Raw genomic sequence first — 167088 nt, forward strand, 5'->3', positions numbered from 1 at the left:
AACCTCTGCCACTGTGAAGACCTTGTTCTCAACCTCCTGCTTTGGCTCTGGTTTTGGAGCCTCAACAACAGGTTTCTCGATCTTTGGTACAATCTGTTCAGGAGTAGCAACAGTGCTACGAGCAGCAACTTCAGTACGATCTTCCGTACCTTCCTTGTTCTCAACACCGACTGCCTTGGTCTCCTTATTCATCTTGACCATTGGAGGCATCTCTTCCTTAACATCCTTATCATCCTTGATGACAGGGGCTGTAAACTTAACAGTTGCACGCGTTTCAGGAACAACCTTTTCAGGTTCAATCTTCTTAGGTTCTTCCTTCTTCTGCTGTTTCTTACGCTCAGCCTGTTCCTTCTTAGCCTGTTCAAGAGCAGCCAATTCCATCTTAGCTGCATATTCAGCTTGTGCAGCCAAGTCGTCGTTATGCTTCTTGATCTGATAAGCTAAGTAACCACCACCGAGGAATGCAGCACAAAGCAGAATAGCTAAAGCCTTGATGTTACGCTGAGAAACAGTTTTACGAAGCTTGTATGCACCGTACTCCTTGTTCTTGTCGGCGAACACCATGTCGACCCATTTAGGATCGCATAAATCTATTTTTGCCATTGTTTTCTTTCTTTAATTGTTACTATTCAGTGATTAAGCCTTTATACCTTTCTTGGCTAAGAGAGCCTTGTCTTGGTCTGTCAGCTTGTCAATGACGTAAGTTCCAATATATGAAATCTGCATTTCATCGAGGATGTCTACCAAATGACGATAAGAAGCTTGATCAGTTGGCTTGATAATAACAGTCATAGTAGAAACCTTCTTGCCATTAATCATACCAGTTTTGATCGCAGCCAACTCAGCCTGATAAATGCTGTCAGGATAAGAAGCTGGGTTAGCCTGCTTCTTACGATTGAGTTCCTTCACAGCGATGTCCATATCCTGATATGGGATAGAGACTGGATCACCTGCTGAAGGGTCACCCACCTGCTTATGCTGAAGAACGTAGCGAATACCACTTGGAGTGTTGCTCCAATCAGCTGGCTTCAACCAATTAGCGTTATCATACTCTGGTTTACCGTTACCGTAGAAGATTTTATCTCCGTCAGCAATGTAAATCGTAATAGAGTGTGACTCCTTGGCCTCATTCTTCTGAGTGTCCTTCTGAGTTTTATCATTACTTGGCATCGTCAACTCCATAGTTGAAGGCTTGCTAAGTGAAGTACAAAGCATGAAGAAGGTAATCAGCAACATAAGCATATCCACCATCGGCGTAAAGTCTACGCGGACGGTCATCTTCTTCTGCTTGCCGCCTTCTTTTCCTGTATCCATCATTTCCATACTTTGATCTCCTTACTTATTAGCTGCCTGCGCAGCCTTTTTAGCGTCCAACTGTGTGATCATATAGTAATGGCTCTCATCCATATCCTGGAGTTCGCTCATTACCTTCTTAACGGTACCATAAGGAGAGTCAGAATCAGACTTGATAGCAAGTCTAACCTTAGGGTTCACCTGGCGGGCTGCGTTAACCCACTGTTGGAACTCAGTCATCTCCTGTCCTTGGATACTATCGAGAGGAATACCCATTTTAGGGAGTTCTTTACCACGCTCAGCAGCTGGCTTTGATAAATAAGCAGCTAACTTATCGAGCGGAGTACCAAATGTAGACTCAGCAACAAAAGTTTTCTTCTGTGCAGGAGTCAATGTAATGCCCATATTATCTACGATCTGTCCCAACTCATTGGTATTATCGTAGCTCAAGAAAACCTGGCCTTCGCCAGTAGGCTTTCCTGTAGGTCCCTTTTCAGGACTCACAAGAATTGTCAAGACACCATTCTCAGGCACCTTAGTTTCAGACACAGAACCTGGAGTATTTACCTTCACTGGCTCGTTCTTAACGAACGTTGATGTCAGCATGAAGAAGGTAAGCAACAGGGTCATAACGTCTGACATAGGCGTCATGTCGATAAAAGTGTCATTCTTCTTAACTTTTACTTTACCCATAGCGATAAATTATTAAAGGGTTAGCAAAAATTAAGCCTCGTCTGTATGGTTTACTTCGTATGTCTGAGCGATAGAATAACCAACCTCGTCGAGGGCGAAAGTCAACTTGTCAACCTTGTTAGAGTAGTAACCATAAGAAACTACCGCACACCAAGATGTTGCAATACCGAATGCGGTGTTGATCAACGCCTCAGAAATACCAGCAGAAAGTGCAGCAGAGTCAGCACCACCACCTGCAGCAAGAGCAGAGAACGACTTGATCATACCGGTTACAGTACCGAGAAGACCAGTAAGAGTACCAAGTGTTACGAGAGTAGCAATGATAGGGAGGTTCATTGTCAGAGTTGGCATCTCGAGCTGAGTAGCCTCCTCGTGAGCCTGCTGAATCTTAGCTACCTTCTGAGCCTTCTTAAGGTTAGCATTAGCACCAGTCTCCATATCCTTGTAAGCGTTCAAAGAAGCCTTAACAACGTTTGCTACAGAACCCTTCTGCTGATCGCAGAGCTGGTTAGCCTTAGCAAGGTCATTAGCGTTAAGAGCACTCTTGATGTTTGCAACGAACTTTGGAAGGGCACCCTTACCGAAAGCAGTCTTCAAAGCCATCCAACGCTCGATAGACATAGCGAGCACTGTCAACAAGAGAGTGTGGATAACAGGAACGACTACGCCACCCTTAAAGATGGTACCCCAAACGTCTGCTGGGTTCTCACGTGCAGCTCCATCCTGGAAGTGCATCTCATTACCGAACCATGTGTAGAACAATGTGAACGCAACGACAGCGCAAACGACGATAATCCAGAATGCACCTCTAACTCCTGTGAAGCCCTCAGCCTTTTTCTGTGGGGCTGGTTTTTGTTGTGTAGTTGCCATAATTTGATAAAATTTTAATTTTTAGGTTATTAATGAATTAATTTGTTAATATCTTTCTGATTTATAAGCATTTGTATCTTACCGCCATTATAAAAGGGAGTTCAACACTGCTTCTTATCTCCGCAAAGATAGTAATTAAAAGAAAACTACAGCTACGATTAATAACATTTAACAGTTATAAATGTACAGTTTCTATCTCATCTTTATTACTATCTGCATTTCCGATTCCTATTTAAGTTTTGAAAGTACTTCTTTAATACGACGAAGAGCTTCCTTTATATTTTCATCACTTGTCGCATAACTCATTCTAAAACAGTCTGGAGCACCAAAAGCATCACCACCCACTGTTGCTACACATCCTTCTTCAAGAATATACATAGCAAGGTCGGATGAGTTATTAATCACATGTTTGCCATCTGTCTTTCCAAAGAAGCTGGAGCATTTAGGGAAGAGATAGAATGCACCTTGTGGCACATTTACCTCAAGTTCAGGGATTTCTTTTGCCAAACTAACAATCAGATCACGACGACGACGGAATGTCTCTCGATACTCAGCTACACAAGCTTGATCCTCAACATATGCCGCAACAGCAGCCATCTGACTTACGCTACATGTACCTGACGTATATTGTCCTTGCAACTTATTAAGACCTTTTACAATCCACTCTGGTGCTGCGACCCAACCAATTCTCCAGCCAGTCATAGCATAAGCCTTACTAACGCCGTTACAAAGAATCGTACGTTCTTTCATTCCAGGGCAAGATGAGATACTGCAATGACCGCCTATATAATTAATGTGTTCGTAAATCTCATCTGAAAGAACAAACACGTCTTTATGCGCCAAGACAACCTTTGACAAAGCCTCCAACTCCTCTGCAGTATAGACACTACCAGTAGGATTACTTGGAGAGCAAAGAATTATCATCTTTGTCTTTGGTGTAATAGCTTTCTCTAACTGCTCTGCGGTAATCTTAAAGTCTTGCTCGATTCCTGCAGAAACAACAACAGGAACACCACCTGCGAGTTTAACCATCTGCGGATAGCTCACCCAATAAGGTGCAGGAATAATCACCTCATCACCTGGATTCACCAAAGCCAAAACAGCATTGCAAACACCTTGCTTACCACCAGTACCGACAATAATCTCTGATGCAGCATAATCAAGATTGTTTTCATCTTTCAGCTTCTTTGAGATAGCCTCTCTCAAAGCAGGATAACCAGGAACAGGAGAATACTTAGAGAAGTTATCATCAATGGCCTTTTTGCCCGCCTCCTTAACATGATCAGGAGTCATGAAGTCTGGTTCACCCACACTCATGTTGATAACATCAATTCCCTGCGCTTTCATTTCACTACTCTTCTGCGACATTGCTAATGTCTCAGAAGGCGCCAATCGATTTAAACGATCTGATAATTGTGCCATTTCGAACTTTATCTTTCTTTATAAATAATATCAAGTACAAAAGTACGCAAATTCATTTTGATAACGCAAATTTTCTTTCTTTATTTTATCTATATAACATTTTTACTGCCGATTTGACAGTTTAAATTAAACAATTATATAACAAATGAACTCTTTATAAACAAAACTATACAAACTAATATTCTATTCCTTCATCTTTATACCTATCGAAAAACATTCCCGAAAGACTAAAAACAAACCCTTCTCATGCATTCTTTTGTATAATGAATGCCGTCCGCACGATGTGTGCTAAGCCTCCGCACAACTCGTGCTAAGCGTTCGCACCATCCATGTTTTTCTATTTTCAAATTGCAACTAACGTATATATCCAATAATAAAAACGATATCCAATGATATAAAAGGATATAACAATGGCATTCTTTTAAGCCTACAAATTAAGAATCCCACCACAGAGAAACAAGTCATTTCTCTATAGTGGGATTCGTGATAAGACTTATCTTAAAGCCTTCCTATTATTCTTACGCTTATAGATGCAAGTCGTGTCCCATACGATCACGCTTAGTTTTCAGATAGCGATAGTCAAACTTATTTGGAGTAATCTCAATAGGTACATTCTCCTCAATCTCTAAACCGTAAGCCTCAAGACCTACACGCTTCGTTGGATTGTTTGTTATTAAACGCATCTTATGAACACCAAGATGACGCAACATCTGTGCTCCACAACCATAATCGCGTTCGTCTGGCCGGAAACCAAGATGAAGGTTAGCCTCAACCGTATCAAGACCTTGGTCTTGCAACTTATAGGCTGCAATCTTATTCATCAAACCAATGCCACGACCTTCCTGCTGCATATAGATGATAACACCCTTGCCTTCTTTCTCAATCATCTCCATTGCCTTATGAAGTTGTTCACCACAATCACAACGCTGACTACCGAGAATATCACCTGTTGCACATGATGAGTGTACACGCACAAGTACTGGCTCATCCTCTTTCCATGTACCCTTGATAAGAGCCATGTTTTCCAAACCATTTGCTTGACGGAAAGGAATCAAGTGAAACATACCATATTCAGTAGGAAGTTTTACCTTTTCACCAACAACAATACTTGATTCTTTCTTCAGGCGATAGGCGATAATATCCTTGATACTGATAATCTTCATACCCCACTCCTTTGCACGCTTCTGCAAATCAGGCATACGAGCCATCGTACCATCTTCGTTCATAATCTCCATTAACACACCAGCTGGGAAACAACCTGCGAGCTTACAGAGGTCGACAGCGGCTTCAGTATGACCCGAACGACGCAATACACCATTATCCTGAGCATAAAGTGGATTGACATGTCCAGGACGGCCGAAAGTCTGAGGAGTAGAATTAGGATCAGCCAAAGCCTTAATTGTTTCAGCACGGTCGTGTGTAGACACACCTGTTGAACAGCCTTCCAACTTATCAACCGTAACGGTGAAAGGAGTTCCAAGTACTGATGTGTTATCAGAAACCTGATGAGGCAAATCCAATTCCTCCGCACGTGATATTGTTATAGGAACACAAAGCACACCTCGTGCATTCTTCAACATGAAGTTAACCTTCTCTGGCGTAATCATTTCTGCAGCCATAATAAGGTCGCCTTCATTCTCTCGGTCTTCATCATCTACTACGATAACGAACTTTCCTTCCCGAAAGTCTTTCAGCGCATCTTCGATGCTATCGAGTTTAAAATCTTCCATATAGTTACTGATTTATATTGTTTTTATCAATAGCCCCTTGCTTCTTCTTTTTCCTTTATACGTTGTATCTCTGCGATAATCGTATCATTACAGCTAATAATAGTACGAAGGTCGCGATAAAGACGTAAGCGGAAACGCCACATTCGGAAGTAGAAGAAAATACCAGCAGGCACTATAACTGCTGCAAGAATGTTCGACCACTTATGATCGAATGGTCTTGTATGTGCCTTTACTGCTAATATTGGGTATTTATTTAATTCTGCCATGATGACTTTATTACGCGTATTACCTAAGTCTTCTATGACATTTTCAAGTTCATCATTAATCTTCTCAATGACATGATCTGTATGATAGCGGAAGAACACCTTTATAATATTAGGCGCAGACTTCAACCTGCGTGTCTTAGCATACTCCGTAATTCTTACGTTCAGATCATTGAGTTGTTCTACTGCCTTGCTATAATCAGGGTCATTTAAGATAACCTCCTTGCTGGCCACACTACGTTTCACACGCATTCCAAACATCTTCATTAACATGTTCTTATACATATCAGCATTGAACACTGTTGAATCATTGTTTGCCTTATAGGTGAAGAAGACTGCCATTGGGATAAGAACAGCCATAGACAATCCTTTACCAAACCATATCGCCCAGTCTCCCTGACGTGACATTCGATAACCAGTATTATCGAGGATATAAAAAATAATGAACACAATAACGCTGATAATGATAGGAATACCCAATCCTCCCTTACGGATAATCGCACCAAGTGGAGCTCCGATAAAGAAGAAGATAATACATATCAACGACAAGGTGAACTTGTTAATCGTCTCAATATCATGTAGACGAATTAGCCTATCACCATCGCTGGTTATCATACTCTTAAAGTCAAGGTCGCTAACTTCTTGCTGAACGGTAGACAACGCTTGGTCAATAACATAACGACGCTGGTCTGCAGGAAGCTTTTTAAATACCGAGTCTACGTTAAATGCCTTTTCTCCCGACAACTTAATAGCCTGTTTCTTCTCAGAAGCTTTAAGGTTAGGATCTCGATAATAAACAGTCTGCGCATCCTTATAAAAAGCATTACCCACACTATCATAAACATGCACTAAGGAGTCCTTGTCGTGCTGTATCTTCTGAATACTCTTCGTACGGGCATCATTAGAGATACCAGCCATATCCGTAAGATTGAAGTCACCATCGAAATCAAGAACAATATGCTTGTGTGCAAATGTCTCTCGCCGATAAGGAACACTGGCACTATTTCCCATTTCTTGTGAGCGCATATTCTCAAACCACTCGCCACTCCATAGGTTCAATACAAGGTGTTTCTTATCCGCTGTAGACTGCAACATACCTGAGTCTGCAAGGATTATAGCCTGATCTTCGTAGCTATCCGTCATTCGGTACACCATAATATTATATAGGTGACCTGTCTTTAAGTCTTTCTTCTCTACATAGAGGTTGGTTTGTGGAATACCATCATAGAAGATTCCTTCTGGGATTTCCAACTCAGGACTCTTCTGCTTCATAGAGATAAGCAGTTGGGCTATATGTTTATGTGCTATTGGTCCTACGTTATTTTGGAAGTAGAAAGAACCAAAACCAATAAAAATACTAACAACAATCAATCCTCTAAACGACTGAATCAAAGAGATACCAGCTGCTTTTATCGCTGTCAACTCTGAACTTTCGCCAAGGTTACCATAAGAAATAAGCGATGAAAGAAGAATTGCCAAAGGAAGTGCCTGTGGCACCATCATCAAGCTCATATACCAAAAGAATTGTCCAAGAACGTCCATTGACAATCCTTTTCCAATCAAGTCATCAACATATCTCCACAAGAACTGCATCATCAACACAAACAAGCTGATGAAGAATGTTCCCATGAAAAGCATACCAAACTGCTTGGCAATGAATATATCTAACTTCTTGATTTGAAACATGATATAATAACGAGATTCTTATCCTCCCTTATTTTATGTGCGAAGCTATTACGGATAAAAGCAAAGAAATCTTGCTTTTAATCTGTAAAGTGCGACTTACCTTTTGCAAAATTACATAAAAATATCAGAGTAATGGTCTTTTTTAGTATTTTTATTCTTTTACCAGCGTCTTTCCTTTTATAACATCTACCCTCCTCTACCCTTTACTCTTCTGTTTATACATCATCTTCATAAAGTGCAATACCTTCAAAAGAAGTAACACAGAAAAAGCTCTTTCCTTCTCTATCTGTACAATATACAGAGTAAACAAAGAATATCATTCCTCTCTTACAATCCCTCTAAACAACAGAATAGAGTATATGAACGCCTACATCAACGCCGTGTCATATACCCTATTCCGATTACAATATATTTATAAAAGATTACATCCCTGTTATACGATGTAGGCGGTCTATATTCTGATTCCAAAGTTGTTCCAACCCTTCCACATCATCATCATCAGCGAAGTCAGTAACCAACAGATGATAATTGCCAGCAATCTCGCTATGAAACATCTTCATTTCCCAATAAGAATCACTCTCAGACGAGTCCCAATGAAAACGTATATAATTGTTCTTCACCATTTCGACAACTGTTGCTGTATGTGTATCGTGTTCACGTAGCGGGTCACCCCAAATAAAGGTTGCCACATCTTCATCAATCGTTACTTCATCTGCCAACCATTTCATCAAACCAATTGGTGTGCTAATCAGTGCCCACACAGCACTGCCCGACCGTGTTTTCAATTCGTATTCCAGTTCTATTTTCTTACTCATCTTCAATTATTACGTTTAATATTATTCTTTTTACAACTCTCTTTTTTCTACTATCAACGCTTCAAAACATTCTATTAAAAGACATTCTTCATACAAGTCAGTTTTTAGCAGTTGTACAAATAATCATTAGAAACAACATGGTCTACATCATATTAGAACTACAATTCTCTTTTCATGCGCCATACAGAAGGACATATCTTTAACGAATAAAGCCCCCATTTTATTGCCTTACCAACAAACTAACAGATAAATTCGTCAGTAATATCATAAGCAAAAAATGCAGTTATCACACAAAATAACAACATGTTATATAGTCGTTTATTCCTTTTATCAGGTGCAAATATAAAACTTTTTATCGAATATCCGTTAAAAAAACGACTTAATATTTGCGAGTATGATATTTTCTTCATACCTTTGCACCCGCTTTCAAGAACGAAAGTTACATGGACGGCGGGATAGCTCAGTTGGTTAGAGCGTCGGATTCATAATCCGGAGGTCCGGGGATCGTAGCCCCGTCCCGCTACAAAAAGGTTGATAATCATTATGATTACCAACCTTTTTTATTTTCTATACAACCCAGTGCTCGCCTCAATATGAGCTTAAGCAGACAGGAAAGATTTTATTATAAAGCTATTCTTAACTTCATCGTACATACACATATCTTACAAGAATATTTTTGTTTCAATTTCCTGTCACTTTTAACACTTCGTTTATTCTTCTATAAACTAACAAGTTAAGCACATACAACAAATGACAGCAGTGACAGCAAATTGAATTTCAACAATTGCCCAAGTAGCTCCACAAACTAAATGAGTATCCACACTAATTATCTACTGCCCCACGAAAACTTATCAGGAAGTAGCAACAATTCATAGCGTTCATATAGTCCCTACCAATAATTCCCATTACAAACTATCATAAAACTTACAAGGCGAGCCTTTCGACTCGCCTTGTGAATTTAATCAGTAACAGGTTATAAAACCTTATGGAAGGCTGATAGCCTCACTTGGACAAACTGATGCACAAGTACCACACTCAGTACAAGCGTCTGCATCAATTTTGTAGATATCACCCTCAGAGATAGCCTCTACTGGACATTCGTCGATACATGTACCACAAGCGATACAATCATTACCAATTACGTAAGCCATAATATAAATAATTTATAATGTTAATAATGTTCTTGTATTACAAATAGGCTCAATACCTAAATTTGATGATGCAAAGGTAGAAATAATTTCTTGAATACCTAAACATATTGATAAAAATTTCAAATATTTAGACGGCATAAAAATAAAAAAACATGAAATCATTTTCAACCTAACTTATTAACAAACAGGCGATTACATAACTTTTTGAAACAATTATAGACAACAGATTAACCTCTTTTTAACCAACACATCCTTTCCACTCCCTACCTAAAAAGGATGAGAAGGCAGAAAAGTTGGATGAGAACTTTATTAATATAGACAATAAAACCATGAGAAATACGTTTGAAGATTAATTATGAAAAGAATATTAGTAGCCTTCACCCTATTGGCTTCTGTGCTTACAATCCACGCACAGGAACGAAGAGTGCAGAACCGCCCCTATACGGATCTGCGTGATTTTCATTTCGGAGTGCTCGTTGGTACACATCTGCAAGACCTTGAACTTAATAATGTTGGACCACAGATGGTCGACCTTGATGATGGCAACGGAGTAGTTCAGAAGATTGTTTCAGCCGATCAAGACCGTTGGGACGCTGGATTTACAGTGGGTGTATTGGGTGAGTTACGCCTCAACTCTACCTTTCAGTTGCGCATGGCTCCAGCGATGTACTTTGGCACTCGACATCTGACTTTCCGTAATATCACAGACCTTAACGCACAAGGAGAGCCTACAGAGCAGGTGCAAGAGCTCAAAACAGCATACATTTCTTGCGCTTTCGATCTCATTGCGGCTGCTCCACGCTTTAACAATCATCGCCCTTACGTGATGTTAGGACTGAATCCTATGCTCAACCTCTCAGGTAAAGACAATGATTATATCAAGCTCAAACGTAGCGATGTCTTCGTAGAAGTGGGACTCGGTTGTGATTTCTATCTCCCTTATTTCAAGCTACGCCCAGAATTGAAGTTCATGTACAGCCTTACAAACAGTCTTGACAAGAGTCATGCAAAGAACCTCCAAGACAAGAATATGCTCATGTACACCAACTCTGTCAACGAAACACGCACAAAGATGATAGCGCTCACTTTCTATTTCGAATAAGCCAATTGTTCGCCAAATCAGCAGATATTACATCGAAGACCAATATTAGAAGAAGACTTACCAGAACACTTATAGAATCTATGCAATATTGAAGTACAACTCCAAAATTGCATAAATTTTTTATTAAAAACACACTTTTCACTTGTACATATGCCCTTTTTTATGTAATTTTGAAATTGAACTTCAAATTTACATAAACTTATGACCGATTATATACATCGCAAAATAGAGGAAACGATACTTGAGGCATCAAAATACTTCTCCGTGATAGCTGTCTCTGGACCACGTCAATCAGGCAAGAGTACATTGTTAACTCAATTATTCCCACTCTACGAGAAATACAGTCTAAAGGATCTCAACATTCTTGATTACGCAAAGAATGATCCCATAGCCTTCCTTAATCAGACAGATGAAGGAATGTTTATTGACGAGATACAAAGGTGTCCTCAACTATTAGACTACATACAAGGCATTGTAGATAACAATCCCAAGAGACATTTCGCATTGTCAGGAAGTTCGAATTTCGAGGTAATGAAGAACTTATCAGAATCTCTTGCTGGTCGTGCAGGAGTGTTCGAACTGTTGCCAATGTCCATACAGGAGGTTACAGGAAAGGTTGATTTAGACAATCTAAATCAAATCCTTTACAACGGGCTCTACCCTTCTATCTGTGCAAAGAAGAATATTGCTAAGTTCTTTTACCCCTCTTATGTTAGGACATACTTGGAGAAAGACGTAAGAGATCTCCTACAGATAAAAGACCAAATACGCTTCACAAAGTTCTTGAAACTGTGTGCAGCACGAATAGGCTCACTCTTCAACGCTTCTGAATTAGGTGCAGAGGTAGGCGTAAGTTCCAAGACTATCAGCCACTGGCTTTCTGTCTTGCAGGCTTCTTACCTCATAACGCTCCTCCCACCCTACTATGAGAACATTCCAAAAAGGCTGGTGAAGAGCCCTAAACTCTATTTCAACGACCCAGGACTGGCCTGTTATCTACTCGACATCGAGAGTCCTCAACAGTTAGACAGGGATAAGATGCGTGGTGCTATCTTTGAGAATATGATTGTTATGGAGGCCATCAAGTATCGCTATAACATGGGATTAGAGGGTGGACTATTCTTCTATCGCGACTCTAATCAGAATGAAGTTGACCTCTTAATCAAGCAGGAAGGGGAACTAACAGCCATTGAAGTGAAGTCTTCTATGACTTATAGTTCATCTTTTGAGAAGGCACTCACGCAGATTGAAGGCTGGATAAAGACCCCCATAAGTAAGAAGGCTATAGTCTACTCTGGCGACTTTGAGAACACGAGTGGCAACATCAACCTTATCAACTATCGCCATATTTCTTCCATTCTCTGAGTCTTTATTATTCAAGACAAGGTACTATTTCTCTGTTACAGAGGCTCTCCTCTTCTTTTCTCTATGCCAAACAGGTAGATAATAAAAGATGTTAAAAAAACGAGGACTTAGTTTCAAAATATAAAGAAAACAGTATCTTTGGTGCATTACTAATCGTAAACAAAAGTAGTTATGAGAAAGTTTATTATCCTTCTTTGTGCACTCGTTGCAAGTATAAACATCAGCGCACAGACTAAAGAAAAGCAAGATAGTCTGAACATACCAGTGTTTCTTGTAGATGGAGTTGAGGTACAGAACATCGATAACCTTGACCAAAAAGATATCATTAGTATGAATGTTATCAAAAACAGTGACTTCAACAAGTTGTTTTATCCACGTACTGGCGGTGTAATTCTGATTACAACAAAATCAAAGAAGTATCTGAAGCCTATCATCCAAAAGCATCAAGATGAGATGAAGAAGGCAAAAAGTGACAAGAAATCTGGTAAGGTTTACATAAGATAAAGGCGGTTCACAAACACCTTTCATAATACGAGAACGCTATTAGACTATAGCTTTTTACATCATAACCAACGTCCAATAGTAGCTGAATAATCGTAACAGTTACTATTGGGGTTGGATTTTCATAAATAAACGAAATTGATTACATCTAATTAATACCATGCATAAAACAAAATGCAAATAGATACGATAGCTGCTTCAACAAACAACTTATTCCCTTACCAGACGCTATTTGTAAACTATTTTCATACAACTCAAAACCAATATATGCTCTTTTGGCGTCTTAAAGACGCCTAATTGACTTGCAAGAGGTGCCCTTTTGAGGGCTTACTAACGCCCTTTTGAAGTCCTATTAAGCACCTTTTCCTATACTATTTTATAACTAACTGATTTCCTGTTGGTTGCAAACTTGCACTTTGTACGTGTTTTTGCCCTTATTTATAGATGTTTTATTCGAAATTATGTAAGGGTTTTTCAAATCCTTGTTTACGTAATTTTCAATATATTAAAAGAAGGTTTTTTCTGTGTCGAAAGGTGATAATAGAATAGACAGTGGACAGTTTTAGCTACGTATTCGCTTAATAATAAACTTTCAATAACGTTTTAGAAAGTATAAAAGACTGTGGGCTGCATCAATAAGATTGCTATTGACAATCATACTGATACAGCCCACATTATTTATATATAGGTCTTATCGATTGAAAGACTTATTTTTTCTTCTTCATATCAAGCACCAACTTACCTACATAAATAGCATGCTTACCATTCTGATCGTCGCCAACCATCTTGCCGTCAAGGTCTTTCACGTACTCTAACTTTGTAAGATAGGTATGTGAGTGACCACCCAATACAAGGTCAAGACCACGAGTTCCAGCAATAACCTCCTCATCACTGACCCCTTCTATGTTCCAACCAAGGTGAGAGATACAGATAATAAGGTCGCACTTCTTTGCCTTTAATTCGTTGATAACCTTCTGTGCACAAGCGACAGGGTCGTTATAAACAATTGGACCATAGTTAGCTTTCACTACCAAACCATCCAACTTAGGAGCAAGACCGAAGACACCTATCTTTAAACCATTACGTTTCAAGATAACATAAGGCTTCACCAAACCCTGAAGTGGCGTACCAGTGAAATCGTAATTAGCACATACAATAGGGAACTTAGCCATCTTAAAGAGGCGAATCATATTGTCCATACCAAAGTCGAACTCATGGTTACCAATCGTAGCAGCGTCATAGTGCATCTGATTCATCAGTCCCACTTCAACATCACCCTTGAACATTGTGTAATAAGGTGAGCCTTGTGAGAAGTCGCCACTATCAAAGAGTAGCAAGTCAGGTTGCTTCTTTCTCTCTTCTTTAATCATAGCCACACGGCGCACGAAACCGCCTCGCCCAGCCTTCATCGTGTCTGCAAGATTTGTGTTAAGCGGATAGATCTGACTATGCGCATCGTTGGTATGCAGAATTGTTAACTGCTTATCCTGACCGAAAGCGAGAACAGTTAGGAAGCAGAAAGTAATCAATAATATATTTCTTTTCATATTTATGTGTCGTTAAAAGATTATTCCACGCGGATACGTCCTTCTGTGTGAGCATTAACTACCTTACCTTGAGCTGTCTGCTCCTTGAAATAATTCATAATGATGAAACGTGTGTTGTTACTGCTTTCTTGTGGTGAAACAACACTTGTTGCAGACTTAAACGCCTCCATCTTATCATTTCCCTGTGCCAAGTAATCAAGCGTAGCAATACGATAACTTGCCTTTGGATCAATCTCCTTACCATGCAAACGTGCTGACTTTAGCTTATGGTCGCGTGTGAAAACAAGTTCTACACCATGGCTAACAGCCTCACCACCAGTATGAGCCATCTGTGAGAACAGCTCTAAAAGTTTCTCACCAGAAAGTGTTACGAAGCAAATTTTGTTCTCGAAAGGTGCAATATCCAACACGTCACCAAAGGTAATCTTACCCTTAGAAAGGGCTGCACGGATACCACCCATATTATAAACACCAAAGTCAACCTTCTCATTATAATCGCGTGCAGCCCACACCATGATGTCTGCCAACAGATTAGAGAGATCGCTCTCTGGGCGGTGTGCCACCATGTCGTGGTCAACCTCGCCCACAACAGGTCCCATCACCGAATCAACCTTGTGCTTAAATGGTTCCATAAACTTTGCTGCCCCAGCATCAGGAGTAGCATCATATCGATTATCAACCAGCACACGTGTACGCTGAATGCCAGCTAACTCATAATGAGAAGCACAGCCCGTCAACGCCAGTAATGCTGTTAATCCAGACAGATAAACCGTTTTTTTATACATATATAATGACTTTTATAGTTCTCATAAATATTTATCAGAGTAGGAAATAGCCCTACTTTGGTTAACTTCCAACGTCACCCACCCTACTGCTTAGGTAACATCGGAAGTCGATAATATTCAAAAAGATAATGCAAAAGTAAGAAAAAAAAACGAATCAAATGCTTGTCACAAGACTAAAGATATATTGCCACATAGAAAAATACGTTCAAAATAAAGCGCATAGAACTACATATACCTCATTTTAGGTATTGCACGTTCTATAGAATATAAATACTTTTGCAGACGTTTATTAACACTCATAGGATTGTATTTATATGAAGAAAGAAACAATTTATCTATCTCTCGCAATGCTTGCAATGGCAACAACACCTTGTAATGCACAATCAGAAGAGATTAAAGACTCCACACAACATCTCGAAGAAGTAACAATCAGCACCACACGTATGCCTGAAATAAAGCAGAATGCGGCTGCTACAGTTACTATTATTGACCAAAAGCAAATAGCAGAAATGAGCAAATCGGCTCCCGATATCACCCATCTCTTGGGCATGCTCACGCCTGGTATGGCTCTATCAAGTAATACTACAAGCTCGCGTGCACAATCACTTCGTGGAAGAAGTGCACTCATCTTGATTGATGGTATACCTCAATCAACTCCTTTACGTTCAACAGACCGCGATATCCGAACCATAGATATCGCTGCTATTGACCATATAGAAGTGGTAAAAGGATCTACCGCTCTCTATGGTAATGGTGCTATCGGAGGATTGATAAACATCATAACTAAGAAGAATACCACCAGCAAGGCTGTAGCTGGAGAGACGACTCTCTCGGGTTCAACTTACAACTTCTTCCGTCACGGAAAAGGGCAAGGTTATCGCATCAACCAGCAAGTTTATGGTCGTGTGGGTCAGTTTGATTATCTCGTAAATGGGGCTTTTGGACGTACAGGCAGTGCTATTGATGGTGATGGAAAGTTTATCTCTCCACGCTACGGACTCGGTGATACCTATACAACAAACGTACTTGTTAACCTCGGTTATTCCCTATCTCCAAAGAACAGAATCGAATTAATGTATAATTTTTATCGTAGTTTGCAAGACACGAAATTGATTCCTTTCGGTGGAAAATACCTCCAGAGTCCTTCTATTGGTATCATTGGTAATAAGGATCCACAGGCAGTTGATGAGGGAACAAGATACAATCACAATGCTTACCTCAAGTTTACTTCAAAGGATATCTTCAAACATACCGACTTAGAAGCATCTGTTTATGGTTCAGGGATATATACTATCTTCGACTTCCGTAAGGCTAACCCAGCACAGCCAAGATGGGAAGAAACAAGCGGACAGTCGGCTGTTAAGGATCGTAAGTTTGGTTTCCGCACCCAGTTTAATACTCGACTTATATTCTCTGAGAATGCTTTTGCACATTTAGCTTATGGTTATGACTATCTCTACAACAAGACATCACAACCTTTGGTAGATGGTAGATACTGGATGCCATGGCTGACAAGTAACAACCATGCGCCCTTTGTTCAAATGAAGACTACGCTCTGGCAGCACCTTAACGTCAAACTTGGAGGACGTTATGACTTCATTAATGTGAACGTACCAGACTATGATGTATTGCGTAATAAGCTCTCCGACCCACAGGTTCAGGTCAAGGGTGGAAAGCTAAAGTATAATAATATGTCTTTTAATGTGGGTGTTTCTTATAACAAATATCCTGCTTTTCAACCCTTCGTAGCCTACTCTCAGGGCTTCTCAATCTTTGATTTAGGTCGTACCCTACGCGCTGCTAAGGCGGATGTTCTCTCTAAGATATCAACAGAACCTGTAAAAACAAACAACTACGAGGTGGGTGTTTACTCTGATATTAACCATTGGTTGCAGTTGAATGGATCTGTTTTCTACACCTATTCTAAGCTTGGAAGTGACCTCAAGATAGAGAATGGTTTCTGGGTAGTCAACCGTACTCCACAGAAGGTGTATGGTGTTGAGTTGAGTGCAGATGCACAAATTCTCCGTAACTTAAAGGCTGGTGCTAACTTCTCATGGTTCGAAGGTAAGCTCAAATCAGCTACTGGTGATTGGGACACATACATGTCGAACATTTCCATTCCAGCTGCTAAGTTGGCAATGTATGTCAACTATGCTCCAGTCAAGAACACCTATCTCCAACTGCAATACATGCACACCGGTAAACGTGACAGATTTACTCCTAATGCATCAGGAGTATATAAGGAGGGTGAAGGTATCGTAAATCGTATCAACTTACTAAACCTTACTGCAGGCGTAAAGATGAAGGTTTGTGACTTAAGTTTGGCTGTATCCAACTTATTGAACTACACTTATTACACACCAGCATCTATGATGATGGCACGTAATGCAGAGTATGCACATGCTGATGGACGCAAGATAACACTCACAGCAGTGTTCAAGTATTAATGTTCAAACACTCGATATACTTATTCTCAGGTACTAAAAGGACATTATATAACAAAGTAAAGTTAGATAAAGTTTACCTCTTATGATTATATAAGATACCCTTCTAAAAACAGAAGCAGCCCATAGTATATCATAAACTATAAGCAGGGAAGACGGAATAGAACAAGTATTCTACCGCTTCCCTGCTTTCCTTTTAGTCCTTCCGTTAAAAGTGTAGATTGTTAGTAGAATGAGATTAATCCACATACATGGTATGCTTTCATCCAATAAGATTGTTTTATAAAGACTCAACACCCAACAACCATCACCCAACACCGGTATAATTACCTCCAATTAGATGGTTTTAGAACGGGGGATAAACTACATAACAATTGTAATTAGGTACGATGTCTATCTTATCTTCTACAGACAACTTATTCCTATTAGCCTAATTAGGCTATTTGGTCCAATTGGGCTAATTTGGCTAATAACTTATTATTCTGTCATAATTTTTCACATCATAATTTTGAATACATGCTCTTTTGGCTTCTTAAAGACGCCCAATTGCCTTGCAAAAGGTGCCCTTTTGAGGGCAACTAACGCCCTTTTGAAGTCCAATTAAGCACCTTTTACTTTGCAACTTTATAACTAATTGATTTCCTGTTGGTTGCAAACCTGCCTCTTATATGTGTTTTTGCCGTCCTTTATAAATGTTTTACCCGAAATTATGTAATGATTTTTCAAACTCTTATCTACAGATTTTCAAAGTCTTAAATGAAATGGTTTTTAGTGTCAGAGTATGAGAATAGGACAGATTGTTGACTATTTTAGCTATACCTTTGTTTAATGAGTAACTTCGATTCTTCCGTTAACGCAATACGAAAAGTGTCCACACATTTAACGGAAGAACCATTCTCTGACTTCTCAAAAGCCTGGTTTATCGCTTCACACCTTATCTACTACCAACGTATAGATAAGCCTTCATTACTACATGAGAGACACACTATCAGCCCTCTACACCTCAGAAAGACAATAGTTGCAACCCTATTAAAAGACCACAAACGCAGAATGCAACTATTAAAAAGCCATTAAACCTTTGACAGAAACGCATAATTACTTACTTTTGCAACACATATCAATCAATTCAACAAAACATTTATTATTATGAAAAAGAGTTTGTTCGTTAGCATGGTTATGCTGTTCGTCGGCATGACTGTCAATGCGCAGGATTACAAAAAACAATCGTTCATACCAGAAGCAGCTATGCCAGATGCAGGTATCTACCTCCCAGCTCCACCTGACACAGCATCTTATCAATTTGATTATGACTTCCGTCAGTATTGGTGGGGTCGAAAGATGAGAGAAGACAAAGAACGTGCTGCACAAGCAAAGTTCGACGCCAACTTCGATGTTGATTCTGTTCTCGTAGGCTTTGCTCCTTCTTTTGGTTTGCTTATCACACCAGAAAAGACACCAGAGACCTACAAACTCATGTGCATGATAGGTATTGATGGCAACCATGCTGTCGACCGTGCTAAAGCTAAATATATGCGTAAACGTCCGTTTGCACAGTTCCATGAGCATACACTTCAACCTCAGTTTGAGGCAGAGTTGATTAACAACGGCTCTTATCCTTCAGGTCATACCTGTCGTGGTTGGATCTTCGGATTGACACTCACAGAGCTGAATCCATCACGTGGTAACGAGATTATGAAGCACGCTTACGAGTATGGTCAGAGCCGAGTAATCTGTGGCTATCACTATCAGAGCGATGTCGATGCAGGCCGTCTTTGTGCAAGTGTAGGCTTTGCTGCCGTACAATCATCTGATGCTTTCCAAAAGCAAATGGCAAAGGCTAAGAAAGAAATAGCCAAGGTGCTTGCAACAAATAAGCATTAAAAAGCTAACAATTACTTTGTTATTTCATTGAAAAGTAGTAACTTTGCACCGCTTTTCGGCGTAACCGCTGATCGTGGAAGAGTCATGGATTACGTTACGTTGGAACGACAAACAATATTTAATTAATAGAAAAATGGATTTAATTAAAGTTGCTGAAGAAGCATTTGCAACCGGCAAGCAGTTCCCAGAGTTCAAGGCTGGTGACACTATCACTGTCGCTTACAAAATCGTCGAGGGTAACAAGCATCGTATTCAGCTCTACCGTGGCGTAGTTATCAAGATTTCTGGTCATGGTGAGAAGAAGCGTTTCACAGTTCGTAAGATGTCAGGCACCATCGGTGTTGAGCGTATCTTCCCAATCGAGTCACCAAACATCGATTCTATCGAGGTGAACAAGCGCGGTAAGGTTCGTCGTGCGAAACTCTACTACCTCCGTGAACTCACAGGTAAGGCTGCACGCATCAAGGAGAAGAGAACTGTTGTTGCAGAGAAGTAAGCCCTTGGAAATCCAAGAAAATAAAAGTCCGAAACTATTGGTTTCGGACTTTTTTATTTACCTATTAATAAGCATTCTTGGACATTCATTATTGATAAAGCTAACGAAAGAAGGAGAGAAAGAGTTATCATATTATGTAATCTAAAATGCCTTCTTATCAGTTTTTTGAGTGTAAAGATAAAAACTTCTCACCGTAAAAACACATATAAATAATGTAGGGACATACGCTTTGCTTATCTTGTGATAGGTATCACTTACAGATAAACACATCATATGTCCCTACAATCCTTCAGAGATAAACTTTCAGAGAATCCTCCCCTACTCACTCTCTCTACAGAGCAATTAATCTTCGTAATTCAACTTTGCATCATTTTCCCCATGCAAAGCCGCATTTAAGTCTTTCCAATTTTGGAAACCAGCAAAGAGAGCCAGCCTGTCTAAAGTCTTTTTAGAAGGTTTTTCCTTCCCCTTGAAATAACCTATCAACTTATTCAAAGATGACGATTCCAAGTGGATGTGATAAAGTGCTAACCTACTGGACAATCTTTCTAAGTCAGAAGCCAGTTCTCTGCGGATATTTGCCTTTTGACCAAGCTCCTCGATAATGGTTCTAAGCTTCTTTTTCATTTCTCATTCTTCACTATATATACTAACGTGATACAAAAGTAATAAAAGAATAAGTAATTAAGTAATATTCAACGACTTTTCTTAAAGTTAAATATGTTAATTAAACTTGTAAACAAGGAGTGTAAATATAAATTACGTACTACGCTATATAAAATCGCTTTGAAATAGAAAATAATGTATCAGTTATGGATAAGCAAAACCATAATCAAATAAACATTATTCAGGGTAACATAGCATCTCATTTACCACTTTCTATCCTCTTATAACCAGTCTATCACACAACATTTTAGTGCTTCGCACATCATGTGCGAAGCGTTAGCACCCTATGTGCGAAGCATCAACACCACACGTGCGGACCATCCATACAACGACAGAAAAGCAATGAAACTACGCTTGTTTGAATACAAAACGAAAATAACAAGCGTCCTTCTGTAAGGATAGAAATAGAATACTACCCATTACAAAAGGACACTAATATTTCGTCATTTCAACCTAATAGCGGCATCAGAAAGTGTATGCTATTAGGCTAATCAATGCAATTTATTTCACTGCGATGCACTCAATCTCAACAAGCGCACCCTTTGGCAAAGCCTTTACAGCGAATGCAGAACGTGCTGGATAAGGTTCCTTGAAGAACTCGGCATAAACTTCATTCATCGCAGCGAAGTTCTCCATATCAGAAAGGAACACTGTTGTCTTAACAACATGAGACAGGTCTACACCTGCAGAAGCCAACACGTTGCGTACATTAGTGAGCGACTGGCGAGTTTGTTCCTTCACACCACCCTCAACAAAAGCATTGGTAGCTGGGTCAATAGGAAGTGAACCAGATGCGAAAATAAAACCATTGGCTTCGATAGCCTGACTGTAAGGACCTACTGCGGCAGATGCCTTGTCTGTGTGTAATGCTTGCATATCTTTAAGTAATTTAAAGGGATTAGAGGAGCCGGAGGGTATTCAGCCTGCGCAGGATAGTCCTCACGCTCCAAAGATTGTTTTCTTTTCGAGTGTAAAAGTACTGAATTTCTTCAAAAGAAACAAACCAACACGGCTAATTTACTTAAAAACGACAAGCGTAACGGCGTATTCCATTATTTTTCCTTATCTTTGCACTACCAATTTACATATACCACATAAGTTATATGAAAGAATTAGCTCTTAAGTACGGATGCAATCCGAACCAAAAGCCTTCACGTATCTATATGGAGGAAGGCGAACTCCCAATTACAGTTCTCAGTGGTCGTCCCGGCTACATTAACTTTCTTGATGCGCTCAACAGCTGGCAACTCGTTAAAGAGTTGAAGGCCGCTACTGGTCTGCCTGCAGCTGCATCGTTCAAGCATGTCAGCCCAGCTGGTGCTGCAGTAGGTCTCCCTTTGAGTGATACACTCAAGAAGATTTACTTTGTCGATGATGTTGACTTCGAGCTTACACCGCTTGCCAGTGCTTATGCACGTGCTCGTGGAGCCGACCGTATGTGTTCTTATGGCGATTTCTGTGCGCTCAGTGACACCTGCGATAAGGAGACAGCGTTGCTGATAAAGCGTGAGGTTAGCGATGGTGTTATCGCACCTGACTATACTCCAGAGGCTTTAGAAATTCTGAAGGATAAGCGTAAGGGTGCATACAATGTCATTAAGATTGACCCTAACTATATGCCTGCTCCTATAGAGAAGAAGCAAGTTTTCGGCATTACATTTGAACAGGGCCGCAACGAAGTGAAGCTTGATGACCCAGCACTCTTCGAGAACATCCCTACAAAGAACAAGACATTCACTGAGGATGCCAAGCGTGATCTCATCATTTCGCTGATTACATTGAAGTATACACAGAGTAACTCTGTTTGCTATGTGAAGGACGGACAGGCTATCGGTATTGGTGCTGGACAGCAGAGTCGTATCCACTGCACTCGCTTAGCTGGTAGTAAGGCTGACGAATGGTGGTTGCGCCAGTGTCCAAAGGTTATGAATCTTCCATTTAAGAAGGGTATTCGCCGTGCCGATCGAGATAACACAATCAATATCTACATCTCTGATGAGTATGAAGATGTACTACAGGATGGTGTATGGCAGCAATTCTTCACAGAATGCCCAGAGCCTCTAACACGTGAGGAACGCAAAGAGTGGATTGCCAAGAATACGGGTGTTGCACTCGGTTCTGATGCTTTCTTCCCATTTGGCGACAACATTGAGCGTGCACATAAGAGTGGTGTAGAATATATAGCACAGGCTGGTGGAAGTATTCGTGACGACCATGTTATTGACACTTGTGACAAATACAACATCGCAATGGCTTTTACTGGCGTTCGTTTATTTCATCATTAAAAAGATTGTATATGAGTGATATTGACGATATTATTGAAACCGGAATGGTCTTTCGAAGTGCCTCGAAACCCAAAACCGATGATGGCAAGGTGAAAACCAAAGCCAAGAAAAAGAAGTATATTACTGGTGCACACGGCTCTGGCAGTGCAAAGCAGAAGGCTAAATACCGTCAGCAACGTGCTAACCGACACAAGTAAAGAAAACAACGAACGCCCTCATTTCTCCGTCCTTGTCAAAGGGAACTGGAGAAATGAGGGCGTTTGTTATTGATGATACGGCTATTTACTCATAGCCATCACCAAAGTCTTCACCAGGATACTTCCTTAATAAGCTGGCAAAACGAGGATTATAATGAGATAACATAGCCGAATGAAAGTTTGTTGCCATCGTTATATCAGAGCTATATTCACGGTCTTTCTTTTTTGAAGACAAGGCAAGCGTTGCGTCAATAAAGTTGTATGCCCACTGATTATTATAAGCCATTACTGCCTCAAATAAGTATTTGCTACGAGGTAGCATACTACCATCATCTTTCTTTATTTCATAGTCTCGGATGCGCATCAGCAAAGGAATGAAATCTTGACAAGCCCAAACCGTAACAGCCAACAAGGCATTATCGGTTTCATCATCTTCCCAACCAACATCTTCATTCTCATTATCATAATGTGATAAAGCATCCAATAAGATAGATTTATCCTCCTCTCTACAATAGGAAGCTAAAGCCTTCAATGCTTGATAGGTTCGTTCTTTAAGAACAATCTCCTTTATCCTTGAGTAATAGCTTTCCTTTGGTGGAACTCTCAATAAAAGTTTCTTTGTATATTGATATTTGGACAATCCGGGTGTATAGAGTGCTAAAGAGTCATTACGCAAAGAATCTTCTTTACTAATGACTGTCTTATCTCTGCATGACTGAACATTACGTAAGAACACGCTACCAGCATATTCCTCTTCTATAACATCATCTGACTGCACATAAATCTTCGTCGTATCAGTATAATTCGAGAGTAATATTTCCTCTAAGTATGCATACTTTCGACGTATCAAAGCATCTGTAGCTGCAAGTCGAACAACCGCAGAATAGCTCCTATTAGTGAGTTCGCAAAGTTCTTTCGTAGTACATAATGAATCTAATAAAGACTGTACCACAGGAAAGGCTCTTGGTCCTTTGCATGTTTTAATATAAGTCGTATCAATACAATCCAACAGACTATCCACATTCAGATAATACTGTCTACCGTTAGTATTTTGCATTTCATTGTATGTTCCAGTTCTATTCAACAGGACGAGAACCTTCGCTATCTGCTCCTGTCGCTTGTCTGTACAAGCAACCAACAGCATACATATTGAAAGGAAAAACAGGATTTTCTTCATACTATACAATAAATATCTTTACACGAAATAAACGCCTTCGAAGATAGCAAAGATACTAAATTATTGATAAAAACATGCTTTTCAATCTCTTTTCTTCATCTTATTACCTTCCAAATAGAAGGTATAAAATCATTGTAAAAAACGTCTTTTCCGAATTATTTTCATGAAAATAAAGATTTATCTTCATGAAAGGAAATATTTATTTTCACGACAAGAAATATTTATTTACGTGAGAATAATTCCGTAATAACCATGGAATAGGTATCTATTTCAATGCAATACCTGTATAGATAGTACCAAATCCTTCTTTGAGAATACGTGCTGAGAAGAAGTCGGAAGCATTATCATAAGTGCAGATAGCGGACTGAAGGATATTAGCTGTTAGCACACCAAGTTCTTCTAACTGAAGTTGATTGCAAAGCGGAAGGTCGATATGCCATTTCTCATACATACGTGCAATGCGTTCCATAGGGAAGCCTGCAGCCGAAAAAGCATCATAAACCTCCTGACCTACCTCAAAGTTCTTCAGCGAAATACACGGACCAACAACCGCCTTGAGTTCCTTTGGGTCAGTACCATATAGTTCTGTCATCTTGCGAAGTGTGTGCTGAACGATACGCTGCACCGTACCACGCCAACCAGCATGGGCTGCACCAATGGCATGATGAACAGGGTCATAAAAAAGAATAGGAACACAATCAGCAGTATGAACACCGATGCAGACGTTACGACAATCGGTAACGACAGCATCTTTTCCCTCTTCCATCTCGTACTGCTCAGCAGCTGAAAGATGAAAAAACTCATCCGTCACAATCAGACAATGTGTCTCGTGTATCTGATGCAAACGGATAACCTTATCCGCCTGAACACCAATCTCTACTGCTACAGCCTGCAGATTCTCGGCTACAGCAGATGGTTCATCACCCCGATGAGGGTTGATGTTGAGTGTAGCAAGCTTTCCCTTGCTAACTCCGCCATGACGGGTAGTGCTAAAGCTGACTACCTCGTCGGCAAGATTAAAGTAATGTAGAACAGGCTTAATCATTTGTGTATTCAAAATCTTCGAGATCTTCTACCTCATCCAATTCGTCTATACCCACCTCTTCAACATCATCAATATCAGCGTCCTCAGCTGCTAACTCGGCAGCAAAACGTGACATATCCTTGTCACGATGAACAAGTGTATCTTCCGAAAGAATACTTTGCAGCTTATTACTTTCTGCATTAAGTTCTTTCCAAAGAATATCCTTTAAGTCATCAATTCCCTGTCCTGTAACAGCTGATATGAAAACAACAGGAAGGTCTGTTGGCAACGTTTCACGCAGCATCTCAATGAGCTCATCATCAAGAAGGTCGCTCTTCGTTACCGCTAAGACACGATGTTTGTCGAGCATCTCTGGATTAAACTGCTGTAACTCATTTAGTAACACCTCGTATTCACGCTTGATATCGTCGGTGTCTCCTGGTACCATAAAGAGCAGAAGGGAGTTTCGTTCGATATGACGGAGGAAACGCAAGCCGAGTCCCTTACCTTCACTGGCTCCTTCGATGATACCTGGAATATCAGCCATAACGAAACTTTGGTTATCACGATAGCTGACAATACCTAACGATGGTTCCATCGTTGTGAAAGGATAGTTGGCTATCTTTGGCTTTGCACTTGAGAGAGAAGACAGCAAAGTAGACTTACCTGCATTTGGGAAGCCCACCAAACCGACATCAGCCAGCAGCTTCAACTCAAGAATAACAGTCATCTCCTGCATTGGTTCACCTGGTTGTGCATAGCGTGGAGCCTGATTCGTAGCTGTACGGAACTGGAAGTTACCCAATCCACCACGTCCACCTTTCAGCAGTAACACCGTCTGTCCGTCATGCATAACATCGCAGACATACTTACCAGTTTCGGCATCATAGGCAACAGTACCACAAGGAACATCAATATAAATATCCTTACCATCTGTACCATGACACTTATCACGACCGCCATTACCTCCATGTTCAGCATAGATATGACGCTGAAACTTCAAGTGCAACAGCGTCCAATAATTGTGGTTACCACGCAAGTAAACACTTCCACCCTTACCACCATCGCCACCATCTGGTCCGCCATTAGGGTTATACTTCACATGACGAAGGTGCATGGAACCTCTACCACCCTTACCAGAGCGGCAGTATATCTTTACATAATCAACAAAATTACTTTCCATCTTTAAACTTTGAATTTTGAACTTTGACCTTTATGATTTGTACTGTAACTTGAAATATTATTGATTAAGAGAAGAACGAGTTGCCTTAACTATTTTGGTCAAGACTGCTTGAATCTTATGACAATCATCTGATAAAGGTTTATACTCACTCTCGCTAATATATTCTGCTTCCCTTAATAAATCAATCCAATAGTTTGACTCTGTTGCTTCTTTCAAAGCGATATTCATCTTACTACAGAAGTCTGCACGACTTTGTCCGTTCTTTCCTTCATGAACATTAGCCCCAATACTCGTCCCAGAACGAAGAAGTTGCTTTGATAGGACATACTCCTTATGCTCATCTGTCAGGTATTTATATAACCGTACAACCCTTAGTGCAAAACTTTTTGATAAGATATAGATATCATTCTCTACGATTTTTCTCTCCAACATACGGTACAAATCATAAAGTTCAAAGTTCAAACCTCAAAGGTCAAAGGTCTACAGAGCGTCAATAACAGACTCAATACGTGCAAAAATCTCTTCTACAGTACCAAGACCCTCAACATGGTGGTGAATATTCTCACCCTTATACCAATCAATTAATGGAGAAGTCTGATTGCTGTAAACATTGAGACGCTTCTTAATTGTCTCCTCATTGTCATCAGAACGACCGCTCTGCTGTCCACGGAGAAGCAGACGCTTCATCAACTCATCCTCTGGAACAAAGAGTTCAACCATAGCTGCCACATTGTGACCACGATCAGCCAACATCTTCTTCAAAGCCTCTGCTTGTGGGATTGTACGTGGGAAACCATCGAAGATAACACCCTTATGCTCCTTGCCAAAGCTATCGTATACGCTTGCAAGAATATCAATCATCAACTCATCAGGAATGAGCTGACCATTGTCAATGTATCCTTTTGCAGTCTTACCAAGCTCTGTACCATTCTTAATTTCATTACGAAGTACGTCACCTGTTGAGATATGCCCGAAGCCATACTTCTCAATCATCTTGTCGCTCTGAGTACCTTTACCAGCACCTGGCGCACCGAAAATTACAATATTCTTCATTATTCTTGTACTAAAGTATAAATATCTCTCAAGTTACGACCCTGCTGGTCATAGTCAAGTCCATAGCCAACAATGAAGTCATTTGGTATTTCCATTGCTGCATACTCAATGTTCAAAGGAACAGTAAGCTTACCAGGCTTCAACAGTAAGGTTGTTATATGAAGACCAGCAGGCTCACGTGTACCGAGCGTTTCGAGCATACGCTTCATAGTTGCACCTGTATCAACAATATCCTCTACAATGATAACTTCTCTACCACGGATATCTTCGTTCAAACCGATAATCTCCTTAATCGTACCCGTTGAGGTAACACCTTGGTAAGAAGCCAACTTAACAAAGGATATCTCACATGGGATAGTGATATGCTTCATCAAGTCAGAGGCATACATGAACGAACCGTTCAACACCGCAAGAAAGAGCGGAGTCTTACCTTCAAAATCCTTGTTTATACGATCAGCTACCAGCTTTACTCTTTCCAAAATCTCGGCTTCAGGAATAGAAGTCTCAAACGTTTTGTCCTTAATTGTTACTCGACTCATTCTTCATTATTTATAATTTAGCGCAAAATTACGAAAATAATACCAAACTATCCGCATTTATTTTGTAAATTTGCCATCGTTATGAAGATATTTACAAGTGCCCAGATTCACGAACTGGACAGATACACTATAGAACACGAACCAATCAAGTCTATTGATTTGATGGAGCGTGCAGCAAAAGCCATTACTCGTGCTATCACTGAGGAGTGGTCGACACATACGCCAATTGTTGTCTTTGCAGGACCTGGCAACAATGGTGGCGATGCTCTTGCTGTGGCACGTTTGCTGATAAATGAGGGATACAAAGTTAGTACTTACCTCTTCAATATCACCAATCATCTATCAGAAGACTGTGTAACAAACCGCCAACGTTTGCTCGATAGCAAGCATGCAAAGGATTTTACAGAAATCACTGCGAAGTTTGACCCACCTGAATTAACCGCTGACACATTGGTGATTGATGGTTTGTTTGGTTCTGGACTCAACAAACCATTGGCTGGTGGTTTTGCCTCTTTGGTGAAATATATCAATCAAAGTCCTGCAAAGATTGTGAGTATTGACGTTCCATCTGGTTTGATGACGGAGGACAATACGTATAACGTACGTGCGAATATCATTCACGCTACCCTCACATTAACCCTCCACGAACGCAAATTATCCTTCCTTTTCGCTGATGCACAGCAATTTATTGGTAGGCTAAAGGTCCTTGATATCCGTCTGAATCAGGAGTTTATTCAGAAGACAGAAGCACAATATTACCTATTAGAAGAGAACGACATTCGTTCGCGTTTACTCCATCGTGATGACTTCTCACACAAAGGTGATATGGGTAATGCACTTATCATCGCAGGAAGTTACGGCATGTCGGGAGCAGCTATCCTTGCAACTCGTGCCTGTCTACGTAGCGGTGTGGGTAAGGTTACGGTGCATACTCCTAAAAAGAACTACGATATCATGCAGATATCTGTTCCTGAAGCTATCTTACAAATGGACCATGAGGAGACAGCCTTTACCGAAGCAGTTGATACAGATGATTTCGACGCACTTGCAATAGGTCCAGGATTAGGCAGACAGGAGCCTACTGCCATTGCGATGATAGCCCAGATAAGACGCGCACAATGTCCTATTGTTGCCGATGCTGATACCTTGAATATTCTTGCAAGCCATCGTGCATGGATGCAACAACTACCAAAGGGAATCATTATGACGCCTCACGCAAAGGAACTCGACCGTCTTACAGGCTCTCCTGCTAATGCTGACTATGAGCGTCTCCATCGTACACGTGAGTTGGCAAAGTCTTTACAGGCTTATATCATCCTTAAGGGACATAACAGTGCACTCTGCCTACCTAATGGCAACGTTATCTTTAACTCGACTGGTAACAGTGGCATGGCAACAGCTGGTAGTGGTGATGTACTCACTGGCATCATCACAGCCCTCCTTGCTCGTGGTTACCACCAGCAGAATGCTTGTATGGTGGGCATGTATCTCCATGGTCTTGCTGGCGACTTAGCAGCGAAAGAATTAGGTAAGGAAAGTCTTGTTGCAGGAGACATTATCAACTATCTCCCTAAAGCCTTCAAACTTTTGGACGATTGATAAAGTCTTCCCATTCCAGCTATTGTCGATAGGTAATAAAGCCTTCCAAGTATAAGCAACAGCCCCACATGGTTCTTTCCATGCGGGGCTTTTTGTTTCCTCTGTCATAGCCTACGAGGCAATGCCTCGTAGAAAGCGGCACAAAAGAAAAGCGGCAGTTCCCAAAAGGAAGCTGCCGCTAATGTTTTATTTAGTCAAGACGACCTCAACAAATGATTAGTCGAGGTTAGCAAGCTTGTTCTCAGAACCAAGAACGTCTGTGATCTTGTGCTTGTAAAGATCCTCCATGTACTCACGAGCCTTACCACAGTACTGACGTGGGTCGAAGTACTCTGGGTGCTCATCGAATGTCTGACGAACACCTGCGGTGAATGCAAGACGAGAGTCAGAGTCGATGTTAATCTTACAAACAGCACTCTTAGCTGCCTTACGGAGCTGCTCCTCTGGGATACCAACAGCGTTTGGCATCTTACCACCATGCTCGTTGATGATGTCAACATACTCCTGAGGAACTGAAGAAGAACCGTGGAGAACGATTGGGAAACCTGGGAGCTGCTTCTCGATAGCTGCAAGAACATCGAATGCCAATGGAGGAGGAACAAGACGACCAGTCTTTGGGTCACGTGTACACTGCTCTGGAGTGAACTTGTAAGCACCATGAGAAGTACCGATAGAGATAGCCAATGAGTCGCAACCTGTACGAGTAGCGAAATCAACAACCTCCTCTGGCTTTGTATAGTGAGAAACCTCAGCTACAACGTCATCCTCAACACCAGCAAGTACACCGAGCTCAGCCTCAACAGTTACGTCGAACTGGTGAGCATACTCAACAACCTTCTTTGTCAAAGCGATATTCTCCTCATATGGAAGAGAAGAACCGTCGATCATTACAGAAGAGAAACCGAAGTCTACACAGCTCTTGCAAGTCTCGAAGCTATCACCATGATCAAGGTGAAGTGCAATCTCTGGATGGTGGCAACCCAACTCCTTAGCATACTCTACTGCACCTTCTGCGAGGTAACGAAGAAGAGTCTGGTTAGCATACTTACGAGCACCCTTAGAAACCTGAAGGATAACTGGTGACTTCAAATCAGAAGAAGCCTTGATGATAGCCTGAAGCTGCTCGAGGTTATTGAAGTTGAATGCTGGGATAGCGTAACCGCCGTCAATTGCTCTCTTGAACATATCACGTGTGTTCACGAGACCTAATTTCTTGTAATCTACTGCCATAATTTCTTTTATCTTTTAAAATTAATAAGTCTATACCTATTTACACATGCAAAAGTACGGTTTTATTTTCTGATAGCCAAAACATACCACATATTTAATAAACCTAAAGTGTTAAAATCCGTAATAAAGGGCAATAGTTTTTGGAATAAAAGATAATTAGGCTTATTAGACATGACTGCCTAATAAGCCTAATCAAACATTTATCTGATAAATGAATTACTTCTCAGCTGGCTCAATAACGCGCCAGATTACTGACGCGAGTGCACCACCAGCAAATGGACCTACGATAAAGATCCAAAGATTGCTCAATGCTGTTGCAGGAACCGCCTGCAAGCTGTGCGAAGATAGCAGGGCCAAAGGAACGTGCTGGGTTTACAGATGTACCTGTATAACGGATACATACAAGGTGAACAAGGATAAGTGACAAGCCGATTGCCAAACCTGCAAACTTACCAGTTGCGCCGTTAGTCTTTGAAGTTGCACCCAATACAACGAGTACAAACACACAAGTAAAGATAATCTCTGCGAGCAAACCACTTGCTACACTAATACCATCTTGCAAACCATTTGCACCTAAACCAACACCTGCAGCAGCAAAACCGCTACCTGCGTTGGTTACAAGAAGGAACAACAAAGCTGCACCAATCAAGCCACCAATAAACTGGAACAACATGTACATAGCACAATCCTTTGCGCTCATACGACCACTCAAGAATACACCAAGTGTAATTGCTGGGTTGATGTGGCAACCTGAGATACCACCAATAGCGTAAGCCATTGCTACTACTGAAAGACCAAATGCCATTGCTGTACCAACTACTGCAGCCTGATTGTTTACTGGGTCACAACCCAAAGATACTGCTGCACCACATCCTATGAGGACTAATACCATTGTGCCAATCATTTCGGCTAAATACTTCTTCATAACTCTCTACAATTAATTAATATTATTCTTTTAGTTTAAAATGCCTTTGAAACGGTTAATTCTCCACACAAAAACAAACGTTCACGATTTATTGTTTTCACCTTGCACTTTTTAAAACTTATTGTTTTATATCAATTAAAACGCTGTCTTTAATCCACAAAAAGCCTTACCTTTGCAAATAGATTAATATTACTTGATAATAATGAGTCGTCACCCATAAGGGAGATTACAAAGAAAAAAGTATTCAAACTATATGAAGTATAAAATGATTGTGCTCGATTTGGACGGCACACTGACCAATAATAAAAAGGAAATTACACCACGTACAAAACAAGCCCTCATGCAAGCACAAGCTGCAGGAGTACATGTCGTATTGGCATCTGGGCGTCCTACCTACGGAATAGTCCCTTTAGCAGAAGAGTTGAAACTAAAAGATAATGGTGGATATATCCTTGCTTTCAACGGAGGAAAGATTATCGACTGCACCAACAACGAAGTTCTTTTTGAACAGAAGTTGGACGAACAGCTTGTACCTATCCTCTTTCAAGAAGCCAAAAAAGCAGGAATGGAAATCCTAACCTATCAAGGTGAGGGCATTGCCGCTACTAATAAAGATGATGAATACGTACAACACGAGGCTTTCATCAATAAGATGCCTGTCATGCAATATGACGACTTCCTCAATCAGTTGGTCTATCCTATCAACAAATGTCTGATTGTTGGCGACCCTACCCCACTCCACGAGTTGGAGATAAGATTAGCCAAAGAGTTGGAAGGAAAGATGGATGTCTATCGTTCTGCCGACTTCTTCCTTGAATGTGTACCACTTGGTATCGACAAGGCACGCTCGCTCGACCGTCTTATCTCGTCGCTCGATATCAGCCGTGAAGAGGTTATTGCTTGTGGCGATGGTTATAACGACCTTAGCATGATTCGCTTTGCCGGACTTGGCGTTGCTATGGCAAACGCTGCAAAAGACATTCAAAGTGAAGCTGACTTCGTTACCTTATCAAATGAAGAAGATGGTGTTGCACACGTCATTGAACGCTTTATTCTCTCACCAGAGAACATGAATTAAGAGGTTGTCTTCTACGAACAACTTATCTGTTTATTAGTCGCATTGTAAACTATTTTCACACGGTTCAAAACCAATACATGCTCTTTTGGCTTCTAAAAGACGCCTAATTGGCTTGCAAAAGGTGCCCTTTTGGAGTCTAAGTAACGCCCTTTTGAAGTCCAATTAAGCACCTTTCACTTTACGGTTTTGTAACTAATTGAATACATGACACTTACAAGAGCAAAAAAATAGCCGTTTTTACCCTAAGGATAAGGTAAAAACGGCTATTGAATTGTAAATAAATTTCTAAGCAAACAAACAGTTTGGACAACAATATGAAAGAGATATCACTCAAATACGATTGGGATTTAAGATTCCTTTCAACAAGAATGTAGCATTCTGATTTCGTGCTACTCCCTTTGTAATCTTATACGAATAAGTGATATCCTCGCCTAACTCGATCTCAAAACAATAATTATGAAAACGCCCTGCGTATTCCTCTTCCATCTTTGAAAGTTCAAGGTCGTGCGTGGCGATAACGCCTGTTACATTGCGCTCGGCAATATACTGCAAGAAAAGACGAGAGCCATTCAACTTATCGAGAGAGTTTGTTCCCTTCAAAATCTCGTCCAAAATAATCAAACTTGGTACATCATCACGCAACGAGCCTAACAACTTCTTCAAACGAAGCAACTCAGCATTGAAATAAGAGATGCCATGCGTAAGGTCGTCCGTCGTGCGCATACTCGTAAAAAGATGAAACACCGAAACCTTCAAGTGTTCTGCAAAAACAGGCAAACCATTCATCGCCAAGAGGTAATTTATACCCAACGAGCGCAGGAAAGTACTCTTACCTGCCATATTCGCACCCGTAACAATATAATACTCATGATCATGGATTGTGAAGTCGTTTGCAACAGCCTTCTCGCCAAGGAACGGATGATAAAGATTTTTCGCATCATAAACTACCTTATTCTCCTCGCTGATTTCTGCCTGTACTGCCCTATCTTCATTCAATCGGAAGTTACCCATTGACACCAAAGCATCAAAGAGATTTAGACTATCTATCCACTCATTCGTGCGCTGTTCATAAGTATGTTGCCAATGAAGAAAGAGCCTTACGATAGCGATATCGATTAAGGCAAAACTGTTGAAGACAAAGACACCCACCTCGTTACTTCTGTTATCAATCTTTTGTAAGATAAGTTCTAATTGTTCAAAAGACTCCTCCGCACCCGCAAGTTTCTGTTTCAAAGCTTGTAGTTCAGCCGACTTAAACTCAGTCTTATTAACCAATTTCAATACACGTAAGTAGCCATCTACCTGCGTATGTACCTTTGCTATCAGTTCAGAAATGACACGCATGTGCTTATGCCCACAAAGAAAAGAGAACATAAAGTTAAATATTCCCCACCATACAGGTAATAAGAAAGGAACCAATCCCACAATGGAAAGCACAATACTCACATAGAAACCGAGTAAATCAGCATAACAGAAATAACGTAAAAGAGAGCTATGAAAAAACTTTGGAAAGCTCTGGCAATGAACATCCGTCAATGCTTTCAGCACTTCTTCCGTATTGATTCGTTCCTTTACACCTAAAGATTTGAATTCTGACAAGAATGGTTCTGACTTCCCTAATTCGTCAACAGAAGCCATTCGTTGACGTATTTGCCCAACAAGTTCCTCCCTCTTTGCACTGACCCATTCCGTAGACAGACAGGCTGCCAACTGGACACTACCACCAGTTGAGATAGTGCGGTTCATCCTTTGAAACAGCGAACCAGTTCCGAAAACATCCATATCAAAGGTATAAGGATGTTGCGGATTAACATATTGTTCGCCAGCTTCAAAGCCAGAGAAGTTGCCATTTAGATAGTCTATCTCATTCTGATAAACTCGCAGCAGAGCCTCTGCTGTCTTTATCTTTCGGTCGCTCAGTACGTCACGACGACGGATGTAAAGATAAAAACACAAGGCAGCCAAGGCACAGAGAAGTGTCCAAGCTGCATCTGCCAATAAGGTATAGAGAACTACAAAAACAATGGCAACTAAAAAAAAAAACGATTTCTGTCAGGATAAAAAACCGACTACGGCTACGGAGAGAGACGAGCGTTTTGGTCGTCTCTTCTGCTTTATGCTGATACAAATCAGTCAATTTTCTGTTCATAATACAAATAAATATAAGGTCAGGATGACATTATTGTGCCACTACCTCTTTACTAACACGGCCATCACTGTACTTCACAATGTTAACACCCTTTTGTGGAGTCGTGATACGACGACCGTCAAGTGTGTAGCGTGCTGTCTCAACAGCGGTATCTTTTCCTTCTGAAACGGTAGAGATTGCAGTGGTGTTTGGCTCAGAGATCGTACACTTGGCAGCATTCTCAATGCGCCCGGTAGTCTTATTAATCAGCAGAACACAGACTTTCAATTTCGACTTGTCTTGTATTATCTTCTTATTAGAAATATTCTTAAAGATATATGTATGGCTCTGTGGTTCGTCTGCCTTAATCGGAGTCTTGATATAGCCTGTCAAAGGAGCTTTTACTCCTTCTGCTGCAATGGCAACAAAGTTATTTTCAAGATTACGAATATCTCGAGGAGCATCAATAAAATAATCGAATTCTTTTGTGATACCACGATCAGCCGTACTACCTGAAAAATTGTTGTATTGTACCCAGTTAGGATTAGACATACCATCTTCCGTCAGCACATAAGCAAAGCCATAAGGGGCTTCATCTCGATTCACACAGAAGGTTACACTGGGAGTTACCGTAATATTGTTCTTTTCCTTATCCCATACAGCTGATACGGCAATGTCCATATCTGCTCCTTTTGATCGTTCCTCTTCAAACTCAGTTTGTGCCTTGAAATAACCCAGTAAAAGATTTCTATTCATATCAAGTGAAGGGCGACTTCTGTAATCTGTAGCTTTCCATGCATAGTCCGTACAAGTTAATGGATCAGCTCTACCTCCAGTATGGATAGCAATACCAATGAAGTCTTCACCATATTTATGTGCCAAATTCTCCATAAGTGCAATACCACGTGGGCAGTATCCACACCACATTCCAGTATACTCTTCAACTACAACTTTTCTGCGAGGCACCTTTGTAACAGTTACTCTCGGTAGTGTTGCATAGTTGATAGTAGCACTATTCAACTCTCCGTTTACCTTTGTAATTGTAAACAAAAGGTCGGTTTCTGACAACTGAGTATATGGTGGGACATCTATCTCTATCGTTGTTCCCTCCATGCGGTTCAATGGATTTGTAAGGACATAATTCTTCGACATCAGCTCCTTGCCACTGAAAGAAAGTGTATAATCGAAGTCACGAATAGCAGTTCTACCGTAATTGGAAACTGTGATTTTTCCTTTTACACTCTTTGCTGTGATAGGGACATATACCTTCTGTCCTGAAGAAGGAATAAGACTATAAGTTTGAGCATTGACGTTCACGGCATAAAAGAACACTGCAATAAGCGCAATGAACTGTATATAAAACTTATGTAACATATTAAGTTATGGGTTACTAAATTATATGCTTAACGAACAACATACTTCTTTGTAGAAGCAATACCTTTCTGCTTCACAATGTAAACACCCTTAGGGAGATTTGACAAAGATGTAATTTGCTTGTGCAACAATACCCCCTGAGTATTAAATACATCGTAAGTAATACCCTTCTGTGAAGCTACAGCACCAATACCTGTTGCCTTGGTATCGAACTTAACAGTAATTGATGGGCCCTCCTTCTCTTTATCAAAACCGAGTTCTTTTACTTTAAGTTTCAGCGTAATTGTACAATTCTCTCTTTCACCATACGTATGTTCTATCTCAACTGTTTCTTTTTCAAGACCTATAGACAACAGTTTAGTGCCTACTTCATAAGTTCCTGGATCTGGATTAATAGTACAATTTTCATACGCACAAACCTTCACTTCACCTTCATCTATTTCGTTAATAGTATAGGAAAGAGAAACATTCTGGGGTTTATCAGTCTTATTCTGAATAAACACCTTTCCTGCAATTTCAAACCCTTCAAAAGGAAATTCTGTTGTAACTGCCTTATTCAAGACAACAACAGTGCCGTTAGGAATAACTCTACCTTGCTCATCGAGGAAGGCAACATCATTTGTACTTGTCTGTGCCTGTGCACTAACAAAAAGACTGGTCAGCAGACCAATAAACACGAGTAAACGTAATTTCATATTGATTTTTTTATAATTATATTCTTAATTGATGATGATTCATTGATTAGAGAGATACCTTTTGGCGCACAGCCTGCAAGACTCCGCTATCATTATAGAAGAAACCTACTATCCATGCGTTCTTTGGAACGATACCTTCTGAGAGTGTATACGTTGTTTTCTCCTTATGAATACCCTTCGCAGAGAGCATTAACTCCGTTCCCCATTCCCCATTAATAGCAGCACGGAAGACGTGATTATGCACATATTCCTTCTCCACTTTGTTGTTTGGGAAAAGCTGTGGAGCCACCACACTATCCTCAACTAACCATAGCTGTAGCTTCCCTTTCACATCGTCAGCTAAGGTTTTCAAGTCGGTTTCAATCTCCATCTGACGTGTAGCAGTAACATACTGACATTTAAGATCTATATTGACTGTTGTTGTCTGAGCAAACTCTTCATAGATACGTCCAGCCCAAGCATCTTTGGAAAGTACACCTCCACGACGATTGATAATGGCTTTTGGCACATTTGGAACCGCCCAATACTTATAATAGGTATCTCCCACATCAGTGCGCAAACCAACGAATCCACTTCCACTCTTGATTGCGAGCGGACCAGCATGAAAGGCAACAGCAATCAGTTTGTCTGCACCATAAAGTTTTTGTTGCTCTGCTATCGCTTCTGAAGCAGCCGGACAAAAGATGCAACGCTGTCCTGTAAAATCTTCTATCAGTACATTGCGCTGAACAGTCGCAGCTGGAATCTCTATCAGTCTTTCATCAGAGCCAACCGAATCACAGCCTGTCAAAAACGCAACAGCAGCTAAAAGAGATATATAAAAACTTTTCATTTCCTATCAGAAGTTATAATTATAAGAGAGTGTTAAGCCCTTTGTTGCTGGGATATAACGACATACACCACCCGAACAGTTAAAGCCTGCACGTGTACGACCATAGCCTAATTGCAGTCGATGTGCACCCCCGCTATAGGTTACATAACCTTGGTAGTAATGCACCCGAGTATCACCAACATTATAGAGGTCGCTCAATGTAAACATCCAATGTGGTGCAAGCGACAGCTCAGCCAGTCCAAACAACCAATCCTTATCGCCATCTTTCGATACAAGATACTGTCCTTCTACACGCAACGTTGTGTTAGGCGAAAGCTTCTGTTTGACATCTGCCACAAAGATATGCGAATTGAGCATTCCTCCATGCCCCTCGAGTAATGTCTGATTGTAACGTTGATACATATACATCAGATTGAGTTTCGTATCTTTAGCAAGTCGCTTCTCCAACTGTACATCAATATCTTGATAATAAGTAGCGTCTCCCCATGCCCAGAACGGACTGCCATAACCATCTGTTCCGATGTCACCTGCACCATTCTTACGCACGGAATGAACATGTGAGAAGTTCACCTTTGCTGTCGTTCCATACTTACCACCTAACAAAGAACCTTTTTGAAAGGTATAGGCAGCTGCTACCTGATATGCCCACTCACCCTCTGGACGTGTGGCATAAGGATAAAGTGCTGCCAAAGTATAGGTATGTTCCATCGTAAATGGGGGCAGATGATTGACAAAAGAAGAGATTCCTTCCATTCCTCTACGGCTACGGAAACCCATATTCGTACTGCGTTTTGCCTGCAGAAGCAGACTCATTCCGCGCTTTGAATAGGAACCCGAAAGCATTGCAACGTAACCATTACGATAGATATAACCATTATCATGAGAAGGATCTTGCGATTTCATTGCCATCTCTGCCAATACATTAAAAGCGCGATGCTGCACACGCAAACGCATATCAAAGGCATTGACATTAAGCGGAAGGTGCAAACGATGGGTTGGATCAACCATTATCACCTCGTCTCTCTCATGTTTATTAAGATAGGAAGCACCTAAGGTTATATACGTACTATGCTGTTGAAGAGTTTTAAACAACTCGTCAATATTCCATTCAACATCAGCACCAGTCATCCAACTCTTGTTGTGATTCCAATATCGACGTTGACGACCAGTCAATACCTTCACTGCAACACCAGCCCAAGGGCGATAGTTCAATTGCGCACCTTGCAGAGAATTGTCAATTCCCAAGCTACGTTCTTCGTACGAACGGAGGATGAAACCTGAGCCAAACTGCTCATAGAAACTACCCAAGGTAAGCTCCGCATTCTTGTAACGACCTTTCAAGTAAGCATAAGGGACACCCCAACCCTTAAAGTCATTCTCATATCCCGGAAGCGGATGCTTCAAATACTCCAGTCTTGCACCAGCCTCAACATAACGGCTCGATAGCTTTAAGTCGAGATAAGTGTTCGTCAAGAAACGACCATCTGTAGCCTCAGCACCTATCGTACTGTCCTTTTGAGCCAACAGCATATCGCTCTGAAGACTTCCAGAAAGGCGTAATTTATCGGACTCCTCTTGTGCACAAAGAGATATACTACTCATACCAATAAGCAGTCCTATCATCATCAATTTCTTCATAGAATTACTTACCTGCCGCTTCTTTCACCTTTTTATATAGCTCTACTTCAGCACCATCAGTATAGCCGTTGTGCTTATAAACAATCTTACCCTGTCCGTCAAGCAACACGGTATAAGGAACAGACTGAATACCTAACGAGCGACGAAACTCACCATTAGGGTCGAGCAAAACATCATAACGCCAGCCATTCTGGTCGACCATTGGCTTCACCTTATTAACATTCTGTGCCTGATCAATAGACACAGCTACGAGTCGGACACCCGTTTCTTGCTGCCAATCGTCGTAAACTTCATCAATACTTGTGAGTTCACGATTGCAGGGCTTACACCAAGTAGCAAAGAAAGCTATAATAAGGGGCTTGCTATTATTAGAAATAGTGTCGGTTTGTACGGTTTTCCCTTCTATGTCTTTGAGCATTACTTTAGGCAGACGGTCTTGTGCAGCCGCTGCAAAGCTAATCAACAACAAACTAAGGGACAAAAATAGTTTATTCATCTCTTTTAATTATATTGCAGCCACAAAAATACGAAAAAAAAACGATACTACAAAGCACGAACAGCCAAAGAAAAGCAATATTATACACCTTGATCAATTCTATACACAAAACTAATTCAAGAGAGAGCACTTCTCCTTCTTAGTAATAAAAGACTGAGAAAGTTCTTCCTTTTATGTTTTTATAAAGAAAAAAGCCCTTATTACCCAACAAATGGATACTTTTATACCCAGCTGCTGGGTAGCATCGTACCCAGCGGTTGGGTAGCATCATACCCAGCGGTTGGGTAGCATCATACCCAGCGGTTGGGTAGCATCATACCCAGCAGTTGGGTATGGGAGAACTTACTCGCTAGGTACGGTACGACTCAGCAGCTGGGTATAAAAGTATTCATTCCTTGGGTACAAAACAAGCGATTGAAACTAACAAAAAAAGACTACTTGCTTGCAACCTTAAAGTTGCTGACAAGTAATCTTAAATTTATACGTAGCTCTTTCTATTGATAGACTACATTATGGCATTTCTCCTATCAAAGCCATTATATTTACTTAGTACTATGCTTTTTCTTAGAGCCTTTCAGCCACATATAGACCAACAGAAGGATGAAAACACCCAAGATACAAAGTAGCTGTACTGCATACTCTTGTGGGTGTCCCCAGAACTCTTTGAAGAAATTGATACGTCCAAGAATCTCCACTGGAGTCCAGAAAACAATCACCGTTGCGATTGACATACGAATATTAGCACCCCATGAAGCGATATAAAGCTGCTTCTTAAACATATAAAGCGCGCCGATGAAACAGCCAATACCCACTAAGAAAGTTACTGGATGATGGTCGCCAAGGAAGTTCTTATCATAACAGAACATCAGCAAGAGATAAAAAGCCCAAAGAATCATATTTACCTCCATAAAGGTGACAATAGATGTGTGGCGTGTCATTGGTTGGAAAGCAATCTCTTTCTTACGCTTTCCGAAAAGGCGTTTCTGAATCCAATTAATAAAGTTACAACCATTACGTGTGCTGAAGATATACATTGTCATCATCATCATCCAGAAACCGAAAGTAGCTGGGAGAATCAGATATTCAGGCTTGGTCACAATCTCTCCGTTTTCAATCTCTGGTTGTACACCAAAGCGGTGAGCGTAATATAGGAAGAGAAACTCCACCCAGCCGGTCCAGAAAAGCAAACCACCAATAAGTCCCCAAAGTGTCTGACGAGTATCACCTTTGACAAACACACCGACAATTACCATTACTAATCCCAAAAATCCCATAGCAAAGCCAGCATAATTCACAGCTTCTGCAGTCATGGTCTTTTCCATCATAATCATAAGTGCATGACTCAAAGGCATCGTGAACAATACAAAAATAAACGAGGCGAGTGCTCGCCATAAATAAATTTTACTTTTTCCCATAAATTAAAAAGGTATTAAGAGTTTAAAATAGTTTATCAACATCAACAGACATTCCTATCATAAGATTTGTTCCATCAGTCAATGGACAATTCAAATAATAATATTCTGGTTTATAATTAAAGATGTTATCAAGAATTACACTTACCTTCACACTCTTACTGATACGCTGCACCAAAGAGAGTTTGAAGAGAGCATAGGCTGGATAATGAATAGTTTTTATACCCTTAGAGATGTCATAATAATCAACAAACTCCTCATTATCAACAGCGGAAAGGAAACGACCATCAAGTCCGATGTTCGTACCATAATTCTTCGTCCACTGATGGTCCCAATCTATATGACCTGTCATAGAGTGTTTGCGGGCAGGTATATACTGATTGTTTACAGCCTTATCATTCTTATCCTTTGGCAAACGTTCGTGGGTATAAGCATAGCTATAACGAGCCGTGATACCATTTGTCCAACGTGCCTGTGCCGTAGCTTCTCCACCACTAACAATGTAATGATTTAGGTTGATATAAGGAAGATGTGGTACAACATCCGATGGATTCTTGTAATAAGGTGCACCAGTAGCAATCTTATTTTCTATTCGATTGCAATAAGCACTTACCGTAAAGTTATAGTGCCCCTTTGTATAATCAACCGAAGCATTGAAGTTCTGACTTACCTCTGGCTTCAAAGATGCGTTACCTTCAACAATCCATATTCCCGACATATCAAAGTTATAGTACTTCTCTTTCAACGTAGGTGCACGGAAACCCATACCATAACTGAGACGAACGTTTAAGTTATGTATAGGCTGATAACGTGCGCTCACCTTCGGAGTTAGGCGTGAGATATGCCCATCAGAGAAGTAGTCGTAACGCAAAGCACCCACAACTTCCCACTTCGGATTGATATTCCAGTCGTATTGTGCAAAGGCATCAAAAGAATCTTGCTTACGAATTCGACCCTCTAAGTTGGTATTGAAGAGATAATCATGCATATAATCTGCACCCACAGAGAGGACGTTTTCCCCTTCAAAAGTGTGATTATACAGCATACGAAGACTATTCTGAACATTTGAATAATCGCGGATGTCAAGACGAGTAATGCGCTGATAGTCTGACTTATCATACTGATCAAAAGCATAAGAGACGTCCACACTATTGTAGAGGTCTGGTGTCCATGTTCCACGAAGACCACCCGAAAAGTCACGATAGCGTTCTGGCACTTCTGATGTACGTACTAACTGGCGATAGAAATAACCTGCACGTCCTGTCAAACGAAGCTTATCATTCAACAGATAAGTAAGCTGTTCCTTAAAGTTCCAAACAGCATCACCATAGATAGTTGAAACTACACGTGTGATTGGATTAGGTCCATTGTTTACATTGAAGTTGTCAGAACTATTCCTATTGACCGTAAGCAAGTTATTCCACTTCCCCCTTGCGTACTGCCACGCCATCCCATAACGCTGTTCATTGTGGCGACCAAAGCGCATATTCAAGTTAAGTGCGCATGGATTTGGCTTTTTCTTGGTGATGATATTGATAACTCCACCAGCAGCATTAGAGCCATAAAGAGCTGAAGCAGCACCTTTCACAATCTCGATATGGTCAACATTATCCATACCAATACGAGTGAAGTCGACATCGTCCATCGTCTCACCAGCAAGTCGTTCACCATCCACAAGAATCAACATACTCTGTCCACCAAAGCCAGAGAAGTTCATGTGCACTTGCTGATTCATAGCGTAAGAGAACTCAACACCTGGTATTACCTGTTGCAAAACATCACGCAGATTGGTGGCATCTGTCTTCATAATATCATCAGATGTGATGAGTTCCGTCAACACAGGGGTATTGGCAAGTAGCTTCGGTGTACGTGTTCCCGTCACTACTACCTGCTCTAATTCTAAGCATTTATAAATGGAATCAGGCAATTCATCTGCCCACATCGTTGCAGGAAGCAGACAGGCAAGAACTGAAAGTATAATGGTTTTTTGTTTCATAACCAATCAAAAGATCTCATAACCTTATCCCTATTCTCTGAAAGAGCCGTTTGTGGGATGGTTTTCTGTTGTAGTTAATATGGATATTTATAATTGATTCTTAACCAACATTTGATACCATCGGTACCAATATAGTTCTCCAACTGCAGAGCAGCATACTTCCCATTCTTCAGACGAAGGATAAAGACATGACTATTCATGGTAAAAGATGGTGGCATTGGGGGTATTTCGATTTTCAACCAAGACGATAGTACCTTATTGATACGTATTCCTTGACAGCCAATCAGACTCATAAGCATCTGTGACTGGTCCTCCCAAACCTCGTTTTCTGTCCATTCATCTTCTTGGAATGTTGCTCCTAAGAAATAGGAACTATTCTTTGGAAGCTCATTCAAAGAGGTGTATTTCGTTTCAAGTACGGCACCACCGTTCGTCCTTACATTGTTACGATGAAAGGCAATGCTCCACGACTGTGGTTCAGGCTGCGCATCAGTAGCAGTAAAGCCACGCTTTTCATTTACCGAGATACCTTTTCCGAAGACATCAAACCAGTAAGTGTACATACCCGTTTTCCCATCACCACTACCCGATGTCAGACTCGTTGGGATGGCATAATGCGTGAAGTTCGTCTGTGCCTTAAGCAATCCTGCTGTGTCTTTACGCTCGATATACATCTGTAAAGAGTCAAAGTCAACATAATACCAGTCCCTCCAACTGGAGGCATTAACAAGCAGTTGACCCTCCGTTGTCACACTTGGAGTAGCTGGAGCCTCATCATATATATCGTCAAAAATGCCGTTGCAGGCTGTCACCATCATCATAATGGCACAGCCTGCAAGGATAGAAATAGGGCGAAATACTCTGTGCATTAGCGTATAACGTTTTACTTAGCCTTTTTACCAGTATATGTTGCTGAGATTGAGAGTGGCATATGTGTAAGCCTATAGCTATTTGTAATTGTCAAAGTCCCATTCTCATCAAGTTTAACAATAATCTTACTTGGTGACTCGAAAGCATAGTCTTTATTAAGACTCATCAGACCTCCTTCAGACTTAAGATGTACCTTAAGACCATCACTGCTATAATCACGAATAAAGCTGTGAGTTGCTTCATCGTAAGAAAGATTCTTTACGGTATATGAATCTATCGTTAAGTTACCCACCATCATAATTCCTGCATAACTCTCTGTAGGTGTTGTTACATTGATGGTACCATCCTCGTTAGCAGTAATCTTATAAGATACGTTACTTGCATCATAAGGTCCATAGGCTGGTCCTACCAACAAAGAGGTCGTACCAGTATAACTTCCTGCCACCTTAGACGCTGCTGAAGCCTCAACATAATGCCAAGTAATATCAGTACCACCCATGAGTGATGGGATTGTTATCTTAATTTCTCTCATCGAACCACTCATCGTAGCATCATATTCCTTCGCTGCGCCACCACCATTTGGGTTCGCAATCTTCATTTTACCAGTACCATTAATGGCGTGATTAGCCATGGTTATCACGAAAGAACCAGTACCCCACTGAGTATCGGAGAACTCTGCAAGGAACTTACCACCGTCCTGCAACACCTTAATCTTAGCACCTGTGTCAAAACGAACATTGTCGAGTACTCTGTTCTTTACAGTCAAATAGCCTGCATACTCGTGTATCAACTTTGGTTGTGAAGGGGTTTCACTTGGCAAGAACTCAATCTTTGAAATATCTGATGCGTTATAAGTTACAACGCTACCATCAGTTTTTGTTACCTTTAATGACTGCGCCTGTACTGCGAGTGCACTCAAGAAAGATACGATTACTAAAGTAAAGATCTTTTTCATTTACGTATAAATTTAAATGTCTTAGATAATGATTTAACTACAAAAACGCCTGTTTGTCCGTCAAGAGGAATCTCAACAGAACCACTCTGGCTTACGGTTGCACGACCTACCAACTGTCCGTTGATTGTGTAAACAGCTACTTGACTACCTGCTTTCAGCCCTTCTCCCTTCAAGGAGTTACCAAAGGAAAAGACAGCATTGTTGCTTTCTACATCCAGCGTTCCAATACCTGTTGGTTGATTAGCAAAGGCAAAAGCACGGAAATCTGTCAGAGGATACTCTATTGTTTGGCTTCCAGCAGTTAAAACCATGGCAGTGGAAGTGAAGGTAACAGTAGGTTTCTCAGACAGAGCAAAGTAAGTGTCTTTGCCATCTTTGTCACTTACTTTCACATAGTCAGCTGCAGAAGCAGAGAGTGTGCTCATGGAAGCTAACAGTGTAACAGCAAGTGTAAAAAATAATTTTTTAATTCTCATGTTACTGATTCAGTTTATATTAAATTCTAATCGAGTGCAAAGTTATAAGAATCAACATTACAATACAATACCTAATAATAATGATTTTAAACCAAAAGACAGCCAAAAACACTAACTTACACCTATAAGAGGAATTCAAAGCTACAATATATAAATCTACAACTTCCTGCCCTATCAATTAACACAAACAGGCGATTCAGGCTGATTTTATCGTCTTTACACTGAATTAACACCATAGATAAAGTTCTAAAAGTAAACTTTAACGAATTGCAAGTCCCTCTACTACGAGCTCACAATACATTTTACTCACTACCTATTTATAACGAATAGAACTTCTGATAACCATATTAGGTTCTTCCGTTGAATGCTATAGATTGCAAATAACATAATGACTTATTCCCTTACATGGTATGACTATACCAAAGCAGATAGTCTTACAAAGGGGGATAAACTAAAAGATAAAATGCAAATAGAAAACCTGTCTATCCGTCTTCTACAAACAATTCATTCTCATATCACCTGTGTTTGTAAACTATTTTCACGTAGCTCAAAACCAACACATGCTCTTTTAGCTTCTAAAAGACGCCTAATTGGCTTGCAAAAGGTGCCCTTTAAGACCCTTACTAACGCCCTTCTGAAGTCCAATTAAGCACCTTTTCTTTTGCCTCTTTATAACTAATTGATTCCCTGTTAGTTGCAAACTTGCTTTTTATATGTGTTTTTATCCTTATTTATAGATGCCTTATCTAAATTTATGTAATAATTTTTCAAGCCTTTATCTACGCTTTTTGATGTTTTTAAATAAAAAGATTTCCTGTGTTGGAGGAGGATAATAGAATAGACTGTTGAGGCTAATAGCAATAGTTTTGTTTAATAAGTGACTTCGGTTCTACCATTATTATCTATCATAACAAACCTAATGTCAAACGTAAACTCCACCTCATCTATTCATAACAACAATAAAGGCTGAAATCCACAATCGGATCTCAGCCCATTAGTTTTAGGTGTTGGAAGAGCGAAACCTTACGTTCTCCGTTAGAAAATGAGTAAGACTTACTATGTTAAGATCTGTCTTTGCTTCATTTCCAAGTATTTATTGATAACATCAATACTGAGTTTTTCTGGCGTTGTCAAAACACTATAGATACCATGCTGACGCAGTGTTGATACTATCAAACGCTTTTCATTAGCAAACTTCTCAGCAATAACATGCTGGTAATATTCCTCTGTTGAGTGTTTCGGAGAACGAATATAATCATTCATCTCTGCATCTTCAAAGAAGACAACGAGCACACGATGCCACTGACTAAGCAACTTCAAGTAAGCCAACTGACGATTGAGAGCTGTCATACCAGAGAAGTTTGTGTAAATAACGAACAGACTTCGCTTGCTAACTTGTTTATGTACATTGGCACACAAACCACTAAAATCACTTTCGCCAAACTTCGTTTCCTGTGCGTAAAGTGACTCTAAGAGAAGTTGCATCTGACCAGTTTGCTTCGAAGGAGCAACAAACGTGTCCATTCTATCTGCAAAGGTTATCAAGCCAGCCTTATCATCACGGCGCATGGCAACGTATGACAACACCAAAGAAGCATTGATACTATAGTCGAGAAGCGTCATTCCACGGAACGATTGCTGCATAACACGTCCCTTATCAATAACCGAGAATATCTGCTGAGAACGCTCATCACGATAGACATTCACCATCAACTGATTGCGACGTGCACTTGCCTTCCAGTTTATACTTCGGTATTCATCGCCTTTCACATAGTCTTTTATCTGCTCAAACTCAGTGTTGTTACCTGCCCGACGTATACGCTTTATACCCATTTCGGTAAGGTTATTGCTTATCGCAAGAAGCTCATAGCGATTCAGCATCATATAAGAAGGATAGACCTTAACGTCTTCTGCGTTACCCAACGTATAACGACGTTCGACAAGTCCTAAGACTGTACGTGTGAAGCAACGAATCTTACCAAAGGAGTAGACGCCACGCTTCATCGGTCTGAGCGTATAACGAATCGTATTATTACCCATCGCTGTTAGATGACTCTTATAGCTTATGTCTCTCCGTTGGAACACCTCTGGAGCCTCATCTATTACCGTCAGCCACACAGGGAAGGAATACTTACTTTCTAAACTTATCTTGACAACATTCTTATCGCCATTAGAGAAACGTTCTGAACAGGTTCGCTTCGCTGTTATCCCACGACGATGATAGAGCATAACAGCATCGACCACAACCATAGCAGCAAAGATAAAGAGAAGTATCTTTGCACCCATGAAAAGCTGTGGGAACACATAACCAAAGCCTGCGAGCAGGGTAAGGCTTGCTAATATAAAATAAAACCTTTTAGTAAGGAACATTTCGTCTTTATTTATTTGAGTGCTACTCGACTAAGCTCATTACTTAGGTACTTCGACCTTGTCAATCAACTTCTGTGCAACCTTCAATGGGGTATATCCCTCCATTTCAGCCTCAGCAGTGAGGATGAGACGATGTTGAAGAATACTTGGCGTAACAAACTTGATATCTTCGGGTGTTACAAAGTCGCGACCACCCAACAAAGCTGAAGCCTTAGCAGCATTGAGCATAGCCACAGAGGCACGTGGACTGGCACCGAGATAGACAGCCTTTGAAGTACGAGTCTGCTGAACAATATTTGTAATATAGCGTAGGAGGCTCTCCTCAATATATACAGTATCCAGTTTCCTACGCATCTGCAACAGTTCGTCAATAGTAAGTATTGGCTTAACATCCTCCAACTTGATAAGATTCCGCTTCTCCTGATGACACTTAAGGATATTCATTTCCTCATCAATAGAAGGATAGCCCATGCTTATCTTAAAGAGGAAACGGTCGAGTTGCGCCTCTGGTAGACGATAAGTACCTTCCTGCTCTACTGGGTTCTGTGTCGCAATGATTGTATAAACATCGCTCATAGGATGAGTTGTACCATCAATCGTCACCTGACGTTCCTCCATTACCTCGAAAAGGGCAGCCTGCGTCTTTGCAGGAGCACGGTTGATTTCATCGACAAGGACGAGATCAGAGAACACAGGACCTTCATGGAAGTCGAACTCAGAGGTCTTCATATTGAAGACTGTCGTACCGAGTACATCACTTGGCATGAGGTCTGGCGTGAATTGAATACGGCTAAAACGCGCATCTATCAGGCGAGACATCAATCGTGCCAACAAGGTCTTAGCAACACCAGGCACACCTTCTATCAGCACATGACCATCTGCAAGAATCGCTGTTAACAACAAGGCAACTGCTTCCTGCTGTCCAACAACAACCTTACTTATCTCTCCTCGCAACTGCATCACCTTTTCACTGAATGCAGCAAGGTCGGTTCTTTCTTCTTTATACTCTTCCATCTTATTTATTGTTTGCTCTTCAATTACATTTTTCTTTTGCTCATCCATTGCGTTTATAGCTTATTGATTATCATATCCATACCGTCTATTGCCTTTCGCAGAGCAGCATCTTTCAGTTCATCATCACCCTGCAAATAACGGTCAACACGGTCAAATATCATTCGCACTTCAGCCTCTGGCATTCCTGTTCGAATGGCTATCTGTGCTATGTTCTCCTTCCTTGACTCGATATCTTCGACATCTATCATCGTCATACGACGTAAGGTCTCGGCAAAATAACCATACTTCTTCTGCAGCAAGTCACGATTGATATGCTTCTGATGATAAAGGGTACCAATCAACTTCACGAACTCTAACGAACGATTTGCTGGTTCCTCTACCACTGGGATAACGCGTTGTCGTCTACGTGCATAGAACATACAGAAGAGTAATAACCCTCCTAAAGTAAGATAGATAGCCCATCGGAGAGGCTCATTTTGTAGCCAAAAGCGCAGTGGAGTATCTGTTTCATATTCTGTCTCAGGTCCATATGCCTCAGTACGAACAATTGGCAAGCCTCGGAATTGGGACATCATACGGAAGATGAGACCATTAGTCTGCGTATCAAGGATACCATAATTGGTCATTAACAATGGACCACAAGATACAAAGAGTTCACCCTTTCCTCGCTTCACTCTAACCATATGTGCCAACCAATAGCCATCTGTAGAATCAGATTCCTCCGCTGAAAGCCAACTGCTAACCAAAGTATCGCACACTGCCTTCCCTTCTACTGTAACATTATTACCAGCCATCGCGGCATAGACAGCGTATTCTTTCTCCTGATAAGGCAACTGTTGAGACCAAACTAAGGTATCATAAGGAATTGACTGATTCACAATTGAGGACGTAACCTCCATAGGAGAGAACCCATATTGCCCATTAATAGCTACCTGCAAATCAGGGTATAGGGAATCAGGTTCAATAGAAGACGCTGCAATAAACACCTTATTACCAGCTTTCAACAGTCTATCCAGCGCACGAATATCTGTTGCAGAAGGACGAAAACTAACTGTTTGAATTAAGAAGGCGTGCGGTTTCTTACCATATCCGTCACGTTCCAACTGTGCTATTGTTTTCTTTGTCACCTCATACTTAGCAGGAACAGACTTCTCCATCAGCGAGTCGAACACCGCACAACCAAATGGTTGCTTATCGTAATGATTAAAGGTAGGCTCCCAAACAAACTTTGAAGGCGCATTCCACTCTAATAGAAAGACAAAGACAAGGAAGCCAGCTACGAAGAACCAAAAGCGCTTGTTCATTCCTTACCTCCTTTCTTTATCTTACTTTCTAAGTCTATCAGTAGTCCTACAAGTTCTTCAGACGCTTGATAATTACCATATCTTACACGCATAAAAGCTGTAGTCATTCTTTCAAATTCTACAGATAGATACTCACGAGTGTATTGAGTTGGCGTCTTATAGAGCTGCCAACTAATCTTATTACCATCTGATAACCAACGAAGTGTACGCAGATAAACAATTCTTACAGCCTTATAATAATCCTTCTGTGCCATTGCTTTGGCATAAACAGCCTCAAAGTCTACACCGTAGATATTGTCTTCTTCATCGTTTTCATTCGTCACCTTACCTGCTCTACCAAAGAGTTTGAATTGATAACGGTATAAGATGAAGGCGATTAGGGCAATAAAAGCAAGTGCAATAACAATGTATATTACGATACGGAAGTCCCCCTTGCCCTGAATACTAAATAGATCAGAGAGGAACTCACCTATCTTTGACATCAGCCAATCCCACCAATCAAGTTCAGGTGCCTGTAACTCTCGCGCATAGTTGTACGCTTCATCAGCACGATACTGATGAAGTAACGCTGAATCACACGACAAAGTATCACTTAATGGCTGTAACATAGAACCGTTTTATCAGAGTTTATCAAAGTTATCAATGTCGGTATCTTTCTCTGCTAACTCCTCAAAGTGCTGTATGTCGTCCTCTACAGAGAATCCATCTTCCTCCTCTGCGATGCTTCCATAGTGAAAAGCTAAAGCAAAGGTAGAGATTGTCATCGTAAGATACATACCGAAATTCATGAATACGGATGACAAATAAACGAAGAAACTATACACCGGACTTGCTGCAAAAGAGCTCTGAGTGGTATCAGTAGCCAGTAAAACAGACTTCACAACAGTCAATATATACCAAGGAATTGATGTGAATGAAGACAGGATATTAGTCAAGAATCCTATCACAAACATCAAGCCAAACAATGACCAGAATGAATGGAAGCCAAGTTTTAAGCCACGAGTTATTGAGCTAAACAACGTTTCCTCATCTTCAAAAACATAGACAGGTAACGCCATAGAAACAGGCAAACAGCATACTACTAACGCAAGAATTGGTATAACGGCCAGTATCGGTGCACTTGTGATTGCAGCAAAAGAAATGATAAGAACCAAAACTACGATAAACAGAGCGACAAGAACCACGGTCATTAACAACGAGCGTTTAATCACCTGAATGATTATAGGTTTTAAGTCGCTCAGTGTCGTATTACGAAGTCTATTTGGACTCTTATGGTAGTATTTCACCATACTATAGCAGATTCCTGCCAACAAGGTAGAACCTATCAGCAGACAAATACTATATCCCACGTACGAAGCACCTAATCTAAGGAGCATCCCCTGCGCCACGTCTACATCCTCCCCCATATCGAAGGTATTGGTATAATAAGGTGCTAAGACCTTCATCATCATCTCCATTGCGAAACCTTGTACCAAACAAAGTGGCAAGAGTAGATAGGTACATGCACGCAACAAAAACTTAAAATTCTCACGAATAAACTCAAAAATCGCTGAGAACTTCTCGCCGAAACTACGAACTTGATAAAGTTCAATCTTTGGTCTTTCTATTTGCATTTTCTAAATGATAATTACGCTTATAAGGTAAGTAAATAAAATAATACACGACAAACGCTAATGATACAAGTATAATACCAATGCGGATAAAGTCATTCAACTCGGTATGACGAGTTATAAATCCTTCAATAAAACCTGCCAAGATAAAGATAGGTACAGTTCCAACAACTATCTTCATTCCCCTCTTTGCACCTCGCTGAAAGCTAACCAAGCGCGAGTAAGTACCTGGAAATAACCAACCATTACCGATAGCCAAGCCTGCAGCACCAGCCACAATGATAGCTGAAAGTTCCAACGTACCATGCAACATCGTCGCTAAAAGACTTTCACCTAATAATCCATGCTGATAAAAGAAGGTATCAAAACAACCAACCATGATACCATTTCGGAACAAAAGAAAGCCAGACATAAAGCTCGTCAATACGCCCGAAACAAACACATTAAACGACACCATGATATTGTTCAACGTAATCCCAAGAAACATACTTCCCTCTTCTTCAGTGCCATATACGCCCATCGGCTCACCCTTCGCTATATTCTCAAGGGTCATATCCATATAGCCATCGCCAAGTATCAAGCGTGGGAAGGACTCATCTCCTAAGGTTGATACAACACCTATCAGCACACTCACCATAAAAATAATGAATGACAGAAGCAACAACTTACGCTCTTTCCACATCACGTCAGGAACCTCCTGCGTCCAAAAAGTTAACAATCGCGACCACTTCTCCCGTTTATTACGGTAGATTTCATTATGAAGTGCAGAAGCAAGTTTATTGAGATAGATGGTAATACGTGAACGAGGATAATGTGTCTGTGCAAAAGCAAGATCGGCTGTAAGCTCTGTATAAGCATCAGCCAACTGGTCAGGCATTTCAAATTTGACATTATCTATCATGCCTTCCATCGCCCGCCACTTCTCAATATTATTGCGTATGAAAAGAATTTCTTTCATGCAAAGTCCACACGTAATTTACACATTATTATCATTTACGCAACAAATTTAGAGTTTTTTTCTTACATTTGCAACAGAAACAACATTTAATTATCAAGAAAATGCCCGAAGCCAATATCATAACAGGTCAGTACGTCCAAATAAGTCAGTCGCCGGCAAGTTTAGGAGAGCGTATCGTTGCACAAATAATTGATGACTTCCTAATTATCTGCTATCTGGTTGGTGTAACCCTCCTAATAGCAGAGTTAAACCTTTCTTTTACCTCGAATGAATTATTCTTCCTATTAGGTATCTACCTTCCTGCCCTCTTTTACCACTTCCTTATGGAACTTTTCAACCATGGGCAAAGTGTTGGTAAGATGGTGATGCATATCCGTGTTGTGAAAAAAGACGGAACGACACCAGGCATTGGTGACTTTTTTATGCGTTGGCTTCTACAACTTGTCGACCTTGGTTTCTCTGGTGTTGGCGCACTTGTCATTCTCATCTCTAAGAATTCACAACGTCTTGGCGACCTCGCAGCAGGGACAATGGTCATCCAACTTAATGACTATCGCAAGATTCAAGTATCACTTGACGAGTTCTATTATCTTGATAGAAAGTATAAACCTGTCTATCCACAAGCTGAAGACCTCTCTCTTAACCAACTTGATGTCATCCAACGTACGCTCAATTCTGAATACGGATACGAGCGCGAACGTCGTATTGCTTCCCTTGCAACTAAGGTACGAGAACATCTCAAAATATCTGACACGAACACTGCTGATGAGAAGTTTCTTTATACAATCGTACGTGATTACCAGCATTTCACGTTGGAAATAATATAAAGAAATAGGGAAAAGGAAAGTATAAAACAGCATGGATATCTAAGAGAGCTGCTCTGTATAACTTTGGTATTAGTGCCTTACGATGCCATGTTATAACGACAACTATAAAGCGTTCTACCCATTTTCATTCAACGTATTTTTGCTTAGCACATAATGTGCGGATGCCCAACACGCATGGTGTTCATGCCTAACACATGATGTGCGGAGCATTAATCACATCGCTATTGGTTATCAAAACAAGCACTACTGATCGTTAGAAAAGAGTTATTATGACGTCTCTCAGAAAAAAGATAATAGCTATTGGAGGAGCATTGGCTTACCCACCCATAAGTATAACACCTGATATTACAAGAGAACACTTCTCTGGGAAGTGGGTACTTGTGACGGGCGCATCGCATGGGATAGGACGAGCATTAACCGAAAAATTAATCAGTGCAGGTGCAAATGTCTTCCTCATTGCTCGAAGTGAAGAGGAGTTACGTTTCTTATGTTCTAAGGCTAAGCAAATGGGAAATAGTGCAGAGTACTGCGCAATAGACCTAAGAAACAGAGAAGAACTGGAGCAGCTCTGCATGAAACTAAAGGAAACACTACCACAGTTGGATTACTTTTTCTGCAATGCTGGTAAATCTATCCACCGCAAAATCAATGATGCACTGGACCGGCTCCACGACTATGACCGTACGATGGACCTCAACTATCGTTCCTTGGTCGCACTTTCATTAGCTATCTTACCTGCTTTGAAAGCAAGCAAAGGACGAATCATCTACTCTTCATCAGTGAGTATACTCTATCCAATGGCACCGGGCTGGTCGGCTTATCATGCCTCAAAAAGTGCAGCAAACACATGGTGCGAAACGGCAGACAGCGAGTTTGCGCCGTTAGGTGTTCACGTGCAGATAGCTTATTTACCCTTGGTTCACACAGCGATGTCAGATGTTAACGAACAATACAAGCATCTACCTGCTTACGCTCCAGCTGATGCAGCCCATATTCTGTTGAAACTTGCCATTCGGGAGGTTAGGACTTATAAACCTTGGTGGGCAAAGTTATCAGCCCCAATAGCCTATCTCTTTGCTCCGATTATCCACCTATATTATAAGCGATTGCCATGAGAAGAAAGAATGAAGCTATCCTTTCTATCCTCTATCGCTTACACATAATCTCACCAAAGGGCTTATTTGTGTGGGCAAAAAGCCTCATCTTGGAAGGTATTAGCCTAATGGCGCTACTTCGCTTTGTTGCTTATTTCTATCCACAACGCTGTGCAGTCATTGATGATTGCCAATCTTTGACCTATCGAGAGCTCTACACTCGTACTCGTCAATTCGCACAAATTCTCTACACAAAATACCACCTCCAACCCAAAATGAGAGTGGCTTTGATAGGACGTAACAGCCTCACCTTAACCATCCTACTACATGCACTCTCACGATTAGGCATACACACCACCTTACTTAGCACAGACTTAGGTACGGAACAGATAACAGCAGTCTTACAAAAGCATCACTATCAACTCTTTATATATGACGAAGAACTCAAACAGGTTCCCATAGAAACTCCTTGTACGGCTGTTACAACAGAGACGCTAAGCGATATCCTTTTTTCTAAGGAGGCACAAAAAAGAGATATAAAACTCCCTAAAATTTGGCGAGGAGGAGAAATAACCATTCACTCAGGGGGAACAAGTGGTGACTTTAAGAGTATTGCCCGCCGCCCTTCTGTCACCTCTTTTCTCCCTCCATTGCTTGCGCTACTACACAACATCAGAATCTACGAATATAAGAGTGTGCTGATTTCACTGCCATTCTATCATGGCTTCGGACTTTCAACGCTTATCATCTCCTTACTTATGGGTAAGAAGGTATGTCTACAAAAACGCTTCGATGCTATCAAAACCTTAGAGATTATTCAGCGTGAACAGATAGAGGTTATACCAATTGTTCCTGCAATGCTCGCACGTTTTTGGCAGATTGAAAATGCAAAGGAGAAGATGAAGAGTCTACGTTGTCTGATAAGCGGTGGCGACAGACTGCCTAAAAGCCTCATCGAAACGACACATAAAGAAATAGGTAAGGTACTCTTTAACCTTTATGGTACGTCTGAAGCAGGATTTTTTATGTTGGCAACACCCAAAGAATTAGCTTCCTTTGAAGAGACAACCTTAGGTAAGCCTATCCAAGGAGTTGACTGTAAAATAAAAAATCTCAATGAAGAAGGAATAGGAACACTTTGGGTACGTTCTCGTTGGGCGATGCATGGAAAACAGAATCAATGGCAAAATACAGGCGATTTAGTCTCACAGAATAGCGAAGGTTACTTCTTCCATCATGGAAGAGCCGACCGAATGGTAGTCTGTGGAGGTGAGAACGTTCAGCCCGAACACATCGAACATGTACTTCTCTCCCACCCTATGATTATTGCTGCACGTGCCTTTACCGTTCCCGACCCTAACTTTGGCAATGTCATCCACACGGAAATAGAGTGTACAACAAAGGCTACTCTAACAGAGGCAACACTCCTCAACTGGCTCCGTCCACAACTGTCACGGGCAGAAATGCCGCATAGCATCCGCTTCAAAACCATTGAAATGCTCTCAACTGGTAAGCAAAAGGTCCGCTAATGGCTCTTCCTTTTAACTCCTAAAATACAATTATTTGAGAATAGAAAATATATAATCCATATCAAATACCATCGCATAACATACCTCAACTTTATAAACTCATACATGAAAACAAAGCGTAAAGATATATTACAACATTAATAAAAAACTTGCCCCATAACACCAAGAGTGGTGACAGGGGCAAGAAAACGAAAATTAAATTAATAAATTAAAAAGTATTGCTATTGATATCGCACCAAGGGCATATCTCTAAAAACATGAATAAAAATTAATTCAGAATCTTTCAAAACCGAGTTTGTTTTCAAATCTGTTCTGTTAACCCAAAACCTTTCGCATTCAATGAGGATTAAACGGTGTCTGGTACAGGTCCATTTTCCTCTTCTTTCTTTTCCTTTTTCTTCTTGTCTTTCCCTGCCTCTTCTGTCTTTCTCACCGATTCGTAAGAGTTTATGGCAAGCTCACTCTTCAACTCTCTTCCTGGCGTAAAGACTACACGAGGTTTAATCGTTTCAGTCTTAAAAGCCTTTTCCGTTGCAGCCCCTTCGCTTGAAAGTGTCAGGCGCATTGTGCCAAACTCCCCCAACTGCACACTAAAGCCGTCACGGAGGTAATGAGGCAGACAATCCATAAAGTTTGATAGTACGTTTTCAATATCACCACGTGTCAGCGAAGAACGTCCCGCAATGTCATGCGCTATATCCCGTAAGGTTTTCTTCCCCACGTTCACAGGACTTGCATAAAACTTCCCAGGACCTGTCTTGGTGCCTGGCTTTCTTCTTTCAATCAATTTGATCTTCATTGTGTTTAAGATTTTATTAGTTATTACTTACTTATGCTGCACTTTGCAGCAACACTTTTTTCATTAGTTCCGTTTCTTATACCCAGCATAATTAAGCTTAAGTAAAAGCGTTTTTGTTCAGTATTCAGAAGAAATAAAACCTCCGCAAAGCTTGGAAAATTCGCACAATGCGGAGGCTTAAAACATATATTAGGTCAGAGCAAAATTTCTAACGGGTCGGAAGAAAATTTCTAACCCGTTAGAAATTTCTCGCTAACACGTTCCCCGTAAATTTCTAACAGGTTAGAAATTTTATTGCAACCCGTTAGATTTTCCTTTACCTCTCACCCTCCTTTATCCCATTAGGCTCCCTCCCTTTTCGGGGAGGGTCGGGGTGGGGCTTTCTTAAAGGGGCAATCGCGAGAACTACTGAAACGCCTCCGCCCTGAACCCGCTGCGGCGGTTGTAGCTGTCCACGTAGACGGTACCGATGCTGAAGTACAGGCTGTAAGCGGTGTTACTGAACCATGGGTGAGCACTTGACGACCAATAGTAGACGTAGCTGCCAACGGCGTACAGCTGACCAGAGCTGTAGTAACCCAAGGCGGGCAGGTAGAAATATTTGTTTGCATCGGCTGCAGAAGGGAGGCCAGAGTCTCTAATACTACTATTGCTGTTGTAGTAGTTCTTAAATGTTGTACGCAAGTCGGTTGTATTATCGACGGATTTCTCTGTGTCGTAATGATTCTCTGCCTGTAACACGGACTTCTTCTTAAACCACATGCCACCTTTATATAAATGACCCATAGTAGTCCATAATTCATCTGCGTCCCAACGAGGATCGCCGAACATTGCATACCAAGACAGCTCGTTAGCGTTGGGAAGATCCTTACATGGTGCGTGAGTGGCAGGGTTGCTTATGCCCCAACCTGGGAAACTCTTGTTGTACCAACGAGACACATCGCTGTTACTCTGGGCGTAATTTGATGAACTGTTACCGTTTAGTGTTGGCTGACCTGTGTTTCCTGGCAAGTGCCTTGTCCATTCGTAACCATACCAATATTGCTGCTGGGCATCCCACATGTAATAATGGTCGCCGTCGTAGTCACGTACGTTAAGGTTAGCTGTCATATCGTAGTACGTATTAGAAGTGTAAGCTGTAGCAGGAAGCGTCTTCGTGATGGTACCCTCAACGTTGGTAGCTACGTCCTTTACCCAATAACGTACTTTTAAGATATGAGTTCCTGGCTTAATCACCATATAAGCTCCGTTTGTGGTTACGCTGGCTGCGCTGTTAGTCAGTGGGAAGCCGTTTGGATTAGTACTACTGCCGCTTGTAGTCAAGATGATTTGTTTGCTACCTGTACCTGCAGAAGCATCCAAAGCACCTGTAGTTGTATTGACACTGTATGTTTCGGCTATATCGTTGTCAGAAGTTACCTCTACCTTAGTTAAATAACAGTTTTGCAGAATTGTGTTACTTGTGTAAGGCTGGAAAACTAAGTAAGCTGGCTGATGCTCTAACTGAAAACTAAAAATGCTACCGCCTACTGCTCCTGTTGCCGTAGCTGTACCGTAGTCGCCTGCTGTGCCAAAATGCTCGGTGTTGTCTGGTTTAGACTGACTTTGCGTTGCGGAGATTGTTACCTGGCTACCGTTACTATTCTTACCCAAGTAATAGACCTTATAGCTTGCACTTGCGCCAAACTTACCAGGAACTCTATATCGGAAAGAAGCTACCTTCTGAGTTGGAGCATTCGTACTCTTTCTCATTATGCCGTCGTCGTCCTTAACATAGATATAGTCGCCTGCTTCCCAAGAGAAATCGCTACTGTTATAATCCAATGACGTACGCGTTTTTGCCTCGTCGCCTGCTACGAAAGTTGTTAGGTTCTTATCGTTATCGCCCTCTTTGTTGGTTGGATTTTGTACCACATCGTCCTTAGCACAAGATGCGAAAGTCAAGGCAATGCCGAACACGACAGCCAAAGACTTTAGTTGCGATGCGAATGAATATTGTTTCATTGTTTTCTTCATCATTTATTCGTTTTACTTTGTTCTTTTAGTTAATAACTCTCTGTTAGTCTTCCCACGATGTAGGGGCTTCGTTTTCAAAGTCATCCTCATTCCATTGACTTGCCTTAGCAGCAGCTGGACCAGTAGCGTGGTTTGCCTTTTTGTGCTGACCAGGCATGGATGCGTCCATCAAATAAGTGGTTTCATTTACGTGAACTATTTCACACTTTGGTGCAGAATAGTTCTTCTTTTGTTTCTTTTTCTCCATTGTTTTATTGATTAAAAATAGTTATTATTTCGTGCTTAATTTCTTTTTATTTCGTTTACGTAGGGACACAAAAAAGCGAACAAAGGAAACTCCGAAAAGTCCTTTGTTTACAGGGGTTGCACAGCACGCCTCGCGCGCGTATGCGAAAAGAAAAAAGTGGGGAGGTTAGGCCTGGCCTATATGAGAGAGAGAGAGAGAGAGAGAGAGAGAGAGAGAGAGAGAGAGAGAGAGAGAGTACAAAATTATTTGGAACTACCAAATAATTTGCACTATTTTTTCTGTCTTTCTTCGTTAAAGAATCTAATGCAGCACAAACCGTGTTTACGCCTTTATTTCCAAAGGTGCAAACTTTTACTGAATTAATATTCTTTATGACGCTCATTGTTATTACAAGTTAATTTTGATTTAACTGGGCGCAAAGGTAGTGAGAATATATGAAACAAACAAGAAAATAGCAAATAAATATAAAAGCAAATCGAAATACGTAGCTAATCTTTAACGTTTAGGGCGCATGGCATATCAAGTAAGGACATAACCTTTATTAAATAGCGAGGGGAAAAGCAAAACGAAGTTTGCTGTCATTGAAGTCATGCGAAATATAATTCAAACCTATTGATTACAAAACACTTACGAGAAATGTTAAATATGACAGCAACTCAAAATAAAAAAATAGTTGTATATTATCGTCATTTCCTCCAGCTTTTAGTAGAGACTTTTATTACTGCCAAAAATATAAGGTTTACAAAAAAGCCATCATCCACAGTCTATTGCCGCAGATGATGGCTTTACTTTTATAGAATCATACCTTTTCTTAAAGAGGACGTCTATTCCTTTTCCTCTTGAGGAAGTATGATAAGGGCTTCTTGTTTCTTACCATCCATCATAATCTTTAATGGATTTGGGAAACGAACATGGCGCACCCACTGAGTTTCTTCCACAGCTGGAAGGGCATCAAGTACACTACGCTGATAAAATCCATCTTCCTTATAAGGATTAATTGTGAAATAGCCTACACCGAAAGAGGTGAGATTTTGGAAGAAATGTGTTCCCTGACTTGGGTCTACACGATAGTGTTCCAGTCCCTCCTCAACGATGACACGGGCTGCCGAGATATGTGGCCACTTCACAGGAATACCCAACCAAGGGTCGCTTGAACCCCAACGACCAGGACCAATGAGTACATAATTCTTGTCAGTATCAAGGAACTTACGGTTTATCCGTTCTATCTCATCAGCAATAGTTGGGTTGTTAGATGCTGTAAAAGAACTGTCGGTCTTTACATACACAACATCTTGTACATCGTCAGAAACGCCATGCCCCAAAGAATTATGGCTCCTCAAGAGACATTCTTCGTCATGTATTGCAGTAAGGTCTTCTTCTAACATCTGCTTAGAATCAACGATTGGACGAATCTGCAAGAGGTATAATTCACCCGTACGGTCATCATTCAGATTAACAGCAAACTCAATCTCAACTGGGCGACGCATAGCCTCAGCACCGTATGTCATTGCCATTTGTAACAACTCTGGTAGTGGAAAGACGTCCTGTTGGAGGACACCACAGAAAGAAATAATCTTTCTTCCTCCCTCATAGAGTCCATCATAAATAGCATGGTCTTCGGGAGAATAAGTGGAAGTGATATATTGTAGACTACCATCTGTCTCTGCATCTTTCACACGCAGTTTGAGGATATTAAAGCCGTCATCTACCTTAAAGTCCTCACTGATATGCTTCATGTCGAGCGCATAGAACTGAGTTTGGGTTTCGCGCAAGGCTATTTCCATTTCGCTCATCTGTAACACTTGATGCGGATGGAACGGACAAACGCGCAGTGTCTGCCCACCATCGACAATATACTTACCTAAACCCAAAGCCAAAGAGGCAATACCTTCCTCTGCTTTCTCTTCTCCTATCGGGTAATAGTTGAGAGAACGAAGAACACCAGAGATGTTTGGATAGAAATGATCTCCATACTCCTTACCGACAACCTGCTGTAAGATAACTGCCATCTTCTCCTGATCAATGACATTACTTGTGGCAGTCATATAGGCTTTGGAGTCACGATAATAAACCGAAGCATAGACGGCTTTAATCGCACAAGCCAACATTCGCAGCATCTCATACTTATCCTCGAGATAAGGAATCATATAAGTAGAATAGATACCAGCAAAGGGTTGATAGTGACTATCTTCCAACAACGAACTGGAACGGACCGCGATTGGTGAGCGAGTAGCCTCAAAGAAGGTAAAGAAATCGCCTATATACTCATCTGGTAACTGGGCATGAAGGAAGGCTTGGAGTATCTCTTCGTCGCTCGCATCACTCAAGGCTATCTGGTAAAGATTGTTCTGTTCCATAAAGCTATCGAAGACATCCGTACAAAGAACGACTGTCTTCGGTATCTGTACCTTTGCATTGGGGAAGCGATTGAAGTCTGGTCGGAGTTTAATAACATTATCAAGGAAAGCCAAACCACGTCCCTTACCTCCTAACGAGCCGTCTCCAATACGAGCAAAATGGGCATATCGGTCGAATTTTCGCCTATCAAACAAGGCAACAACACCCACATTGCGCATCCTTCGATAGGCAACAATGGCATCAAAGATAATCTGTCGGTGCATATCTACATCCTGTAGTTTATGCCATGTAATACCTTTTAGGAAGGAAGAAACTGGGAAAATGGCACGTGCAGAGAGCCAACGACTCATGTGATTGCGAGAGATATGATAGAGCATAGAGTCACGTGGAATCTTAAAGATGTTATCTTGCAACTCTTTCAAGCTTCGAATGCGCATCACCTCCTCACGTGTTTCTGGATTACGGAAGATGAAATCACCAAAACCCATGTGTTCCTCGAGTAGGTGGCGAAGGTCTACACTCATCTTCTTTGAGTTCTTATCTACAAAGTGGAATCCTTCTGCCTCAGCCTTCTCACGGTTCTCACTCTCCGAACTTTCTATAATCAAAGGGAGGTATTCATCTTCTTTCCTTATGGCACGAAGTAGTTTTAAGCCTGCCTCTGGGTCTTTCGCTACTACGGCTATGTTCCCTTCGGTCGCAGTAGTCCCCTGTTCTTTCACATTATTAATAGGGAACCTCACATCAGAGATAACACCCAAACAGTTGTCCTTATAACGTTGATAGATATCCCATGCTTCCTCGTAAGTGCGTGCTAAGACTACCTTTGGACGTCCACGCTGACGTAAGGAAGCATCGTGACGGGTCAAGGCTTCTGTGGCAAAGTTCTGACTCTGCGTAAGAATATAGCTATATAAGTTAGGTAGAATAGATGAGTAAAAACGGATAGAATCTTCTACCAGCAATATCATCTGTACTCCCACCTCATGGATATCATTCTCTATATTCATCTTATCCTCCATCAACTTAATGATAGAAAGAATAAGATTGGTATTCCCCAACCAACAGAACACATAATCAAAGATACTAAGGTCTTCGTTTTGTATACGTTTTGTAATACCATGAGAGAAGGGAGTCAGTACCACACAGTGGATGTCTGGGAACTCTGCCTTCACTGCTCTTGCAACATCAAAGGCATCGTTATCAGCATTACCTGGCATACAGATAACAAGGTCAATGTCTACAGTATTGAGCACCTTAGAGGCCTCTTCGATAGTAGACACCTGTGTAAAGGTTGGCGGATAACGCAGACCTAATTCCATATACTCATTGTAGATCTTCTCTTCCACGCGTCCATCATCCTCCAACATGAAGGCATCGTATGGATTAGCTACTATCAAAACATTGTAGATTCGTCGCATCATCAGATTGACGAAACTAACGTCTTTTAGGTAAAAATTACCCCATTCTGCAGGAATTTGCTCACTCATAATCCAAAACTTAATATTGGACAAAAATACAAAATAAATACAAGTCAACCTATCTTTTCGCAACTTAAATAATATATTTTTTATTACTTTGCATACTGGTTACCATTTTTTGCGACTTAAGTAGCTTCCAAAAAGAAAGAAAAAAATGAAAAATTTTTGATTTTCATTTGGACTTTTGATAGAATTTGGATATATTTGCCGTACCATTCTGAACTGAATGATACTATCTAACATAAACAAATAAAAGTCAATTTACTATGGAAGTCGAAAAAATCATGCAAGCACTGGAGCAGAAGCATCCAGGTGAGTCAGAGTATTTACAGGCCGTACATGAAGTACTCATGTCTGTAAAGGATGTTTACAATCAGCACCCAGAGTTTGAGCGCGCAAGTATTATTGAGCGTATTGTTGAGCCTGAGCGTGTTATCACATTCCGCGTACCTTGGGTTGATGATCAGGGTAAGGTTCAGGTAAACATTGGTTATCGCGTGCAGTTTAATGGCGCTATCGGTCCTTACAAGGGTGGTCTGCGTTTCCACGCATCAGTAAACCTCAGCATCCTGAAGTTCCTCGGTTTCGAGCAAACCTTCAAGAATGCACTCACCACATTGCCTATGGGTGGTGGTAAGGGTGGTTCAGACTTCTCTCCACGTGGTAAGAGCGATGCTGAAATCATGCGTTTCTGCCAGGCTTTCATGAACGAGTTGTATCGTCACATCGGTCCTGACGAGGATGTTCCTGCAGGCGATATAGGTGTTGGTGGTCGTGAAATTGGTTACCTCTTCGGTCAGTATCGTAAGCTGACTCACCAGTTCCAGGGTATGCTCACAGGTAAGGGCAGAGAATGGGGTGGCTCTATCCTCCGTCCAGAGGCTACAGGTTATGGTGCACTCTACTTCGTTCACCAGATGATGGAGACTCACGGTCTTGACATCAAGGGTAAGACTGTTGCCATCTCAGGTTTCGGTAACGTTGCATGGGGTGCTGCTAAGAAGGCTACCGAACTTGGTGCAAAGGTTATCACATTGAGTGGTCCTGATGGTTATATCTATGACCCAGAAGGCATTAGCGGTGAGAAGATTGAGTACATGCTCGAACTCCGTAACAGTGGTAATGATGTTTGTGAGCCATATGCAGAGAAATATCCTGGCTCACAGTTCTTCAAGGGTCGCAAGCCTTGGGAGCAGAAGGCAGATATCTATTTGCCATGTGCTACTCAGAACGAACTTAATGGTGAGGATGCCGACAAGATTCTTGCTTACAAGCCATTGTGCGTAGCTGAGGTTTCAAATATGGGTTGTACAGCAGAGGCTGCTGATAAGTTCACGGCAGCGAAGCAGCTCTTCGCTCCTGGTAAGGCTGTCAACGCAGGTGGTGTGGCTACATCAGGTCTCGAAATGTCACAGAACTCTCTCCGTCTCTCATGGAGTCCGGAAGAGGTTGATCAGAAGCTCCATTACATCATGAGCTCTATCCATGAGCAGTGCGTGAAGTATGGTAAGCAGGCTGATGGTTACATCGATTATATTAAGGGCGCCAATATTGCGGGCTTCATGAAGGTAGCGAAGGCTATGCTTGCCCAGGGTGTCGTATAAAAAAACCAGTCTATCTATTCCCTCTCCTGCTCTCCAAAGCAGGGAGGGAGTTAACTCTATGAGAGAAGGCTGGCGATACTAATAAATTAATATGTATAGAACCAAACTTCTCCTTATAGCGTTATTTGCGCTATGCAACGTCTTTACACTGACTATAAAAGCACAGTCAGATGGTAAAGCTTCTTATTATAGTAACGGATTACACGGTCGCCGAATGAGTAATGGCGAACGCTATGACCGTAATGCTTTTACTTGTGCACATCGCACACTCCCCTTTGGTACACGTCTAAAGATTACGAATCCTCGTAATGGTAAGTCTGTCATTGTCCGCGTAACGGACCGTGGCCCATTTGTTCGTGGTCGTGTCGTTGACTTATCCTATGCTGCTGCACGCGAATTAGGTACACTTGCCAGTGGTGTGGCTTACGTGAAGGTTGAGCTTGTACGCAAAGAAACAGAGATACCATTCCCTTCTGAGTCAAATGGTACACTTGAAATGCCTGAAATTGAATATGGTACTGCAGGCGTATGCTATGAGTTTATCCCTGAATGGGAAAAGGTTGAAGAGGATAAACCTAAAGAGATTGAGCGCAAAGTTGACACGCGCTTAAATAATAAAAAGAATCTTCAGCAAGGCAAGGTGGAGAAAGAAAACATTAGCGAGACACGCAAGCAGGTACAAACTTCTACTCCAGCTAACCAGCAGGTTACCAAGACTAAGAATCAGGCGACAGCCCGTACCACTCCTGCTGCAACCAACCGACAGCAAACTGCTCAGCAGAACAAGTCAACCACACAATCGACTACTTCAAAGAACAATTCAAGTAGCAGTTGGACCAACTTCTTCAAACGTGTGAAGGATGGTGTAACTGGGCTTTTTGAATAGAAAAGAATAAGACATAAGCAAGCAGCCCTCCCCGTCCCCTCCCCATAGGGAGGAGCGTTAATACCGTTATATCCCCACACTAAAAAGGTTCCTCCGTTAAATGTGTGGACGCTTTTCGTATTGTTTCAACGGAAGAACCATAGTTACACATTAAACAAAAACTTGGCTAAGACTATCAACATTCTATCCTATTATCATCCTCTGACATTGAAAACCTTGTCTCTAAGATTTCGAAAATCTATAGATAAGAACCTGAAAAATCATTACATAAATTCAAAGAAAGCATCTATAACTAACGGTAAAAACACGTATAAAAGGCAGGTTTGTAATCAACAGGAAATCAATTAGTTATAAAGCTGTAAAGTAAAAGGTGCTTAATTGGACTTCAAAAGGGCGTTAGTAAGAGCCTTAAAGGGCACCTATTGCAAGCTGATTAGGCATCTTTTAGAAGCCAAAAGAGCATGTATTCAAAATTATGATGTGAAAAATTATGACAGAATAATAAGTTATTAGCTTAATTAGACCAATTAGACCAAATAGCCTAATTAGGCTAATAGGAATAAGTTGTTTGTAGAAATAAGTTTAGCCTCTAATGACCGATTTGGGTTAAAAAGAAATAGAGGCTGCACCAGTTTAATGATACAGCCCCATTCCGTCATTTAAAGTTTTAGTTATCAGTAGTTAGTACTTACACAATAATATCTTTATAATCTCTATTTAATCTTATCCTTTTAGAATCCATATCGTAAGACGATTTGCTGACGATTTATGTTTTCTGTTTATCAACAATCTTACTTGCTGGTTCTTATATTGAATTCTGTCACTTTGCTTATACTCTTCTGACCCTGCAAAACAGTTAAAGCAAATCGTGCCATACCATCCTTTAATTTCTTATCAGCCTTCACAAGTGCTGTGTAACGAACGCCCTTACCGGGTGCAATACTCTCAATGTGAATAGATGGACTGATGTAAATGTGTGCATTACCGGTTGTTTCCAACACTGAAGGCTGTACATCACTGATCGTCTTATCTCCTCGATTCATCACCTCAAAGATAATCTTACCCACCTCATTGCGCGACAAGATACCATCTTGGTTATCATCAACAAAACGAGCATTGATAATCTCAATATTCGGTGTATACTGATAATTACCTGCCAACTTATCCACACTTGACTCAGCTGGTGCCTTGGTATTTGGCTGTGCCGCACTGTAACTGCCTGTATAATCACTGCCTTGGAAGTCGTAAATACGGTCGTCACCAGAGTTGGTGCTATCAAAACCGCTTCCATCTACCCTATTAGGCCGTGCATAGTCGTCTGTCTGATTATAATTATCGTATCCTGATTGATTCCTTCTTTCACGTGCCTTACGCTGTTGCACCTTCTCGTAATGGTCGTGTACATCCTCTTTCGCACGTCTGTCAGCCTTTGCACCTGTAGAAGCACCTATGATAGCACCACCAGCCATACCAACAATCGTACCTATATCTGAGCCTCTCGCTCCACCAGCAATACCACCAATAGCGCTTCCAAGAATGCTTCCTAACGAGCCACCTGTGATAGCACCTGAGCCTGTATAGGTGTTACAACTACTAAGCACCACGGCTGCCGAGAGGGAAAGAATTAAAAACTTCTTCATAACTTACAAATTCTTAACGTTGGCAAAATTAGCTACATATTTTCACATTTACAAAGATATTTCCCTACTCAGTGAGGGGAAAACCCTAAAGTTACTAAATATATCCTCCATCTTGCTGATTTTCAACAGTTACGAACAGCCACATTTACTATGAGTCTATCGGCAGATATAGCATCAGATGATCAAACGCAATATAACGTTTACCAGCCCAAGTGATAATACCAATAGCATCATTCAATGTACAGTTTCTCAACTCTTCATGCTCAGAAACAGAAACTCTATATGACTTCCCATTCTCATCTTTTACAGAGATAAAATCTGGTGTAATAGCTTCTAAGCCAAGATAGAAAGTATAGGAATAAGCTTCAAAGTCATTTGTCACCTTCATTCCTTTTTCTATTGGGGGATTCCAATCATCTTTTGCACGTGTCAATTGCATCGGACGAAACCAAGATACGTCCATCATAAATGACTCAAATGCTATCTTCGTCGGGCTATCTCCACCGAAGAAAACAAAGTATGGATAGGTGATATCATCCTTTGATAACTTGTCGTTATTCAACCACTGCAAGACAGAACGAGGATGCTGCACACAGGCATAATCCTCCTCATTCCGATAAAAACTTATAGTAAACTCTTGCTGATGCAGCTTACCGACCTCGCCTTCCTTCTGAAAATAATGACAAAATAGATAGCTTGTCGCTAATTCTTCTACTCCCCAGTAATCTAATTTCTGCTCACTATGATGCTCACCAAGCCAATAACCATCAAGGTTGGGGTATAACTGGTCCCACTGACCACGCCGACCATTCTCTGCAACTTGCTCTGCGCTGGCAAGAACTGATAGATTACAAAGTATGTCAGCCGTAAATTTTACCAACCGAATACGCGTCAGTTTCTCTTCCGCTTCCTTTAAAACCTTATGAAAAAGTGTCATCCTTGGGGTTTGTACAAAAAGTATATTCCGATGACATACACGTAGAAAGAAGTTATAGACCGACTCATATTGTCCCTTCATCTGCTTCGCATCGCCCTGTCGTGTCTCGACTGACAAGGGCAGTGCACCGAGTAACATCAATAGAAAAACCGCAAGACAATAAGCATCTTCTTCCTTTAATCGTAGTAGAAGTTCTTGTTTCCTCGTACCCTCACGTTCTGTTATCTCATCATCAAAAACACAGACATTGACAATTTGCTCACAACATTCTGTCCTCACATCCCTATCTTCGACATCCCCCAGCAAGGGCTTGTACCTCTCCATCAGTCTTTCCGCCAACCCATAAGCGTCTATCAATCTGTCAAGAGAAATCCCCATTTCATCCTCCCACTCACGCTCCAACTCGTGATAAACAGCCTTACGCAAAAAGGCATCTTTCCCTCCAACACGACCAAAGGAATTGTTTCCACTGCCCGATTTTCCTATATGTCTCCATAGCTCTTCACCACTATTATATAATAGTCTGAGCCGATAGACAGCATTCAGCTTTACCTTTATAGTCTCGTCTTCAGTATCAGTCCTGACAGACTTTCCGCACGTCTTAGCCTCCTCAGTACTTAAGTTGATAGTTTTATCGTCTAATTTCATATCTTTCATTCTTAGCTTTGTCATCTTCTGCCTGCCTACACACACTATAGAGATACAAGTCCTTCCAAACGTTTTCTGTTATTAACACCACTTTTCACCCTCAATCTGTAAAGAAGATTCCGAAGTTCTTTCCTACAATTTTGACTTCCCCTTTCTTCATATATTACTAATCGCAGCACTTAAGCTACTCTTCCGCAAAAATACAAATTAAATCCTTTGTGCCTCTCACGAAGATACATTTATTTTGCAAACAGAAACAAAAACTTAATAAATTATGAACAAAACAACATTTATCTTTACCCTTGGAGTTGCCTTAATCTGCAGTACTATCCTACTCACAACTACCAGTTAAATTGAGTTTTTTCGGCTCATAGAGGAGTAAATAGTTCATACTTTTCAACCATGTGTTATTCACTTGTGATAGTACAACTCTTTCCCGACAAAGAAGTTGCTTTCTTCACGACAAGACAAAGAAATATAATTTAAAACATCAAACTTATGATCAGAGGTTATATGAATTTCAGATGCGATAACTGCAACAACACTTTCCGTGCATTAGATATTGAGTATGGAGCAACTGCTATGTCAGTTCCAATGCCCTGCCCAAACTGTAACAGCCGCCACACTTACCCTCCTAACTGGCGTATTCTCGGCTTTTATCCTTTTGGCAACAACCGTAAGGTTTATAAAAGAATCTGGGAAAGAATGGATAAAGAGGAAAGCAAGTTTGATAGCCAATAGGCTAAAATGTGATAGCTTCTATTAGCTAAAACAGTAAACAAGCTTTCTACTGAACATATTTTACCAAGCAAATATATCGTAATTATATTCTTTAGAGTAGTATTAATATATACTTTTCATTGTGTTTTCTTTACTTTATTTCATTATTATTTTGCCATTTCCAATAAATTCCCTACATTTGTGCCATGTTTGGTGGGTACTTTACAAACCACTCGCCATTCATTGCACAAAACTTGCAAACGAGGTTATTCGACCCGGTTAAATCTGGAAAATTCAACTAAGGAGTCGTCACTAATCGAGTTTAGGCAGGTTCTGTGCCCCTATCCTATATGGGGGCATGGACTGTCTTTACTTTATTTTGACTCCAAGGTGTTTTCCAGAACCGAACCGGATAAATAAAGATAAAGCGGGCCGTGTCCCCTTTCTTCTTTTATCCTCTCTGCATCATTACTAACATTTTAATAATTAGAAATTATGGAAATTATCTATTACGTCGAGAAGAAAAAAGACAAAAGACTTTTCTACGGCTGCTATGCTGTATGTTGCAAAAAGACTCACACAGGCTCCAAAGGTATTCTGTAACATCTCAAATATGGAGAAAAGAAAAAGCATAAGCCCACTAAAGGTTTATAGTTTTCCCGAACAACTACACATAGAGTCTATTTTAGGGCTCTATGTGATAGTTTCACCTCTTACTGCTAATTGGATTGTACTTGAGAATGAAGAACAAATAGACTTTTTCAAACTCTTACAAACTAACAATCTTGAGACAGCCTTAAAGTCTTTTAAAGGCAACCAAAAGAATGCACATACCGTAGTAATTCAAATAGAAGCTAAGCAGTTTGAGAAGAAAGATGTAAGACCTGCAAACTATAGTGGGGTTATGCAATTTCATTTAACCAATGCATGCAATATGAGCTGTCCCCACTGCTATATGTATGCAGGAAAGAAGAAAGAAAAGGAGTTAACTACAGAAGAAATCTATAAAGTAATAGATCTATTTAAAGAGAGTGGAGGTGAGCAAATAACATTCACAGGGGGAGAGGTTTGTATGAGAACAGATCTTCTTGATATCATCAAACACACGCATAGTTCAGGACTAAATGTAGAAGTTCTGACCAACGGAACTTTATGGAAAGAAGAAGACATTAAAGCTGTTAGTCCATATCTATCACGTGTTCAGATAAGTATTGATGGGATTAACGAAGAAGAAAACTCTAAAATCAGGGGTAAAGACAACTTCGAGAAGGCACTCAATACTGTTGATACATTTCTATCTTACGGTGTGCCAACAGATATTGGTATCACCCCTTGGTTTGACAAAACTCTAAAAAATAAGATACAAGGGTATGCAACCTTTGGAAAGGAACTTATAGAAAAATATAAAGATAAGCCTTTCGGAATCCGTTTCACAACAAGTTTATTAGATGGGCGAGAGATAAAATTTTCTTCACCAGAAAAACAAGAATATGAGACTATTACAGAATCCATATACAAATCTTGTATGGGTGAGGACGTTTTAGACTTAGCTTTCATTGATTTCCATACACACTTTTTGTTAGAAAACAATTGTGAATTTGGCAACCTGACAATAGAGTCAAATGGAAACGTATATTTCTGTCCTTCATTATCTATGCTCCCAACTTCTTTGAACATAAGAAGAAATTCTTTTGAAGAGATACTCTCTTTCTCAAAAGAAGCAAGTAGAATTTCATGTGTAGATAACTTGATATCTTGTAGAAATTGCGATTTGCGATACATCTGCGGTGGAGGATGTAGAATACAATATTTTAAAGACTTTCAGCAAGAGGAAGCTTTCAAGATAGTCAACCATCCACGCAGAAAATGTACAGCAGAATATAAGCAGAGTATATACAAACAAATGATAAGAACAAACGAAGCTCTATTTCAATAATAGAGTTATTATTAATAATAAAAAAATAGACAACTATGGGAAAAATTAAAGGTATGGAATACTCAGATACAAGGTATAATGAGTATGACGAGAAAGAGTATTTTATTGATGATTGGGATAATTGGTTTACCGCAGACGAAGTATACGACAGAAAGAAAGAAATTAATATTGGAATGAGGATTACGCCAATGAAGTGAGTGAAAATAATGGTGATGGTTTGGACTGGAGTGACTAATAAAAAAATATATCATGCCTAATAAAAATACTTTTTTACAAAATGCTATCAAAGATATAGATAATAATAAACCTATTTGGTTTACTGACTCGTATACGAATCCTAATACAATAACTAAACATTTACTCAGTGAAGAAAACAAGTATGACAGTAAAGACAAACTACCGAAAACAGACTACGATGCTGACAAAGATAAGAACTTTACTATCGTCTTCCATTCAATATCATTAAATTGTTTCTGTGCTTGGATATCATGCCCAATAAACGATAAACATCGGACTACACAGAAAATAATTATTAATTTGAAAGAGGAAAAAATCTGCAATAAAAACATTGAAGTATACGTCATACGCTGTTAGTATATTCTCCTTTATATCAAAAATATTTTGTGATATAAGGGAGAATAACTATTGAAATTATAATAAGAATCTTTATTGTATATTTTTTCAAACAGTAAATAATGGAACAAAATAATAATTCTATTACAACAATTGATCAAGCAAAAGACCTAATAGGAAATCTACAGAATTCGACAAATTACATCGGTCAACAAATTCTTTCTGCTCAATTGCAGGTATTGACACAAATATCATCACCAGAACTCGTAGGAAGTTCTTTTGACATAATGCTTACAAATATCAAAGAAGTTCTATCCTCCTCTGAATCAGACTCTTTTAAAGAAGTCTTTCGTAAGAACAGCATTTTACTCATACAGAACTATATTTTCTTTATGAAAGCAAAATTAGTCTTTATTCGTTCAGCGTTAGAGAAAGAAAATGAAATTCTAATGAGAGAAAAGTATGCTTTAATGAGAGATGCAACAAAAGGATTAGTTAAATGTTTCGAAGGGACCTTAGCAATGTCAGGAAATAAATGGATAGGAAATATCAAAATAGATATTACTGAAATATCCAGATACATGGAAGAGAAGGGTCTTATAGACCGTTTCTTTGATTGGCTCAATAGAAAAGAAATACAGAAACAGAATTATCAAAAAAGTAAAGCTTTACAACTTGAATTTGACAAAATCATGGGTGAACTCCCTATCAAATTATACAGTTATCATAAATACATTGGGAATAGTACTTTGATTGCTGGAATAATAACAAGTTATAAAAAAGAAATATTTGATAAACTGGATCCCAGTAAATCTTCAAGAGAAGGAAAAGTAAGAAGAGTACATTCTGGTATAAAAAGCGATTTTATAGATTCGTTATCTATTAATGTAGGGTTAACAATACTAATATACCCATTAACCTTAATTGTGCCAGGGTTACTTTGGTGTATATGGAAAATATTTGGAGGAGAAGTTGAAATTTTTGAAAGTTGCTTAAATTGGGCACTCACCAAAGCATCCATTTATGCAATAGTTTATTTAGTTTGCAGTAGTATTCTGATTACACTTAAAATAATAGGAGACTATTTCTTTAAATATAAACCTCTCGTAGTTGAAAATAGTAACTATTCAGCGGTATCGATCAGTCTGTATTTTCTCCTCTAAAATCTTCGTATAAAGGCTATAAATATGCTTGTTTTTCTTGCGTATTTCAGATTTTCTTTGTACCTTTATACCTATGAAAGAGCAGGTTACGGACATATCAAAAGTATTACAAGGCATGACGGAAGAGATGCGATTATTACGTGCAACTGTTAATCAGCAGTATGCCGAGATTATCAAATTGAACCGTAACATAAATACTCTGAACCTTGAAATTCGCAAGAAAGATACGGAACTTATAAACTTATAGGAACGCTTGGCTAAGTATGAAAATCCTGACAAAAACTCTAATAATAGCAGCACTCCGCCAAGCAAGGAGCGTATGAAGGATGAGGTTATCAGAAGAACAAGAAGCCTCCGTAAGCCAAGTGGTAAGAAGCCGGGAGGACAAAAGGGGCATGATGGGCATAAGTTGTCTTACTCTTCCATACCTGACGAGATAATTGATGAGGTACCCAACTATTGCACTCGTTGCGGAGAATCTTTATCAGATGCAGAACGTGTGCTTGATTATGTGACGCAGGTTATTTCCATTCCAGAGTTGAAGCCCGTAATCAGGGAAATCCGACACTATGTGATGGTATGCAAGAACTGTGGTGAACGTATTCGGACAGCACCGAGACGGCGGTCAAACAACGTGGTATATGATTCAAGCATAAAGTCCTTAGTGGTTTATCTGAGTGTCGTGCAATTTCTTCCTTATGGTCGCATAGCAAGTTTTTTGCGTGAGGTATTTGGTCTCACTCCAAGCGAAGGCTCACTGGTGAACTGGGTAAATGAGGCAAAGAGAAATGCGCAACCTGTGATTGATAAAATTAAAGAATATATCAAGTCATCAGCAGTTGTTGGTTTCGATGAGAGCGGCTTGTACTGTAAGAAAAGACTCGACTGGGCATGGATTGCACAAACCGTTTATTACACATTGCTTTTCCGTGCTAATGGAAGAGGGTCGAAGGTATTAGCAGACAAATTTGGCGATAGCCTGGAACGAATGACTGCCGTTACCGACCGCCATAGCGCATACTTTGCACTCCATTTCCTCAATCATCAGGTATGCCTTGCTCACTTACTGCGCGAACTGCAATATCTCTCAGAGTTGAACACTAAGCAAGAGTGGTCTGGGAAAGTAACCAATCTGTTCCGTGAAGCCATTCACAAGCGGAATACCAATCCGAACGACGTTATAGACAAGGTGTCATGGACCCGACGTTTAGACAATCTGCTCAAACAGAATATAGAGGAGCTTGGTAAAAAGTTTATTACGTTCAGAAAAGGCTTGGTCAAATACAGAGATTACATTTTCAATTTCCTCGAAAATCCGATGATACCATTTGACAATAATGGAAGCGAACGTGGAATACGCAAGCTAAAAATCAAACTGAAGAACTCCTGTGCTTTTCGTTCAGACTTCGGAGCAGACGCTTTCCTTGAACTTCATTCGATTGTAGAAACAGCTAAGAAGCACGACAAAACGCCATATAATGCGATTCAAGCCTTATTTAAGGTTTGAGAAATTGATATGCACTTATATATCTATTATCGCTGAATAGTTACTGAAAATAATAGGATTAATAAAGAAGTACAAGAAAAATTTGAAAGACTCTATAATGCCTTCGGAGCAGAACTTGAGACTTTGTAAGGCTTTTCAAAAATAAGATTAAATGCAAAAAAGTAGTTTTTGCTTCTCATTATTAACAGACTCTAATACAAGATATTCCACAGAAATAATCATAATCTTTCAATATGCATTAACTTTCGCTGAATTATATTTTAAGATGAAAATAAAGGAAACTTTAAAAGAAAGAATCAACAAGACAGAGTCCTCACTTTTGACTTATTACGAGAATCCACAATTAAAAGCACGTGACGAGAAGATGGAAACTCTCATCTTTAATCGCCGAATGCTCCTTAACCAACTATTCAAACCAACAGATGAAAACTATCAGCTGTTAAAGAAATTCAACGAAACACTTAAAGAAGTAGTAATTAGGGAATTTCAGTTAATTCCCTCTTAGAGCTCTCCAAGGCAGCCAAAAACTGCATTCTTTTCCTTGGAGAAGGTCCCAGAAAAAGAATATGCTGTGTTATTTGTTCAAAAATCTCAAATAATGAGTCATATGAGCACACCTGCCCTTTCCATACTATCTATGGACTTGTAAAATTATCCTTAAGTTTTATTAGGCAGCCTTCTTCACCCTCCGAGCCATCTCCCTTGCGGCAAGAATGGCAGCATTTGCTGTATGGATTCCGAAGAAGAGTAGTAGCCTCTCGCTAAACATATTGCGTGCCTTGATGCGTCCAAGGCTATAGTGTTGCTTTTGATTTCCAAAGCTACCCTCCATTACCGTAGCTCTGAGGTTTCCAATAATCTTTCTCGCTGTCTTGAGACATTCAGCTTCTTCTTTGGGTCTTGGACCTTTTCTAGTGAAACAGGTCGTTATGCCTTTTTCTGTACACATAGTGCGGTTGGCATTGTTGGCGTATATGGAATCGGCACCTACACGCTTGACTTTGATTCCCGTCAAAGATTCTTGATATTCTATACATAGCTTAAGACGGACACCCTCGTTGAATGCCTCAAAGCTGTGGTGCTCTATGAATGATATGCCGTCTATCTGTATGTTGTTGACCTTTGCCCCAAACTCTACACGCTTGTTTTCCTTGCCTCTGACAATAGGACGGAGGTAGGGGCGGTCGATGCTGACGATACGGTGCTTGACTTCCTTGCCGGAGAATAGTTCTGACTGTTGGAGGCATACCTCACGCACAGCGGACAGCCGCTTTTCTTGTTCTGCCGACAGACAGATGCAAGGACTGTACTGTTTACGCAGACGATTCCATTGGGACAGGAGTTTGGACAGGAGCCTCAGGAGTCTTCTCCTGAGCTTGCGCGTGGACGAGGCTGTGTGCTTGCGCTGCTTAGCGTATGCAAGCCTGGCCTTGTCAATATTATTATACTTGCTTCTCGGAATACGCTCTGAGAGGTGTTTACACTCGGAGACCAGCAGAGTGTGAAGCCAATAACAACACTCCCAGAGCAGCTTGATATCCGTAGGAAAACGCAGGTAGCTCTCGTAACAGGTTGCATCCGTCAAGCACAGGTCTTTGTCTTTAAGGTTGTCTTTCCATTTGGCATACAATATGCCCTGAAAGCTGTCTATGTCAAGAAACTGACCAAGACGATTGCGTATGGCACTTACAATCTTTCCATCCTTGATGGGACAGGAGGGGTCTATCAGAACACCACAGAACATCTGCATGTGGATGCTTCCGTTAAGCATTTCTATCAGACCATCGTCAGACAGACCTGTGTATGACTTAAGGAACATTAGGGCTATTTCTCCTTCACCCGAGAAAAGAGGCTTTTTGCCTCGCTTGCTCTTATGGCTAAGGATCGTATACTCTGCTGCCAACTCCTTTAGTGGGAGCTGGGAATGAATGCGTCCAAGTTCGCTTTGTGCAAAGCTTTCACGATAGCTCTGTAAAAAATCGAACTCTGTAAAGGGCAAAGTTGGTGTTATATCAGAAATTTTTTGTATCTTCACGACGATTTATTTTAAGTTTTCCCCCGATTCTGCCCGTGATGGGTCGTTCGGGGGATTTTATGTAAAGGTACAAATAATATATTATGCTGACAAACAATTAGTTAGAAAAATTATGAATATCCCTAATTAAAAACTATCAACAAAGCAGAGAGTTGTATTACAATACAAAGAAAATGTTGGCAGATAGTGGAAGTAGTTTGCAGTTTGAGGGTGTAGAGTGTAAAATCTTCTTAGGAAAAGACAGACAATACCCGAAAAGTAATCCTTTTCGAGGGGAAGAATCAGAAATGATATGGGAGATTCTCAATGATGAAAGTTATAACGACATCTATTGCAAATATGGTTGCTGTATGAGTTTTAGCGGATATCATGGAGAGGAAGACAACAAGACAGAAATGGAACTCATGGGAATGCAAGATGCTGATGATTGTTGGAATGAAGGATTAGACAGAGAATGGAGTCACAACTTACACCTTCATCAGCACTTTCATAACCTATACGACCATACAAGCTTCAGCATCTTCGATTTCATTTATGTTAGGGACTTCTACACAAAGTTTGAACTAAAATTTAATCAGAATACTTAAACAAGGAGAAATGGAAAGAAAAGAGTTATGCATAATCTCCGACTCTGATATCCCATCGGGTTCTGGTGGAATCAACAGTGAAGGATATACGTACGGACAATTACGCCATCAACCGATTATTACAGAGATACTACAACGTATCACCCACCCTATTGCACGTCAAATGGCAGAGGATTGTAATGAACGCAACCGTAAAGATGGATTTACAATGTATAAGGTAGACGGAGAATACTGCTTTGAAGGACTACGGGTAGGACCAAAAGTGAAAATCCCTTCTAAAGAAGAATTATTGGCTCTATTAGGAAATCAACCCATCAATGCAGCCTCTATCCGGAACATCACATATACGCTCATACGTGAAGAATTAGCACGCTTATACGAAACATCTGTACAAGAATCTGCAGACATCATTGGCAATCAACTTGACTGCGCCCCACACGAAGATATCTCTGGCTATATCTTTATGGTACCTAACTGGGCACATAAATGGTTCCGACATAATGGGTATGTGTCAAGGATGTTAAAGTAAAAACACTTATGCCAAAAAACAATCCCGAAAGTTTATAATGACCTTCGGGATTGCTAATTCTACTCTTTCCGCTTTCTCATGCGGACAAGTTTAATTTCATTCTATTCAACTGCTATAACTTTTGAATAGTCCTTCGCTTTAACAATATAGATACCTGATGGTAAACTAACTGTCTTACTTACTCTCACCATACCAGAATACATCAATTTGCCATTTAATGTATAGACTTGCAAGTGCGTAGGCGATTCTGTCATAAAGTTTAGATAATTCTTACCCCCAGACACTTTAAGTGCATCATTAGAAAGAGTGTCTATTTGATTCGAAACTGTGAATATTCCTCCAATAGTCACAGAAGAAGTAACCTTAAAATTAGGAGAATCTACTTCTTCATCATTAAGTGTCAAAGTTTCAAGTTTGTATCCAGATGCGGGTATTGCTTTAATGACAAGATCTGTATTCTTAGCCACCTTTGTGCCCGTCAGAACCTCAACACCATCTGTTGTAAATATCTTTAACGTTCCATATTCTGGCTCCTGTATTGTAATATATGCCATGTTACAACCTGTTCCATCGCCCTCGTAATCAATCGTCCAACCCTTCAACTTAGCAATAGAAGACTCAGCATGCTCGGCATCATTATACTCTCCGGCTTTTTCACCATGAACGAAAAGTGTGTTACCACGTGGCGACTTCCCACTCTGAAGTTTTGGATAACGTGAAAGACTATAATAAAGATCATTTAAAGTACATGCATCCCATCTATTACCTCCTACATTCAGATAGGTCAATCGTTCATGTCCCGTAAGGTCCAGTCCATCTAATCGATTACCATCTACAGTAAGTGTCACAAGTTGAAGATTATTTTTTAAGTCTAAGTTTGAAACTGAATTATTAGATAGCTGCAATGTCTTCAATGCAGGATTCTTGCTAACATCAAGAGCTGTAATCTTATTATTTGAAACATAAAGTTCTGGAATATCCCTCACGTCAACAGCCTCTATCTCATTACTACTTATATTCAAACAAACGAGTTTCTTGTTATGGCTTAAATCTAAGCTTTCCAGCCAATTATTTTTTACATCAAGATAAGCTAAATCAACAGCACCTGTAACATCTATATTATCAACTTGATTACCATAAGCACGTAAATTAACAAGTTTACTATTCTTGCTAACATCTAAGGAACTAAGGTCTGAATAAGAACAATCAAGAGATTCAAGATCCAATAGCTTAGAGACATCTATAGACGTAATAGAATTCATATACGTAGAAAGAGAACGTAAATGAATATTATGACTCAAATCAATAGCAGTTATCTTATTATCAACGCCTACACCTGGATAACTTGAGAAATCAGCTCCTGTAACAGCACCATATATCGTTACAGTCGCTCCTAACGTTTGCCCCTCTACGGTTGTTGGAGTTGATTTAACCTTCACTTTTACAAGTTCGCCATCTCCCCAGTCAATTGAAACATCTTTATCCTCACCATTAACAGAAAGGAAATACTGTTGGTCTACACCTGTAGGAACTGTTAGTTTGATATAATCATCATCACCAGAAACACTAAAAACAGGTTTTACAACCGTCGCTTCTGACACAACAAATATACTGTCAGCTATTAATTTTCCATTTACCTCTACACCAACGAACTTTGAGCCAGCAGGTGCTTTAGCATCTATCTTAATTGGGAATCCAGGCAGAACTTTCCCTGTAACAGGTTCATAAGTTGCAAAATACCCATCATCAGGGATTTGACTTAGCGTATAACTACCTCCATTTTCAGATGATTGCATAGTTATAGAGACAGAATCCATAGACGCAGTAGCATCACCATGAACATCTAATTTATAAGAATTGTCGGCATCATCATCTAAAATCCCAGTATTGGCGTGTTCGTAGTTAGCCCCTGATAGGAAAACATTCGTACGATAAGAAGTACCTGTATGAGACGGCATTGCTTTGAAAGTGAAGTTTAGTGACTGAGGCGTAGTGTTCTTACAGTCACGCATATCGAGGTGATTAAGTCGATTAGTACCGATAGCACCATGCATATCAAGGAATTGTATTCCAGTATTTCGTACGCTCACACTACGCAAAAAACGTTGGTGCGATAAATCAATACGTTGTATCTTCGTATTATCAATATTAATTGTAGAAAGATTCGCAAGGTTAGACACATCTAAACGAGACAACTTCGAATCACTAAGTTCAAGCGTTGTTATATTCTTATTACTACTTAAGTCAAGCTTTGCGATATCAGTATTAGACGCATCAAGCATGATAAGTTCTGGATTATTAATAAGGTTTAGCTCTGTTATCTTTGTACCCTTTATAAGGAGTTTCTCAAGTTTAGCTTGTTGCGTAACGTCAATAGATGTTACTCCAATATTCCCGCTGATATCAACATCACGTAACTCTGGATAATTATTACCCAATTCTAATTCTAACAAACTACCGTTCGCAAGATTAAGATAACGCAGATTAGGGAGACTGATAGGATAAAAGTGTGTAATATCTCCATCTGATAAGTCTACATTTCGTAATTCAGTACTGCCATCTGGAAATAAAACAGTTGCCAAAATTGCATTATGATTGGCTGTAAAATTAGATAATTTCTTAAAATTGCGCAGGTCTAAACGCGTAATCTTATTATAGCTGAGGTCAAGTGTAACAAGATTAGGAGCACCAAAGAAATCAATACCGTCGTAGGTTAATTCGTTCTTCTTTGCTTCAACTTGCTTTAAATTAGGCTGATTCTTAAAAGCAAGATATGTTGCTTTTACGTCAGAGACCTCAACGGCTGAGAAATCACCATAGACAATAATTGTGTCTTTAAGTAACTTTCCTGTTACCTTCTTATTATTACTCCAGCCTTCTAACGTAGCTTCTTGCTTATTACCATCTCCCCAATCAACAAAAACTTTACTGGTGTCATTGGTTCGAGTAACACGGAATTCAAAGTCTTGCCCTACGGCTGTAGATGTTGCAATCCTCATTTCACCATTTGTTTGTGCATAAGAAGTTAAAGTCACAAACAAAGAAATAATTAGTAATAGTTTCTTCATAAGCATACAATTATCAGCACTGAGATTAAAAATTAGATGAAGAAAAAGTTATGGTACACTTTTCCTTATAAAACGAGAATATAATTACGAGTGTGCTTTTACATCGTAACATATATCAAGTTTATATCGTAAAAATAAAAAAAATAATTATGAAAAGCAACTCTAAAAAAGAATTTTAAACTTAGATGCACAAAAAACTACAAAAGAAAATTGAAAGTTGATAATCAGAGGGAATAAATCCAATATATATACATAGGCAACGTAGCAACTGCATAAAATAAAAAACCCCCAATACATTAAGTACCGGGAGTTCCTTATTATAGAGATAAAATCTATTCGGATTATTCAGCCTTTGCCTCTTCAGCAACGTTCTCAGCAGCCTCTGCAGGTGCATCAGCCTTCTTTGTAGAACGACGGCTACGACGAGTCTTCTTAGCTTCAGCCTTTGGAGACTTAGCCATATTCTCATTGTAGTCAACCAACTCGATAAATGCTATCTGAGCAGCGTCACCCTGACGAGTACCGAGCTTGATAACACGTGTATAACCGCCTGGACGATCAGCTACCTTAACTGAAATCTCCTTGAAGAGCTCAGTAACAGCCTCTTTGTTCTGAAGATAACGGAATACAACACGACGTGAGTTAGTTGTGCCATTCTTAGAACGTGTGATCAGCGGCTCAACATACTTCTTAAGAGCCTTTGCCTTAGCAAGAGTCGTAGTGATTCTTTTGTGCTGAATCAAAGCAACTGCCAAGTTTGAAAGCAACGCAGCGCGGTGGTCAGCAGTACGACCCAAATGGTTGAATTTCTTATTATGTCTCATTTTGTTTTTAACTTGTTGTGGATAAACCCGTCAACTTGTCGCTTAGACAACTCGTCAACTATTCTTTATCCAATTTATACTTTGTAATGTCGGTTCCAAACGACAGATTCAGACTCTCGAGCAAATCATCAAGCTCAGAAAGCGATTTCTTACCAAAGTTACGGAACTTCAAGAGGTCCGTCTTGTTGTACTGAACGAGGTCGCCTAATGTCTCTACATCAGCTGCCTTCAAGCAGTTAAGTGCACGAACACTCAAGTTGAGACTTGCGTCAGTCAACTTGGTTTTCAAGAGCTGGCGCATGTGCAGAACCTCCTCATCGAACTCCTGGTTGCCCTCCTGATCTGGATTCTCGAGAGTAATCTTCTCATCAGAGAACAACATGAAGTGATAAATAAGTATCTTTGCAGCCTCTTTCAATGCATCCTTTGAGTGGATGGAACCATCAGTCGTAACTTCAACAACCAATTTGTCATAGTCGGTCTTCTGTTCAACACGATATGGCTCAACGGCATATTTTACGTTACGAATTGGGGTGTAGATGGAATCGATTGGGAGTACGTTTACATCAGTGCAGTATTCACGATTTTCCTCAGCAGGAACGTAACCACGTCCCTTGTTGATGGTCAAATCAATCTGCATAGAAGCCTTGGAGTCTAAATGACAAATCACCAAATCAGGGTTTAACACTTCAAATCCAGTCAGATACTTACCGATATCACCTGCTTTGAATTCGGTGGAATTCTCTACGGTGATACTAACTTTCTCATTCTCGAATTCTTCTACTACTTGCTTGAATCGAACTTGTTTGAGATTCAAGATGATGTTGGTAACATCTTCCTTTACACCTGGAACTGAAGAGAATTCGTGCTCAACACCAGCTATACGGACAGTGTTGATTGCGAAACCTTCCAGCGATGAAAGGAGGATGCGGCGAAGAGCGTTACCAATGGTAACACCGAAGCCAGGCTCAAGAGGACGGAATTCGAACTTGCCGAAATGGTCATTGGCCTCCAGCATCACTACTTTATCAGGTTTTTGAAATGCTAATATCGCCATTAATTTAATGAATTTTATTGTTTAGAGTACAACTCAACGATTAACTGCTCCTTAATGTTCTCAGGGATGTCAGCACGGTCTGGACGATGGAGGAACTTACCGCACTTAGCGTTATCATCCCACTCAAGCCAAGGATATTTGCTGTGGTTAAAGCCTGCCAAAGCAGCCTCGATAACCTCAAGTGACTTAGCCTTCTCGCGAACGCCAACAACGTCACCAGCCTTTACCTGATATGAAGCAATATTTACGACATTACCGTTAACAACAATGTGCTTGTGGCTAACGAGCTGACGAGCAGCTGCACGAGTTGGAGCAATACCAAGACGGAACACTACATTATCCAGACGGCCCTCAAGGCTCTGAAGAAGAACCTCACCAGTAATACCCTCTGCCTTTGCAGCCTTATCGAACAGATTACGGAACTGACGCTCCAAAACGCCATAAGTGTATTTAGCCTTCTGCTTCTCTGCAAGCTGAGCACCATACTCAGACACCTTACGACGACGGTTATTACCGTGCTGTCCAGGAGGGAAGTTTCTCTTAGCTAATACCTTATCTGCGCCGAAAATTGGCTCACCGAAACGGCGTGCAATTCGTGATTTTGGACCTATGTATCTTGCCATAATTAATATGAATTCTTTTAATTGTTATAAGATGTGATTATACACGACGACGCTTTGGAGGACGGCAGCCGTTGTGTGGCAATGGAGTAACGTCAACGATTTCAGTTACCTGAATACCTGCTGCGTTCACCGCACGGATTGCGCTCTCACGACCGTTACCTGGACCCTTAACGAATGCCTTAACCTTACGAAGACCGAGATCGAAAGCTACCTTAGAGCAATCCTCTGCTGCCATCTGAGCAGCGTAAGGAGTATTCTTCTTTGATCCACGGAATCCCATCTTACCAGCCGAAGACCAAGAGATAACTTGACCCTCGTTGTTAGCCAAAGATACAATGATGTTATTGAATGAGCTGTGTACGTGGAGCTGTCCCAACGCATCAACTCTTACGTTTCTTTTCTTAGATGTTGCTGATTTCTTTGCCATAATTAATTTCCTCCTTAGAATTACTTAGTAGCCTTCTTCTTATTAGCAACAGTCTTCTTCTTTCCCTTACGGGTACGAGCATTGTTCTTAGTACTCTGACCGCGAACAGGAAGACCATTACGATGTCTAACACCACGATAGCAACCTATATCCATGAGGCGCTTGATGTTCATCTGAATCTCAGAACGGAGATCACCTTCAACTTTGAATTCAGCACCGATAATTTCACGGATCTTGGCTGCCTGGTCATCAGACCACTCGCTGACCTTCAGGTCACGGCTAATACCAGCCTTATCCAATATCTTTGCTGAACTACTTCGACCAATACCATAGATATAGGTCAATGCGATTTCGCCACGCTTATTCTGGGGCAAATCTACTCCAACAATTCTTATTGCCATTGTTTGATAATTAAAAAATTAAATGTCATTTAACGCTAAAAAGCACGCAAAGGTAAGCATAAATTACGAGAAATCTTACTCTTTACGCTTTTTTAACTTAACCCTGACGTGTTTTGAACTTAGGGTTTTTCTTGTTAATAACGAACAGACGACCCTTACGACGAACGATCTTGCAGTCAGCTGTACGCTTCTTTAATGATGCTCTTGTCTTCATATCTCTATGTTGTTTATTTGTATCTGAAAACGATTCGACCTTTAGTTAAATCGTATGGACTCATCTCAACCTTCACCTTGTCACCAGGAAGAATCTTGATGTAGTGCATTCTCATTTTACCGGAAATATGAGCGGTGATGTCAACACCATTCTCTAATTCCACTCGGAACATTGCATTTGAAAGTGCTTCAAGAATTGTTCCATCCTGCTCTATTGCAGTTTGCTTTGCCATATACTAATTAAAAAATTTGTCCTTCTAAATGTTCAACTTCCTCAAAAGAAGATAAAATATCAGCCTTACCAGCCCTAATCGCAATTGTATGCTCAAAATGGGCCGCTGGACGACGATCACGTGTTACGATACTCCAACGATCAGGTAGTAAACCAATTTCTCGTTTACCCATAGTTACCATCGGTTCAATCGCAATACACATTCCAGCCTTAAGCAGTACACCACTTCCGCACTTACCATAATTGGGAACGGATGGCTCCTCATGCATTTCACGTCCGATACCATGTCCTGTTAATTCACGAACAATACCATAACCTTGTGCTTGGCAATAATCCTGAATCACTTGACCAATATCACCTACATGATGACCGGCTTGTGCTACCTCAATACCCTTATAAAGGGATTCCTTCGTTGTACGAAGCAACTTCTTGACATCTTCACTTACTTCCCCAACACAAAAAGTATAACAACTATCTCCGTTGAAGCCATTAAGTAAAGTCCCACAATCAACAGAGATAATATCTCCATCTTTTAAAACAACATCCTCACTTGGAACACCATGCACCACAACATCGTTTACAGACGCACAGATACTACCAGGAAAAGGAGGTCCATAAGAACTTGGATAACCTTTGAATGTAGGTATAGCACCATTGTCACGAATAAACTCTTCAGCTATTTTATCTAACTGGAGAGTTGTGACACCAGGCTTGACATGACGACCAACTTCTGCCAGCGTTTTACCGACCAGCAGGTTGGCCTCACGCATGAGTTCAATTTCATCTTCAGTCTTTAGAAATATACTCATTTCTTAAGATAAAGATTTAATAGGCTGCAACACCACTATTGCCACGTGTATGTCCAGAATTGAGAAGTCCATCATAGTGACGCATCATCAAATGTGACTCAATCTGCTGGAGAGTATCGATAACAACACCAACAAGAATCAACAATGAAGTTCCACCAAAGAACTGACCAAATGCATCAGCAACATTCAAATATCCTGCTAATGCTGGCATAATAGCAATAAAAGCGATAAACAAAGCCCCTGGTCCCGTAAGACGAGACATAACAGTATCAATGTAATCTGCAGTATCCTTTCCAGGTTTAACGCCAGGGATAAAACCGTTATTACGCTTCATATCCTCAGCCATCTGAGTTGGATTAAGTGTAATCGCAGTATAGAAATAAGTAAACACTACGATAAGAAGCACATAAATACAGTTATATGCCAAACTTTTCGTGTTCATCAAAGACTGAAGTACTGAACTTGTACTATCAGATGAATACTGAACGATTGCCAACGGAATAAACATCAATGCTTGCGCAAAGATAATAGGCATTACGTTAGCTGCAAAAAGTTTCAATGGAATATACTGACGTGCACCACCATATTGTTTATTTCCAACAACACGCTTAGCATACTGCACAGGAATCTTGCGCGTTCCCTGTGTAAGAAGTATAGCCGCACATACAACAGCATAAAGGATGATAATCTCAATGATAAGCATCACAATACCACCACCAATAGCTTCTGAAACACGATTACCGAATTCCAAAATAAGCGCCTGTGGCAGACGTGCAATGATACCAATCATAATGATAATAGAGATACCGTTTCCGACACCCTTATCCGTAATACGCTCACCGAGCCAAAGAATGAACATTGAACCAGCTGCAAGAATAATTGTAGCTGGAATCATAAATGTAGTCCAATCAATACCTGATGCCAACGCACCAGCGGCCTGCATTTTTAAGTTCATCAGGTAAGACGGTGCCTGAAACAGTAGGATCACTACTGTCAGGACACGCGTATACCAATTTATCTTCTTATGGCCACTCTCGCCTTCACGCTGCATCTTCTGAAAATAAGGTACAGCGACAGCAAGGAGCTGCATAACGATAGAAGCTGAGATGTATGGCATAATTCCTAATGCGAAGATTGACGCATGAGAAAATGCACCACCGGAGAACATGTCCAAAAGTGACATAAGACCGCCCTTGGTCTGTGCCTGCAATTTTTCCAACAGGGTAGGATTGATGCCAGGAAGCACCACAAACGACCCAAACCGGTAAATAGCTGTGAACAGAATAGTAATGAGAAGTCGCTGACGCAAATCCTCAATTTTCCAACAGTTCTTCAGTGTCTCAATAAACTTTTTCATTAACTTAGATTATAGTTGTGTTACCACCTACTGCCTTGATAGCCTCTTCAGCAGTCTTAGAGAAGGCATTTGCTGAAACTTCCAACTTAGCCTTCAATTCACCATTACCGAGAACCTTAACAAGTTCCTTACCATTGGTAAGTCCAGCAGCCTTAAGCTCCTCAACACCAATCTTAGTAAGATTGTTCTTCTCAGCAAGTGCCTGAAGCGTAGAAAGATTTACAGCGAAATATTCCTTGTGGTTGATGTTCTTGAAACCAGCCTTCGGTACACGACGCTGGAGAGGCATCTGACCACCCTCAAAGCCAATCTTCTTCTTATAACCAGAACGTGACTTTGCACCCTTGTGACCACGAGTAGAAGTACCACCGAGTCCAGAACCTGGACCACGACCAATACGACGACGTGAATGTGTAGAGCCAACAGCTGGTTTCAAATTATTTAATTTCATAATTACTGTTTTCTTTAAAAGATTAATTAATCAATTACTGATACCAGGTGATGCACCTTACGGATCATACCGCGGCAGCTTGGAGTATCCTCTACCTCAACAACCTGAGAAATCTTACGAAGTCCCAATGCCTGCAAAGTTTCCTTCTGGTCCTTAGGAGCACCAATACGGCTCTTAATCTGCTTAATCTTAATTGTTGCCATAATTTAATACCTCCTAAAATTAACCGTTAAATACTTTATCCATGCTGATACCACGCTCACCAGCGATTGTATATGCGTCACGCATATCAGCGAGGGCAGCGATAGTAGCCTTTACAAGGTTATGAGGGTTAGAAGAACCCTTTGACTTTGCAATCACGTCAGTAACACCTGCGCTCTCAAGAACAGCACGCATAGCACCACCGGCCTTCAAACCAGTACCGGCTGCAGCTGGCTTAAGGAGAACATGAGCACCGCTGAAACGAGCTTCTGCCTCATGAGGAACAGTACCCTTCAAAACAGGAACCTTAACAAGGTTCTTCTTTGCTGAATCTGTACCCTTCTGGATAGCAGCAGTAACCTCACCAGCCTTACCAAGACCCCAGCCAATAACGCCCTTACCGTCACCTACAACGACGATAGCTGCGAATGTGAAAGTACGACCACCCTTTGTAACCTTAGTTACACGGTTGATAGCAACCAAGCGATCTTTCAGTTCTACATCACTATTTACTTTTACTCTATTCATTGCCATAATCGTTTAGAATTTAAGTCCTCCCTCACGTGCAGCATCAGCCAAAGCCTGTACACGTCCGTGATAGAGATAACCGTTACGGTCAAAAACAACCTGCTCTACGCCAGCAGCCTTAGCATGCTCAGCAACAAGTGCACCTACCTTCTTAGCCTGATCAATCTTAGCCATCTTCTCAAGGCCAAGTGAAGAAGCAGAAGCGAGGGTTGTTCCTGTCAGATCGTTAATAACCTGTGCATAAATCTGCTTATTACTGCGGAAAACGCTCAAACGTGGGCGCTCAGCAGTACCGTTCACACTCTTACGAATGCGGAACTTTATCTTAATTCTTCTTTGTTCTTTCTTTGTTGTCATAATCGTAATGATGAATTAAAGTTACTTAGCTGCAGCTGTCTTACCAGACTTTCTGCGAATAACCTCACCCTGGAACAGGACACCCTTACCTTTGTAAGGCTCAGGCTTACGGAAAGAACGAATCTTTGCACAGATGAGACCAAGCAGCTGCTTGTCAGCTGATTCAAGAGTGATGATTGGATTCTGGTTACGCTCGCTCTTTGTCTCAACCTTAACTTCTGAAGGAAGCTGAATAAAGATTGGGTGAGTATAACCAAGAGAGAACTCTACCAAGTTGCCCTGGTTAGAAACACGATAACCTACACCAACAAGTTCCAATGTCTTTTTGTAACCCTCACTTACACCAACAACCATGTTGTTAACAAGTGAACGATAAAGACCATGGAAAGCCTGCTTCTGCTTGTAGTTTACTGGGCTATTCTCATCAATTTCGAATGTTACCTGACCGTCCTCGATGATAGTCTTAATAGAAGAATCTACCTTCTGAGAAAGTTCACCCTTAGGACCCTTTACTGTAACAACACCATTGTTAAGAGCAACTGTAACGCCAGCTGGAACACTAATTGGTAATTTTCCTATTCTTGACATATTCAATCCTCCAACTAATAAACATAGCAAAGAACCTCACCACCGATCTTCTCTGCAGCAGCTTCCTTGTCTGTCATTACACCTTTAGACGTGGAAAGGATAGCAATTCCAAGTCCGTTAATTACTCTCGGCATGTCTTTGTAACCAGTATACTGGCGAAGACCTGGGGTAGAAACACGCTTCAACTTCTTGATAGCGCTCTGCTTTGTTACAGGATCGTACTTAAGTGCGACCTTGATTGAACCTTGGGGACCATCCTCAATGAACTTATAGTTCAAGATGTAACCCTTCTCGAAGAGAATCTTAGTAATAGACTTCTTCAAGTTAGACGCAGGAACCTCAACAACACGGTGATGAGCCATGATTGCGTTTCTGAGTCTTGTCAGATAATCTGCTATTGGATCTGTCATAAAATATAAATGTTTAATTAATCGGGACTACCCCGACAATATTAAAAAATCGCTTGAAAGCGGATAATGAACTGCAAAGATACAAAATAAATTTCACAATTCACTATCCGCGTCGATATATTTGCTTACCAGCTTGCCTTCTTAACTCCTGGAATGAGTCCCTGAGATGCCATCTCACGGAACTGAATACGAGAGAGACCGAACTGACGAATGTAACCCTTTGGACGTCCTGTTATCTTGCAACGATTGTGCAAACGGATAGGATTAGCATTCTTAGGAATAGACTGCAACTTGCGAGCAGCCTCATAAGCCTCTTCAGGATCATTTGAAGTAGCGATAATCTTCTTCAGAGCAGCGCGTTTCTCAGCATAGCGAGCAACAAGCTTTGCACGCTTTACCTCGCGAGCTTTCATTGATTCTTTTGCCATATCAATTAATCGTTTTTAGCATTCTTGAATGGAAGTCCGAAGCCCTTCAGCAAAGCATAACCCTCTTCATCAGTCTTAGCTGATGTTACGAAGGTAATGTTCATACCCTGGATGCGGTCAACCTGATCGATATTAATCTCTGGGAAAATAATCTGCTCGGTGATACCGAGAGTATAATTTCCACGACCATCGAACTTGCTCTCGATACCCTTGAAGTCACGGATACGTGGCAAAGATACGCGAACGAGTTTCTCGAGGAACTCATACATACGCTCACGACGCAGAGTTACCATAACGCCAATAGGCATCTTCTTACGCAACTTGAAGTTTGCAATATCCTTTTTAGAATATGTTGCAACAGCCTTCTGACCTGTGATAGAAGAAATCTCGTTCACTGCAACCTCGATAAGTTTCTTATCCTGAGTTGCATCACCAAGACCCTGATTGATAACAATCTTCTTCAAAACAGGAACCTGCATAGCTGAAGAATAGTTAAACTGCTCCTGCAAAGCAGGAGCAATCTGCTCCTTATACTGTTTCTTTAACTGAGCTGTATTCATTACTTAATTTCCTCCCCTGACTTTTTAGCGATACGCTTAACAGTCTTGCCTTCACGCTCAATCTTGATACGTGTAGCCTTACCGCTCTTCGGATCGATGAGACTTAAATTTGAGATATGAATTGCAGCCTCCTGCTTAACGATACCACCCTGAGGGTTAGCAGCAGAAGGTTTTGTGCTCTTAGAGACCATATTCACGCCCTCAACGATAGCACGCTCCTTGTCTGCGATGACCTTAAGCACCTTTCCAGTCTTGCCCTTGTCCGCACCGGCAAGAACAATGACCTGATCGTCTTTCTTTATATGGAATTTTGCCATTTTATTATTCTATTTAATAATTAAAGAACCTCAGGTGCCAAAGAAACGACCTTCATGTTCACTGCACGCAACTCACGAGCAACAGGACCGAAGATACGGCTACCACGAATTTCGCCAGCGTTGTTCAGCAATACACATGCATTATCATCGAAGCGGATGTATGAACCATCAGCACGACGAATTTCCTTCTTTGTGCGAACGATCAAAGCCTTTGAAACTGCACCCTTTTTCAATTCACTTGATGGGATGACGTTCTGTACAGCAACTACGATAACGTCACCAACACTTGCGTAACGACGGCGAGTACCACCGAGTACACGAATGCACTTAGCTTCACGAGCACCGCTGTTATCACATACTGTAAGTTTTGATTCTGTCTGTATCATAATTACTTAGCTTTTTCTACAATTTGAACTAATCTCCATCTCTTTGTCTTAGAAAGAGGACGAGTCTCCATAATGAGTACTGTATCACCTACATTAGCCTCATTCTTCTCGTCATGAGCATGGTACTTCTTTGTCTTCTGGACAAACTTACCATAAATAGGGTGCTTCTCCTTGAACTTAGCTGCAATAACGATGGTTTTATCCATTTTGTTGCTGATAACGACACCCTGTCTTACTTTTCTTAAATTTCTTGTTTCCATCTGGACCATTGTTATTTATTAAGTTCTCTCTGAGAAAGTTCTGTTTTCATACGTGCAATATCACGACGAGCGGCCTTAATCTGAGATGGATTCTCAAGCGGAGTAATCTGATGATTCAGCTTCATCTTTGCGAGAGCTGTCTCAGCGTTCTCAATTTTCTCAACCAAATCCTTGGTCTCGAGTTCTTTTACTTCTTTAATCTTCATCTTTCTTAAGCGTTTTTATCGAAATCACGTCTAACAATAAACTTTGTCTTAACAGGCAGCTTCTGCGCAGCGAGGCGGAGAGCCTCCTTCGCAATATCAAAGCTTACGCCCTCTACTTCAAAGAGAACACGACCTGGAGTAACTGGTGCAACCCATCCTGCTGGATCACCCTTACCCTTACCCATACGAACATCGGCAGGCTTACGAGTGATTGGCTTATCAGGGAAGATGCGAATCCAGACCTGGCCCTGACGGTTCATATAGCGGTTTACTGCTATACGAGCGGCCTCAATCTGACGGCTGTCGATCCACTTAGCCTCAAGTGTCTTGATGCCGAATGAGCCGAAAGCCAGCTGTGTACCTCTGTGGGCGTTGCCTTTATTGCCACGTCCGTCTTGAGGTCTTCTATATTTTACTCTTTTTGGCTGTAACATGATAGCTTCTTCTTTTAACGGTTATTGTTTCTTCTACGATTACCTCTTCCAGAACGGCCACCATTGTTAGAACGGCCATTACTCTTCTCCTGAGTAAAGTTAGGAGTAAGATCTACCTTGTTGTAAACTTCACCACGGCAAATCCATACCTTAATACCCAGCAGACCAACCTTTGTAAGGGCTTCTGTCTGACAATAATCGATGTCTGCACGGAATGTATGCAGAGGAGTACGGCCCTCCTTAAACATTTCCTTACGAGCCATTTCGGCACCGTTCAGACGACCTGTAATTTGAACTTTGATACCCTCAGCACCAGCACGCATAGTGTTAGCGACTGCCATCTTGATAGCACGACGGTAAGCAATCTTACCCTCTACCTGGCGAGCGATATTGTTACCAACGATGTTTGCATCAAGTTCAGGTTTCTTAACCTCGAAGATATTAATCTGAATCTCCTTCTTGAAAAGGTTCTTCAACTCTTCTTTAAGCTTATCAACATCCTGACCACCTTTACCGATAACGATACCCGGACGAGCGGTGCAAATAGTAATGGTGACGAGCTTCAATGTGCGCTCAATGACAATACGGGAAACGCTTGCTTTTTCCAAACGCTTGTTCAGGTAAGTACGAATCTTGCGATCCTCTACGAGATTATCCCCGAAATTCTTGCCACCGAACCAATTTGACTCCCAACCGCGGATGATACCAAGACGGTTGCTAATTGGATTAACTTTCTGTCCCATTCTACTATTTATTTATCATCATTATTAGCGTCATTCTTTGAATCAACGAAAAGAGTGACGTGGTTAGAACGTTTGCGGATTCTGTAGCCACGGCCCTGTGGTGCAGGACGCATGCGCTTCATTGTAACGCCTTCATCAACGAAGATCTTAGAGATATAAAGTTCACCGTCTTCAGCCTTGCGGTCATTCTTTGTCTCCCAGTTGTTGATAGCTGAACGCAGAAGTTTCTCAACGTTCTGAGCAGCTGCCTTCTTGGAGAATCTCAGCACGCCAAGGGCACGATTGACCTCCATACCACGAACCATGTCTACTACATAGCGCATCTTACGTGGAGAAGAAGGACAGTCCTTGAGCTTTGCAAAATACTGGCTTCTCAAAGCTTCTTTACGAGCTTCAGCCTTTATATGTTTTCTTGCTCCCATTATATTTTTCTATTTTCTAAATGGATTATGACCTGCTTACCTCTTATTATTACCAGAGTGACCACCGAAACGGCGTGTAGGGCTGAACTCTCCGAGCTTGTGACCTACCATATTCTCAGTAATGTAAACAGGGATAAATTTATTTCCGTTATGAACTGCAACAGTGTGACCCACAAAATCAGGGGAAATCATTGATGCTCTGGCCCATGTCTTAACTACATTCTGCTTACCACTCTCATTCATAGCAAGAATCTTCTTCTCGAGTGATACGTTGATGTATGGACCTTTTTTTAATGAACGACTCATAATTTACTCTTAATTACTTTGATTACTTCTTGTTAGCTCTCTCAATAATGTACTTGTTTGAAAGCTTCTTAGGTGCACGAGTCTTAAGACCCTTAGCGTACAAGCCCTTACGTGAACGTGGGTGACCACCAGACTGGCGACCTTCACCACCACCCATTGGGTGATCAACAGGGTTCATAACAACACCACGGTTGTGAGGACGACGTCCCAACCAGCGAGAACGACCAGCCTTACCAGACTGCTCAAGAGCATGGTCAGAGTTACCTACACTACCTACAGTTGCCTTACAAGCTGACAAAATCTGGCGTGTTTCACCAGAAGGGAGCTTGATAACACAATAACTGCCTTCACGAGAAGTAAGCTGAGCAAAGTTACCAGCCGAACGAACGAGCAATGCACCCTGACCTGGACGTAACTCAATGTTATGAATTACAGTACCAACAGGAATGTTAGCCAAAGGAAGTGCGTTACCAACCTCAGGTGCTGCCTCAGCACCAGACATCAGTGTTGCACCAACCTGCAGTCCGTTAGGAGCAATAATGTAACGTTTTTCACCATCAGCATAGTATAACAGCGCAATGCGAGCTGATCTGTTAGGATCATACTCGATTGTCTTCACTACAGCTGGAACACCATCTTTCTCTCGCTTGAAGTCGATAAGACGATACTTCTTCTTGTGACCACCGCCCATGTAGCGAACAGTCATCTTACCAGTGTTGTTTCGACCACCGGTAGAACGTTTACCGTAAACGAGAGACTTCTCTGGCACGGATGCAGTAATATCCTCGAACGTGCCAATAACCTTGTGTCTTTGTCCCGGAGTAACCGGGTTTAATTTACGTACTGCCATTTTTTATTTAAATATTGCTGTAAAAATCGATTGAATCGCCATTCTTCAAAGTGACGATAGCCTTCTTGAATGCGTTCTTCTGTCCCTTAACGAGACCAGCCTTGGTATAACGTGCCTGACGCTTACCTGCGTAACGAATCGTATTCACATCTACTACTGTAACGTTGTACAAAGCCTCAACTTCTTTCTTAATCTCAAGCTTGTTGGCCTCAGGCTTAACGATAAAACCATACTTTGGCTGAGCCAAAATAGTTCTCTTCTCACCCTTGTGCTTTACAACCTTATCCTCAGAAGACTTGTCAGTCAACTTGGTCATCTTCTCAGTGACCACTGGTTTAATGATAAATCCCATAATTCTTCTTGTCTCCTAATAATTACTTGGTTAAGATTTCGTCGATAACCTTCAGAGAGTTCTCTGTGATAACAACTACGTCAGCATTCAAAACTTTGTATGAATTTACCTGAGCAGCTGTCATAACCTCAGCTTTCTGTAGATTACGAGCCGACAAATATACGTTTTTCTCTACTTCTGGCAAAACAAGAAGAACTTTCTTGCTATCAACTTTAAGATTTTTTGCAATATTTACAAAATCTTTAGTCTTTGGAGCATCAAGATTGAAATCTTCAACAACAACGATAGCATTATCCTGTGCCTTATAAGCCAAAGCAGACTTACGAGCAAGAACCTTTACCTTCTTATTCAGCTTGAAGCTGTAATCACGTGGCTTAGGACCGAATACACGACCACCACCTACGAGGACTGGAGAATTGATATCACCACGACGAGCACCGCCGCCGCCCTTCTGACGACCCAACTTACGAGTAGAACCAGCGTGCTCACTTCTTTCCTTTGACTTAGCTGTACCCTGACGCTGATCAGCGAGATACTGCTTAACTGCGAGATAGAGGACGTGATCGTTAGGCTCAATTCCGAAGATATTCTCGTTAAGAGTTACCTTACGGCCGGTCTCCTGACCTTTGATATCTAATACGTTAATATCCATTACTTCTTAATTATTACGGTTGAACCATTACATCCAGCAACACTACCCTTAACAAGGATAAGATTGTGCTCTGGAATAACCTTTAACACCTGAAGGTTCTGAGTAGTTACTCTGTCGCCTCCCATCTGGCCGCCCATGCGCATGCCCTTGAAGACCTTAGCTGGGTAAGAACAAGCACCAATAGAACCCGGCTTACGTGCGCGGTCATCCTGACCGTGAGTAGACTGACCTACACCACCGAATCCGTGACGCTTAACAACACCCTGGAAACCTTTACCCTTAGATGTACCTACAACGTCTACGAACTTAGCATTGCTGAACAATTCAACAGTAACAGTGTCACCGAGGTTATACTCCTCGTCAAACTTGAACTCGGCCAAGTGCTTCTTTGGTGTTGTGCCGGCTTTCTTAAAGTGTCCCTGCTGTGGCTTAGAAGTTCTCTTCTCCTTAGCCTCGCCGAAACCTAACTGAACAGCCTTGTAACCATCCTTTTCAACGGTTTTAACCTGGGTTACAACACAAGGACCAGCTTCGATAACAGTGCACGGTACATTCTTACCGTCGGCACTGAAAACGGATGTCATTCCGATTTTCTTTCCTAATAATCCTGGCATTTCAATTAATGATTTTAAAATGAATGTAAATGCTTTTTGTATTAATTTGTTTCTTATTTGTCAACAGATGACTACACCTTGATTTCAACCTCTACACCTGAAGGCAACTCAAGCTTCATCAAAGCGTCAACAGTCTTTGCTGTAGAGCTGTAAATATCGATGAGACGCTTGAAATCTGAGAGCTGGAACTGCTCACGTGACTTCTTGTTAACGAATGTAGAGCGGTTTACAGTGTAAATACGCTTGTGTGTTGGCAATGGAATAGGACCGCTAACGATAGCGCCAGTAGCCTTAACAGCCTTCACAATCTTCTCTGCTGACTTATCAACCAACTGGTGGTCGTAAGACTTCAGCTTAATACGAATCTTCTGACTCATGTTTTACTTTTTATTTATTATTGAATATACATAAAGGTAGCTCTCTCATAAGAGTCATTCGCTATGAGAGAGCAAAACCTTACATTATTTACTTAACGAGGTCTGAATTACCCTTCAACTCATCAAGAATCTCCTTAGCGAGAGTGCTTGATACTGGTGAGTGGTGATCATACTCCATAGAAGAAGTAGCACGACCAGAAGTAATAGTACGAAGAGCTGTTACATAACCGAACATCTCTGACAATGGTACCATAGCCTTAACGATACGAGCACCGCTACGAGCCTCATCCATACCCTGTACAAGACCACGACGCTTGTTCAAGTCACCGATAACATCACCCATGTTCTCCTCTGGAGTAACAACCTCTACCTTCATGATAGGCTCCATAAGAACAGGACCTGCCTTAGGACAGAGAACCTTGAATGCCTGGTGAGCTACGAGCTCGAATGACAACTGGTCAGAGTCAACTGGGTGGAAAGAACCATCAGTCAAAGTAACCTTAAGACCAGTCATTGGGAAACCACCGAGTACACCGTTGCCAAGACAATCCTTGAAGCCCTTCTCTACTGCAGGAATGAACTCCTTAGGTACGTTACCACCCTTAACAACGTTGATAAACTGCAAGTCGCCCTCCTCGTAGTCCTCGTCCTTTGGCTCGATAGTTACGTCGATACAAGCGAACTTACCACGACCACCAGACTGCTTCTTATAAGTCTCACGGCTCTGAGCTGCCTTAGTAATAGCCTCCTTGTAGTTAACCTGTGGCTTACCCTGGTTACACTCTACCTTGAACTCACGCTTCAAACGGTCGATAATAATATCGAGGTGAAGCTCACCCATACCAGAGATAATGGTCTGACCACTCTGCTCATCAGTACGAACGGTGAATGTTGGATCCTCCTCAGCAAGCTTAGAAAGACCGTTATCGAGTTTAGCAACGTCAGCCTGGCTCTTTGGCTCAACTGCGATAGAGATCACAGTGTCAGGGAAGGTAATAGACTCGAGGATAATTGGTGCATTCTCATCACAGAGAGTATCACCAGTACGAATATCCTTGAAACCTACACCAGCACCGATATCACCTGCATCGATTGACTCCATAGGAATTTCCTTATTAGAGTTCATCTGGAACAGACGGCTGATACGCTCCTTCTTGCCAGAACGTGTATTGAATACGTAAGAACCAGCAACAACCTTACCTGAGTAGACACGGAAGAATACCAAACGGCCCATGAATGGGTCAGTAGCAATCTTAAATGCCAAAGCAGATGTAGGCTCGCTCTCACTTGGCTTACGATCCTCTTCCTCCTCTGTATCTGGATTAATACCAACGATAGCTGGTGTATCCAATGGAGAAGGCAAGAAAGCACAAACATAATCGAGAAGAGGCTGTACACCCTTATTCTTATAAGAAGAACCAAGAAGCATTGGGCAGCACTCCATAGCGATACAACCCTTACGGATTGCAGCAATCAGCTTATCCTCTGGAATATCCTGTCCCTCAAGGTACATCTCCATCAACTCATCATCGTAGTTAGCTGCACCCTCGAGCAACTTCTCACGCCACTCAGCAGCCTCATCAGCAAGATCAGCAGGGATATCCTCAATATCATACTGAGCACCCATAGTCTCATCATGCCACAAGATAGCCTTCATCTTGATAAGGTCTACAACACCCTTGAAGTTCTCCTCTGCGCCGATAGGAATCTGAATAGCGATAGGATTAGCACCAAGGATATCCTTCATCTGCTGTACTGTCTCATAGAAGTCAGCACCAGAGCGGTCCATCTTGTTTACATAACCAATACGTGGAACATTGTACTTATCAGCCTGGCGCCAAACAGTCTCAGACTGTGGCTGTACACCATCAGCTGCAGAATAAGTAGCAACTGCACCATCAAGAACACGAAGTGAACGCTCTACCTCAGCAGTAAAGTCAACGTGTCCCGGAGTATCAATCAAGTTAATCTTATAAGACTTGCCGAGATAGTTCCAGTTACATGTTGTAGCAGCAGATGTAATTGTGATACCACGCTCCTGCTCCTGTGCCATCCAGTCCATGGTTGCAGCACCATCATGAACCTCACCAATCTTGTGAGTCTTACCTGTATAAAAAAGAATACGTTCAGATGTTGTCGTCTTACCGGCATCGATGTGTGCCATAATACCGATATTACGAGTCAAATGTAAATCGTGATTTGCCATTTCTTTTACCTTATTATAATAACTTGATTAGAATCTGAAGTGAGCAAACGCACGGTTAGCCTCAGCCATACGGTGCATATCTTCCTTACGCTTATAAGCACCACCCTGGTTATTGAAAGCATCCATGATTTCAGAAGCAAGCTTATCAGCCATGCTCTTACCACCACGCTTACGTGCAAAGGCAATCATATTCTTCATTGAAACACTCTCCTTACGATCTGGGCGAATCTCTGTTGGTACCTGGAAAGTAGCACCACCAATACGGCGGCTCTTTACCTCTACCTGTGGAGTGATGTTATCGAGAGCCTGCTTCCACACCTCAAGTGGAGACTTCTCTTCATCCTTCATCTTACCGCCTACGATATCGAGGGCTGCATAGAAGATTTCGTATGAGGTATTCTTCTTACCATCATACATCAAGTGATTTACGAACTTTGACACCTTCTGATCATTAAACTTTGGATCTGGAAGGACTACACGCTTCTTTGGTTTTGCTTTTCTCATTTTTATTTTAAACTTTAAGTCTGCGGAGGCTGTCGTCTTTCGTTCTTCAACGCCCTCTCTTGGGCATTTACTCAACCTTTGTGATTACAAATCTCCAGCAAAACTGTTTGTTTTTAGTTGCTTCTTTTTAAAGAGCCTCGGGGCATCGACCATCACCGGCCGTTGCACCTCGGCTTTATGGTTTGAAGTTTCTTAGCTGCCTTTAGGCAACTTGAATATTACTTCTTAGCTGCCTTTGGACGCTTAGCACCGTACTTAGAACGACGCTGTGTACGGTTGGCAACACCTGCGGTATCAAGAGTACCACGAACGATGTGATAACGTACACCAGGAAGGTCCTTAACACGACCACCACGAACGAGAACAATACTGTGCTCCTGCAAGTTGTGACCCTCTCCTGGGATATAAGAGTTCACTTCCTTCTGGTTGGTCAAACGAACACGGGCAACCTTACGCATTGCCGAATTAGGCTTCTTAGGAGTTGTTGTGTAAACACGAACACATACGCCACGACGCTGTGGACAGTTGTCCAAAGCCGGAGACTTGCTCTTGTCTACGATGTCCTTTCTGCCTTTTCTTACTAATTGTGAAATAGTAGGCATAATTTTACTTTTTATTGTTATATATTTATTTTGTTTATTTTCAAACCATTACAAACACAAGTGAAACACTCTAAAAACGATATAATTCACTCTGTTGTTTCGGGTTGCAAAGGTACGAATAATCCGTTAAACGACCTAATAATAAGAAAAAGAATAATCTGCCAAACGCTATTCGTTAACAATAAATAACTTTTTACTTATTATTTAACAGTTCAAAAGAACCCATTCATACCATTTTGGGACTGAAAAACACAACTGACAGAGACCTTTTTCTATAATTTTGGAGTGAAAAACACATTCAAAGAAGCTAAATTATGTCATATCTGCTGTAAGAGACATCTGATTCATCTACGGTCATAAAATGACAACAATGAGCACTATCCGACATATAACACAGAGTATTTAATGGGCAACAAACACCCTATAAGTCAAACACTTAACATTACATGACAAAGGTTTGTGATTTTACCAAAGGTGTTCTTTGTTGACTAAAACTAACTCTGCCTCTACAAAACACCAATGTTACCACTTTTTAGTAACCCACTGAATAGTGTTTAGCAGGCTGCGCACATATGGTGCGGAGCATCAGCACCAATGGTGCTTACGAACAACACCATATGTGCTAAGCAGCTATACTTAGAAAGAAGACAACCTACTGAAGTCTTGATAATTAGAAAAAGACCCCTTTTATTAGAAGATTCCCATCTTACTTCATACTGAATCAACATATTTATAAGTGCAACGATACGACTTACCAATGAAAATCACAATTTTTAGGTATTGTAGTATCATTATTTAAGAAGTATCTTTGCGCCACCAAATTCGGCTACACCTTATATAATGTAGTCATTACTTAATATTACTCCTTAGGAGGATAACAACAGAAACATTTCATGTTACAAAACATTAAGAGAGGTATTGCCATGCTATCGGTAGCCTCTGCTATCAATTTAAGTGCGCAAACAACTTACAAGGCGCGAGTTATTAACCAAGATACAGGTGAGCCTATTATTGGTGCTGTGGTCAAAGGAAATAAAGGTGTAGAGGCAGTAACCAACGAAGACGGTTACTTCTCACTGAACACAAATGATGACCAGACACTGCACATCAGCTATATTGGTTTCAAGGAACAGGACATAAAGGCAAAAGCACTAAAAGGACAACCTACTATCAGTCTTATTCCTGGTATCGACCTTCAGGAGGTACAGGTTACAGCCAGTATCTCCAGTGCACGTAGTCAGAAAGCACTTGGAAGCAAGGTTGACCATGTCGACATTGATAATCTGAGTAAGAATGCGCATACAAATTCTCTCAGCGACATGCTTGATGGTAAGATTGGTGGTGTACAGATGTACCAAAGCAATGGTAAAGTTGGTATGCCAATCCGTTTTAACATGCGCAGTGGTGCTACAATGAGTATGGAGCGTGACCCAATCATCTATGTTGATGGTGTGAAATACAATAGCTCGCATATCTCTGACATCAACAGTTCACAAGATGCACTCAGTGCACTCAATGACTTGACCATTGATGATATTGCAACTATCGATGTCATAAAAGGTCCTTCTGCCGCAGCCAGCTATGGAGCAGAAGCTGCCAATGGTGTTATTGTTATCACAACCAAAAGAGGTAAAAATAACAATCCAGAAAACAGAAAGGCTGACATACAAGTGAAGATGTCGTTAGGCGCAGCTACATTGGCAAAAAAGTATGACCAGTTTGTAAATAATGACCCTATCAATAACTTCTTCCAAACTGGCTGGCAGAAAACAATCTACACCTCTGTTTCAAAAGCATTCAAAGAGAATCAGAACCTCTTCTTCTCTTACAATATGAATGACATTGCAGGTATAGTACCTGGCAATAAGGACAAACGACATAGTGCGAAGATGGCTTATGATCTTCGTTCTGGCCGTTTCTCACTCGGTGCTACAGCTTCCTACATACATGGTAACATCAGTCTTCCACAGACTGCAATGGGTAGATATGATGCGATATGGAACTTAATGATTAACCAGACGCCATGGCCATATGTCGACGAGAGTACGTGGCGAGCACAGAGTTGGACCTATGGCAACGACCGTTTCATCGGTAACCTTCGTCTTAGCTATATGCTTCCAGCAGATATAAAAATTGAGACTATCATTGGCGCAGACGTAAACCATACAGAAGGAATCTATCGTCTACCTTTCGGTTATAAGTTAGGAAATAATGCTGAGGGTGCAAAAAATATAAGCAACCGTAGAAACTCTAACTTTAACTGGGACATAAAAGCTACTCGTAAGTTTCATCTTGCAGACAAATGGGACCTTACAGCAACCCTTCTCTCACAGATTGCACGCCAGTACGAAACACTGAATAGTATTTCTGCATCTCGCTTTAGAAGTGATATCGACAATATCTCAGCAGCAACGGAACGTACAGTAACAGAGTCAAGCTTCGAACAACGCACATGGGGTCTCTATGGTGAGGCTTTCCTCAACTATGATAACCGTTTCTTTGTCAATGCAGGACTCAGACGTGATGCCTCTAACCTTATCGGTAGTAATGTGGCAAGTATCTATTATCCCTCTTTGAGTGCATCATACAACCTCAAGAATCAGAAGTTCCGCATTGCCTATGGTGAGAGTGGACGCCTTCCCTACCCTACAGATGCCCGCACATCTTATGTCATGGACGGCATCAGTGCTTATGGCCCAATTGTTAAACCTCAGTTCAAAGGTAACCCTGATATCAAACCTGAGCGTATGCGAGAGATTGAATTAGGAACGGATTGGACTATTCGTAACAGACATACATTGGCACTTACGCTGTATGCACAATACACCTCTGACGCAATCATCTACGATGACCTTCTTTCAAGCAATGGTTGGATAGGTAGCGTTCCACGTAACGTAGGACGCATCAAGGGTCATGGTATAGAGTTCAGCTACAATGGTAACCTCTGGAAACAGGCTAACCGCCATTCTCTTGACGTGTATGCAAACCTTAATTATCAGGCAAACAAAGTGACTGATACTGGTGGAAAGGATATCAACAACTATCCTAACGTTGTAAAAGAGGGACAACCTGTCTATGCTTTCTATTATCACACCGTTGAGAAGCCAGCCTTCAATGCTGACGGTACATACAACCAGAAAATAGGTGCCATAGAGAGTAATGACTACCAGTATCTTGGTAAGCCATTCCCATCTGTCAATGGTTCGTTTGGTTTCGACCTAAAACTCTTCAGCCACTTCACCTTCGGGACAAAGTGGAATTACGCTTTGGGTGCATCTATCTATAATCAAAGTTTCTATAATGTATCTGGTTTGGGTGACAACTTGAAGAAGCGTAACGACCAGCTGCAGGCTCTTGCAAATGCTACCGTAGGTACTGCAGAATATAACCAAATTGCTGAGGAATTGGCACACAGCGCACGCTTCAGAGCTAACTACATCGAGAAAGCTAACTTCTTGCGCTTGTCAACGCTCTACTTAGGTTATGATTTATCATCACTCTCTCGCAGATGGACACGCAACGTGGTGAATGGAATGCGTTTCTCTTTCGCTATACAAAATGTATTTGTCCTTACCAACTACTCTGGTGCTGACCCACAAGTAGAAGGCAACGGTGGTAATCGTAAGCAGAGAGGTATTGGAAGCTTGTCACGTGACATTACCAATACTCCACACCCACGCACTTACACAGCAACTTTAAGTTTCACATTATAAAAAGAAGACGATAAAATGAAAAAATCAATATATGCCATTCTCGCCCTTTCTGTACTATTCGCAAGTTGCGATTCATGGGTAGAAAATGCGGAGACACCAAGTAACACACTTACAAGAGACCAACTGAATAAATCAGCAATGGTTGCTAATATTCAAAGCAATAGTATTACTGATGGTCCGTTGGTAGCCTACGTAAAGACGCTTCAAGGCGATGCCTCTGCTGCAGCCTTCCTCGCTTTGGGTACAACCGTTGACGAATTGACCGAAGGAACGATTCCAAATGCACTCCTTTATCGCCAAATAGCGACTGACAACCTCACTCCATCTTCGGGTACTCAGAATGATCTATGGAATAAAATCCATAACTATTACGCTCGAAGCATTGAACTAACTGAGATTGCTGGACAGATAACAGGAGCAAATGCTGAGCAGACTGAGATTGTAAAAGCATATGGTAACTACGTTGGACATCTCCATGCTGGCTATGCTCTACAGTTGCTTGCAGAGTCTTTCTCTACAACTCCAGCAGCAGAAGGTGGATCTGTCATCTTGAATAAGGCTGTTGTTTCGCACGAGACACTACTAAACCAAGCTAAGGAGCAATACGAAGCTGCTGAGAAAGCTGCAAAGTCTGATGCACTAAAGTCCTTCAAGGGATTTGACCAAGACGCAGCTATCCGACAAGTAAAAACCTACGAACTCAAATTAGCTATGCATCGTGGACAATACGCAGACGCTAAGACATTCGTAGAAGGTGCACTGAAGGATGGTGAGACTGTGGAGGTAATCTATAACAACGATGGTGGTGACAACCCACTTTACAGTGCTATCGGTCCAAACAGCCGTGATGTACAAGTAAGCCCTTCTCTTGAAGCTGCAAGAACAACTGATGCTGAAAAGAAAGCCTTACCACTGGCTCATGCGAGTGTAGATAAGAAAAATCCTAATCGCTATAACATTTATGCGTCAGGGCTAACAAGAAAGGGCTCGATGATTATTTCAAACGATGATGACATCCATCTTATCAAAGCTGAACTCATCGTAAGAGGTATTATGACTGGTGATGCAATGACAGAGGTTAATAAGGTTATTGGCAAATATGACACAGCAAGTCAACTATCAACTCCCCCTACCCTCGCTCAAATAGCCGAGTTACGTCGTATCTTCCTTGCTTTCCGTGGTGAACGCACAGCAGATATCCGCCGTGGTTTAGAACAAGGTTCTTCCGCGACAACATGGGCAAGCCGTAAAATCAAGTGGCTGCCAATGCCTGAGAAAGAGTTACAAAGCCAAGGACTATAAGGATCTGAAAATCCCACTTCATCCATACAGCACCCTTCCATCAAAACCACAATAGGCTTCTAATGGAAGGGTGTAGTGTTTTTCGCTAACAAAAGACCATTCGTCTAATACTAAACAAAAGAAGAATACAAAAAAAGGATGTACCTTCATTGTTGGCACATCCTCGTCTATATTCTTTTCTGTAATCTGACACTTCTTCTTTACAAGAGATGATCGAAGAGAGCTTATTCAGGGACTGGACCGACACTTTCCTCTTTCTTTTTCTTCTCTTTCTTTTCCTCCTTCTCTTTCTCATCCTTCCACTCCTCCCAGTAGATAGTTTCAGACACTAGCGAACGAGTAGCAACCTTATTGCTCTGCGTGCGTGAAGTCTCGGGAATAAAGCGTACACGGATGCCTTTTATCTGCTTTGCCGTCACTTCTTCTGGCTTCGCGATACCCTTATCAGCGTTGATGGTGTAGTAAAACGTACCCACGCCCTCCAGTTTCACCGTGCGCCCTTCGGCCATAAAGGAAGCCATCACACCGCCAAGATCCTTTAACACAGCATACGTGTCACCACGGCTCACCGTTGAAATCAATGCCAAGCGATCTGCCACCTGATCTGTCGTTACAGGTTTTCCAACCGTCACTACCTGTGGATACCACAGGCCTGTAATCTTTTTCTTTACTTTTTTAAAAAATGCCATAATATTAATACTTTAAAGTTGATAAATATAGTTTGTAAATTATTTTCTTAATTAAGATACTCTCACCCCTATTCTCAGGCTACCTCGGTATAGGACTAAGGGTATCTCAGTATAGGACCGAGGTACCCTTAGTCCAATACCGAGATAGCCTATTTTATAACACATTGATAATCAATATATTACTAAAGCGCATAAATACCCTTATATTTGTAAATATTTTTCGTGCTAATTGTCACCGAAATCCGAGAATGGCTGCACTCTGTACCCAAGCTCGCTACCATTGATTGTCACGGAGACGCTGCTACTGCCGAAAGTTATGTAATATGCTTTGTTACTAGCTGATGGATGGGCACTAGACGACCAGTATTGTCCAATTCCTCCAACGCCGATTAGCATACCATAGTTATAGAGCCCCAGGGCTGGTAGATAAAAATAATCACCGATATCACTAGCAGAGGGGAGACCAGGATTAAGAGAACTGATGGTAAAGTATTGATATTGTGTACGTAGATCCACGCTGGCATTGTCAGGAATATGAGTATCTGTGAAGCCACTTATATTTGACTTCTTCTTGAACCACATTCCACCTTTGTACAGATGACCCATAGTCGTCCATAGTTTGTCTCCATCCCATCGTGGATCGCCTTTTTTGATATACCATACCATTTCATTGGCATTAGGAACTGAGATACAGGACTGTGTTGCATCAAACCTACCTGAGCCACCTCCTTCGTGATAGTAACGAAAATCACTATTATTCTGGGCATAGTTTGACGAGCTATTGCCATCGAGTGTTGGCTGACCTACACCTGCGGCTAGATTTCTTGTCCATTCGTAACCAGACCAATATTGCTGCCAAGCATCCCACATGTAGTAATGATCGCCATCATAATCTTTTATGTCAAGGTTGGCAGTCATATCGTAATAGGTGTTCTTGTCGTAATTGAAAGCACTTAGGGTCTTAGTGATAGTTCCCTCAACATTGGTGGCAATATCTTTTAAGGTGTATTTTACCGTGAGCGTATGTGTACCTGGTTTGATAAGCACATAAGCACTGTTATCTGTTACGCTGGCTACTTTCTTTATTGGGAAACCGTTAGGAGAAACGCTACTTCCGGCTGTTGTAACAACAATCTGTTTACCTGTACCTGTACCAGTAAGTTCGCCACTTGATGGGTCAAGCGTGTAAGTTCCTGTGATGTTATTGTCGGAAGTTACTTCAACTTTTGTAAGGTAGCAATCATTTAAGGTTGCGTTTGGATTATAAGGCTGGAGAACAAGGATGGCTGCTTGGTGATCAAGCGCAAAAGAGAATGAACCACCACCTACAGTACCTGTTGCATCTGCTGTTCCGCAGTCGCCTGACACGCCAAAGTGAGCGGTGCTGTTTGGCTCTGATTGGCTTTGAGCTGCTGGAATTGTTACCTGATCATTGCTACCGTTCTTGCCAGGGTAGTAAACCTTATAGCTGGCGCTTGCAGTAAATTTACCTGGCACCTTAAACTTGAAAGAAGTAACCTTACCTGTTGGTGAATTGCTACTCTTACGCCATACGTTGTTGTCATCCTTTACATAAATATAGTCACCTGCTTCCCAATAGAAATTACCACTGGTGTAATCCATTGTGGTACGGGTTTTAGCCTCATCACCTGCAACAAAGGTAGTAAGGTTTTTATCGTTCTCGGTGTCAGTGCCTGTTGTGCCCTGTGCTACATCTTCATTGGCACACGATGCGAATGCCAACGCGAGTCCGCAGAAAGCGGCAAACGATAACAGGCGTGTCTTAAATAAATTCTTTTTCATTGTCTGTCTTTTCTTTTTTTGATTCTGTTTTCTTTTCTGTAAATAACTCTCTTGCTTAATCTTCCCATGGAGAAGAAGTACCCTTGCTACTCTCTTCTAAATCTTCCCATTCTGCTACAGCTTTAGCACTTGATGGACCAGAAGCATGATGTCCAGGATTGTGCTGGCTAGGGAAAGAGGTAGCCATAAGATTAGTTTCTTCACTCACGTGTGCTATCTGGCACTGTGGCACGAGATAGACTTTTCTTTCTTTTGTTTTCATCATCTTTTTGATTTGATTAAAATAGTTGTTATCTACTCTCTATGTGGCTTTATTGCTCACCTTTTATTATATACATCCTAATAACCCTCTTAACCGCCTGCCTTCTCCCCCTCTACAGGCAGACAGCACGTTACCACTGCCTGCCCGAGAAATCAACGAGAGAAAACAAACTATTACTAGAGAATTACAAGTATCTTCTACGGTAAAATCAATGCGTAAAACGTTCTTATTTTGCCTTTTCAACAGCTCACAAATAGACACGAAAAAGCGAACAAAGAAAACTCCTAGAAGTCCTTTGTTTACAAGGGTTACGCTACGCTTCGCGCGCGCGTAGACTGGAAGAAAAAATGGATGATTAAACGCTAGTAGCGCCTGTGTGTGTGTGTGTGTGTGTGTGTGTGTGTGTGTGTGTGTGTGTGTTAGCAAAATATCTGAAACTACCAAATATAAAGCACTAAAAAAGGCAAAGAAACTAAAATTTCTTTGCTGTGCTGAATTGGTCTGATATGTCATTGCTAAGTTATTCACGCTGCAAAGGTAAAAAGAAAATATGGAATAAAAGAATAAACAGAGATAAAATAGCCTTCATAACTTAGGGAATTTCAGTTAATTCCCTACTTACAGCGTACGTTATCAGGCAGAACGCTGTGATGGTTGTCCGTTGAGAGGCTCATGTTTTAAGGCAAGAGGAAACAGAATTATAGAAGTAAACCACCAACTACAGCACTATAAACAAAAGGCACGGGACTAACAATCCTGCACAATAGGCACCTAACAATAAAAGAATAGTAAATACAATAATACTCATTGAGATTTAATCTTGAATGCAAAGGTAAGCAAATACTCCGAAAGTAGATAGCCTCTTTTAAGAAATTAAGTTGACCTTATCTAAAAACAAAGAAACACCATCGACAAATAGAAGCACATTTATCATTCTAAGGATCTAACATTCTCAAACATGCGAGCGCAATTACTGCCCAAAATATGTCTGAACCTCATCTATAATTATTAACTTTGCCAAAAAATAAGCAAACGATGGACAAAAGAACAAATGTAATTACCAAGAATCCTATTAATTTCATTGGAACACGATTTTTAAAACTGTATCTACTTATTGGATTTATCCTAAGAATTATCTTAATGTGGAATGTCCCCGAAGATTCTTCTTTCTCTTTCTGGGAGATAATCAGATTCTTAAGTGTTGGCTTCGTAACAGATATTTGTATGGCAATTTTGCTTGCCTTACCATTACAAATTATAAACCTTGGGCTAAATGAAGCTAAATATCATCGTGTCACAGGATGGATCATTGAACTTCTACTAACTATTGCCTTTGCCTACGTATTATTCTTCCACACCATCTTCCACGAATATGGAGGCGGCGCACCAAAGATTGCACGAATATTCCTCGGATGGAAACTATTCAGTTTCTCCATACGCTTTTTCATTCCAAGAACAAGAGAAGCATGGCGTAAGATCTCCCTCTATATAACTTGGGCTGTATATGTTTTCTTATTACTTTGCGTCACAGCAGGAGAATACATCTTCTGGGGAGAGTTTGGCGTAAGATATAATTTCATTGCAGTAGACTATCTCGTCTACACTCACGAAGTTATTGGGAACATCATGGAGTCTTATTCTATTGTTCCGTTGATTGGCATTACATTACTCTTAACAGCTGCAATTATCTTCCTTCAATCGCGACATTACAAGCTAAAGGTTACTCATCTTTACAATGCGAAGAAGTTTCTTATACACCTTTCTATATATATGGTCTTAGCAATAAGCTCATATTTTATCTTACAAGGCACCCATGCTCTACAAAGTAACAATCAATACGTTACTCAACTTGAACAAAACGGAGCCTGCGACTTTGTCATTGCTTTCCAGAGTAACATGTTAGAGTATGATAAGTTCTATACTATGTTACCCAAACAACAATGTGTGTCTCAGTATCGTCAATTAAGTGGACTTAACAAGGAGGGAAAAAAGGCGATTGGAGAGTTCCTTGCTTCACAACGCCCTAACATCGTCTTAATAACAGTAGAAAGCCTAAGTGCTGATTTCCTTACGCGATATGGAAATAAAGAGAACCTTACCCCACAACTTGACAAGCTCATGCAAGGGAGTATTGTCTTTGACAGTCTATACGCAGCAGGAAACAGAACAGTTAGAGGATTAGAAGCATTATCTCTTTGCATTCCACCGAGTGCAGGAGAAAGCATCATCAAGCGAAAGGCTAACCGAATGGGGAACTTATCAATAGGTCGTATCCTTTCTCACTTGGGGTACAAATCGCAATTCATCTATGGCGGAGATAGTTATTTCGATAACATGGGCGACTTCTTCAGTCATAATGGCTACGAGGTAATAGACCGAAAGGACATACCGAACAATCAAGTAACATTCGCAAACATTTGGGGTGTCTGTGATGAAGATATCTTCAACAAGAGCTTACAAGTATTCGATAAGGACTATCAGTCGAAACTTCCTTTCTTCGCACAGATTATGACCACGAGCAACCATCGCCCTTACACCTATCCCAGTGGCAGAATTAAAGTAGACGGTGACCCTAACACAAGAGAAGCCGCAGTAAAATATACAGACTATGCAATCGGTAAATTCATTAATGACGCCCGAAAGAAAGCATGGTTCCAGAATACCGTATTCGTAGTTATTGCTGATCACTGTGCATCCAGTGCCGGGAAAACATCACTTCCTATAGACCGCTACCATATTCCATGCCTCATCTATGCGCCAGCTATTCTCCAACCAAGAAAGATTGAAACTATATGCTCGCAGATTGATGTCATGCCTACCCTACTTTCTCTCCTCAAGTTACGTTGCACTGTAAGTTTCACAGGACAAGACATCCTCGCACCAACCTATCATCCTCGTGCATTCATGGCAACTTACCAAGACCTTGGGTATCTTGAAGGTAATCGACTAACTGTTTTATCGCCAGTCCGCAATATACGACAATACATCGTTCGTCCATTACACGATGGTACATTTGAAGAGCAACCTACAAAGCAAATGAATCAAGAACTCGTTCGCAAGGCGCAGGCTTACTACCAATACACAAACTTATACGTGAAAGCGCAATAGCTTAACCAAAGTAGTGAACTTGTAACATGCTTACAAGCCCCTCTGAAACAGAAAGTCGCCCCCAATATGGAGGCGACTTTCAAGTATTTTAATCTTAAAGGGATTGCTTATGCTTCAACCTTACCATTGCCAAATGGAGCGATGGTGCGTGGTCCCTGGTCTTTGGGTTCGCGGCGGTCATCTTACCAAACTCTTTCTCGTAGCATACTACATTGTCCTGCAAAGCTGCAAGGAGACGCAATGCGTGCTCAGGAGCAATAAATACTTTCTTCTTTTACGCAAAGATAATACATTAAAGTTATTTGTCCAAATCTAACTACAAAAGTTTTACTCTAAACCTATTAGATTTCCACCTCAAAATAACACTACTAACAGAACTTCCTTTAGGTTCTTCCATTAAAGTCAAATCAACCAATAGAGCCTCATGACATTTTGTTTTATTATTGATATCTTTCCGTCTTCTGCGAGGCCACTTATTCCCATATCAACCAATACTTGTAAACTATTTTCATACAACTCAAAACCAATACATGCTCTTTTGGTTGCTAAAAGACGCCTAATTGACTTACAAAAGATGCCCTTTAGAGGTCTTACTAACGCCCTTTTGAAGTCCAATTAAGCACCTTTTCTTACACAGGATCATAACTAACTGATTTACTATTGGTTACAAACTTATCTTTTACATATATTTTTGCCGTTATTTGTAGATGTTTTATTCGAGATTATGTAATAATTTTTCAAAATAATTATCTGCAACACTTTGTTTTTACAGCATTTTTATTTATGAACTTATCTTGACTTTTGTTTCTTTTTCACTTTCTTCATCAGAATAACAATAAATGCTATATAATTCCATGCTTGCCAACTGGTCAAAGTAACATCAAATCTGTTCAACAGACTTCTGTATGAATCCAACCACGCATTTGTTCTTTCTATGCTGTACCTTTCTTTATACAGTATATCGTCAAACAAATAGCAATCTTGCTCACCCCTTGCTCTATAATTAAATGCTACATTTGCAAACACACCCATTCTTAGGCACATGTGTCTAAACTCTTTTGCATCGAATCCCGCATCAGCATTGAGAAATAATCCATCAGTAGAAATATCAGACTTTGTGAGTTGTGAGAATACTTCTTTAACCACTTCTGAAATATTGTACAAATCATTGTGAGAACCTGCAACTGGAGTGGATATGGCGAGTGGTATTCCCTGACGGTCAGTTACATAAATAGCATTTGTAGTCTTGCTCTTCTTGCGTCCCTGATAGCTCTGACAATCTCCACCACGTAATGCTGTTGTATGGCTGCCATCCAAATCTATACTTGACATATCCAAGAAAGATTTATAACGGCCTAGAAGTATTGTCCACACTTTTTGCCATTCTCCTTTCTTACACCATTTGCGAAAATGTCCGTATACGGTTTTGTAATGAAGAACCTTTGCTGTGAAGAACGATGAAACTGGAAGCATATACCATTGGCAACCAGTCTTAAGCTTATAAAGAATGCATTGAATTACCTCAGACAGGCAGCTTTGGCAAATATATCCACGTTTTGCTACTGATAAATGAGGTAGAATTTCATTTTTTATTGTATCTTTGTCCAGTACTTTGTACATGAGAGGTATTTAAAGCTTGGTTCACTAATACAAAGATAAGAATTCCTCTCTATTTTAACAAAATAAAAAGTCAAGACGACTTCGATATTGAATTACTTCGATACGTTTGCTGAGCATCATAATGTCGACTTCATGTTGGGTGCGGAGTATTATGATTATAACTACTTCTGGATGAATGCTTCTACAAAGAATTCACCTACAGATGATATCCCTACACTCAATGCTGGTGCTGATAAGGATAGCAATCCAAAGTCAGAGAAGTCTGGTAATCGTATCGAGTCTCTCTTCGGACGCTTCAATTATGATTACAAACAGAAGTATTTGCTCAGCTTTACCTTCCGCTATGATGGTAACTCTAAGCTGAAAGATAATCGTTGGGGTTTCTTCCCTGGTATCTCTTTGGGTTGGAACATGATGGAAGAAGACTTCTGGAAGGAGTCTAAGTTGTCGAACTTTGTTAGCAATATCAAGCCTCGTATCAGCTATGGTAGCAATGGTAATGTGAGTGGTATTGGTGATTTCTATATCTATGGAATCTATGACCAACTTACAAACTATCATGGTAACACTGCTTTCTACGACCGTTCGCTTGTGAATACAGCCTTAAAGTGGGAGCAGAGTCACACGTTCGAGGCTGGTCTTGACCTCGGCTTCTTTAAAAATCGTTTGTCATTAATTCTCGATTACTACGTTCGTAATACGAGTAATCTGCTTCAGAGTGTGAACCTTCCTTCTTACTTAGGTTTCTCTTCTATCCAAACAAACTTGGGTAAGTTGCGTAATCAAGGATTTGAAATGGAGGTGCGTGCTACTCCTATTCACCTGAAGAATAGTTTCCGTTGGGACCTCTCTTTCAATCTCTCAACTGTAAAGAATACAATTATTCAGCTTCCTAAGAGCGACCGTCCATTCAATCAACTTCAAGGAGTAGAGGTTGCTGCGGGCAAGGTTGGCGCTGATGGCAAGACTCCTACTAAGTGGATTGGTGGTTATCGTGAGGGTGGAACACTCGGAGAACTCTATGGTTACAGCCAAGATCACATCTTTAGAGATTGGGATGATGTAAAGGCAAATGCTAACAAGCGTATTGATAACATTGCAAAGTTGTACGGTCCTGGTCTTGCTGATGAAGTAAACCCACAGACTGGAGTGCTTTATAAGAACTCAACAGGCTGGAAGGCTATTGAGCCTGGTGATGTTTGTTGGGAGGATATCAATGAAGATGGTATCATCAACTCACTCGATCGTAAGGTGTTGGGTAACTCAAGACCAACGGTAACAGGAGGTTGGACAAGTACGTTAAGCTATAAGAACCTCTCATTATTTGCTCGTTTCGATTACGCTTTGGGTCATACAATCTACAATGACCTCAAGGCTCGTTCCATGGGACAATTTCAAGGACAGTTCAATCTCATTGATAATGTAAAGGATATGTGGACAGAGACCAATCCAGGTGCCAGCTATCCAGCATTCAGTTATGCTGATCAGTTGAATAAGCAGAACATCTGGCGTGAAGGCTCTAAGTTCTTTGAGAAGGCTGGTTACATGGCTTTGCGTGAGATAACATTGAGTTATACCTTACCAAGAACATGGGTTAAGGCAATGAAGATGGCGAATGCCAATGTTTATGTGACAGGACAGAACCTCTTCTATCTTACCCCTTATGACGGAGCTTCTCCAGAAGCAATCTTGGACGGATATGACTACGGTCGTTACCCAACTCCTCGCACACTTATCTTTGGATTAAACGTTACATTTTAATTAAGCAATGTTACTTACAATGAAAAAGTTACTATCCTATATAACAGCTGCAGCTCTCAGCCTTTCGCTGACAGGCTGTATGGACATTGAGCCAGTTAGTACTATTACCGATGCAAACTACTGGAAGAATCCTGATCAAGTACAGGCTTTCAATCAAGGACTGAGTTCTTGGATGCGAAGCTATGCTGATAAGTATATCGTCTGGGGTGAGATGCGAAGTAATATCTATAGTGGAACCGCTTTTAGTGGTGAGGCTCCACAGGGTTATGACCGTCTATGGAATAACACACTTGAGAAGAGTAGTGCGGTGGTAGGCAACTATGGAGGTCTTTATACTGGTATCAACCAAATCAATTTGATGATAGATAAGGTGAATGAAGCCGGCTATCTGACAGATGTGGAGAAGACTAACTACCTTGCCGGTGCTTATGGTATACGTGCTTTCTTGTATTTTCAGTTGCTCCGTACCTATGGTGATGTTATTGTTTATCTACAGCACACGGAGGGCAAGACTATTGACTTAGGTAAGGTTGCCCGTAAGCAGGATGCAGCTGCTGACGTAATGAAGCAGATTAAGGCAGACATCTCGGCTTCAGAAACCGCTTATAACAATAACTATAAGTTCACCAACGGACGTACTTATTGGTCGCTTGCTGCAACCAAGATGCTTAAAGGTGAGGTATATCTGTGGAGTGGAAAGCAGATGGGTGGTGGTACTGCCGACTATCAGACTGCGCTTACAGCTTATCAAGATGTTCAGAATAATGCGGATGTGAGTCTGCTTGATAATTTTGAAGATGTCTTTGCATATGATAACAAGGAGAATAAAGAGATTATCTATGCACTCCATAATCGAGAGAATGAAACTTCTTTGTGGGGTGGACTTTACACTTCACTCGTAATGAACAAGCAGAATGTAGGTGCTTATCGTCTGCATAACGATACTGGTCAGGCAATTCAGTTTAGTGAGTCACCGAATCTAAACTTGCGTTTAGGTAGTGGTGTAATGCGTTTCCCACTGGATAAACGTTTGTGGACGAAGCTCTATACAAATGATAATGACAAGCGTAAGAAGGCTTCTTTGGCAGATGTTTATCAGGCTTCAGACGGTTCATACGTGGGTAATATCTGTAATAAGTTCCACGGAACATTGCTTGCTGGTAGCTCAGCTACATCATGGTATGATGACCAACCTATCTATCGCTATGCAGAGTGTCTGCTTGGTATTGCTGAGGCTAAGGTCTTCTTAGGTCAGGACCCATCAACAGAAATCAATCAAGTTTGTCGTCGTGCTTATGGTGCTACCTACTTTAATGCACATGCTGAGGTACAATATCCAAATGATGTAAGTACTGGAGGAAGTACCGCACTGACCAACTTCTATACCGATAACCCATTTGTTGGTGGTGATGAGGACCCAATAGAAGCTATCCTTAAAGAGCGTATGCGCGAGTTCTTGTTTGAAGGGAAGCGTTGGCATGATATTCGTTTGGTTGATAAGGCTACAAAGTATTCAACAGCAAGTGCCGACCGCTTGTTGTGGCCTATTGATGAAACAACGAAGTCAACCAATGCAGAGCTGAAACAGACTCCAGGCTACGGAGATTAATTCAAAAGACCATTAAGTTTTATTTTATAGGGGAAAGTACGGGAAAGTGTTCTCGTCTTTCCCCCTTTCTTTTGCAGGTAATTAGCAAGACGCTCTGTTTCCTATTAATGTTATTAGGCATACATTATGTGTTTTAATCGTTTGTTCGTGCCTTGCCATAGGTTATGATGTTTTTTATATACCATCTTCAAATCTTGTGTTGATGCTCCGCACATATGGTGCTCATGCTCCGCACCAATGGTGCTAAGCATGAATTAAACTACTCATATGCCCATTTATTCTAAGAATAGACTTGTTTATTGTCAGTTGTTTACTAAGTTTTAGGTATTGTACGCTCTATAGAATATTAATACTTTTGCATCGATAGTTGAATACATATTTTTTACTTAAGACTCTATTCGTTGTAACACGGAGTCTTTAAACTACAAGTTAGATGAAGAATAACAGAAAAATACTTATCTGCACAGGGGTGTATAATACTTGTTCGTTATATAGAAAGTCGATTTGTCTAACACTTTTTTCAAGTTTTTTCATGCTTAGTGGTAATGCGCAAGAGGTGAATAAGCGTGATACAACTGTTGAAATGAAAGAAGTTATGGTGACAGCACGTAGCGAGATTAGGAAGCTGAAGGAGTCGGCAATGCCTATATCCGTTATAGGACAGCGCCAGTTACAAGGTACAGCAACAAATATTAATGACGTACTTGCGCGTACAGTTGGTGTTACCGTACGAAACACAGGAGGCTTAGGTAGTGCCTCTCGTATCTCACTTCGTGGTTTGGAAGGTAAGCGTATGGGAATGTATGTGGATGAAGTTCCGATATCTCAGTTGAGTAACTTTGTTGCCTTAAACGATATTCCTACGAATATGATAGAGCGTATAGAGGTATATAAAGGTATTGTTCCTTATAAGTTTGGTGGTTCAGCCTTGGGAGGAGCAGTCAATGTAGTAACAAAGGAATATCCACCAGTATATTTTGACTTCTCATACGAGTTAGGTTCATTTAACACACATCAAGTATCAACGGTGTTTAAACGTACCAACCATAAAACAGGTCTACAATTTGGTATTGGTGGAGCCTTCTCGTTCTCAAAGAACAATTACAAGATGACATTGGCTAATTTGGACAATAGAGTCGTGGAAAGAGACCATGATAAGTTCAATAAAGTCATGGCTGGAATGTCTGTTAAGGCTACGAAATGGTGGTTTGATGAAATGAAGTGGGAACTTATTTTCCTCAAGACACGCCAAGAGATACAAGGAATCGACCTCGATGTGCGTGAGGCTTATAACCATTCTGTCAGTGGATTGACGGCATTGACACTAAAGCGTAAGAATTTCTTTTTAGATGGTCTCGATTTTGATTTTGATATAGGATATATCATTGGTAGGTATGGTTTGAATGATAAGGCTTCAAATCGTTATGATTGGGATGGAAACAAGTTGCCAGCAGTCTCTCCATATGGAGGAGAGCAGAATAACTTCCCTTCAGATGGAAGAAACCGGTCGAATGAGCTGACATCAAAGCTTAATTTGGGATATACCATAGATAAGCATCATGGTATCAATCTGAATGTTTACTTTGATAGGAATTCACTTCATCCAAATGATTCCTTAATGGATAAAGCCTTAGGATTTCAATCAAATTTCCCAAGTAAGATGAAAACCTTAACAACGGGGTTATCATACGATCTGACCCTCTTTGATGGTCGTTTCCAAAACGCTTTTACTTTAAAGAACTTTATTTTCTCATCTCATTCTCGTAGTATAGATGTTTATTCGGTACGTGCACCAGAGCCTGTAAAAGTGTCTAAATCTTATTTTGGATTTAGCGACGCCTTTCGTTATAAGTTTACAGACGACTTGATGCTAAAGGCTTCTTTTAATTCAGAGGTGCGAATACCTACAAGTGAGGAGTTGATAGGTAATGGATATTCTATCCTTGCATCCCCAGCTTTGAAGCCTGAGCGTACATCTGGTGTCAATCTTGGTATGCTTTATCGTCACTTAAAACAAGATGGTGGACTTGTTGAGATAGAATTGAATGGATTTTATAATCAGTTGAAAGACATGATAAGGTTCACGCCTGATATGATTCCTACGATGGCTCGCTATCGTAACTTTGGTAGTGTTCGTACGAGAGGTGTTGAACTTGATGTTAAAGGAGATGTCTGTCCAGTACTTTATCTTTATGCGAATGGTACTTATCAAGACCTTCGTGACGTGAGAAAGTTAACTCCTGGTACTACTGTCGAGAATCCCACTTATATGAAGCGTATCCCAAACGTACCTTATCTATTAGCAAACTTTGGCGCAGAGTTCCATAAAGAAAACCTCTTTGGAGGAAAGGAACAGAACACACGTTTCCTCTTTGATGCTTCATACGTGCATACGTATTTCTATGATTTTGAAGTAAGTCGGTATCAAGATAAGAAGATTCCTTCAGCTTTGACGATGGATGCAGCAATAGAACATAGTTTCAAGAATGACCAATGGGTTCTGACGTTTAAAGTAAAGAATCTCACTAATCGCCGTGTTGTATCAGAGTTTAATCGTCCTCTGCCAGGAAGATATATAGGAGTAAAAGTTAGATATCTTCTGAAGTAAGAGGCAATAAGACTTTATTTTGCAATATGAAAGAGTAAAGTGTGATTCATAAAGAAAGGGCATATTGTATGTCTATAGAGATAATATTAATATTAAATAAAGAGAAAAATGAAAAAGCTAAAATCAATTCTTTCAGCCATTGTTGTGATGGCTATGTTTACCGCTTGTGGAAACAATGGTGACGACCCAACACCTGGTCCTAAACCAACTCCTGGTAATAAGGACTTCCATGGAGTTGTCTTCGCAACGGGAATTACCAACCCAGAGGGTAGTAGTGGTAATGTATATTTACAGGCATTGCCAAGTCTGTTGCCTGGTACTTATGATAATAGCAATAGTATTCCTTGCGGTTTTGGTTCTACGCCAATTGTAACAGAGTCGGGCAATGTCTATACTTTCCCTGATTATATGGGTAATACGAAGGCAGAGATAAACCGCTATAGAATTATGAACGATGGTACGTGGAAGAAAGAAGGCGCCTTGTCTATTCCTGCTGGTGCTGCAGCATGTAACATCGTAGAAGCAAGTCGTGAGAAAGCATACGTCAGTTTACAAGGTATTGGTGTTGTGATGGTATTCAACCCAACAACTATGACAAAGATTGCAGATATTGACCTTAATAATCTGAAACAGTCAGATACGAGGGTTGCACCAGCTGCAATGATTATTCGTGATGGTAAACTCTTTGTTGGACTGAACCAAATGAATGCTCAGTATGTGGCAACTCGTAATAATATAGAGTTTGCTATGATTGATGTGAAGACAGACAAGGTAGAGAAACATATTGTTAATAAGTCTTTGGGTATGTGCTTTGCTACTCGTCCTATTGATGCAGGTTCTATCTTCATGGATGAGAATAAGGACATCTACTTTAATTGTGTTGGTTCATTCGGTGTTGTTCCTGGACTGAATGGTGGTATTGCTCGTATAAAGAATGGTTCTACAGAGATTGACCCAGACTTCCTGATTCGTCTTGATAAGACAGAGGTTGCTGGTCTTTCAACCAAGCATATAGACTATATCGCAGCTATGTGTTATGCGGGTAAGGGTTTACTATATATTTATGGAAACTCCTTTGCACTTGCTCCTGATGGTCTGACAAATCCATACCTCAGCTTTACATCTGTTCCAATCGTTGTTGATTTGAAGCAAAAGGCGATGACACTTATCAACGGAATGGAGATTTCTAATCCTCAGGGTATTGCTGTTGCTAAGCATAAGAATTTGATAGTCTTTGGTAGTGCTAATAAGAAGGCTACAGGTTTCTACACTTACAATCCAGATACGAAAGAAGTTGCAGGTCCTATCCTTCAGGTAAAGGGTAACCCTTGCTTCTTTCATAGTTTTGAGAAGTAAAAAAGGAGGGCTCCTCACTTAATAATAAGTAAAAGGAGCCTTCCTGTTATCTAATCACTCAAATGATATTCATATAGAATACAAATGGAAAAGGTTAAATCCACTCTGACGGAGATTCCCGAAACGATGCTTACCACGTTGTGGGCAAAAGCTGTTGAGTCCGATCGCCCTAATCCCTTGCTGCGTGATGAGAAAGCAAAGGAAATCATCGGACAGATTGACTATGATTTTTCTAAGTTTAAGAAAGCCAAGCTCTCACAGTTAGGCTGCTGCATTCGTGCTAAACTGATAGATAATGAGGCACGACAGTTCCTTGCCCAGCATCCCGATGCTGTGGTGATACAGCTGGGGGCAGGATTGGATGCACGGTATGAGCGGATGGGGCGACCCGAAGTGACACACTGGTTCGATCTCGATCTCCCAGAGGCTGTCGATCTGCGCCGCCGTTTCCTTACGGAGACGGAACGCAACACTTATCTGGCAGAATCCCTATTCGATGAGGATTGGTTGCACAGAGTGAGAGCATATAGTAAGTCGCCTGTACTAATTATCCTTGAGGGAGTGCTGATGTATTTCCCTGAGGAAAGAGTGCGAGAACTATTCCGCAATATCTGTGACAAACTCCCATCAGCTACCATTTTGTTTGATATGCTCGCTTTTGTGTTTGTTGGACGAGAGAAGAAACATGATATGCTGCAGAAGATGGACAAAGGTGTTGAGTTCAAGTGGTCACTACTCAATACAAAGGAGATGGAGAAATGGAACAGTCGATTGCACGTGAGGAAGGAATATTTTATGAGTGAGTACGATGAAGGGCGATTCCCGTCCATTTTCCATCTGTTCCTTCGCATTCCTTATTTCCATCGCCGCTTCAATCAGCGTATTGTCAGGATTGAGATAGAATAGTTCCGTCTCCTGTTTCTGCCCGTTAGTTGCAGAAGACAGGTAGAACTGTTCGAAAGTATTTTGAAGATGACCTACAAACGTTTAAAAAGTCTCTAAGCTTCTTTGAAAAGCTCTTAAGCTTTCTTTAAAAAGCTCCTAAGCTTTTTGTGAAAAGCTCTTAAGCTTTTTGGGGGAGACCATTGAGTTCCTTACACGTTTTATCTGTCCAATAAGAAAGGCAACCGACTATAAATGTCAGTTGCCTTTCTTTAATAATATCTGCTGTCAACTTGTCAACTTGAAAGTTTCACTTGTCAACTCGTCAACTATCTTACAAATTTGTGTTGTCCTTCTTCCAATCAGCAACAGCTGGGATGATGTTGAGGCTGATAATTTCGTCACGCATCTTGCAGAGGTGTTCGTAAGAAGCCTGAAGAGAAGCCATCTCCTCTGGAGTACCTGTTGGCTCAGTGTAGTGAACACCAGTAGCGTCAATTGTTGTAGGCATAGCCATCATAACGTTCTTGAAGCCGAGCTTCTCATCGTTAACGTAGCAACCTGCTGGCAAGGTAAACTTCTCACCACCCATTGCAGCCTCAATCATCTTAACAGCATTGTAAGCTGGGCTCTGGAATGAGCTGCGACCACGAAGCTTGATGATGTTAGAACCACCCTGTACGGTGTGGTGCTTAATCTCTTCCCAACGCTCTGCAGAGAGACCCATCTCTGACAATGGTTTGCCATCAATCTTAACCTTAGAAGCGAATACTGCCATCTGCTCACCGTGACCACCGTATGTGTGTGCACCAGTAACCTTATCCTGCTGTACGCCAAACTCGTGCGCCAAAGCCTGCTGCAGACGAGTAGAGTCGAGAGCAGCGAGTGATGTGAGCTGATTTGGTTTCAAACCAGAGTGAATAAGAGCTGTCAATGCAGTAACGTCAGCTGGGTTGAAGATAACAACAACGTGCTTAACATCTGGGCAATACTTCTTGATATTCTCACCGAAGTCAGCAGCAATCTTGCAGTTACCCTTCAACAAGTCCTCACGTGTCATACCCTCCTTACGTGGAGCACCACCAGAAGAGATGATGTACTTAGCACCTGTGAAAGCCTCTGCTGGGTCAACGGTGTAAGAGAGGTTAGCACCAGGGAAAGCGCACTGCTCCATCTCGTCGAATACACCATGAACGCCTGGCTCATAGATGTCGTAAAGACAGATGTTAGGAGTAAGACCGAGTGTGAGAACGGTCTGAACCATGTTTGAACCAATCATACCGCCTGCACCGACGATAACGAGTTTCTCGTTTGTTAAATAATTCATAATAGATATTTCATTAAAAGTTAAATTCCCTTTTCTTATAGATATGGCAAAGATACGAAAAAAATGACTATGTAAGAAAGATATTTTTGATTAAATGTGTTATTAATTATAAAAAGTAGAGGCTTTGCAAAGTCGGTCTATCAAATCAATTAATTCTTGTCAACTTGACTTGGAAGTTCTAATTTAATTGTTTAACTTAGCAGCGAAATCGAGAAAACTTTTACAAAAGGATAGGAGGATGTAGGAGTTGCTTGGAATGAGCATATGAATTTTCTAATTATTGAACCTTAAAAACAACGATATGATACATACTATAAATGAGCGCGTTGAAAGTCTACGTTTATGGATGAAAGAGAATGGAATTTCAGCTTTTGTTTTTCCAAGTAGTGACCCGCATAACAGTGAATATGTTGCTGATCATTGGAAGAGTCGTGAATGGATTTCGGGCTTTAGTGGTTCAGCAGGGACGGCTGTTGTTACGTTAGAGCATGCTGCGTTATGGACCGATTCGCGTTATTTCATAGCAGCTGAAAAGGAACTGAAAGGTACTGATTTCCAGTTGATGAAACTTCGTGTGGAGGGTACTCCTTCTATTTCAGAATGGCTTGTACGTGAACTATCGAACTATCAGAAAGCAGTGGTAGGTGTGGATGGGAATGTAAATTCTTTTACAGAAGTGTCTTCGATGGAACGTGAGTTGGCATCAAAAGGAAATATTACTGTGCGAACAGATGCTGACCCCATGGCTGAACTCTGGACGGATAGACCTGTGATACCTGATAATAAGGTTTCTCTTCATCCGTTGGAATATTCTGGTGAGTCAACTTCGAGTAAGATAAGTAGGATACGCAAACAGCTTGCTGATAGTGGTGCTGATGGCTTGTTGGTAACGGCACTTGATGAAATTGCATGGGTATTGAACCTGCGTGGTAGTGATGTACATTGTAATCCTGTTTTTGTATCTTATCTGTTGATTTCTCCCGAAAAAGTTGTCTTATATATAAATAATGTAAAGCTATTAGCTGAGGTTAAAGACTATCTTACTTCAGAACAGATAGCGGTTGATGCTTACGAAGCGGTTGTTGATGGACTTCGTTCTTATGAAGGTAAATCCCTGTTGGTTGATATGTCTTCTACAAACTATTCGTTGGCGACAGCGGTACCAACAGAGAAATTGTGTGAAGGCGTTTCACCGATTGCCAGTATGAAGGCTATAAAGAACGAGGCAGAGCAAGAAGGCTTTCGTGCAGCAATGTTGCGCGATGGTGTTGCGGTGGTAAAGTTTCTTGCATGGTTGAAGCCTGCTGTGGAAGCAGGAGGACAAACTGAAATCTCACTCGATGAGCGTTTGACAGCGTTACGTGCTGAACAACCAAAGTTTAAAGGTATTTCTTTTGACACGATAGTAGGCTATGAGGCGCATGGAGCTATTGTACATTATGAAGCAACGCCAGAGACGGATATTCCTGTTCAGCCACATGGTTTGGTGCTCATTGATAGTGGAGCACAATATTTAGACGGTACGACAGATATTACAAGAACTATTGCTTTGGGTGAACTATCTGAAGAACAGTGTCGAGTTTATACTTTGGTACTGAAGGGACATATTCAACTTGATAGGTGTCGTTTTCCTGCAGGTGCGTGTGGATCGCAGATTGATGCGCTTGCACGTGCACCGATGTGGCGCGAAGGGTATAATTATATGCATGGAACAGGGCATGGAGTAGGGAGTTATTTGAATGTGCATGAAGGTCCTCACCAGATACGAATGGAATGGCGTCCTGCTCCACTTCAAGCAGGAATGACAGTTACTAATGAGCCTGGTATTTATCTGGAAGGAAAGTTTGGTGTGCGTATAGAAAACACATTGTTGATTGTTCCTGCTGAATCTACAGCCTTTGGTGATTTTCTTAAGTTTGAAACACTTACGCTTGCACCGATTGACACGACTCCGATTGTGCTTGAAATGCTGAGTACAGAGGAACGTGAGTGGCTTAATAACTACCATCATCGTGTTTATGAAAGTTTGTCTCCATGTTTAGAAGGTAACGAGAAAGAATGGTTGAGAAAGGCAACTCTGCCAATCTAATGTTGGTGTAGTATTGTAAAGAGCAGCTTGTTCTGTTGAAATAAAAATGGTTTTTCCATTAAATGAATAGATTGTAAATAGAATAAAGACTTATACACTTGAGGGTATGACTATATCCAATTAGATGGTCTTACAATGGGAAATAAACTACAAGATAAAATGCAGAAAATGAAAATAGATGCTATTTTCTATTCGTTTTTATAAACAGGTTATTCCCTTGTTAATCAGTGTTTGTAAACTATTTTCACTCCGCTCTAAAACAATACATGCTCTTTTGGCTTCTAAAAGATGCCTAATTGGCTTGTAAAAGGTGCTCTTTACGACTCTTAGTAACGCCCTTTTGAAGTCCAATTAGGCACCTTTTCTTGATTCACTTTGTAACTAATTGATTTCCTTTGAGTTGTAATCTTGCTTCTTATATGTGTTTTTACCATTATTTATAGAGGTTTTACCCGAAAGTGTGTAATGATTTTTCAAAGCCGTATGCGGTGGGTCTTCGAAGTATTAACCTCAATAGGTCATTAACCCACAAAATGTATGGTTCTTCTTATTATGGTATTGTTCCCAAAGGTATTTTATTTTAATGGAGTAACTTCGGCTCTTCCATAAAAGCTATACGGAAAGCATCTACACATTTAACAGAAAAACCAAAAATATGCTCAAAGCCCCTAAACAGCGTACTCTTTAGCTCCTAATAACCTTGTTTTTGTGTCCTCTTTAATCTATAAGAAAGTAGGAAAAATCCGCAAATGTTTGGAAGTTAGGAGAATAAAGTGTACCTTTGCAGGTGCAAAAGTGGTGTCATGCCCTTTTGCATATGTTTAATTAATAAATAATTTAAAACAAAAAGCATGATTATTGTACCAGTAAAGGACGGTGAGAACATCGAGCGCGCGCTCAAGAAGTTCAAGAGAAAGTTTGAGAAGACAGGTGTTGTTAAGGAGCTTCGTGCTCGTCAGCAGTTTGACAAACCATCTGTTAAAAAGCGCTTGAAGATGGAACGTGCCGTTTACGTACAGCAGCTTCGCGACGCAGAAGAGTAAAATCTTCTTTAAAAATTTGGCGGTTTGGATTAATTTCCGTAAATTCGTTGCCATATAAATGATTTGACAATGTGCCGATGGTAGAAAAGTTCTTAGATTACATTAAGTTTGAAAGGAATTATTCCCCGATGACAGTAATCAACTATCGTAAGGACTTAACTGAGTTCGAACGATTCTATAAGGAACTTGAACCTCAGCTCTCTTGGGAGTCTATAGACTCTGATATTGTCAGAAATTGGATGGAGTACATGATGGATAGAGGTAATTCTGCTTCGTCTGTCAATAGAAGACTCAGTGCACTGAGGTCTTTCTATAGATTTGCACTTCGTCGTAAACTTATTGAAAAAGACCCTGTTCATGGTCTTCAAGGTCCTAAAAGGCAAAAGCCTCTCCCTCAATTCCTAAAGGAGTCGGAAATGGAAAGGCTGCTGGATTCTAAGATGTGGACAGATAGTTATAAGGACGTACTCGAACGTACTATAATTATAACATTCTATGTAACGGGTATTCGTTTGTCAGAATTGATTGGTCTTGATGATAAAGATATTGACAATGTCACTTGTGAAATTAAAGTAACAGGTAAGAGGAATAAGCAACGAATTGTTCCCTTTGGTAAGGAACTTGCTGATGTGTTCGCTCAGTACCAAGAAGTACGCAACACGACAGTAAAAGGTGATTCCATAGCCTTCTTTCAAACAGAGAAGGGCAAAAGGATGACGACTGCACAGGTAAGAACTTTGGTTAAGAAGAATCTTTCAAAGGTGTCAACGTTAAAAAAACGTTCACCACACGTTCTTCGCCATACGTTTGCCACGGCAATGCTCAATCATGAAGCAGGACTGGAAAGTGTAAAGAAACTGCTTGGTCATGAGAGTCTGTCAACGACAGAGATTTATACTCATACAACTTTCGAGCAGTTGAAGAAAGTCTATAAAAATGCCCATCCAAGGGCTTAACCTTTTAAAAACGGAGGTACCTATGGAAATTAAGATCCAGTCGATTCATTTCGACACAACCGAGAAGTTACAAGCCTTTATTACCAAGAAGGCTGAAAAATTAGAAAAGTCTTACGAAGACATTCAGAAAGTAGAGGTGCAATTGAAGGTTGAGAAGCCTGCTACAGCATTAAATAAAACCACAAGTTTATCAGTAGTAGTTCCTGGTAATACTTTGTTCGTGGAGAAAACCTGTGATACTTTTGAAGAAGGTATTGATCAGTGTTTAGATGCGATGAAGGTTCAGCTCACCAAGTTTAAGGAAAAACAAAGAAAGCATTAAAAAATCTCTGAAATATTTTGGAGATTAAAATAAAAAGTCTTACCTTTGCAGCCGTTTTACGACAAGTAGCCTTCGGCTGCAAAGTAATGCCTCTTTAGCTCAGTTGGCCAGAGCACGTGATTTGTAATCTCGGGGTCGTTGGTTCGAATCCGACAAGAGGCTCTCCTTGAAAGGGGGATACATTTGCTGACGGGTAGTTTCCAGAGTGGCCAAATGGGGCAGACTGTAAATCTGCTGCTTCTTGCTTCGGTGGTTCGAATCCATCACTACCCACTTCAGAAAATGTAATTTGCGGAAATAGCTCAGTTGATAGAGCACTAGCCTTCCAAGCTGGGGGTCGCGGGTTTGAGCCCCGTTTTCCGCTCTATGGTTTTGCTGTAATAGCTCAGTGGTAGAGCACTTCCTTGGTAAGGAAGAGGTCCTGAGTTCAACTCTCAGTTACAGCTCTGCTATTATTGTTGTTAATTTAGTGTAACTAAAAGCACAGATTATTCATTTAATATTAAATAAGAAAAAGCTATGGCTAAAGAAGAATTCGTGCGCACCAAACCGCATGTAAACATTGGTACTATCGGTCACGTTGACCACGGTAAGACCACTCTTACTGCAGCAATCTCAAAGGTTCTTCACGAGAAGGGCTTCGGTTCTGAAGATGTTAAGTCTTTCGATCAGATTGACAATGCTCCTGAGGAGAAAGAGCGTGGTATTACCATTAACTCTGCACATATTGAGTACGAAACAGCTAACCGTCACTACGCACACGTAGACTGTCCAGGTCACGCCGACTATGTAAAGAACATGGTAACTGGTGCTGCTCAGATGGATGGTGCTATCTTGGTTGTAGCTGCTACTGATGGTCCTATGCCTCAGACTCGTGAGCACGTTTTGCTCGCTCGTCAGGTAAACGTACCACGCTTGGTTGTATTCTTGAACAAGTGTGATATGGTTGACGATGCTGAGATGCTTGACCTCGTTGAGATGGAGGTTCATGAGATCCTCGAGCAGTACGGTTATGAGGAGGATACTCCAATCATCCGTGGTTCTGCACTCGGTGCTTTGAACGGTGTTGAGAAGTGGGTAGACTCTGTAATGGAGCTCATGGATACTGTTGATACTTGGATTGAAGAGCCAGAGCGTGAGATTGACAAGCCATTCTTGATGCCTGTTGAGGACGTATTCTCTATCACAGGTCGTGGTACTGTAGCTACTGGTCGTATCGAGACTGGTATCTGTAAGGTAGGTGATGAAGTTCAGTTGCTCGGTCTCGGTGAGGACAAGAAGTCTGTTATCACTGGTGTTGAGATGTTCCGTAAGAACCTTCCAACAGGTCAGGCTGGTGACAACGTAGGTCTCCTCCTCCGTGGTATTGATAAGGCTGAGGTTAAGCGTGGTATGGTTGTTGTGCACCCAGGTGCTATCACTCCTCACGATCACTTCAAGGCATCTATCTATGTATTGAAGAAGGAAGAGGGTGGTCGTCATACTCCATTCGGTAACAAGTATCGTCCACAGTTCTACCTCCGTACAATGGACTGTACAGGTGAGATTCACCTCCCAGAAGGCGTTGAGATGGTTATGCCAGGTGATAACGTTGAGATTGAGGTAGTATTGATCTACAAGGTTGCTCTGAACGAGGGTCTTCGTTTCGCTATCCGCGAGGGTGGTCGTACAGTAGGTTCTGGTCAGATCACAGAGATTCTTGAGGACGTTAAGTAATCGATAAATTAAGATTACAATATATTAGTTCCCGACTCTTTAGGGAATCGGGAACTAACCTACGGGTTTAGCTCAGTTGGTAGAGCACTGGTCTCCAAAACCAGGTGTCGAGGGTTCGAGCCCTTCAACCCGTGCAAAAAGAAAATATTTTATGTTTAATAAGATAGTTAATTATTGCAAGGCTTGCTACGACGAACTTGCGCATAAAACTACATGGCCATCACGCGCTCAACTTACACATAGTGCAATGGTAGTTATTTCTGCTTCCGTTATCATTGCATTGGTTGTGTTTGCAATGGACTCTGTGTTCCAACGCGTAATGGAATTTGTATATCCAAGATAATTCATTAGGAAATGGCAGATACAGAAAAGAAATGGTATGTTCTTCGTGCTGTCAGCGGTAAGGAGGCAAAGGTAAAAGAATATATCGATGCTCAATTACGTCTGAACGAAAAACTTGCTGAGCGTGTTTTTGAGGTTTTACTACCTATGGAAAAACACGCAACTGTGCGTAAAGATGGAAAGCGTGTTGTCAAGGAGAAATTAAGTCTCCCTGGTTATGTGCTTGTTCAGGCCAATATGACTCCTGACGTAGCTTCTACGTTGCGTTTCATGCCTAATGTCTTAGGATTCCTCGGAGGTATGTCTGAACCATCACCTGTACGCCAAGCAGATATTAATCGTCTGTTGGGTAATGTGGAAGATACTGAACTTGAAGAGGTTCAGAATGTACCATATATGGTTGGTGAAACTGTTCAGGTTACTGATGGTCCTTTCAGTGGTTTCCATGGTATCATCGAAGAGGTGAATGCCGAGAAGCATAAGTTGAAAGTGATGGTGATGATTTTTGGTCGTCAGAATCCATTGGAGCTAAGTTTTATGCAAGTCGCAAAAGAAGAATAGTGTTGTTACGGATACTATTCTACTATAGTTTAATTTTTAATATTAACAAAAGAAATGGCTAAAGAAGTAGCTGGATTAATCAAATTACAGATTAAAGGTGGCGCTGCAAATCCTTCCCCTCCAGTAGGCCCAGCATTGGGTTCTAAGGGTATTAATATCATGGGATTTTGTAAGGAGTTCAACGCCCGTACCCAGGACAAGGCTGGTAAAGTTCTTCCAGTCGTAATTACCTACTACAACGATAAGTCTTTCAGCTTTATCATTAAGACTCCTCCTGCAGCTGTACAGCTTATGGAAGCTGCTAAGGTGAAAGGTGGATCTGGAGAGCCAAACCGCAAGAAGGTTGCATCCGTAACTTGGGAGCAGGTAAGAGCTATCGCAGAAGACAAAATGCCAGACCTCAACTGTTTCACAGTAGAGAGTGCAATGAAGCTTATTGCTGGTACTGCTCGTAGTATGGGTATCACTGTAAAAGGGGACTTCCCTGGTAAATAATTTTAAACTTCAAAAGTAAAAATGAGTAAACTGACAAAAAATCAGAAATCAGTAGCTGAGAAGGTTGAAGCAGGGAAGGCATATTCATTGGCAGAAGCATCACAGTTGGTAAAAGAAATTACCACTACTAAGTTTGACGCTTCTGTAGATGTTGATGTACGTCTCGGTGTTGACCCACGTAAAGCTAACCAGATGGTTCGTGGCGTTGTGTCACTTCCACATGGTACTGGTAAGGTTACACGTGTGCTTTGTCTCTGTACACCTGATCAGGAGGCTGCCGCTAAGGAAGCTGGTGCTGATTATGTTGGTCTTGACGAATACGTTGAAAAGATCAAGGGCGGATGGACTGATATTGATGTTATTATCACTATGCCATCATGCATGGGTAAGTTAGGTCCTTTGGGTCGTGTACTCGGTCCTCGTGGCTTGATGCCAAACCCAAAGAGCGGTACTGTGACTATGGATGTTGCTAAGGCAGTAAAGGACGTTAAGCAGGGTAAGATTGACTTTAAGGTTGATAAGGCTGGTATTATCCATACTTCAATTGGTAAGGTTAGTATGACTGCTGAGCAGATTTATGGTAACGCAAAGGAGTTTATCTCTACTGTTATCAAGTTGAAGCCTGCTGCTGCTAAAGGTACATATATCAAGAGTATCTTTATTTCTAGCACAATGAGTAAGGGTGTCAAGATTGATCCTAAATCAGCTGAATAACTCTAAAAGTTTTGTACAATGAAGAAAGAAGTAAAAGATACAATTATCGCTGAACTCGGTGAGAAGTTAAAGAACTATCCTCATTTCTATTTAGTTGATGTAACTGGATTGAATGCTGAGGCTACAAGTTCTCTTCGCCGTAAGTGTTTCAAGAGCGAAATCAATATGGTTGTTGTGAAGAATAACCTTCTTCACAAAGCTTTTGAAGCTTCAGATGTAGATTTTGAACCACTGTATGGTTCTTTGAAGGGTAATACAGCAGTTATGTTTTCTCAGACTGCTAATGTACCAGCAAAGTTGTTGAAGGAGTATAAGAAGGAAGGTATTCCAGCTCTCAAGGCAGCTTATGCAGAGGAATCTCTGTTTATTGGTGCTGACAAACTCGAAGAACTTGCAGCTCTCAAGAGCAAGAACGAACTTATTGCAGACGTTGTGGCATTGCTCCAGTCTCCAGCAAAGAACGTTGTTTCTGCTCTCCAGTCAGGTGCTGGCACCATCCATGGTGTGCTTAAGACTTTAGGCGAGCGTCCTGAGTAAAAAATCTAATAAAGTCAATAAGGTATATTATTTTTAGAACAAAAAATTAAAAATTTAGAATAAAATGGCAGACGTAAAAGCTATTGCAGAAGAGTTAGTAAATCTTACTGTTAAGGAAGTAAATGAGTTGGCAACTGTCCTCAAGGACGAGTATGGTATTGAGCCTGCAGCTGCAGCTGTTGCTGTAGCTGGTCCTGCTGCAGCTGCTGCAGGAGGCGCAGCTGAGGAGAAGTCAGATTTTGATGTAGTTCTCGTTGACGCTGGTGCTAACAAGCTCAAGGTTGTTAAGGCTGTTAAGGAGGCTTGTGGTCTCGGTTTGAAGGAAGCTAAGGACCTCGTAGACGGTGCACCTTCTACTTTGAAGGAGGGTATGGCTAAGGCTGAGGCTGAGAACCTGAAGGCTGCTATTGAGGCTGAGGGTGCTAAGGTTGAGTTGAAGTAATTCTACTTCTTCCTTACATTAATAAAAAATACGGTTAGGATTTACCAAGTAGGTGAGTCCTAACCTTTTTGTGTCTTTTGACATATATAGGGATTTCCCCTTTTTAGTCCGCCGCTGGACTTTAAACATTTGAATATTTAATTTCAGTTATGGCATTAGAAAATAAACCCAGAGTAAATTTCGCCAGCGTTAAGAATCCGTATCCATATCCGGATTTCCTCGATGTGCAGTTGAAGTCTTTCCGTGACTTCCTACAGCTGGATACTCCGCCTGAGGAACGCAAGAATGACGGTTTGTATAAGGTGTTCGCAGAGAACTTCCCTATCACCGATACGCGTAATAATTTCGTCCTTGAGTTCCTGGATTACTATGTTGACCCACCAAGATATTCTATTGATGAATGTTTGGAGCGTGGTTTGACATACAGTGTACCTTTGAAGGCTAAGATGAAGCTGTATTGTACTGACCCAGATCATGAGGATTTCGGTACATTTATTCAAGATGTATTCTTGGGAACAATTCCTTACATGACCAGCAATGGTACTTTTGTTATCAATGGTGCTGAACGTGTTGTTGTTTCTCAGTTACATCGTTCTCCGGGTGTATTCTTTGGTCAGGGTGTTCATGCTAATGGTACTGTACTTTATAGTGCACGTATCATCCCATTCAAGGGTTCATGGATAGAGTTTGCTACTGACATTAACAATGTCATGTATGCTTATATTGACCGTAAGAAGAAGTTGCCTGTAACCACAATGCTTCGTGCTATTGGTTATGAGACGGACCGTGATATTCTTCAGATTTTTGATCTTTGCGAAGAGGTAAAGGTGAATAAGAAGAATATGAAGGCAGCTATCGGTCGTAAGATTGCTGGTAATGTCATGAAGTCTTGGACTGAAGACTTCGTTGATGAGGATACAGGTGAGGTTGTATCTATAGAACGTAATGAGGTTGTTGTTGAGCGTGAGACTATCATCACTGAAGAAAATGTTGATCAGATTCTCGATAGCTCAGTTTCTTCAATCTTGCTACATAAGGATGAGGATGCTGCAAGTAAGTACTCTATCATCTTCAACACACTTGCCAAAGATCCAAGCCACTCAGAGATCGAGGCAGTAAATTATATTTATCGTCAGTTGCGTAATGCAGATGCTGCTGATGATGCAAGTGCACGTGAGGTATTCCAAAACCTTTTCTTCTCAGACAAGCGTTATGACTTGGGTGAGGTTGGTCGTTACCGAATCAATAAAAAGTTGAATTTGGAAACGGATATGGATGTACGTGTACTGACAAAGGACGATATCATTGAGATTATTAAGTATCTTATCAGCCTTATCAATTCAAATGCTACGGTTGATGATATTGACCATTTGTCAAATCGTCGTGTTCGTACTGTAGGAGAGCAGTTGGCTAACCAGTTCTCTATCGGTCTTGCACGTATGAATCGTACTATCCGTGAGCGTATGAACGTTCGTGACAGCGAAGTGTTCCAGCCAACGGATTTGATTAATGCAAAGACTATATCAAGCGTCATTAACTCATTCTTTGGAACTAACCCATTGAGTCAGTTTATGGACCAGACTAACCCATTGGCAGAGGTAACTCATAAGCGTCGTCTTTCGGCTCTTGGTCCTGGTGGTCTGTCTCGTGAGCGTGCAGGTTTCGAGGTACGTGACGTTCACTATACCCATTATGGTCGTCTTTGTCCTATTGAGTCTCCTGAAGGTCCTAACATCGGATTGATTTCATCACTCTGTATGTATGCTAAGATTAATGATCTTGGCTTTATCGTTACACCATATCGTCGTGTGAAGGATGCTAAGGTGGACATGGATAATAAGGATGTAGTCTTCTTGACAGCAGAGGAGGAAGAAGAGCAGATTATCGGACAGGGTAATGCACCATTGAATGCAGATGGTACATTTATCCGTGATGTTGTTAAGTGTCGTCAGGATGCTGATTATCCAGTAGTTACTCCAGACTCTGTTGCTCTTATCGATGTATCTCCACAGCAGATTGCATCTGTGTCAGCAGGTTTGATTCCATTCTTGGAGCATGATGACGGTCACCGTGCATTGATGGGATGTAACATGATGCGCCAGGCTGTTCCTTTGCTTCACAATGATGCACCTATTGTTGGTACAGGCCTTGAGAAGCAGGTATGTGAGGACTCACGTACTATGGTTACTGCAGAGGGTGATGGTGTTATCGAGTATGTTGATGCTACAACAATCCGTATTCTCTACGATCGTACAGATGATGAGGAGTTTGTAAGTTTCGAGCCTGCTCTTAAAGAGTATCGCATTCCTAAGTTCCGTCGTACTAACCAGAACATGGTTGTAGACCTTCGTCCAATTTGTGATAAGGGTCAGCGTGTGAAGAAGGGTGATATCCTTACAGAGGGTTATGCAACAGAGAACGGTGAGTTGGCATTGGGTCGTAACCTTGTTGTGGCATACATGCCTTGGAAGGGTTACAACTATGAGGATGCTATCGTTATTTCTGAGCGCATGGTTCGCGAGGATGTATTGACCTCTGTTCATGTTGATGAGTATTCTCTCGAAGTTCGCGAAACTAAGCGTGGTGTTGAGGAGTTTACTGCTGATATTCCTAACGTAAGCGAGGAAGCTACTAAGGATCTTGACGATAATGGTATTATCCGTATTGGTGCTCGTGTTGAGCCAGGTGATATCATGATTGGTAAGATTTCTCCTAAGGGTGAAAGTGATCCTTCTCCAGAAGAGAAACTTCTCCGTGCTATCTTTGGTGACAAGGCTGGTGATGTTAAGGATTCTTCTTTGAAGGCTAATCCATCATTGAGCGGTGTTGTTATTGATAAGAAACTCTTTAGCCGTGCTATTAAGACACGTGAGAGCAAGCGTCAAGATAAGAATATTCTTGCTAAGATTGATGAGGAGCAAGAGGCAAAGATTAATGATTTGAAGGACCTCTTGGTTGATAAGTTGCTCGAACTGACTGAGGATAAGGTTTCAGAGGGTGTTAAGGACTACTCTGATGCTGAGATTATCACTAAGGGAAGCAAGTTTACTGTTGCTGCATTGAAGAACCTCGATTATGAGGGAATCCAATCAAATGGCTGGACTGATGATGAGCATACCAACCTTCTGATTCAGAAGTTGATTATGAACTTCATCCGCAAGTACAAGCAGATGGATGCTGAGATGAAGCGTAAGAAGTTTGCTATCACTATTGGTGATGAACTTCCATCAGGCGTATTGCAGATGGCTAAGGTTTACATTGCTAAGAAGCGTAAGATTCAGGTGGGTGATAAACTTGCAGGTCGTCACGGTAACAAGGGTATCGTATCAAAGGTTGTACGTACAGAAGATATGCCATTCCTTGAGGATGGTAGTCCTGTAGACTTGGTACTGAACCCAATGGGTGTGCCTTCACGTATGAATCTTGGTCAGATTTTCGAGGCTATCCTTGGTGCTGCAGGTCGTAAGTTGGGTGTTAAGTTTGCTACTCCTATCTTCGATGGTGCTAAGCTCTCTGATTTGAAGGAGTGGACAGATAAGGCAGGTCTGCCAAATCTCTGTTCAACCTATATCTATGATGGTGAAACCGGTGAGAAGTTCGACCAGCCAGCTACAGTGGGTATCACTTACTTCTTGAAGTTGGGTCACATGGTTGAGGATAAGATGCATGCTCGTAGTATCGGTCCATACTCATTGATTACACAGCAGCCACTTGGTGGTAAGGCACAGTTTGGTGGTCAGCGTTTCGGAGAGATGGAGGTTTGGGCTATTGAGGCCTTCGGTGCATCTCATGTTCTCCAGGAAATCTTGACAATCAAGTCTGATGATGTAGTTGGTCGTTCAAAGGCTTACGAGGCTATCGTTAAGGGTGAACCAATGCCAACTCCAGGTATTCCAGAGTCACTGAACGTGTTGTTACACGAGCTTCGTGGTCTCGGTCTCAGTGTCAAACTTGATTAATACGTACACCCCATAATAGAAGTAAAACATGGCTTTTAAGAAAGATAATAAAGTAAAGAGTAATTTCAGCAAGATTACTATCGGACTGGCTTCACCTGAGGAGATTCTTGAGAACTCTTTTGGTGAGGTAACCAAGCCAGAGACTATCAACTATCGTACCTATAAACCAGAACGTGATGGTTTGTTCTGCGAGCGTATCTTCGGTCCAACAAAGGATTACGAGTGTGCCTGTGGTAAGTACAAGCGTATCCGTTATAAGGGTATTGTCTGCGACCGTTGTGGTGTTGAGGTAACAGAAAAGAAAGTGCGTCGTGAACGTGCTGGACACATTGAGTTGGTTGTCCCTGTGGCTCATATCTGGTATTTCCGTAGTCTTCCTAACAAGATTGGTTACCTTCTCGGTATGCCAACAAAGAAGCTTGATGCTGTTATTTATTATGAGAAATATGTTGTCATCCAGCCGGGTGTCGTAGAGGGTATGAAGAATGCCGATACAGATGAGGATTTGAATGGTTCTCATAAGTTCGACCTTCTTTCTGAAGATGAATATCTCGATATCCTTGATAATAAACTCCCAGAGGGTAATGAGCGTTTGGATGATTCTGATCCAAGCAAGTTCATTGCTAAGATGGGTGCAGAGGCTATTTATGACCTCCTCACAGGCATTGACCTTGATCGTTTGGCAGGTGAATTGCGTGACCGTGCAACAACTGACTCAAGTCAGCAGCGTAAGACAGAAGCTTTGAAGCGTCTGCAGGTTGTAGAGGGTTTCCGTCAGTCTATCGGTGTGAATAATCCAGAATGGATGATCATGAAGATTATCCCTGTTACTCCACCGGAGCTTCGTCCATTGGTTCCATTGGATGGAGGACGTTTCGCAACATCTGACCTTAATGACCTCTATCGTCGCGTTATCATCCGTAACAATCGTTTGAAGCGTTTGATGGAGATTAAGGCTCCTGAGGTTATTCTGCGTAATGAGAAGCGTATGCTTCAGGAAGCTGTTGATTCACTTTTCGATAACAGCCGTAAGTCTTCTGCTGTAAAGAGTGAGAGCAATCGTCCATTGAAGTCACTCTCTGACTCTCTGAAGGGTAAGCAGGGACGTTTCCGTCAGAACCTCCTCGGTAAGCGTGTTGACTATTCTGCGCGTTCAGTAATCGTCGTTGGTCCAGAGTTGAAGATGGGTGAGTGTGGTCTGCCTAAGTTGATGGCAGCAGAGCTTTACAAGCCATTCATTATTCGTAAGCTCATAGAGCGCGGTATTGTGAAGACTGTAAAGAGTGCTAAGAAGATTGTAGACCGTCGTGAGCCAGTAATTTGGGATATCCTTGAGAATGTAATGAAGGGTCACCCAGTTATGTTGAACCGTGCCCCGACACTTCACCGTCTTGGTATTCAGGCATTCCAGCCTAAGTTGATAGAGGGTAAGGCTATCCAGTTGCACCCATTGGCATGTACTGCGTTCAATGCTGACTTCGATGGCGACCAGATGGCTGTTCACCTCCCATTGAGCAATGAGGCTATATTGGAGACACAGATTTTGATGCTTCAGAGTCATAACATTCTTAATCCTGCTAATGGTGCACCAATCACCGTTCCTTCACAGGATATGGTGCTCGGTCTCTACTATATCACTAAGATCCGCCCAGGTGCTAAGGGTGAAGGTCTTACTTTCTATGGTCCAGAGGAAGCAATCATTGCTTACAATGAGAAGAAATGTGACCTCCATTCACAGATTAAGGTAATCGTTGACGACCTCGTTGATGGAAAACTCCAGAAGCGTATGGTTGAGACATCAGTTGGTCGTGTAATTGTTAATCAGATTATCCCAACTGAGATTGGATTCTTCAATGGTATTATCTCTAAGAAATCACTTCGTGGTCTTATCGCTGACGTTATTAAGGCAGTTGGTATGGCTCGTGCTTGTGAGTTCCTTGATGGTATCAAGAACCTTGGTTACCGTATGGCATATGTTGCAGGTCTTTCCTTTAACCTCGACGATATCATCGTTCCTGTTGAGAAAACTGATATCGTAGGTAAGGGTCAGAGTGAGGTTGATCAGGTGAAGGCTAACTATGAAATGGGTTTCATCACTGATAAGGAGCGTTACAATCAGGTAATTGATGCGTGGACACACGTAAACAATAACCTTAAGCAGGCCGTTATGAAGCACATGACAGAGGCTGATCAGGGTTTCAATGCTGTATATATGATGCTTGACTCTGGTGCCCGTGGTTCTGCTGACCAGATTGCACAGCTTGCTGGTATGCGTGGTCTTATGGCTAAGCCACAGAAGGCAGGTGCTGAAGGTGCTCAGATTATTGAGAACCCAATTATCTCTAACTTTAAGGAGGGTATGTCTGTGTTGGAGTACTTTATTGCTTCTCACGGTGCTCGTAAGGGTCTTGCCGATACGGCTATGAAGACTGCCGATGCAGGATACTTGACACGTCGTCTTGTTGACGTTTCTCATGATGTTATCATCAATGAGGAGGATTGTGGTTCACTCCGTGGTCTTGAGTGTCGTGCCTTGAAGAATGGTGATGAAACAATTGCAAGCCTCTATGAGCGTATCTTGGGTCGTGTGTCAGTTCATGATGTTATCAATCCTACAACTGGTGATATTATCGTTGCTGCAGGTGAGGAGATTACAGAGGCAAAGGCACAGGCTATTGAAGATTCACCAATTGAGATGGTAGAAATCCGTTCTGTACTTACTTGTGAGAGCAAGAAGGGTGTATGTAAGAAGTGTTACGGACGTAACCTTGCTTCTGCACGTATGGTACAGATGGGAGAGGCTGTTGGTGTCATTGCTGCACAAGCTATTGGTGAGCCTGGTACACAGCTTACTCTTCGTACGTTCCACGCTGGTGGTGTGGCTGGTAATGCTGCGGCTAATGCAACTATTACAGCTAAGAGTGATGCTAAGATAGAGTTTGAGGAACTCCGTACCGTACCATTCGTTGATGAGAATGACAAGGAGTGTGAGATGGTTGTTAGCCGTTTGGCTGAAATTCGCTTTGTAGATCCTAACACTGGTATTGTACTCCTTACAGATAATGTTCCTTATGGTAGTTCTCTTTACTTTAAGTCTGGAGATACTGTCAAGAAGGGTGATATGATTTGTAAGTGGGACCCATTCAATGCTGTTATTGTTAGTGAATATGCAGGTGTTCTCCGCCTACATGACGTTATAGAGGGCGTTACTTATAAGGCAGAAACCGATGATGCTACAGGTCTTACAGAGCGTATCATTGTTGACTCACGCGATAAGACAAAACTCCCTACTGTTGATATTGTCAAGGTTGGTGCTAAGAAGAGTGCTGATGGTCTTTATGCGGCATCTGATATCCTTGGTACATATAACCTCCCTGTAGGTGGTCACTTGGAGCAGGTACTTCTTGATGGTGCTGAGATTAAGACGGGTATGACACTCGTTAAGATTCCACGTTCTGTCGGTGGTGCTGGTGATATTACTGGTGGTCTTCCACGTGTTACTGAGCTCTTTGAGGCTCGTAACCCATCTAACCCTGCTGTCGTATCTGAAATTGATGGTGAGATTACTATGGGTAAGGTCAAGCGTGGTAACCGTGAGATTATCGTGACTTCTAAGACTGGTGAGCAGCGTAAGTATCTTGTTAGTCTGTCTAAGCAGATTCTTGTGCAAGAGCATGATGCTGTTCGTGCTGGTACTCCATTGTCTGATGGTATCATCACACCTGCTGATATCTTGTCTATCATGGGTCCAACAGCTGTTCAAGAGTATATTGTTAATGAGGTTCAGGACGTATATCGTTTGCAGGGTGTGAAGATTAATGACAAGCACTTTGAGATTATCGTTCGTCAGATGATGCGCAAGGTACGTATCGACGATCCAGGAGATACTACATTCCTCGAGCAGGAACTTGTTGACAAACTCGACTTTGCTGAGGAGAATGATCGTATCTGGGGTAAGAAGGTTGTTACCGATCCAGGTGATTCTGAGAACTGCTATAAGGGTCAGATTCTCTCTGTACGTAAGTTACGTGATGAGAACTCAAGCCTTAAGCGTCGTGACCTCAAACTCGTTCAGGTGCGTGATGCCGTTCAGGCAACTGCTACCCAGATTCTTCAGGGTATCACACGTGCTGCCCTCGGTACGAAGAGCTTCATGAGTGCTGCTTCCTTCCAGGAGACAACTAAGGTGCTCAACGAGGCTGCTCTCCGTGGTAAGAGTGATAACCTTGAGGGTATGAAGGAGAATGTTATCTGTGGTCACCTCATTCCTGCCGGTACTGGTCTTCGTCAGTGGCAGAAACTCGTTGTTGGTTCGCAAGAAGAGCACGAGCGTATGGAGGCTAACAAGAAGAATGTTCTTGACTTCGCTAAGCAAAAGGCAGAGGCTACACAGGAGTAATCCTAACCTCTCATACATAAGATTAAAAGGGATTTGCAATAACTTTGCAAGTCCCTTTTTTGTATATTGCTTTAGCTGTCTAAATTCATTATTAGAACGAAAGGTGGAAGTTCTATAGCTCTTATGTGGCACACTTATTGTATTAATGTTTATACCTATAGATGTAGTTTTCTATAGATATGAGTTCTCTTGATAAGATATTTAATGTGATATAAAGTTCAGATGGTATCTATTGGTTACATTTGTTACCAAATGTGAATTGTGCAAAGGTAACAAGTGTTACCTAATGAAGAGTTTTCTATTTCTTTGGTTATGTTTACAAACTTATGGCATATCTATTGTTGTTCATTATATTAAGAGGGGTATAGTATGCCCTAACTTAATATAAGGTCTTAAAAAATAAATAAACATTAATTAAAATTAAAGAAATGACACCAAAGAAATTATGGTTGACTTTGGCAGCGGTCATTCTCGGATCGTTTGCCGTTTTATGCTTCTATGGCGTTGAGATTTTTAGAGAGATGCCACCTTTCCCTAACAAGATAGTAACAGAGAGTGGTGAAATGTTGTTTGAAGGACAAGACATAAAGGATGGACAGAACGTTTGGCAGTCTATTGGAGGTCAGACAGTAGGTAGTGTTTGGGGCCATGGCGCATACGTAGCTCCTGATTGGACAGCCGACTATTTGCATCGTGAGTCAGAATTGATGTTAGCCGAATTAGCTAAGAAAGATGGTAAGGTGTATAACCAGTTGGACGAAGCAGACAAGGCTAAGTACAAGGTATTGTTGCAAGAAGAGCTTCGTAAGAATACCTATGATGCACAGACTGGTGTTATCACCTTTAGTAAGATGCGTGCTAAAGTGGCTAAGCAATTGCATAATTATTATGCCAAACTATTCTTAAACGACCCATCTATGGCTAAGTTGCGCAATGCGTATGCTATGCGCGAAAAATCTGTAGAAGCAGTAGGCGGTCTTTCTGCTGAGAAGCGTTTTGATAAGATGGATGCTTTCTTTGCATGGTCAAGCTGGGTGTGTGTGACCAATAGACCTAATAGCGACGTTAGTTATACCAATAACTGGCCACATGACCCTGTCATAGGCAATGTTGCCCCTGCTTCGTTACATCTTTGGTCAGGCTTCAGTGTGTTAATGTTACTCTTCTGTGTAGGAATTTTAGTTTACTATTATGCTCAGCATAAAGAAGAACATGTGTCAAAGGTGCCAGAATCAGATCCGATGAGAGATCTTAAGCCTACAGCATCGATGCGTGCCGTACTGAAATACATTTGGGTCGTAGGTGCATTAATGCTGGTCCAGATGCTTTCCGGTGTGATAACAGCCCATTACGGTGTAGAGGGAGATGCTTTCTTTGGGCTACCTATACAAAACATTTTCCCTTATGCCGTATCGCGTAGCTGGCATGTCCAGTTAGCTATTCTTTGGATTGCAACCTCATGGTTGGCTACAGGTTTATATATAGCACCAGCAGTTTCGGGAGTTGAACCAAAATATCAAGCCTTAGGTGTAAACATTCTCTTTGGAGCATTGGTTTTCGTAGTTGCAGGTTCGTTAGCTGGTCAATGGTTCGGTGTAATGCAAAAACTTGGTTTGGTAGAGAACTTCTGGTTTGGACATCAAGGATACGAGTATGTTGAGTTGGGACGTCTATGGCAGATACTATTGCTTACGGGCTTAGTTCTTTGGTTGTTCTTAATGATTCGCGCACTTATTCCTGCACTTAAGCGAAAGGACGAAAACCGCCATTTACTTACTCTCTTTGTTATTGCCTCATTAGCTATCGCATTCTTCTATGCAGCAGGTTTGATGTATGGACGCCAAACTCATATGGCTGTTGCTGAGTACTGGCGTTGGTGGGTAGTTCACCTTTGGGTTGAAGGCTTCTTTGAGGTATTTGCTACGGTGGTTGCATCGTTCTTGTTCTGTCGTTTGGGACTACTTAAGATTAAGAGTGCCACAGTTTCTGTGTTGTTCTCTACTATCGTCTTTCTTGCAGGTGGTATTTTAGGAACATTCCATCACTTGTATTTCAGTGCAACCCCAACAGCAGTATTAGCACTTGGAGCTACATTCAGTGCAATGGAGCTTGTTCCGCTCGTACTGATAGGAATAGAAGCATACCATAATTATCAGCTGAGCCGTTCTGCAGCTTGGATAAAATCCTATAAGTGGCCGATATATTGCTTCATTGCAATGTGTTTTTGGAACTTCTTGGGTGCTGGTATCTTTGGTTTCTCCATTAATCCGCCAATCGCCTTATATTATTTGCAGGGACTGAATACCACTGCCGTTCATGGTCATGCAGCTCTGTTCGGAGTCTATGGTATCTTGGGAATAGGCTTGATGCTATTTGTCTTGCGCGGTCTTTATCCAAATAACGAATGGAACGATAAGCTTATAGGATCTGCTTTCTGGTGTATAAACATTGGTTTGCTGCTAATGACAGTGGTAAGTATCTTGCCAATTGGTATCCTACAAGCCTACGAAAGCATAACCAACGCTTACTGGTCGGCAAGATCGGCTGAGTTCATGCAACAAGATCTCATGCAAACATTAAGATGGCTGCGTATACCTGGAGACACGTTTGTAGCTTTGGGTGAAGTTCTATTTGTCTTGTTTGTCATCGGTTTACAGTTTGGCTGGTCGAAGAAAGGCAGACGCTAAAAGGCTGATATCCTATAAAAACAGAATTGACCCTATAAACCGCTTACAAGAGGTGGTTTGTAGGGTCATTTGGTACGTTTGGTATGAGCATTATCAACAGATGTAAGTCCCGATTTTCTTTATGTTAACCTACATTGAAGTTTAACAAATAATGTTCGATTTAAGAATAAAACTATCAACTAAATCCATTACATAACGTTGATGCTGTGCGTTTCATATACTGAAACTGTGTGTTTCAAGCCTTGAAACTTTCTTGAGACTGTATTTTGAAGGATGTGTAACTTATTAGCCTTGTCGTACGACTACTTTATTTCAACTGATTCTATTGGTTAGAATTCAAAAACTTTTATAATCAGATTTGGACAAATGACTTTTATGTATTATCTTTGCATAAGAGAAATAAAGTATTATCTAAATCATATTAACAAAATGGACAATAATAATCAGAATCAAGAGGGACAGCAGTTGCAGATTGATCTCTCACCAGAAATCGCTAAAGGTGTTTATACAAACTTCCAGATAATCTCTCATTCAAGTTCAGAGTTTGTACTTGATTTTGCTACACTTCTTCCAGGTGTACCAAAGGCAACAGTGACAAGCCGTGTTATTATTGCTCCTGAGCACGCATTGCGTCTTCTTGCAGCTTTGCAGGATAATGTAGTTCGTTATGAGAAAGAGTTTGGTAAGATTGACCGTCATGAGCCAGAGCAGGAGCCACGTACGATAGCTCCATTCGGTCCTGGTAAGGTTGATGCATAAACAGTCTTTTAAGGAGATACAACAAAGCCGTCCAAGGATTTGGGCGGCTTTGTTGTTTTTGATAATCTCGAGAGATATAGAATGAGCAGTTGTCGGAATTACTTGTATCTATAGCAATCGTAGGGAATCTGTTCGTTGACTATTCGGGTTTAACCCTGAAAAGCATATTTATAAATAAAGATACCAACAAGAGGTGTGAAAGCAAGGCTTAGTCCTATAAATGTGAAGCACGATAGCCAGTCCCAATCTCTCCACTTGATGACAAAGGGTATAAGTACAAGTGTAATAATGAGATCTATAAATATCCACATAATAAGAATTGCTTTTGAAAGACAAAGATAGAACTTATCTTGACTTTTGTTTCTTTTTCACTTTCTTCATCAGAATAACAATAAATGCTATATAATTCCATGCTTGCCAACTGGTCAAAGTAACATCAAATCTGTTCAACAGACTTCTGTATGAATCCAACCACGCATTTGTTCTTTCTATGCTGTACCTTTCTTTATACAGTATATCGTCAAACAAATAGCAATCTTGCCCACCCCCTGCTCTATAATTAAATGCTACATTTGCAAACACACCCATTCTTAGGCACATGTGTCTAAACTCTTTTGTATCGAATCCCGCATCAGCATTGAGAAATAATCCATCAGTAGAAATATCAGACTTTGTGAGTTGTGAGAATACTTCTTTAACCACTTCTGAAATATTGTACAAATCATTGTGAGAACCTGCAACTAGAGTGGATAGGGCGAGTGGTATTCCCTGACGGTCAGTTACATAAATAGCATTTGTAGTCTTGCTCTTCTTGCGTCCCTGATAGCTCTGACAATCCCCACCACGTAATGCTGTTGTATGGCTGCCATCCAAATCTATACTTGACATATCCAAGAAAGATTTATAACGGCCTAGAAGTATTGTCCACACTTTTTGCCATTCTCCTTTCTTACACCATTTGCGAAAATGTCCGTATACGGTTTTGTAATGAAGAACCTTTGCTGTGAAGAACGATGAAACTGGAAGCATATACCATTGGCAACCAGTCTTAAGCTTATAAAGAATGCATTGAATTACCTCGGACAGGCAGCTTTGGCAAATATATCCACGTTTTGCTACTGATAAATGAGGTAGAATTTCATTTTTTATTGTATCTTTGTCCAGTACTTTGTACATGAGAGGTATTTAAAGCTTGGTTCACTAATACAAAGATAAGAATTCCTCTCTATTTTAACAAAATAAAAAGTCAAGACGACTTCATTGTTTAGGTTGATATAGGCAAATGTAGGGACTTTTTTTATTTGACACAAATTATGCTAAGAAATATTTTCTAAATAATCATTAATTTTAATCAAGACGAGTGTAAACTCCTCTGACTATCAGATGAAAAGGGATTCTTCATCTACCCTCCTCCACTCAATATAAATAATAACTGAGGCTTTAAACCCAAATCGGTCATTAGACCACAATATGTACATTATTACTATGGTATGGTATTGTTTCCTAACATCTTTTATTTTCTTATCGGCATTTTGTCTGTCTTTGTAGCTTGACGTAGCCCGCTACGCCTGCGCACCAAAGCCAAACAATCTGCTCGATAATAAAACAAAATATGCTTAGGCTCTAATGACCGAATTGGGTTAAAAATGATTAACCTTTAGTAATATGGTTCTTTCGGACCAATAAATCGTTCGAAGAATTAGGACTTATTATAGCGTGCTAAGCCTCCGCACCAATGGTGTTAGGCGTCCGCACCATACGTGCGGGGCGTTCGCACGTACGTTAGAACAGGTAAGAAAACTTAATCAAAAGTACTAACTGCAAGACTATTAGACACAAAAAAACAGTCTTATTCCTTCTATAGAAAGATGGAATAAGACTGCTATATGACTTTTAAGCAGAGCTAAAGACTTACTTCTGTCTGAATCGCTCAGCCTGACTCTGAATCAAATCGGTATCCTCGAAATAGTTAATCTGCATAGCTGCACGTACCTCATCCATTGTCTGGGCTGCTGTCTCACGTGCTTCCAATGAGCCTTTCTTGAGGATATTATAAATCTCTAGAATATCCTGTTCGTACTCATGACGGCGCGCACGGATTGGATCCAACATCTTGTTCAAGACACTATTGAGCAACTTCTTACACTTCATATCACCGATACCACCAGCTGTATAAGCCGCTTTCAGCTCATCAAGGTTCTGGAACTCTGGCCAGAACTCAGCGAAGTCCTCATCTGTTGAAAAAGCATCAAGGTAAGTAAACACAGCATTTCCCTCAACATGACCTGGGTCAGACACATTCAAGTGAGTTGGATCAGTGTACATTGTCTTCACCTTCTTCCATACGGTATCAGCATCGTCAGAGAGATAGATACAGTTACCAAGACTCTTACTCATCTTCTCCTTACCATCTGTACCAGGCAGACGACGTGCTGTAGCATTCTCTGGCAACATAATAGCAGGCTCAACGAGTACTGGTGCATAAATCTGATTGAAGCGACGTACGAGTTCACGTGTCAACTCCAACATAGGCTCTTGATCCTCACCTGCAGGGACAGTAGTGGCCTTGAAAGCTGCAATATCAGCAGCCTGAGAAACAGGATAAGCAAAGAAGCCCATTGGAATGTTAGCTTCAAAGTTGCGCATCTTAATCTCAGTCTTCACCGTTGGGTTACGCTGAACACGGCTTACGCTGACAAGATTCATCAAGAAAGTGGTCAGTTCGGCTATTTCAGGAATCTGACTCTGTATGTAGAGTGTACATTTCTCTGGACTCAAGCCAGCAGAGAGATAATCTAAAGCTACCTCAATAATATTCTGTCGAATCTTCTCTGGGTTGTCAGCATTATCTGTCAACGCCTGTACGTCTGCCATAAAGACAAACATCTTATCGTAGTCTCCGAGGTTCTGAAGTTCCACACGACGGCGGAGAGAACCCACGTAGTGACCCAAGTGAAGTTTACCTGTAGGGCGGTCACCTGTTAAAATAATCTTTCCCATGTATATATTTCTGTTTTATTCGTTATGTGTATCGTTGAAGTTACTCATCGTGTCCTGGTACAGCAATGGTATCTATGCCTTCTTCTGGCTGTTCTTCAACTTGCTCTTCTTCCTTCTGTTCAGGCTCTGCTGGGGCTGTTGCCACGGTATCAACAGATGGAGTTTGCTCTACTTGAATAGGAGATTCATATGGAATCGTATCATTAGGGATGCTATCAGTCACAGGTGTTTCTGGCGAAGAAGAGCCGAAAGTGAAATAAGCACCTACACCACCAGCCAATAGAAGTAGACCGATAACAACGCCCCAAAGGATTGCATTGCTGTCTTTCTTGTGTGTTTCTCCTTGTACCTGCTGCACTTGTGAGGTAAAGCCTGTAGGTTGTTCATACTGCTGACCAGCACTCACCAAAGGTAATGTAACCTCCATGACACCTTGACAATGAGGACAAGTACACTCTATTGTTTGTCCTTCTTCAGCCTCAACAATAAACTGTGTTCCACAGTTATCACACGTTATCTGATATTTCATAACTTTACGTTGCTTAGAACTTTATTAGTAGCACCTGCCAAACTCTCGACATAAGTACCTGCCAAAGAACCACAAGCAGAGCGATATTCTTCGTCTTCGGCAAAGTGATTCATCAACAAACTAAAACTTTCAAAGTCGAAAACTTCAAAGCCACCACCATCACGCAAGAGTCCTTGTGCTTCAGCGAAATGCTTGTTGTTAGGACCAAAGAGAACCGGCATATCCCACACAGCAGCCTCGAGAACATTGTGGATTCCTACTCCAAAACCACCACCTACGTAGGCAACATCACCATAATGATAAATCGATGACAGCAAACCAAAACAGTCGATAATCAACACATCGGCATCAACAACATTCTCTTCTGTTGCCTGTGTATAGCGTACTACCTTCTTATCCTTTATCAGTGAGAGGATAGTCTTTAGATGATCTTCTCCGATAACGTGCGGTGCAATGATGAGTTTCCAGTCCTTATTCTCATTAAAGTACTTAAGGAAGATTTCCTCATCAGGCTGCCATGATGATCCTGCCACAAAGACTTTCTTTCTATCAGTAGCATTCCCATTGACGAACTTCTCCACCAAAGGCAATTTCTTGCTTGCCTCCTTGATTTGCAAAACACGGTCGAAGCGAGTATCACCCACAACAACAGCGTCAGAGATTCCTATCTTATTCAAGAGTTCCTTGCTCTCCTCATTCTGAACAAAGAAACGGCTAAAGCACTTTAAAACACGACCATAACCACGACCATACCACTTAAAGAAGATTTGATCTGGACGGAAAATGCTTGACACGCTATAGACTGGTATATCACGATACTGCAGGATATGCAGGTAATTATACCAGAATTCATACTTGATAAAGAACGCCATAAGAGGACGAACTGCACGTAGGAATCTGCGTGCATTACCCACCGTATCTATAGGAAGGTAGGTAATGATGTCTGCTCCCTCATAATTCTTTCTCACCTCATAACCAGAAGGAGAAAAGAAAGTAAGCAGAATCTTATATTGCGGATAGTCTTTTCGTATCTGCTCTATCAAAGGGCGACCCTGTTCAAACTCGCCCAATGAAGCAGCATGAAACCAAACGTATTGAGCGTCTGGCTCCACTTTCTCACGTAAAATCCGCACAGCCTCCTGTTCTCCTCGCCACATCTTGCGTAGCTTTTCATTGAAAAGACTACCCACAGCGATACCAAACTGGATGGCATACATTATTATATTATACATACTCGGCTCAATTAATTTAGCCTTTCAAGGTGCTTATCCCAACACCTCAATAGCCTTGTGCATACGCTTCAAGGTTTCCTCTTTGCCAAGGAAAGCAGATATATCGAACATTCCAGGACCCTTACCAATACCAACAAGGGTGAGTCGGAATGCGTTCATGATATCACCAAGCTTATAGCCTTTGTCCTCTACCCATTTCAAAACGATAGGTTCCTGACCTTCGACACTGAAGTCTTCGATTCCCTCCAAGACATCAGCAAGCTCGCTCATCTGCTGTGCAGAATATTCCTTCCAACGTTTCTTAACGGTCTTCTCGTCATAGCTTGTTGGTGCAATGAAGAAGAAAGAGCAAAGTTCCCAAAGTTCCTTAACGAAGCTAACACGGTCTTTCATCATATGTACAACCTGTTTCACCTGCTCCATAGTAGCCTCAACACCATTGTTAGCTACGATTGGTGCGAAGAGTTGTGCTATCTCATCATCAGACTTACGGAGGATGTATTCGTGGTTAAACCACATACCCTTCTGATAGTCGAACTTAGCTCCACTCTTTGAACACTTCGTGATATCGAATGCTTTTACAAGTTCCTCAAGCGAGAAGAGTTCCTGCTCCGTACCTGGGTTCCAGCCCAAGAGTGCCAAGAAGTTGACTACTGCCTCTGGGAAATAGCCACTCTCACGATAGCCTGAACTTACTTCACCAGTCTTAGGGTCGTGCCACTCCAATGGGAACACAGGGAAACCAAGGCGGTCACCATCACGCTTACTGAGCTTACCCTTACCCTCTGGCTTCAACAACAAAGGCAGATGGGCAAAGCGTGGCATGCTATCTTCCCAACCAAAGGCACGGTAAAGCAATACATGTAACGGTGCACTTGGCAACCATTCCTCACCACGAATAACGTGAGAGATTTCCATCAAGTGGTCATCAACGATGTTTGCAAGGTGATAAGTTGGCAATTCGTCTGCACTCTTGAACAGAACTTTATCATCAAGGATATCTGTCTTGATGCAAACATCACCACGAATCATATCATTGATATGAACTTCCTCACCTGGTTCTATCTTGAAACGAACTACATATTGTTGGCCATCTTCTATCAGACTTTCAACTTCCTCCTTTGACATTGTCAAAGAGTTACGCATCTGTAGACGAGTATGCGCGTCGTACTGGAAGTTTTCAATTTCCTTACGCTTCGCATCCAACTCCTCTGGCGTATCGAAAGCAATGTATGCCTTACCAGCTTCTAAAAGCTGATTGACGTACTTTTTATAAATATCACGACGTTCGCTCTGCCGATAAGGACCATGTTCGCCACCAAAGCTTACACCCTCATCAAACTTAATACCTAACCAATCAAAAGAGTCGAGGATATACTCCTCTGCCCCAGGGACAAAACGATTAGAGTCTGTGTCTTCAATACGGAAGATAAGTTTGCCGCCATGTTGACGAGCGAAAAGGTAGTTATACAAAGCAGTACGCACACCACCAATATGCAAAGCACCTGTTGGACTTGGAGCAAAACGCACTCTCACATTTCTTTCTGCCATTGTCTTAAATATTATATTTTCCTGCAAAATTAATGCTTTTTTTTGACTATCCGCTATATTTTTAGTATTTTCGCAAGTTGTTAGAGGATTACGCAACAAGTTACAACAGCTTGTTATAACATTTACGAAACAATATATAAGATGATAAGATTCAAAAACATAAGCAACCCCTATTGGCGGAATATGGTCTCAAGAGTAGCCTTGATTATCGTTGCCGTCGTTTTAATAGTGCTATTTTTACCCCGTACACAAGGTAAACTTTTCCATTATGACGAAGGGAAACCATGGATGTACGGACAGTTGATTGCTAAGTTCGACTTCCCTATCTTTAAGACTGATGCTGCGTTGAAGGTTGAGAAAGACTCTATCACAAAGCATTTCCAGCCTTATTACAACATTAACCAAACGGTTGAACAGAAGAAGATTGAACAGTTTAAGCAGGCATACAAGGATGGTATACCAGGCTTATCAAAAGACTATGTCGATGCGATTGCCCACCGGCTACACGAAATCTATGAGGCTGGAGTCATTGATCCACAACAATACTCTACACTTGCCAAGGACAGTAACCATTACATCCGTGTCGTAACTGGTAAGCAAGCAGTGAGTGTACCTATTAATAAAACCTACTCTACCCTTGGTGCCTATGAGCAGCTTTTCATGGACCCTTTGTTAGGTCCGAAGCGTTCCGTACTTCAGCAATGTAATCTTAACGACTACATAGAGGCAAACCTTGTCTATGACAAAGACCGTAGCGAGACGGAGATGAACGACATGCTAAGTCTTATTCCGCAGGCTTCAGGCATGGTTTTGGAGGGACAACGCATCATCGACCGTGGTGACATTGTCGATGCAAAGACCTATCGTGTGCTTAATTCCTTTGAACAAGCAATGGAGAAGCGCAAGGCTACTGAAGACGAGATAACATCTACCTTCATCGGGCAGACCATCTACGTCCTAATCTTCATTTGCCTTTTTACACTCTACTTGGCACTTTTCAGAAAAGATTATTTTAATAAACCACGTTCCATCTCACTACTTTATGTGATGATAGTCATCTATCCTATCCTCACATCCTTAATGATGGAGCATAACATTCTGAGTGTGTATATCCTTCCATTCAGTATGGCTCCGATATTCTTCCGTGTGTTTATGGACTCACGAACAGCCTTCATAGGACACATGACAATGGTACTTATCTGTGCGGTGGCTGTCAAATATCAATACGAATTCATTATCGTACAGTTTGTTGCTGGCCTCGTGGCGATTTATTCTTTGCGCGAATTATCAAAGAGAAGTCAAATCTTCCTTACCGCACTCCTTGTCACAATTGCCTCAGCAGCAGTGTACTTATCACTCCAACTCATACAAGCGGACGATTTTTCGAAGCTTGATCGCACTATGTATTACCACTTTGCTGTCAATGGTTTCTTCCTTCTCTTTACCTATCCACTGATGTTGGTCATCGAGAAGACTTTCGGCTTCGTGTCTACCGTAACAATGTTTGAGTTGTCAAACACAAACAATGAACTGCTACGCCGACTCAGTGAGGTTGCTCCTGGTACCTTCCAGCACTCTATCACGGTTGGTAATCTTGCCACAGAAATAGCCAGTAGAATCGGTGCAAAGAGCCAGTTGGTACGTACAGGTGCGCTCTATCATGACATTGGCAAGATGCTCAACCCTGCATTCTTTACCGAGAATCAGGCAGGCATCAACCCACATGACAAGCTAAACGACCTTGAGAGCGCACGTATCATCATCAGCCATGTGACGGAAGGTCTGAAACTTGCAGAAAAATACAACCTCCCACGTGAGATTAAGGAGTTTATTACCACCCATCATGGTGCTGGACTTGCTAAGTATTTCTACATACACTACAAGAATGAACATCCAGATGAGGAGGTCAACGAAGACTTGTTCCGTTACCCTGGACCAAATCCTTTCACACGTGAGCAGGCTATTCTTATGATGAGTGATACCGTTGAGGCTGCTTCACGCTCTCTACAGGAATACACCGAAGAGAGTATCAGTGGATTAGTAAACCGACTCATTGATGGTCAAGTTGCTGATGGAAACTTCACGGATTGTCCTATCACATTCCGTGACATCACCGCTGCTAAGGCTGTACTTATCGAACGTCTGAAAGCGATGTATCATACTCGTATTCAGTACCCACAGTTGAAAGCATAGAAGCTTAAGGACAACCACAAGGCTGACTCCTCTCCCCTTCCTTTCCAAAAGAAAGATACATAAACGCCAAGGGACCTCACTAAGTTACAACAATAGTAACATAGTGGGGGTTCTTTTTAGGGGACAGTCATTTGAAATGATAAAGTTTACCTCTTAAGCTTAGAAATTTGACATGATATCACACAGAGAAAAGGAGAACACGGAGGAAGATTTAAAAAGTAATAGAAGGAACGAAGGCACCGTCGATACATAGAGAAAGCGGAGGTTATTAGCCTGTTTTCTTTGACACTTTTGTGTTTAAGGCTTTGGAATTTTCTTTACAAAATAAGCCATAAAAAGACAGAAAATAAGGCTAAAAACGAGCATTAACAACACCTTTGTAAGTTGTTCGCTATCAAGCCTTTGCAAAACTGCATCTCAAAAGGTGCTTAATTGGACTTCAAAAGGGCGTTAATAAGACCTCAAGAGGGCATCTATTGCAAGCCTATTAGGCATCTTTAAGAAGACAAAAGAGCATGTATTGGTTTTGAGTCACATGAAAATAGTTTACAAAAACCTATGATGTAGGAATCAAGTTATTTGTAGAAAACAGATAGACATAGTATCAAATCGTTTTTATCTTTTAGCTTATCACTCTCTGCAAGACCATCTAATATGGGATAGTAATACCCTGCATATAGATAAGTCTTTCTTCTATTCCCATTCTATTCATTTAACGACATAAGCTTATTTCAGCCCTTTAACTACCTAATTAACACTGCACATTTTAACTAAAAATGAGAAAAAACAAACGAAAATTTGGAAGTTTAGAACAATATTCATAACTTTGCAACCAAAATATATAAGTTTTATATACACTTACGAATCAACAATGAAGTATCAGAAGACTGTCCTTGCAGCTGCTTTGCTCGCAATGGCAACAACAACACAAGCTGGAGGATTGCTTACAAACACCAATCAGAACATCGCATTTAACCGTAACTTTGCACGTGTAGGTGCTATTGGTATTGACGGTGTTTACTTTAACCCTGCTGGTGTAGCTTTTCTTGACCAAGGTTTTCATCTCTCTCTTAACTTCCAAAACGTATATCAGACACGTGAGCTTACTTCTACTTTCAGCGTGCCAGCATTAGCTAATACTCCTTACGAGTATCCTTTCAAGCTGAATGGTGGTAATGCTACTGATGGCAGTAAGTTCTATCAAGGTAAGGCTTCTGTGCCTATCCTCCCATCTTTCCAGGTGGCATATAATAAAGACAAATGGAGTTTCCAAGCTGGTTTTGGCTTGACTGGTGGCGGTGGTAAGGCTGCATTCAACGACGGTCTTCCTACATTTGAACGTCCAGTATCGCTCCTCCCTGCACTTATCAACCAGCAGTTGCCTACCTTTGCCGCACTTCTCGGACAGCAGGAAACACCTGCTACCAGCTATAGCCTTCAAAGCTATATGAGCGGTCAGCAGTATGACTTCGGACTCCAACTCGGTGTTGCTTATAAGATTAACGAGAATCTCTCTGTATTTGGTGGTGCTCGTTTCAATTATATCTATAACAAATACCAAGGTAGTATCACCAACATTTCAGCAAATGTGGGTGGAAACAACCAGAATCTCTACGATTATTTCCAATCAAAGGTTAACGCTTTGAACGAAAAAGCAAGTGCATTGCAGGCACAGGCTGTCGCTGCACAGACTCAGGCAGCAGCATATCAGGCACAAGCAGATAAAGCTACTGACCCTACTGCAAAGGCTCAGTTGCAGGCAGCAGCAGACCAATATGCAGCTGGCGCACAGAAGGCAACAGCTGGTGCAAAGCTCGTTCGTGCAGGTGCAGACAAGTTAGATAGTAGCAAGGAAAAGGTAAAAGACCGCTATTTAGAGGTTTCTCAGCGCGGATGGGGTATCACTCCAATCCTCGGTATTGACTACCGCACAGGCAAGTGGAACTTTGCTGCACGCTATGAGTTTACCACAAAGTTCAATATCGAGAACAATACAAAGCGTGATGACACCAAAAAGTATGAGAATGGCGTGAACACACCAAACGACATTCCTGGTATTCTTGCACTCGGTGCACAGTATGAAGTACTGAAGAACCTCCGTGTTATGGCAGGATATAACCACTACTTTGATAAAGATGCACGTATGGACAATGATAAGCAACGCTTCCTTAAGCATAACACACAAGAGTTCCTTGCTGGTGTTGAGTGGGATATCAACCCATCAGTGACAGTCAGTGCAGGTGGTCAGCGTACGCTCTACGGACTTGGCGATGGTAAATACCTGACCGATCTTAGCTTCGTAACGAGCAGTTACAGCTTCGGTTTCGGTGCAAAGATTAAGGTTGCAAAGAACACTCATCTCAACGTTGCTTACTTCTTTACCAACTATTCTAACTTCAAGAAGGAGTACACTGGTGCTATCGAAGCAGGTCAGGAGCAGGTGACACAGCCAGATGGTACTGTAACAATGCAGCCTAAGACTCTCGCAACTAAGAACACCGATATCTTCACTCGTACCAATAAGGTACTCGGTGTAGGACTTGATATTGATTTCTAAGCCACACATAAATCTACCGTTTTCCACAACTAATACCACTAAGAGGCAGTCAGAGTGATTCTGGCTGCCTCTAAACTTTTATAATTTCATCACAATTACTTGTCGTTTTCAACTAATATTCATATATTTGCAGCAGAAAGGAATAAGTTTATGGGAACAACAATATCAACACTTGCCTCAAGGATTGCTTGTAAACAAGCATACCAAGAGAAAAAGAAATTAGAAAGCTTGCAAAGGATTGCAAGGTACTTATCTGCCGAAGAGAGAGAGGTTCTCTTCAGTGGGAATGGTTTTGTACGTGTACCAAAAGAGGAAGCCGAGAGAATGAAGATTGATGCTTACCTCAATACTTAAACATCAACAAAAATGAGCCTGAGTTATTATCCTTACAGATTTGTGAAGAAAATAGATGAGCCTTGGGATGGACCTCAAGGCTTTTTACTTTATAAACTTTTGTATTCGTTTAAGTCTAATAAAAGTCATCAGACTTATTGGGTGTGGGTAGAGGTTTATTCACAACATTTTTATGCCGTCAAGTTCCATCTAAAAGCACATAGAGATAGTGACAAGAAATATAATATCCTGACGGGACTTAACGAGCCAAGAGAATGTATACAGACTTGTATGGCTATTATGAAAGAAGTTTCTGGGAAAGACGATAAAGCTTCTTTTGGTTTTATTGGTGCTAACTCTATTGGGGAGTCTGAACTTGAAACTAAAAGATTCCGAGTATACAGTAGGTATATGCAGACCTACTTTAACTCAGAAGAGTTTGAACATCATTATAACCTCATGAAGAGTGCGTATTTAATAATATGTAAACAGCAATTAAAAGATAATCCCAACCTCATCAATGACATCGTTGAAGGCTTTAAAGAACTTTACCCCTACTTTGACTAACATCTATCTTAAACCGATTTATACATGAGATAAAAGATGCTTTTCACACCTTATCGTATTTGAAAAATATGCTTTAAAAGTGGTCAAACAACATTTTAGAAAGGACTAACATAAGTTCCAATCCTACCCTAACAACAAACTCCATTCATTTATTTTCATGAACAAAAGAAATTATTTTCATGAAAAGAAATATTTATTTTCATGATAAAAAATATTTTTCTTCATGAAAATAATTTGGGGAATAAGACATTAGAAAAGAGAAAAGTAACTAATACTAAAGTGGATCAACATCATAATACACTTGAAGAGCACCATATCTCTTATCCTTCAACATGGCTTCTAAGGCTCCACGAAGATACTGGCGAACACGAGAATAGTCAATACCATTCTCCAACTTTAGCATAATCTTTCTAATGTTTAAGGTCTTCACTCGAGCTACAGCAGGTTTGTCAGGACCTAACACACGGTCACTGAAGATTTCACGGAGCCTACTTCCTAATTCCAAACCTGCTGAATTTACCGTGTTTTCATCCCTATGCTTCAAATAGACATAGACAAGTCGATAGAATGGAGGATAATGAAATTCCAACCTCTCGGTAAGTAAGTCGGAATAAAATGACTGATAATCATTACGCACCACCTGCTGAATAACAGGCAACTCTGGACTCTTTGTCTGCAGAATTACCAAACCCTGCCTACCCTTTCTGCCTGCTCGTCCACTCACTTGACTCATCATCATAAACGCTTGCTCGTATGCACGAAAGTCCGGATAATTCAACATTGAGTCTGCATTGAGGATTCCCACGACCGAAACCTTATCAAAGTCGAGACCCTTTGAAATCATCTGCGTACCAATCAGAAGATTGCTCTTCCCCGTAGAAAAGTCATTAATCAAACGTTCATAAGCATTACGTGTGCGGGTTGTATCAAGGTCCATACGCGCAATACGAGCCTCAGGGAAGATATAACGGATTTCATCTTCGACCTTCTCCGTTCCATACCCACGACCACGGATATCCTCACTTTTACAACAAGGGCAAACATCTGGCACCTTCATCGTATAACCACAATAGTGGCAAGAGAGGTAGTTCATGTTCTTATGATACGTCAACGAAACATCACAGTTTGGACACTTTGGAACCCATCCGCACTGTCTACACTCCACCATCGGTGCAAAGCCACGTCGATTCTGGAACAATATTGCTTGTTCGCCACGCCCTAAAGCCTCACGGACAGCAGAGAGAAGACGCGGAGAGAAGGGACCTGTCATCATCTTTCGACGATAAAGATCCTTTATATCAACAATCTCTATTTCGGGAAGTTGAATATCTTTATAACGACGTGTCAGCTCAACAAGTCCATACTTGCCTTGTTTTGCATTGTAATAGCTTTCCATTGAGGGCGTAGCTGTTCCCAAAAGTGTCTTTGCATTAGGATACATCTGTGCCAACACAATTGCTGCTGAGCGAGCATGATAACGAGGAGCAGGGTCTTGTTGCTTAAAACTCTGCTCATGTTCTTCATCTATAATAACAAGACCTAATCGATGAAATGGGAGAAAAATAGCACTTCTTGCACCTAAAATTACATCGTATGGCGAATTAGACAACTGCTTATGCCATATCTCCACACGCTCCGCATCGCTATACTTACTATGATAAATTCCCAATCGATCGCCAAAAACAGCCTTCAAACGCTCTGTAATCTGAACCGTTAGAGCAATCTCAGGCAAGAGATACAACACCTGCTTATGTTCATTGAGTGCTTTCTGAATGAGATGGATGTATATTTCCGTCTTTCCAGAAGAGGTCACTCCATGTAGTAGTGTCACACGATGAGACATCATTTGCAAGAGAATCTGATTGTAAGCCTCAGTCTGTGCTTCGTTCAGAGGTTTAATATTCTCTGGATGTGATGGTTTCCCACTGTTCAATCTACCGACCTCCTTCTCATAGGTAACCAATATTTTCCTATCCTGTAAAGCACGAATAACACCAACTGAAGCATGAGTAACGTTCATCAACTCTTCCCTTGTTACCTCTCGCAGCACTGTTTCTGATGTGATTTCCGCCATTTCATCGACACCAGCCAATTGTAAATAAGCCATAAGAACTTCCACTTGTTTCGCTGCACGCTTCATAGAATCAATCATAAGTGAGAGCGTCCTTTCATGGCGTAAGTTGTCAGCTAATCGGATATAAAGTTCTGTTCGTGGTCGATAACCGTATTCCTCTTTCAGTCCCGATGGCAATGCAGCCTTATAGACATCCCCAATTAGCGACATATAGTAATCGGATATCCAATGCCAAAGTTTCAGTTGTTGTGGGAGAAGTACAGGAGTGTTATCCAATACATCTATGATATTCTTATAGGTAATCTTCTTTCCGCCTGCAGCATCATTCTCCGATGGATTCGGTATATTTACAGGATATTCCGCAACAATGCCCACATAGATCTTACTCTTTCCCAAAGGCACAGACACACGTACACCAGCTGTCACCCGAGATGCCAATGCATCGGGTACACCATACGTAAAATAGCCTTCAAGAGGAAGGGGGAGAATAATATTAGCGTAAGTCATTACAAATTCTTTATTACCTATCAACCAACACAAACAATACTATAAGCCAGACATTGGTTTGAATACAAAGTTACAAAGAAAGATACAAATACACAATGATAGAAGTCATCAATAACACTATTCTCTCACAGAAACGGTATCAATATAATGTTTTATCACATAAAAGTCCCATTACATTCTCGATGAAATGGGACTTTTTAATATATTACTAAACTTCTGTTCTTAGAAGAAATAGGCTATACCCACTTGCCATGAGTTATTACGACTACCCTTCTTATTAAAGACAGACGTCGCTGCATCAGTAGCAGTTTTCCAGGTTGCATGCCCAGTCTTACCACAAGCTATATTATAGTTAGCACTAACTTGCAAATTTTTAAATGCCGTTACACCGAAACCAAGGTTGACACTGAAGTTACTATTCTTCAATGCATAGGTACTCTTCATGTTCCACTGATACTCCTTTTCACCAATATTAAATGCAATCTGAGGACCACCAAAGAAGAAAATGCTTGCCACACTACCTAATCCAACAGAATAGCGAGCATTCACAGGAATCGCTATCTGCTGTTGTTTTACGGTCTGCGTCATAGTAGCATAATCAAGTTTGGCTGCACGATAGTCATAGAGAACAGAAGCATCCATACCTAAACCTACTACTGGTAAGGTAAACTTCACAGTAGGACCAAAGAACCAACCTATCTGATTAGATTTATCAAACACTTCACTATCAAAGTAAAAATCACTCACATTCAGTCCTGCCTTTACACCAAACTTTAATGGTTCATCAGCATGGACTGGAACAGAAATAAGAAATGATAGGACTAAGAAACCCAATGAAATATTTTTTTTCATGACCATAAGTGTTAATAATAAAGAACTAAATTCACTCCTCATCATGCAAAGCTGGTATGCTTACACATCTGAGAGAGACTCGAAATAGTACAACTTTCCGAGTACCTTTATATATTAACTGAATCTGTAAGGATATTATTGTCCGTTTAAAATTAATTAAGTTTGGTTCTATAAAATTCCTTTAATGAAGTTTTATCTATCCCTCATTAAAGGCTGATTCCATCGTAGTTTCTACAGAACCAACCTTAAGGAAATTTAGGTTCTTCCAAAAGATGGAGCGATAATGTAAGCCTATTACATAGTAAGTTACATAAGAAGCAGAAGAAACAGAACTTAAAATAATACACAGAGGTGTCTCTATTGAGCTACAAATCTAAAAACAAAACCTCCCTTTCCTCCTTCCCTCCGTGTGAGATTTAGCTTCAAAAGATAAAGAAATATATTGACAAAATAATCAAAAAAAAGGAAAAGAAATGACTTAAAAGCGAGTTGCTTTAGCACCTACGTAAGTCATTTGTTATCAAATAGTTGCAGAGATAGATTTTTAAAGGTGCTTAACAAGGCTTCAAAAGGGCGTTAATAAGAACCCAAAAGGGCATCTCTTGCAAGCCAATTGGGCGTTAAATGCAAGCCATTTGATGGTCTTTTAAAAATCAATATATGAAAATTTAGGACAAAAAAAAGATTTCAGTCATTTAAGTGATAAGCTTTGCTTGTTACATTTAGAACTTTAAGAAAAATAAAACAGAGCAACTCCAAGTTTCTTGTTACAAACTTAGAGTTGCTCTGTATGCCTTATTATAGAATAGCTTTAGACTATTACACCAAAATTCTGAAGAGTAAAAAAGAATATTAATGACGCTCGCGGCGAACTGTTACACGCGCTGGAGAGACTCCTGCACTTCCACTTGAAGATGAACGACGAGAGCGACTAACACCACTTATCGATGGACTTGTGCGACGAGAACGTCCAATCTTTCGTGGGGCTTTCTCAGCTTCCTTAGCCGCAGAAAGGCTATCAAGACTATCTCGACGAGCAGGATCGCCATAGATTGTCTTCTCGAAAGCAACCAACTCACGCTCTATCTTCTTCTGTTCTGCAGCCATTGCAGAATCATTTGGACAGTATTGTGCGAGTGTCTTACCCAGCATATTAGTTGTCTTGTAAATCTTTCCCTTATAGAGATTCATCGTGAAATAATCGTCTACACTCATCGTTGCAGCATTATTCAGATTACTGGTCATGATGGTCTGCTTAGCAAAGAATGGGGCCAAGTCATCATAACGCACCCAGAAGAGCGGGTATTTCACTTCGCCATCTCCGAAATCATCTTCACGATACATAATCGGACAAAGAGCTACGACCTTACGATGAAAGGTTGCTGTTCCTTGATCATAATAGGCACTCTCCTTTAGATAGTAGCCTTTCACCTCACCTGAAGGGATATCACTATTGTCAAGGCGAATACCATGATCGGTGCGTTCGTAGAAGATATGATAGTTATCAAGGAACTGCAAAGGCTTAACTCGAGCAGAATCCGTAAATATCTCATTGCCGTCCATACGATAGTTATAGGCTGCAATACCCCCACGATTAGGACCATTCATCATCAACTTGAAGATGTAAGTAAAGAGATTCATCTGCGAACCTACAGGTTCAGTAGGATAATATAATCCAGCATTAGCATCCTCGGTAAGTTTGAGTTCACGATAGATATCACGTCGCCAAACAACATCTTCCTCCATAGGAGCGGTTGTAGGGAAGGATATCTGCGCACGTGTAGTAATCGTATTAGCAGGCGACTGACGCTGTTGTTGATTACGACGTGCAGCAGGCTGCGCACTTACAGAGAGTGCCAAGCAGGCTGTGCAGACTATGAGAAATATCTTTTTCATTATTATTTTGTTTGTTCTTTACTAAAAGAGATGCTGTGATATAGTGTTTTATGAGTAGATACAGTATCAAGACTATCTATCAACTTGTCAACCCGTAAGCTCGTCTACGCATTAACTATCACCTCACAATTACCTCCATATTTCTTCCATTAAGCGTTCGAGTGGTACCATCAGGTCCATGAACGACAACGTTTGTGATATAGAATCGCTTGTTACGGCTCAACTGTCGGAACTGTTCTTTCTGCTGTGGAGAGAAGGAAGCACCATTACTTGCAAGCGGTACAGCGTTACCCATATTATCAAAGAAGACAACACGGAAGCTGGTTACACTGAAAGGAATATCGAGTAAGCCATCATCAATAGCTGCCTGAATGCCTGGTGCAGACATAAGTGCTGCCTTTGAGAGGGCTCCACTATTAAATCTATCAGCACCCATAGCGATATATGGCGATGGATCCGGCAATTTCCTCACACGGAACTGGTAGTCTCCAATCTTACGACCCTTAGCGGATACAGAGATAGTTACAGGCTGACCAACTGCTGAAGGACGTGCGATAAAATGTCCACCTCCCCTTGCTACGAGCGATCCACCTGACATAGTAGCTTGCACATCATGCTGAGAAGTATTAGGAATACTAATGGTGATTGGGTTATCAAAGCCTGCATAGAGTACGTTCATCAGGTCTGCTGCAATAGTAGCCATTCCATCAAAAGGTGGCACCTTCTGCATTCCTTGAGGACTGATATACTCTTTTGGCTGTGGACCACCCGTCACCCAATAGTCTTGTGAGAAGTTTCTACACAACACATTACCTGTTAAGTCCTTGATAAGGATGTATCCATTCAAAGTATGCTTACCAGGTGCACCTGCTTTCACAGTTATCTGGTTGCCCTTAATAAGTTGTCCATTAACAAATACCTGTGGCTGTTGTGTAGAGTCTACAGCCCCCATAAACATCTGTGCAGTCATTGTCTCACCTGGATAAAGGCGTGTCTGACTTGGCACAACGAATGCCTGAAGCTTGTTAACGCGTATATCTTTCAATCCAACATTAGCCACCAAGGTGTGTAACACCTCACCTTCTGCATAGCGAACATCGCTTTGTAACTTAGAGAGAAGCGTTACCGCTGCCGCAACAGGCATATTTTCGAACATATACTCTTCCCAGTTCTTACCCATTGAATGGTGAGGCACCTCCGTAGAGAGGTTACTTGCAATAATCTTCTTCTGTCGTGGGTCTGTTACAAACTGTAATATACGTGCTCGATAGCTATTGATAGCCTCGTAAAGCTTATGCCCTTGTCCATTAGCCGGGTTCAACATAATATAACTGGCAGCCTCAATATTATCCTTTCCTTCGATGTTTAAGGGGTCACCTTTCTCACCGTCAGCCTCACGAACGATGGCTACTTTCAGCGCTTGTGCATAGTTATAGAGGGAATCACTCATCTCTCTAACCGTAGATGCCATCATAAACCACTGCTTAACCTTCTGTGGATTCTTGCGCATCATTTGGTCGAGTTCGCCAAAGATAGCTTCATTTTCCTTAGATGAATTCCCCGTCGTACGGTTCAAGCTCTCTTCAACAACAGAGAAGCCATTGAGTACCTCGGTAGAGATATTCAATGCCAACATTGCCATGAGGACGACGTACATAAGGTTAATCATCTTCTGGCGTGGGGAAATCTTTCTCTTCTTAATAGCCATTAATTCTATTATTTGTAGTGGGAAGACAGCTGAAAACAGACGTCTTCCCTACCATATTTCATCATTACAAGCTTTCAGGGGTAGACTGCTGAGGGGCAACATTAGGTGCTGCCACACGCATATTAACAGTCATTGCCTCAATCATTCGAGCATAGATACTATTGAGTTGCTCTATCTGCTGTGCCATCTTACGGGTCTGGTCATTAATCTGATCGATTGTACCAATCTGCTGGCTGGCACTCTTAAGTTGCATCTCATAAACCTTAGCAATACCTGTGAGAGTACGATTGAGGTTCTCCATCTCTTCGCTATCACGTGTCAAACGCTGACTCTGGTCGTTCACTTTACCCAACATCTCTGTCAGATTCTGCAATGCAGCAACATAGTTTGTTTGTGCTTCTACCATCTCTGGTGTCTGCTGTTGTGCATCTGCGATAGCTTTACTCTGCTGACCAACAACAGCTGCAGCGATATCATTAGCTGAAGGCATTGCCTCTTGAACACTCTGTGCAATATTCTCTGCAGCAGCATATTGTGCCTGTGGTGCAACTGCGGGGTGTTCAACAGTATTTTCGTTGTCATCAAGAAGTTCCTCAGTAACATGTGTTGGGAGATCACGACCATCATCTGTCTTATCAAATGGACGGTCGAACGCCGAGAGGAAGAACACGATAACCTCAGTACCCATACCGAAGTAAAGCATAATATTAGCTCCTGGCAAGTGGGTCAACTTAAACAAAGCTCCAAGAATAACCACTGAAGCACCCCAACTATAACCATAGTTTAGAAACGTTTGTCCAGGAACACTATCCATCCACTTCTGCAGATGGTATATAAGATTGTATTTACTGTACTGTGTCATTTATCTTCTCTTTTTCTTACTGCTTTTCTTATTCTCTTTTGCTGCCTCACTTGAAGAACTTGCAAGACTACGAACACAACGGAAACCGATGTAGCTACGTGGTTGGTTCTGATACTCCCAAGTACGCCAAGCACTGCGGATATAGCTCTCTGGATCCTTCCAGCTACCACCACGAACACTCTTCTTCTTCAAGCGATATGGGTCTTCTTTGGCTGCTTTATAGTCCAACTGTGGATTGAGGTCATTCATCGCATCAACACCCGCCTCTGTATAAATGGTACTTGTCCACTCGGCAACATTACCTGCCATATCATAGAGACCATTAGAGTTTGCGCCATAGATACCAACCTTACTTGTTATCAAATTACCGTCTTTGGTGTAGTTTCCGCGGTCTGGCTTAAAGTTAGCATAGAAACAACCGTTACCATTCTTGACGTTTTGATTGTCCCAAGGGAACTCATCTTGATTCTTTCCACGAGCCGCAAACTCCCACTCAGCCTCTGTAGGAAGACGATAACGCTGTACATAGCGCGCCTCTTTTCCCAAGCCTTTAAGCAGATACTCCGTACGCCAAGCACAGAAAGCATTAGCCTGCTCCCATGTTACACCTACTACAGGATAGTTGTTATAAGTTGGATTACTAAAGTAATTACGGAGATAAATCTCGTTGTCTGAGTTGCGGAAGTCATTCACCCAACAAGTTGTATCTGGATAGATATTAACGATATAGGTATTGAGGAAGTCCCAAGGACCTGTCAACGGACGATTGATGGTCTCGCTATGAATAACGCCGTTTTCATCGATATAAGCTGTATCCTTTGATATCATCACCACCTCATTAGGGTCGACTGTAATATCAGTATTCAAATTACGCTCCTGTGGATTCAAACGGTTACGACGAAGAGCGGCTGATGTGTAATCGTAAATCTCATAACGATAGTTCAACTGTCTGCCATCAATACTCTTCTCACCTGTTACTGGATTAGTTACATAAAGGCTCTCGAAAGCACGCTGCTCATCCTCATTAGGCTTACGAGGAAGTCGCTTGTTCCAATCCAAATGTGGTGTGACAGGATCGCCATTCTTATCTTCTGTAATCATATAGCTTTCATCACCACCATATGCAGGGTCTGCCAAACGGGTACGGATAATAGAATCACGAACCCACTCTACAAACTGCTTATACTCGGAATTGGTTACCTCTGTTTCATCCATCCAGAATCCATCAACAGAGATGTCCTTTACAGGTGTCTTCTTACCCCATAGGGAGTCCTGCTTTTCCAAACCCATTCTTAACCAGCCACGCTTGACAAGTGTCATGCCGTAAGGTGCTGGTTCGCGAAAGGCACGACCTCCACCAACGCCAGTGACCTCACCGCCACGACCTGACGAAGCGGTTGACTTACCAGCAAAACAGCCTGTCAATGTTCCCAAGACGAGTGCACCAAGACAAATGGCAACTATACTTTTCTTCATTTTCATTATATCTTTCTATAGAAATCTTACGCTTTTATGTTTGTTCCTACCTTTCTTCTGCAGGTTTATATCGGTTTGATAGCTGACAAACAGCCCATGACTACCATTCTTGAAAGCTGCTGTACCCGTGTACATCTCATAGCTATAACCCAAGTTAATTCCGTGGAATGTTCCACCAATCATGGCTGTCACTGAGTTTGTTGGACTATAAGAGACTCCTCCATAAAGTACTTTCTTCTCGTGCGTGTAGACTAATCGAGCGGTGATATCAGCCCGATAGTTTACGCCATCATACCGTGCCAAGACAGAAGTCGTTATAGTAAGAAACGGATTTCGTAATTTAATATTGTATCCACCCGTTAAATAATATGTTCGATTTATCTGTAATTCATTGGTCTCTCCCAAATCTACTAAGAGCGCATTAAGGTGCTGAACAGATGCGCCAACATACCAGTTCTTATGCGTATAATAAACTCCAACTCCCAAATCGAGTCCGTGACCGTTGACTTCTCCTTGTGCTAAAGCTGGGTCGCTTGACTCTTCTGGGTCTAACTTAGAGCCATCTAATTTTTCAAAAAGCATACCCACCTGAACACCTGCTGATAGCATTCCGCCCCAAAGGTCCTTACGAAAGGCGTATTGTCCTGCAACACGCTGATGAACAAAGGCTCCTAACTTATCATTCAAAATAGAAACGCCCACACCATGATATTGCTTCATGAAATAGATAGGCATGTCTGCTCCTACGTAGAAAGTATTCGGGTTGTGTTCGTAGCCTGCAAAGTCGAGGGCGTAAGCACCCACAACATTCAGCTTATTGTCCTTTCCTACTGTGGCTGGATTAAACGACGACTCCATCGCCCAGTAGTGACTATAAGACGGATCATACTGTGCCTTGACAGAATTTCCTATCAGACAAGCAAGTGAAAATATGAGTATTAAACGTTTAAACACGATTCTATAACGTATGTCTGGTTGAATTATTGCTTTCTACACGTATAAATATTAAAGAGCGTATGAATACAGAAAGGAAACGCTCTGATAAGAAAGGACTGCCACACCTCTACCACTCTACCCCTTACTTGTCAGGAGAAAGAATGTATACATAAGTGATGATTGTAAATAAATTTCACGTGTCAGATTTTTAATGATGCTCTTTTAGCTTTGAAAAGACGCCCAATTGGCTTGCAAAAGATGCCCTTTGGAAGTCCAACTAACGCCCTTTTGAAGTCCAAATAAGCACCTCTTACAAACCAAGATTATAACTAACTGACTATAAAATAGTTGCAAGAACAAAGAAAACCATAGTATTTCAACAAAAAACGACCAACAAAGATAATTGTTTTGTCATATAATTTCAAATAGCAAAAGCGATCGTTTTATCTCTATCTGAGTCTGTGCACATAAAAAGTTAAGCCAATAACAAATACTATATATACAATAAAAGACTCATATACATATTAGTATGGCTATTACTTGGGCTTTTGCTTCCCACTAACAACAATAAAAAAGAGGTTGTAACGCTACGTTACAACCTCTTTTTTATTCTTTAATATTCGTCTTCATTCCACAAGAAATCGTCCTTTGAAGGATAGTCAGGCCAAATATCCTCGATACTATCATAGACATCTCCTTCGTCTTCAATTTCTTGAAGATTCTCAAGAACCTCAAGTGGTGCACCTGATCGCATTGCATAGTCAATCAGCTCATCTTTTGTTGCAGGCCATGGAGCATCTTCCAGCTTAGAGGCCAATTCAAGTGTCCAATACATATTCTTATTTTTTTACATGATTCTTAGTGCGTGCAAAAGTAACATTTATTTTCTTATCTGCAAGTATTTTTCCATGTTTTTTCACTTAAACTACTATCATTATTCAAATAACGTGACAAAATGAAGAAATAATCTGATAATCTGTTGACAAACTTAAAGATTTCAGGTGAAACTATTGCGATATGGGATAGTGTTACAATTCGACGTTCTGCACGGCGACAGATTGTACGACAAACATGACTTTGAGCAGCTGGTAGAGTTCCTCCTGGTAGAACAAAATGATGCTGTACAGGGAGTTGGGATGAGAGCTTATCGATATTTGTTTCTATCTCCTTAATAAGTTTTTGTGTGCAAAAACGGTCGTCTTCCTTTATCTCTGCACAGGCGAGTTGCCCACCAATTACAAAGAGTTCTTCTTGAATTTCCACAAAAAAATCAATTAAGCTGACAAAAGTATCTCCTTCTTCTAAGGTATCTGCCTGCAATAACGAGATAAGTAAACCTATATTCGCATTTAATTCGTCTAATGTTCCATATGCTTCTATACGCATATCATCTTTCGATAAGCGACTACCATCACATAAGGAGGTCATACCCTTGTCACCTGTCTTCGTATATATCTTCATAATAGTATTACATATCTAAAGTTTAACCTTGTGTTTTCAAAAATTTACTATATATGACTGCTTTACCATATCATTTTTCAGAAACAGTACGCCACAATAATATAAATCAAAGCTAACACCTGTGCGCGAATCTGATATAAGCTCTGACCAGTATTTCTGAGCTTCTTTATCTCGCTTGATATTCTCTATGATCAACACACTTGATGAAGGTAAATGGTCCAATACCTTATCAACAACCATACGATAGTTTGCAACAAGAGGTACACGCACCATACTATACT

The 167088-nt window shown here is 41.1% G+C and carries 144 protein-coding genes, 6 tRNA genes and 6 pseudogenes (2 of these 156 cut by a window edge); 56 read left to right on the top strand and 100 right to left on the bottom strand.

The genetic code is table 11. The annotated features are described in order from the left end of the window. From J4861_RS09565 to J4861_RS09600, 8 genes are all read right to left on the bottom strand, one after another. On the bottom strand, positions 1-603 hold the 5' portion of the coding sequence (locus J4861_RS09565) for an energy transducer TonB (protein ID WP_036886364.1). Its footprint begins 279 nt before the window's first position; the window shows 603 of its 882 coding nt (coding positions 1-603); it begins with the start codon at positions 601-603; its stop codon lies off the left edge, out of view. Between the two features lie 33 nt (positions 604-636). Continuing rightward, the gene (locus tag J4861_RS09570; protein ID WP_211805443.1) at positions 637-1323 is read right to left on the bottom strand and encodes an ExbD/TolR family protein; all 687 of its coding nucleotides are present in this window, start codon (positions 1321-1323) and stop codon (positions 637-639) included. 12 nt (positions 1324-1335) lie between these two features. Further along, positions 1336-1986, bottom strand: coding sequence for an ExbD/TolR family protein (locus tag J4861_RS09575; protein ID WP_004360426.1), 651 nt, complete (start codon positions 1984-1986; stop codon positions 1336-1338). Positions 1987-2016: 30 nt separating this feature from the next. Beyond that, positions 2017-2856 carry a MotA/TolQ/ExbB proton channel family protein gene (locus J4861_RS09580; RefSeq protein WP_211793383.1) on the bottom strand — a complete coding sequence of 280 codons (840 nt, stop codon included), beginning with the start codon at positions 2854-2856 and terminating at the stop codon, positions 2017-2019. A gap of 228 nt (positions 2857-3084) precedes the next feature. Next, a complete protein-coding gene (locus J4861_RS09585; RefSeq protein WP_211816681.1) occupies positions 3085-4278 on the bottom strand; it encodes a pyridoxal phosphate-dependent aminotransferase in 1194 nt (397 codons plus the stop codon). Positions 4279-4802: 524 nt separating this feature from the next. Then, a complete protein-coding gene (locus tag J4861_RS09590) occupies positions 4803-6008 on the bottom strand; it encodes a bifunctional 3,4-dihydroxy-2-butanone-4-phosphate synthase/GTP cyclohydrolase II (protein ID WP_211805440.1) in 1206 nt (401 codons plus the stop codon). Between the two features lie 26 nt (positions 6009-6034). Beyond that, a complete protein-coding gene (locus J4861_RS09595; RefSeq protein ID WP_211816682.1) occupies positions 6035-7957 on the bottom strand; it encodes an LptF/LptG family permease in 1923 nt (640 codons plus the stop codon). 422 nt (positions 7958-8379) lie between these two features. Then, positions 8380-8772 carry an START-like domain-containing protein gene (locus J4861_RS09600; protein ID WP_211793388.1) on the bottom strand — a complete coding sequence of 131 codons (393 nt, stop codon included), beginning with the start codon at positions 8770-8772 and terminating at the stop codon, positions 8380-8382. Positions 8773-9221: 449 nt separating this feature from the next. Here J4861_RS09600 and J4861_RS09605 point away from each other — a divergent pair. Continuing rightward, a tRNA-Met gene (locus J4861_RS09605) sits at positions 9222-9295 on the top strand. Between the two features lie 460 nt (positions 9296-9755). On the opposite strand, the gene J4861_RS09610 is transcribed toward J4861_RS09605, so the two are convergent. Then, on the bottom strand, positions 9756-9923 hold the full coding sequence (locus J4861_RS09610) for a DUF362 domain-containing protein (protein WP_004360420.1): 168 nt from the start codon (positions 9921-9923) through the stop codon (positions 9756-9758). Between the two features lie 355 nt (positions 9924-10278). Here J4861_RS09610 and porT point away from each other — a divergent pair, with 355 nt between their 5' ends. The 3 genes from porT (at position 10279) to J4861_RS09625 (ending at position 12894) form a co-directional block, all read left to right on the top strand. Then, the gene (gene porT / locus J4861_RS09615; protein WP_211816683.1) at positions 10279-11025 is read left to right on the top strand and encodes a type IX secretion/gliding motility protein PorT/SprT; all 747 of its coding nucleotides are present in this window, start codon (positions 10279-10281) and stop codon (positions 11023-11025) included. Positions 11026-11226: 201 nt separating this feature from the next. Then, positions 11227-12390, top strand: coding sequence for an ATP-binding protein (locus tag J4861_RS09620; protein ID WP_211816684.1), 1164 nt, complete (start codon positions 11227-11229; stop codon positions 12388-12390). A gap of 171 nt (positions 12391-12561) precedes the next feature. Next, complete coding sequence (locus J4861_RS09625) at positions 12562-12894, top strand: hypothetical protein (RefSeq protein ID WP_211816685.1); 333 nt, start codon at positions 12562-12564, stop codon at positions 12892-12894. Between the two features lie 704 nt (positions 12895-13598). Here the strand turns inward: J4861_RS09625 and J4861_RS09630 are convergent. Further along, on the bottom strand, positions 13599-14438 hold the full coding sequence (locus tag J4861_RS09630; RefSeq protein ID WP_211816686.1) for a bifunctional metallophosphatase/5'-nucleotidase: 840 nt from the start codon (positions 14436-14438) through the stop codon (positions 13599-13601). 20 nt (positions 14439-14458) lie between these two features. Then, positions 14459-15223, bottom strand: a complete 765-nt coding sequence (locus tag J4861_RS09635; RefSeq protein ID WP_013263849.1) for a 5'-nucleotidase C-terminal domain-containing protein — start codon at positions 15221-15223, stop codon at positions 14459-14461. Positions 15224-15537: 314 nt separating this feature from the next. Here J4861_RS09635 and J4861_RS09640 point away from each other — a divergent pair, with 314 nt between their 5' ends. From J4861_RS09640 to rplS, 3 genes are all read left to right on the top strand, one after another. After that, a complete protein-coding gene (locus J4861_RS09640; protein WP_211816687.1) occupies positions 15538-17673 on the top strand; it encodes a TonB-dependent receptor in 2136 nt (711 codons plus the stop codon). A 1143-nt stretch (positions 17674-18816) separates the two neighbouring features. Then, positions 18817-19551: an acid phosphatase gene (locus tag J4861_RS09645; RefSeq protein WP_004360414.1), complete on the top strand. Its 735-nt coding sequence runs from the start codon at positions 18817-18819 to the stop codon at positions 19549-19551. 133 nt (positions 19552-19684) lie between these two features. Beyond that, positions 19685-20047: a 50S ribosomal protein L19 gene (gene rplS / locus J4861_RS09650; protein WP_013263992.1), complete on the top strand. Its 363-nt coding sequence runs from the start codon at positions 19685-19687 to the stop codon at positions 20045-20047. Positions 20048-20389: 342 nt separating this feature from the next. Here rplS and J4861_RS09655 read toward each other — a convergent pair whose 3' ends face one another. Next, on the bottom strand, positions 20390-20674 hold the full coding sequence (locus J4861_RS09655; protein ID WP_211816688.1) for a hypothetical protein: 285 nt from the start codon (positions 20672-20674) through the stop codon (positions 20390-20392). A gap of 540 nt (positions 20675-21214) precedes the next feature. Then, the gene (locus tag J4861_RS09660; RefSeq protein ID WP_211816689.1) at positions 21215-21589 is read right to left on the bottom strand and encodes a RidA family protein; all 375 of its coding nucleotides are present in this window, start codon (positions 21587-21589) and stop codon (positions 21215-21217) included. A gap of 227 nt (positions 21590-21816) precedes the next feature. Here J4861_RS09660 and J4861_RS09665 point away from each other — a divergent pair, with 227 nt between their 5' ends. Both J4861_RS09665 and J4861_RS09670 read left to right on the top strand, forming a co-directional pair. After that, a complete protein-coding gene (locus tag J4861_RS09665; RefSeq protein ID WP_211816690.1) occupies positions 21817-22998 on the top strand; it encodes a phosphoribosylaminoimidazolecarboxamide formyltransferase in 1182 nt (393 codons plus the stop codon). Positions 22999-23009: 11 nt separating this feature from the next. Beyond that, a complete protein-coding gene (locus tag J4861_RS09670; RefSeq protein WP_013264945.1) occupies positions 23010-23195 on the top strand; it encodes a hypothetical protein in 186 nt (61 codons plus the stop codon). A gap of 85 nt (positions 23196-23280) precedes the next feature. Here the strand turns inward: J4861_RS09670 and J4861_RS09675 are convergent, their stop codons facing one another. The 6 genes from J4861_RS09675 to hpt all read right to left on the bottom strand — a co-directional run bounded on the left by J4861_RS09675 (position 23281) and on the right by hpt (position 28171). Beyond that, a complete protein-coding gene (locus J4861_RS09675; protein ID WP_249110823.1) occupies positions 23281-24372 on the bottom strand; it encodes a hypothetical protein in 1092 nt (363 codons plus the stop codon). Positions 24373-24637: 265 nt separating this feature from the next. Further along, positions 24638-25417 carry a peptidoglycan editing factor PgeF gene (gene pgeF / locus J4861_RS09680; RefSeq protein WP_211816691.1) on the bottom strand — a complete coding sequence of 260 codons (780 nt, stop codon included), beginning with the start codon at positions 25415-25417 and terminating at the stop codon, positions 24638-24640. Continuing rightward, positions 25410-26579 carry a GTPase ObgE gene (gene obgE / locus J4861_RS09685; RefSeq protein WP_004360406.1) on the bottom strand — a complete coding sequence of 390 codons (1170 nt, stop codon included), beginning with the start codon at positions 26577-26579 and terminating at the stop codon, positions 25410-25412. The genes pgeF and obgE overlap by 8 nt, the downstream gene beginning before the upstream one ends. A 57-nt stretch (positions 26580-26636) precedes the next feature. Continuing rightward, entirely contained in the window at positions 26637-27011 is a 375-nt protein-coding gene (locus J4861_RS09690; protein WP_211816692.1) for a four helix bundle protein, read from the bottom strand. Between the two features lie 48 nt (positions 27012-27059). Continuing rightward, positions 27060-27632, bottom strand: a complete 573-nt coding sequence (locus J4861_RS09695) for an adenylate kinase (protein ID WP_211816693.1) — start codon at positions 27630-27632, stop codon at positions 27060-27062. After that, a complete protein-coding gene (gene hpt, locus J4861_RS09700; RefSeq protein WP_211793400.1) occupies positions 27632-28171 on the bottom strand; it encodes a hypoxanthine phosphoribosyltransferase in 540 nt (179 codons plus the stop codon). Before hpt ends, J4861_RS09695 begins: the two co-directional genes overlap by 1 nt. An 81-nt stretch (positions 28172-28252) precedes the next feature. On the opposite strand from hpt, the gene J4861_RS09705 reads away from it, so the two are divergent. Then, positions 28253-29770 carry an NAD(P)H-hydrate dehydratase gene (locus tag J4861_RS09705; protein WP_211816694.1) on the top strand — a complete coding sequence of 506 codons (1518 nt, stop codon included), beginning with the start codon at positions 28253-28255 and terminating at the stop codon, positions 29768-29770. A 216-nt stretch (positions 29771-29986) separates the two neighbouring features. Here the strand turns inward: J4861_RS09705 and J4861_RS09710 are convergent, their stop codons facing one another. Both J4861_RS09710 and J4861_RS09715 read right to left on the bottom strand, forming a co-directional pair. After that, positions 29987-31000 (bottom strand): class II fructose-bisphosphate aldolase, encoded by a 1014-nt coding sequence (locus tag J4861_RS09710; protein ID WP_211816695.1) that lies wholly within the window; start codon positions 30998-31000, stop codon positions 29987-29989. A gap of 216 nt (positions 31001-31216) precedes the next feature. Then, positions 31217-31925: pseudogene (locus J4861_RS09715) on the bottom strand (MIP/aquaporin family protein). A gap of 253 nt (positions 31926-32178) precedes the next feature. Here J4861_RS09715 and J4861_RS09720 point away from each other — a divergent pair. After that, positions 32179-33003, top strand: coding sequence for a Cof-type HAD-IIB family hydrolase (locus J4861_RS09720; RefSeq protein WP_211805425.1), 825 nt, complete (start codon positions 32179-32181; stop codon positions 33001-33003). 330 nt (positions 33004-33333) lie between these two features. Here the strand turns inward: J4861_RS09720 and J4861_RS09725 are convergent. The 17 genes and pseudogenes from J4861_RS09725 to J4861_RS09805 all read right to left on the bottom strand — a co-directional run bounded on the left by J4861_RS09725 (position 33334) and on the right by J4861_RS09805 (position 53131). Continuing rightward, positions 33334-35152, bottom strand: a pseudogene (locus J4861_RS09725) (MutS-related protein). A gap of 30 nt (positions 35153-35182) precedes the next feature. Beyond that, the gene (locus J4861_RS09730; protein ID WP_211816696.1) at positions 35183-36505 is read right to left on the bottom strand and encodes a thioredoxin domain-containing protein; all 1323 of its coding nucleotides are present in this window, start codon (positions 36503-36505) and stop codon (positions 35183-35185) included. A gap of 29 nt (positions 36506-36534) precedes the next feature. Continuing rightward, positions 36535-37200 carry a T9SS C-terminal target domain-containing protein gene (locus J4861_RS09735; protein WP_211816697.1) on the bottom strand — a complete coding sequence of 222 codons (666 nt, stop codon included), beginning with the start codon at positions 37198-37200 and terminating at the stop codon, positions 36535-36537. Positions 37201-37246: 46 nt separating this feature from the next. After that, positions 37247-38032, bottom strand: a complete 786-nt coding sequence (locus tag J4861_RS09740) for an Omp28 family outer membrane lipoprotein (RefSeq protein ID WP_211816698.1) — start codon at positions 38030-38032, stop codon at positions 37247-37249. Positions 38033-38038: 6 nt separating this feature from the next. Beyond that, positions 38039-39670 carry a DUF6029 family protein gene (locus J4861_RS09745; RefSeq protein WP_211816699.1) on the bottom strand — a complete coding sequence of 544 codons (1632 nt, stop codon included), beginning with the start codon at positions 39668-39670 and terminating at the stop codon, positions 38039-38041. 4 nt (positions 39671-39674) lie between these two features. After that, on the bottom strand, positions 39675-40166 hold the full coding sequence (locus J4861_RS09750; RefSeq protein WP_211816700.1) for a TlpA family protein disulfide reductase: 492 nt from the start codon (positions 40164-40166) through the stop codon (positions 39675-39677). Positions 40167-40708: 542 nt separating this feature from the next. After that, entirely contained in the window at positions 40709-41581 is an 873-nt protein-coding gene (locus J4861_RS09755; RefSeq protein ID WP_211816701.1) for a hypothetical protein, read from the bottom strand. Between the two features lie 22 nt (positions 41582-41603). Continuing rightward, the gene (locus J4861_RS09760; protein WP_211816702.1) at positions 41604-43574 is read right to left on the bottom strand and encodes a TonB-dependent receptor plug domain-containing protein; all 1971 of its coding nucleotides are present in this window, start codon (positions 43572-43574) and stop codon (positions 41604-41606) included. Between the two features lie 74 nt (positions 43575-43648). Further along, entirely contained in the window at positions 43649-44443 is a 795-nt protein-coding gene (locus J4861_RS09765) for an HmuY family protein (RefSeq protein WP_211816703.1), read from the bottom strand. 14 nt (positions 44444-44457) lie between these two features. Continuing rightward, a complete protein-coding gene (locus tag J4861_RS09770) occupies positions 44458-45399 on the bottom strand; it encodes a calycin-like domain-containing protein (RefSeq protein WP_211816704.1) in 942 nt (313 codons plus the stop codon). Further along, positions 45396-45875, bottom strand: coding sequence for a hypothetical protein (locus tag J4861_RS09775; RefSeq protein WP_004361561.1), 480 nt, complete (start codon positions 45873-45875; stop codon positions 45396-45398). Before J4861_RS09775 ends, J4861_RS09770 begins: the two co-directional genes overlap by 4 nt. Positions 45876-46931: 1056 nt before the next feature. Next, positions 46932-48245 (bottom strand): DUF58 domain-containing protein, encoded by a 1314-nt coding sequence (locus tag J4861_RS09780; protein ID WP_211816705.1) that lies wholly within the window; start codon positions 48243-48245, stop codon positions 46932-46934. A gap of 39 nt (positions 48246-48284) precedes the next feature. Then, complete coding sequence (locus J4861_RS09785; protein ID WP_211816706.1) at positions 48285-49259, bottom strand: AAA family ATPase; 975 nt, start codon at positions 49257-49259, stop codon at positions 48285-48287. Between the two features lie 53 nt (positions 49260-49312). Further along, a complete protein-coding gene (locus J4861_RS09790; protein ID WP_211816707.1) occupies positions 49313-50563 on the bottom strand; it encodes a DUF4350 domain-containing protein in 1251 nt (416 codons plus the stop codon). Then, positions 50560-51171 carry a DUF4129 domain-containing protein gene (locus J4861_RS09795; protein ID WP_211816708.1) on the bottom strand — a complete coding sequence of 204 codons (612 nt, stop codon included), beginning with the start codon at positions 51169-51171 and terminating at the stop codon, positions 50560-50562. Before J4861_RS09795 ends, J4861_RS09790 begins: the two co-directional genes overlap by 4 nt. 12 nt (positions 51172-51183) lie before the next feature. After that, entirely contained in the window at positions 51184-52176 is a 993-nt protein-coding gene (locus J4861_RS09800) for a hypothetical protein (RefSeq protein ID WP_211816709.1), read from the bottom strand. Further along, positions 52151-53131 carry a stage II sporulation protein M gene (locus J4861_RS09805; protein ID WP_211816710.1) on the bottom strand — a complete coding sequence of 327 codons (981 nt, stop codon included), beginning with the start codon at positions 53129-53131 and terminating at the stop codon, positions 52151-52153. The genes J4861_RS09800 and J4861_RS09805 overlap by 26 nt, the downstream gene beginning before the upstream one ends. Positions 53132-53232: 101 nt before the next feature. On the opposite strand from J4861_RS09805, the gene J4861_RS09810 reads away from it, so the two are divergent. The 3 genes from J4861_RS09810 (at position 53233) to J4861_RS09820 (ending at position 56581) form a co-directional block, all read left to right on the top strand. Further along, on the top strand, positions 53233-53958 hold the full coding sequence (locus tag J4861_RS09810; protein ID WP_211816711.1) for an RDD family protein: 726 nt from the start codon (positions 53233-53235) through the stop codon (positions 53956-53958). 269 nt (positions 53959-54227) lie between these two features. Then, positions 54228-55073 (top strand): SDR family NAD(P)-dependent oxidoreductase, encoded by an 846-nt coding sequence (locus tag J4861_RS09815; protein WP_428842167.1) that lies wholly within the window; start codon positions 54228-54230, stop codon positions 55071-55073. Then, the gene (locus tag J4861_RS09820; RefSeq protein ID WP_211816712.1) at positions 55070-56581 is read left to right on the top strand and encodes a class I adenylate-forming enzyme family protein; all 1512 of its coding nucleotides are present in this window, start codon (positions 55070-55072) and stop codon (positions 56579-56581) included. Before J4861_RS09815 ends, J4861_RS09820 begins: the two co-directional genes overlap by 4 nt. A gap of 346 nt (positions 56582-56927) precedes the next feature. On the opposite strand, the gene J4861_RS09825 is transcribed toward J4861_RS09820, so the two are convergent. From J4861_RS09825 to J4861_RS09840, 4 genes are all read right to left on the bottom strand, one after another. Beyond that, complete coding sequence (locus J4861_RS09825; RefSeq protein ID WP_211816713.1) at positions 56928-57380, bottom strand: HU family DNA-binding protein; 453 nt, start codon at positions 57378-57380, stop codon at positions 56928-56930. Positions 57381-57785: 405 nt separating this feature from the next. Then, positions 57786-59396 (bottom strand): hypothetical protein, encoded by a 1611-nt coding sequence (locus tag J4861_RS09830; RefSeq protein WP_211817781.1) that lies wholly within the window; start codon positions 59394-59396, stop codon positions 57786-57788. A gap of 43 nt (positions 59397-59439) precedes the next feature. Next, entirely contained in the window at positions 59440-59643 is a 204-nt protein-coding gene (locus J4861_RS09835) for a hypothetical protein (protein WP_211816714.1), read from the bottom strand. An 824-nt stretch (positions 59644-60467) separates the two neighbouring features. Then, a complete protein-coding gene (locus tag J4861_RS09840; protein ID WP_211816715.1) occupies positions 60468-63491 on the bottom strand; it encodes a PEP/pyruvate-binding domain-containing protein in 3024 nt (1007 codons plus the stop codon). Between the two features lie 257 nt (positions 63492-63748). Here J4861_RS09840 and gdhA point away from each other — a divergent pair, with 257 nt between their 5' ends. Next, positions 63749-65086, top strand: coding sequence for an NADP-specific glutamate dehydrogenase (gene gdhA / locus J4861_RS09845; protein WP_211816716.1), 1338 nt, complete (start codon positions 63749-63751; stop codon positions 65084-65086). A gap of 91 nt (positions 65087-65177) precedes the next feature. After that, positions 65178-65972, top strand: coding sequence for a septal ring lytic transglycosylase RlpA family protein (locus J4861_RS09850; RefSeq protein ID WP_211816717.1), 795 nt, complete (start codon positions 65178-65180; stop codon positions 65970-65972). 791 nt (positions 65973-66763) lie between these two features. Here J4861_RS09850 and J4861_RS09855 read toward each other — a convergent pair. Together J4861_RS09855 and J4861_RS09860 are read right to left on the bottom strand one after the other, a co-directional pair. After that, positions 66764-67612: a YMGG-like glycine zipper-containing protein gene (locus J4861_RS09855; RefSeq protein ID WP_211816718.1), complete on the bottom strand. Its 849-nt coding sequence runs from the start codon at positions 67610-67612 to the stop codon at positions 66764-66766. Between the two features lie 148 nt (positions 67613-67760). After that, entirely contained in the window at positions 67761-69197 is a 1437-nt protein-coding gene (locus J4861_RS09860) for a hypothetical protein (protein ID WP_249110825.1), read from the bottom strand. A gap of 513 nt (positions 69198-69710) precedes the next feature. Between J4861_RS09860 and J4861_RS09865 the strand changes: the two genes are divergently transcribed. The 5 genes and pseudogenes from J4861_RS09865 to tnpC all read left to right on the top strand — a co-directional run bounded on the left by J4861_RS09865 (position 69711) and on the right by tnpC (position 75096). Further along, positions 69711-69938 carry a hypothetical protein gene (locus J4861_RS09865; RefSeq protein ID WP_211816720.1) on the top strand — a complete coding sequence of 76 codons (228 nt, stop codon included), beginning with the start codon at positions 69711-69713 and terminating at the stop codon, positions 69936-69938. Positions 69939-70530: 592 nt separating this feature from the next. Beyond that, positions 70531-71853, top strand: a complete 1323-nt coding sequence (locus J4861_RS09870; RefSeq protein WP_249110826.1) for a radical SAM/SPASM domain-containing protein — start codon at positions 70531-70533, stop codon at positions 71851-71853. Positions 71854-71906: 53 nt separating this feature from the next. Beyond that, positions 71907-72050 (top strand): hypothetical protein, encoded by a 144-nt coding sequence (locus tag J4861_RS09875; RefSeq protein WP_211816722.1) that lies wholly within the window; start codon positions 71907-71909, stop codon positions 72048-72050. A gap of 498 nt (positions 72051-72548) precedes the next feature. Then, the gene (locus tag J4861_RS09880) at positions 72549-73589 is read left to right on the top strand and encodes a hypothetical protein (protein ID WP_211816723.1); all 1041 of its coding nucleotides are present in this window, start codon (positions 72549-72551) and stop codon (positions 73587-73589) included. A 73-nt stretch (positions 73590-73662) separates the two neighbouring features. Continuing rightward, a pseudogene (gene tnpC / locus J4861_RS09885) lies at positions 73663-75096 on the top strand (IS66 family transposase). A gap of 667 nt (positions 75097-75763) precedes the next feature. Here the strand turns inward: tnpC and J4861_RS09890 are convergent. After that, complete coding sequence (locus tag J4861_RS09890) at positions 75764-77131, bottom strand: transposase (RefSeq protein WP_211816589.1); 1368 nt, start codon at positions 77129-77131, stop codon at positions 75764-75766. 173 nt (positions 77132-77304) lie between these two features. Between J4861_RS09890 and J4861_RS09895 the strand changes: the two genes are divergently transcribed. Both J4861_RS09895 and J4861_RS09900 read left to right on the top strand, forming a co-directional pair. Beyond that, positions 77305-77718 (top strand): hypothetical protein, encoded by a 414-nt coding sequence (locus tag J4861_RS09895; RefSeq protein WP_249110829.1) that lies wholly within the window; start codon positions 77305-77307, stop codon positions 77716-77718. A 10-nt stretch (positions 77719-77728) separates the two neighbouring features. Beyond that, positions 77729-78247, top strand: a complete 519-nt coding sequence (locus tag J4861_RS09900) for a hypothetical protein (RefSeq protein WP_211816724.1) — start codon at positions 77729-77731, stop codon at positions 78245-78247. Positions 78248-78348: 101 nt separating this feature from the next. On the opposite strand, the gene J4861_RS09905 is transcribed toward J4861_RS09900, so the two are convergent. The 34 genes from J4861_RS09905 to rpsL form a co-directional block, all read right to left on the bottom strand. Next, on the bottom strand, positions 78349-81246 hold the full coding sequence (locus tag J4861_RS09905) for a leucine-rich repeat domain-containing protein (RefSeq protein ID WP_249110830.1): 2898 nt from the start codon (positions 81244-81246) through the stop codon (positions 78349-78351). A gap of 410 nt (positions 81247-81656) precedes the next feature. Next, on the bottom strand, positions 81657-82139 hold the full coding sequence (rplQ, locus tag J4861_RS09910) for a 50S ribosomal protein L17 (protein WP_211816725.1): 483 nt from the start codon (positions 82137-82139) through the stop codon (positions 81657-81659). 58 nt (positions 82140-82197) lie between these two features. Next, positions 82198-83196: a DNA-directed RNA polymerase subunit alpha gene (locus J4861_RS09915; RefSeq protein WP_211816726.1), complete on the bottom strand. Its 999-nt coding sequence runs from the start codon at positions 83194-83196 to the stop codon at positions 82198-82200. A 14-nt stretch (positions 83197-83210) separates the two neighbouring features. After that, positions 83211-83819, bottom strand: a complete 609-nt coding sequence (gene rpsD, locus J4861_RS09920) for a 30S ribosomal protein S4 (protein WP_211816727.1) — start codon at positions 83817-83819, stop codon at positions 83211-83213. A 37-nt stretch (positions 83820-83856) separates the two neighbouring features. After that, positions 83857-84246 (bottom strand): 30S ribosomal protein S11, encoded by a 390-nt coding sequence (gene rpsK, locus J4861_RS09925; RefSeq protein ID WP_004383890.1) that lies wholly within the window; start codon positions 84244-84246, stop codon positions 83857-83859. 20 nt (positions 84247-84266) lie between these two features. Continuing rightward, positions 84267-84647, bottom strand: coding sequence for a 30S ribosomal protein S13 (rpsM, locus tag J4861_RS09930; RefSeq protein ID WP_004361628.1), 381 nt, complete (start codon positions 84645-84647; stop codon positions 84267-84269). 97 nt (positions 84648-84744) lie between these two features. Further along, complete coding sequence (gene ykgO / locus J4861_RS09935) at positions 84745-84861, bottom strand: type B 50S ribosomal protein L36 (protein WP_004361627.1); 117 nt, start codon at positions 84859-84861, stop codon at positions 84745-84747. Positions 84862-84874: 13 nt separating this feature from the next. Continuing rightward, positions 84875-85093, bottom strand: a complete 219-nt coding sequence (gene infA / locus J4861_RS09940) for a translation initiation factor IF-1 (RefSeq protein WP_004352768.1) — start codon at positions 85091-85093, stop codon at positions 84875-84877. Positions 85094-85100: 7 nt separating this feature from the next. Next, entirely contained in the window at positions 85101-85901 is an 801-nt protein-coding gene (gene map / locus J4861_RS09945; RefSeq protein ID WP_211816728.1) for a type I methionyl aminopeptidase, read from the bottom strand. Positions 85902-85917: 16 nt separating this feature from the next. Continuing rightward, on the bottom strand, positions 85918-87258 hold the full coding sequence (gene secY, locus J4861_RS09950) for a preprotein translocase subunit SecY (RefSeq protein WP_004361625.1): 1341 nt from the start codon (positions 87256-87258) through the stop codon (positions 85918-85920). A gap of 4 nt (positions 87259-87262) precedes the next feature. After that, the gene (gene rplO / locus J4861_RS09955; RefSeq protein ID WP_004361624.1) at positions 87263-87709 is read right to left on the bottom strand and encodes a 50S ribosomal protein L15; all 447 of its coding nucleotides are present in this window, start codon (positions 87707-87709) and stop codon (positions 87263-87265) included. A gap of 26 nt (positions 87710-87735) precedes the next feature. After that, a complete protein-coding gene (rpmD, locus tag J4861_RS09960) occupies positions 87736-87912 on the bottom strand; it encodes a 50S ribosomal protein L30 (RefSeq protein WP_004361623.1) in 177 nt (58 codons plus the stop codon). Positions 87913-87931: 19 nt separating this feature from the next. Next, positions 87932-88444 carry a 30S ribosomal protein S5 gene (gene rpsE / locus J4861_RS09965; protein WP_004361622.1) on the bottom strand — a complete coding sequence of 171 codons (513 nt, stop codon included), beginning with the start codon at positions 88442-88444 and terminating at the stop codon, positions 87932-87934. A 6-nt stretch (positions 88445-88450) separates the two neighbouring features. Then, entirely contained in the window at positions 88451-88795 is a 345-nt protein-coding gene (gene rplR / locus J4861_RS09970; RefSeq protein WP_004352769.1) for a 50S ribosomal protein L18, read from the bottom strand. 21 nt (positions 88796-88816) lie between these two features. After that, positions 88817-89383, bottom strand: a complete 567-nt coding sequence (rplF, locus tag J4861_RS09975; RefSeq protein WP_009012402.1) for a 50S ribosomal protein L6 — start codon at positions 89381-89383, stop codon at positions 88817-88819. A gap of 14 nt (positions 89384-89397) precedes the next feature. Next, positions 89398-89793: a 30S ribosomal protein S8 gene (gene rpsH, locus J4861_RS09980; protein WP_004361620.1), complete on the bottom strand. Its 396-nt coding sequence runs from the start codon at positions 89791-89793 to the stop codon at positions 89398-89400. Positions 89794-89918: 125 nt separating this feature from the next. Further along, on the bottom strand, positions 89919-90221 hold the full coding sequence (gene rpsN, locus J4861_RS09985) for a 30S ribosomal protein S14 (RefSeq protein ID WP_004361619.1): 303 nt from the start codon (positions 90219-90221) through the stop codon (positions 89919-89921). A gap of 5 nt (positions 90222-90226) precedes the next feature. Continuing rightward, positions 90227-90781 (bottom strand): 50S ribosomal protein L5, encoded by a 555-nt coding sequence (gene rplE, locus J4861_RS09990; protein WP_211816729.1) that lies wholly within the window; start codon positions 90779-90781, stop codon positions 90227-90229. Further along, a complete protein-coding gene (gene rplX, locus J4861_RS09995; RefSeq protein WP_004361617.1) occupies positions 90781-91098 on the bottom strand; it encodes a 50S ribosomal protein L24 in 318 nt (105 codons plus the stop codon). Before rplX ends, rplE begins: the two co-directional genes overlap by 1 nt. Positions 91099-91118: 20 nt before the next feature. Then, positions 91119-91484 carry a 50S ribosomal protein L14 gene (gene rplN / locus J4861_RS10000; RefSeq protein ID WP_004361616.1) on the bottom strand — a complete coding sequence of 122 codons (366 nt, stop codon included), beginning with the start codon at positions 91482-91484 and terminating at the stop codon, positions 91119-91121. Positions 91485-91486: 2 nt separating this feature from the next. Further along, the gene (gene rpsQ / locus J4861_RS10005) at positions 91487-91753 is read right to left on the bottom strand and encodes a 30S ribosomal protein S17 (protein ID WP_004361615.1); all 267 of its coding nucleotides are present in this window, start codon (positions 91751-91753) and stop codon (positions 91487-91489) included. 2 nt (positions 91754-91755) lie between these two features. After that, positions 91756-91950 carry a 50S ribosomal protein L29 gene (gene rpmC / locus J4861_RS10010; RefSeq protein ID WP_004361614.1) on the bottom strand — a complete coding sequence of 65 codons (195 nt, stop codon included), beginning with the start codon at positions 91948-91950 and terminating at the stop codon, positions 91756-91758. A 5-nt stretch (positions 91951-91955) separates the two neighbouring features. Further along, positions 91956-92384, bottom strand: coding sequence for a 50S ribosomal protein L16 (gene rplP, locus J4861_RS10015; RefSeq protein WP_004361613.1), 429 nt, complete (start codon positions 92382-92384; stop codon positions 91956-91958). A gap of 14 nt (positions 92385-92398) precedes the next feature. Next, complete coding sequence (gene rpsC / locus J4861_RS10020) at positions 92399-93127, bottom strand: 30S ribosomal protein S3 (RefSeq protein WP_004352815.1); 729 nt, start codon at positions 93125-93127, stop codon at positions 92399-92401. 8 nt (positions 93128-93135) lie between these two features. Continuing rightward, positions 93136-93549, bottom strand: coding sequence for a 50S ribosomal protein L22 (gene rplV, locus J4861_RS10025; protein WP_009435168.1), 414 nt, complete (start codon positions 93547-93549; stop codon positions 93136-93138). A gap of 36 nt (positions 93550-93585) precedes the next feature. Next, positions 93586-93855, bottom strand: a complete 270-nt coding sequence (gene rpsS / locus J4861_RS10030) for a 30S ribosomal protein S19 (RefSeq protein ID WP_004361611.1) — start codon at positions 93853-93855, stop codon at positions 93586-93588. A 22-nt stretch (positions 93856-93877) separates the two neighbouring features. Then, entirely contained in the window at positions 93878-94705 is an 828-nt protein-coding gene (gene rplB / locus J4861_RS10035; RefSeq protein WP_004361610.1) for a 50S ribosomal protein L2, read from the bottom strand. A 7-nt stretch (positions 94706-94712) separates the two neighbouring features. Continuing rightward, a complete protein-coding gene (rplW, locus tag J4861_RS10040; protein WP_004361609.1) occupies positions 94713-95057 on the bottom strand; it encodes a 50S ribosomal protein L23 in 345 nt (114 codons plus the stop codon). Positions 95058-95079: 22 nt separating this feature from the next. Further along, the gene (rplD, locus tag J4861_RS10045; protein ID WP_013264195.1) at positions 95080-95709 is read right to left on the bottom strand and encodes a 50S ribosomal protein L4; all 630 of its coding nucleotides are present in this window, start codon (positions 95707-95709) and stop codon (positions 95080-95082) included. Further along, complete coding sequence (rplC, locus tag J4861_RS10050) at positions 95709-96323, bottom strand: 50S ribosomal protein L3 (protein WP_004361607.1); 615 nt, start codon at positions 96321-96323, stop codon at positions 95709-95711. The genes rplD and rplC overlap by 1 nt, the downstream gene beginning before the upstream one ends. A gap of 71 nt (positions 96324-96394) precedes the next feature. Further along, entirely contained in the window at positions 96395-96700 is a 306-nt protein-coding gene (gene rpsJ / locus J4861_RS10055; RefSeq protein WP_004352787.1) for a 30S ribosomal protein S10, read from the bottom strand. 88 nt (positions 96701-96788) lie between these two features. Then, positions 96789-98906, bottom strand: coding sequence for an elongation factor G (gene fusA / locus J4861_RS10060; protein ID WP_211816730.1), 2118 nt, complete (start codon positions 98904-98906; stop codon positions 96789-96791). Between the two features lie 27 nt (positions 98907-98933). Beyond that, a complete protein-coding gene (rpsG, locus tag J4861_RS10065) occupies positions 98934-99410 on the bottom strand; it encodes a 30S ribosomal protein S7 (RefSeq protein WP_004361605.1) in 477 nt (158 codons plus the stop codon). Positions 99411-99628: 218 nt separating this feature from the next. Further along, positions 99629-100012, bottom strand: a complete 384-nt coding sequence (gene rpsL / locus J4861_RS10070) for a 30S ribosomal protein S12 (protein ID WP_004335835.1) — start codon at positions 100010-100012, stop codon at positions 99629-99631. A gap of 893 nt (positions 100013-100905) precedes the next feature. Here rpsL and J4861_RS10075 point away from each other — a divergent pair. Further along, positions 100906-103725: a TonB-dependent receptor domain-containing protein gene (locus J4861_RS10075; protein WP_211816731.1), complete on the top strand. Its 2820-nt coding sequence runs from the start codon at positions 100906-100908 to the stop codon at positions 103723-103725. A gap of 15 nt (positions 103726-103740) precedes the next feature. Next, a complete protein-coding gene (locus J4861_RS10080) occupies positions 103741-105027 on the top strand; it encodes a hypothetical protein (protein ID WP_211816732.1) in 1287 nt (428 codons plus the stop codon). Between the two features lie 224 nt (positions 105028-105251). On the opposite strand, the gene J4861_RS10085 is transcribed toward J4861_RS10080, so the two are convergent. The 3 genes from J4861_RS10085 to J4861_RS10095 form a co-directional block, all read right to left on the bottom strand. Continuing rightward, positions 105252-105716 (bottom strand): HU family DNA-binding protein, encoded by a 465-nt coding sequence (locus tag J4861_RS10085; RefSeq protein WP_211816733.1) that lies wholly within the window; start codon positions 105714-105716, stop codon positions 105252-105254. A gap of 225 nt (positions 105717-105941) precedes the next feature. Further along, the gene (locus J4861_RS10090) at positions 105942-107519 is read right to left on the bottom strand and encodes a hypothetical protein (protein ID WP_211816734.1); all 1578 of its coding nucleotides are present in this window, start codon (positions 107517-107519) and stop codon (positions 105942-105944) included. Positions 107520-107574: 55 nt separating this feature from the next. After that, positions 107575-107784, bottom strand: coding sequence for a hypothetical protein (locus J4861_RS10095; RefSeq protein WP_211816735.1), 210 nt, complete (start codon positions 107782-107784; stop codon positions 107575-107577). 613 nt (positions 107785-108397) lie between these two features. Between J4861_RS10095 and J4861_RS10100 the strand changes: the two are divergent. Then, positions 108398-108529: pseudogene (locus J4861_RS10100) on the top strand (transposase); the annotation flags it as partial. Positions 108530-108816: 287 nt separating this feature from the next. Beyond that, on the top strand, positions 108817-110889 hold the full coding sequence (locus J4861_RS10105) for an LTA synthase family protein (protein ID WP_211816736.1): 2073 nt from the start codon (positions 108817-108819) through the stop codon (positions 110887-110889). A gap of 107 nt (positions 110890-110996) precedes the next feature. Here J4861_RS10105 and J4861_RS10110 read toward each other — a convergent pair. Together J4861_RS10110 and J4861_RS10115 are read right to left on the bottom strand one after the other, a co-directional pair. Further along, a pseudogene (locus J4861_RS10110) lies at positions 110997-111157 on the bottom strand (DUF3467 domain-containing protein); the annotation flags it as partial. A gap of 521 nt (positions 111158-111678) precedes the next feature. Beyond that, a complete protein-coding gene (locus tag J4861_RS10115) occupies positions 111679-112509 on the bottom strand; it encodes an IS5 family transposase (protein WP_211816737.1) in 831 nt (276 codons plus the stop codon). 84 nt (positions 112510-112593) lie between these two features. Here J4861_RS10115 and J4861_RS10120 point away from each other — a divergent pair. The 5 genes and pseudogenes from J4861_RS10120 to J4861_RS10140 all read left to right on the top strand — a co-directional run. Next, a pseudogene (locus J4861_RS10120) lies at positions 112594-114270 on the top strand (SusC/RagA family TonB-linked outer membrane protein); the annotation flags it as partial. Positions 114271-114289: 19 nt separating this feature from the next. Then, entirely contained in the window at positions 114290-115879 is a 1590-nt protein-coding gene (gene nanU / locus J4861_RS10125) for a SusD family outer membrane lipoprotein NanU (RefSeq protein ID WP_211816738.1), read from the top strand. 433 nt (positions 115880-116312) lie between these two features. Then, entirely contained in the window at positions 116313-118487 is a 2175-nt protein-coding gene (locus J4861_RS10130) for a TonB-dependent receptor plug domain-containing protein (RefSeq protein WP_211816739.1), read from the top strand. A 108-nt stretch (positions 118488-118595) separates the two neighbouring features. After that, positions 118596-119843, top strand: a complete 1248-nt coding sequence (locus J4861_RS10135; protein ID WP_211816740.1) for a DUF4374 domain-containing protein — start codon at positions 118596-118598, stop codon at positions 119841-119843. A gap of 78 nt (positions 119844-119921) precedes the next feature. Continuing rightward, positions 119922-120749 (top strand): class I SAM-dependent methyltransferase, encoded by an 828-nt coding sequence (locus tag J4861_RS10140; protein ID WP_089366547.1) that lies wholly within the window; start codon positions 119922-119924, stop codon positions 120747-120749. A 310-nt stretch (positions 120750-121059) separates the two neighbouring features. Here the strand turns inward: J4861_RS10140 and J4861_RS10145 are convergent, their stop codons facing one another. Then, on the bottom strand, positions 121060-122052 hold the full coding sequence (locus J4861_RS10145; protein ID WP_211816741.1) for a malate dehydrogenase: 993 nt from the start codon (positions 122050-122052) through the stop codon (positions 121060-121062). A gap of 301 nt (positions 122053-122353) precedes the next feature. Between J4861_RS10145 and J4861_RS10150 the strand changes: the two genes are divergently transcribed. The 20 genes from J4861_RS10150 (at position 122354) to J4861_RS10245 (ending at position 143073) form a co-directional block, all read left to right on the top strand. Continuing rightward, positions 122354-124141 carry an aminopeptidase P family protein gene (locus J4861_RS10150; protein ID WP_211816742.1) on the top strand — a complete coding sequence of 596 codons (1788 nt, stop codon included), beginning with the start codon at positions 122354-122356 and terminating at the stop codon, positions 124139-124141. An 851-nt stretch (positions 124142-124992) separates the two neighbouring features. Next, positions 124993-125184, top strand: a complete 192-nt coding sequence (rpsU, locus tag J4861_RS10155) for a 30S ribosomal protein S21 (RefSeq protein WP_004361446.1) — start codon at positions 124993-124995, stop codon at positions 125182-125184. Positions 125185-125255: 71 nt separating this feature from the next. Then, a complete protein-coding gene (locus J4861_RS10160) occupies positions 125256-126140 on the top strand; it encodes a tyrosine recombinase XerC (protein ID WP_211805376.1) in 885 nt (294 codons plus the stop codon). 22 nt (positions 126141-126162) lie between these two features. Continuing rightward, on the top strand, positions 126163-126462 hold the full coding sequence (hpf, locus tag J4861_RS10165) for a ribosome hibernation-promoting factor, HPF/YfiA family (protein WP_013264738.1): 300 nt from the start codon (positions 126163-126165) through the stop codon (positions 126460-126462). 88 nt (positions 126463-126550) lie between these two features. Then, a tRNA-Thr gene (locus J4861_RS10170) sits at positions 126551-126624 on the top strand. A 29-nt stretch (positions 126625-126653) separates the two neighbouring features. Further along, positions 126654-126735: transfer RNA gene (locus J4861_RS10175), tRNA-Tyr, on the top strand. Positions 126736-126753: 18 nt separating this feature from the next. Then, positions 126754-126826, top strand: a tRNA-Gly gene (locus tag J4861_RS10180). A 10-nt stretch (positions 126827-126836) separates the two neighbouring features. Further along, positions 126837-126908: transfer RNA gene (locus tag J4861_RS10185), tRNA-Thr, on the top strand. Between the two features lie 73 nt (positions 126909-126981). Continuing rightward, complete coding sequence (gene tuf, locus J4861_RS10190; protein WP_211793440.1) at positions 126982-128178, top strand: elongation factor Tu; 1197 nt, start codon at positions 126982-126984, stop codon at positions 128176-128178. 61 nt (positions 128179-128239) lie between these two features. Beyond that, positions 128240-128312: transfer RNA gene (locus J4861_RS10195), tRNA-Trp, on the top strand. Between the two features lie 17 nt (positions 128313-128329). Continuing rightward, positions 128330-128521 (top strand): preprotein translocase subunit SecE, encoded by a 192-nt coding sequence (gene secE / locus J4861_RS10200; protein WP_004361442.1) that lies wholly within the window; start codon positions 128330-128332, stop codon positions 128519-128521. 11 nt (positions 128522-128532) lie between these two features. After that, on the top strand, positions 128533-129081 hold the full coding sequence (nusG, locus tag J4861_RS10205) for a transcription termination/antitermination protein NusG (protein ID WP_013264354.1): 549 nt from the start codon (positions 128533-128535) through the stop codon (positions 129079-129081). A gap of 54 nt (positions 129082-129135) precedes the next feature. Beyond that, positions 129136-129576, top strand: coding sequence for a 50S ribosomal protein L11 (gene rplK / locus J4861_RS10210; protein ID WP_004361440.1), 441 nt, complete (start codon positions 129136-129138; stop codon positions 129574-129576). Positions 129577-129597: 21 nt separating this feature from the next. Beyond that, positions 129598-130290: a 50S ribosomal protein L1 gene (rplA, locus tag J4861_RS10215; RefSeq protein WP_211816743.1), complete on the top strand. Its 693-nt coding sequence runs from the start codon at positions 129598-129600 to the stop codon at positions 130288-130290. A gap of 18 nt (positions 130291-130308) precedes the next feature. Continuing rightward, positions 130309-130827, top strand: a complete 519-nt coding sequence (rplJ, locus tag J4861_RS10220; protein ID WP_211805381.1) for a 50S ribosomal protein L10 — start codon at positions 130309-130311, stop codon at positions 130825-130827. Between the two features lie 64 nt (positions 130828-130891). Continuing rightward, a complete protein-coding gene (gene rplL, locus J4861_RS10225; protein ID WP_004361437.1) occupies positions 130892-131269 on the top strand; it encodes a 50S ribosomal protein L7/L12 in 378 nt (125 codons plus the stop codon). A gap of 149 nt (positions 131270-131418) precedes the next feature. Continuing rightward, positions 131419-135228: a DNA-directed RNA polymerase subunit beta gene (gene rpoB, locus J4861_RS10230; RefSeq protein WP_211793436.1), complete on the top strand. Its 3810-nt coding sequence runs from the start codon at positions 131419-131421 to the stop codon at positions 135226-135228. A 28-nt stretch (positions 135229-135256) separates the two neighbouring features. Continuing rightward, positions 135257-139627: a DNA-directed RNA polymerase subunit beta' gene (gene rpoC / locus J4861_RS10235; protein WP_211816744.1), complete on the top strand. Its 4371-nt coding sequence runs from the start codon at positions 135257-135259 to the stop codon at positions 139625-139627. A gap of 428 nt (positions 139628-140055) precedes the next feature. Next, a complete protein-coding gene (locus J4861_RS10240; protein WP_211816745.1) occupies positions 140056-142314 on the top strand; it encodes a nitric-oxide reductase large subunit in 2259 nt (752 codons plus the stop codon). A 429-nt stretch (positions 142315-142743) separates the two neighbouring features. Further along, complete coding sequence (locus J4861_RS10245) at positions 142744-143073, top strand: DUF3467 domain-containing protein (RefSeq protein ID WP_004361672.1); 330 nt, start codon at positions 142744-142746, stop codon at positions 143071-143073. Positions 143074-143418: 345 nt separating this feature from the next. Here the strand turns inward: J4861_RS10245 and J4861_RS10250 are convergent, their stop codons facing one another. The 5 genes from J4861_RS10250 to gltX form a co-directional block, all read right to left on the bottom strand. After that, positions 143419-144249 (bottom strand): IS5 family transposase, encoded by an 831-nt coding sequence (locus J4861_RS10250; protein ID WP_211816746.1) that lies wholly within the window; start codon positions 144247-144249, stop codon positions 143419-143421. Positions 144250-144984: 735 nt separating this feature from the next. Further along, positions 144985-146073 (bottom strand): tryptophan--tRNA ligase, encoded by a 1089-nt coding sequence (gene trpS / locus J4861_RS10255; RefSeq protein WP_211816747.1) that lies wholly within the window; start codon positions 146071-146073, stop codon positions 144985-144987. A gap of 40 nt (positions 146074-146113) precedes the next feature. Then, positions 146114-146602, bottom strand: a complete 489-nt coding sequence (locus J4861_RS10260) for a hypothetical protein (protein ID WP_211816748.1) — start codon at positions 146600-146602, stop codon at positions 146114-146116. Then, positions 146599-147834 carry a 3-deoxy-D-manno-octulosonic acid transferase gene (locus tag J4861_RS10265; RefSeq protein WP_211816749.1) on the bottom strand — a complete coding sequence of 412 codons (1236 nt, stop codon included), beginning with the start codon at positions 147832-147834 and terminating at the stop codon, positions 146599-146601. Before J4861_RS10265 ends, J4861_RS10260 begins: the two co-directional genes overlap by 4 nt. A gap of 33 nt (positions 147835-147867) precedes the next feature. Beyond that, positions 147868-149385, bottom strand: coding sequence for a glutamate--tRNA ligase (gene gltX / locus J4861_RS10270; RefSeq protein WP_211816750.1), 1518 nt, complete (start codon positions 149383-149385; stop codon positions 147868-147870). A 141-nt stretch (positions 149386-149526) separates the two neighbouring features. On the opposite strand from gltX, the gene J4861_RS10275 reads away from it, so the two are divergent. From J4861_RS10275 to J4861_RS10290, 4 genes are all read left to right on the top strand, one after another. Continuing rightward, on the top strand, positions 149527-151578 hold the full coding sequence (locus J4861_RS10275; RefSeq protein WP_211816751.1) for an HD family phosphohydrolase: 2052 nt from the start codon (positions 149527-149529) through the stop codon (positions 151576-151578). An 871-nt stretch (positions 151579-152449) separates the two neighbouring features. Continuing rightward, positions 152450-154135, top strand: a complete 1686-nt coding sequence (locus tag J4861_RS10280) for a hypothetical protein (protein ID WP_211816752.1) — start codon at positions 152450-152452, stop codon at positions 154133-154135. A gap of 150 nt (positions 154136-154285) precedes the next feature. Then, positions 154286-154489 (top strand): hypothetical protein, encoded by a 204-nt coding sequence (locus J4861_RS10285; RefSeq protein WP_120173649.1) that lies wholly within the window; start codon positions 154286-154288, stop codon positions 154487-154489. A gap of 42 nt (positions 154490-154531) precedes the next feature. After that, a complete protein-coding gene (locus J4861_RS10290; protein WP_249110832.1) occupies positions 154532-155035 on the top strand; it encodes a hypothetical protein in 504 nt (167 codons plus the stop codon). Between the two features lie 274 nt (positions 155036-155309). On the opposite strand, the gene priA is transcribed toward J4861_RS10290, so the two are convergent. From priA to J4861_RS10340, 10 genes are all read right to left on the bottom strand, one after another. After that, positions 155310-157616 carry a replication restart helicase PriA gene (gene priA / locus J4861_RS10295; protein ID WP_211816754.1) on the bottom strand — a complete coding sequence of 769 codons (2307 nt, stop codon included), beginning with the start codon at positions 157614-157616 and terminating at the stop codon, positions 155310-155312. 222 nt (positions 157617-157838) lie between these two features. Next, entirely contained in the window at positions 157839-158468 is a 630-nt protein-coding gene (locus tag J4861_RS10300) for a porin family protein (RefSeq protein ID WP_211816755.1), read from the bottom strand. A gap of 852 nt (positions 158469-159320) precedes the next feature. After that, complete coding sequence (gene porN / locus J4861_RS10305) at positions 159321-160364, bottom strand: type IX secretion system ring subunit PorN/GldN (RefSeq protein ID WP_211816756.1); 1044 nt, start codon at positions 160362-160364, stop codon at positions 159321-159323. A 118-nt stretch (positions 160365-160482) separates the two neighbouring features. Further along, positions 160483-162072: a type IX secretion system motor protein PorM/GldM gene (gene porM / locus J4861_RS10310; RefSeq protein ID WP_211816757.1), complete on the bottom strand. Its 1590-nt coding sequence runs from the start codon at positions 162070-162072 to the stop codon at positions 160483-160485. A 64-nt stretch (positions 162073-162136) separates the two neighbouring features. Next, entirely contained in the window at positions 162137-162934 is a 798-nt protein-coding gene (porL, locus tag J4861_RS10315; protein ID WP_211816758.1) for a type IX secretion system motor protein PorL/GldL, read from the bottom strand. Further along, the gene (gene porK / locus J4861_RS10320) at positions 162935-164416 is read right to left on the bottom strand and encodes a T9SS ring complex lipoprotein PorK/GldK (RefSeq protein WP_211816759.1); all 1482 of its coding nucleotides are present in this window, start codon (positions 164414-164416) and stop codon (positions 162935-162937) included. A gap of 9 nt (positions 164417-164425) precedes the next feature. Continuing rightward, entirely contained in the window at positions 164426-165364 is a 939-nt protein-coding gene (locus J4861_RS10325; RefSeq protein WP_211816760.1) for a PorP/SprF family type IX secretion system membrane protein, read from the bottom strand. 595 nt (positions 165365-165959) lie between these two features. Further along, positions 165960-166181 carry a DUF2795 domain-containing protein gene (locus J4861_RS10330; RefSeq protein ID WP_004337463.1) on the bottom strand — a complete coding sequence of 74 codons (222 nt, stop codon included), beginning with the start codon at positions 166179-166181 and terminating at the stop codon, positions 165960-165962. Between the two features lie 53 nt (positions 166182-166234). Continuing rightward, positions 166235-166807: a cob(I)yrinic acid a,c-diamide adenosyltransferase gene (locus J4861_RS10335; RefSeq protein WP_211816761.1), complete on the bottom strand. Its 573-nt coding sequence runs from the start codon at positions 166805-166807 to the stop codon at positions 166235-166237. 36 nt (positions 166808-166843) lie between these two features. Further along, positions 166844-167088, bottom strand: partial view of a hypothetical protein gene (locus J4861_RS10340; RefSeq protein ID WP_211816762.1) — the end only. The gene runs 364 nt beyond the window's last position; 245 of the gene's 609 nt are visible here — the last part of the coding sequence; its start codon lies off the right edge, out of view — the gene reads right to left on this strand; the stop codon is at positions 166844-166846.

The sequence above is a fragment of the Prevotella melaninogenica genome (genome assembly GCF_018127925.1).
In the GTDB taxonomy this organism is placed as follows: domain Bacteria; phylum Bacteroidota; class Bacteroidia; order Bacteroidales; family Bacteroidaceae; genus Prevotella; species Prevotella melaninogenica_C.

Coding starts and splice junctions, on each gene's coding strand:
- J4861_RS09570 (WP_211805443.1), bottom strand. CDS start 1,323: ATGGAAATGATGGATACAGGAAAAGAAGGCGGCAAGCAGAAGAAGATG.
- J4861_RS09575 (WP_004360426.1), bottom strand. CDS start 1,986: ATGGGTAAAGTAAAAGTTAAGAAGAATGACACTTTTATCGACATGACG.
- J4861_RS09580 (WP_211793383.1), bottom strand. CDS start 2,856: ATGGCAACTACACAACAAAAACCAGCCCCACAGAAAAAGGCTGAGGGC.
- J4861_RS09585 (WP_211816681.1), bottom strand. CDS start 4,278: ATGGCACAATTATCAGATCGTTTAAATCGATTGGCGCCTTCTGAGACA.
- J4861_RS09590 (WP_211805440.1), bottom strand. CDS start 6,008: ATGGAAGATTTTAAACTCGATAGCATCGAAGATGCGCTGAAAGACTTT.
- J4861_RS09595 (WP_211816682.1), bottom strand. CDS start 7,957: ATGTTTCAAATCAAGAAGTTAGATATATTCATTGCCAAGCAGTTTGGT.
- J4861_RS09600 (WP_211793388.1), bottom strand. CDS start 8,772: ATGAGTAAGAAAATAGAACTGGAATACGAATTGAAAACACGGTCGGGC.
- J4861_RS09610 (WP_004360420.1), bottom strand. CDS start 9,923: ATGGCTTACGTAATTGGTAATGATTGTATCGCTTGTGGTACATGTATC.
- porT (WP_211816683.1), top strand. CDS start 10,279: ATGAAAAGAATATTAGTAGCCTTCACCCTATTGGCTTCTGTGCTTACA.
- J4861_RS09620 (WP_211816684.1), top strand. CDS start 11,227: ATGACCGATTATATACATCGCAAAATAGAGGAAACGATACTTGAGGCA.
- J4861_RS09625 (WP_211816685.1), top strand. CDS start 12,562: ATGAGAAAGTTTATTATCCTTCTTTGTGCACTCGTTGCAAGTATAAAC.
- J4861_RS09630 (WP_211816686.1), bottom strand. CDS start 14,438: ATGAAAAGAAATATATTATTGATTACTTTCTGCTTCCTAACTGTTCTC.
- J4861_RS09635 (WP_013263849.1), bottom strand. CDS start 15,223: ATGTATAAAAAAACGGTTTATCTGTCTGGATTAACAGCATTACTGGCG.
- J4861_RS09640 (WP_211816687.1), top strand. CDS start 15,538: ATGAAGAAAGAAACAATTTATCTATCTCTCGCAATGCTTGCAATGGCA.
- J4861_RS09645 (WP_004360414.1), top strand. CDS start 18,817: ATGAAAAAGAGTTTGTTCGTTAGCATGGTTATGCTGTTCGTCGGCATG.
- rplS (WP_013263992.1), top strand. CDS start 19,685: ATGGATTTAATTAAAGTTGCTGAAGAAGCATTTGCAACCGGCAAGCAG.
- J4861_RS09655 (WP_211816688.1), bottom strand. CDS start 20,674: ATGAAAAAGAAGCTTAGAACCATTATCGAGGAGCTTGGTCAAAAGGCA.
- J4861_RS09660 (WP_211816689.1), bottom strand. CDS start 21,589: ATGCAAGCATTACACACAGACAAGGCATCTGCCGCAGTAGGTCCTTAC.
- J4861_RS09665 (WP_211816690.1), top strand. CDS start 21,817: ATGAAAGAATTAGCTCTTAAGTACGGATGCAATCCGAACCAAAAGCCT.
- J4861_RS09670 (WP_013264945.1), top strand. CDS start 23,010: ATGAGTGATATTGACGATATTATTGAAACCGGAATGGTCTTTCGAAGT.
- J4861_RS09675 (WP_249110823.1), bottom strand. CDS start 24,372: ATGAAGAAAATCCTGTTTTTCCTTTCAATATGTATGCTGTTGGTTGCT.
- pgeF (WP_211816691.1), bottom strand. CDS start 25,417: ATGATTAAGCCTGTTCTACATTACTTTAATCTTGCCGACGAGGTAGTC.
- obgE (WP_004360406.1), bottom strand. CDS start 26,579: ATGGAAAGTAATTTTGTTGATTATGTAAAGATATACTGCCGCTCTGGT.
- J4861_RS09690 (WP_211816692.1), bottom strand. CDS start 27,011: ATGTTGGAGAGAAAAATCGTAGAGAATGATATCTATATCTTATCAAAA.
- J4861_RS09695 (WP_211816693.1), bottom strand. CDS start 27,632: ATGAAGAATATTGTAATTTTCGGTGCGCCAGGTGCTGGTAAAGGTACT.
- hpt (WP_211793400.1), bottom strand. CDS start 28,171: ATGAGTCGAGTAACAATTAAGGACAAAACGTTTGAGACTTCTATTCCT.
- J4861_RS09705 (WP_211816694.1), top strand. CDS start 28,253: ATGAAGATATTTACAAGTGCCCAGATTCACGAACTGGACAGATACACT.
- J4861_RS09710 (WP_211816695.1), bottom strand. CDS start 31,000: ATGGCAGTAGATTACAAGAAATTAGGTCTCGTGAACACACGTGATATG.
- J4861_RS09720 (WP_211805425.1), top strand. CDS start 32,179: ATGAAGTATAAAATGATTGTGCTCGATTTGGACGGCACACTGACCAAT.
- J4861_RS09730 (WP_211816696.1), bottom strand. CDS start 36,505: ATGTTACATAAGTTTTATATACAGTTCATTGCGCTTATTGCAGTGTTC.
- J4861_RS09735 (WP_211816697.1), bottom strand. CDS start 37,200: ATGAAATTACGTTTACTCGTGTTTATTGGTCTGCTGACCAGTCTTTTT.
- J4861_RS09740 (WP_211816698.1), bottom strand. CDS start 38,032: ATGAAAAGTTTTTATATATCTCTTTTAGCTGCTGTTGCGTTTTTGACA.
- J4861_RS09745 (WP_211816699.1), bottom strand. CDS start 39,670: ATGAAGAAATTGATGATGATAGGACTGCTTATTGGTATGAGTAGTATA.
- J4861_RS09750 (WP_211816700.1), bottom strand. CDS start 40,166: ATGAATAAACTATTTTTGTCCCTTAGTTTGTTGTTGATTAGCTTTGCA.
- J4861_RS09755 (WP_211816701.1), bottom strand. CDS start 41,581: ATGGGAAAAAGTAAAATTTATTTATGGCGAGCACTCGCCTCGTTTATT.
- J4861_RS09760 (WP_211816702.1), bottom strand. CDS start 43,574: ATGAAACAAAAAACCATTATACTTTCAGTTCTTGCCTGTCTGCTTCCT.
- J4861_RS09765 (WP_211816703.1), bottom strand. CDS start 44,443: ATGCACAGAGTATTTCGCCCTATTTCTATCCTTGCAGGCTGTGCCATT.
- J4861_RS09770 (WP_211816704.1), bottom strand. CDS start 45,399: ATGAAAAAGATCTTTACTTTAGTAATCGTATCTTTCTTGAGTGCACTC.
- J4861_RS09775 (WP_004361561.1), bottom strand. CDS start 45,875: ATGAGAATTAAAAAATTATTTTTTACACTTGCTGTTACACTGTTAGCT.
- J4861_RS09780 (WP_211816705.1), bottom strand. CDS start 48,245: ATGTTCCTTACTAAAAGGTTTTATTTTATATTAGCAAGCCTTACCCTG.
- J4861_RS09785 (WP_211816706.1), bottom strand. CDS start 49,259: ATGGAAGAGTATAAAGAAGAAAGAACCGACCTTGCTGCATTCAGTGAA.
- J4861_RS09790 (WP_211816707.1), bottom strand. CDS start 50,563: ATGAACAAGCGCTTTTGGTTCTTCGTAGCTGGCTTCCTTGTCTTTGTC.
- J4861_RS09795 (WP_211816708.1), bottom strand. CDS start 51,171: ATGTTACAGCCATTAAGTGATACTTTGTCGTGTGATTCAGCGTTACTT.
- J4861_RS09800 (WP_211816709.1), bottom strand. CDS start 52,176: ATGCAAATAGAAAGACCAAAGATTGAACTTTATCAAGTTCGTAGTTTC.
- J4861_RS09805 (WP_211816710.1), bottom strand. CDS start 53,131: ATGAAAGAAATTCTTTTCATACGCAATAATATTGAGAAGTGGCGGGCG.
- J4861_RS09810 (WP_211816711.1), top strand. CDS start 53,233: ATGCCCGAAGCCAATATCATAACAGGTCAGTACGTCCAAATAAGTCAG.
- J4861_RS09815 (WP_428842167.1), top strand. CDS start 54,228: ATGACGTCTCTCAGAAAAAAGATAATAGCTATTGGAGGAGCATTGGCT.
- J4861_RS09820 (WP_211816712.1), top strand. CDS start 55,070: ATGAGAAGAAAGAATGAAGCTATCCTTTCTATCCTCTATCGCTTACAC.
- J4861_RS09825 (WP_211816713.1), bottom strand. CDS start 57,380: ATGAAGATCAAATTGATTGAAAGAAGAAAGCCAGGCACCAAGACAGGT.
- J4861_RS09830 (WP_211817781.1), bottom strand. CDS start 59,396: ATGAAGAAAACAATGAAACAATATTCATTCGCATCGCAACTAAAGTCT.
- J4861_RS09835 (WP_211816714.1), bottom strand. CDS start 59,643: ATGGAGAAAAAGAAACAAAAGAAGAACTATTCTGCACCAAAGTGTGAA.
- J4861_RS09840 (WP_211816715.1), bottom strand. CDS start 63,491: ATGAGTGAGCAAATTCCTGCAGAATGGGGTAATTTTTACCTAAAAGAC.
- gdhA (WP_211816716.1), top strand. CDS start 63,749: ATGGAAGTCGAAAAAATCATGCAAGCACTGGAGCAGAAGCATCCAGGT.
- J4861_RS09850 (WP_211816717.1), top strand. CDS start 65,178: ATGTATAGAACCAAACTTCTCCTTATAGCGTTATTTGCGCTATGCAAC.
- J4861_RS09855 (WP_211816718.1), bottom strand. CDS start 67,612: ATGAAGAAGTTTTTAATTCTTTCCCTCTCGGCAGCCGTGGTGCTTAGT.
- J4861_RS09860 (WP_249110825.1), bottom strand. CDS start 69,197: ATGAAATTAGACGATAAAACTATCAACTTAAGTACTGAGGAGGCTAAG.
- J4861_RS09865 (WP_211816720.1), top strand. CDS start 69,711: ATGAATTTCAGATGCGATAACTGCAACAACACTTTCCGTGCATTAGAT.
- J4861_RS09870 (WP_249110826.1), top strand. CDS start 70,531: ATGGAGAAAAGAAAAAGCATAAGCCCACTAAAGGTTTATAGTTTTCCC.
- J4861_RS09875 (WP_211816722.1), top strand. CDS start 71,907: ATGGAATACTCAGATACAAGGTATAATGAGTATGACGAGAAAGAGTAT.
- J4861_RS09880 (WP_211816723.1), top strand. CDS start 72,549: ATGGAACAAAATAATAATTCTATTACAACAATTGATCAAGCAAAAGAC.
- J4861_RS09895 (WP_249110829.1), top strand. CDS start 77,305: ATGTTGGCAGATAGTGGAAGTAGTTTGCAGTTTGAGGGTGTAGAGTGT.
- J4861_RS09900 (WP_211816724.1), top strand. CDS start 77,729: ATGGAAAGAAAAGAGTTATGCATAATCTCCGACTCTGATATCCCATCG.
- J4861_RS09905 (WP_249110830.1), bottom strand. CDS start 81,246: ATGAGGATTGCAACATCTACAGCCGTAGGGCAAGACTTTGAATTCCGT.
- rplQ (WP_211816725.1), bottom strand. CDS start 82,139: ATGAGACATAATAAGAAATTCAACCATTTGGGTCGTACTGCTGACCAC.
- J4861_RS09915 (WP_211816726.1), bottom strand. CDS start 83,196: ATGGCGATATTAGCATTTCAAAAACCTGATAAAGTAGTGATGCTGGAG.
- rpsD (WP_211816727.1), bottom strand. CDS start 83,819: ATGGCAAGATACATAGGTCCAAAATCACGAATTGCACGCCGTTTCGGT.
- rpsK (WP_004383890.1), bottom strand. CDS start 84,246: ATGGCAAAGAAATCAGCAACATCTAAGAAAAGAAACGTAAGAGTTGAT.
- rpsM (WP_004361628.1), bottom strand. CDS start 84,647: ATGGCAATAAGAATTGTTGGAGTAGATTTGCCCCAGAATAAGCGTGGC.
- ykgO (WP_004361627.1), bottom strand. CDS start 84,861: ATGAAGACAAGAGCATCATTAAAGAAGCGTACAGCTGACTGCAAGATC.
- infA (WP_004352768.1), bottom strand. CDS start 85,093: ATGGCAAAGCAAACTGCAATAGAGCAGGATGGAACAATTCTTGAAGCA.
- map (WP_211816728.1), bottom strand. CDS start 85,901: ATGAGTATATTTCTAAAGACTGAAGATGAAATTGAACTCATGCGTGAG.
- secY (WP_004361625.1), bottom strand. CDS start 87,258: ATGAAAAAGTTTATTGAGACACTGAAGAACTGTTGGAAAATTGAGGAT.
- rplO (WP_004361624.1), bottom strand. CDS start 87,709: ATGAAATTAAATAATTTGAAACCAGCTGTTGGCTCTACACATTCACGT.
- rpmD (WP_004361623.1), bottom strand. CDS start 87,912: ATGGCAACAATTAAGATTAAGCAGATTAAGAGCCGTATTGGTGCTCCT.
- rpsE (WP_004361622.1), bottom strand. CDS start 88,444: ATGGCAATGAATAGAGTAAAAGTAAATAGTGATGTAGAACTGAAAGAT.
- rplR (WP_004352769.1), bottom strand. CDS start 88,795: ATGACAACAAAGAAAGAACAAAGAAGAATTAAGATAAAGTTCCGCATT.
- rplF (WP_009012402.1), bottom strand. CDS start 89,383: ATGTCAAGAATAGGAAAATTACCAATTAGTGTTCCAGCTGGCGTTACA.
- rpsH (WP_004361620.1), bottom strand. CDS start 89,793: ATGACAGATCCAATAGCAGATTATCTGACAAGACTCAGAAACGCAATC.
- rpsN (WP_004361619.1), bottom strand. CDS start 90,221: ATGGCAAAAGAATCAATGAAAGCTCGCGAGGTAAAGCGTGCAAAGCTT.
- rplE (WP_211816729.1), bottom strand. CDS start 90,781: ATGAATACAGCTCAGTTAAAGAAACAGTATAAGGAGCAGATTGCTCCT.
- rplX (WP_004361617.1), bottom strand. CDS start 91,098: ATGGCAAAATTCCATATAAAGAAAGACGATCAGGTCATTGTTCTTGCC.
- rplN (WP_004361616.1), bottom strand. CDS start 91,484: ATGATACAGACAGAATCAAAACTTACAGTATGTGATAACAGCGGTGCT.
- rpsQ (WP_004361615.1), bottom strand. CDS start 91,753: ATGGTCCAGATGGAAACAAGAAATTTAAGAAAAGTAAGACAGGGTGTC.
- rpmC (WP_004361614.1), bottom strand. CDS start 91,950: ATGAAGATTAAAGAAGTAAAAGAACTCGAGACCAAGGATTTGGTTGAG.
- rplP (WP_004361613.1), bottom strand. CDS start 92,384: ATGTTACAGCCAAAAAGAGTAAAATATAGAAGACCTCAAGACGGACGT.
- rpsC (WP_004352815.1), bottom strand. CDS start 93,127: ATGGGACAGAAAGTTAATCCAATTAGCAACCGTCTTGGTATCATCCGC.
- rplV (WP_009435168.1), bottom strand. CDS start 93,549: ATGGGAGCAAGAAAACATATAAAGGCTGAAGCTCGTAAAGAAGCTTTG.
- rpsS (WP_004361611.1), bottom strand. CDS start 93,855: ATGAGTCGTTCATTAAAAAAAGGTCCATACATCAACGTATCACTCGAG.
- rplB (WP_004361610.1), bottom strand. CDS start 94,705: ATGGCAGTACGTAAATTAAACCCGGTTACTCCGGGACAAAGACACAAG.
- rplW (WP_004361609.1), bottom strand. CDS start 95,057: ATGGGATTTATCATTAAACCAGTGGTCACTGAGAAGATGACCAAGTTG.
- rplD (WP_013264195.1), bottom strand. CDS start 95,709: ATGGATATTAACGTATTAGATATCAAAGGTCAGGAGACCGGCCGTAAG.
- rplC (WP_004361607.1), bottom strand. CDS start 96,323: ATGCCAGGATTATTAGGAAAGAAAATCGGAATGACATCCGTTTTCAGT.
- rpsJ (WP_004352787.1), bottom strand. CDS start 96,700: ATGAGTCAGAAGATTCGTATTAAGCTGAAGTCTTACGACCACCAGTTG.
- fusA (WP_211816730.1), bottom strand. CDS start 98,906: ATGGCAAATCACGATTTACATTTGACTCGTAATATCGGTATTATGGCA.
- rpsG (WP_004361605.1), bottom strand. CDS start 99,410: ATGAGAAAAGCAAAACCAAAGAAGCGTGTAGTCCTTCCAGATCCAAAG.
- rpsL (WP_004335835.1), bottom strand. CDS start 100,012: ATGCCTACTATTTCACAATTAGTAAGAAAAGGCAGAAAGGACATCGTA.
- J4861_RS10075 (WP_211816731.1), top strand. CDS start 100,906: ATGTTACAAAACATTAAGAGAGGTATTGCCATGCTATCGGTAGCCTCT.
- J4861_RS10080 (WP_211816732.1), top strand. CDS start 103,741: ATGAAAAAATCAATATATGCCATTCTCGCCCTTTCTGTACTATTCGCA.
- J4861_RS10085 (WP_211816733.1), bottom strand. CDS start 105,716: ATGGCATTTTTTAAAAAAGTAAAGAAAAAGATTACAGGCCTGTGGTAT.
- J4861_RS10090 (WP_211816734.1), bottom strand. CDS start 107,519: ATGAAAAAGAATTTATTTAAGACACGCCTGTTATCGTTTGCCGCTTTC.
- J4861_RS10095 (WP_211816735.1), bottom strand. CDS start 107,784: ATGATGAAAACAAAAGAAAGAAAAGTCTATCTCGTGCCACAGTGCCAG.
- J4861_RS10105 (WP_211816736.1), top strand. CDS start 108,817: ATGGACAAAAGAACAAATGTAATTACCAAGAATCCTATTAATTTCATT.
- J4861_RS10115 (WP_211816737.1), bottom strand. CDS start 112,509: ATGTACAAAGTACTGGACAAAGATACAATAAAAAATGAAATTCTACCT.
- nanU (WP_211816738.1), top strand. CDS start 114,290: ATGAAAAAGTTACTATCCTATATAACAGCTGCAGCTCTCAGCCTTTCG.
- J4861_RS10130 (WP_211816739.1), top strand. CDS start 116,313: ATGAAGAATAACAGAAAAATACTTATCTGCACAGGGGTGTATAATACT.
- J4861_RS10135 (WP_211816740.1), top strand. CDS start 118,596: ATGAAAAAGCTAAAATCAATTCTTTCAGCCATTGTTGTGATGGCTATG.
- J4861_RS10145 (WP_211816741.1), bottom strand. CDS start 122,052: ATGAATTATTTAACAAACGAGAAACTCGTTATCGTCGGTGCAGGCGGT.
- J4861_RS10150 (WP_211816742.1), top strand. CDS start 122,354: ATGATACATACTATAAATGAGCGCGTTGAAAGTCTACGTTTATGGATG.
- rpsU (WP_004361446.1), top strand. CDS start 124,993: ATGATTATTGTACCAGTAAAGGACGGTGAGAACATCGAGCGCGCGCTC.
- hpf (WP_013264738.1), top strand. CDS start 126,163: ATGGAAATTAAGATCCAGTCGATTCATTTCGACACAACCGAGAAGTTA.
- tuf (WP_211793440.1), top strand. CDS start 126,982: ATGGCTAAAGAAGAATTCGTGCGCACCAAACCGCATGTAAACATTGGT.
- secE (WP_004361442.1), top strand. CDS start 128,330: ATGTTTAATAAGATAGTTAATTATTGCAAGGCTTGCTACGACGAACTT.
- nusG (WP_013264354.1), top strand. CDS start 128,533: ATGGCAGATACAGAAAAGAAATGGTATGTTCTTCGTGCTGTCAGCGGT.
- rplK (WP_004361440.1), top strand. CDS start 129,136: ATGGCTAAAGAAGTAGCTGGATTAATCAAATTACAGATTAAAGGTGGC.
- rplA (WP_211816743.1), top strand. CDS start 129,598: ATGAGTAAACTGACAAAAAATCAGAAATCAGTAGCTGAGAAGGTTGAA.
- rplJ (WP_211805381.1), top strand. CDS start 130,309: ATGAAGAAAGAAGTAAAAGATACAATTATCGCTGAACTCGGTGAGAAG.
- rplL (WP_004361437.1), top strand. CDS start 130,892: ATGGCAGACGTAAAAGCTATTGCAGAAGAGTTAGTAAATCTTACTGTT.
- rpoB (WP_211793436.1), top strand. CDS start 131,419: ATGGCATTAGAAAATAAACCCAGAGTAAATTTCGCCAGCGTTAAGAAT.
- rpoC (WP_211816744.1), top strand. CDS start 135,257: ATGGCTTTTAAGAAAGATAATAAAGTAAAGAGTAATTTCAGCAAGATT.
- J4861_RS10240 (WP_211816745.1), top strand. CDS start 140,056: ATGACACCAAAGAAATTATGGTTGACTTTGGCAGCGGTCATTCTCGGA.
- J4861_RS10245 (WP_004361672.1), top strand. CDS start 142,744: ATGGACAATAATAATCAGAATCAAGAGGGACAGCAGTTGCAGATTGAT.
- J4861_RS10250 (WP_211816746.1), bottom strand. CDS start 144,249: ATGTACAAAGTACTGGACAAAGATACAATAAAAAATGAAATTCTACCT.
- trpS (WP_211816747.1), bottom strand. CDS start 146,073: ATGGGAAAGATTATTTTAACAGGTGACCGCCCTACAGGTAAACTTCAC.
- J4861_RS10260 (WP_211816748.1), bottom strand. CDS start 146,602: ATGAAATATCAGATAACGTGTGATAACTGTGGAACACAGTTTATTGTT.
- J4861_RS10265 (WP_211816749.1), bottom strand. CDS start 147,834: ATGTATAATATAATAATGTATGCCATCCAGTTTGGTATCGCTGTGGGT.
- gltX (WP_211816750.1), bottom strand. CDS start 149,385: ATGGCAGAAAGAAATGTGAGAGTGCGTTTTGCTCCAAGTCCAACAGGT.
- J4861_RS10275 (WP_211816751.1), top strand. CDS start 149,527: ATGATAAGATTCAAAAACATAAGCAACCCCTATTGGCGGAATATGGTC.
- J4861_RS10280 (WP_211816752.1), top strand. CDS start 152,450: ATGAAGTATCAGAAGACTGTCCTTGCAGCTGCTTTGCTCGCAATGGCA.
- J4861_RS10285 (WP_120173649.1), top strand. CDS start 154,286: ATGGGAACAACAATATCAACACTTGCCTCAAGGATTGCTTGTAAACAA.
- priA (WP_211816754.1), bottom strand. CDS start 157,616: ATGACTTACGCTAATATTATTCTCCCCCTTCCTCTTGAAGGCTATTTT.
- J4861_RS10300 (WP_211816755.1), bottom strand. CDS start 158,468: ATGAAAAAAAATATTTCATTGGGTTTCTTAGTCCTATCATTTCTTATT.
- porN (WP_211816756.1), bottom strand. CDS start 160,364: ATGAAAAAGATATTTCTCATAGTCTGCACAGCCTGCTTGGCACTCTCT.
- porM (WP_211816757.1), bottom strand. CDS start 162,072: ATGGCTATTAAGAAGAGAAAGATTTCCCCACGCCAGAAGATGATTAAC.
- porL (WP_211816758.1), bottom strand. CDS start 162,934: ATGACACAGTACAGTAAATACAATCTTATATACCATCTGCAGAAGTGG.
- porK (WP_211816759.1), bottom strand. CDS start 164,416: ATGAAAATGAAGAAAAGTATAGTTGCCATTTGTCTTGGTGCACTCGTC.
- J4861_RS10330 (WP_004337463.1), bottom strand. CDS start 166,181: ATGTATTGGACACTTGAATTGGCCTCTAAGCTGGAAGATGCTCCATGG.
- J4861_RS10335 (WP_211816761.1), bottom strand. CDS start 166,807: ATGAAGATATATACGAAGACAGGTGACAAGGGTATGACCTCCTTATGT.